The organism is Arthrobacter sp. StoSoilB20, from assembly GCF_019977295.1.
Classification (GTDB): Bacteria; Actinomycetota; Actinomycetes; order Actinomycetales; family Micrococcaceae; genus Arthrobacter; species Arthrobacter nicotinovorans_A.
The window spans coordinates 1,718,416-1,949,101 of the sequence record NZ_AP024651.1 but is presented as its reverse complement, the minus strand read 5'-3'; the positions used below and the strand labels follow the sequence as shown (position 1 = coordinate 1,949,101).

Sequence of the window (230,686 nt, the reverse complement as noted above, 5' to 3'; positions counted from 1 at the left end):
TGCTGTTGCCCGAGGGTGTCGCGGTTCAAGGACTCGTAACGGGGCAATCCACTGTTCAGCGTTTCAATGGGGGCAAGTTTTTCCATGTATTCGGCCTCGATCCTGCCCGTGGCAATGAAGACATCGAAATACTTGGAGAGCACCCAGTCGGACATGTCATTGAGTTGGATTCCATGCTGAAGGTAGACAAAACGCGAGTTGGCGAAGGACTTGCCCCGATACCTGATGCTGTAGATCTGGGAGGAGACGACGAGGTCCGATACAAGGAATTTCTCGTAGAACTCCTTGGTGAAGATTGAGATCAGCTTGAAGCCCTTGGCTTGAAGCCGATCCCAATCAGGCGACTTGGGGTTGATTGCGAAGTACGCTTGGTCGAACTCGGGGTGCTTTGCCGTGAAGTACTCGTACAAGTGCTCTGCGTTGTCATCTGCCTGAAAGGGCCGGTCGAAGAAGAGGATGGTCGAGGAAGGACGGATCGGCCGGTTATAGAAGTTGTAACTGCCGGGCCTGGCATGGCCGGACCTGAGATTGCGTGCCCGGTAGCACTTGTTGATGGTCAGGATTTCCTGGTCGAACAGCAACTCATACAGGGGCACCTCCCCGGCGCCGCCGTCATCGGTATTGGGGCGAAAAACCAGGTAGGCGTCCTTGGTGCTCAATTGCTTGAAGAACTGCTTGCCGTCTGCCGGGTCGTCCAGCCAACGGATCCACGCGGCTTCGAAAGGCTGCAAGGTCTCCACCATGGCCAGAAGTTCCATCAGTTCGAAACCGCGGATGAGGTCCCTCAAGTGGTTCAGGGAAATGGACGTCGCCTTCTGTCCCCGGATGCCCCTGAGAAACAGAGAAACGTAGCGCAGAACCTGCAGTCGGATTTCCTTGGAAGGAAGGGGCATCACCGGCATCAGGCGGCTGGCCTCTGCAGAAACCCTGAGGCCGGTTGCAGCCTTGGTGTCCGAGGCTGTAGAGAAACCCGTGATAAGTGGCCTGACCTTGGCTATGGACCAGTACATCCGGTAGCTGGTGTATATGGCTGAACGATCCACATCCCCAAGCGCCTCCAGGGCATCGGACAATCTCCTGGTGTTGAAAGCACTGCCAAAGACATCGGTGTCGCGGGCGTAGTTGTAAGTGTCATCGAGCTTGGTTCCAGCCACATTCTTGGGGATGGGCCCTGTGTAGATGACAGGCTCCGCGAGATAGACAGTGCGCGACTTGAGGTACTCAAAGATCGTGGCGACGTAGTTCGCGGACAACAGGTGGGAAGTTCTCATAAAGATGACGTACTTGCTGTCGATTTCCCGGCAAAGCCTGGCAATGACGGGCGTTGTCAAGGACTCGGCCACATGGAGGACGGCGAAGTGGGATTCAAGCCGCAAGCGTGCAGCAATCAGTCGCCGGTACATGACTGACTCGCGGTCGAGTTGTCCGGTTTCCTCAAGGACGATGGTGAGCAGTGGCGGCAAATCGGGCATGTGGTTCCTATGGGGATCGAACGGGGAAATGCGCAGTATCGAGTCACTCCGGCGCTTGGGAGTCACTTAAACGAAGTGACATGGCGGGCTGGATCATGACGAAGAAATCAAAAATGAATCGATGGCGCTCCGGCGCAGTTCCCCAAGGCGTCCGGTGTCCGGGCATGGATCACGTAGAATTAAGGCACTATGGCGAACTCCCCTGATTCCAGCAAATCGACCCCCTCGGCCGACGCCCCCAAGCGTGGGCTGTTCCAGCGCAAGCCCAAGGAAGCCAAGGCAAAGAAGCCCAGCCAACTGAAGCAGATCGCTGAAGTCTTCAAAATGACCCGGCGGAATGATCCCCAGGTTGTATGGATCATGGTGCTGGCATTCCTTGCTGTGGTGGCGGTCGCATTCCTGGTCGGCTTCCTCCTGGAGAACTGGGTCACCGGCCTGATCATTGGTATTCCACTGGGTCTTTTGGCGGCGGTCTTCATCCTTTCCCGAAGGGCCGAGAAAGCCGCCTTCGCGCAGATCGAGAACCAGCCCGGCGCCTCCGGCGCAGCCCTGGGAACCCTTCGCCGCGGTTGGGTCACCCAGGACCAGCCCGTAGCTGTCAACCCCCGCACACAGGACGCCGTCTTCATGGCGATAGGCCGCCCCGGTGTAGTACTTGTCAGCGAGGGACCCACCCACCGCGTCAAGCCCCTCGTGGATGCAGAGCGCAAGCGCCTCGCCCGCATCCTCCCGAACGTCACCATCCACGTTCTGGAATCCGGGCGCGGAGAAGGCCAGGTGCCGCTGAACAAGCTGGCGAAGACCATGGGCAAGCTCAAGAACGAGCTCACCAAAATTGAGGTCAATGCCGTGAGCAAGCGCATCAACTCGCTGGGAAACCGCCTGCCGATTCCCAAGGGCATCGACCCCTACAAGGCCCGCCCTGACCGCAAGGCCGCACGCGGACGCTGACATTCTTCCTGGCAACAAAAATACTGCCCAACAAAAAACCGCCGCTCCCGATCCGGGCGCAGCGGTTTTTTGTTGGCTTTGTTCAGGGAGGAAACCCTACATCCGGATAAGGATCGTGTTCATGGCTTTGTCGTGGAGGCCACGCTGGTCGGGATCAAAGACAACTGCCGGTATGACCAAGCACAAAAGAATTGTCCGGACCAGCGCGGCCACGGGGCCTGCCGGGCCACCTCCCAGGCGGACCACATGGATCCCAACGATCCGGTGCCCGATGCTGTAGCCCAAGGTGCCAATCAAAAGAATCTGCTCGGCAGCAAAAACTGCCAGCGTTGCCCATTGGTTTCCCCCAAAGGCAAAATTGCTGATGACCAACGCGATGGTCCAATCCACCATGATGGCCAGGATGCGGCGACCGGCGCGGGCGGTGGAGCCTGGGCCCGATTCGGGCAGCCCAAGCCTCTCGCCGGGGTATTTTGAGATTCCTGAAGTGTCCGGACCACTGAGCCAGGAGCCTATGTCTTTTCGATCAACCACCCCTCAAGCCTAACTGCTGGCATGCCTGCTGTCCGACTCACAGCGGCTTCAGCAAGGGACCGGCGGCGGTGTTCAGGCGGCTGCAGTGTTCGCCCACCGGACCCGCTTGGACCAGAGACGGTGAAGCCGACTACCGTTTACACAACAGATGATTCTGTAACCTGCCGGAAACAATACTGACACCCCCGGGAAATCCCATCTCCCTATGGTGGTATGAGTTGCCAGCCACCACTGCAAGGGGATGTTTTGTGTCTCCGGAGCTTTGGCATGGGCTGCACCACGCGGCCTTCCGGGCCTGTTACTTGATATGCATAAGGAGCATAGATGTTCAAGACTGCGGACGAAGTCCTCAAGTTCATCAAAGACGAAGACGTCAAATTCGTCGATATCCGCTTCACCGACCTTCCTGGTGTCCAGCAGCACTTCAATGTGCCGGCCAAGAGCGTCGACCTCGATTTCTTCGTCCACGGCCAGCTCTTCGACGGATCTTCCATCCGCGGCTTCCAGGGCATCGCCGAATCCGACATGCAGCTCATCCCGGATGTGACCTCGGCTTTCATCGACACCTTCCGCATCGAGAAGACACTCGCGCTGAACTTCTCCATCGTGAACCCCCGCACCGGTGATCCTTACCACCGCGATCCCCGTGGCGTAGCTGAGAAGGCTGAAGCGTACCTGGCATCCACCGGCATCGCCGATACCGCGTTCTTCGCTCCCGAAGCCGAGTTCTTCGTCTTCGACAACATCCAGTACGAGTCCTCCCCGCAGGGCAGCTTCTACAAGATCGACTCTGAAGAAGCCCACTGGAACACTGGCCGCAAGGAAGAGGGCGGCAACCTCGGTTACAAGACTCCGGTCAAGGGCGGTTACTTCCCGGTCTCCCCCACTGACAAGCAGGCCGACCTCCGCGATGCCATGTGCATCGAGCTGGACAAGGCAGGCCTCGAAGTTGAGCGCTCCCACCACGAGGTTGGATCCGCCGGCCAGGCTGAGATCAACTACAAGTTCACCACCCTGACCGCGGCTGCTGATGATCTGCAGAAGTTCAAGTACATCATCAAGAACACAGCAGATGCTTGGGGCAAGTCCGTTACCTTCATGCCGAAGCCTGTCTTCGGTGACAACGGCTCGGGCATGCACTGCCACCAGTCGCTGTGGAGCAACGGCGATCCCCTGTTCTATGACGAAAAGGGCTACGCAGGCCTCTCGGACATGGCCCGCTGGTACATCGGCGGCTTGCTGAAGCACTCCTCCGCGGTCCTGGCATTCACCAACCCGACGGTCAACTCCTACCGCCGCTTGGTCAAGGGCTTCGAAGCCCCCGTAAACATGGTTTACTCGCAGGGCAACCGCTCCGCAGGCATCCGCATCCCCATCACGGGCACCAACCCGAAGGCCAAGCGCATCGAGTTCCGCGCTCCGGACCCCTCCTCCAACCCGTACCTGGCGTTCGCCGCGCAGCTGATGGCCGGCATTGACGGTATCCGCAACCGCATCGAGCCGCCGGCACCGATCGACAAGGACCTCTACGAGCTCCCCGCCGAGGAAGCCAAGGACATCCCCAAGGCGCCGGGCTCCCTGGAAGAAGCCCTCGAGGCCCTTCGCGAGGACAACGAGTTCCTCCAGGCCGGTGGCGTCTTCACCCAGGACCTCATCGATACTTGGATCGACTACAAGTACGAGAACGAGATCCGCCCGCTGTCTCTGCGCCCGAACCCCTACGAGTTCGAGCTCTACTACGGCGTCTAAGCTCCACCACACGCATTAACAAAGGCGATCCCCGGCCCATACGGACCGGGGATCGTTTCTTGGTGCAGTCGCAGACTACTCAGTCTTATCCTGATCGCGTTCGCGGATATTCCTGGCGATTTCGTCCAGTTTCTCCTTCACGAACCCGGCCGCTTCCGAAAGACCCTTCTCAGCGCTGCCGAGCGGATCAAGCTGAAGGTAGACCTTGTGATCTATGGTGAGGTCGTATTCGTCCTTGAGGTGGGTGCCGCCACCCACTCCTGCGAGCGATAAGTAGACCAGCGCTTCAGTTCGCGCAATGCCCGCGATGGTTCCGAAGACCACAGTGAAGTCATTGGGCTGAAAGCTCACGGACTGACCCACGTGGCGCCGGTCCAACTCCCCGGCTGTTAAGGTCTTCTCTGTCGAACTTCCGTTGTATTCCATGGACTTTTCCTCTGCCTGGAGAACAGTGACAGAAGAAGTCTATAAGGATACTTAGCGTCTGCGCAGCTTGATGCACAGCGGCGACACTACCCGAAGCATGAGCGCCTGCACAGGGAAGCGATCAGTGCTGGGTTCTTGGCGATTGTCCGGATTCTTCCGGTGCCGCACAGTCGGCGCAGAACACCGTGTCGGTTTCTTCGCCGCAGCACTGGCAGCGATGGAGCAGGGCCGCTGGTTCAACCACATACGTTGTCATAGCCACCATGCTGCCTTTGCAGGAACAGTGGGGTCACGAGTAGCGTGTACTCGTTTTTTCCTTGCCGGGCGCGGAGACTACTTGGTTTGCCGGAAACGGCAGTCCCTCGCGCCCTGGATTTCCCGCTCCCGCGGAGGCCTCACACACTCCGTCGTCAGAGAAGGTGGCGAAGCAGCGCCGGCAGGCAAAGGTACCCGCCCGCCCGTAACGCGATGACCAGTGCGGCCCCGCCTGCGCGCAGCGGAAACAGCACGTGGTGGAGAAAGCTGCACCGTCCGGATCCACCATGCTTGTCACGGGAGCATCCTAAAGGACAGCGGGCAGTGCGGACCAGCCCCCTTCGCTCCGGACCCGCTCTATTGTTTTCCGTACTTCTTATGCACAGCCTGCTTGCTCACGCCAAGGCAAAGGGCTATCGCCTCCCACGACAACCCGGATTGCCTGGCCGCGCGAACCAGGGACGCCTCGCGCCGACCCACTTCCTTCTGAAGTTCCGCCACGGCATACAGTGCCTCAGCCGGGCCCATTCCATCCATCGATCCCACCAGTGTCTTCATCCGGTCCACCTCCATATCGTCAACGTTAGTTGACGACCTGCGTAGCGTCAACCGTAGTTGACACCCGAATCACGTAAAAGCCCGGTACATGATGCGCTGCGGGCCGGAACCGCCTCCCTCATACCTGCCGACATCACCGAAGCCCGCCTTGGAGTAAGCAGCCTGGCCAGCCGGATTGCGCTCGTTAACGGAAAGCACGACGCCGGCCTGGCCGCCTCCCAGCCGTCCCGTCAGCTTTCGAGCTTCCTCCACAGCCGCGCGCGCGGCCCGTGTTCCCAAGCCTCGCCCTTGGCTTCGCGAGTCAATCAGGAAGCCCCTGAGAAGCCACACAGAATCGTCGTCGGACCAACCTGCCAACCGGGCGGCACCGGATTGGAGGGTCAGCGCGCCAACAGCGATGCCCCCGGACTCGATGACATACGGCATGCGGGACTCTTCCTCCAGGGCTATCAGCATCATCCGGAGAGGGTCACCGACGAATGCCCGCTGCGGCTCCTCGACGGCCAGTCCGGCGACGGAACCGAGTTGGATGGCCCGTGCGTCATCGTCCAGGAGTTTGAGCGGGATCAGCCAAACGTCACCGACATCGATGTGATCACTCACGCTCGAAAACGGATCTCCTGAGTCATATTCGAGCATTTTGCGGGGTCTTCCTACTAGGGTTGTCACATCAGTTCCCTACGTCGAAGGAACCTTCCATGGGCCGGCCGAACGTCATTCTGATCTGTGTGGATGAGTGGAGGGGCGACTGCCTGTCCTCTGACGGTCATCCCTACGTCGAAACACCCCATCTCGACGAACTCGCCCGTAGCGGCGTGCGGTTCTCCAAAGGCTACTCTGCTACACCTTCCTGTGTTCCTGCCCGGGCGGCCCTGTTTACCGGCCAGTCCCAGGAACGGCACGGCCGGGTGGGGTACAACGACGGCGTACCCTTCCATGCAGTCCACCCGGTGACAGTACAGGACGAGTTCAGAAAGGGCGGCTACCACACACAGGCGATCGGCAAGATGCATGTATGGCCGGAACGCTCCAGGCTCGGCTTCGATGACGTGATCCTCCATGACGGCTACCTTCACCACGCACGGCGGGAACATCGGCAGCACTTCGCCATGTTTGACGACTACGTGCCGTGGCTTAGAAAGCAGCCAGGAGCCGGTCCGGACGCCGAGTATTTCGATCACGGCGTAAACTGCAACTCGATCGTCGCCCGGCCGTGGGATAAAGCCGAAAACCTTCACCCCACGCATTGGATCGGAACGCAGGCCATCGAGTGGATGCACCGCCGTGACCCGGTGAAGCCCTTCTTCCTCTACCTCTCCTTCCACCGTCCGCACCCACCGTACGATCCGCCGTCGTGGGCGTTTGAGCAGTACCTCGGCATACCGGACTACGAACCAGTGCTGGGCAACTGGGAACACCACTGGGACGAGCACCGGAAGGATGGCGACTACCAAGCGAGCTATGGCCGCATGCCGGACCACGTGGTCCACCGGGCCAGGGCAGGCTACTACGGGCTGATGGCGCAGATCGACCTGCAGATCAACCGGATCAGGGAGTCGTTGGCGGACTTCGGGCTGGATGGCAATACGGTGATCGCCTTCACCAGTGACCACGGTGAAATGATGGGCGACCACCGGATGTTCCGCAAAGCGGTCCCCTACGAGGGGTCTGCACGGATTCCCTTCATCATCGCCAACGCCCCGGCAGCAAGGGACGCTGCACGCGGAGCCGTGGTGGACCACGTGGTGGAACTGCGCGACATCATGCCCACGCTGCTGGACCTGGCCGGGCTGCCCATCCCGGACTCGGTGGACGGCAAGTCCCTTGCCCCGCTGGTGCGTGGGCAGGATACCGGGGCCGTCCGGCAGGTCCTGCACGGTGAACACCTCTACTGGGGGCAGAACCTGCATTGGCTGACCGATGGCCATCACAAGTACATCTGGGGTTCCGGGAAGGGCACAGAAGAACTGTTCAACCTCGACGCCGATCCCCAGGAACGATTCAACCTCGCCGAAGACCCCGCACACCACCACCAACTGCGACTATGGCGCGGACGGATGGTGGAAACACTCCAGGACCGGGAGGAGGGTTACGTAGCCGACGGCGCGCTGGTTCCCGGCGTGCCGGTGGTCGCCATGCTGCGGCATGCCCGTGAAAAGGCCCAGGCCGCACTGCCCATGGGCTAATTGCCGTAGAACACCTTCTCGAACACACCCCTGGCCCGCCGGCTCAGCCGCAGGTAGTCCTCTTCGAACTGGCCCGCATGTCCGGGAGCATACCCACACCATCGCGCTGCAGCTTCAAGGTCTTTCCGGGATGAGGGCAGGAGGTCCGAAGCCCGTCCGGTGACGATCACATTCGCTGAACGGATCCGGCTGGCAAAGCTCCACGCGTCCCGCAGAAGTGCGGCGTCATCGTGACTGATGAAGTCCAGCTTTTCCGCCGCTTCGAGGGCTTCAAGGGTGGAAGTGGTGCGGAGTTCCACATGCTTGCCTGCGTGCTGCAGTTGAAGCAACTGGACCAGCCATTCGACGTCACTGAGCCCACCGCGTCCAAGCTTGACGTGACGCGCAGGATCAGCGCCACGTGGCAGCCGCTCTGATTCAACGCGTGCCTTGATCCGACGGACTTCCCGGACATCCTGTTCCGCCAGTTCCCGGGGGTAGCGGATCGGATCGATGAGCTTGAGGAAATCGGCAGCCAGCTCGTCGGAACCAGCCATGGGGCGCGCCCGCAGCAGTGCCTGGGCCTCCCAGATCAGCGACCAGCGGCGGTAGTACTCCGAATACGACTCCAGCGAGCGGACCATTGCGCCGTTCTTTCCCTCTGGCCGCAGGTCCGCGTCTACCATGAGGACCCTTTCGGCCATGATCGCCGGCTTGAGTGGCTGGGTGAGGAAGCTGGAAACTTTGGCGACGATCGCCGTCGCCTGCTCCTGGGCTTCTGCCTCGGAAAACCCGGGCCGGGCACGATGCACGTAGATGACGTCCGCGTCCGAGCCGTAGCCGATCTCCCGTCCCCCCTGACGCCCCATGGCCACCACCAGGACATCCGTTTTGAGTGGTCCATCGGAGGCAATCACGGCTTCCGCCACGTGCAATGCCCCTAGAACGGCGGCACGATCCGTCTCGGCCAAAGCAAGTCCCACTGCATCCTGGTCCAGCAATCCGGAGCTGTCGGCAATCGCTGTCCGCAGGATTTCGCGGCGCCGGATCAAGCGGATGAGCCTCATGGCACTTTCGGGATCCGGGTGCCGGGACAGCTTGGACTGGATTTCCTGCCATTGGGCTTCGAAGCTGATGGGCACCAGCTCTTTGTCGCTGCCCAGCCAGGCCACGGATTCCGGGGAAACTTCCAACAGATCCGAGATCAACCGGGAATTAGCCAACACCTGGCACAGGCGTTCTGCCGCGGCTTGGGAATCCCTCAACAGGCCCAGGTACCAGTGAGTGGTTCCCAAAGCCTCACTGACCCTGCGGAAAGCAAGCAGGCCGGCGTCAGGGTCCACGCCATCAGCGAGCCAGCCCAGCAGGATCGGCAGAAGCTGCCGCTGCAAGGCAGCCCGCCGGCTGACCCCCGCTGTCAGCGCTTCAATGTGCCGCATGGCTCCCTGCGGATCCGAGTAGCCCAGGGCCGCAAGCCGGCCCTGGGCTGCCTCGGGGCTGAGCTTGGCGTCTTCGCTGCTGAGCTTGGCCGCAGTATTGAGCAGGGGGCGGTAGAAAATCCGCTCGTGAAGCTCCCGCACGGATTTTTTGGTTTTCTGCCAGGTGGCCATCAGCTGGTCAGGGTGGGGCCGCTCCATGGAGAAGGGTCCCAGGACAGCTTTGGCAAGGAACCGCTGGGCATCCTCCGTGACAGGCATAAGGTGGGTACGGCGCAGCTGGAAAAGCTGGATCCGGTGCTCCAGCAGGCGGAGGTAGCGGTAGGCGTTGTCGAAAGCGGCTGCATCCGTGCGGCCAATGTAGCCTCCAGCGGACAGTGCGGCTATGGCCGAAGTGGTGTCCTTGCACCGGAGCGACTCGTCGGATTTACCATGGACCAGCTGCAGCAGCTGGACAGTGAACTCCACATCGCGGAGGCCGCCCCGTCCCAGCTTGATCTGGCGTTGCTCTTCGGCTGCCGGAATGTAGTCGGTTACCCTTCGCCGCATCGCCTGGACCGATTCGACGAACCCCTCGCGTCCCGCCGAGGCCCACACCAAGGGTTCAACTGCCTTCTCATAGCGCTGGCCCAGTTCCCGGTCACCTGCGATGGTCCTCGCCTTGAGCAGCGCCTGGAACTCCCAGCTTTCGGCCCAGCGTGCGTAGTAGCTCAGGTGCGAGGGCAGGGTACGGACGAGTGGCCCGGACTTTCCCTCCGGACGAAGGTTGGCATCGACTTCCCACAGCCCGGGCTCTGGTGCCGACGAGGAGATTGCCCGGGATATTCCCGATGCCAGTGCCGTGCCGATGGTCGATGCCCGGGCGTCTTCCAGCTCACCGGCCTCAATAACGTAAATGACATCGACGTCGGAAATGTAGTTCAGTTCACGGGCGCCGCATTTACCCATGCCCATGACGGCAAGGCCGACGTCGGCGATCTCGGCGGCAGCATACTGTCCAGCGGCTTCGGCCCGCGAGACGGCCAAGGCGGCCTCAATGGCGGCACCGGCGAGGTCGGCCAATTCGGCCCCGACAGAGGGCATGAAGTCCTGGGGTGAGGCAGCACAGAGATCCTTGATGGCCAACTCAGTCAGCCCCCGGCGATAAGCACTCCTCAGGGCCGCATAGGCAGGCATCCCGGTCATCCCCGCCACTGGGCGCAGGGCTCCAGGTTCGGCTTTCACGGATCGGAGCAGCATTGCCCGGAGTTCCTCGCTGGAGGCCTGGAGAGGCTCCGGGCTGACGCGGACATCAAAGACGTCCAAGTGCTCGGGCCGGCGCATGAGGAACTCCCCCAGTGCCTCTGAAGCGCCGAGCAGGCGGTACATGGGCTCGCTGCTGTCCTGGTCCGCCGCAGCCAGTTTCTTCAGCCCGGGGTTTTTCTCGAGAAGCCGGACCAATGACTGGAGGGCGGTGTCCGGGCTCGCCGACATGGAGAGCCCGGCAAAGAGCGATTCCTGGTCAATCCCCTCAAGTTCGGGGGCTGCAAGGAACCGTTCGGCTTTTTCGAGATCACTGAAACCGGCTGAAATGAGCCGACGTGCGAGGCTCACTGGCCCTGCCTACAGAATGCCGAGGTTGCGCTGCAACTCGTATGGCGTGACCTGGAGGCGGTAATCCTGCCATTCCGCGCGCTTGTTGCGCAGGAAGTGCTCGAAGACCTGTTCGCCCAGGATCTCCGCAACAAGTTCAGATTCCTCCATGGCACGGATGGCGTCGTGGAGGCTGGCAGGCAACGGCGCATGGCCCATGGCCCTGCGCTCTGCGGTGGTCAGCGACCACACGTCGTCTTCGGCCGCAGCGGGAAGTTCGTAGCCTTCCTCGATGCCCTTCAGGCCGGCGCCCAGCAGAACGGCGTACGCCAGGTAGGGGTTGGTGGCGGAGTCGATCCCGCGGTACTCGATGCGCGCCGATTGGCCCTTGCCGGGCTTGTACAACGGAACGCGAACAAGTGCCGAACGGTTGTTGTGTCCCCAGCTCAGGTAGCTTGGCGCCTCGCCGCCACCCCAGAGCCGCTTGTAGGAGTTCACGAACTGATTGGTGACGGCGGTGAACTCGGGGGCATGCTTCAGGATTCCTGCGATGAACTGGCGTGCCGTCTTGGAGAGCTGGAACTCGGCGCCCGCTTCAAAGAACGCGTTGGTATCGCCCTCGAACAGGGAGAAGTGGGTGTGCATTCCCGAGCCGGGGTGGTCGGTGAACGGCTTGGGCATGAAGGTGGCGTAGGTTCCCTGCTGGAGGGCCACTTCCTTGATGACCGTACGGAACGTCATGATGTTGTCAGCGGTCTGCAGCGCATCCGCGTAACGGAGGTCGATCTCGTTCTGGCCGGGACCACCTTCATGGTGGCTGAATTCCACGGAAATACCGACCGATTCGAGCATGGTGACCGCGGTGCGGCGGAAGTCCTGGGCAACGCCGCCTGGAACGTGGTCGAAGTAGCCTCCCTCGTCCACCGGGACCGGGGAGCCGTCCGGCCCGAGGTCCTTGGACTTGAGGAGGTAGAACTCAATCTCCGGGTGGGTGTAGCAGGTGAACCCCATGTCCGCAGCCTTGGCCAGGGTCCGTTTCAGTACGTTGCGGGGATCAGCGGCCGACGGCTCGCCATCGGGGGTCAGGACGTCACAGAACATGCGCGAGGTCTGCTCTGTTTCACCACGCCACGGCAGGATCTGGAAGGTGGACGGGTCAGGTTGGGCCAGCATGTCCGATTCAAAGACGCGGGCGAGGCCCTCAATTGCCGAACCGTCAAAACCAAGGCCTTCTTCAAAGGCGCCTTCGACCTCGGCGGGCGCAAGCGCCACCGACTTAAGGGAACCTACGACGTCGGTGAACCACAAGCGTACGAAGCGCACGTCACGCTCTTCGATCGTCCGCAGAACGAACTCTTGCTGGCGGTCCATAGGGCCTCTTTTCCGATTCAGTGTCCATGCCGCTTGTTCCAAGACTTTGAAGCCACGACAACTCAGCCTTCACTCTACTAACAGTTCGCTGCTATTGCCGCAGCAGTACCTTCGCGTAACACAGCGTTTACATTCCGTGACGCCGGACACACTGGTGGCAGGCACCGTCGGCACGGCTTAGGCTCTATCCATGGCCCCGAGCAACCTCCCTGAGTCCACCACGCCCGCTGAAGTTCCCGCACCTTACGGGACCGGCCCTTCAGCGCCCTCAACGTCACCCTCCGCGGCGGCCTCAAAGCCTGCCGGCCGGGTCAGGATCCACCATCTCCAGCAGGCCAAGGACAACGGTGCCCGGTTCGCCATGCTGACCGCCTACGAGCAGTACACGGCGGAAATCTTCGACCAGGCAGGAATCGAAGTCCTCCTCGTGGGTGATTCAGCGTCGAACAACGTCTACGGCAACGAAACAAGCCTTCCGGTCACCGTGGACGAGCTGCTGCCGCTGACGCGCGCCGTAAGCCGGGCCGCAAAGCGCGCGCTGATCGTGGCCGATCTTCCTTTTGGCAGCTATGAAGTCTCCCCGGGACAGGCAGTTGCCACCGGTGTCCGCTTCCTGAAGGAAGGCTTGGCGCACGCCGTCAAAATTGAGGGAACCGCCTACTACGCGGACACTGTCAAGGCCATGGTCCAAGCCGGAATCCCTGTCATGGCCCATATCGGCTTCACGCCGCAAAGCGAACACGCCCTCGGCGGATACCGGGTCCAAGGCCGGGGAGAAGACGCACAACGCCTCATCGACGATGCTGTTGCCTTGCAGGATGCGGGGGCTTTCAGCGTGCTCATGGAAATGGTGCCGGCGGAAACCGCAGCCGCCGTGGATGCAGCGTTGCGCGTACCCACCGTGGGAATCGGCGCAGGCAACACCACCACCGGACAGGTGCTTGTGTGGCAGGACATGGCCGGTTTGCGCGGAGGCAAAATGGCAAAGTTCGTCAAGCAATACGCTGACCTCCGCACTTCTTTGGCCGACGCCGCTGCCGCCTACGGGGAGGACGTCAGGTCCGGGCAGTTCCCCGGACCTGAGCATTCCTTCTAGTCCCCGTACAGGTCAGTCCTCGTCCTGGGCGTCCCAGGCGTCATTGCGGGCTTTGACCTTTTCCAAGGCGTGCTCGGCTTCTTCCCTGGTTTTATAGGGTCCAATCAGCTGGGACCAATCGGACATGGCGTCCTCTTCGATCTGATGCGTCTTGACGTTGTACCAGTACTCCGTCACGTCTCCTCCTCGATCCTGGGTGGGCCGGACGCGTAACTTTGGCGGGGTCGCAGGAACCCAACCATGCTTTGTTACTTACGTCTCTTGTGTGCCTTATATGATCAATCTATGCCTTCTCTTGCTTCGACTGCACCCATCGGCGCCCTCACACCGGGAACCATCAGCCCCGAACGGCCTGTCCCGGCTTCCATTCCGCGGCCCGAGTACGTCGGCAAGAAGGCACCTGCCAGGTTCACGGGCTCCGAGGTGAAGTCACCGGAGACCATTGAGAAGATCCGGATTGCGGGGCGGATCGCAGCGCAGGCCATCGTGGAGGTCGGCAAGCACATCCAACCCGGTGTCACCACCGACCACCTGGACAAGGTCGGGCATGAGTTCCTCCTCGACCACAAGGCTTACCCGTCGACACTCGGTTACCGCGGTTTTCCCAAATCCCTCTGCTCTTCCCTCAACGAGGTCATTTGCCACGGGATCCCGGACTCCACTGTCATACAGGACGGCGACATCCTGAACATTGACATCACAGCTTTCATCAACGGCGTCCATGGGGACACCAATTACACTTTCCTGGTTGGCGACGTGGATGAGGAATCCCGTCTGCTGGTTGAGCGTACGCAGGAGTCGCTCAACCGGGCCATCAAGGCCGTGGCCCCGGGCCGCGAAATCAACGTAATCGGCCGTGCCATCCAGTCCTACGCCAAACGCTTCGGCTATGGCGTTGTTCGGGACTTCACGGGCCACGGCGTGGGTGAGGCCTTCCATACGGGCCTCATCATCCCGCATTACGACGCAGCCCCGGCGTACAACACCGTGATCGAGGCAGGCATGGTCTTCACCATCGAACCCATGCTGACCCTCGGCACCATCGAATGGGATATGTGGGCGGACGACTGGACGGTCGTCACCAAAGACCACAAGCGCACGGCCCAGTTCGAACACACCCTGCTGGTCACAGAGACCGGCGCGGAAATCCTTACCCTTCCCTGAACCCTTCGGAAGGTCCAGCAGCCCGGGCGGCTGCGCCATGCCCATCCCCTCCTGCCATGATCGGAATTGCATTGTCCAAGAAGGATGAGAAGACCCACAAGAACGCACCGCTGATCGGTATCGACATCGGCGGCACCGGCATCAAAGGCGGCATTGTCGACCTCAAGAAGGGCAAGCTGATCGGTGACCGTTTCCGGGTCCCCACTCCCCAGCCTGCCACTCCCGAGGCCGTAGCCGAGGTTGTCGCCCAGATCGTGGAGGAACTCTCCAGCCGTCCCGAAGCCCCTGCCGCCGACTCTCCAGTGGGCGTGACCTTTCCCGGCATCATCCAGCATGGCGTGGTTAATTCAGCTGCCAACGTGGACAAAACGTGGCTCGGAACTGATATTGACGGGACGTTCACCAAGCGCCTTGGGCGGCCCGTTGAGGTCATCAACGACGCCGACGCGGCCGGCCTGGCTGAAGCCCGCTACGGGGCCGGCGAGGGCATTGACGGAACCGTCCTGGTCATCACTCTGGGAACCGGCATCGGGTCGGCTTTCATCTTCAACGGACAACTGGTCCCCAACGCCGAACTTGGCCACATTGAGGTAGACGGACACGACGCCGAAACCAAGGCCTCCGCTGTGGCCCGCGAACGCGACGGCCTGAGCTGGGACGAGTACGGCGTCCTGCTCAACCGCTACCTCCAGCATGTTGAGTTCCTGTTCTCTCCCGAACTCTTCATTGTCGGTGGCGGCATTTCCAAGCGGTCCGACGAGTACTTCCCGCACCTTGACCTGCGCACCAAGATCGTCACCGCAAAGTTGAAGAACGACGCCGGTATTGTCGGAGCGGCGCTTGAGGTCGCCTTGCACCACAAGCTCGCCAAGTAGGCCCCGGATGGTAGGGGGCCCGGTTCCGAAACCCGGGACGGCAGTTGTTACGGGAGCAAGCAGGGGCATCGGTGCAGCCGTAGCCCACGCTGCGGCGCGGGCCGGATACGCAGTAGTTGTCAACTACTCCGAAGACAGGACCGGCGCTGAAACCGTTGCCAATGACATCATCGACCTGGGTGGCCAGGCACTGGCCGTCCAGGCGGACGTCAGCCGGCCTGCCGACGTCGTGCGCTTATTCGACCAGGCTGCAGGCCTGGGTCAAGTGACTGCGGTCATCAACAACGCGGCCATTACCGGCAACCTGATCGGCGCCTTGGTGGAGGTACCGGCAGAAACCGTTCAACGGGTGGTGGACGTCAACGTGTCAGGAATGATCCACATGTGCCAGGAAGCGGTGCGGCGACTCTCCACGGACCACGGCGGCAGCGGCGGGTCAATCGTCAATATTTCCTCTACTGCCACCAAAGCCGGCTCCTCCGGAACCTGGGTCCACTACGCTGCCACCAAGGGCGCCGTGGATGTCCTCACCGTTGGTTTGGCGGCCGAGGTGGCCCAGCAGGGCATTCGGGTCAATGCCGTGGCTCCCGGAAGCACCAACACCGGATTGCATGCTGCCGCCGGCATGCCGGACCGGGTGGAAAGACTGAACCCCACCATCCCCATGGGGCGTGGGGCCGAGCCCGAAGAGGTGGCGGCGGCCGTTCTGTGGCTGATGTCCGCCGAAGCCGGCTACATCACCGGCGCGGTGCTCCCCGTCTCAGGAGGACGCTGACCACCAGTGTGCCGGTGGCGGGTGCGGCTTCCCCTCCACACCGCCACCGGAGCTAGAGTTGGCTCTTTTCCGAGCCCGTTGTTGATTCCTTGGCGCCGGCTTTGGCGTGTTCTGCATGTTCGTGCCGAAGCAGCGAGATGGCGGATTCGAAATCTTCCAAGGACTCAAACGCCTGGTAGACACTGGCGAAGCGCAGGTAGGCCACTTCATCCAGCTTCCTAAGCGGGCCGAGAATGGCAAGGCCAACCTCGTGCGCGTCAATTTCGGCCGCCCCGGACGAACGTATGTTCTCTTCGACTTCCTGCGCCAGCATGGCGAGGTCGTCCTCGGTGACGGGACGTCCCTGGCATGCCTTGCGGACACCACTGATGACCTTGATCCGGCTGAACGGCTCGCCGACCCCGGAGCGTTTAATGACGGACAGGCTGGTGGTCTCCACAGTGGTGAAGCGGCGTCCGCACTCGGGGCATTGACGGCGTCGACGGATGGAAGAGCCGTCGTCGGCCATGCGGCTGTCAACGACGCGGGAGTCGGGATTCCGGCAGAACGGACAATACACGCTGGGCCTCCCCTGACAGTTCCGGCATGGAATATCGCCCTGCGGGTCGCGGGAACGCAAAAGGTGCCGGAAGTTTCACTTCCGGCACCAGTTTACGGTCGTTCACACCCTAATGACAAGCGTGTAACTACTATATGTAGCGGTAGGCACCCGTATATGTAGTGGTTGAGCGCTTAGGCGAAGCGGATACGTACGGCGTCCCCGTGGCCGGGAAGGTCCTCAGCACGGGACAAACTGACGATGTGTCCGCTGACCTGCTCCAATGCCGTGCGGTCGTAGTTGATGACCTGCACGGCGCGGAGGAAAGTAGTGACATTCAGGCCCGAAGAGAAAGCCGCCGTCCCGCTGGTTGGCAGGACGTGGTTGGATCCTGCGCAGTAGTCTCCGAGGCTTACCGGGCTGTAGTCCCCCACAAAGATGGCGCCGGCATTGCGGATCCGCGACGCAACAGCCGCAGCATCCGCCGTCATGATTTCCAGGTGTTCAGCGGCATAGGCGTTGCACACTGCGATGCCTTGGTCGAGATCATCAACCAGCACCACCCCTGACTGGGGTCCCGACAACGCTTCGAGAACGCGCGCACTGTGCTTGGTGGCTGCGGCCTGTGCCGTCAATTCACGCACGACGGCGTCGGCCAGCTCTGCTGAGTCCGTCACCAGGACTGAAGCTGCCTTGGGATCGTGTTCTGCCTGGCTGATGAGGTCGGCCGCGACGAGGGGGGCCTGCGCGCTGGAATCCGCCAGGATGGCAATCTCGGTAGTTCCGGCCTCCGAATCGATGCCCACCACTCCCTTGACGAGCCTCTTGGCTGTGGCAACAAAGATGTTTCCCGGGCCGGTTACAACATCCACGGGTTCGATGGGCAGCTCATCAGCGGAACCCGGAATGCCGTAGGCGAAGGAAACGATCGCCTGTGCTCCACCGATGGCGTAAACCTCGTCAATTCCCAGCAGCTGCGCAGCGGCAAGGATGGTGGGGTGGGGCAGGCCGCCAAAGTCCTTCTGCGGAGGAGAAGCCAACGCGATGGATTCGACGCCTGCCGCTACTGCGGGCACCACGTTCATGATCACGGAGGAAGCCAAGGGAGCCAGGCCCCCGGGCACATAGAGCCCGACGCGGCCCACCGGAATCCAATTCTGGCTGACCACGGCACCATCGGCCAAGGCAACATCGACATTGGCCGGGCGCTGCTGCTCTGCAAACTGCCGGGCACGGCTGATGGACTCTTCCAGTGCCGCCCGGACTGCAGGGTCCAGCTCGGCCAGTGCCTGGGCCAGCGCTTCAGCCGGAACACGCGGGTGCGACTGTTCTACGCCGTCGAATTTCTGCGCCAGCTCCGTGAGGGCAGCAAAGCCGCGGCTGCGGACGGCTGCAATGATGTCCTGGACCTTCTGCTCGGCGTCGGCCATAGTCTGATGACGGGCCCTGGGAACGGCGGCACGCAGTTCAGCCAAAGAGAGGCGGCGGCCCCGGAGATCGATGCTTCGGAAATCGAGGGAAGCGGCGGGGCGGGCGGAGGTATCCGAAGAAGTGGTCACCCGGTTATTTTACGGGCTTCTTGGAAAGAACCCCGAACAGCGCCAGGACGAACGTGATGAATGCCGTTGCTGCCGGCCACAACAGCAGCACGGCGTAGGAACGGAGGGTGAACCCATATCCGGGACCAAGTGCGGGATCCGGAGCCGGACCAAACAGCTGGGCGGACAGCAACCCAACGAGCCACGCCACAATTCCACCCAGGGCGCCGCCGAGGAGAGCAAGCGTCAATCTGCGGCCCACGCTGGGACCCTGCAGCTTCCCGTCCAGCATGAGGCCCGTGAAGCAGCCGGCCAGGAGCGCGAGTCCTGCCAGAACCAGATCCCGTGGAAGCCATGACGCGGGATTGTTGGCATCGGCAAGTGCAGGATTGCCGGAGACCAGGTTCAGCCCACCGGGAGCAAGAATCCACCAGAGCGCCCCCAGAAGGATTCCGCCGCCGGCCGGAAGAACGATCCACAGGGCGTCCTTCGGGACGCGCCGCGGCGGGGCCGGCGCCGGTTCGGCAGCAGCAGGGACATGCACGGTTGGCTCGGTCATACCCCTCACATTAACAAAGGTTCATGCAGGCTCAACAAAATGAGGTGCCGGCAGGACCGGAGGAATACGCTGAGGGGAGACGCAGCCCCCAGTCCAGGAGACACATCCACGTGACAAGCGAACCATCCGGCTTTGACCAGACTTTCCGGGAGATGTTCCGCCGGCACGCCGCCGGGGTTGCCATCATCACGGCCAACCTGAACGGCAAACCCTTCGGCTTCACCGCAACCTCGGTGGCGTCGCTGTCCGCCGAGCCGCCCAGGTTCACCTTCAACATGGCCAGGAGCTCCAGTTCGTGGCCTGCCGTGGCCAACGCCGAATACATCGGCGTGCACATGCTGGGACTTGAGAACCAGGCCCTCGCCAACCGTTTCGCCCGCACGCGTGACCGGTTCGAGGGCGACCACTGGGAACCCGGACCCCACGAGGTACCCATCCTCAAGGATGTCAGCGGCTGGCTGGTGGGCAAGATCCAGATGCGGCTTTCCTTCGAGAACAACGCAGTAGTGGTGGTTGAGGTCGTCGACGGCCAAGTGGGCGGCGACGGCACTCCCCTGCTCTACCACAGCGGGGGCTACAGCAGGCCGGAGCCCCTCGACTACGAGATCTGACCGGACGAAGCGTCACCGGCTTCCAAGGCTCCTAGTTATCCAGGCAGGCCGGACCCAGGAGGACCTTCAGGTCACCAAAGAGGGATGGGCTGGGGTTGACCCGCATGTGGACCGGCAGGCCCATGACCTCCACCTTGGTATCACCCATCAGCTTCAAACGGACCTCCGAGTTGCCTCGATGCGTACGGAGGACGTCCCGCAGGTCAGTCACTACGGCCTCCGTAGCTTTGAAAGTGGGAATGGTGATCACTACCGGACCGTTGACGCTTTCACTCAAGTCCGGCACTGAGAGCTCCATGCAGTTGAGGGTGACCGCGCCATCGTCCCGGCGCTGCAACCGTCCCTTGACCACAACAATCAAGTCCTCTGCCAGGACCGAGGCAATGGGCCCGTACACCTGGCCAAAGAACATGACCTCCATGGAGGCACCAAGGTCCTCGATTTCGGCGCGGGCATAGGCGTTTCCGCTGGCCTTGGCGATCCTGCGGCTCAATGAGGTGATCATGCCCGCAATGGTGACGATCGCGCCGTCGTGCGGTCCGTCCTCGGCGATGATTGAAGTAATCGACTGTTCCGCATGCTGGCTGAGGACCCCCTCCAGGCCCTGCAGCGGATGGTCTGAAACGTAGAGTCCCAACATGTCCCGCTCGAAGGACAGCTTGTCCTTCTTCTCCCATTCCGGGAGATCGGGGATCTCCGTAGTGAGGGAAGCCTCCGGCTCCTGGTCCTCAAAGCCTGCGAAGAGGTCGAACTGGCCAATTGCCTCGTTGCGTTTGAGGGTGATCACCGAATCAATGGCTTCTTCGTGGATCATGGCCAAGGCACGCCTATGATGCCCCAGGGAATCGAAGGCACCGGCCTTGATCAGTGATTCAATGGTGCGCTTGTTGCACACCACGGCCGGAACCTTCAGCAGGAAGTCCTTGAACGAGGTGTAGTTGCCTTCCGTGGTGCGGGTCGAGACCATCGCATCCACCACGTTGACGCCGACGTTTCGAATGGCCCCCATGCCGAAACGAATGTCCGTTCCCACCGGGGTGAAGTTCAACGAGGATTCGTTGACGTCCGGTGGGAGGACCGTAATACCCATGCGCCGGCATTCATTGAGGTAAATGGCCGATTTGTCCTTGTCATCGCCCACCGAGGTCAGCAGTGCGGCCATGTATTCAGGCGCGTAGTGCGCCTTCAAGTAGGCGGTCCAGTACGAGATCACGCCATATGCTGCCGAGTGGGCCTTGTTGAAGGCGTAATCGGAGAACGGAAGCAGGATGTCCCACAGCGTCTTGACGGCGGCCATCGAGTAGCCGTTGTCCTGCATGCCTTGGGAGAAGCCGGCAAACTGTTTGTCCAGCTCGGATTTCTTCTTCTTGCCCATGGCACGGCGGAGGATGTCGGCTTGGCCCAGCGAGTAGCCGGCCAGCTTCTGGGCTACGGCCATGACCTGCTCCTGGTACACGATCAGGCCAAACGTACCGCCGAGGATTTCCTTGAGGGGCTCTTCCAGTTCCGGGTGGATGGGAATGACCTCTTGGATCCCGTTCTTGCGCAAGGCGTAATCCGTGTGGGCGTTGGCGCCCATGGGGCCCGGACGGTACAGCGCCAGGACTGCGGAAATGTCTTCGAAGTTGTCAGGCTTCATCAGCTTGAGCAGGGACCGCATGGGGCCACCATCAAGCTGGAACACACCCAGGGTGTCACCTCGGGCAAGAAGTTCGTAGGATGCGGCGTCGTCGAGTTCCAGGTTTTCCAGGTCGAGGTCGACGCCACGGTTCATCTTGATGTTTTCCAGGGCGTCCGAAATGATCGTCAGGTTTCGCAGGCCCAGGAAGTCCATCTTGATCAGGCCCAGGCCCTCGGACGTCGGGTAGTCGAACTGGGTGATGACCTGGCCGTCCTGGAAACGGCGCATGATGGGAATGACGTCAATGATGGGGTCCGAGGACATGATGACGCCGGCCGCGTGGACACCCCACTGGCGTTTCAGTCCCTCGATGCCCAAAGCGGTCTCGAAGACCTTGGCGGCCTCGGGATCGGTGGCAATGAGCTGGCGGAAGTCCCCTGCTTCGCTGTAACGCTTGGACTCCGGATTCTGGATGTCTGCCAGCGGAATGTCCTTGGCCATGACGGCAGGCGGAAGTGCCTTGGTCAGGGTCTCGCCCATGCTGAAGGGGTAGCCCAGCACACGGGAGGAGTCCTTCAGCGCCTGCTTGGTCTTGATGGTGCCGTAGGTGACGATCATCGCCACACGCTCGTCGCCGTACTTCTTGGTGACGTAGTCAATCACTTCGGAGCGGCGCCGATCATCGAAGTCGACGTCGAAGTCAGGCATGGAGACGCGGTCCGGGTTGAGGAAGCGCTCAAAGATCAGGCCATGCTGCAGCGGATCGAGGTCAGTAATACGCATGGCGTAGGCCACCATGGAGCCGGCACCTGAACCACGGCCGGGACCCACACGGATGCCGTTGTTCTTGGCCCAGTTGATGAAGTCGGCAACCACCAGGAAGTAGCCGGGGAAGCCCATGGACGTGATGACGCCAAGCTCGTAGTCAGCCTGCTTGCGAACCTTGTCCGGAATGCCCTGGGGATACCGGTACTTCAGGCCGGTGTCCACTTCCTTGACCAGCCACGACGTCTCGTCCTCCCCTGGTGGGCAGGGGAAGCGCGGCATGTAGTTGGCACCGGTGTTGAACGAGACTTCGCAGCGCTCGGCGATGAGCAAGGTGTTGTCGCAGGCTTCGGGGTGGTCGCGGAACAGTTCCCGCATTTCCTGCGGCGATTTCAGGTAGTACCCGCTGCCGGAGAAGGCAAAGCGGGAGCCTCCGTTGTCGTACGTGGGCTCCAGGAGGGTAGAGCCGGACTGGATCGCCAGCAGGGCCTCGTGGGCTTTGGCATCGTGCTCATGGGTGTAGTGGAGGTCGTTGGTGGCCACGAGCGGGAGGTTCAGTTCCTTGGCCAGGCGCAGGAGATCGCCGGTGACACGCCGCTCGATGTCCAGCCCGTGGTCCATCAGTTCACAGAAGTAGTTCTCTGCCCCGAAGATGTCACGGAACTCGGCGGCGGCTTCAACAGCCTCACGGTAGAGGCCAAGCCGCAGCTTGGTCTGCACTTCGCCGGACGGGCAGCCGGTGGTGGCAATCAAACCTTCGGAGTACGTATTGAGCAGCTCCCGGTCCAGCCTGGGCCACTTGCCAAATACGGAATCGAGCGAAGCAATGGACGAGGCCCGGAACAGGTTCCTCATGCCCGCGTTGTTGTAGCTCAGGAGTGTCATGTGGGTATAGGAGCCACCACCGGAGACATCGTCCTTGCGCTGGCTCTCATCGCCCCAGCGAACGCGCTCTTTGTCGCCGCGGGCGGTGCCGGGAGTTACATACGCTTCCACGCCGATGATCGGCTTGATGCCCTTGTCCGTGGCCTTGCGCCAGAAGTCGAAAGCGCCGAACAGGTACCCGTGGTCCGTCGTCGCCAGGGCCGGCATTCCCAGACGTTCCGTTTCGTCGAACAGCTCCCCCAAGCGGGCCGCCCCATCCAGCATGGAGTATTCGGTATGGGTGTGCAGGTGGACGAACGAATCATTGCTGGAAGTCACCACGACAGTCTACCGTCCCGGGTCCGACAGGAAGCGGACCCGGGCAGTGAAATCCGTCTATGCGGAACCGGTTGCGAGCAGATCCAGGGCGTACTGGAGGTCCGCCGGATATTCGCTGCTCACTTCCACCCATTCACCTGTGGCGGGGTGGGTGAATCCGAGTTGACGGGCGTGCAGCCACTGCCGGGTCAATCCGAGAGTCGCGGCAAGACGGGGATCGGCGCCGTAGGTGAGATCTCCGGCACAGGGGTGCCGCAAGGCCGAGAAATGGACGCGGATCTGGTGTGTCCGGCCGGTCTCCAGGTGTACTTCCACCAGGGTTGCCTTGCCGAAGGCTTCAAGGACCTCATAGTGGGTCACGGATGGACGGCCGTCCTCGATCACGGCAAACCGCCAGTCATGTCCGGGGTGGCGCCCGATTGGGGCATCAATGGTGCCTTCCAGGGGGTCCGGCAGCCCCTGCACGACGGCATGGTAAACCTTCTCCACGGTGCGCTCCTTGAAGGCACGCTTCAGCACCGTGTAAGCATGTTCAGTCTTGGCCACCACCATGACGCCGGACGTACCGACGTCGAGCCTGTGGACGATCCCTGCGCGCTCCGGCGCACCCGAGGTCGAGATCCTGTAGCCGGCACCAGCCAGGCCGCCCACAACGGTGGGCCCCACCCATCCGGGTGAGGGATGGGCGGCAACTCCCACCGGCTTGTCGATGACAACGAATTCCTCGTCGTCCAAAAGGATCTTCAGGCCTTCCACAACTTCCTCCACCACTTCCAAGGGGTCCCGCCGGTCCGGGACGGTGACATCGAGCACGGACCCGGCGGCCAGCTTTGCCGACTTGCCCAGTGGCACCCCGGCGAGAGTCACGTTGCCTTCGGCGATCAACAGTGCTGCTGCGGAACGGGAGATATCCAGCAATTTCGCCAGGCCTGCGTCCGCCCGTACCCCCGCGAGGTCATCGGGCACTTCCACGGAGCTACTCACCGGCAGGCTCCCCCTGGCTACCGCTGGCTGGCTTGGCATGGTCCGAACCCTTGGGAGCCGGTGTCTGGCGCGTCCCATCCATGCCAATGCCGCGAAGGGTCAGGAGGCAGATGATCACGACGCCGGACACCACGGCTGAGTCTGCGATGTTGAAAATGGCGAAGTTGGGAAGCTGGATGAAGTCCACCACGTGTCCCATGGCAAAAGAAGGCTCCCGGAACAGGCGATCGGTGAGGTTGCCCAGCGCTCCCCCGAGGAGCAAACCCAGCGAGAGCGCCCACCATGCCGAACCCAGCCGGCGCAGTTGGAAGAGGATAGCCACCGAGACGGCCGCCATGACAATCGTGAAAATCCAGGTGACGTTCTCACCGATGGAGAACGCGGCCCCGGAGTTCCTGATGTAGTACCAATGCAGCAGCGGAGGCAGGACCGGAATCCGTTCCCCTTCCGTCATGGTGCTGGTCACCCAAAGCTTGGTGAGCTGGTCAAAGGCATAGGCAAACACGGCGAAGCCGGCAAACAGCCAGAGCATGGCCGGGCGCCACTTGCGGCTGGCGGTGGTCGCCGGCTGCGGGGCGTCTTCGGTGAAGTCGGTCATAGTGCTTTCATTCGGGGAGAAGCGTGGCGGGCTGCTGTCGGTCTTTAACAGCGAAAGCCGGTGGCCGAGGAATCCTCAGCCACCGGCTTTCAGAATACTTGCTAAACGTCAGCGGTTGCTTCGCCAACCTCAGGGGCAGCGACGGAACCACGGGCATCAAGGTCGCGGAGCTGGCCTTCGATGTAAGCCTTCAGGCGTGAACGGTAGTCGCGCTCGAAGCCACGGAGCTGCTCAACCTTGCGCTCCAGCACGGAGCGCTGCTGCTCCAAAGCACCAAGGATCTTGCGGGACTTCTCCTGGGCATCGTTGACGAGGCTTGAAGCCTCGATCTGAGCCTCGGCAATGATCTTTTCCTTCTGCTGCGCACCGTCGGAGACGTGCTTGTCGTGCATCTGCTGTGCCATGGCGAGCAGGCCTGCAGCAGACTCAGCGGAGGGAGTGAGGCTGTTGTTGGCAGCGGGAGCCTTCGCAGCGGCGGCAGCGGCTGCAGCCTGCTCGGCTTCCTTCTTCTTGGCAGCTTCGGCAGCCTTGGCTTCGGCTTCTGCCTTGGCTTCAGCTTCCTTGTCGACCTTGACGGGGGCCGGAACCTTCTCAACCACCGGAGCCGCAGCAGTCGCAGCAGGCACTGCCGAACCGGCTTCGCCGAGCTTCTTGCGAAGCTCGTCATTTTCCTGGTTCAAGCGGCGAAGTTCCACCACGATCTCGTCGAGGAAGTCATCTACCTCGTCCTGGTCGTAGCCTTCGCGGAACTTGGTCGGCTGAAAGCGCTTGTTGACAACGTCTTCTGGCGTCAAAGCCATCTGGTCACCTCGTTGGTCTAGTTAGTCAGTAGGCCTTCCGGCCGTTCAAAACTACGGTACCTAAATATCATCTTGTTCCTCCAATTCAACACCATCGTGTTGAATTGGCGAATTTGCGGCCTGTGAACCATCGGTGGTCCAGGTTCCGCGCGCAGCTAGGCGAGGCTGAAGGTCACTGCCATGGCGATACTCACGGCAATTATCAGGATCAGGAAGCCCAAATCCAAGGAGATTCCACCCAGCTGCAATGGCGGTATCAGTCGACGAAGCCTTCCCAAGGGAGGATCCGTGACCGAGTAGACCACGTGCGCTGTAACCAATGCCACACCCCTGGGCCGCCACTGGCGGGCAAACATCTGGACCCATTCGAAGACGAGGCGGATGATCAGGGCGATGAAGAACAGCAACAGCACAATATGGATAAGGCCGAAAACAATGCCCACGAGTTAGCTCAGATCTCCCACTTGTTCCGGAATGTCAATCGGTCCCTACTATTGCAACACAGATGCCAGGCAGGTTGACCCGCCTGGCATCCGCAAAAGAATCGTCGTCAGCTCTGGTTGAAGAAGCTGGCCTGCGTCTCGCTGGCCTTCTTGTCGTCCCCGATGACCTCGACATACGACGGCGAAAGCAGGAAGACCTTGTTGGTCACCCTCTCGATGCTGCCGTGCAAGCCAAATACCAGGCCGGCGGAGAAGTCCACGAGGCGCTTTGCATCGGCCTCGCCCATGTCCGTGACGTTCATGATGACTGGAATGCCATCCCTGAAGCTCTCACCGATGACCTTGGCGTCGTTATATGAACGGGGATGAACTGTGGTGATCTGCCTCAGGCCGGAGGCATCTTCGCGGCTGGAGGCCGCACGCTTAATGGGTGTCACGGGTGCGCGGTATTCCTCTTCGGCATCTACAGTGGGCATTTCACGGACAACTTCCCGGACGGGAGCGGGCGCCCGGCGCTCTTCCCGTTCCTGTGCCTGGGGGCGTTCTTCGTCGTGGTGCGAGGCGACGGCCTGCTCAGATTCGTAGTGTTCATCGCCGTCGGCGAGCCCAAGATAGATCATTGTCTTGCGCAGAGCGCCAGCCATGGTGCACTCCTATCGTTTCTGCAGTAGGCGGGCCGCCATGACGTGACATATTGGAACCCCGGCCCGTCATTCCAATACTTTGACGCTACCCCACGGCCGGACGGGAACCGAGAATATCGGAGCCAATTCTCAGGTGTGTCGCCCCGAACTTCACGGCCGCTTCAAGGTCCTGGCTCATCCCTGCCGATATCGACGTTGCGGCCGGATGGTCAGCCCGGAGCGCCTGGGAAATGCCGGCAAGTTTCTCGAAGGCCACCTCAGGATCCGCCCCCAATGGAGCAACTGCCATGAGACCGGACAAATGAAGGCCGGAAGCCGATGCGATCCTGTCAGCAAGAGCCGCGATTTCTGAAGGGTTTGCACCGCCGCGGTGGGCATCGGCGTCGTCGTCCAAACCGACCTGGATGTAGCACTCGAGGTCGCCCCGGCCGCTGGACTCCTGTTCCCGCCCCATGGCCTTGGCCAGGGCGTCAACGAGCTGGAGCCTGTCAACCGATTGGACTGACGCGGCGTACCTGACAACCGACTTTGCCTTGTTGCTTTGAAGTTGCCCAATGAAGTGCCAACGGACATCGACGTCGGGAAGACCGGCACTCTTTGCGGCCGCTTCCTGGTCCCGGTTCTCACCGACATCGGTGATGCCCAGGCCGGACAGTCGGCGCACATCCTCTGCGGGATGGAATTTGGTCACCACGATCAATTGCGGCGGGTCGGTACGTCCGGCGGCAGCAACGGCCGCGTCAATCCTGCGCCGCACTACCCCAAGCCGGCCGGAAAGTTCGGCCGTCCGGGCATCCCCCACACCGGGTTCGCTCGCTTCGTCGGCCCCACCAAGGCTAATCATGCGTCCACACCAAACCTGCAAATCGACCCGTCCGGGAGTCCCGGCGGAAGGAAAAAAGTGAATTGTTCTCCAGCGTGCACTCCCCTGAGTACTCCACGCTGACGTCCAAGGATGCCAGTTGGGCCCTCACACCGGCCGGAAGGTCCAGGGCCGGCGTACCCCATGAAGTCGAGGACCATGCAGCAGGAACCAAGGCGGCGACGTCGGCACGCAACTTTTCGGGTACCTCGTAGCACGAGCCACAGATGGACGGTCCCAGCCAGGCGCTGATATCCACCGCGCCACGCTTGCGCATTTCCTGGACGGTCCCGGTCACGACGTCCGAGGCCACACCTGGACGCCCGGCATGGGCCACGGCGATCACGGGATCAGCACCGGGACCGTCCGCCACGAAAACCACGGGAACGCAGTCAGCAACCATGACCGCCAAGGGCTGCGGCGCAGGGTGCACTCCGGCGCCGGAAGTGGTAACTGCTGAAACCATGGCATCAGCGGTGGGCCCAGGCCCATGTACCTTGATGAATTCGACCCTGTTGCCATGGACCTGATCCATGTACTGGAACTTACGGCTGCCGAGCCCGGCAGCCTGCTCCAGGTCAACGCGGCGCGCCAGAACCTCGTCGGGGTTGTCCCCTACATGGAGGGCCAGGTTCCCGGCGCCTGTATCCGTGAAGGCTACAGAAACGCCGGGCCGGACTTCATTCCGCCACCAAAACACCGAAAACCGGCTCTCGGGACCCGGCTTACTTGAGGAAGTCGGGGACGTCGAGGTCGTCGGAACGGCTACCCGAAAGATCGGGCTCCACTACCGCCGGGAGGTCGACGTCGAAGCCCGAGTCGGCCGGGAGCGCAGAGGGGCGCTGCTGCCCCCAGTTGCTTAGGCCGGCTGCACCGATCCCCGCTGTTGCGTGCTGCGGTGCAGCGGCGCTGGAGGGTGCGCTGCTCGGAGCAGCGGGGCGTTCCGAAGGGACAGGGTTCTGGGCAGGACGCGACTGGTCCATGGAGGGCGAGGTCGCCTTGACGTCATCAAAACCGGCAGCAATGACGGTCACGCGTGCTTCGTCACCCAAGGCGTCGTCAATGACGGCGCCGAAGATGATGTTGGCTTCGGGGTGAGCCACTTCCTGGACCAGGCGGGCGGCCTCGTTGATTTCGAAGAGGCCCAGGTCCGATCCGCCCTGGATGGAGAGGAGGACGCCGTGGGCACCGTCAATGGAAGCTTCCAGGAGCGGGGAGGCGATTGCCAGTTCGGCGGCCTTGACCGCACGGTCTTCGCCACGGGCGGAGCCAATGCCCATCAGGGCCGAACCGGCACCCTGCATGACGGACTTGACGTCGGCAAAGTCGAGGTTGATCAGGCCCGGGGTGGTGATGAGGTCCGTGATGCCCTGGACACCGGAAAGGAGCACCTGGTCCGCGGAACGGAAGGCATCAAGGACGGAGACGTTGCGATCGCTGATGGACAGGAGGCGGTCATTGGGGATGACGATCAGGGTGTCGACTTCATCGCGCAGGGCGTCGATGCCGGCCTCGGCCGAGCCTGCACGACGACGGCCCTCGAAGGTGAACGGGCGGGTCACCACACCGATGGTCAGGGCGCCGAGCGAACGGGCGATGCGGGCCACCACAGGAGCGCCACCAGTTCCGGTGCCGCCTCCTTCGCCTGCGGTCACGAAGACCATGTCGGCACCGCGGAGAACTTCTTCGATCTCGTCGGCGTGGTCCTCGGCGGCCTGCTTGCCTACCTCGGGGTTTGCGCCGGCGCCGAGGCCACGCGTGAGCTCACGTCCGACGTCGAGCTTGACGTCTGCGTCACTCATGAGCAGCGCCTGCGCGTCCGTGTTGATGGCGATGAACTCGACGCCCCGAAGGCCCACCTCGATCATGCGGTTGACTGCGTTCACGCCACCGCCGCCGATGCCGACGACCTTGATGACGGCCAAGTAATTCTGCGGTGCTGCCACGTTTCGTGCCCCTTGCTTGTGTCCTATAGCGAAACTGATCGAGTCCAACTTGAATTCTTGGACCTTAACCCTCTAGTTGAAGGTTATAGTTATGTCAAGTAACTCTACTGCGACGGTATTTCCTATGGTTCGCACATGCAATCTCCGCTTGCGCGTGTCGTGTGATTGTCGCGAAATAAGGCCACCGACGGCCGCAGGTTACGTTCTCAAAGCTGCTTATTTGGTGAATGGATGCCGCGGAACGCTTACGTCGTAAACACTCACTGGAACCTTTGGGTCCGCAGGCATCTTGAGCAGCGCTTCAAGTGCCTTCGCCTTCAGTTCCTTGTCCTCGGCATTGCCCCACACTACCGTCTTTCCATCCACCAACTTCAGCTGCACGGCGTCCGCGGAGGCTGCCGAGGCAGTTGACATTTTGGCACGGACATCGGTGGGCAAGGTATCCAGCACCGCTGCGATGGCCTTGAACAACTCAGTATTGGTGGATCCTGCCCCGGCGTCGATTAAAGGCAACGCCACTGCCGACTGGTCCTTGGTGGCCCCGAGCTGCACGCCGTCCACGTCCACCATCACGTAAGAGTCGCCCTGCTTCAGCAAGGCAACTGGAACGCGTTCGTTGACATGCACCAGCAACTCCGAGGGTGGCCTGGCCTCCATCGTGGCGGAGCGGACCTGCACCAGTGGCTTCAACAGTTCGTTGATCTCTTCTTCACTGACCTGCGGCAGCGGCTTGCCGTCCAGGCCCGACAGGGCTTTTTCGACGTCCTGCGGAGTCAATAACGTGGTGCCGTCAACCGTAATGGTCCGGACCGCCAACGCCGGCGAAAAGATGGCTCCGGCAATCACGGCAGCCACCACGGCGGCCACTATGGAAAGTGTCCACAGCACGAGTCGACGCCGGCGCCGCCCCTTCGGCTCCGGAAAGACGATGACGTTGTCCGGGCTCCCGGCTGAAGCCGCGGCTTTGCCTGTTGCCACTGACTGCTTGGCCGTGGCGGTAGTCCGCTCCGGTTCCAGGGACCGCTGGGCGCTGATGACGGCCTCCGGTTCAGCCTTGTCGCCTGCCCGCGGGGAACCCACCCGCGCCGAACCCGGACGCGCTGCACCGGGCCGGGAGTCCGGCCCTGGCCTGTACGTCGGCTTTCGGGTGCTAGCCACCCAGGGCCTCCACGATCACTGGCCCGTAAGCTGTGACGTCACCTGCTCCTACGGTCAGGACCACGTCACCGTCGCGGGCGGCGCCTGTCAGAACTTCCACTGCCTCGCCGGCCGAGACCAACCGCCCTGTGGCCAGCTGATCGGCGATCAGCGCACTGGTGACACCCGGAATGGGGTCCTCGCGGGCAGGATAGATGTCCAGGATCAAGGCGGTATCCGCTGCGTCCAACGCGGAGGCAAACTCCTTGGCGAATTCACGCGTCCGCGAGAACAAGTGGGGCTGGAACAGGACGTGGACTTTACTGCCGCCTGCTACCGATCGGGCCGCGGACAACGCAGCCCGGACCTCCGTGGGGTGGTGGGCGTAGTCGTCATAGACCCGTACTCCCCTGCCCTGGCCCTTGAGTTCAAACCGCCGCGAAGCACCGGTGAAATGGCCGAGCGCTGCTGCGGCAGCTTCCGGTTCCACGCCAAGCTCGACGGCGACCGCGAACGCGGCCGCTGCGTTCAGGGCGTTGTGGCGTCCGGGAACCTGGAGTTCAACCTTGTGGGGGTCAGGATGGACGCCTGACCCGACCGCGATGGAAACCTCACCCGGGCCGCCGTCGAAAAGCCGTACATCGGCGTCGTCGGAGGTCCCGTACGTCAGGACGCGCGTGGTTCGCTTGGCCCGGGTCCGTTCGGCCAGCGCGCGGGCCCCGGCGTCGTCGGCACAGGCCAGGAGAAGGCCTTCCGCGGGAAGGAGGGCAGCAAAGCTGTCAAAAGAGGCGAAGACGGCTTCCGGCGTTCCGTAGTGGTCCAGATGGTCGGCTTCGACATTTGTCACGACGGCGATCAACGGCCGGTAGTTGAGGAAGGAACCGTCCGACTCGTCCGCCTCGGCAACAAAAATCTCCGACTCTCCATGGGCTGCGTTTACGCCCAACGCCGGGACGTTTGCCCCAATGGCAAAGGAAGGGTCAACCCCGGCTTCCTTGAGCAGCACCGCAATCATGGACGTAGTGGTGGACTTCCCATGGGTACCGGCCACTGTTACCACGCGGTGGCCTGCCATCGTGGCTGCCAGCGCTTCGGAACGGTGCAGCACGGGGAGCCCGGCGGCCCTGGCTGCGGCGAGCTCCGGATTGTCGGCGCGGATGGCTGAACCTGCCACGATCGTCTGGGCGTCGGCCAGGTTGTCTTGGTGGTATCCCACCGCGATGCGGGCCCCTGCCGAAGAGAGGTCGTGCATGACCGGCAGGTCCTTGGCATCACTGCCGCTGACGGGCACGCCGCGGGCCACCATGATCCGGGCGACCGCGGACATGCCCACACCGCCGATGCCAATGAAATGGACGCGGCCCAAGGACTCGAGGGGGGCGATGCTGGTGGTCATGCGGATACCGCTTCCAGGACAAGATCAGCCATGCGCTGATCGGCGTTTCTTATACCAAGTGCTTCGGATTTGGCGGCCATGTCTTCGAGACGCTTGCGGTCCGAGATCAACGGGATGAGCTCCCTTTCAAGCCACTCAGGGTTGAGGTCTTTGTCCTCCACCAGAAGTGCTCCGCCTGCATTGACCAACGGCGCAGCATTCAGTGCTTGTTCCCCGTTGCCGATGGGCAGCGGGACAAAGACAGCCGGAACTCCCACGGCAGCAACTTCGCTGACGGTTCCGGCCCCGGCGCGGGCCAGCAGGACATCGGCCGCAGCGTAGACATTTTCCATGCCGTCCACATATTCCACCTGGCGGTAGCCTTCGGCGGCCAGGAGCGTGCCGTGCTCATCGAGTACGGCTTTCCCGTTGCCGGTAATGTGCAGGGTTTGAATCCCTGCGGCCGCCAAGGCCGGCAGGGCCGCAGCGATGGATCGGTTGATGCTCAAGGCACCTGAGGAACCACCGGTGACGATCAATGCCGGACGGTCCGGATCCAGGCCCAGGGCTTCCTTGGCACGGGGTGCGGCCTGTGCTCTGTGGAGGCCGGAGATGGCCCGGCGCATGGGCATGCCGACGTGCCGGGCTCCCCGCAACCGGGTGCCGGCGAATGCCACCGCTACATGGTTGCTGAACCGCGCCCCCACCCGGTTGGCCAAGCCTGCCTTCATATTGGCTTCGTGGATCACCACGGGGATGCCCAGCTTGCGGGCGGCGAGGTACATGGGAGTGCAGACATACCCGCCCACACCGACCAGGACGTCAGCCTTGGCATCTTCCAGGATCCGCCGGGCTTGGGAGACTGCGGACCACAATCGCCCGGGCAGTTTGATGAGGTCCACGGAGGGCCGCCGCGGAAACGGCACCCTGTCGATGGTGGCGAGTTCGTAGCCGGCTGCCGGTATGAGCCGCGTTTCCATGCCCGACGGCGTGCCTACAGCCAGGATGGCAGCCTCCGGACGCTTGTCCTTGATGGCATCGGCGATGGCCAGCAGCGGGCTGACGTGCCCTGCAGTACCGCCGCCGGCAAGGACGACGGACAAAGGCTTGGACGCGTTGCGGGAGTCAGGAGTCATGAAGTGCTAGGTACGCTTTCGTGCGGTTTTCGGAGAACGGCGGGGCAGGAAACGGGGACGCTGCTGAGGCGGTAACTGGCCCCTGGCCAAAGACAAGACTACGCCGATACCGCAGAGCGACATGATTAGTGCCGAACCTCCGTAGGAGATAAACGGAAGCGGCACACCCACCACGGGGAGAAGCTGCGTGACGACCGCCATGTTCATGCTTGCCTGGCCCAACAGCCACACCATGATGCCACCGGCAAGGGTGCGCTGGAACGGGTCGGTCTGCCGGACCACTACCCGGAAAATAGCGATGCCGAGGATGGCAAAAAGGATCAGGACCACCAGGGTCCCCACCAGGCCGAGTTCCTCTCCGATGATGGCGAAGATGAAGTCGTTGTGGGCCTCGGGGAGCCAGTTGTACTTCTGGCGGCTTTGCCCAAGGCCCAGGCCGGTCCAGCTCCCCTGTGCCAGCCCATACATGCCGTTGGTTGATTGGAAATCGAAATCGAATTGGTCAGTACAAGTCTGGGAGGCTGTTCCCAGCCAGGAGGTGATGCGGCAGATCCTGTTGGTACTGCTGATGGTCCCCAACACGGCACCTGCGGCTCCAATGATGCCGGCGATGGCCAGCATCCGCCCAGGCACACCCGCAAAGTAGAGTCCCGCAGCTGTGATGGCTGCGATGACGATGACAGTCCCGAGGTCGTTGCCCAGCATCACCAAAGCGATGACCATGCCGGCTCCCGGCACTACGGGAATGATGACGTGCCACCAGCGGTGGAGGAGTTTTTGCTTGCGCGCCAGAACCGCAGCGATCCAGATACAAAGGATCAGCTTGGACATCTCGGAAGGCTGGAGGGTTATCCCGCCAATGTCGATCCAGTTCTTGTTGCCGTTGACGGTGTTGCCCATCACCTGGACCAGGACCAGAAGCACCAGAACCGCTCCGAGTGCCCACCAGGACAGCCTTTTCATCCAGTTCACGTTGGTCCGGGAGATGACGTACATCGCAATCAGGCCGACGACGCCGAACATGGCTTGCTTCAGGGCATCCGCGTAGGGGGATTTCCCTTCGGAGATGGCCTCGACACTTGAGGCGGACAGCACCATCATGATGCCAATGGCAGTGAGCGCCAGGGCACAGCCGAGGATGAGGTAGTACGTGGAACTGTTGGGCGCTTTGTCCTTGCCTTCAAGACTGTCCCAAAAGTTGCGCAGGTGTCCGCGGAGCCCTGAAGGCTTCTTGCCCGGTTTGGCCGGAGCCTTGGGTTTCCCGTCCCGGGGGTCTTTACCGCGGGTGCGGGTGGGCGTGCTGACCATTGTTACTCCTCGGTGGTCGGTGCCTGCCCTTCCACAAGCTCGCGAACTGCCTGGACGAAAGCATCGCCGCGGTGAGCGTAGGAAGAGAACTGATCCATGGATGCAGCCGCGGGCGCCATCAGGACGGTGTCCCCCGGCGCGGCAAGTTGGGCCGCCGACGCCACGGCCTGGGCCATGATTGCTTCGCCGTAGATAGGCGAAGCGGCGTTGCCGGCTGCGGTCTGCACCTCTTCAGTGTCGCCCTTCGGCTGGGCTATCACCGGGACATCGGGCGCGTGTCGCTGGAGGGAGCCTTCCAGCGCTTCGGTATCGGTACCTATCAGCACCACAGCCTTGAGCCGGGGTGCATGTTCTTTGACGAGGTCGTCATAGTTGACCCCCTTGGACAGTCCCCCTGCTATCCAGACAACCTGTTGGAAGGAAGACAACGCGGCCGACGCGGCATGGGGATTGGTGGCCTTTGAGTCATTGATCCAAAGGACCTCATTCTGCTTGGCCACCAGCTGGATGCGGTGGGCGCCGGGCAGGTAGCTGATGAGGCCCTGCTTGACCGCTGCCGGCTCGACGCCATAGGCGCGCACCAGGGCTGCTGCAGCAAGTGCATTGGCGACCATATGCCGCGGGGCAACAGGTCCGAGGTCGGCCATGGAGGCCAGCTCGGCTGCGGAGTCCTTGCGCTCGGCGATGAAGGCGCGGTCAACCAGCAGCCCGTCCACTACCCCCAGCATGCTGATGGCCGGTGTGTTGGTGGTGAACCCGATGGCACGGCACCCTTCCACCACATCTGCGTTCTCCACCATGCGTTCAGTTTCGATCTGCTCAGCGTTGTAGACGGCCGCCTTTTGGGTGTTCTCATACACCTTGGCTTTGTCCGCCAGGTAGGAGGCGTAGGATCCGTGCCAATCCACGTGGTCTTCGGCCACGTTGAGGCAAACACTGGCCACCGGGGACAAGGAGTGGCTCCAGTGGAGCTGGAAGCTGGAGAGTTCGACGGCGAAGGCGTCATAGTCCACAGGATCCCTGAGAGCGTCCAGGATGGGCGTTCCTACATTTCCTACCGCGATGGCCTTGAGCCCGGCCGCCTGCAGCATGGATTCGGTCATGCCCACGGTGGTGGTTTTGCCGTTGGTGCCGGTGATGGTGAGCCAATCCGCCGTCTTGCGTCCCTCTCGGACGCGGAGCCGCCACGCCAGCTCAACGTCTCCCCAGACAGCAATGTGCTTGCGCCTGGCGGCAGCCAGGAGAGCTTGGTCAGGGCGCCAGCCCGGCGAGGTGACCACAAGATCGGGCAAAGCGTCCTCGATCAAGGGCAGGGCGCTGACGGCTTGTTCGCCCAGCAGTACGTCCACGGCACCAACGATTTTCAAGGTGTCCGCCTGGGCTTTGGCCTTGGCGGTGGTGGCGGCATCTACGACCACTACTTTGGCGCCAAGCTCGATCAGGGTGTCCGCTGCCGAGAAGCCGGACACACCGATTCCCGTGACCACCACCCGCAGGCCGTTCCAGTCAGCGTCCCAGCTTGTGAGTCCTTTGAGCCTGTCCGTGACGGACGACGTCGTCTCCGGGCTTCCGTTCACAGCAGTACCACCCATTCAGCGTAGAAAATTCCGAGGCCGGCGGCTACGAAGAGGCCTGCAAGGATCCAGAAGCGGACCACCACTGTGACTTCTGCCCAGCCCTTCAGTTCAAAGTGGTGCTGGAGCGGTGCCATCTTGAACACACGCTTGCCGCCACTGAGCTTGAAGAAGCCCACTTGGATGATCACCGAAAGGGTGATCAGGACGAAGAGGCCTCCGATGAAAGCAAGCAGGAGTTCCGTGCGGGACAAGATGGCAAATGCTGCCACAGCGCCGCCGATCGCCAGCGAGCCGGTGTCCCCCATGAAGATCTTTGCCGGCGAAGTGTTCCACCAGAGGAAGCCCACCAAAGCGGCACTGAGGATCGCGGCCAACAGGGCCAGATCCATGGGATCCCGCACCTGGTAGCAACCGCTGCCGGCCTCCCGCGGGGATCCACAGGCCTGGTTGTTCTGCCAGATACCCATGATGGTGTAGGCACCAAAAACCATGATGGAGGCGCCCGCAGCAAGCCCGTCCAGGCCGTCAGTCAGGTTTACGCCGTTGGTGGCGGCGGTGATGATCAGGTTGGACCACACGATGAAAAGGATCGCACCGAGCACTGTTCCCCCGAAGGCCAGGTCCAGCCACGGGATGTCACGGACCAGGGAGATCTGGGTGGATGCCGGACGCAACCCGTCCTCGTTGGGGAATTGCAGGACCAGGACGGCGAAAATGATTCCCACCGCGGCTTGGAGGATCAGCTTGGCACGGGCGTTGAGCCCCAGGCTTCGCTTGTTGGAAATCTTGATGTAGTCATCCAGGAAGCCAACGAAGCCCATGCCCACCATCAGGAAGAGCAGGAGAAGCCCGGACGCGGAAGGTCCTGGGGAGCGTGGGTTCATCATCCACATGATCAGGTGCGTTACGAAGTAGCTGATCAGGACAGCGGCAACCACCACAGTTCCGCCCATGGTGGGGGTTCCCCGCTTGGTGTGGTGCGATGTTGGCCCGTCGTCACGGATGAATTGCCCGTAGCTCTTGGCCACGAGGAACCTGATGAACAGGGGTGTCCCTATCAGGGCCACCAGAAGGGCGACGCCGGCGCCGATCAAAAGTGCAATCACAGCAGCTCGTTCCCTTCGCTTGCAGCCGTGCCGGCTGCGTTGTCTCCGGTGGGCTCGGCCCGTGGAGGTAATGCTATCCGATCACCCAAATGCCGCAGCCCCACGCCGTTGGAGGATTTGAACAGCACCAGGTCACCGGGTTCGAGCTCGTTCTGAAGGAGCTCGTAGGCTTCTTCCACAGTTTCGGTGAACGAACATTCATCTCCCCAGGATCCTTCCTGGATGGCAGAGATGTAGAGGGCCCGTGCTTCGCGTCCCACCACCACCAGCCGTGAGATGTTCAAGCGGACCACCTGCGTGCCTACTGATGTGTGCTCGCGGATGGAGTCCTCCCCCAGCTCAAGCATGGCGCCCAGGACAGCCCAGGTCCTTCTGCCCTGTCCAAGGTCGGCCAGGGTCCGCAGCGCGGCCCGCATCGATTCAGGATTGGCGTTATAGGCGTCGTTGATGATGGTCACGCCGTCGGCGCGTTCCGTCCGCTCCATGCGCCAGCGGCTGGCCGCCGACTGTGAGCTCAGGGAGGTGGCAATGGCTGTTGCCGGGATACCTGCGGCGAAGGCGGCTGCCGCAGCGGCCAGCAGGTTGGTGACGTGATGAGCGCCGATCAGCCGGCTTCGCACCTGGACCGCCGGTCCGCCGTCGGGGAGTACAAGATCAAATTCAGGGAATCCCTGGCCGTTGACTACAACGTTGCGGGCTTCGACTTCCTCGGTGGTCGCCGGTGAAGATGTGAAACCCAGGACTTTGGCGTTGGTCCGGCTTCGCATGGCCGAAACCCGGGCGTCGTCGAGGTTGATCACAGCTGTACCGTGCTCAGTGAGCGCTTCTACGAGTTCGCCCTTGGTCTTGGCGATGTTTTCGACTCCACCGAATTCACCAGCATGCGCAGTGCCGACTACCAGGACAACACCGATGTCCGGCTTGACCATGTCCGCGAGGTACTTGATGTGCCCCAGTCCAGTGGCACCCATTTCGATGACCAGGTAACGGGTTTGGGCGTCAGCAGCGAAAACCGTCAGCGGGACGCCCACCTCGCCGTTGTAGGAGCCCTGCGGGGCCACGGTCTTGCCGGCCGCGGAAAGCACTCCGGCCAGGAGATCCTTGGTGGTGGTCTTACCCGCCGAGCCGGTGATGCCGATGACGGTGAAGTCCTCGCCGTGCTGGGCACGTTCGGCCCTGATGCGCCGGACGCTCTCAGCAGCCAACGCGCCCATGGCCAGGACGGCGTCATCAACCACGACGGCGGGGAACGGGCTTCCAGCGACATCGGTGACTTCACGCTCGGCAAGAACCAGGACGGCGCCACGTTCGAAAGCAGCAGCGACGAAATCGTGGCCGTCGGCGTGTTCGCCGCGCTTGGCCACATACAGGGAACCGGGCGTCGCTTCCCGCGAATCAGTGACGACGGAGGTGGGCACGACGTCCGCTGCTCCGGTCAATCGGCCATGGGTGAGGTCGGCGATCTCCGCCGCAGTAAGTGCAATCATCTCGGTTTAGGACTCTATCCGCTGGTCCGTTGAAACGCTGAATCCCTTGGATGTCAAGGCGGCACGCAATTCCACCCTGTCGTCCAGGGCCAGGTTGACGCCTTTGACCTCTTGCCACACTTCGTGGCCGCGCCCGGCAACCAGGATGGTGTCGCTGGCTTCGGCCATCTCCACGGCCAGTCGGATCGCCGCGTCCCTGGGGTAAGACTCAACGATTTCGCTGGCCAGTCCCTCCGTATCCCGCGCGGCGTAGGCGCCCTGGAGCACTTCTGCCCGAATGGAGGCTGCATCTTCGTCATGGGGATCGTCATCGCTGACTATCACAACGTCAGCCAGTCGCGCGGCTATGGCACCCATGGTGGGCCGTTTACCTTGATCCCGCTGGCCGGTGGCACCAAAGACCACGATGACCCGGGACCCCTCCTCCGGGGATCGTACGGCCTCCAGGGCGCGCGCCAAAGCATCGGGATTGTGGGCAAAATCAACAACGGCCGCCGGTTCAGTGGACACCAACTGCATGCGTCCGGGAACGGCGACGGTGAAAGGATCATGGGCGTCCAATGCCGCCTGAAGCGCCTGTCCATCCACTCCTGATGCCAGGACCATGATGGTGGCCAGTGCCGCGTTGGCCACATTGAAGGCTCCAGGCAGGCCGGTGTGGACGCGCAGCATCCGGCCGTCGACGTGCCGGAGTTCGAATTCGGAGCCTAGCCCGCGGGCAGTGATGCCTGCGACGTGCCAGTCGGAACCAGCGGCTGCTCCACCGGCGGAGAGAGTCGTGACCGGGATATCGGCCAAGTCAACGAGTTTGCGTCCCCAGTCGTCATCGACGGTAACCACGGCGTGGCGGGCCCTCTTGGCGGTGAAAAGGTCAGCCTTGGTGCGGAAGTACTCTTCCATGCTCCCGTGCAGGTCCAGGTGGTCCTGGGTGAGGTTGGTAAAGCCTGCGACGTCGAACATGACCCCATCCACCCGGCGGTACGAGATTGCGTGTGATGAGACCTCCATGGACGCCGCGTCCAGTCCACGCTCCCGCATCAATGCCAGCAGGGCATGGACATCGGTGGACTCCGGAGTGGTCAGCAAGCTCGGGATGGGTTCGCCACCTGCCACAATCTCGATGGTGCCGATGAGCCCCGTCTTCCGGCCAAGGGCCCGCAGCAGCGAGTTGATGAAGTAGGTGGTGGTGGTCTTGCCGTTGGTCCCGGTGACACCGTAGAGCGCGGGAGATCCGCCCTCGGCCGGCTGGCTGCGGTAGATCAGCGCAGCGAGGGGACCCACCACCGTGCGCGGCTCATCAACAATGAGGACAGGCACCGGCTGTTCGCCTGCCAGCGCAAGCTGGCGTGCCCCGGCGTCGTCCGTCACCACGGCAGCGGCTCCGGCCTCTACTGCCTGGGGAACAAAGTCGGCACCATGGCGCGAAGCTCCCGGTAAAGCCATATAGAGATCGCCGGGTTCCACTGCCCTGGAGTTGAGCGTAATACCCGTTACTCCCCCGTGGTGCCCCTCTTCCGGGGCGGCCACGCCAAGGACCTCCGCGATGGTGGCCAAGGGCACCGCTGCAACAGACCCGGGCCGGAAGCCGGACCGGCCTGCGTCCGGCGTCGTGACGTTGTTGGCTGCCTCATTGTGCTCTGACACGTAGTTCTCCGTTGGTGCTCGTGGAACGACCGGCGTGGAGCCAGCGGCGCCCGGGCCGTTAGTGGTGGATCGAATCTTGGCCGAAACAGACGCCCAAGAAGCTTACTTGACGAACTGGGGCAGCCGCGCGGGAGTTCCCGTGGACGGGGCCACGTTGTAGGTCCGCAGCACCTGTGACATGACCGAACGGAACACCGGTCCGTTGGTGACGCCATAGATGTTTCCCTTGGGACGCTGCAGGACCACCTCAACAATGAAACGCGGGTCATCCATGGGCGCCATGCCCACCATCGAGGCGGTGTATCCGTCGAATCCGGGCAGGCCATCCTCACGGGGAGCCTGCGACGTTCCCGTCTTTGCGCCCACCCGGTAACCATCGATTGCCGCGTCCTTGATCTGCCCCTCAGTGACGGCACTCTCGAGGATGTCCCGCACCTGCTGGGCGGTCTCCTTGGATACCACCTGGCGCGAATCCTTGGCCGGAACCTTCTGTTCCTCCCCCTGGGGAGTGATGTAGCTGTCAATAAGCCTTGGCTGCAGCATGACGCCATCGTTCGCGATGCTCTGGAACGCACGAACTGTCTGCAGCGTCGATTGGGAAACGCCTTGTCCGAACAGGACAGTGTATTGCTGCCGTTCGTCCCATTGATCAGGCTTTGCCAGGATGCCGGTTGCCTCGGCCGGCAGTCCGATGTCCGTCTGCTCACCGATGCCGAACTTCTTCAACCAGTCGTAGCGCTGTTCCTTGGTCAACCTGCTGCCCGCCATGACGGTTCCAGTGTTCATGGACCACCCCAGGATGCCGGCCAAAGTGCGTTCTTCAGTGCCGTGCTCAAAGGCGTCCGTGAACGTCTGCCCGTCGATCGTGTAGGCAGTTGGAATCGTGAAGTGATCCAAGGGGAACGACTTGCCTTCTTCGATCACGGCAGCTGCCGTGATCATCTTCTGCACGGAACCGGGCTCGTAGGCAGCTGTCACGGAGCGGACGCCACGGTCCTTGGCGTCAACCTTTCCGGGGTCGTTCGGATCCGGAGCATTGGTATCAGCCAGGGCCACCAGATTGCCGGTCTTGATGTCCATCACGATGATGGAACCCCACTCGGCATTCATCTTGTTCACTTGGCTTTGGATGGCCTGCTGCGCAAAATACTGGATATCGGTGTTCAGGGTCAGCTTGACGTCACTGCCGTCCACTGCCGGAGTCAGTTCGTCGGTGGCCACTGGAATCCTCAGGCCGTCAGCGCCGATCTCGAAAACGCGCTTTCCTTCAACGCCACGCAGGACCTCGTCCTGGGTCTGCTCGATGCCTGCTTGGCCTGAGACGCCATCCTGGAGGAAACCCACTACTCCACCGGCCACGCTGCCATTTGGATACACGCGCTTACTGACGCCTTCGGGGATCACTCCCGGGATATTCAGTTTGGAAATCCGGTCTTCAAGCTCAGGCTTGATGTCTTTGGCGACCACGAAGTACTTCTTATCTCCGGTCAGCGCCTCGCGGATTTTTTCGACGTCGGAACCCAGGAGCGTGGCCAGCTCCGAGATGCCTTGGTCCCTGGAAACGGTCTCAACCTCTTCGGTCTTCTCGTTGTACCTCTTAAAGGTGGCCGTGTTCGTATTCAGGACCTGGTCCACAACGAGGTTGTACCGGATGACGCTGCTGGCCAGGACAGTGCCGTTGGCATCAACGATCTGCCCCCGCTCAGCAGGCAGGACCTGGGGCGTCAGGCGCTTCGCCAGCGCAGCTTCGGCCATTCCGCCCATATCCAGGCCCTGGACCATGAACAGCTTGCCGCCCACTACCAACAGCAGCGTCAGCATGATGCCAAGACCAACCCGCAACCGCTTTTTTGCCGCCGGCGTCTTCGTTTTTTTCGATGTGCCGGGGTTCTGAGCCACGTTGATTCCTTGCTGCTGGCCTAGCTTCGGTGGACTGATGGATTACTGCCCGGGTGCCTTCTGCTGCGGGGCCGGTACAGAGCCCCCGTTAAGGTCAACCGGCGGCGTAGCTGCCGGAGATGCTGTAGCAGCCGCGGGTGCAGCCGGGGCGGCAGGCGCAACCGGAGTCACCGGCTTGAGGTTCTCCAAGGGTTCCTTGGTTGTTACCGAGGGAACCACGTCCAGCATCCCCGCCACTGCCGGAGGAGCCAACTGGGCCAAAGGAGCATCTCCCTTAACGGCCGGTGTTGCCTTTCCGGTGACGGTCATCGTATTGAGGTCGATCTGTCCCTTGACAGTTGAAGGAACCATTCCTAATTCTGCCGCCTTCGCGGCCAAATTCTGGGGAGCCTCGAAGTTCTGCTTCCTCTGTGTCAGGTCCTGGTTTTCCTTGTTCAGGGTTGCTGCTTCGGCCTTAAGCTGCACCAACTGGTATTGGGCAGTGGATACCGAAATATTCAGGACAAGAACTGCCATGAGGGCAGCCGCCATGGCCACGAAGCAAAGGACGACGAATGGGGTCCGGCGTTTGCCCGGAGCACTGCGCACCAAGGAAAGCGGCGTACGGGCCTTGCGTCCGGAGTCAGGCTTGCCGCCGGGAGCAGGCAGTGCACGGGCGGTATTGCCCACCACGGAGGGCAGTGTCTTCGCTGCGGCGTTGCTCATGCGTCTCTCCTTGGTTTGATGCGCTCCACTGCCCTCAATCGGGCGGACGCCGCGCGGGGGTTCTCAGCGATTTCTGCTGCCGTTGGAACTTCCGTGCCCTTGGTGATGGTTTTCAGTTCGGGTTTATGTTCTTCAAGTTCCACGGGGAAACCGAGTGGGGCTGAGGATTTTGATCCAGCCTGGAAAACCGACTTCACGATCTTGTCTTCCAGGGAGTGATAGGACATCACCACGATCCGTCCCCCCATGGCCGTAGCGGCCACAGCTGCGGGAACAGCCCGTTCCAGGACGTCCAGCTCCTCGTTGACCTCAATCCTCAATGCCTGGAAAGTGCGTTTGGCGGGATGTCCACCGCTCTTGGCCGCTGCGGCGGGAACAACACTGCGGATCTGTTCCACAAGTTCACCGGTGGTTGCGAAGGGTTTCTCCACCCGGGCATTAACGATCCTGTTGGCAATGCGGCCGGCGAACTTTTCTTCGCCCCACTTGCGGATGATGCGCACCAGTTCGTCTTCGCTGTAGTTATTGACGACGTCGGCTGCTGTCTGTCCGCGGCTGGTGTCCATCCGCATGTCGAGGGGGGCATCGTAGGAGTAGGCGAAACCACGCTCGCGCTCGTCCAACTGAAGCGAAGAGACGCCCAGGTCCATGAGGATGCCGTGGACCTCGGAGATGCCGAGGTCGTCGAGGACTTCGCCGATCTCGTCGTACACGGCGTGCACCAGGTCCGTCCGGTCCGAGAAGGGCTCAAGCCGCGCGCCCGCCAAGGCAAGGGCCTCTTCGTCCCGGTCAATGCCGACCAGGTGCAGGTCCGGAAAACGCTGCAGCATGGCTTCGGAGTGACCGCCCATGCCCAGGGTCGCATCGATGGCGACAGGGGTGGCTCCCCGTTTCCTGGCAGCCTCGAAGCCGGGGGCGAGCAGATTGATGCAGCGGTCTTTCAGGACGGGTACGTGGCGCTCCGATGTGGGCTTTGCCGCGTCCTGCTCTTCCACGCTGCCTCCTCTTTCTTCAATCGCTTGCCTGCTGTTTCTTGAATCGGATCCCCATCCGCGCCTATCGACCCGCCGGCCTGGCTCAGGGGAAGGTGAGCCAGGAAGACTGTTCGATGGGCGGCTGGAGATCCCATTCAAGAAGCGGTACTGCTGCTTCCTCCGACCGGTCAGATAAACCCGGGCAGATTGTCGTCATCCGTTTCCGAGAAGGCTGCTTCCTTCTCGTTGAGGTACTCATTCCAAGCTTCGGCATCCCAGATCTCCGCACGGGTGCCGGCTCCGATCACAGCCAACTCCCTGCCAAGGCCTGCGTATGCCCGGAGCGCCGGCGGAATGGTCACGCGCCCCTGCTTGTCAGGTACTTCATCAGAGGCTCCGGACAGGAAAACGCGAATATAGTCGCGGGCCTGCTTGGAAGACAGTGGTGCTTCCCGCATCGACTCGTGAATACGTTCGAATTCTTTCTGGCTGAAGACGTAGATGCAGCGTTCCTGACCCCTGGTGAGGACCAGCCCCTCGGCAAGCTCCTCGCGGAACTTGGCGGGAAGGATGATCCGGCCCTTTTCATCGAGACGCGGCGAGTGAGTGCCCAGAAACATCTGGCCCCACCGCCCCTCAGTTAAGGTGCCCGTTCATTCCCAACACTGCCACTACCCTCTTATGCGCTCCACTTTACTCCACAAAGCCCCACAGTCAACGCAGGAGCAGGTGTTTCTCCACCACCTTGAGATTCGAGTTGGTTGAAATGGCGCGGATTTAGGCTCCGTGGCGGAAAGTGGAGGGCCGGTGGAGCCGCCGCGTGGCGCGGACGTCTCCGGCGAGGGGTTCAGGTCTCCCCTGGGCTGCTTTCCCCGCCTGCTGCGCCGGTGTGGTGGGAAGGGGAGGCTGAGTAGGGGTGCCTGGCGGGGTAAAGAGCGGAGTGGTGGTGGGAAGTGGAGCAAAAGACACGTTAAACGCAAAAAGACCCGCGGCATGCGGGTCTTTCGTCATCCCCGGGAAAAAATCAGGGGCGCGCGTAAAGCAGGGGTCGTACTAGCGGAGGTGCAACGTCGTGGAGGACTTAGGAGTCGTCGCGGCGCCGCTCGTCCCAGCGCTCTTCGAGGCTGCTCATGAACGAACTCTTGGGTTTGCCCCGGGCTGGTTTGCCCTTGCCGGCTTTGCCAAAGGCTGCTCCGCGCAGCGTGGCGAAGTAGACGCCAGCACCCATGACGACGAAGCCGAGGACACCCACTGGTATCGCCTGCATCGAAACTCCCACGAGCAGGAGGAGGATGCCGGCAATGGCGCCAAGCACGCCGATGATTACATGCCGGGTTGACCAACTGCGGATGGGATCCGAGCCCATGGTGCTGGCAAACTTCGGATCGTCCTCATGAAGTTGCTTTTCAAGTTGCTCAAGCAGCTTCTGTTCGTGCTCCGAGAGGGGCATCGCGACCTCCTTTAGTCAGCCAGCGTCTGGACATAACGCTTTCTGTGCGTCTGTTTCCACAACGATCGGACCAAGAAAATCGTTCCCGAAATTCCCTCTTGGTTCAGCGGGCATCTCAGGGCCGACTGTTCAGGAAACAGTTTGTCCAGACGATCTAAATCTCTGTAATAAATAGGATAGTTTGTCCGACGCCGTTCTGAAAGACGCCTGATGGCCAGCGGGACCAAGCTCACAGTTGATCACCTGCCTCGGAGGGCTTTCCGGGGTCGAGGAGTCTTGCTGGAAGGAGGGTTTTGGACCCGAAACGTTCCGAAACCCGGTCCAAGGCCTGCTCCGCTGCCCGCCAGTTGTCGTCCCGGCGGTCCAGGCTTAGTTGGAGGGATGTTTGCCCGGCGGGCTCAAGCTGCTCCGCCCGTACCCCAACGAGGCGGACGCTCAGGGACCGCGGCCCCAATGAATCGAGCAGTTGTACCGCCACTTGGTAGATCATCTGCGCGCTGTCCACTGGGGCATGAACGGTCCGGCTCCGTGTGACCGTGGAAAAGTCCGAGTACCGGAGCTTCAGGGCCACGGTCCTGGCCAGCATGCCGGAACTGCGCAGCCTTCCCGCCGTCCGGTGGGATAAGCGCAGCAATTCCTTGTGCAGCAAGGCATTGTCACCCGTATCGGTGGAGAAGGTCTCTTCCGCCCCGATGCTCTTCTCAAGCCTGGTAGGCGTCACCGGGCGGGGATCTATTCCCATGGACAGCCGGTGGACGTGTTCCCCGCTGGCACCGAGGACCTTCTTCAGGGCAGCCACCGGAGTTGCCGCCACATCTGCCACAGTTCGGATGCCAAGGCGGGCAAGCACCTCTCCGGTCTTTCCACCCACGCCCCACAGAGCATTAACGGGGAGACTGTGAAGATAGGCAAGGGTGTCCCCGGCGTTGATCTGCAGGATTCCGTCGGGCTTGCACCGCGTGGAGGCGATTTTGGCCACGAACTTGGTGCCCGCAATTCCCACAGATGCCGTAATGCCCAGTTCCGACTGGACCCTTCGGCGGATGAGGTGTCCTATTTCCAGGGGCGGACCGAGCCGGCGAATCGCCCCACCAACATCGAGGAAGGCTTCATCGACGCTGAGGGGCTCCACCAGATCCGTAATGGAAGCAAAGATCTCCATGATCTGGCCGGACACTTCGTAATACACCGAATGCCGCGGATTAATGATCACCGCGGAGGGGCAACGCCGCATCGCGATCGACATGGGCATGGCGGACTTCACTCCTGTGGCCCGGGCCTCGTAGGAAGCCGAAAGCACCACCGACCGCTCAGCGGGAAATCCGACGATCACTGGCTTTCCCCGGAGATCGGGTCTGCTGCGGAGTTCAACGGAGACAAAAAACGCATCCATATCAACGTGGAGGATGCTGGTTCGCCTCAATTCCCGCAGAGCATCACCTGCGCTGCGGGAGGACTCCTGACCGGCTCCTGGGCCGCTGCCGAATGCTTCCTGCCTCACATCGGCAATACTATGCCCGGCCACTGACTAAACTGGAGGCAATCTCTGCCCCAGCCCCGGAAGGATACCCTGTGAAGCTCTTTGGAACTCCTCGATCGCGAGGGTTTGCCCTGCTCGCAGCAAGTGTCGCCGTAGCAGCCTCGGCATGCACACCGGCCCCAGGAGGTTCGGCCGCTCCGTCCCCCACGGACACTTCATCGCAGTCATCGTCCTCGAGCCCTGCCGCTTCCGCGTCCGCGTCAGCGACTGCACCAGCGACGACGACGGAATCGGCCACTTCGGCGCCGGGCGCCACTGCCACGGTAAACGCCCTTGTTCCGGGCTTTCCCGAGCAACTGATTCCCGTCATGCCCAAGGCATCGGTCCGTTCCAGCAGCTTCGACAAGAGCACCTCCCTGGCAACGGCAGCCTTGGTTGGAACCGTCAAGGCCCCGCCGGAGGGCGTGGTGGACTACTACAAAACGTCCTTGGAGGCACAGGGCTTCAAGCTTGTACCTGGACCGGAGGCCGTAGGCAATGTCACCTCGCTGGACTTTGTCAGGGGTGATGGCGAGACAGTGAACGTCTCAATCCGGCAGAAGGAAGGCGTATCCACCTTCACCATTGGCGCCAATGTGGCGGCCGGGTCCATCAAGTGACGGCACTGGCAGCAGTAACGTCCGAACAGACGGAGTTCATCAACGGCGTTGCCGGCAAGCTGAAGGGCTTCCTGTCGGGACAGCAAGAACTCATGGCTTCGGTGTCCCCGGACGTCGAGCCGCTCATCGGCTCGATTTCACACCTGGTGACGGGCGGCAAACGCCTCCGGGCACTGATGTGCTACTGGGGTTGGAGGGGCGCCGGCGGACAGGCCGGGAACCCGGAGATCCTCACTGCCGGGTGTGCGCTGGAACTGTTTCAGGCTGCAGCATTGATCCACGACGACATCATCGACCGGTCCGATACCCGCCGTGGCGGCCCCAGCGTGCACAAGCGCTTCAGCCAGCTCCATGAATTGAACGGCTGGGCTCTGGACAGTGGTCGATTCGGAGATGCCGCAGCCATCTTGACCGGCGATCTCTGCTTGTCGTTCAGCGAGGAGTCTTTTACCGAAATCGGCCCCCGGGCGGCAGCAGGAACTCCTGCACGGCGAATATTCAATGTCATGAGGGCAGAGGTCATGGCCGGCCAATACCTGGACATTCTTGAGGAAGTGGCGGGCCCTGTCCGTGACCGGGCCGGGTCCGTGGACCGGGCGCAATCAATCATCCGTTACAAGTCGGCGAAATACTCCACGGAACATCCGCTGGCATTGGGTGGTGCCCTCGCCGGCGCCCCCACAGGGCTCCTGAAGGAATATTCAGAGTTTTCCTTGCCACTGGGTGAGGCATTCCAGATGCGGGACGATGTCCTCGGGGTATTTGGCGATCCTGAAACGACCGGCAAACCGGCCGGCGATGATTTGCTTGAAGGCAAACGCACCGTCCTGGTCGGATTTGCCCTGAACCAGGCTTCAACCGCTGACGCGGAGTACCTGGACCGAATGCTGGGGAATCCGGATCTGGGCGAAGACGACGTCGCCCGGATACGTCGGATCATGGTCCAATGCGGCGCCTTGGATGCCACGGAATCGCTGATTGCAAAGCTGAGCAACCAGGCCTTCGAAGCGTTGGAACGCCTGCCACTGGATGACGTGCCGCTCACCGCCCTGCGGCAACTGGCTGAGGCTGCCGTCAGCCGCGCAGCATAATTTGCACGGGTCACCTTGGTGCCCGGCACCGATAGGACATGAAGCGACGACGGCGGTGCAACCCGCCGTCGTCGTCTTATTTCAGTTCCCGGCGTCCTGACTCACCCAAGGGGCACCGTTACCAGGCCAAAGACTGGGCGCGACGCCTGATCTCGGTTTTACGTCCCTCGCGCAGGGCGTCAATCGGGCGCCCACGCAGTGATTCGTCAGGGGTGAAGAGCCAGATGATCAGCTCTTCGTCGTTGTAACCGGCATCGCTGAGAACCGCGATGGTTCCCTTTAAGCTGTCGACAGGATGACCATCCTGGATAAACAAGGCCGGGATTGAGCGGATATTCCGTTCTCCCCGCCTGATGGCAACCAGTGCGCGTTCATCCAAGAGCCCGTGGACTTTGGTGATGGAAACTTCCAGCAGCTCGGCGACATCCGGCAAGGGGAGCCAGTCGGAAACAAGGCTTTCTACATTACTCACGGAACAAGGTTGCCACGCCGCCCTGCCCCACGCCTAGCCGGGGCCGGCCCCCGATACCTGAGGGGCGCCTTTAACGCGTCATTTCATTGGCAATAAATCGGACAGCATAATCCCGATCGACAGGAATTGTTGTGTCGATTGCATAAGTGTGAGAGATTCACACTGATCACACTTGCACCATTGATAACATCAGTAACATTCGCAACACTTACAACAGCGCTACCCCAACAACCGCTGTTGAGATGAGGACACTTTTCATGACGACGCCCCGCTCGCCGAAACGAACCATGAGCATGCCGGTCATTGCGGCAACCACGGCTGCGCTTCCCGCCGTGGTTTTGTCCTCGCTTGCCCTGGCCCAGCCATCCATGGCTTCTCCGGCACCCCAGCCCCGCAAAGTCCCGGCCACGCTTGCTGCAGCAATGAAGGCGCAAGCCGTCAACGCCGGCAATGTCATCCCCGCACAGGCTGTTGCCGCAACGTTGCCCGCAGCCCTGCGCCCCATGGCTCCTTCGGTTCCGGATACCTACACAATCGTCCGCGGCGATACGATCAGCGCCATCGCCCGTCGCTTCAACCTCGATACCAACGCCGTCCTGCAGCTGAACAAGTTGTCGGCCACCACGTTGATCTACCCGGGCCAGACCATCAAGCTCACGGGAACGGCCACGCCCGCCCCATCCCAGCCTTCCGCCCCGGCCCAGCCGTCGGCCCCGGCAGCTCCCAGCAACGCCACCATCTACACCGTCGTCTCCGGTGACACCCTCGGTGCCATCGCCGCCAAGCACGGTGTGCCCTTGTCCAGCATTTTCAGCTGGAACAACCTCAACGGCAGCTCCATCATCTATCCGGGCCAGAAGATCAAGGTCAGCGGCGGATCTGCGCCCTCCGCCCCCGCAGCTCCTGCACCCGCAGCTCCTGCACCTGCCCCCGTTGCAGGCTCGGGCTCCTACACCATCAAGGCAGGCGATACCCTCAGTTCCATCGCCTCGCGCCACGGGGTTTCCCTGAGCGCGCTCATGACCGCCAACAACGTTTCCGCAACCACGGTCATCTACCCCGGCCAGAAACTCACCATTCCGGGCACCGGACTCCAGCCTGCCGGCGAGACCAAGCCCTTGGTTCCCAGCACCTTCCTGGGCTTTACTTACCCCGCTGCCGTCGTCAGTTCGGCCAACGAGAACAAAGCCCTGCTCAACGCCTCACCGGTGCCCAGCCGCGCCGAGATGAAAGGCATTGTGGCTGACACCGCAAGGCGCATGGGCGTCAGCCCATCCCTGGCTCTTGCCTTCGCGGAACAGGAATCCGGTTTTGACCAGCGGGCAGTTTCCCCTGCCAACGCCATCGGCACCATGCAGGTCATCCCGTCCTCCGGCCAGTGGGCCTCGGACCTGGTGGGCCGTAAGCTAAACCTTTTGGATCCGTACGACAACGCGACGGCCGGTGTCGCCATCATCCGCGCACTGATCGCCACCAGCAAGGACCTGGATACCGCGATTGCCGGCTACTACCAGGGCCAGTACTCGGTCAGCAAGTACGGCATGTATGACGACACCAAGCGGTACGTCGAATCGATCAAAGCCCGCCAGCGCACGTTCGGCTAGGCTCCAGCAGCACCTGTGAAGGGGCCCGGATCCCATTGGCCAGCCCAATGCGGATTCGGGCCCCTTCCCTGCCTCGTTTAGGATCGTATGGTGCAAGAACCAACGCAGGACCAGCTCATTGGAACCATGGTGGACGGCCGGTATTTGGTCCGTTCCCGGCTTGCCAAGGGCGGAATGTCCACTGTCTACCTGGCCACGGACCAGCGCCTTGAGCGCGACGTAGCCCTCAAAGTCCTGCACCCGCACCTGGCAAACGATCCCACCTTCCTCCAGCGGCTCAGCCGCGAAGCAAAAGCGGCCGCGAGCCTTTCCCACCCGCACATTGTGGGCGTTTTGGACCAAGGCGAAGACGGGCACGTGGCCTACCTGGTGATGGAGTACGTCAAGGGCCACACTCTCCGCGACGTCCTCAGCGAACAAGGAGCCTTGGCGCCGAGGCTGGCCCTGGCCCTGATCGATCCCGTGATCGAAGGACTGGCTGCCGCCCACGGCTCCGGCTTGATCCACCGGGACATCAAACCCGAGAACGTCCTGATCGCGGACGACGGCCGGATCAAGGTGGGCGACTTTGGCCTTGCCCGGGCAGTCTCGGCGAACACCAGCACCGGAGCCCTGATCGGAACCGTAGCGTACCTGGCTCCCGAGCTGGTTCTCGGCCAACCCGCAGATGCCCGCAGCGACATCTATTCTGCCGGCATCATGCTCTACGAGATGCTGACCGGCCAGCAACCCTATGCCGGCGACTCCCCCATCCAGGTGGCCTACCAACACGTCAACTCCCTGGTGGGACGCCCCTCGGACATTGCTCCCGGCTTGGCCGAAGACCTCGATGAACTGGTTCAGTGGTGCACGGCTGCCGATGCCGAGAACCGGCCTGTGAACGGGACGGCGTTGCTGACCGAACTCCGCCATATCCGGACCACGCTGTCCGACGAACAGCTCGATCACAAGCAGAGCCACGACCACAGCCCATACCCCACCGCTGCAACAACTGCCCTCAACGGCGGCGCGGAGCATCCCACGGAAGCCTTGTCCACCACGGCCTCCCCCACCGAGTTCATCAGCCACCAGAGCAACCCGACCACCATCATGGCGGCCGGGGGTTCGGCCCTTCAGCACTCCAAAGCATCAACCGGTGGCGACGTCGACCAGGACCTCCGGCAACCCGGCAAGCGCGAGCTGAAGAGGCTCGAGAAGCAACAGAGCAAGGACCGTGCCCGGGCCGCGGCAACCCCCGTGCGCCCGCTCAGGGAAGGCAATCCCCGCCGCCGGGGCGTCATCTGGGCCATCGTGATCGTTATCCTGGCGATGCTCGCAGCTTCTGCCGGATGGTTTTTCGGCATGGGCCCGGGCTCCCCCGGGACCGTACCGGACGTCAAGAACAAGACAGTGGCCGAGGCACAGCAACTCCTCCGAACGGCTGGATTCCAGTCGGAGCCGCGCGACGTCTTCGACGACGACATCCTGGCCGGACTCGCCGTCGGAACTGAACCCGAATCCGGTGCCGAAGTCCGGAAGTTCCAGTCCATCACCCTCTTCGTCTCCAAGGGCGCCCAGCTGTTCCCGCTGCCGGATTTGACCGGCGGCACCCTGGATGAAGCCAAGACAGCACTCAATGTCGCCGAAATGGCCCTGGGGAACGTCACCGAAGCCTTTGATGAGAAAATCCCTGCCGGCGTCGTGATTGCCCAGGACCCGGCCAAGGGCAAGGAAGTACGTCACGGCACGCCTGTGGCCCTGGAGGTCTCCAAAGGGCCGCAGCCGATTCCGGTTCCGGACGTACGCGGGAAGACGCAGGATGCCGCCGTCAAAGCCATTCAGGATGCCGGGTTGAAGGCAGTGATCGCTCCGGAGACCGTCAATGACAAGTCGGTCCCCAAAGGGGCTGTGGTCAGCCAGGCCCCGGCCAATGGCACGCTCATTCGCGGTGAGTCCGTGACGATTACGGTGTCCAAGGGGCCCAAATTGGTCTCCGTTCCCAGCTTCATCGGCAAGCAGGCTGCCGAGGCTGAGAGGGAGTTGAAGAAGCTGGGCTTCAAGGTGGAGGTCAACAAGATCCTGGGCGGCTTCTTTGGTACCGTCCGCGACCAAAACCCGGTCAATACCGAAGTGCCGGAAGACTCCGTGGTGACACTGACTGTCGTGTAGACGGTCATGACGGCTCCCAGCAGGCAGCAAAAAGGGCGTGGTCCGGATTCATCCGGACCACGCCCTTATTGATGGTTCTTTACTGCTTGGAGAGGGCCCCTGCCACCAGGAAGGCCATTTCAAGTGACTGCATGTGGTTCAAGCGGGGGTCGCACACTGACTCATAGCGGTCAAGGAAAGCGTCCTGGTCGATCGGATCGGCGCCACCCAGGCACTCAGCGACGTCGTCGCCGGTCATTTCGACGTGGAGACCGCCGGGAACCGTGCCCAGCGAGTGGTGGACCTCGAAGAAGCCACGGACCTCGTCAATGACGTCGTCGAAGTTGCGGGTCTTGTAGCCGTTGGGCGAGGTGACGGTGTTGCCGTGCATGGGATCGGTGACCCAAAGCACTTGGGCACCTGAGGCGGTGACGCGCTCGACGACGGCAGGCAGCTTTTCGCGGATGTTCTTGGCGCCCATACGCGTGATGAACGTCAGACGCCCAGGTTCACGGTTGGGGTCCAGCTTGTCGATCAGGCGCAGGGCATCATCACCGCTGGTGGTGGGTCCGAGCTTGACGCCGATAGGGTTCCGCACACGGGAGAGGAAGTCCACATGGGCATGATCCAGTTCGCGGGTCCGCTCGCCGATCCACAGGAAATGGGCGGAAGTGTCGTAGGGCAGGCCCGTGCGTGAATCGATGCGGGTCAGGGCGCGCTCGTAGTCGAGCAGCAACGCTTCATGGCTGGCGAAGAATTCAACCCGCTTGAGCGCCTCGAAGTCCGCGCCGCAGGAATCCATGAAGCTGATGGCACGGTCAATATCGCGTGCCAGCGATTCATAGCGGGCGTGCGCAGGGTTTTCCGTGAAGCCCTTGTTCCACTGGTGAACCAGGCGCAGGTCCGCGAAACCACCTTGGGTGAACGCACGGATAAGGTTCAGGGTCGAAGCCGAGGTGTGATACGCCTTCAGCATACGGCCGGCGTCATGGGCGCGGGACTCCGGTGTGAACTCATAGCCATTGACGATGTCGCCACGGTAGGCGGGCAGCGTGACGCCGTCGCGGGTTTCGTCGTTGGACGAGCGCGGCTTGGCGAACTGTCCGGCCATGCGGCCCATCTTGATGACGGGCATGGCAGCACCGTAGGTCAGCACCACCGCCATCTGCAGGATGGTCTTGACCCTTGCGCTGATTTTGTCCGCTGTGGCAGCTTCAAATGTCTCAGCGCAGTCGCCGCCCTGCAGGAGGAATGCTTTGCCCTGGGCCGCAGCGGCCAAACGCTCCCGGAGGACATCCACTTCGCCGGCGAAAACCAGCGGCGGAACCACGGAAAGTTCCTTGACGGAAGCATCGAAGACGCCGGCGTCGGACCACGTGGGCTGCTGGGAGATCGGCAGGTCCCGCCAGGCGTCGAGCCCGGGGTAGTTCGCTGCTCCGCTTTGGGCGGTGCTGGCGAGGGGATCTGCTATGGAGGATGCGGTGTTCGCGGTTAGCTCAGTCACCCTTCAAGAGTAGTAGCCTCGGGCATGGTTGCGGGACAGCGGGCGTAACTGATGCCGCCACCTGCGTCACAGTTTCTGCGGCGACCCTTCATCGCTGGTCCCCGGTTCATCCCGGTCCTCCGCTATGTCGCCGGCAACATCCTCCGTTGCCTCGACCTGGTGCACAGGTTCCGGGCCCTTGCCGGCCAACCGGGCCTTGACCACGGCAGCGTATTCATCGACGTATTCCTGGCCGGAGAGACGCATCAAGGCGGACATGATTTCATCTGTGACTGCTCTCTGGACCAGCCGGTCCTCCTCCATGCCGTAGTAGCGGCTGAAGTCCAGTGGCTGTCCAAAAATGATGCCGACCCTGCGGATGCTGGGGAGCCTCTTGCCGATGGGCTGGACCTTCTCCGTACCGATCATGGCGACCGGCACCACGGGTACCCGCGTTTGCAGGGCCAGCCGTGCCACACCCACTTTCCCGCGGTAGAGACGGGCGTCAGGGCTGCGGGTCCCTTCCGGGTAAATGCCCAGCAGACCTCCGGACGAAAGGACGTCCTTGCCTGCCTGCAATGACATTTCGGACGCTGCCCCGCCGGACCGGTCCATGGGAAGTTGGTTGCTCAGCCTGAAGAACAGCGCCGTCAGCCGTCCCTTGATTCCCTTGCCGGTGAAGTACTCGGACTTAGCCAGGAAGATAACCGGCCGGTGCACCATCAGGGGCAGGAAGATGGAGTCCGAAAAGGACAGGTGGTTGGACGCCAGGATCGCGGCGCCGCTTTCGGGGACGTTATCAAGGCCTTTGACCCAAGGCCTGAACAGGAGTTTGAGGATGGGACCCAGAAAGATCCTCTTCATGACCCAATAGAACACAGTTGTCCTCCTACGGCCGACGGATGGCATGCTTCCGGCAACCGGCCGGCACTCAACTGCAACCCTACTCCAGTGAGAAATGTCCGGAACAGTGACACGATGGGACACATGACGGAACGCCACCCACTTGCAGCGCCGCTTGCTTTCCACTACGCCGGGCATGGTCCCAATGCCACAACAGGCGTTGCCATCTGCCATGGGTTCACCGGCAGTCCCCTCAGTATCCTCCCGTGGGCGGAGTACCTGGCCGCACAAGGTTTCGCGGTGTCGGTTCCCCTGCTGCCAGGCCACGGCACCACTTGGCGCGACCTGGCAACAACGCGATGGCAGGACTGGTACAGGACCTTTGAGCAGAGCTACCTGGACTTGGCGGAGCAAACCGAAAAGTGCTTCGTGGCGGGCTTGTCAATGGGCGGTGCCGTAGCACTCCGCGTGGCTGCCCTGCATGAGGTTCCCGGATTGGTCCTGGTCAATCCGGGGCTGAGCTTCTATGACCGGCGCGTGAGGTACGTCGCTGCGCTCAAGCACTTCATGCCAACCACCACCCCGATCGTGGAGGACAAACCCGCTCCTGTTGCGACCGAGGATGGTGACTATTCCAAAACCCCGTTGCAGTCGGTCCATGAACTGAAGAAACTCTTCCGCGCCGCTACCCTCGGGCTGCCCAAGGTGCAAGCACCGGCATTGGTTTTCAAGTCGTCAGTGGATGAGGTGGTGCCGCCAAGTTCCGTAGCCGCGATTGAACGCCACATTGCGTCCTCACGGCTGAAGGTGGTGACGCTTCCGCACAGTGGACATGTGGCCACGCTGGACGTTGACGCACCAACCATTTTCGAAGAATCCGCCAGCTTTTTCCGTCAGCACGCCGGGGACAGAGTAGCCTCGGAGTCATCATGAACATGCTTCCGGATTTCTCGCCGTTCCTCAGCAATTGGAACGGAACCGGCCCCCGCGTGGGCGTCGTCATGTCCCACGGCTTTACCGGCAGTCCGCACAGTGTCAGGCCATGGGCCGAGCACCTGGCGGCGGCCGGTTATGCTGTCAGGCTGCCGTTGTTGCCCGGGCACGGCACTACGTGGCAGGACATGGCCACCCGGTCGTGGCAGGAGTGGCACCGCGCAGTAGATGATGCCTACCTGGAACTGGCGGCTGAGTGCGATTACGTCTTCAGCACCGGACTGTCCATGGGTGGCACGCTGGCCCTGCGTATCGCGGCCACGCGTCCAGTGGCAGGAACCGTAGTGGTCAACCCGGGGCTGGTCCTCGATGACCCACGGGCAGTGATCGTCGCAGCGCTCAAATACGTGGTGAAGACAACGCCGGCCATTGCCAACGACATCCTCAAACCGGACCAGAATGAAGGTGCCTACGCCCGCACGCCTGTGGCCGCGGCGCATCAGTTGAAAAAGATGTACAAGGACACCGCAGCGATCCTGCCGCGCATCCACACCCCTGTCCAGGTGTACAAGTCCACTGTTGACAACGTGATTTCAGAGGCGAGCCTGGATTTCCTGCGCGCCCGGGTCAATGCTCCGGTGGATGTCACTTACCTCAGCAACAGCTACCATGTAGCAACCCTGGACAACGATGCCCCGGAGATCTTTGCAGGGACCGTGGATTTCATCCGGAAAACCGTAGCAACCCTGGCCGGACACGGGCCTTCCCCCGAAAAGGACACAGCCCATGAACAGGCCTGATGCCAACTCTGCCGATCAGAGTGCCAACAATGACGACGACGCCGTGTGGCTGGATCTGGTGGCCCGGTTGGAGGGCACAGGTACCCCTGACGGCGCGGACCCCCGCTCCGCCGGTGCCATGAATCCTGCCGAAACGGGCCTCAAGGACGTGACGCCCGCAGAATCGGGCAAAGCGTTTAGGGATTTCGATCCCCTGGGACTGTCCACGCCGCCCGCGGAGGCAGCAATTGCTCCCGGTCCCTCCGAAAGCGCCGGTCGCCCTTTGGGGCCGCGTGATTTCGAGGTCGAGGACGACGACACTTTCGTTCCGGAGGAGCCTCCGAGCCTGGCCGGCACGGAACCGTTGACCATGCTGGCGTGGGTGGGCGCAGTGGGCGGACCCATCGCCTTGCTGTTCACTGCAATGTTCTGGCGGTCTGCTCCCCTTGTTGCAATCCTGGGTATTGTTGCCGCTTTCGTGGTTTCGGTGGTCTTCCTGATCATGCGGCTTCCGCAGGAGAAGAATGAAGACGACGACGGCGCCCGCATCTAAGGGACCGCGCCCGCCTCTGGGGCGGCCGGCTTAGCGGTTGGCGCGTCCGCTGACACGCGAAAGGTCCGCAGCACCGATCATGCCGGCGCGTGGACCGAGCGCCGCGAGCTCAATCCCCGCCATGGGACGGAAGCCCCTGCCCGTGAGATTCTTCGCGAACGATTCCCGCGCTGGTCCGGCCAGGAACTCCCCGGCATCACAGAGTCCACCACCGATCACGAACATACCGGGGTCAAGGGCCGCGGCGAGGTTGGCCAGCCCCAAACCCAACCATTCACCTTGGTCTGCGAGGAGCTCACGCGAGGTGGCATCGCCTTCCAGTGCCAACGCGGTCACCGCCGCCCCCGTGAGGTTGTCCGCGGTTCCACCGGCCTTCTCCAGGAGGGCCCGGCCTTCTGTTGAGTTGGTTCGGACGAGTTGGCGTGCCTCCCGCCCCAGGGCGTTGCCGGAGGCGTACTGCTCCCAGCATCCGCGGTTGCCGCATTCGCAACGGTGTCCCCCGGGAAAAATGATCTGGTGCCCGAACTCGCCCGCCACGCCGTAGCGTCCGCGTTCCACCCGGCCGTCCATGACCATGGCTCCCCCGATGCCGGTACCAAGTGTCACGCACACCAGCCGGCTCTCCCCCTGGCCGGCCCCGAAGCGCCATTCCGCCCAGGCGGCGGCATCGGCGTCGTTCGTCAGAAGGACCGGACGCCGCAGCAGCTTTTGCAGGCTGGCCCGGAGGGGCTCGTTGCGCCAGGCCAGGTGCGGGCTGAACAGCACCGTTCCGCCGTCGAGGTCCATCCAGCCGGCCGCACCGATTCCAACGGAATTGACCCGATGATCGGCGCTGAGCTCATCCACCAGCTCCACGATGGTTTGTTCCACTGCCCTGGGGTCTGCACCGGGAGTGGATCTGCGGGCCTCGGCGAGGACCCGTCCTTCGGCGTCCACCACACCGGCAGCGACTTTGGTGCCGCCGATGTCTATGCCGATCGCCAGGCCGCGACGGCCCAGATGGCTGCGCCGGGCAGCCCACGGCACGTCCTTCCATGCTGAGGCCGGTGGCTTGGGTCTGACACGGAAAGTGGACCGTTGTGCGGGCATCCCATCATCATATTCCGCCGGGTGCCGCGGCCATGCATCGGCGGCCTTGAGGGGTCCAAGTTGCTTGAAATGACGGGGCTTCCGTAAAGTTACTCGCCAGTAGGTGAAATAGGACACACCTCCGCGAGCGGGCATACTAGAGTGAAAGCAGCCCCTCGTGGCCCGTGGATATCAAAGGAGCTACCTTGCGTGAAATCAGTGTTCCTCCCCTCGTCAAAATTGCCCCTGAAACCAACATCACGGACTTCGTGATCCGGGAGGCTGAAAAGGCGTCGAACCCTGCGTTGTTCTCCAAGCTGGACAGCAACGGGCAGTGGCAGGACATCCGGGCCAAGGACTTCCTCGCGGACGTCAGGGCCTTGGCGAAGGGCCTGATTGCCAGCGGGGTGGGAACGGGCGATCGGGTGGGCATCATGTCCAGGACCCGCTACGAATGGTCCTTGGTGGACTTCGCCATCTGGTTCGCAGGGGCGATCTCTGTCCCGATCTACGAAACGTCCTCACCGTCCCAAGTGGCATGGAACCTGGGTGACTCCGGTGCGGTGGCAGCTTTTGGCGAGGCAGCACACCACGAGGACGTCATCCGCCAGGCCGTGGCTGCCGAGGACATCAGTTCCGTGGCCAACGTCTGGCAGCTCGAAGGTGCAGGGCTCGACGCCTTGCGCGCAGCCGGCGCCGGTGTTCCCGACGACGAACTCGAATCCCGCCGCTCCTCCGCCGGCCTGGCCGATGTGGCAACCATCATCTACACCTCCGGGACCACCGGCAGGCCGAAGGGGTGTGAACTGACCCACGGCAACTTCGTGGAGCTTTCCGAGAACGCCCGCGCGTCCCTTCCCGAAATCATCAATGAGTCCGGGAAGACCATCATGTTCCTCCCGCTCGCCCACGTCTTTGCACGGTTCATCTCCGTGCTGGCAGTGGCCGGCGGCGTCAAGGTGGCCCACACCCCGGACATCAAGAACCTGCTGGCGGACCTCCAGAGCTTCCAGCCAACATTCATCCTGGCCGTCCCCCGCGTCTTTGAGAAGGTGTACAACTCGGCCCTGACCAAGGCCGAAGACGGCGGCAAGGGTGCCATCTTCCACCGTGCCGTAGACACCGCAATCGCTTACTCCAGGGCCCGAGAGTCCGGCTCCCTGGGGTTGGGCCTGAAAATCAAGCACGCTGTCTTCGACAAATTGGTTTACGGCAAGCTCCGGGCAGCCATGGGTGGCCACGTGGCACATGCAGTGTCCGGCGGCGGCCCCCTGGGCGAACGCCTCGGTCACTTCTTCCAAGGCATTGGCCTGCAGATCCTGGAAGGATACGGGCTTACCGAAACCACTGCCCCCATCTCGGTGAACACTCCCTCCATGATCAGGATTGGCACGGTGGGCGCCCCCTTGCCGGGCAACTCCGTCAAGATTGCCGACGACGGCGAAATCCTCACCAAGGGCGTTTGCGTCATGCGCGGCTACTACAAGCGTGAGGACCTAACGGCGGAAACCTTCACCGACGGATGGTTCCGCACCGGCGATATTGGCGAACTCGACAGCAACGGATTCCTCAAGATCACCGGACGCAAGAAGGAAATCATTGTGACCGCCGGCGGCAAGAACGTGGTTCCCGCCTTGCTCGAGGACCAGATCCGCGCCGACGCCCTGGTCTCCCAGGTATTGGTAGTGGGAGACAACCGTCCGTTCATCGGTGCGCTCGTAACCCTCGATGAGGAAGCCCTCCCGGGCTGGCTCGAGCGCCACGGACTGCCGGCCGGCACTTCCCTGGGCGAGGCGGCAGAACATCCCGTAGTGAAAGCCGCCGTCCAGGAACTGATCAGCAAGGCCAACCAGTCGGTGTCCCAGGCTGAAGCCATCAAGTCCTTCCGTATTGTGGCTGCGGACTTCACGGAGGCCTCGGGCCACCTCACGCCGTCGCTGAAGGTCAAGCGGGCACAGGTCATGAAGGACTTCGACGCTGTGATCGAGGAAATGTACTCCGCCCGCCGGGCTTCCTGAGAAACCCAGGCATTCCGCAACCCACGACTGACAGGCCAAGCACCACCCCAGTACCAGCACAAAAAAGTACCCCGTCCGGAAGTTTCCGGACGGGGTTCTTTTATGGTCGGATTATCAGCCGATCACCAGCAGCAAGTCGCCGCCCTGAACCTGTTCCACTGATGAAATCGCAAGGCGTGAAACCGTACCGGCTACCGGCGTCGTGATGGATGCTTCCATCTTCATCGCCTCAATGGTGGCAACGGTATCGCCTGCGTTGACCACGTCACCGGCTTTGGCCGTGACAGTTACGGCACCCGCGAACGGGGCTGCAACCTGGCCAGGCTGGGACGGGTCCGCCTTCTCCGCAGCTTTGACGTTGCTGACCACCGAGCGGTCGCGGACAACCACCGGGCGGGACTGGCCGTTGAGCGTACACATCACTGTGCGCATGCCCTTTTCGTCGGCTTCGGACACAGCCTCCAGCTGGGCAATGAGGCGGACGCCCTTTTCCAGCTCAATGACGTGCTCTGAACCCTGCTGGAAACCGTAGAGGTAATCACGGGTGTCCAGCACCGAAATGTTGCCGTACGTCTCCACGCTCTTCAGGTAGTCCTTGGTGGGACCGGCGAACAGCAAGCGGTTCAGTGTGTGCTGGCGCGTCTTGGAATCACCCTTGAGTGCAGCACTGTCCTCGGCGCTGATCTCCACATCGCGGACCTTGACGCTTCGGCCCTGCAGCGCCTTGGTACGGAACGGCTCAGGCCAGCCTCCCGGAGGATCTCCAAGTTCGCCGGACAGGAAGCCAATGACGGAGTCCGGGATGTCGTAGTTCTGCGGGTTCTCGTTGAAGTCCGCGGGATCAGCGTTCAAACCGACCAGGTGCAAGGCGAGGTCACCCACCACCTTGGAAGAAGGCGTCACCTTGACCAGCCGGCCCAGGATCCGGTCGGCAGCGGTGTACATATCCTCGATGGCTTCAAACTGCTCCCCCAACCCCAGGGCAATGGCTTGCTGGCGAAGGTTGGACAGCTGACCGCCGGGGATTTCGTGCTGGTAAACACGCCCTGTGGGACCCGGCAGGCCGGATTCGAAGGGAGCGTAGACCCGTCGAACAGCTTCCCAATAGGGCTCCATGGCACCGACATTGGCCAGGCTAAGGCCGGTATCGCGCGGCGTGTTGGCCAGGGCAGCCACCAGCGCCGAAGCGGCGGGCTGGCTGGTGGTCCCGGCAAGGGATGCAGCAGCGACGTCAACAGCATCCACACCGGCGTCGACGGCGGCCAACAGGGTAGCAAGCTGCCCGCCCGCGGTGTCGTGCGTGTGAAGGTGGACCGGCAGGTCGAAACGCTCGCGCAGCGCCGTCACCAGCTTGGTGGCCGCAGCCGGACGCAGCAGGCCCGCCATGTCCTTGATGGCCAGGATGTGCGCACCGGCGTCGACGATCCTCTGTGCCAGGTCGAGGTAGTAGTCCAGCGTGTACAGGTCCTCGTTGGGGTCAAGGAGGTTGCCCGTGTAGCACAGCGCCACTTCTGCAACAGCGGTTCCGGTGGCCCGCACCGCCCGGATGGCCGGAGCCATCTGGTTCACATCGTTGAGGGCATCGAAGATACGGAAAATGTCGATGCCGGTCGCTGCGGCTTCATTGACGAAAGCCTCAGTCACTTCTTCCGGGTACGGCGTGTACCCAACAGTGTTGCGCCCGCGCAGGAGCATTTGGAGGCAGGTGTTCGGAAGTGCCTGGCGCAGCGCAGCCAAGCGGTCCCAGGGGTCCTCACCAAGGAAACGCAAAGCGACGTCGTACGTGGCACCGCCCCAGGCTTCCACCGACAACAGCTCCGGCATCAGGGCCGTCACAGCGGGCCCTGCCGCAACGAGGTCGCGGGTGCGCACGCGGGTGGCCAGGAGCGACTGGTGTGCATCACGGAATGTGGTGTCCGTGACAGCCAGGGCCTGCTGCTCGCGAAGGGCCTTGGCGAAGCCTTCCGGCCCCAGTTCCCTCAACTTCTGGCGCGAACCCGTGGTGGGAACCGGGCCTTCGATTGCCGGCAGCTTGCTGGCCGGGTCCGAGTGGACCGTCAGCTCGCCGTTCGGCTTGTTCACCGTCACCTCGGCCAACCAGGTCAGCAGCTTGGTTCCCCGGTCAGCGGAGATGTGCGACTTCAGCAGCTCCGGACGCTTGTCAATGAAGTCAGTAGCCACGTTGCCGGCGTTGAAGTCCGGATCGGCCAGGACAGCCTGAAGGAAGGGGATGTTGGTGGAAACACCGCGGATGCGGAACTCGGCGAGGCCACGGCGGGCGCGGGCCACGGCTGCCGGGTAGTCCCGGCCGCGGCAGGTCAACTTGACCAGCATGGAGTCAAAGTGCGGGCTGATCTCCGCGCCGGAGTAAACCGTACCGCCGTCGAGCCTGACACCGGCACCGCCGGCAGAACGGTAACCGGTGATCTTTCCGACGTCCGGACGGAACCCGTTGGCGGGATCTTCGGTGGTGATACGGCACTGCAGTGCCGCGCCCTTGATGGAGACGGTCTCCTGGCTCAGGCCAAGGTCCGCCAGTGTCTCCCCCGAGGCAATGCGCATCTGCGCCTGCACCAGGTCCACGTCCGTGATTTCCTCGGTGACAGTGTGCTCCACCTGGATACGGGGGTTCATCTCGATGAACACGTGCTGGCCCGCACGCTCACCCTCGGTGTCCACCAGGAACTCCACAGTTCCAGCGTTGACGTAATTAAGCGCCTTCGCGAAAGCAACGGCGTCACGGTAGAGCGCCTGGCGGATGTTCTCATCCAGGTTCGGCGCCGGAGCAATTTCCACGACCTTCTGGTGGCGGCGCTGCAGTGAACAGTCGCGCTCGAAGAGGTGCATGACATTACCCTCGGCGTCGGCCAGGATCTGCACTTCGATGTGCCGGGGACGCAGGACGGCCTGCTCAAGGAACATGGTGGGATCGCCGAACGCGGCGTCAGCCTCGCGCATGGCGGACTGCAATGCCTCAGGCAGTGCTTCACGCGTCTCAACGCGGCGCATGCCACGTCCGCCGCCACCGGCAACGGCCTTGGCAAAGATAGGGAACCCAATGTCGTCCGCAGCCGCGATGAGCTCGTCAAGGTCCTTGGACGGCTTACTCGACTTCAGGACGGGCACGCCGGCTTTGCGGGCTGCTTCCAAGGCCGCAACCTTGTTGCCGGCGAGTTCGAGCACTTCCGCGGGCGGGCCCACGAAAGTGATTCCTGCTGCCTTCGCTGCGCGGGCGAGGTCGGGGTTCTCGGAGAGGAATCCGTAGCCGGGGTAGATGGCGTCTGCGCCGGCTTCCTTGGCGACGCGGACAACCTCCTCCACGTCCAGGTAGGCGCGGACGGGATGGCCCACCTCCCCGATCAGGTAAGCTTCATCGGCCTTCTGCCGGTGGATCGAGTTACGGTCCTCGTGCGGAAAGACGGCTACGGTCTTGGCGCCAAGTTCATAACCAGCGCGAAACGCCCTGATCGCGATTTCTCCGCGATTGGCCACCAGAATTTTCGAAAACATACTTCTCCTGCATCATTGCGGGTGGATCGGTCGGTGGTCACAGTGTGTAGTGCCGCCAGCATCAAACACAAATCTTTGTGGCAACCATCACAAAGGAATCGTCATGTGGGCTGTATATGCGTGCGCGCGATCGGACAGCGTGCTAATAGCAAGGGTTGCCTCCTGCGCCCTGGCGCGTAGAAAGCGGGTTTCAGCCCGGAAGCACCATATGATGTTCAGGGGGCTTCGGCGAGCCCCGGCTCCGGCGGTTCCGGAGCCGAATCAGCGCGATACGGCAACCGGCGTTAGGTTTTGGGTTTTCAAGTGCAAGTAGTCAGCATCAGCAGCCTCAAAGGTGGAGTGGGAAAGACTTCCGTGACCACTGGTCTGGCGTCCGCGGCCCTCGCCGCCGGCATTCCCACCCTGGTGGTGGATCTCGATCCCCACGCCGACGCCACTACGGCCCTGGGCGTCCAGCCCGGTGGGCAGCTCGACATCGGCCGGATGCTGAAAAGCCCCCGGAAAGCCCGGATCCAGGAAAACGTCGCAGGCAGCAGTTGGGTATCCAACGGTTCCAGCGACGGCACCCTGGACGTCGCAGTGGGCTCCGCCTTCACCGGAATCTATGACCGCCCGGATCTGGGACGCCGCGACCTCCGCAGGCTTTCAGCAGTTCTGTCCGGAACCACCGCCTATGAACTCGTCCTGGTCGACTGCCCGCCGTCCCTGAATGGTTTGACGCGCATGGCGTGGAGCGCCAGCGACCGTGTGGTGCTGGTGGCTGAACCCGGACTGTTTTCCGTTGCCGGCACCGAACGCACCATGCGGGCCATCCAACTCTTCCGGCAGGAGTTCGCCCCCAACCTGGCACCCGCGGGCATCGTAGCCAACCGGGTACGCACCGGATCCGCCGAGCACACGTTCCGCTTGGCGGAAATGGAGTCCATGTTCGGTGAGCTGCTGCTGACCCCCCACATTCCTGAACAGGCCAACTGGCAGCAGATCCAAGGCGCAGCCCACTCCGTTCACCATTGGCCGGGAGATTCCGCCAAGAACTCCGCCAAACTGTTCGATGCACTGCTGCAGAGCCTCCTGGCAGGGCAACCTTCCACGCGGGACCGCCGCCAGCGCTGACCCAACCAGTCGGGGCTGGATCGTCAGGGCTGAATCAGCCCGCCTGAATCAGCCCGGCTGAGATGGGCCCCGCTGAAGAGGACCCGGCTGAAGTGAGCCGGCTGATTGGGCCCGAGCCGCTCGCTTAGCTACAGGCGCCCCTGCCGACAGAAAAAGCCCCTTCCCCACAAGGGAAGAGGCTCTTCTCATAAAAGTTGTGTTTGGGTGCCCGGTCTCAGCCGATCCGGCGGGCCACGCGGCGCTTGCTCAGTTCGTCGTCGGGAAAGGACTGCTCTACAGCGTGTTCACTCGGAAGTGCGGCCAGGCTTCCCTCGACTTCCCGCCATACACGTCCAACGGCGATGCCGAAGACGCCCTGTCCGCCCTGCACCAAGTCAATGACTTCATCAGCCGAAGTACATTCATAGACACTCGCGCCATCGCTCATCAGAGTGATCTGGGCAAGGTCCTCAACGCCACGCTCGCGCAGGTGTTCAACGGCAGTTCGGATCTGCTGCAGGGAAACACCAGTATCAAGGAGCCGCTTGACCACTTTGAGAACCAGGATGTCGCGGAATCCGTAGAGCCGCTGGGAACCTGATCCGGCCGCGCCGCGAACTGCGGGCTCCACCAGGCCCGTTCGAGCCCAATAGTCGAGCTGGCGGTAGGTGATACCCGCGGCTTTGCAAGCAGTGGGGCCGCGGTAACCCGCGTCCTCGTCCAGCACAGGAAGGTCCTCTGTGAAGAGCAAACCTTGGGCGCCGGATGCGGGCGCAGCAATGCCGGTCGAGGCCTGCTTCAGCTCGCCTGCTTCGCCTTTCGGACTCACGTGACCTCCTTGTTCTCAGTTCCCTTGGGGACGGTGCATACTCTGGCACAACACTGAAATGCAGCAGTGTAATTCCCACAAGTCCGCACCTTCCAGTGTGACTTGCGCGGGCAGTGTATGCAACGGGAACTTGATACCTTCGACGTTAGGCCCGTCGGGGGCCGAGGTCAAAGACCTTGGCCCCAATTTCACGTCGTGTCGAAAGTTTCACCCTCAACTTTAGGCTTAGGGTCTCTCAACCTTCGAAGTCTTCGGGTTCGACGTCGTCCAGGAACTCACGGAACCGGCGCATTTCGCGCTCTTCGTCCACGCTGGGATCCGGCTCGGAGTCCTCGCCTTCGTCGTGTTCGGTGATTCGGACGCCGGCTTCTTCCATCACGGCGTCCGCGCACCAGATACGACATTTTGCACGCAGCGCCAGCGCCAGCGCATCCGAAGCCCGGGAACTGACTACCGTGCCGTCGTCGAACTGCAGTTGTCCATAGAAGATGTTGTCCTCAACGGCCACGATATTGACGCTGATGATCGAATGACCCAGTGATTCGACAACATCGACCAGGAGATCGTGTGTCATGGGCCGCGGAGGGACCACCCCTTGCTGGGCCAAAGCGATGGCACTGGCCTCAGGGGTTCCGATCCAAATGGGCACGTGCCGTTCCCCATTGAGCTCCCGAAGAAGCACCAAGGGCTGGTTGGACGGCAGTTCTATGCGGACGCCAACGATTTCGACTTCGATCATCAGCTGTCCATCCGGGAGATGCGATCGTGGACGAGGGCCCTGTGAAGTGTCAGGCAGAGCTCGCTGATCTCACGGGCAGCTTCTGCTGCGCGCGCTTGGGAAGCTGCGTCCCGGCGGGATGTCAGGGGCGCTACGGCCCGCTCCACCAAACCGAATTCACGTTCTGCGGCAGCCTGGAAGGGACGCAGGTGCCGGGGCTCGAGCCCGTGCCCTTCCAATTGAACGCAGGCCCGCGCCACTTGGAGGGCGTGTTCATCGAAGCGCCCACCGACATGGCTGATCAGTCCGAAACTCAGGAGGGACTCCAGCAAGGGCACGCTGGCACCGGACTCAGAACGCAATTGCTCCTCGGTCAGTGCCCGGGCCCTCCCCTGCACCTCGGCAGCCATTCCGGCCGAGACAGCTTTGGGAGCAACTGTTACCCCGGGTGGCAGGTTCTCCGGGCGCTCTCCGCGGTCGATGGCGTCAAGGTAATCCTTGATGACTTTCAGCGGGAGGTACTGATCGCGCTGCAATGCGAGGACAAAACGGAGGCGCTCGACGTCGCTGTCCGCATATTGCCTGTAACCTGCAGCGGTCCGCTTGGGATTGATGAGCCCCTTTTCCTCCAGGAAGCGGATCTTGGACGCAGTCATCCCCGGGAAGTCGTCACTCAGCTGGGCGAGGACTTCCCCAATGTTAAGGACCTGCGGTCCACGGCGGTCAGGCTGGGCGATAGCCAAAGGCAGGACCCCGTCAGACTTGGCCTGCTGCGCGGACAGGGCTCATGTAGTAGGTCAACCGGAACTTGCCGATCTGGACCTCGTTGCCGCTCTTCAACTGCACACGGTCCACGCGATCGTGGTTGACGTATGTTCCGTTGAGGCTGCCCATGTCCACCAGTTCGAATCCGGTGGCCGTCCGAAGGAACTGGACGTGCTTGCGGGACACCGTGACGTCATCAAGGAAGATGTCCGCATCAGGGTGCCGCCCCGCAGTGGTGGTGTCGGCATCCAAAAGGAACCGTGCGCCGGCGTTGGGCCCGCTGTGGGCAATGAGCAAGGCCGAGTTGGGCGGAAGTGCTTCCACGGATGCACGCTCTTCAGGGGCCAGCTTGGGAGCGATGCTTGGCTCGTCCCACGTTGGCGTGATGCTGATCGAGGTGGTCTCCGACGTGGGCTGTTCCTCCGCGCCGTTCCCGACATTGGCTTGGTTCTGTTCGCCGCCAACCATGGAATTTCCTCCTCATCTGCCGGCAGTTCCAAAACCTGCCAGCCACTTCCGCATCCCGGTACCGCCGGGCAAATCGGTTGCTGGCCCGCCGTCGCGCTTTTCCCGTTAAGGAAATTCAGCTTGGCGGGCCAGATAACTTTAGCCTACCTGTTGTTCGTACTCTGATGCACTGAGCAGGGAATCCACTGCATCTGCTTCTGCGAGCTTGACCTCAATGAGCCACCCTTCGCCGTAGGGATCGGAGTTAATCAGCGCGGGATCGGTGTCCAACGCGTCATTGCGATTAGTGACCTCCCCGCTCACCGGCGCGTAAATATCACTGACGCTCTTGGTGGACTCAACTTCCCCCACCACTTCATTGCCGGTGACCTTTGTCCCGGGCTCGGGCATCTGGGCATAGACGACGTCACCCAGGGCGTCCTGCGCGAAATCGGTGATGCCAATCCGCACAACGCCTTCGGCATCGGGAGCGGTAACCCATTCGTGCTCCGCGGTATAGGAAAGTTCTTCTGGAATATTGCTCACGGGTGGCCTTTCATCGGGACAATGACGAACCTCGACGGCGGCCTATGCAGGTGGCCACCGCTGAAAGTATAGGCACATTTCCCCTGCGCCCAAGGGGGTCTCTGCCATGATTGACCCATGACTGAACAAGCACAAGTACCAGCTCGGAAAAAGCGCAATTGGGGCGCCAAAATAATCCTGATCCTGGTGGCATTGCTTGTCGCTGTGGCTGCCTTCTTTATTCTGGGGGCCATACTCCCCCGTTGGTGGTCAGATGTCATTGCCGGGCAGATCAAGCGGGACCTTGGGGCCAGTGTCCTGGTGGGTATGTTCTATGGATTTGTCTTCACCTTTATTCCCCTCCTTGTTGCTTGGCAGGCTACCCGCAAGGCAGTCACCTGGCCGTGGAAGATCGTCATCCTCCTGGTGGCTGTCGCCATTGCCACCCCGAACCTCCTGACGGCGGGCATCGCCTTTGGAGCCACGGAATCAGCTCATGCCGGCCAGCGGACGTTGAGCGTTGACGCGGGCTTCTTTACAACCTGGACAGCCATTTCGGCTGTTGCAGCGGTAGTGGTCTTCATCGCTGTTACGGTTCTGTGGGCTTTGTGGCGTCGTCGGGGCAAGCAGATGAAGGCGTTGAAGCAAGCAGAGAACCAGCGCGTCAAGGCCGCGCAGACGGCAGCAGCATCGGAAACGCAGGGCCATGGGCCGGACGCCTAAGCCCACCGGACGCAGGAAGCCCGCCACGGAGGAATCCGTGGCGGGCTTCTTTTTTTCTGTTGCCGGAATCAGGCGACGCTGGCCGCGCGCGGTTCGCGTTCGACGTCGGGCGTTCCAGCAGGTGCCGCAGCTTCCCGACGCTTTGCGGCGGCGGCAGCATAGACCATGACCAACAACGCAGCGGCGGTAATACCGGCACCTGCCCAGATGGGCGAGGTGTAGCCGAGGCCTGCTGTGATGGTGACGCCGCCGAGCCACGCTCCAAGGGCATTGCCCAAATTGAAGGCGCCAATGTTTGCACCCGACGCCAACGTCGGTGCCGTCGAGGCGAAATGCATCACACGCATCTGGAGTCCGGGTACCGTGGCGAAGCCGAAACCGCCCATGAGCGCAAGCGAGACCAGCGTGGCAATGCTGTTGGACGCGGTGAGCGCAAAGAAGACCAGCACCGCCACCAGTCCGGCGAGAATGACGATGAGCGAGGCGTCAAGGGCCTTGTCCGCTGCCTTGCCACCCAGGAAGTTGCCCACGAAAAGGCCGCCGCCAAAGAGCACCAGGAGCCAGGGCACAGCACCGGAGTCGAAACCGGAGACTTCCGTCAGTGTGAAGGCGATGTACGTGAAAGCACCGAACATGCCGCCGAAACCGAGGACTGTCACGGTGATGGACAGCCATACCTGGCCGGACTTGAAGGCACCGAGTTCACTGCGAAGGCCCTTGGTGGGCTCCGTGGAGGCCTTGGGAACCATCAGCGCAATGCCGATCAGAGCTATGACGCCGATTGCGGTGATCGCCCAGAAGGTCGAACGCCACCCGAAGTTCTGGCCCAGGAGCGTTCCAAAGGGAACGCCCAGTACGTTTGCTGCGGTGAGGCCGGTGAACATGATGGCGATCGCTCCGGCCTTCTTGTGGGCCGGAACCAGGCTGGCAGCAACCACCGAACCTATGCCGAAGAAGGCACCGTGGCAGAGGGCGGCCACTATGCGTCCGAGGAGCATGGCCGAGTAGCTGTCCGCGATGGCTGAGAGGAAGTTGCCGGCAATGAACAGCACGAGGAGGCCGATGAGGACCGGCTTCCTCGGCAGCCTGGTGACGGCGGCGGTGACCAGGAGGGCACCGACAGTGACGCTGAGGGCATAGCCGGAGATGAACCAGCCGGCAGAAGCTTCGCTGACCTGAAAGTCGGCAGCCACTTCGGGCAAGAGGCCCATGATCACGAATTCGGTCAGTCCGATGCCGAATCCGCCGAGGGCAAGGGCAATCAACCCTGCGGGCATGTGGAGCTCCTTCAAATGATGCGGTTCCGCGGTGAGGTGGAAGTGCGTCGCCGGGAACCGTAGAATAATAGTTGCAGACGCTCCATATATAGTTGCACACGCTAGATACTTGCGCAAGCAACTACCTTTGGAGATGTCTCCATCTACACGACATCAAGGCAGGAGCACAGCAAACATGGGCATCAAGGATGACGCCGTTGAAGTACGGGCGCAGGGTTGGCGGACCCTTGCTGCCCTGCACGGAAGCATCGAAGCCGCATTGGAGAAGGCACTCCAGGCCTCAAGTGACCTGTCAGTAGTGGAATACACGGTGCTGGACGCACTGAGCCGCCAGGACGGCTGGCATATGCGGATGCAGCAACTGGCCCGGGCCACGGCCCTGTCCAGCAGTGCGACCACCCGCCTGGTCAACCGCCTCGAGGACCGCGGCCTGCTCAACCGGATCCTGTGTGCCGATGACCGCCGCGGCATCTACACCGAACTGACACCGAACGGACAGAAGCTTCTTGAGGCCGCCAAGCCGGTGCACGATCACACGCTCGGCGCCGCCCTCGAGGCCGCGGAGTCCGTGCCGGAACTTGAACCACTGGTCAGGGCGCTCGGCGCGCTTCAGAGGGTCTGACCGGCACACGGACCAAGCGTTCCACCCGGCGCCACGCGGCGGGTGGAACCAACAGGGCGGGATACAAGAAAGGACCGGAATCCCGCGTTTCCGCGTGATTCCGGTCCTTCATTGTCGGGCTGACAGGATTTGAACCTGCGACCCCTTGACCCCCAGTCAAGTGCGCTACCAAGCTGCGCTACAGCCCGCTGGTTCCACCGTTCTCCGCCTAAGCTTTCCTCCGAAGAGTCCCACCTAAGCAGTCCGGCCGAACCACCTCCAAAAGCTTACACGAAGTTGGAGGTCGGAGACGCCATCACAGCCAAAGTGGGCTGTGATGCCCGTCTCACTTAGCGCTTCTTGCCACGCTTTTCGCGAACGCGCATGTTGACCTCGATGGGCGTGCCCTCGAAGCCGAACGTTTCGCGAAGGCGACGCGTGATGAAGCGGCGGTATCCGGGATCCAGGAACCCGGTGGTGAAGAGCACAAACTTCGGCGGACGGCTGGATGCCTGCGTGCCGAAGAGAATGCGCGGCTGCTTGCCACCACGGACCGGGTGCGGGTGGGCTGCAACCAGCTCGCCCAGGAACGCGTTGAGGCGTCCCGTGGGGATGCGGCGGTCCCAGCTTTCCAGCGCGATATCCAGCGCAGGAACCAAACGGTCCTTGTGCCAGCCGGTCTTGGCTGAGATGTTGACGCGCGGCGCCCATTCAACGTGCGCCAGGTCCTGCTCGATTTCACGTTCGAGGTAGCGGCGGCGTTCGTCGTCCAGCAGGTCCCACTTGTTGAAGGCCAGGACCAGCGCACGGCCGGATTCGATGGCCAGCTGCAGGATTCGGACATCCTGCTCGCTGAGGACTTCATCAACAGCAAGAAGCACGACGGCGACCTCCGCCTTTTCGAGCGCGGCCTGCGTCCGGAGGGAGGCGTAGAAGTCCGCACCCTGTGCCATGTGCTGGCGACGGCGGATACCGGCGGTGTCCACGAAACGCCAGGTACGGTCACCAAGCTCGATGAATTCGTCAACGGGGTCACGCGTGGTGCCTGCCAGAGGATCCACTACAACGCGCTCAGAGCCGGCAAGCTTGTTCAGCAGCGAGGACTTGCCAACGTTCGGGCGGCCGATCAAAGCGATACGCCGCGGACCGCCGGAGCGTTCGACGCCTTCCACCAGGGAGTACTCGGGAAGGGTATCCATAACGTGGTCCAGGAGGTCGGCAACGCCACGTCCGTGCAGTGCCGAAACCGGGTACGGTTCGCCGAAGCCCAAACCCCACAGGGTTGCGGAGTCGGCTTCCTGGGCAAAGTCGTCCACCTTGTTGGCCACCATGATGACCGGCTTCTTGCTCTTGCGGAGCATCTTCATGACGCCCTCGTCCGTGGCCGTGGCTCCAACGGCGGAGTCCACCACGAAGAGAACGGCGTCAGCAAGCTCAACGGCCATCTCAGCCTGCTCGGCGACGCGGGCATGGATGCCCTTGGCGTCATGTTCCCATCCCCCGGTATCAACCAGGGTGAAGTTGCGGCCGTTCCAGCGGGCTGAGTACATGACACGGTCGCGGGTAACACCGGGAGTGTCTTCCACAACGGCTTCACGGCGGCCCAGGATGCGGTTGACCAACGTGGACTTACCCACGTTGGGGCGGCCGATGATGGCCAGCACCGGGTCCAGCTTGAGGGGGCCTTCGTCGCCTTCGTCTCCGTATTCACCGCTGAGAAGCGCGGCGTCTTCTTCATCGAGTTCGTAGTCGTCCAGGCCGGCCCGGAGGGTGGCCGCGCGGAGCTCGGCCTCGTCATCGTCCAGGGCAGCCAGGTTTTCAGCCACCTGGTCGGTGCCGGTGGGCGTGTATTCGTCGTCGCCGGCTCCGTGGAGGCCGGATTTTTGAGTCGTATCGCTCATTGCACTTTCCTTAGTGGTGGTCTGCCGGCGTCCCGGCTACTGCTGTATGGCGGTGCTGCGGAGTGGATTCTCCGGGCGCAGGATCCTCGGGAAGGCCCTGTCCTGTGGCCCGGATGGCGTCCTGGACGTGATCGGCCAGGGCTTCACGGATTTCCGCAGCCGCCCTGTCCATTGAAACACGCCCCGGTTCGCCCTTCCGGCGCTTCACCGTGATGGGTTCGCCGAAGCTCACGTGGAGCTTCCGGCGTGGTCTGGGTATATGGTCGCGGTGCTCGTCGCCCTGGCGGGTTCCGAGGATGGCGACCGGTATGACTGTTGCTCCGGAGTTGATGGCGAGCCACGCAACACCGTTGCTGATGCTGCCGGCCGTGCCGCTCCCCCGCGTGCCTTCGGGAAGGATCCCGACGCAACGGCCGTCGTCGAGCAGTTGCTTGCCCAGATGCAGGGCGGAGCGATCCCCCGTTCGGTCCACCGGAATCTGTCCGGATCCCCGCAGGACGGAGCCGAGGAAGCCCTTGAACATTTCCTTCTTGACGAGGATATGCATGGGGCGCGGTGATGCTCCGAACATCACCGGACCATCGAGGAAGCTGATGTGGTTGGCAGCGAAGATCACCGGTCCGCCGGCGGGAACGTTGCCCTTGCCGGAAACGACGGTCCGATACAGGACGTGATCGATGAACCAACCAATGGGCCGGCTCCACACTTTGGTCCACCGGGCTGGAAGCCCGTGCTCCTTAGTCGCCATAGATGACCTTGCTGACGATCGCCAAGGCGGTGTCCACTGTCTCCTCAAAATTCAGGTCCGAGGAATCGAGCGTCACCACGCCATCAGCGGCCTGGCTGAAGTTCACTACCGTGGAATCCTTGGCGTCGCGCTGAATAACCTGGGCTTCCAACTGCTCTTTGCTTTGCGTACCACCCAACTGGATGCCCCTGCGCCGGAGGCGGGCTTCCTCGCTGGCGGTCAGGAGCATGCGCACCTCGGCATTGGGGACGACGACGGTGGTGATGTCGCGCCCTTCGACCACCATGCGGTGGTGGTGCTGGTCGATCAGTTCGCGTTGGCGGCGGATGAGCTCGGTGCGGGCACCGAGAGTCGTGGCAACGGCGCTGACCGAGGAGGAAATCAACGGGTCCCGGATTTCGTCCGTGACGTCCGTACCATCCACGGCCACATACTCCGTAGCCGTGGTGGTGCTGATCTCCAACGGCATGGCCTTGGAAGCCTGCTCCACGGCCGCGCCGTCCCGGAGGTCAACGCCGGTCTTGAGGCAGTACCACGTCAGGGCACGGTACATCGCGCCCGTATCCAGATACGCCAGCTTCAAGCGCCGGGCAACTTCCTTGCTGACACTGGACTTGCCCGAACCGGAAGGTCCGTCGATGGCAATGACCAACGGCTTTCCCGGACGGGCAACCGTCTCGGGGCCAAAAAATTCTCGCGTCATTACTGGAGTACCCGCCATCCACGGTCAGTCAAAGCTTCAACAAGGAGGTCGTGCTTGCTGGGAAGCACGGAGAGCTCCACCATGCCCACGTTTTGTCCCGACGAATGGTCGAGCCGGAGGTCTTCGACGTTCACGCCAATCTCGCCGATCTCCGTCAGGAGGTGGGCGATCTGACCCGGTTTGTCGTCCACCAGGATGGTGAGCCACGAGTACGCCTGCGGAGGTCCGCCGTGCTTGCCCGGGATCCTCGCCTGGCCTGCATTGCCCTCACTGATCAGCTGGGCAAGATCCAGCCGGGCACCGGGCGCCAAAGGTTCTTCCAGCGTTCCAATCAGCCGGTTCAGGTCTTCGCGGACGCCATGCAGGATCGAAACCACCTTCTCCGCATTGCCTCCCAGGATCTGCACCCAAAGGGTGGGATCGCTGGCGGCGATGCGGGTGGTGTCCCGGAGTCCGTTACCGGCAAGGGACAACGCATGCAACGGTGTGCCTTGCAGCCGGCTGGCCAACAGCGAAGACATGACCTGTGGCAAATGCGATACCAAGGCCACGGCTTCGTCGTGCTCGTCCGCGGTGAACTGGGAAACGATTCCGCCCAGGTCCACGGCCAGCGATCGGGCCGTTTGCAGTGCGGCGTCCGAGGTTTCCCCGGATGGGCACAGAACCCACGGCATGGAGGTGAACAGCTCACCCCGGGCAGCTACCGGTCCTGACTTCTCGCGGCCGGCCATGGGGTGGGTCCCCACATAGCGGGACATGTCCACGCCACGCTCCAGCAACTGCGCCTGAATGGTCGCTTTGACGCTCGCGATATCCACCACGACGGCGGACGGGTAGTCCGCCAGCGCTTTCTGCACGACGTCGGCGGTTACGTCCGGCGGAGCCGCGACAACCACCAGCTGGGGCTGTTCGTCCAACCCTGCAAGCGGCTGCCCCGCTCCGATGTCCACCGCGACCGCCTGGTTGGTGGGCGAAGGATCAGAGAGGAAGACTGGAACTCCGCGTCCGCGCAGGCCAAGGCCGATGCTGGCGCCCAGGAGACCAGTACCGAGAACGACGACCGGGCCATCGAGATGACCCCGGCCGTGCGTACCGAATGCCGACATGCCCTAGAGCCCTACAGATGCCAGGAGGTGTCCGACTTCCTGCCTGCCGAGGTTGCGGATGCTGCCCTGGCGCTGGTCGCCCAGGCCGATGGGACCAACCTTGACACGGACAAGGCGTTCCACCGGGAAACCGACGGCGTCGAACATACGGCGCACAATGCGGTTCTTTCCGGAGTGGAGGACAACCTCGATCAGGACGTGTCCCGGGGTGGAGTCCACCAGGCGGAAGGAATCCACTGCGGCAACACCGTCTTCGAGCTCGACGCCGTTTTTCAGCTTCGCGCCCACGCCTTGCGGGAACGGGCCACGCACCTGGACCAAGTACGTCTTGGGCACCTCATAGGAAGGATGCGTCAAGCGGTTGGCCAGTTCGCCGTCGTTCGTCAGCAGCAGCAGCCCCTCAGTGGCGACATCGAGGCGGCCAACGTGGAACAGGCGTTCGCCCTTGTTCTTGTTGTTCTTCAGGAAGTCGCTGATGCAGGGGCGGCCTTCGGGGTCTTCCATGGTGGAAACTACGCCCTTGGGCTTGTTGAAGACCATGTAGACGAGGGTTTCGTCCAGCTGGATCCTGATGCCATCAACGTGGATCACGGCCGAGGTGGGGTCCACGCGCATGCCGAGCTCGGTGGTCACCACGCCGTCAACCTCGACGCGTCCCTCGAGGATCATTTCCTCGCACACGCGCCGCGAGGCCACGCCGGCTTGGGCCATGACCTTCTGCAGGCGTACGCCGTCGACATCGTGGAGGTCCGACTGCGGCACTTCCTGGCGCGGACCGCGGTTGCGTCCCGGCTTGCGGATCGGTCCCAGGTTCTGGCCGAACCGTTCGCTGCCGAACGCCTTGGAGCCGTACTGCCTGGCCGGCTTGGCCTTGGGCTTCAGTGCACCGGGAGTCCCGGGCGCTTTGCCGAAGCCGGGCTTGTTGGAGCCTGGCTTACGGAAGGGTTTTGCAGGCCTGGCGGCCTGGCCGCGGTCGTAGTCGCCCGCCGTTGTGGGATTGTCGGGATCGAAGGGTGCCGCTTCGCGCGGCTTCGAAGCCTTGAAGGGGCGGCCCTCGCCCTGGTTGAAGTTGCGCTTTCCGGCGCCGGCGCTGCCGCCACGGCCGGAAAAGCCGCCGGCGTTGGAGCGGCCGGTGCCGCCCTTGGCCTCATTGCGTCCGGAGCTGTTGCGCCCCGAACCGTTACGTGGTGAACTCTGGCGTCCCGCCTGTGTCATGACCCGTCCTTGTGTAGTAATGGCCGGCTTTCTGTGCTGAAACCAACACTAGCCAGCCGGGCAGACATCGTCTGCCCTTTGTCGCTGTGCACCTTGAAGGTGCCGTGAATCCATATGAAATTCTTCTTGCGGCGCCGGATTTGGCCCCTGGGCTACATCCGGCTGGCGTCGTAGTGTTCGTCGATCCCTTCCAGGCCCGGAAGGTGCGGCGAAAGCTGTGGAAGTTCAGCCACTGAGCCGATGCCCATCCGTTCCAGGAAGTACGAGGTTGTCCGGTACAGGACAGCCCCGGATTCGGGATCGTTTCCGGAGTCCTCTATCAAACCCCGTTGGGTGAGGGTCCGGACCACCGAATCGACGTTGACGCCGCGAATGGCAGATACCCGGGCCCTGGAGACCGGTTGCCGGTAGGCGATGACCGCCAGGGTTTCAAGCGCTGCCTGAGTGAGCCTGGTGGTCTGGCCTTCGAGCACGAACCTGCCCACGATGTCGGCGAAATCCGACCGTGAATAGATGCGCCACCCGCCGGCGACATTCCGCAATTCAAAACCCCGGGGTGCAGTGCTGGCATCGGCAAAGCCGACAGCATCCACGTCCGGGGCTTTAACAGTATAGCCGCTATACTCCCGCTGCAGGTCATGCAGCAAATCCTCGACGACGGACACGGTCACGTTGAGCCCGGCAGCCAGCTCCTCCGAGGTTGCCGGCTCATCAATGACCATCAACACAGCTTCCAGGGCTGCCCGGGCACCACCGGGCAGCCGTTCCAGCTCCGCCAGGCCATCGTGGTCCATTTCCTGCTCACTCACTGCTGCTCTCCCCGTTGTCCGGCCCCACGCCGGTCTCATACTCTTCGCTCAGGCTGGAACTGTCCCATTCGGCGTCGTCCCCCGTCCAGCGAACGGTTAATTCCGCCAGGGGTTCGGGTTGCTCGAAAGCCACCACGCGGTCGCGAAACATTTCCAACAATGCAAGGAAGCGTGCCACCACTACAAGAGTGGTCTCGGCATCAGCTATCAGCGCCTGAAAGGACAAGGGCGCACCAAGCTTCAACCGGTAGCCCATGATCTCGGCCTGCTCCCTGACACTCACCGGCGGAGCGTGCAGATGGCCGAGGCCGACCTCCTCCGGTGCCGCATCCTTGGGTTTGAGCGCTTTGGCGGCGAGTTCGGCGAACTGCCCGGGGGTGTGTCTCCACACGAGCTCCGGCAGCAGCGCGGCGAAGTGCCCCTCCAGGGCTACTTGGCGCGGGTATCGACGGGCTTCCTGTTCCAAGGTTTCGCCCATGACCCCGGCAATGTGCTTGAAGGCCTTGTACTGCAGAAGGCGGGCGAAAAGAAGGTCCCTGGCCTCAAGCAGCGCTATGTCCTCGGCGTCCTCGACTTCCCCGGACGGCAGCAAGCGGGCGGCCTTGAGATCCAGCAGTGTTGCTGCGATGACCAGGAACTCGCTGGCCTCGTCCAAAGCCCAGTCCTCCCCCAGCTTCTGCAGCCGGCGGATGTACTTGATGAATTCATCGGTAACTGTGGCCAAAGCCACTTCCGTGATGTCCATCTTGTGCTTGGAAATCAGGCCCAGCAGGAGATCAAAGGGGCCCGTGAAGTTGGCCAGCCGCACCTCAAAGCCCGGTTTGCGAACCTCGGAGGTGCCGGCGTCGGGCGCTTCCGCGGCCGGTGCAACGTCCGCTGCCGTGGGCGGTGCGAGTGACGGTCCCACCGCAGGCTAGGGCGCGCCGCCGCGCGAGATCAATTCTTTGGCAAGCCGGCGGTAGGCGTCGGCACCGATGTGGTTGCCCGCATAACTGGTGATGGGCTCGGCGGCCACGGTTGCATCAGCGAACTTGATGGAGCGCTTGATGACGGTCTCGAAGACCTTGTCGCCGAAGGCTTCGACGAGGCGTGAAATCACTTCGCGGCTGTGGAGGGTGCGGGCGTCGTACATGGTGGCCAGGACACCGTCCACCTGCAGCCTCGGGTTGAGGCGGTCCTGGACCTTTTCAATGGTTTCGACCAGGAGGGCCACCGCCCTCAAAGCGAAGAACTCGCAAATCAACGGAATGATGACACCGTGGGCTGCAGTCAATGCGTTCACGGTCAACAGCCCCAGGGACGGCTGGCAGTCGATCAGGACGACGTCGTAATCGTCCTCCACGCTCTTGAGCGCGCGGTCCAGTACCTGCTCACGGGCAACCTCGTTGACCAGCTGGACTTCTGCGGCGGAGAGATCGATGTTGGCCGGCAGGAGGTCAACGCCCTCGACGCCGGTCTGCTGGATGGCGTCACGAATACTGACCTTGCGGTCCATCAGCACGTTGTACACGGTGAGGTCCAGCTCGTGCGGGTTGGCACCCAGTCCGGCGGAGAGCGCACCCTGGGGATCGAAATCCACCAGCAGGACACGCCGGCCGAACTCTGCGAGCGCCGCAGCGAGGTTGATGGTGGAGGTGGTTTTACCCACGCCACCCTTCTGGTTGACCATGGCGATGACTCTCGCCGGGCCATGGGAAGCAAGCGGGGCAGGTTCTGGAAATTCGCGGTGAGGGCGGCCTGTTGGCCCCATGATGGCGTCTTCCAGATCGAGCCCGGCGCCTCCCAGCGTAGCTGTTCCCCGTTCGATGCTCACGTATCTAACCACTCTTTCGACGACGATCTTCCCTGCCGCTGGCCCCCAGCTACAGCGCTACTACCCACCTAGGCTACAGCGCCCGACACGGTTATTTGGGGAACTTGACTTTGTCCCCTCCGTGAGCCTTGACCCTCTAGCTGAGGTCGAAGGTTCACTTTGCCCGCACCTCCCGGCCGGGGAAAACCGAAGGCCGGCACCTGGGGAGGTGCCGGCCTTCGGTGCTATTGCTCCACTTTGTTCACGTTGGCGTCAGACCGTGGCCTTTTCGCGCGTTTCAGCTTCGGGACCGGCCTCTTCTTCGCCGCCGTGGGCGATCATGGTCTGCTCATCGAAGGGCTCATTGCCGGAGAGGACCCGCTCTACCTGGCCGTTGTCGATTTCCTTCACCCAGGTACCGATCAGGACTGTCGCCACTGCGTTGCCGGTGAAGTTGGTCAGGGCCCGGGCTTCTGACATGAAGCGGTCGATTCCCACGATCATGCCTACGCCGCCAAGGAGTTCGGGCTTGTGGGCCTGGAGTCCGGCAGCCAGGGTTGCCAGGCCTGCTCCCGTTACGCCGGCGGCTCCCTTGGAAGCGATGATCATGAAGACCAGGAGCGAGATCTGCGCGCCGAGGTCCAGCGGCGTGCCCATGGCGTTGGCGACAAAGAGGGAGGCCATGGTCAGGTAGATCGCCGTGCCATCGAGGTTGAAGGAGTAACCCGTAGGAACGGTGACGCCGACTACCGGCTTGGAGACACCCAGGTGTTCCATCTTGGCGATCAGGCGGGGCAGTGCAGCCTCGGAAGAGGATGTGGAGAAGATCAGGAGGTACTCGCGGGCCAGGTACTTCATGAGCCGGAAGATGTTGACGCCGGCCACTGCCCGGAGCAGGGTTCCCAGAATGACAACGATGAACAGCGCACAGGTGATGTAGAAGGCCAGCATCAGGGTGAACATGCTCAGGATCGCCTGGGCGCCGGTGGCACCGACGACGGCGGCAATGGCGCCGAAAGCGCCGACTGGAGCCAGCCACATGATCATGATGAGGATGCGGAAAACAAGGCGCTGCCCGTGGCCGATCGCAGTGAGGATGGGGGCTCCCTGCTTGCCCATCTTCTGCAAGGCGAACCCGACCAGGATCGCGGCAAGCAGGGTGGGAAGGACTGGGATGTCGCCGGGGATGATTCCCAGGAGGAAGTCCACCGTGCTGTTGGTGTCAGCTTTCTTGTTTGGATCGTAGGGGGTCAGCTTGAGCCCCTCGCCCGGGTGGATGAGGTTGCCCACCACCAGGCCGATGGCCAGGGCGAACGTTGACATGGCCACGAAGTAGCCCAGTGCGAGGCCGCCTACCTTGCCAACGGTGGCAGCTTTGGCAATGGAGCCGATGCCCAGGACGATGGTGCAGAAAATGACCGGCGCGATCATCATTTTGATGAGCTTGATGAAACCGTCGCCGAGTGGCTTCAGTGACTTGCCAACCTCGGGGAACACCAGGCCGACCACGGCGCCGAGTACAACGGCCAGGATCACCGCGATGTACAGGTAGTGCGACTTGTCGAGCCCCTTGCGTCCAGGTTTGGCAGCTACTGCCGACTCTCCTCGTTGAGAGGTCATGGGATTCTCCTTTGGATACTGTGTAAGGCGCTGCGGTCCTGCACTGATGTCCAATCCGCTGCCCTTGTGTGATATCCATCATTGAGCCGTTGGTGACACACATCACCGTTGCGGTCATATTGGTCATGGAGGTCCATGTGTTTCACAGCTGGAGCATCGCCCGTCGCTTGTTCGTGGCAAACCTGCTGTTCGTGCTGGTCCTGACGGCCGTGTTTGGGGCTTTTTCCGTGGTGGAGGCCCGGGACAGGGCCTATGACAACGCCGGCGGACGGATGCTTGCCCTCGCAACGTCCATCGCGAACAATCCCCTTGTCCTGCAGGCGGCAGACTCCCCGGATCCTTCAGCACTGCTGCAGCCTTACGCCCGTGAAGTCATGGACGATGCCGACGCCGATTTCATCACCATCATGGCGCCGGACCGTACACGATGGACGCATCCCCGGCCCGAGGAGCTGGGCAAACCGTACATCGGAACCATTGATCCTGCCCTGCGAGGCGAAACCTTCACCGAAGTGACCGCCGGAACACTGGGCCCCTCGGTGCGTACCATCGCCCCCGTCAAAGATTCCAGCGGAAACATCAAGGCCCTGGTGGCGGCCGGTGTCACCGTCCGCACCGTAGACACCGATGTCGCGGAGCGCTTGGGAGTCATCGGCGGAATTGCCTTGGTGGTTCTGACCTTTGGGTCCTTCGCTTCGTGGCTGCTGGGACGTTACCTCCGTTCCGTGACCCGCGGATGGGGACCCGAACAGCTGGCACAGCTTTTTGCATACTACGAGTCCGTCCTCCATTCGGTCCGCGAAGGAGTCATCCTGATTGATACCCACGGCAAAGCCGTAATGTACAACGACCAGGCAGCGGAGTTGCTGGGGCTTGGGCCTTCCGACGCCGACCGCTCACCGGACGCTGCCCCGAAACTGTCCGAGCTCCCCCTCGACGGCAGCCTGCGGGCATTGTTCGAATCCGGCCGGCCGGCCCATGACGAGATCCACCTCACGGGACCACGGATCCTGGTAGTCAACCAGGCCCCCGCCGTGGGGCCGGTACCTGAACGCAGCCGGCAGAAGCCAGCCGTTTATGGGACAGTAGCCACCATCCGCGACCGGACCGAGATTGAGTCCCTGGGTACTGAACTGCAGACCATGAAGACCCTCTCCGACGCGTTGCGGGCCCAAACCCACGAACATGCAAACCGGCTGCACATGATTGTTTCCCTCCTGGAGCTGGGCCGAACGCCACAAGCCTTGGAATTCGCCACCAAAGACCTCGAACTCAGCCAGCAACTCACCGACGACATGGTGGCATCGGTGGACGAGCCCGTCATGAGCGCCCTTGTGATGGGCAAGGCTGCAGAGGCCCATGAACGGGGGGTGGAGTTGGAGGTCCGGACGTCGGGAAACTCCGGTGTCCGCGGCTTGGAGATCCAGGACTTGGTGACCATCCTGGGGAATCTGCTGGACAACGCGATAGATGCTGCCGCGGCCGGTGACTTCCCAAGGAAGGTGCAGCTGGACGTTGAAGCCGGGCCCGCCGCCGTCGGATTCACTGTGCGCGACTCCGGCAGCGGCATCAATCCAGGGTCCATTGATGACGTCCTGCAGTACGGCTTCAGCACCAAGTCTGCGGATGGGAATCCGCGCGGTTCCCACGGCCGCGGAGTAGGTCTTGCCTTGGTGCGCCAGGCGGTGGATCGGCTCAACGGTACGATGACCATCAGCAATCCAGGCGGAGCACAATTCCAAGTAGTGCTGCCGGCGCCGGTTCCCGAGGAAGAGAAGGCATGACAGAGATCCGCGTCCTGGTGGTGGAGGACGAACCCATAGCCTCGGACGCCCATTCCGTCTACGTCGGCCGCCTGGAGGGGTTCACGCTGGTGGGAACAGCACCGGACGGCCAGTCGGCACTGCGGATCCTGGGCGAATATTCCGCCTCCGGCGCACCTGTGGACCTGGTCTTGCTCGACATGAACCTCCCGGACCTGCACGGCCTTGATGTGGCCCGCCGGATGCGTTCGGCAGGAGTCTTCGCAGACATCATCGCCATCACGGCCGTCCGGGAACTGAACATTGTTCGCAGCGCCGTGTCCATCGGCGTCGTCCAGTACCTCATCAAGCCCTTCACGTATGCCACTTTTGCCGACAAGCTCAGGAGCTACCAGGCGTTCCGGGAACAGTTGGCGGGCTCCATGTCCGGCATCTCCAAGGCGGGAGCCTCCCAGAGCGATGTGGATCAAGCTTTTGCCAGCCTCCGGGCCCCGACGGAACTACCGCTGCCCAAGGGGCTTTCGGGGTCCACCCTGGAAGCGGTGAAAGAGTTGATGCGGGAGAGGCAGGAGGCAGTTTCCGCCAGTGAAGTGATGGACGCCCTTGGCATGTCGCGCGTCACCGCACGGCGGTATCTGGAATACCTTGCCGACGCCGGCACTGTCACGAGGGCGCCCCGGTACGGCACACCGGGCAGGCCGGAGAATGAATACGGGTGGAACCGCAGCTAGGCAATGTATACATTATGGGTGAATTTTCGCCATTTTCTCGCCCCACTATGATTCTGTGTATACACTGAAGGCATGCGCGCCAGTGATCGGGCCTACTCGGCCCTACGGGAAGACATTATTGAATGGCGCCTTCGTCCCGGAGCGGTCCTGGCGGAAGTTGAGCAATCCGAACGCTTGGGAGTGTCCAGGACACCCGTTCGGGAGGCCTTAAGCCGGCTCACCGCAGAAGGGTTGACGACGGCGGCAGGCGGCCGCGGCGTCGTCGTTACCGACATTTCGCTGGACAGCATCGACGAACTGTTCGAACTGCGCGAAACCCTGGAGGTGCGTGCAGCCGCCCTTGCTGCCGAACGAGGCGAACCGGGCATCTTCGCGGAATTGCATGCCCAGCTGCTGCTGGCCCCGGAACTCTTGAGCGACAATGATCCCGCACGCCACGAGTACTACGCCTTGGTGAGCCGGCTGGACGATGCCATTGACACCGCGGCTGCCAATTCCTACCTGGCCACTGCCATGCGGGGTCTTCGTGTCCATCTGGTTCGTGTCCGCCGCCTCGCAGCTGATGACACTGCCCGCCTCCATGCTGCCGCCGGCGAACATGCCGCGATCGCCGAGGCCATCGCTGCGGGCAATCCACGGCTGGCGGAGGCCGCCACCACGCTGCACCTCCACCGCAGCCTCACCCACGTCAAAGCCACCCACACCCCTCATTAGCACCACATCTGACACACACCTGTCTGAAACATCCTGCCGAGAAGGAGCATCATGGTTAAGAGCAACCACGTCCGCGTCTACAAGAGCGAAGAGAACCTGCCCCGCGAGGAGCAGCTGGCGCACAAAATCGCAGTGGTCGCCGCTGATCCCGTTGAGGTCTCGCCAGAGGTCACTGACATGGTGATCAACCGGATCATCGACAACGCTTCGGTTGCGATCGCCTCGTTGAACCGGGCACCGATCGTCGCAGCCCGTGCGCAGGCACTGACCCACGCTCCGTCCGCGAACGGCAAGGGCGCCGCTGTTTTCGGTATTACTGAGCAGGTCTCCCCTGAGTGGGCTGCCTGGGCCAACGGGGTGGCCGTGCGCGAACTGGACTACCACGACACCTTCCTCGCCGCGGACTACTCCCACCCCGGGGACAACATCCCGCCGATCCTCGCCGTCGCCCAGCACGTGGGCTCCAACGGCGCGGACCTGGTCCGGGCCATCGCCACCGGCTACGAAATCCAGGTGAACCTGGTCAAGGCCATCTGCCTGCACAAGCACAAGATCGACCACGTCGCGCACCTCGGCCCTTCTGCCGCCGCAGGTATCGGCACCCTTCTTGGCCTGGACGTGGAGACGATCTTCCAGTCCGTGGGCCAGGCCCTGCACACCACCACCGCCACCCGGCAGTCCCGCAAGGGCGAAATCTCCACCTGGAAAGCCCACGCCCCGGCCTTCGCAGGCAAGATGGCCGTCGAAGCCGTGGACCGCTCCATGCGCGGACAAACCTCCCCCGTGCCGATCTACGAAGGCGAAGACGGCGTGATCGCCTGGATGCTGGACGGCCCCGACGCTTCCTATGAAGTCCCGCTGCCGCTGCCCGGTGAAGCCAAGCGCGCCATCCTGGACACCTACACCAAGGAACACTCCGCCGAGTACCAGGCCCAGGCCTGGATCGACCTCGCCCGCAAACTCCACAAGGAGCACCCGGAAACCACGGACCCGGCAAACGTGGCCTCGGTGCTGATCAAGACCAGCCACCACACCCACTACGTGATCGGCTCCGGCGCGAACGATCCCCAGAAGTACTCCCCCACCGCATCCCGCGAGACCCTGGACCACTCCATCCCGTACATCTTCACCGTCGCCCTGCAGGACGGCGCCTGGCACCACGTTCACTCCTACGCCCCCGAACGTGCCGCACGCCCGGACACCGTGGAACTGTGGCACAAGGTCACCACCGTAGAGGACCCGGAATGGACACGCCGGTACCACTCCCTGGACATCGCAGAGAAGGCCTTCGGCGGGTCCGTTGAAATCACCCTCACCGACGGCACCGTCATTACCGACCAGATCGCTGTTGCCGATGCGCACCCGCTCGGTGCCCGGCCGTTCGCCCGCGAGCAGTACATCAACAAGTTCCGCACCCTAGCCGCCGGCGTGGTGGAGGAAGCCGAAATCGAAAGGTTCCTCGCCGCCGTCGAACGCGTCACCGAACTCGGAGCCGGCGAACTGGGCCAGCTGAACATCACCGCCGCTCCTGGCGTGATCGACCTCACCACAGCTCCGAAGGGACTGTTCTAAATGCTGTACTCCAAAACCACTCCGGAGCAGAAGCGCCTCAAGCTCCGCGAGTTGCTCGACTCCGGGACAGTGCAACAGTTCCCCGGTGCGTTCAACCCGCTCTCGGCACGGCTGATCGAGGAGAAGGGCTTCGCCGGTGTCTACATCTCCGGCGCCGTCCTGGCAAACGACCTCGGCCTCCCGGACATCGGACTGACCACCCTGACCGAGGTAGCGACCCGTGCCGGGCAGATCGCCCGCATGACCGACCTGCCGTCCCTGGTGGACGCAGACACCGGCTTCGGTGAACCCATGAACGTGGCCCGCACCATCCAGGAACTCGAAAACGCCGGCCTGGCAGGTTGCCACATCGAGGACCAGTTCAACCCCAAGCGTTGCGGTCACCTGGACGGCAAAAACGTGGTGGATATCGACACCGCCACCAAGCGCATCCGCGCCGCAGCAGACGCCCGCCGGGACCCGAACTTCCTCATCATGGCCCGCACCGACATCCGGGCCGTGGACGGAATCCAGGCTGCGCAGGACCGAGCCAAAGCACTCGTAGACGCCGGCGCCGACGCGATCTTCCCCGAAGCGATGCGTGACCTGAGCGAGTTCCAGGCCATCCGCGACGCCGTGGATGTGCCCATCTTGGCCAACATGACCGAGTTCGGCAAAAGCGAACTCTTCACCGTGGAGCAGCTCCAAGGCGTCGGAGTGAACATGGTCATCTACCCGGTAACCCTGCTCCGCATTGCCATGGGCGCTGCAGAGCGTACTCTGGAATCGATCAGGGCTGCGGGGACCCAAGAGGCGGAAGTGGAGAACATGCTCACGCGTGCACGCCTCTATGAACTCGTCGACTACGAGGCATACAACCAATTCGATACCGGCGTTTTTAACTTCCAGGTTCCTGGCGTCCGCTAGGTTCCGGATTCATCAAGGGGAACGCAGGCATTCCGGATCTCCCGGCGCGCCTGCTCTATGAACGAAGGAGTTCAGCGTGGTAGCTGAAGACATCAAAAAGGGCTTGGCCGGCGTCGTTGTGGACTACACCGCCGTCTCGAAGGTCAACCCGGACACCAACTCCCTGCTCTACCGTGGGTACCCGGTCCAGGAACTGGCTGCCAAGTGCAGCTTCGAAGAAGTGGCCTACCTGCTATGGAACGGCGAACTGCCCAACGAATCCCAGTTGGCTGAATTCACAGCCCGGGAGCGGGCCGGCCGCGCCCTGGACCCGGTGGTCAAGACCGTCATCGACGCCTTGCCCACCACCGCCCACCCCATGGACGTCTGCCGCACGGCTGCCTCCGTGCTCGGCGCCCGGCACGAGTTGGCCGAGGATTCCTCGCCCGAGGCAAACATGAAAAAGGCCATCGACCTCTGGGCTGCCATGCCCGCAGTGGTGGCCTACGACCAGCGCCGCCGCCGCGGCCAGGACGCCGTGGAAGCCCGCGAGGACCTGGACTACTCTGCCAACTTCCTCTGGATGACCTTCGGCGAAGAACAGGTCCCTGAAGTGGTGGAGGCGTTCAACGTCTCCATGATCCTGTACGCCGAGCACTCCTTCAACGCTTCCACCTTCACCGCCCGTGTGGTCACCTCCACGCTCTCGGACCTGCATTCCGCCGTGACCGCAGCCATCGGCGCTTTGAAGGGGCCGCTGCACGGCGGCGCCAACGAAGCCGTCATGCACACCTTTGACGAAATCGGCATCCGCAGCGAAGAATCCCTCGAAGAAGCGGCCACCCGCGCCAAGGCATGGATGGAAGACGCCTTGGCCCAAAAGAAGAAAGTCATGGGCTTCGGACACCGTGTCTACAAGCACGGCGACTCCCGCGTGCCCACCATGAAAGCCGCCCTGGACAAGATGATCGCCCACTACGGACGGCCTGAACTCCTGGGCCTGTACAACGGACTGGAACAGGCCATGGATGAGGCCAAGGCCATCAAGCCGAACCTCGACTACCCGGCAGGCCCCACGTACCACTTGATGGGCTTCGACACCCAGACGTTCACCCCGCTGTTCGTCGCCAGCCGCATCACCGGCTGGACCGCCCACGTCATGGAACAGGTAGCCTCCAACTCCCTCATCCGTCCGCTGAGCGAATACAACGGACCGGAAGAGCGGCACGTCCCCTGACACTTGCTGTCGCGCACCAAGACGTACGACGCCGGGCCTGTCACCGAAAGGTGACCGGTCCGGCGTCGCTCTATTAAGCCTGCCCGGGCTGGCTTTTAAGACTGTTGGGACAGGCTGTTAGGCCTGTCGGGACTGGCTTTTAAGCGTGTCTGGACTGGGGATCCACCCAGTCAATGGTGTGGACGTCAGCAACATTTTCGTTATCCGCCGCCAACGCCACGCGCACGGCAATACGCTGCCCGGCGATCATGGCAGGCAACCAGTGTTCGGCGTCGGCCCACATCCTGTCTACGGGAAGCTGCGCTACGGGGAACCACGCAGGGGCGATCTCATCGCTCTCCGATGGATCCCCTTCCCATACGCGGGTCAGGAATACTGTGGTGGCCATGTTCCACTCCGGCCTGGCCGGAAACACAAAGTCAACAGTGCCGGCCGGTATCAGGTCCTTGGCCGCTACTACGACGTTGATCTCTTCCATGACCTCACGGCAGGCAGCTTGCGCAGCAGTCTCCCCCAACTCAACATGCCCGCCGACGCCTACTACCTTGCCCAGGCCAAAACCGGTCTTCTTGGTCCCCAGCAGGACATCTTCGCCATCGATGCCGTCGCGGAGAAGGAAGCACAAGGTCACATGGGCTGCAGTCATGCTGCCTACCTTAACCTGATCTCCCCTGCCGCGGCGGCCATTGCTACAGTGAGCCCATGAGTGAAGGTGGGGGTGACGCGCGGGCTGCTGCAGCCGCCGTCGACGACGTTGCCGGGCCGCAGATCGACGACGACGCCAAAGGTGGCCTGGCTGCTGTTGAATCCACCCGCCAACCGACGCCGGAAAAGGATGCCTGGCTGCCCCGATGGCTTGTAGCCCACCCGCTCTACACCGGATGGGCCTGGACGCTCCTCTGGTCCGGGCTGATCGTGTTGGACGAAGTGGTGGACCTTGCCGGATGGACCTGGTACTTGCTGGTCCTCATGGCTGCGCTGCCCACCCTGGTCTCAACGCTCGTGGTCCTGCATGCCACGCCTAGAAGTCATCTGCGGGCGGTGGACGCAACAGTCCTTGGCCACTTTTTTGTGAGGTTCCTGGCGCTGGTGGCCGCGTTCATGGTGTGGGCCGCCTCTGTGGTGATGAGCGCCTCCATCTCCACCACGGTCCAGACCCTGATAGGCGATTCAGAAAAGGAAGTCACAGCGTTGGGGTTCAACCTGATGCTGGCCGCTGTTCCGCTGGTTCTGTCCATCCTGTGGATGGCCTTCATTGTGCGCTGTGCATGGTTCCTGCGCCGGCTGCGGGGGTGGCGGCAGGTACCGCTGAAGACTCGGGTTCCCAAGAAATTCCTCAAGGGCAGGCCCCGGCTCAAGCGTGTTGTGGTGGGCCTGGCGCATCCGGGCCTCCTGCTGGTGGCAGGCTTGGGAACCTCGCTCCTGGCACTTTTCGTCGACGCCGTGGAACTGACGCTGAACGTCCTCGGCTAGCACGGAGAACAGGCAACGCTGTCCGGGGTTATCCCAAGGCCCTTGGATGTGCTGCCGCATAGACTTCGCGCAACGTATCCGCCGTAACCAAGGTGTACACCTGCGTGGTGGTTACCGACGCGTGCCCCAGCAGTTCCTGTACCACCCTGACGTCCGCCCCGCCTTCCAACAGGTGCGTGGCAAAGGAATGACGCAGGGTGTGCGGCGAGACGTCTTTGGTGATGTTCGCTTTGTCGGCGGCAGCCTTGAGGATGGTCCACGCACTCTGCCTGCTGATCCGGCCACCCCGGGCGTTCAGGAACAGCGCCGGCGTTCCCTTGCCCTTGGAAGCGAGCAAGGGCCGGCCACGGACAACATAGGCTCCGACGGCGCGGGCACCGTAGGATCCCAACGGCACCAGCCGCTCCTTGGAGCCCTTGCCGAACAACCTCACGATTGAAGGGTCACCACCGGTGTCCTGGAGCGAGACGTCGTCAACGTCCAGCCCAACGGCCTCACTGATGCGGGCACCGGTGGAGTAGAGGAATTCAAGCAACGCGCGGTCCCGCAGTCCGGTGGGGCTATCGGAACCGGCAGCTTCCAGGATGCGCGTCACTTCGCCAACGCTGATTGCTTTCGGAAGCCGCTTGCCTGGCATGGGCGGGTGAACATCGCTGGCGGGGTCCGCCGTCGTAGTTCCTTCCAACGCCCAAAACTTGTGGAGTCCACGCACTGCCACCACAGTCCGTGCAGCCGAGCGGACACCCAGGACAGCGGCGCCGTCGCTGCCATCAGACAACGCCTGGACGAAGGCCGTCACATGGTGACGGGTAATGTCGCCTGGCCGCTGTACTCCCTGTCCGAGCAGGAAATTGGAGTACCGGGCAAGGTCCCTCCGATACGCCGCAAGGGTGTTCGGTGCCAGGCCGCGTTCCACGCCAACGTGTTGCAGGTAGTCGGTGACTGCGCGATCAATTCCGTTGGGGGTACGGGTGGGGGCCTCGGCCATACTCAGCGCTGGCTCGGATGTGCCGGCCACGGCGCGTTGGCGGGACGAAGGCCCGTAAAACCATCAGCCTTTGCAGCTGCAGCGGCAAGGATGCCCAGCACAGCCGACGGATTGTGCAAGCGGCCCTCCAGCACCGCCTGGACTGCGTCCTCGAGCGGCACCCAATGCAGTTCAATTTCGGCTTCTTCATCCGTGCGGACATGCCGGTCCGCTGCGGGAACGTCGCTGAGGCCCCGTGCCAGGTAGATTCGGACGGCCTCACTCGATGAACCCGGCGAATTGAAGAAGTCCACCAGGACGTTCCACGTAGCCGCCTTGAGGTCAGCCTCCTCGGCCAATTCGCGGGCAGCGCCCACCACGAAGTCCTCGCCTTCAACATCGAGCAACCCCGCGGGAATCTCCCATAGATCCATGCCGACAGGATGGCGGTACTGCTTCAGCAACAGGATCTCGCCATCCACGTTCATGGGCAACACCGCTACAGCGCCGGGGTGGTCGATGTAATCGCGAACCAGGGTGTCAGTGCCGTCACTGAGCTGGAAGGAATCGCTGACAACGTCCCAGATGCGGCCCTCGTAGACCTTGCTGGTGGACAAAAGACGGCGCGGGCTCGGCATGTCCGAAACCTGCCTTGATGTGCGGGGGGTTTCAGAAATACCGGGCATCGCGCCGTCCTTCGTTAGTACTTGCGTTTTACTTGGCAGCTACCGTGCGGGCACCGGTTTTGGTTGCCACAGGGGCACCTTCGCGACGCTCCAAGGCAGCTTTGACCAGGCCTGCGAACAAGGGGTGGGGGCGCGTGGGGCGGGAGCTGAGCTCGGGGTGCGCCTGCGTAGCCACGTAGTACGGGTGCACTTCGCGGGGAAGCTCCACGTACTCCACCAACTTGCCATCAGGAGAGGTACCGGAAAACACCAGGCCCTCTGCTGCGATCTGGTCACGGTACTTGTTGTTGACCTCGTACCGGTGACGGTGGCGTTCGCTGACCGTCGTGGTGCCGTAGGTCTCGGCGATGACCGAGCCCTCGTCCAGCTTGGCTTCGTACAGGCCCAGGCGCATGGTGCCGCCAAGGTCTCCCTTGCCTTCAACGATGTCCAGCTGCTCTTCCATGGTTGCGATGACCGGGTACTTCGAATCCGGCTCGAACTCGCTGGAGGAAGCGCCTTCAAGGCCAACCACGTTGCGGGCGTACTCGATCACCATGCACTGCAGGCCAAGGCACAGGCCCAGGACCGGAAGCTTGGACTCGCGGGCGAACTTCAACGCACCGAGTTTGCCTTCGAGGCCGCGGATGCCGAAACCACCGGGCACGCAGATGGCGTCCACGCCGGCCAAGGCCTTGGTGGCGCCTGCATGGGTTTCGCACTCATCCGAGGGAACCCAGCGGATCTTGACCTTGGCTTCGTTGGCAAATCCGCCGGCGCGGAGTGCCTCGGTGACCGAGAGGTAGGCGTCCGGGAGGTCGATGTACTTGCCCACCAAGGCAACTTCGACCTCGTGCTTGGGGTTGTGGACAGCTTCAAGGAGCTTGTCCCATTTGCTCCAGTCAACGTCCTTGAACGGCAGATCCAGCGCACGGACGATGTAGGAGTCCAGGCCCTGGGAGTGCAGGGTCTTGGGGATGTCGTAGATGCTCGGGGCATCAGCGGCGTTCACCACGGCGTCGATATCGACGTCGCACATGCGGCCGATCTTCTCGCGCATGGCCTCGGGGACTTCGCGGTCCGAACGGATCACGATCGCCTCAGGCTGGATGCCGATGGAGCGGAGGGCTGCAACAGAGTGCTGGGTGGGCTTGGTCTTCAGTTCCTGGGACGGACCGATGTACGGAACCAGCGAAACGTGCAGGAAAAAGACGTTGTTGCGGCCAACATCCTGGCGGACCTGGCGGGCCGATTCCAGGAACGGCTGCGACTCGATGTCGCCCACCGTGCCGCCGATCTCGGTGATGATCACGTCAGGTGCGTTCTTTCCTTCGGCAGGAAGGCGCATGCGGCGCTTGATTTCATCGGTGATGTGGGGAATGACCTGGACGGTGTCTCCGAGGTACTCGCCGCGACGTTCCTTGGCGATGACTGTGGAGTAGATCTGGCCCGTCGTGACGTTGGCCGAACCTTCAAGGTTTTCATCAAGGAAGCGCTCGTAGTGTCCGATGTCGAGGTCGGTTTCGGCGCCGTCATCCGTCACGAATACTTCGCCGTGCTGGAAGGGGTTCATCGTGCCCGGATCCACGTTCAGATAGGGATCGAGCTTCTGCATAGTTACAGACAAACCGCGTGCCCGCAGCAGGTGACCGAGGCTGGAAGCCGTCAGACCCTTACCGAGCGAGGACGCCACACCACCGGTGACGAAGATGTGTTTGGTCGTCTTGGACGAGCCCGGGAACCGGGAATTTACACGGGAATTTGATCGCTGCACCACGGAATTCGAGCTTATCATCAATTACGCCTTCCAAGCGTCTGTTCGGATTCCCCAAATGGTCAATAGTTGCTCACCACCGCATTCCAAGCAAGAGCTGTACGGGATTTGGTGTGCCAATGTGATGGTGCTCCCACTTGCCTTGGCCCTTCCAGCCCGGGACTGGGCACGCTCCGGACCCGGCGCGCTGTGGGAGCAGGCGCGCTGCGGGACTAGGCGCGCTGCGGAAGCAGCTTCGCGTCGTCGAGCAATTCCTGTGCGTGCGCCTGTGCCGACTCGGAGTCCTCCTGGCCGGCCAGCATGCGGGCCAACTCCTTGACGCGCTCATCGTCGCTGAGGAGTTGGACATCGCTGGAGGTGAAACCGGTGGTGGTTTTCCCGTCAGCTCCGCGCACGGACGTTTTTGTCACGCGGATGTGCTGATCGGCGAACGCAGCAACCTGCGGCAAGTGCGTCACCACCAGCACTTGGACGTGCCGGGCAAGCATGGCAAGCCTCCGGCCGATTTCGACGGCGGCCCTGCCGCCCACGCCCGCGTCCACCTCGTCGAACACGAACGTCGGGACGGGATCCACGGCGGCCAGCACCACTTCGATGGCCAACATCACCCGGGACAGTTCACCGCCGGAAGCGCCCTTGCCCAACGGCCGTGCCGGAGCCCCGGAGTGCGGCTGGAGGAGGAAGGCGATCTCGTCGGTGCCCCATGGACCCAACGGTCCGGTGCCATCGACCTCAATGACCAGCGTGGCATCGGCCATGGCCAGGGCCTTCAGCTCCGCGCTGACACGCGCCGAAAGGTCCTTGGCTGCCTTGATCCGCGCTTTGGAGATGGCCGCAGCCTGCTTGCGAAGGGTTGCCTCAGTGGAAGCAACTTCGGCGTCGAGGGATTCGATACGGCTGGAGTCGTCCTGCAGCTCATCCAAACGGGCCCGGGCGGTTACTGCCCACTCCAGCACTTCGTCGATACTGGGGGCATATTTGCGGATCAGCTTGGCAAGGGCAGCACGGCGTTCCTCGATCTCGGACAGCCGCTCCGGGCCCTCCGTGTCCAAGGCGGCCTGGTAACTGGACAGCTCCGTAGCAATGTCGTTGAGCAGGAACCCGACTTCTGCAAGCCGGGCAGCGGCGGACCGCAGCTCTTCGTCGTGCTCTGCCACGTGCTCCAGGGTCCGCTTGGCGGCATCGACCATGGTTGTTGCATCGCCGGCATCCCCGAATTCCTCCGCAATGAGGGACTCGTGGGCAGCGGCGGCGGCCAGCCTCAGCTCTTCGACGTTGGCAAGCTTCACGGCCTCCGCCTTGAGTGTCTCGTCCTCGCCGGGCTGCGGATCCACCTCATCGATCTCTTTGAGGGCTGCCTCCAGGGATTCGGCCTCGCGCAACCGCTCCCGCGCTTCACTGCGGAGAGTTTCAAGCTCTGACTGGATCGACTTCCAGTGGCTGTACAGCTCCTGGTACTCCCCCAGGGCCTTGGCGAGGGGCGCACCTGCGAAACGGTCCAAAGCATGCCGCTGCGCCGTGGAACTCTTGAGTCGGATCTGGTCCGACTGCCCATGGACAACCACCAGGCTCTCGCCCAACTCGGCCAGGACCCCCACAGGTGCCGCGCGGCCGCCAACGTAAGCACGGCTGCGCCCATCGGCACCCACGGTACGGGCGAGCAGGAGCTCGGCAACGCCGTCGAACTCTTCGGCCTCGCCGCCGGCTTCCCTGGCACGTTCAACGGCACTGTGTGTGGGATCTAGCTTCAACACCGCCTCGGCGGAGGCTGACTTGGCCCCGCTGCGGACGGCACCGGCATCTGATCGGGCACCAAGGAGGAGCCCGACGGCGGTCACCACCATGGTCTTACCCGCACCGGTTTCGCCGGTGACGACGCTCAGGCCAGGGCCCAACGGCAGGGCGGCATCGGTAATGACGCCAAGGTCACGGATTCGGAGTTCTTCAAGCATGGTTCACTTCGCATTCGTGGGATCGGAAAGGTCACCGTCCCGGGGACCATCTGCATCCCGCGGGCTGTCTACATCCCGGGGACTGGGCAACGGAGCCGGCGAAAGGGTGCGGATGACCGGGATGGGGCCGGTATGGACTTCCCCGGTCCGGGGAGCCGGACCCCGCCAGCCATGGATTGGCAGCTCAAACTTGCGGACCAGGCGGGCAGAGAACGGAGTTTTGTGGGTACGTGCCAGTCGCACCGGAGTGGCCGAACGCGTCACTTCCACACGTGCCCCTGGAGGAAGATCCACCGAACGGCGCCCATCGCACCAGAGGACTCCAAGGGCTTCGGTGCGGTTCATGATTTCCACGGCCAGCTTGGACCTCGGAGAGACCACCAAAGGCTTGGCAAAGAGGGCATGGGCGCTGATCGGAACGATCACCAAGGCCTCCACCTCAGGCCACACCACCGGCCCCCCGGAAGAAAAAGCGTAGGCGGTGGAACCCGTGGGGGTTGCCAGGACTACGCCGTCGCAGCCAAAGGACGTCAAGGGGCGTTCGTCCACCTCCGTGACAACTTCCAGCATGCGCTCCCGGTTGGCCTTTTCAATGGCAGCCTCGTTCAACGCCCAGGTGTGCCAGATCTTTTGGCCCTTCACCCAGACCTGGACGTCGATGGTCATGCGTTCTTCCACCGTGTACTGCCTGCTTGCGATCCACTCCACCGTTTGGGCGAGGTCTGCGCGTTCGCTCTCCGCGAGGAAGCCAACATGGCCCAGGTTCACGCCCAGCATCGGGACGTCCACTTCCCGGACCAGCTCCGCGGCGCGAAGTATGGTTCCATCCCCACCCAGCACCATCACCAGCTCCACGTCTTCAAGATTGACGTGGTCGTTCAGGATCTCGATTGGTGTATCCAACGCTCCGAAAAACCGTTCAATATCGGCCAGTTCGGACTTCTGCAGCACAGGAACCAGCCCTGAGGAATGCAGTTGCGTACAGGCATCCCACGCTGCGCGGAGCGATTCTTCCCGCCCTGTGTGGGCAAGGACAAGTACACGCCTGCTCATCGGTTCTGCTTTCTAGTGGTTCGGCCAGAGTTTCTTGATCAACGCAGCAACGTCCCCGTCCCGCTCTTCGATCTTAGGCAACACCGCGGACATCCCGCGCTTCATCCACAGGAAGTATTCAACATTTCCGTCCTGCCCCGGCAATGGACTGGCCGCTATATCCATCAGGACGAGCCCCGCATCCACCGCAGCCCTGGCGACCTGCGTAACCGCCCGGCGTCGTTCATGGTCCGAAGAGACCACGCCTGTCCGGCTCAGCCGCTCTTTGCCCACTTCGAATTGCGGCTTGACCATCAGGACCAAATCACCGCCGGGTTCGGTACATTGCGCGAGGGGCCACAGGACCAAAGTCAACGAAATGAAGGACAAGTCAGCCACCGTCAGGCTGACGGGCCCGCCGATCTGCTCCGGGGCCATGTACCTGACGTTCATGCCCTCATGGACATCTACCCGGGGATCGTCCCGCAGGTGTGGCACCAGCTGGCCGTGACCTACGTCAACGGCCACGACGTGCGCGGCACCCTGCCGCAGCAGGACGTCGGTAAAGCCGCCCGTGGAGGCACCGGCGTCGAGGCACCGCTTACCGGCAACCACGACGGCGGGAAACGCCTCCAGTGCGCCCGCCAACTTATGACCGGCGCGGCTGACGTAAATATCCTCCAGGTGGGCCTCGACGCTCAAATCCGTTGTCGGGTCGACTTGGAAGGCGGCTTTGGCCAGGACAGTCCCGGCGGAGCTCACCTTGCCGTCGCTGATGAGCTTCGCTGCATGGGTGCGTGACCTCGCCAACCCACGGGTGACGAGCTCCTGATCAAGTCGGGCCATACGCTTAGCAGTCGCTTTCCAGGCGGGGAGTGTTTATGGGGGCGGCAGGCAAACCGGGTTCGGAGTCCAAGGCCTCCAGCAACGAGTCGTGGATCGCTGCGTACAGGTCACCATGATCCGCCACCGGGGCCGCCGGAACGCTGCCCAGTCGATTCAGTGCCTTGTCAACCAGCGGGTCCCCCGTAAGACTCGCGGAATCGGGCCACTGCACCTCCGGGCGCACCGTTTCGGGGCTCACGGACGCTGGAATCCCAGAGGCAGTGCTTCCGGGCACCGAACTTCCGGTGGCAGTGCTTCCGGGCACCGGACTTCCGGTGGCAGGGCTTCCGGGCACCGGACTTCCGGTGGCAGGGCTTCCGGGCACCGGGCTTCCGGTGGCAGGGCTTCCGGGCACCGGGCCATCATGCACGGGGCCGGAAGCCGAAACGTTGTGGGGCTGAATCATCGCACCAGTCTAGTGAGTTCGCCATTCCAGTTGCGGAGCGTGGGCCACCGTTGTGTCAGGCACTTCGGCCCACCACGCGGCGCAAGCTGCACGCCAGGCATCGAGGTCGCCCTCCTCACCTGTCACAGTGACGGTTCCGTCCCCGGCAACTGCCGAAGCTGCCCCGCAACGGAACGTCCCGCCGTCGTCTACTACTTCGGGGTACGGGGCGTACAGGCCCTCAAGGTCTGCCAAGAGGTAGCCGGGACGCTCGTCCGTCCTGGCCGCGAGGATGGTCTGTTTGGTGTCAACCCCGGTGAGGACTGCCGCCGTCGCATATCCTGCGCGGTTGCCGCCCAGGATATCGGTGTCCAAACGGTCGCCCACCACCAAGGGACGATCAGCGCCAAGCCGCTTCGCGGCTGCATGGAACAGCGGCGCCTCGGGCTTACCAGCCACCAAAGGCGTCTTTCCCGTAGCAGCCGCCACTGCAGCCACCAAAGTGCCGTTCCCCGGCGCCATACCCCGGGCCTGCGGAATGGACATGTCGGTGTTCGTGGCAAACCACATGGCTCCCCCGGCCACCACATACGAAGCCTCCGCCAGATCCTTCCAACCGATCTCCGGGTTGAAACCCTGGACCACGGCAACCGGGGATTCAGCGGCACTATGCACCGGTTTAAGCCCGACCAACTCGATCTCGTGGGCCAGAGCCGCGCTGCCCGTAATAAGCACGTGCGCCCCCGCAGGCAGCATGGAAGCCAAGAGCTCCCCTGCTGCCTGGGAGGAACTGACCACCTGATGGTCCTCCGCGGGCGCACCCAACTCACGCAGGTGCGCCGCGACCTGGGCCGGGGTGCGGGAAGCATTGTTAGTCACGTAGCCAAGGCCTACGCCTACGGTTTCGAGACGCTGCAACGCCTCCACGGCCCCCGGGATGGCGTGCGGTCCTGCATAGACCACACCATCCAGGTCCGAAAGGACAGCATCAAAGGATGAGATCAGTGAATCAGCCATGCTGGGAGTCGGTGCCCTGGTTGTCGGCGTCTTCTTCCGCTGACTCATCCTCGTCTGCTTCTGCCGAATCGATGTCCGACTCAGCGTCATCGGATTCGAAGTAGTCAGATTCCGCGTCATCCACCTCCACGTCATCATGCTCAACGTCAGCCGCTGCGGCTTCCGCGATGACCGTTTCCGTTTCAGGTCGAACGACGTCGGACTCCGGAGCCGCCTTGACGAAGCGCGGCTTGCGGGCGGCTGCTTCCTCCTGCTCGTCCCATCCGAGGTCAAGGATCTCCGGCTCAGCGAAATCGCCGACGCCCAAGGCGTTCTCCGCCACCAGCGCCTGGCGGGCCCACTTGTCCGCTTCGTCCGTGCGACCCACAGCGGTGAGCGCTTCAGCGTAGGCACGGAACAATCGCGGGCTGTAGGAGAAAGCCCTGTTGATGTCCAGCTGAGGAATCTCCAGCTCGGTGACAGCGGCATCAAACTGCTTGAGATCCGCACGGGCACCGGATGCCACCATGGCGAGCTCCACCTTGCCCGGAGCATCAAGGTCCTGGGCTTCGGGAGAACGAACCATATCCAAGGCACGGTCCGGGCGTCCCAGGCCACGCTCGCAATCAGCCATGACCGGCAGGTGCACATTGGACCCGCTGATACGGCGGTACGTACGGAATTCACGCAGCGCCTCGCCGTAGTGCCCGGCCGCGTAGGCTGTCAGGCCCACAGCTTCACGAACAACCGACAGACGCCCGCCGCGACGGCTTGCTGCCAAGGCATGCTGGAACGCCAGCTCCGGCTCGATGTCGATCAAGCGGCCGGCCATGACCAGGTGCTTGGCCACCCAGCCTGCGCTTTGCTCTTCAAGAGTCTTGATTTGGTGGCCCGTTGCGCGGTCCAGTTCCTTACCTGTGACATCCTCATCGATCTCGGGAGAACGTTCGCGGTCGGGACGGTTGGCACTCCGGATGTCCTTGGCGTTGGGAACCCGCGCCGGACGGTCTTCCCAGGAGTTCCCCCGGTCATTGCGGTCACGGTCTCCACCGAAGGAACGACGCTCGCCATCACGGGCGGGACGGTCACCGCGGTCACCGAAGGGCTTACGATCACGGTCGCCGAACGGCTGACGGTCGCCGCGGTCGCCGAATGGCTTGCGGTCGCCGCGGTCGTTATTGAAGGGACGGCGATCATCGCTGTCCCGACGCGGGCCATCAAAGTTCCGCGGACCACGCTCGGGACGATCACCAAACGGCTTACGATCCCCACGGTCATTGTTGAAAGGACGACGATCATCGCTGTCCCGACGCGGGCCATCGAAATTCCGCGGACCACGCTCGGGACGATCACCAAACGGCTTACGATCCCCACGGTCATTGTTAAAAGGCCGACGCTCGCCATCACGGGCGGGACGGTCACCGCGGTCACCGAAGGGCTTACGATCACGGTCGCCGAACGGCTTGCGGTCCCCACGGTCATTGTTGAAGGGACGGCGATCATCGCTGTCCCGACGCGGGCCATCGAAGTTCCGCGGACCACGCTCGGGACGATCACCAAAAGGCTTACGATCCCCACGGTCATTGTTAAAAGGCCGACGCTCGCCATCACGGGCGGGACGGTCACCGCGGTCACCGAAGGGCTTACGATCACGGTCGCCGAACGGCTTGCGGTCCCCACGGTCATTGTTGAAGGGACGGCGATCATCGCTGTCCCGACGCGGGCCATCGAAATTCCGCGGACCACGCTCGGGACGATCACCGCGGCCATTGTTGAATGGACGACGCTCGCCATCACGAGCCGGACGGTCGTTGCCGTCACGGTTTTCCCTGGAACGGAACCCACGGGGATCCCCGCCTGAGTTGTTGTTGGGGCGGTACGAACCGCGGTCGTCGCGATTGCCGCCAAAGTTTCCGCGATTGCCGCCGCGATTGCCGCCGTTGTGCTCAGCCATGGTGGATTCCTCCTGTTGCGAGCCGACCACTGGCGCGTGCGTAGTCGCTCATAACCCTTATTTCGTTTTCACGCCGCCGGCAGCACTCAGCTACCGACTCGTATGTCTTATGCAATTCTATTCGACGCGACCACAGCGATCGAACGCCTCGGGCCTATTAGCAGCTCCCGTGGGAAGTCTCACAGCTGATGGAGATGCCCACCCTTGCGGCCCTTGCAACTGTCGATCTACGGGCAGGGACAGCCAGTCCGAATACCGGCCCGGGGAGAATGCTGCCTGGCCGGTGTTGTGGTGATTAAAGGGGAAGAGCCCCGACCTTGGGTCGGGGCTCTTGCCTAATGTGTGTCCGGCGGTGTCCTACTCTCCCACACCCTCCCGGGTGCAGTACCATCGGCGCTGTGGGTCTTAGCTTCCGGGTTCGGAATGGGACCGGGCGTTTCCCCCACGCTATGACCGCCGTAACCTTTTTACCCGTCCCGGACTGGCCGGACACCCTGTGTTGGGGGTGTGGTTGTCCTGGGTGGGAAGTTTGTGGTTACAACTGTGGTGCTTGGTTGTTATTCAGTTGTTTGGTTCCTGTGAACGGTTGTTGTTCGGGAACCACATAGTGGACGCGTGCAGTGTGTTGTGTGGTGTAAGTTGTTGGCCTATTAGTACCGGTCAGCTTCACGAGTCTTTAGTCCTCGCTTCCACATCCGGCCTATCAACCCAGTGGTCTGGCTGGGGGCCTCTCACACATAATGTGTATGGAAATCTCATCTTGAAGCGAGCTTCCCGCTTAGATGCTTTCAGCGGTTATCCCATCCGAACGTAGCTAATCAGCGATGCACTTGGCAGTACAACTGACACACCAGAGGTTCGTCCGTCCCGGTCCTCTCGTACTAAGGACAGCCCTTCTCAAATTTCCTGCGCGCGCAGCGGATAGGGACCGAACTGTCTCACGACGTTCTAAACCCAGCTCGCGTACCGCTTTAATGGGCGAACAGCCCAACCCTTGGGACCTACTCCAGCCCCAGGATGCGACGAGCCGACATCGAGGTGCCAAACCATGCCGTCGATATGGACTCTTGGGCAAGATCAGCCTGTTATCCCCGAGGTACCTTTTATCCGTTGAGCGACGGCCATTCCACAATGTACCGCCGGATCACTAGTCCCGACTTTCGTCCCTGCTTGAGATGTCTCTCTCACAGTCAAGCTCCCTTGTGCACTTACACTCGACACCTGATTGCCAACCAGGCTGAGGGAACCTTTGGGCGCCTCCGTTACTTTTTAGGAGGCAACCGCCCCAGTTAAACTACCCATCAGGCACTGTCCCTGACCCGGATCACGGGCCGAAGTTAGATGTCCAAAGTGACCAGAGTGGTATTTCAACGATGACTCCACCCGAACTGGCGTCCGGGTTTCAACGTCTCCCACCTATCCTACACAAGCCACTCCGAACACCAATACCAAACTATAGTAAAGGTCTCGGGGTCTTTCCGTCCTGCTGCGCGTAACGAGCATCTTTACTCGTACTGCAATTTCGCCGAGTTTATGGTTGAGACAGCGGGGAAGTCGTTACTCCATTCGTGCAGGTCGGAACTTACCCGACAAGGAATTTCGCTACCTTAGGATGGTTATAGTTACCACCGCCGTTTACTGGGGCTTAAATTCTCAGCTTCGCCCACAAGGGGCTAACCGGTCCTCTTAACCTTCCAGCACCGGGCAGGAGTCAGTCCGTATACATCGTCTTGCGACTTCGCACGGACCTGTGTTTTTAGTAAACAGTCGCTTCCCCCTGGTCTCTGCGGCCCACACCCGCTCACGGAGAGCAAGTCTCCATCACGGGGCAGGCCCCCCTTCTCCCGAAGTTACGGGGGCATTTTGCCGAGTTCCTTAACCATAATTCTCTCGATCGCCTTGGTATTCTCTACCTGATCACCTGTGTCGGTTTGGGGTACGGGCGGCTAAAACCTCGCGTCGATGCTTTTCTTGGCAGCATAGGATCACCGGATCCCCCCTTACGGGAGTCCCATCAGATCTCAGGCACGTGCTCGAAGCACACAGGAACGGATTTGCCTATCCCTGACCCTACATCCTTAGACCGGGGCAACCATCGCCCGGCCCGGCTACCTTCCTGCGTCACACCTGTTAATACGCTTACCTCCCAGGATCAGGTCCCGCGCTCGGCCAAAACCCACAACACCACAAGGGTGAGCGGGCAGGCTCCGGGCGGTTAGTATCCCCCGCTTGGCATGGGCGGTTTTTCGCCGGTACGGGAATATCAACCCGTTGTCCATCGACTACGCCTGTCGGCCTCGCCTTAGGTCCCGACTTACCCAGGGCAGATTAGCTTGACCCTGGAACCCTTGATCATTCGGCGGACGGGTTTCTCACCCGTCTTTCGCTACTCATGCCTGCATTCTCACTCGTGTAGGCTCCACCGCTGGTTTACACCGCGACTTCACTGCCCACACGACGCTCCCCTACCACTCCACACCCCTGAACCACGAAGGCTAGGGCAATGTGTGAAATCCACAACTTCGGCGGTGTACTTGAGCCCCGCTACATTGTCGGCGCGGAATCACTTGACCAGTGAGCTATTACGCACTCTTTCAAGGATGGCTGCTTCTAAGCCAACCTCCTGGTTGTCTTCGCAACTCCACATCCTTTCCCACTTAGCACACGCTTAGGGGCCTTAGTTGGTGGTCTGGGCTGTTTCCCTCTCGACTATGAAGCTTATCCCCCACAGTCTCACTGCTGCGCTCTCACTTACCGGCATTCGGAGTTTGGCTGACGTCAGTAACCTTGTAGGGCCCATCGGCCATCCAGTAGCTCTACCTCCGGCAAGAAACACGCAACGCTGCACCTAAATGCATTTCGGGGAGAACCAGCTATCACGGAGTTTGATTGGCCTTTCACCCCTACCCACAGCTCATCCCCTCCATTTTCAACTGAAGTGGGTTCGGTCCTCCACGACGTCTTACCGTCGCTTCAACCTGGCCATGGGTAGATCACTCCGCTTCGGGTCTAGATCACGCCACTACACTCGCCCTATTCAGACTCGCTTTCGCTACGGCTACCCCACACGGGTTAACCTCGCGACGTAACACTAACTCGCAGGCTCATTCTTCAAAAGGCACGCCGTCACCAGAATCAGACTGGCTCCGACGGATTGTAAGCACACGGTTTCAGGTACTGTTTCACTCCCCTCCCGGGGTACTTTTCACCTTTCCCTCACGGTACTGGTCCGCTATCGGTCATTAGGAAGTATTTAGGCTTATCAGGTGGTCCTGACAGATTCGCACGGGATTTCTCGGGCCCCGTGCTACTTGGGATACTCTCCAGGCTGCACACAACATTACGGTTACGGGGCTCACACCCTCTCTGGCCGGCCTTTCAAGACCGTTCACCTATGCACGCACATCACCCCACTGGTCCGGCAGAACCAGAACGGAAAGTCCCACAACCCCGCCCATGCAACGCCCGCCGGCTATCACACATGGAAACGGTTTAGCCTGATCCGCGTTCGCTCGCCACTACTAACGGAATCACTATTGTTTTCTCTTCCTGCGGGTACTGAGATGTTTCACTTCCCCGCGTTCCCCCCACGCACCCTATGTGTTCAGATGCGGGTCACACAATCACCTCACAGCGTTGTGCGGGGTTTCCCCATTCGGACATCCTGGGATCAACGCTCGGTTATCAACTCCCCCAGGCTTATCGCAGATTCCTACGTCCTTCTTCGGCTCCTAATGCCAAGGCATCCACCGTGTGCCCTTAAAAACTTGACCACACAAGATCAATAAACTTACTCGAGAGAACCATGACCACAAGGGCCAGGTTCATTCATAAGAAATTGCTGTAGAAACACACACACCAACCACCCCCACCCACCCCAAAGGGAAGGACAAAAGGATAATCAGCCACCGTGCATGTTTCAGATGCTCGCGTCCACTATGTAGTTCTCAAACAACAACCCCATCAACCAGCCCCCCACCCACCACAACCCACACACCAACGTGCACGGACCATGACAAACAGACAAGGAAAACCGGAAGCAGGAACAAAAGAAACACCAGAAGATGCCCCCCTGCATTGCTGCAAAAAGGTCCTGTTGCCTCAGGACCCAACAGTGCGCCAAACACAACCCACCAACCACGCCCCAGCAGCGTTCCACACACCCCACACCCCCCAAAAGAGGACACAAGATGCCGTACTAACACCAGGACACAACCAGCAAAGGCCATGCCAAAAAATGATTTGTTGATATTCCACCCATGAGCACCCACCGCAGAACAAACGCCTGCGCAATGGGCAACACTGGCAACCCGTCATCCACCCATGCAGGCAAACAACACGACTGCTAGCAGCTCCTTAGAAAGGAGGTGATCCAGCCGCACCTTCCGGTACGGCTACCTTGTTACGACTTAGTCCCAATCGCCGGTCCCACCTTCGACGGCTCCCCCCACAAGGGTTAGGCCACCGGCTTCGGGTGTTACCAACTTTCGTGACTTGACGGGCGGTGTGTACAAGGCCCGGGAACGTATTCACCGCAGCGTTGCTGATCTGCGATTACTAGCGACTCCGACTTCATGGGGTCGAGTTGCAGACCCCAATCCGAACTGAGACCGGCTTTTTGGGATTAGCTCCACCTCACAGTATCGCAACCCTTTGTACCGGCCATTGTAGCATGCGTGAAGCCCAAGACATAAGGGGCATGATGATTTGACGTCGTCCCCACCTTCCTCCGAGTTGACCCCGGCAGTCTCCTATGAGTCCCCGCCATAACGCGCTGGCAACATAGAACGAGGGTTGCGCTCGTTGCGGGACTTAACCCAACATCTCACGACACGAGCTGACGACAACCATGCACCACCTGTAAACCGACCGCAAGCGGGGCACCTGTTTCCAGGTATTACCGGTTCATGTCAAGCCTTGGTAAGGTTCTTCGCGTTGCATCGAATTAATCCGCATGCTCCGCCGCTTGTGCGGGCCCCCGTCAATTCCTTTGAGTTTTAGCCTTGCGGCCGTACTCCCCAGGCGGGGCACTTAATGCGTTAGCTACGGCGCGGAAAACGTGGAATGTCCCCCACACCTAGTGCCCAACGTTTACGGCATGGACTACCAGGGTATCTAATCCTGTTCGCTCCCCATGCTTTCGCTCCTCAGCGTCAGTTACAGCCCAGAGACCTGCCTTCGCCATCGGTGTTCCTCCTGATATCTGCGCATTTCACCGCTACACCAGGAATTCCAGTCTCCCCTACTGCACTCTAGTCTGCCCGTACCCACTGCAGAACCGGAGTTGAGCCCCGGTCTTTCACAGCAGACGCGACAAACCGCCTACGAGCTCTTTACGCCCAATAATTCCGGATAACGCTTGCGCCCTACGTATTACCGCGGCTGCTGGCACGTAGTTAGCCGGCGCTTCTTCTGCAGGTACCGTCACTTTCGCTTCTTCCCTACTGAAAGAGGTTTACAACCCGAAGGCCGTCATCCCTCACGCGGCGTCGCTGCATCAGGCTTGCGCCCATTGTGCAATATTCCCCACTGCTGCCTCCCGTAGGAGTCTGGGCCGTGTCTCAGTCCCAGTGTGGCCGGTCACCCTCTCAGGCCGGCTACCCGTCGTCGCCTTGGTAGGCCATTACCCCACCAACAAGCTGATAGGCCGCGAGTCCATCCAAAACCACAAAAGCTTTCCACCCCCCACCATGCGATGAGGAGTCATATCCGGTATTAGACCCAGTTTCCCAGGCTTATCCCAGAGTCAAGGGCAGGTTACTCACGTGTTACTCACCCGTTCGCCACTAATCCCCCAGCAAGCTGGGATCATCGTTCGACTTGCATGTGTTAAGCACGCCGCCAGCGTTCATCCTGAGCCAGGATCAAACTCTCCGTTGAAGTAAAACAAATCAAACAGACACAACCACACCCACCGGAAATAACGACAGGACGCGGCTGCACAAAATTCGAAACCAGCTGAAAACCAGACCACCACACACGGGGGTGCGCAGCAACCTGGCCATAATTTCAACCAATCAATAAAACAATCGGCATCAACAAACTTGGCACACTATTGAGTTCTCAAACAACAGACACTACCGGCACCACCCACACCCACCAGGGTCCAGGATCGCTCCGGAGCAACTTTTCAAACTTACCCGAACCAGCCGCACAAAGCAAACCAACCCCAGGCCTCCCACACCAACCCGGAAGCGCACCAAAGCACCACCGAAACCGGCAATCTGAAGGGAGTCTGTCACCATCATTTCCGCATCAGCGGCGGCGACTCGAATAACTTTACACGCGCCCCACCCCCACACCAAATCCACACCAACACCACCCAAAAACCCCGAAAACACAACGAAAACACCAACCCCACCCCCACAAAACACCCCCAAACACCAAAAACAAACCCCCGTGAACCCCATCACACAACACCCCCCGCGGGCATGAGACGCGACGCGACATGAGAGAAGACCCCCCCCAACGCCGGAGAAGTGAGAGAGCGTTGGGAAGGGGCGGGGGCATCCGGCAGCGCGCGCCCAAGACAAGAACGACCAAGCCCACCAAGGAAGACCCCCGCCCAGCCGCCAACCAAACCCGGGGAACATGAGAGAGGATCCACCCCAAAACCCGGGGGACATGAGAGAGGATCCACCCCAAACCCGGGGGACGTGAGAGAGGATCCGCCCCCAACCCCAGGGGACGTGCGAGAGCGTTGGGAAGGGGCGGGGGCATCCGGCAGCGCGCGCCCAAGACAAGAACGACCAAGCCCACCAAGGAAGACCCCCGCCCAGCCGCCAACCAAACCCGGGGAACATGAGAGAGGATCCACCCCAAAACCCGGGGGACATGAGAGAGGATCCACCCCAAACCCGGGGGACGTGAGAGAGGATCCGGCCCCAATCCAAGGGGACGTGCGAGAGCGTTGGGAAGGGGCAGGGGGCATTCGGCAGCGCGCGCCCAAAGGAAGAACGACCAAGCGCACCCCAGAATGTCCCACCCGACCAGCCGCCAACCCAAGCCAACCCAACCCAAGGGGACGTGAGAGAGGATCCGCCCCAAACCCGGGGGATGTGAGAGAGGACCCGGCCCCAACCCAGGGGGAAGTGAGAGAGCGATCAATCCCAACCCAAGGGGAAGTGCGAGAGCGTCGGAAGGGGCGGGGCGTCCGGCAGCGCGCGTCAAAGCGACGAAGGAGCAGCGCGCCGAGGACGACGCCGCCCCTCCAACACCCACTCCCGCCCCTCCAGCAGTCACACAGCAACCACACCCACCCGCCACTCCCCCGCCCCAACCAACTGCACTCCCCGGCGCTTCCCAACAAACGCCGGCAAACACGGAAAGGGCCGGCAACCCATGTGGTCGCCGGCCCTTTCGAACTGGATGTGTAATGAAGGCCTAGGCCGAAACCTCAATGGTCGCGAGGTTCTTCTTGCCACGACGGAGCAGCAGGTAGCGCCCGTGAAGCAATTGGTCCTGGCCAATAACTGCCTCGGGGTCGGAGACCTTGGTGTTGTTGACGTACGCGCCGCCTTCACCCACGGTCCGGCGGGCAGCGGACTTGCTGTCGGACAGTCCCGAAGCCACCAAAAGATCAATAATGCCCAGGCCATCTGCGGCAACCGTCGCGGACGGAAGCTCTGCCGTTGCGGCTTCGAGGGTTTGCTCATCAAGGACGCCGAGGTCGCCGTTGCCGAAAAGCGCGGCTGAGGCAGCGATGACCTTGTCGGTGGCGTCGACTCCATGGACCAGCGATGTGACCTCGAAAGCAAGCTTCTTCTGGCCTTCACGGGCAAACGGACGCTCCGCCACAGCTTCCCCGAGTGCCTCGATCTCTGCACGTGAGAGGAAGGTGAAGACCTTGAGCCGGTCCACCACATCTGCGTCGGCCGTATTCAGCCAGAACTGGTAGAACGTGTACGGGCTGCACATGTCCGGGTCCAGCCAGATGGCGTTGCCTTCGCTCTTGCCGAACTTGGTGCCGTCGGAGTTGGTGATCAGCGGCGTACCCAGCGCGTGGACGCTCTTGCCCTCCACCTTGCGGATGAGTTCGGTTCCGCTGGTCAGGTTGCCCCACTGGTCCGAACCACCGGTCTGCAGCGCACAGCCGTAGTCACGGAACAGTTGGAGGTAATCCATGCCCTGCAGGATCTGGTAGCTGAACTCGGTGTAGCTGATGCCTTCGTCAGAGTTCAGGCGCGACGCAACAGCATCCTTGCGGAGCATGGTGCCCACGCGGAAGTGCTTGCCGATCTCACGCAGGAAATCGATGGCGCTCAGGGGCGCGGTCCAGTCCAGGTTGTTCACCATGCGGGCGGAGTTCTCGCCCTCGAAACTCAGGAAGCGGCGCACCTGGCCCTGCAGGTACCCGACCCACTCGGCAACGGTGTCCTTGGTGTTCAAGGTGCGTTCCGCCGTCGGGCGTGGGTCGCCGATCAGGCCGGTGGACCCACCCACCAGACCCAACGGCTTGTGGCCTGCCAACTGCAGGCGCCGCATCACCAGCAACTGCACCAAGTTGCCCAGGTGCAGGGACGGCGCGGTGGGATCGAAGCCACAGTAATACGTGATCGGGTCCCCGGCGAGCAGCTTTTCCAGTTCCGTTTCATCAGTGGAAACGTGGACCAGGCCGCGCCATTTGAGCTCCTGCCAGACGTTGGCAAAGGCGGGATCGTTGTGCTGGGACTCGAGGTTGTTTACGTGTGACACGAGATCTAAGTTAGCAGGATTGAAGGGGCCCGTTTTCCTAGCGCTCGATGCCCGCTGGTACCGGAGCGGCAGCAATGAGGCGCAAACGCTGCGTGGCACGCGTCATCGCGACATAGAGGTCGCCCACCTTGCCGTGCTCATGGTTGAGCATCGCAGCTGGTTCCAGAACCACCACACCGTCGAATTCCAGGCCCTTGGCTTCCTTGGGGCTGATGACCACGATGTCCTGCTCGTAGCTGCCGGCACCTGTCCCGATGCGGCGCCCGTAGACCTCCCGCAGTGCAGCGGTGGCTTGGGGCAGCAGAGGTCCGTCGGCGATAACAGCCAGCAGGCCGCCGTCGATCGCTTCCACTTCCTCGGGCAGGACCTCCACGAGGTGCGAGACGATTCCCTCAGCATCAACACGGTCCACAATGGGTGACCATTTGCCTTCACGAACAGCCTTGGGGGCTGAGACCACCAAGCCTGCACGGTTGGCCATGCGGACGGCGGCTTCGGCAATCTGGGAGGGCGTACGGTAGTTGACCGTGAGCTCTTCGAGCGTCCAGCGGTCACCGAACGACGGCGCCAGCGCACTTTGCCACGAATTGGCACCTGCCGCGGCGCTCGTCTGGGCGATGTCGCCCACAATCGTGAAGGACTTCAAAGGACAGCGTCGAACAAGCAGCCGCCATTGCATCGGTGAGAGTTCCTGGGCCTCGTCAACCACAATGTGGCCGAATGCCCACGAACGGTCGCTCGTGGCACGCTCTGCGGCCGTCAGCCGGGCTTCGCGTTCCTGGTTCTGGTCGGCGAGTTCTTCAGCCGAGACCAGAACGTCCACGCCCATGGCTTCCATGTTGGCCAGGGTCTGCTTGGCATTGGCAATGTCCCGGGCGCGGTCAGCTTCCTGCTGCGCCAGTCCCCGGCCGGCCGCCGGATCCAGCTCGCCCAGGAGTTCAGCCGCCTCATCAAGCAGGGGAACGTCCGCTTCGGTCCACGGCGCATCCACGGGCCGCTGCAGCAGGGCGCGCTGCGCGGGCGTCAGGTGGGGCGTGCACGCTTCGAGAATGGCCGGCTTGCTGAAGAGTTCGGAGATGAGTTTCTCCGGCGTCATCGGCATCCAGCACAAGTTCAGCGCAATACGCACATCCCTTGCCGAGCGGACGTCCTCGGCCAGGTAGGCACGATCGGCGTTGTTGCCAATGTTTGCCTCCTCAACGAGGTCGGTCAACTGCTCAGTGAGTTCGCGCAGGAGGATCTTGATGAACGTCAGGCGGGCTTCGTTGTGGGGCTTGCCGGTAGCGCGTGCCTTCTCGCGGGCCCGCCGGACCTGGCGGACAGTGAGCGTCAGCTTGCGGGAATCAACCTCGAGTACGCGGTCCTCAGCGGGCGTCCGCTGGCGGTTTGCGACCGCGTTCGCCACCACCTTGGCCATGTCCAGTTTGCCTTTGAGTGCCGCGATGTCGGCATCGTCCTCGGGGATGGCGTTGATGCCCGGCATCAGGCGGCCGAGGCTTGCCATGACCACGCCCGTTTCACCGAGGGATGGAAGCACGCGCTCGATGTAATGCATGAAGGAGGACGAGGGTCCCACGAGCAAAACACCGGCACTCTTGAGCCGTTCGCGGTGTGTGTACAGCAGATAGGCAGCGCGGTGCAGGGCAACAGCGGTCTTGCCTGTACCGGGACCACCTTGGACCACCAGTGCGCCGGAAATGGAGGAACGGATAATCTGGTCCTGTTCGGACTGAATGGTTCCGACGATGTCAGACATCCGGCCGGTGCGTTTGGAGTTCAGCGCAGCGAGCAACGCGCCTTCACCCTGAAGGGAGTCGTTGTCAGCGAGCATTCCCGCATCCAGGACATCATCCTCAATGGCCTTGACGTCACGCCCCTGCAGGATCAGGTGACGACGACGACGCACACCCTGCCGGTCGAACGCGGTGGCCTGGTAAAAGTGCCCCGCCTCCGGCGCCCGCCAGTCCACCATCAACCGTTGGAGATCGGCTGTGGAAAGACCGATGCGGCCGATGTATTGGGCTTCACCCGAATCAAGGTCCAGGCGGCCGAAGACCAGGCGGTCGTCGACGGCGTCGAGCTGGGCCAGGCGGTCCTCGTACAGGGCCGCGAACGCGTCACGTTCTGAAACGTTCTGCATGGTTCCCACCGCGCCGGCCTTGCGCACCTGCGCCAGCTGGGCGCGCTTTTCTGCGCGCAGCTCATCGAGCCGGGCATACAGCCCGGCCACATATTCCTGCTCGTGGACCAAATCAGCGTCGTGCATCGAACCGTAACCCCTATCGCAAAAGACAGACCGTCCATTCTACAGCGATTTTGGTAAACGTGGGGGGTACATGTCATGTGGTGGGACGCGTACTAAGGAACGATCCGATTTCTGGGCCGTGCTGCCTTGTATCGGGACACCGTGGGATCGTCTTCAATCCAAAACCGCCACGGATAATCGGTGCTTCCCCCTGGACCCGCTACTCCTACCCGAGGCCCGCTGGCGACAGCAGGTGCGGGCGTCGCGGGCAACCACAGGCTGAACGGTGAGGCGAGCGCGTCACGGCCGGTGTCCGCCGTCGTGAGTCCCAAAGCGGAGGCGAGCCGCGCTGGTCCGCTGGCGAGGTCTTTGTGCGATTTGGAAGCCGGACGTCGGATAGCGGCGAGCCCTTCGCCTTCCACGATTTCTCCAGCGCGCAAGAGCAGTGCCGAGGGTGAACCGTCAGGGCCGCAGACGATGTTGGCGCAGTAGTGCATGCCGTAAGTGAAATAGACATAAAGGAACCCGGGCGGCCCGAACATGGGCGCGTTACGGGCTGTGGGACCACCGAAAGTGTGGGAACCGGGATCGGGATGCTCGGAATCGCGCGGGCCCATATACGCCTCGACCTCTGTGAGCCTGACGGCGACGGGGCCGGCTTCCGAGTGGTGGGTGAGTACTGCGCCAAGTATCAGCGGGGCGATTTCGCGAGGATCGCCCTCGAGGAACCTTCGCACCTCCAGTGGATCGGTGACTTCGTTATTGGTGGACGAATTCATGAGCAGACCCTAGCAAGAAAACCCCGAACGGCCATGTCCGATTTCCGCTAGCAGCGGCTCCTTGCGACTGGCAGGATGAAGCTATGGATTTCTGGCAGCGCTACCGGGCGATCGATGCCCGCGACACCCGCTTTGACGGTCAATTCTTCACGGCTGTCAGTTCCACCGGCATCTACTGCCGCCCGTCGTGCCCTGCCCGCACACCCAAAGCAGCGAACGTCACCTTCTACGAGACATCCGCCGCTGCCCACGAAGCCGGATACCGCGCCTGCAAACGGTGCTTGCCTGAAGCCGTCCCGGGTACGCCCGCTTGGAACCTCCGCTCCGACGTCGCCGGCAGGGCCATGCGTCTGATCAACGATGGCGTGATCACCCGTGAAGGGGTGGACGGCCTGGCGCACCGCTTGGGCTACTCTGCCCGGCAACTCAACCGCATCCTCAGCAACGAACTCGGCGCCGGCCCCCTCTCACTGGCACGTGCCAGCCGGGCACAGACGGCCAGAACCCTACTGGTCTCCACCAGCATGCTCCTGGCAGACGTCGCGTTCGCCTCCGGATTCAACAGTGTTCGGCAATTCAACGACACCATCGGCGAAGTGTTCGCGATGACCCCGACGGCGTTGCGGGCCACAGGTGCGAAGTCCGGCCACCGCCGGGGTACTGTGGCGCCCTCAGGCATTGCCCCTGGCGCCTTGACACTCAGCCTGCCCTACAGGGAGCCCTTCGACCCCGGTATTTTCGACTTCCTCGCAGTTCGTGCAATCCCGGGAATAGAGTTATCGGGAACAGGACCGGACGGAAGCAGAAGCTATGGAAGGACACTCCGGCTAGCGGGCGGCTCTGCTTCTTTCAGCGTGAAGTACAGTCCCACCGCTGCTGGCAAACCACTGCAGCTGACAGCCTCGGCAGTGGATCTCCACGATCTGCCTGCCCTGCTAAGCCGGGTCCGCCGTTTGTTCGATCTGGACGCCGATCCGCAGGCTGTTGACGCCACCTTGGCCTTGGACCCACGGCTGATGGACAGCGTTCAGGCAATCCCCGGTATCCGCGTCCCCGGTGCCGTGGACCCCCAGGAACTGCTTATCCGGGCCATGATCGGGCAGCAGATCACTGTGGCCGCAGCCAGAACTGCCCTCACTCAGCTATCTGCTGCCGGATCCCGCGTGGACGGCGCCGTCCCCGGTTTGGAGCGCCTGTTTCCGACGGCCGCTGAACTGGCCGAACACGGGCGCGCACTCCTCCGTGGACCTCAGCGCCGGATCGACTCCATCGTGGCAGCGGCCGAAGCCATGGCCAGTGGAGCACTTGATTTCGGCTACGGGGACGACGTCATCAGCCTCGAACAAAAGATGCTCCCTTTGCCGGGCGTGGGGCCATGGACTGTTGGCTATGTGGCTATGCGTGTTCTGGGCGCGCCGGATGTTTTCCTGGCGAACGACGCAGCGGTCCGGAACGGCTTGAAGGCTCTGCCGGCAGGCACTGGACTCAGCGTGGACTTCAGGGAGGTCAGCCCATGGCGTTCGTACGCCACCATGCATTTGTGGCGCGCGGCGGCAACGGCGCGGCTCGGAAGCAAATAAACACGCGGGATGTGAGCGAGCGTCCGGCCAACACCCCGGGGACGTGAAAGAGCGTCCGCCCCACACCCCGGGGACGTGAAAGAGCGTCCGGCCCACACCCCGGGGACGTGAGCGAGCGTCCGGCCCACACCCCGGGGATGTGAAAGAGCGTCCGGCCCACACCCCGGGGACGTGAGCGAGCGTCCGGCCCACACCCCGGGGATGTGAAAGAGCGTCCGGCCCACACCCCGGGGAGGTGAGCGAGCGTCCGGGCTTTAGCGGGCGGCGGGTTGGGGTGACGGCCAGGGCAGAAGTTCCGGCAGGTCCACTCCGTCGGCTGCTGCGGTGGCGCGGAGGCTGCCCAGACTGGGTTCCCTGCCCGCAAGCCACGCCGCGATGTCGGTCAGCATGCCCGTGATGGCAATTGAAGTGCCGCCTGTACCAATGCTGAGCTGGGGCAGGCCTGTTGGTTGCAGGACGAACTTATAGGTTTCCGGAACGCGTGCAGCGAGGAACCCGATGAGGTGTTCGCAGAAAGGCCGGCTCCACGTCTCGGGCCCGAATCCCAACCCCAGGTCCGAGGCATGGATAGTGAGCTCGCGCCAAAGGGCCAGGCCACCATCGAATACTGTTCCGTCCCTGTAAGCGATGCGGGCCTGCCAGTCCTCGGGGGCCAAAGAATCGAACGCGGCGATCACTGCCTCCACCGCAGTGGTGACGGACTTCGTGTGCTGGGCCAGGCTGTGCCCGGCGGCAAGTTCGATTGCCTTGTTCCGGCCGTCCATGCCGCCGTCGTAAAGTTCGATACTTTCACCGCGTCGCGCATACTCAAGTTGCCGTGCCATGGCTTTGGATATTCCGGCCACGTGGGCCAGGACGTGACCCCGGGTCCAGCCGGGCAGTTCCGACGGTTCAGCGACGGACGATTCGTCCAGTTTGGTGAGGAGGCGGGTGAGGGTGCCGGCGGCTTTGTGAAGCTCGGCGGGCAGCGCCTCGGGGGTGATCTGAGTCATAGCGCCATGCTAACGCACGCTTAAACGCCTGTGGGACAGCACGTGACGTGCCATCCCACAGGTCATGCAGATACAACTAGCCGGCGTAGGAACGCGCTGCGTCCAGTTCCGCTTCGAGTGCCGTCAGTTGGCGCTCGACGGCGGCTGGTGCCGTCCCGCCCTGCGAGTTGCGGCTGTTGAGCGAACCTTCCGTGCTGAGGACACTGCGGACCTCGGGAGTCAAGTGCTCCGAGATCGTTGAGTACTCCTCGTCGGTCAGGTCCCACAGCTCAACGCCACGGCCTTCGGCCTGCTTGACGGCAGCGCCGGAGAGCTCGTGGGCCTCGCGGAAGGGGACGCCCTGGCGGACCAGCCACTCAGCGATGTCCGTTGCCAGTGCGAAGCCCTGGGGAGCCAGGGATTCCATGCGCTCGGTGTTGAACTTCAACGTGGCAATCATGCCGGACACGGCCGGAAGCAAAAGCTCCAGGGTGTCGGCGGCGTCGAAGACAGGTTCCTTGTCCTCTTGCAGGTCTCGGTTGTACGCGAGCGGCAATCCCTTGAGCGTTGCCAGCAGCCCGGTCAGGTTGCCGATCAGGCGCCCTGCCTTGCCGCGGGCAAGCTCGGCAACGTCCGGGTTCTTCTTCTGCGGCATGATCGAGGACCCTGTCGAGTACGAGTCATGCAGCGTGACGAAGGAGAACTCCTTGGTTGCCCAGAAGATGACTTCCTCGGAGATCCTGGACAGATCCACACCGATCATGGAGCAAACCCAGGCGAACTCGGCAAAGACATCGCGGGAGGCGGTGCCATCAATCGAGTTGTGGACGGCCGAGAAGAATCCGAGGTCTGCAGCAACAGCCTCGGGATCCAGTCCCAGGGAGGAGCCAGCCAGGGCACCTGAACCATACGGCGAAACACCGGCCCGCTTGTCCCAGTCCTGGAGACGCTGCACGTCGCGAAGCAATGCCCACGCGTGAGCCAGGAGGTGGTGGCTCAGCAACACCGGCTGGGCGTGCTGCAAGTGTGTCCGGCCCGGCATGGCAACGCCCTGGTGGGCCTTTGCCTGCTCTACGAGGGCATCGATGGTGGCTAGGACGCCCCCGGCAATGATCCGGGCGTGGTCACGCAGGAACATCCGGCCAAGCGTTGCCACTTGGTCGTTGCGGGAACGGCCGGCACGGAGCTTGCCGCCCAGCTGGGTTCCGGCACGTTCGATCAGGCCACGCTCCAAGGAACCGTGAACGTCCTCGTCGCTCTCGGCCGGCAGGTAGGCGCCGCTTGCGACGTCCTCGTCCAGCTGGGTGAGGGCTGCAAGCATGCCCTCGAGCTCGGCGTCGTCCAACAGTCCGGCCTTGGCCAGTACGCGGGCGTGAGCCTTGGAACCTGCGATGTCGTAGCGGGCCAGCCGCCAGTCAAAGTGGGTGGACTTGCTCAGTGCGGCCAGCGCATCCGCGGGGCCGCCGGCGAACCGGCCGCCCCACAGTGCACCTTCGTTTGTTGCGGACGTCATTACTGCCCTGCGACCCGCAGGTCGCGGCCGGAGGCAACCTTGGAGGACATGCCCCACAGCTCGATGAAGCCACGTGCCATGGACTGATCGAAAGTATCGCCGGTGTCGTAGGTGGCGAGGTCGAAGTCGTACAGCGAGGTATCGGAGCGACGACCGTTGACGATCGCCTGGCCACCGTGGAGGACCATGCGGATGTCACCGGAAACGTACTGCTGCGTGTCCTCGATGAAAGCGTCCAAGGAGCGTTTCAGCGGGGAGAACCACTGGCCGTCGTAGACCAGCTCGGACCAGCGCTGGCCAACAGTTGCCTTGAAGCGGGCCTGCTCGCGCTCGATGGTGATGTCCTCGAGGTGCTTGTGTGCGGTGATCAGTGCCATGGCACCCGGGGCTTCGTAGATTTCGCGGGACTTGATGCCCACAAGGCGGTCCTCGACCACGTCGATGCGGCCAACGCCTTGGGCGCCTGCACGGCGGTTCAGTTCCTGGATGGCCTGCAGCGGGGTGACCTTGACGCCGTCGATCGCTACCGGAACGCCGGCCTGGAAGGAAATGGTGACCTCATCCGGTGCCGGCGGGAATTCCGGGGTGGCGGTGTAGTCGTAGATGTCCTTGGTGGGCGCGTTCCAGATGTCCTCGAGGTAGCCGGTCTCGACGGCGCGTCCCCAGACGTTCTGGTCGATCGAGTACGGGTTCTTCTTGGTGGTCTCGATCGGCAGTCCCTTTTCCTCGGCGAAGGCGATGGCCTTGTCGCGGGTCAGGGCGAGGTCGCGAACCGGTGCGATGCACTTCAGGTCCGGGCCGAGGGTCTGGATGCCGACTTCAAAGCGGACCTGGTCGTTGCCCTTGCCGGTGCAACCGTGGGCAACGGTGGTGGCGCCGAATTCGCGTGCAGCTTTCACGAGGTGCTTCACAATGACCGGGCGGGAGATGGCCGAAACCAGCGGGTAGTGGCCCTGGTAGAGGGCGTTGGCCTTCAGCGTGGGCATGGCGTACTCGTTGGCAAACTCATCACGGGCGTCGGCCACGTAAGCCTCGACGGCGCCGCAACCGAGGGCGCGTTGGCGGATGGTCTCCAGGGACTCACCGCCCTGTCCGACGTCGACGGCCACAGCGATGACCTCGGCGCCGGTGGCTTCACCGATCCAGCCGATGGCTACGGACGTATCAAGGCCACCGGAGTAGGCCAGAACAATGCGCTCAGTCACGAGAGTGCTCCTTTGTTGTTGCTTGGTTCATTCGAATCAATGCTGTGTGAATCAATGCTGAAAAAGATCAATCAGTTGCCAGGCCCGGCTTCTTCGGCCATGCGCAGGAAACGCGCGGCCAGTTCGGCCCCACCGTCGGGGTCGCGGGCGACCAACAGCAAAGTGTCGTCGCCTGCGATCGTACCCAATACAGAGGGCATCACCGAGTGGTCCACGGCCAGTGCCAGGAAGTTCGCGGCTCCGGGCGGGGTGCGGAGCACCACGATGTTGCCCGAGGCCTCCGCCGTCACCAGGAGTTCTCCGCAAAGCCGGGTCAACCGTGCATCCAGGATTTCCTGGGTGACGCCGCTCTTGGCGTTGCGGTCCCCGCCCTCCCCCGGAACGGCGTAAACCAGCGCGCCTTCCTTCCCGCGGACCCGGACGGCCCCCAGTTCCACGAGGTCCCTGGACAGCGTGGCCTGGGTGACCTGGACGCCGTCGTCCGCCAGCAGGGCTGCAAGCTCTGCCTGGGAACGCACGGACTCACCCGTCAGGATCGCGGTGATGCGCGCCTGACGGGCAGTCTTGGTGGCCGGGCTGGCACCCGGCACGGAGGGATTGGTGGACACTAGAACGTGCTCTCTCCGGTGCCTTCAACAGGTGCCAGGCCCTCAACAAAAGCCAGTCCGGAGCGGTGCATCAACCATGCCATGAGCGCCTTCTGGGCATGGAGCCGGTTTTCCGCCTCATCCCAGACAATCGACTGCGGGCCGTCGATGACGCCGGCTGAAATTTCGTAGCCTCGGTAAGCGGGGAGGCAGTGGAGCACGACGGCGTCCGGCGCGGCTTGCGCCATGGCGGCCTCGTCCACGGAGTACTCACGGAAGAGGTTCATGCGGGCTTCTTTTTCGGATTCCTGCCCCATGGAAACCCAGGTGTCCGTTGCCACGACGTCGGCGCCTTTGAGGGCTTCGGCGGCATCGCTGGTGATTAGCACCGACCCGCCCGTCTCGGCAGCGCGCTGTTCCGCTGCAGCCACGATCTCTGCTGCAGGCAGGTAGCCTTCCGGGCCGGAGATGCGAACGTGCATTCCGGCTGTGACACCGGCAAGCAGGTACGAGTTGGCCATATTGTTCGCGGCATCACCCAGATAAGCCATGCTCAAGCCGGCCAGTTCGCCCTTGTGTTCCTTCACGGCCAGGAGGTCGGCCAGGAGTTGGCAGGGGTGGTAGTCGTCGCACAGGGCGTTGATTACGGGCACTTTGGAATTTTCCGCCATGGCTACCAGGCCCGAGTGGGCACCCGTCCGCCACACAATGGTGGAAACCATGCGCTCCAGGACCTTCGCGGTGTCCTCCACGGATTCCTTGTGCCCGATCTGCGCCTCGCCAGGGTTGATGATCAGTGCGTTCCCGCCCATATCCGCAATACCGGTGGCGAATGAAACACGCGTGCGGGTGGAGGTCTTATCGAAGATGACGGCGACGGTCTTGCGGCCGTTTCCCTCCGCGGCGAAGGGCTGGACGCTGTAGGGCGCTGCCTTCATCCGGGCGGCGAGGTCCAGGACCTCTGCCTGCTCGGCCGGGCTCAGGTCCGTGTCCTTGAGGAAGTGACGGGTGGTTGACGTGCTCACTGTGCATCCTTAGCGGTCTGGGCGGTGGCCGTGGCGATCAGGGTGGGAAGGGCATCGAGGAACCTGTCCGCCTGCTCGATGGTCAGGATCAGCGGAGGGGCAAGACGGATGGTCCGCGGGCCCGGGCTGTTAATGATGAAACCGGCGTCCAACCCTGCAGTAACCATGGCAGGGGCGATGTCGGCGTTCACATCGAAGCCGATCAGAAGGCCCTCACCACGGACCTCGGTCACGGCCTCAATGGCTGCCAGTCCTTGGCGCAGGTACTCCCCGACTGTGACTACGTTCTGCAGGACCCCCTGGCTTTCAATGGCGTGCAGGGTGGCAAGTGCCGCGGCGGTAGCCACCGGATTCCCACCGAATGTGGTGCCGTGCTGCCCGGCGGTGAGCAGGGCCGACGTCGTACTTCCGAAAGTGATCAGCGCCCCTACCGGGAAGCCGCCACCGAGGCCCTTGGCGAGCGTGACAGCATCGGGCACGATGCCTGCCTCTTCGCTGGCAAGCCACTTGCCGGTACGGCCAATGCCCGTCTGGACCTCATCGAGGATCAACAGTGCGCCGGCAGCCGTAGTAGCTTCGCGTGCGGCCTGCAGGTATTCGGCGCTGAGCGGGCGAACACCCGCTTCGCCCTGGATGGGTTCCAGGAAGACAGCGGCGGTTGAATCGTCGACGGCGGCACGCAGGGCTTCGATGTCACCGAACGGAATGTGGACCACACCGCCGGGCAGTGGCTCGAACGGCGCGCGGTACGCCTCTTTGGCCGTGAGCGCCAGCGCACCCATGGTCCGTCCGTGGAAGGCGCCCTCCAAAGCAATGATCTTGGTCCGCTTTCCTCCGGAGTTGTTCCGGCGGGCCAACTTGAACGCTGCTTCGTTGGCCTCAGTGCCGGAGTTGGCAAAGAAGACCTTGGAACCCTCCGGAGCCTTGCTGAGGGCCAGGAGCTTTTCGGCCAAAGCGATCTGCGTGGGGCTCGTGAAGAAGTTCGAGACATGGCCGAGTGTGGCCAACTGGCTCGAAATCACGGACGTGACGAACGGATGTGCGTGGCCCAGGGCATTCACGGCGATGCCGCCCAGGAGATCCAGGTATTCCTTGCCGTCGGCATCCCAGACGAGGCACCCGGCGCCACGGACCAGGACACGCTGCGGAGTACCAAAGACACCCATCAGGGAGGACGAGTAACGTGCAAGCCAATCAGCACCAGAGCTCTGGGAAACGAGGGTGGTTGCGGCAGCCTCCGCAGCGATGGGGGCCCCGCCCGCTTCGCGGTGCCCGACCACGCCCGGCCCCCCATCGCTGCTGCGGCTTTCGGCGGTATGGCTCAGTTCGGTGCTCATGCGTTCACTTCCTCGTCGGGTACAACTTGGGTGCCGATGCCCGCCGTCGTGAAGGTTTCCAGCAGCATGGAGTGCGGCAGGCGTCCGTCCACGATGTGTGCGCGCTCCACGCCCTCATCGATGGCTTTAAGGCAAGCAGCCATTTTGGGGATCATGCCGGACTCCAGGCGAGGAAGCATCTCGCGGAGCTCTGATGCTGTCAGCGACGAGATCAGCGACGATTTGTCCGGCCAGTTGGCGTACAGGCCTTCGACGTCGGTGAGGATAACCAGCTTGGTGGCACCCAAGGCCGACGCGACGGCAGCGGCTGCGGTGTCGGCGTTGACGTTCAGGACTTGGCCGGTGGTGGGACCGGAGCCGGCGCCGTCGTCGAGAATTTCAGGGGCGACGGTGGAAATCACGGGGATGCGGCCGGCGTCGAGAATGTCCTTGATACCTGCGGGATCGACGCCCACTACTTCGCCTACCAGGCCCAGGTCCACTTCTTCGCCATCCACAACAGTGCCCGTGCGGACGGCACGCAGCAGCCCGCCATCTTCCCCGGACATGCCCACGGCATAGGGGCCGTGGGAGTTGATGAGGCCGACGAGTTCGCGGCCTACCTGGCCGGTGAGGACCATCCGCACTACGTCCATGGCCTCAGGCGTGGTGACACGCAAGCCACCTTTGAACTCGGATTCAATCCCGAGGCGTCCGAGCATGGAGTTGATCTGGGGTCCGCCACCGTGGACCACCACGGGGTGGATGCCCACGTGGTGAAGGAACACAATATCCTCAGCGAAGGCACGGCGGAGGTCGTCGTTGACCATGGCGTTGCCGCCGTACTTGATCACCATGGTGGTGCCGGCAAATCGCTGGATCCACGGCAGGGCCTCGATCAGGGTGCCGGCTTTATCCTGGGCTGATTTGGCTGAGACGTGGCTCGTGGAGGTCGTTTCGCGGGTATGCGCAGTCATCGTCACGGGCTCAGCTCGAGTAGGCACTGTTTTCATGCACGTAATCGTGCGTGAGGTCATTGGTCCAAATCGTGGCCTCGGCGTCTCCGGCTTGCAGGTCGATTTCGACCAGCACTTCGCGCGGCTCCAGGTCCACCAGGTTCCGGTCATCGCCGATTGCACCGTTGCGGCAGATTTGGACACCGTTCATGGCAACGTTCAACTGGTCCGCCTCGAACGCAGCATCCGTGGTTCCTACTGCCGAGAGCACCCGGCCCCAGTTGGGGTCCTTGCCGAAGATGGCTGCCTTGAACAGGTTGGAACGGGCCACGCTGCGGCTGACGATTTCGGCGTCGCGTTCGCTGGCCGCGTTGAATGTGCGGATGGCGATGTCGTGGCTGGCGCCCTCGGCATCACCGATGAGCTTGCGTGCCAGTTCGGCGCAGACCTGGGTGACGGCTTCGCTCAGTTGCGCGGCAGACGGCAGCGCTTCCGAAGCTCCCGATGCCAGCAGCACTACGGTGTCGTTGGTGGACATACAGCCATCAGAGTCTGCGCGGTCAAAGGTGACCCGGGTGGCATCGCGGAGTACGACGTCGAGCTCATCGGCAGGAACCTCGGCGTCGGTGGTCAGAACGACCAACATGGTGGCCAGGCCCGGCGCCAGCATGCCGGCGCCCTTGGCGATGCCGCCCACGGTGAACTGCTTGCCCTCCGCGTCCTTGCCCGTGAAGACCGCTTCCTTGGAGACGCTGTCCGTGGTCATGATGGCAGTTGCCGCTGCTGAGCCGCCGTCCTCGGACAGCTCACCGAAGGCCGCCTCGACGCCCGGGATGATCTTGTCCATGGGCAACTGCTCACCGATCAGGCCCGTGGAGCACACCACGACGTCGGAAGCTGAGACTCCCAGCACGGCCGCCACTTTCTCGGCCGTTGCATGGGTGTTCTGGAAGCCCTGCGGGCCGGTGCAGGCGTTGGCCCCACCGGAGTTCAGGACCACGGCGTCCACCCGGCCATCGCTGACTACCTGGCGGGACCAGTGAACGGGTGCAGCAGCGACCCGGTTGGATGTAAAGACCGCAGCGGCAGCCTTGGAGGGGCCGTCGTTGACTACGAGGGCCAGGTCCGGGTTACCGGAGGCCTTGATACCGGCTTTGATGCCGGCTGCGCGGAATCCCTTGGGTGCGGTAATGGTCACGGTGCAACTCCCTGGAGGTTCAGGCCGGCGGTTTCATCCAGGCCGAGGGCAATGTTCATGGACTGCACGGCTCCGCCGGCGGTCCCCTTGGTGAGGTTGTCGATGGCACACGTCACGATGACCCGGCCTGTGTGCTGGTCATAGGCAAGTTGCATCACGGCGTGGTTGGAGCCCTGTACCGACTTGGTGGCAGGCCATTGGCCTTCAGGTAGAAGGTGGACAAACGGCTCGTCGTCGTAGGCGTCCGCCCAGGCTTGGCGCAGCTCGGTTTCAGTAACACCCTGGGCAACCTTCGCTGTGGCTGTGGTCAGGATGCCCCGACTCATGGGAGCCAGCGTTGGAGTGAAGGAAACCGTGACAGGTTCCCCTGCAGCGTTGGAAAGCCCCTGTTCAATTTCAGGGGTGTGCCGGTGTCCGCCGCCAACACCGTAGGGGCTCATGGAGCCCATGACCTCGGCGCCGATCAGGTTGACCTTGGCAGCCTTTCCGGCACCCGATGTCCCTGAAGCAGAGACAATGACGACGTCGTCCGCCAGGAGGAGATTGTTGGCAAACCCGGGCGTCAAGGCGAGCAGGGCCGACGTCGGGTAGCAGCCGGGAACGGCGATGCGCGTGGCACCTTTGAGGGCTTCCCGCTGGCCGGGAAGTTCAGGCAAGCCATAAGGCCACGTGCCGGCATGGGCCGAGCCGTAGAACTTTTCCCAGGCAGCGGCGTCCTGCAATCGGTGGTCCGCACCGGCGTCGATGACTATGGTTCCCTCGGGCAACTGCGCCGCGATTTCAGCCGAGGCGCCATGGGGAAGGGCGAGGAACACGACGTCGTGACCCGAAAGGTTCTCCACGGTGGTGTCTTCGAGAATCCTGCTGGCCAAACCATGGAGATGCGGTTGCAGCTCCCCTAGTCTTGAACCGGCGTTGCTGTGTGCGGTGATGGCACCGATGGTGACGTTGGGGTGGCCCGCGAGCAGGCGCAGCACTTCTCCTCCGGCGTAGCCGCTGGCACCGGAGACGGCAACAGAAATAGTCATGACTCCACTGTACAGCAAGAATATTCATGCTGTCCGATATTTATGCATGCAATTGTGAGCAGTCTCATTATTTTGGAGATTAGCCGTATGCTTAGTGGAGGGTGATCCAGACCGTGCAGTCCGAACGTCGGCTGCAGCGTTGCCCGTTAGCGATACGGGGCACATTTATGTCACCCACGTCCACCGCTGAGCGCCCCAAAGCTCGCGCAATTCAACCAAACCCCGTCGTCCAGAGCTACTCAGAGCTCCTCAAGAGTGTCAAGGCCGCCGGACTTCTCGAGCGCCGCACCGGCTTCTACATTTGGGTCTTCGTGGCCCTGGTCCTGCTGATGGCCGGCACCTGGCTCGGCTTCGCACTCATCGGAGATTCCTGGTACCAGCTGCTGATTGCCGCAGCCGTAGGCATCCTGTGCACGCAACTGAGCTTCCTGGCCCACGAGGCCGGGCACAAGCAGATCTTCGCTTCCCGGCGCGCCAATGACTGGTCAGCCCGTCTCCTGGCCACCGGCGTGGCCGGCATCAGCTACTCCTGGTGGGAACAGAAGCATGGAGCCCACCACAACCACCCCAATGTCATCTCCAAGGACCCGGACATCCGGAACAACGCCCTGGTGTTCCACGAGGACGCCGCCGCGGAACGCAAGGGCCGCCTGGCCTTCCTCACCAAGAAGCAAGGCTGGTTCTTCTTCCCGCTCCTGACGCTGCTGGGCTTGAGCCTGCAGTTCGATTCCCTTCGCTTTGTCTTCGGCAAGCAAAACGTGCGTCACCGCTGGGTTGAAACGCCTATCCTCGTGGCCAGGCTCGCCGCCCTCCCGGTCCTCGCCTTCACGTTCCTGCCCATCGGTATGGCGTTCGCCTTCCTGGGCGTGCAGATCATGGTTTACGGCTTTTACATGGGCGCCTCGTTCGCCCCGAACCACAAGGGCATGCCGGTCCTCCCCAAGGACAGCCGCGTGGACTTCCTGAACCGCCAGATCCTGACCTCGCGCAACATCTCCGGTGGCCTCTTCATGGACTTCCTCCTGGGTGGACTCAACCGTCAGGTGGAGCACCACTTGTTCCCGGACATGGCCCGCCCGCACTTGTTCAAGGCCACCAAGATTGTGCGTGAGTTCTGCGCCAAACACTCCATCTCCTACACGGAGACCACGTTGATGCAGTCCTACGGGATCGTGGTCAGGTACCTCAATGAGGTAGGCCTGGCGGCAGGCCGTGGCTTCGACTGCCCGGTGGCTTCGACGCACGGACGCTTCTAAGCGTTCCACATGGGAAGCCCCAACTTCCCTAGGATGGAATCTGAAACCGGGCACCGGAAGGACCGTCCCGGAGTGAGGAGCCACCATGACGCACGCCATCGTTGCACAGCAGCCCGGAGGACCTGAGGTCCTCGAGTTCGCCTCCGTGGAACCACCAACTCCTGGCCCCGGCCAGCTGCTGATCAAGGTCGCAGCTGCCGGGGTCAACTTCATTGAGACCTATCAGCGCAGCGGCATTTACACAGTGGAGTACCCCTTCACTCCCGGCGCTGAAGCAGCAGGCACCGTCGAGGCCGTCGGCGACGGTGTCGAGGAATTTTCCGTGGGCGACCGCATCGCTACGGCCGAGGGGTCAAGGACCTACGCGGAGTACGCCCTGGTGGACGCAGGCAAGGCGCTTCCGGTCCCGGACGGCGTCGACGACCACACCGCCGCAGCCCTGCCGCTGCAAGGCATCACCGCCCATTACCTGATGAACTCATCATTCCGGGTAGAGCCGGGCCACACCGTCCTGCTTCATGCAGGTGCCGGTGGTGTTGGCCTGCTGTTGACCCAACTGTTAAAGGCGCGCGGCGCCCGGGTGATCACTACCGTCTCTTCAGACGAAAAAGCGGATCTGTCCACTCTGGCCGGTGCCGATGAGGTGCTCCGCTACGACGGGTTCGCCGACAAGGTCCGCGAACTTACCGACGGAGAAGGCGTCAACGTGGTGTACGACGGCGTCGGCAAGGACACGTTCGATGATTCCTTGAAGAGCCTGCGCATCCGCGGGGCCATGGTGCTTTTCGGTGCAGCCTCCGGCCCTGTGCCGCCTTTCGATCCCCAGCGCCTTAATGCGGCCGGATCACTGACCCTGACCAGGCCCACCATGGCGCACTTCGTTCAGAACGCCCAGGAACGCCGGTGGCGCTCAGCTGAAATTTTCGACGCCGCTGCCAACGGCACGCTCGCTGTCAGGGTGGGCGCAACGTACCCGCTCGCGGAGGCTGCCCAGGCACATAGGGACCTTGAGGGCCGCCGCACCACTGGCAAGGTCCTGCTGGTTCCATAATTACCGGTGCCCGGCCCCCAACGGCGAATGACGTGCAGGAAAACTGTGGATCAACAAAGTGTGTCGCGGAGGAAACGGCGGACACCTTTTGTTCATCTTTCTGCGGAAAGCTGACGTCGTGAGCACAGAACATTCCTTGGGGGCCGGGCATACCCCTGCCTTGACCACGTATCGCCCCCAGCTACCGGGAGGCGCTGCCGCCCCTGCCGAGCGCACCCTCATTGACATCCTGGAAGAAACCGCCTCGTCATTTCCCGAGGCCTCGGCGCTCGATGACGGCCACAAGTCCCTGAGCTACACCGAACTGCTCAAGGCAGTCCGGGCCTTTGCCGCCCGACTCAATGCAGCGGGCCTGGGGCGGGGCGACAAGGTCGGCATCCGGATTCCCTCCGGCACCAACGAGCTTTACATCGCCATCCTGGGAATTCTCATGGCTGGCGCCGCCTACGTTCCCGTGGACGCGGACGACCCCGAAGAGCGCGCCCGCCTGGTGTTTGGCGAAGCCAAGGTCGGTGCCATCATCGCTGCGGGCCTGGACATCGAACTTTCGGGCGCTTCACGAGAGCCCGTTTCCGAGCCGTCCCCTCCCGTTTTGGACGACGATTCCTGGATCATTTTCACTTCCGGTTCCACTGGAACGCCGAAGGGCGTTGCGGTAAAGCACCGCTCCTCAGCAGCGTTCGTGGACGCAGAAGCGCGCATCTTCCTCCAGGCCGAACCCATCGGTCCGCAGGACCGGGTACTGGCTGGGCTCTCAGTCGCCTTTGATGCATCCTGCGAAGAAATGTGGCTTGCCTGGCGCCACGGCGCCTGCCTGGTACCGGCACCGCGTGCCTTGGTACGTACCGGCATGGACTTGGGGCCCTGGCTCATCAACCACGGCATTACCGTCGTTTCAACCGTGCCCACCCTCGCTGCGCTGTGGCCTGCCGAGGCGCTTGAAAACGTCCGTCTCCTCATCTTCGGCGGCGAAGCCTGCCCGCCCGAACTGGCCGAGCGCCTCGCCGTGGACGGCCGGGAGGTGTGGAATACGTACGGACCTACCGAAGCAACGGTCGTTGCCTGCGCTGCCCCACTGGGCGGGCCCGGCCCCGTGCGGATCGGCCTGCCGCTGGATGGCTGGGACCTGGCCGTCGTCGATCCTCAAGGCGTCCCGGTGGCAGAAGGTGAGGTCGGCGAACTGATCATCGGGGGTGTGGGACTGGCCCGCTACCTCGATCCCGCCAAGGACGCCGAGAAGTACGCGCCCATGACGACGCTGGGATGGGACCGGGCCTACCGTTCCGGTGACCTGGTGCGCTTCGAGGCCGAGGGCTTGATCTTCATGGGCAGGGCCGACGAACAGGTCAAGCTGGGTGGGCGCCGGATCGAACTGGGCGAAGTGGATGCGGCTCTTCAGTCATTGCCCGGCGTGGCCGGGGCCGCGGCAGCAGTGCAGACAACGGCTGCCGGCAACCAGATCCTCGTCGGATATCTGGCCCCCGTTGAAGGCCATGAATTGTCCATGGAGGAAGCACGCCGACTTCTGGGCGAAAGCCTTCCGGCCGCCTTGATCCCCCTGCTGACCGTCGTGGATTCGCTCCCCACCAAGACCAGCGGCAAAGTGGACCGCCATGCACTCCCCTGGCCGCTGGCCGGAGCCGGTGCCACCGAGGCAGGCAACGCCCCGCTGAATCTTCCCGATGACGCCCGCTGGGTGGTGGAGCAGTGGGAGTCTGTACTTGGCAGTCCCGTCAGTTCGCTCGACGCCGACTTCTTCGCCTACGGCGGTGGGTCCTTGGCTGCGGCGCAACTCGTTTCCGCCCTTCGCGTCCGCTACCCCACCATCACCGTGGCGGACATTTACGCCACGCCCCGCGTCGGCGCGTTGATCGACGCCGCCCGGCAGTCGCTTCCCGACGGCGGCGTCCCGGGCCCAGCTGCGGAACGCACCGTGCGTCCCACGGCGCTGAAGTCGCAGATCTTCCAGGTGCTGATGGGCGTGCCCCTGCACATCCTGGTGGGCATGCGTTGGCTCACCTACCTCATGGCCGCCAACAGGCTTCTCGCGGACCTCGCCGGCTTTGCCGCCGCGCCCGTGGTGTCGTGGTGGTGGATCGCAGCGTCTTGGCTGGTTTTCGTCAGCCCCTTGGGCCGGATGGCGATCTCTGTGGTTGCAGCCAGGGTTCTGCTTGGCAGGATCCAGCCCGGCACCTACCCTCGATCCGGCAAAACCCACCTGCGGCTGTGGCTCGCCGAACAAATCCAAGACCTCTCGGGTGCCATCGGTCTGGCCAGCGCCCCGTTCGTCCCCTATTACGCACGGGCCCTCGGAGCCAAGATCGGCAAGGACGTCCACCTGCATTCGCTGCCGCCTGTCACCGGCCTCCTGTCCTTGGGCAGCGGAGCCAACATCGAGCCCGAAGTGGATCTTTCGGGCTGGTGGGTTGACGGTGACTCCGTCCACATCGGCCAGATCCATGTGGGAGCCGGTGCGGTAGTGGGCGCACGAAGCACCCTGATGCCAGGGGCCACCATTGGCGCAGGCGCCCATGTCGATGCCGGATCAGCCGTGTTGGGCAAGGTGAAGGCCGGACATCTTGTTGCCGGCTCCCCTGCAGAACGCCGCGGTAAGGCGAAGCACGAATGGCCGGACACCATCAGCCGGCGGGCTGTGGTTGATCGGCTCTGGTTCTCCGCTTTTGCCAGCGCGTCGGCACTGCTGTCTCTTATCCCCTACATCTCTGCTTTCGCCGGTGCCTTGGTGGTCCTGGCTTTTATCCGGGGCCACGAGTCATTGGAATCAGCGATTCCACAGATTGCCCTCGCCGTTCCCCTGGCGGCCTTGGTGTGGTTCTTCGGCAACCTTGTACTCATCTTGATTGTTGCCAGGCTTCTCGGTTTGGGTTTGAAGGAGGGGTACTACCGGGTGCGCAGCCGGATCGGTTGGCAGGTGTGGGCCACCGAGCGACTCCTGGACATGGCGCGAGACCTCCTCTTCCCCGTCTACGCGAGCCTCTTCACGCCTCTCTGGTTGCGGCTCCTCGGCGCCAAGGTAGGCAAGAACGTGGAAGCCTCCACCGTCCTGCTGGTTCCGAAAATGACCACCATCGGGGACGGAGCCTTCCTTGCCGATGACACCATGGTGGCCTCGTACGAACTTGGTGGCGGCTGGATGAAAATCGCGCCGGCCAAGATCGGCAAGCGTTCGTTCCTGGGCAACTCAGGCATGACCGCCGCGGGACGCAACGTGCCCAAGAACTCCCTCGTCGCGGTGCTGTCCGCCACGCCGGCCAAGGCAAAGTCCGGCACCTCGTGGCTTGGCAGTCCGCCCGTCAGGCTGCGCCGCACCGCCGTCGATGCTGACCAGACCCGCACGTTCCGCCCGGCACTGAAACTGAAGATCGCCAGGGCGTTGTGGGAACTGTGCCGCCTGATACCGGTCATCCTCACTGTGGCAATCGCCGTCAGCGTGATGCTGGTGTTGGACTGGATCGCACGAGGATGGGGTTACTGGATCGCCGCAGTCCTGGGTGGCGTGGTAATGCTCGCAGCAGGAGCCGTGGCAGCGCTCAGCTCCGTCCTCGCCAAGTGGGTTCTGGTGGGAACCATCCGTGCAGGCGAACACCCCCTGTGGAGCTCGTTTATCTGGCGTAACGAGGTGGTGGACACCTTCATCGAAATGGTGAGCGCGCCGTGGTTTGCCCGCTCAGCCGCCGGAACTCCGGCCTTGGTGTGGTGGCTTCGCGGCCTCGGGGCCAAGATCGGCCGCGGAACCTGGTGCGAGAGCTACTGGCTGCCCGAAGCTGACCTCGTGACCCTGGGAGAGAACTCCACCGTCAACCGTGGTTGTGTTGTCCAGACGCACCTGTTCCACGACCGCGTGATGAGCCTGGATACCGTGACCCTCGGTAACGGAGCCACCATGGGTCCGCACGGCGTCATCCTCCCCGCTGCCAGTATTGGCGACGGCGGAACTGTTGGTCCGGCGTCGTTGGTAATGCGCGGTGAGACAGTCCCTGCCGGAACGTATTGGATGGGCAACCCGGTGAGCCCGTGGGTGGGTCCGTCAGCACAAGCGCCGCGCCTGAAGTAGATTGGACGGATATGGCCGCACCAATCCCCACCCCCAAAACCGACGCCGACCCCTACACTTTGGACCACGGCAGCACCAGCTATCGTGTGGACCGGTACGAGTTGGACCTCGATGTCAGGCTGGGCAGCAACAAGCTGATCGGCAAAGCGGTCCTGCGATGCACTGCCTTGGAATCCACGCCGCAGATCGTCCTGGATTTGGTGGGCCTGCGGGCAAGCAAAGTTCAGTTTGATGGCAAGAAGCTCCAGAAGTTCAGCCACCGGGCAGAGCATCTGGTGCTCAACCCGGCGTCGCCGCTGAGACCCGGCCAGCAGTTCTCCTTGGAGATCCGCTATGACGGCAATCCCCAGCCGCGCCGCGGCCTGTGGGGTGACGTGGGGTGGGAAGAACTGAACGACGGCGTCCTGGTGGCCGGCCAGCCCAATGGCGCGGCGTCCTGGTTCCCCTGCAACGACCATCCCCGCTTCAAGTCCAGCTTCCTCATCTCCGTGACCACCGACGACAACTACCGACCGGTGTGCAACGGCACCTTGATCTCCCACTCCCGCAAGTCCAGCAGGGAGACCTGGGTCTACGAACAAGCTGAACCCATGGCCACCTACCTTGCTACCGTGCAAATCGGCCGGTACGTCAAGGTTCCCTTGCACGTTGACGACACCCACCACCGGGTGCCGCAGTTCGTAGCTGTCACTCCGGAAATGGCAGTGGATGCCCTCCAGGGACTCCGACGCCAGCCGGACATGATGCGTACCTTCGAGGATTGCTTCGGTCCGTATCCGTATACCGACTACACCTCGGTGGTGACTGAAGACGAGCTGGAAATCCCGTTGGAAGCCCAAACCGTCTCCATCTTCGGCCGCAACCATATGCGCGATTCCTGGGATGCCCAGCGCCTGATCGCCCACGAGCTCTCCCACCAGTGGTTCGGCAACTCGCTGACCGTGAGCAGCTGGAAAGACATCTGGCTGCATGAAGGATTCGCCTGCTACGCGGAGTGGCTGTGGTCCGAGGAATCCCGGACCATGACCGTTGCTGCGCGGGCAACGGCTGCGTGGAAAAGGCTCGACGCCGGCCCGCAGGACTTGTTGGTGGGCGATCCCGGTCCCGAGTTGATGTTCGATGACCGCGTCTACAAGCGCGGAGCCCTGGCCGTCCATGCCGTACGTATCGCGGCTGGCAACGAGGCCTTCTTCGGATTCCTGCAGCATTGGACGGCCACCAACCGTCACAGCTCGGTGTCCACGGAGGCGTTCATTGAAGCTGCGGATTCATACATTCCGGGCTTTGATGCTGGGTCGATCCTCCGGCCATGGCTCTACGAGGCTGCGCTTCCGCCGCTGCCTTCTGCGCGTTAGCCGAGGGCAAGAGCGGCGACTAACCCCTCAGGCAGTTCTTTTTCGGTGACGTCGCTCAGGCCGGGCAGATCCAGCACATCCAGCTCCGCGGGGTTGCGCCTCAGGCCTTCCCCTGTCATCTTCAGCCACGCCTCTTTGCGTGCCCACAGGCGGGCGCGCTGACTATTTCGCTCCTGGTCCTGGATGGTCAATAGGAAGCGTTTTTCGTTTGCGGTCAGCGCGACGTCGTCGAATCCTTCGAAGGCTGCCTTGTCAGTCGATTCAAGGTCCACCCCCAGCCGGAGCTCTTCGGGAGGATGCACGACGCCGGCCAGCAGCACCCAGCCCGACGCTCTGGAGGCGCTGAGCGCCAGAGGTGCGGGGCCGCCGTCGAGCATGAACCCTGGGCGACCATGGTCCTGGGCGGGGCCGCACTGCGGGCAGTGATATTCGGGGACGAGTCGGCGGTACTCCACTCCCAGGAGCGTCGCAGCAAAGTGCAGTGCAGCAAGCCGGCCGGCCACGAACTCGTCACGGTCTGCGGGGTTGGCGTAGCGAAGGGCGCGCTCGAGGGCCAGCTGGCCGAGCAGTTCAATCGCGTTTCCTGCGCCGGGCGTCTCATCGAGCCTCCACAGGTCAAGCACCGGATTCTGCATCACGCCCTCCTCTCACGGCTAAGTCCCCAGCCCAATGTCGCAACAGCTACGGGTGGATTTCCCCTTCTGTGAGGCTTCAAACGACTCTGCCATCGTCCCGTGTCCATGCCCAAATCGGGCTCCGTACGACAGGTGTTAGACCATCCTGACAGGCGATAAATGGAGAAGTGGCCTTTCACCTGTGAAGGCTTTTCTCGGGCCCCAAAAAATTCTAAAGTCGGCCGGTGCGATGAACTCGCAATTGCGCAAACCCGGTTATGCTAGTCGTTGGATTTATTGTTCCGGCTTTGGGGGCCCAGCATGGAAATTGCTTTTGATGACGGCGCGGCCGACGCGCCTCCGTGAACGATCTCCACCTGAACCCCGGCGGCACCGTATACCGGGGAACCTACGACTGGGACCACGTAGCTGAAGTCAGGCATGGGCTCGGCTGGCAGCGTAAAAGCACCGCAGACCCGGGATTCGGCGCCGTCACCTTCGGCACGGACGGCGCCACAGGACCGGATGGTGCCACAGAACTCCCAACGAAAACCCACGACGGACAAACAGGCGGCAAGGAAGGCATCTACGGGTACTTCGATAGGAGAACCCAGTCAAGCTAAAACCAAGCCAGAATCGCCCTCGGCTTGAATGACCAACTCACGAATGCGACACGATGACAACCATGCACCGCCCCCACTACAGGCGCATCCTTCCCGCCGCAGCCATCCTTCTAATCACCCTTGCAGGGTGCGGAAAAACCCCTGGAACCAATCCACCTACCGGCACCGCGGAGCAAACCATGGAACCAGAACAAGCCCGCACAGAGTACTTCAACCTCTTCAACAAGATTCAAGCCCTCGCCCCCGGCGACTGGGGTGTCGCGCCGCCCTCCGAATTTCAAGGCGACGCTTGCCGGCTCCCGGACGGGACTGACGGCACCCAATTCTCAGTCAATACAAGCCGCAGCCCACTGAGCCGAGAGGAAATGGATGCTCTCCACGAGAAGGTCAGGGCCGAGTTCGAGACCACCGGCTTCACTGTCCGGCAATCAACTGACGGAGGAGAGAACTTCGTCAGAAGAACTAGCGTCTTCGGACCCGAAAAGTTCGTCATGGGAATCACCACCGGCAAATACGGCATCGCCCTCAGCGGAAATACCCGTTGCGTTCCAGACCCGGAAGGCGAATTTCGCTAGGAAGCCATGACCACAACGCTCCGCCGCTGGTACTGGCGCATCCTTCCCGCCGCGGCAATGCTTCTTCTCACTCTTGCAGGGTGCGCGGCAACGCCGAGCACCAATTCACCTACCAGCACCGCGGAGCAGGCCATGGACCCGGAAGAAGCCCGAACAGAGTACCTTGAACTCTTCAACAAGATTCAAGCTCTCGCCCCGGGCGACTGGACGAAAGTCACACCAGACAAAGCAGGGTGGGTCTGTGATCGTCCCCTCGGCACGGAAGGCACTCAGGTGTCTTTCGATACCAGTAGGAGTCCGCTGAGCCGGGAAGAAATGGACGCTTTGCACGACAAGGTCAAGACCTTGTTCGAGGCCACCGGATTTAATCTGAGGCAGGAAATTGATGAAGGTCCGAACTTTGTCCGACACACCGTGGTCCTCGGGCCTGACAAGTTCTCTATGGCGTTCGGTACGGGCAAGTACGGTATCACCCTCAGCGGGAATACCCGCTGCTTTGCCGACCCTGAAGGAAAATATCGCTAGGAAGGGTCATGTCACCTGCTGCGGGCCCTGCCATACTCAGCCGCTGCTGGAGCCCGCCAGAGGGGCGGGCAGGGTGCGGACAAAGGTTGCTCAGACAACCAGGCATTGTTACTAACAGGGGTGGGGCGTGCCTAGGCCAAGAACGTGGTCAGCCAAGGGAAGGTCGCCCGCGGGCCAATCCACACACCCGTTACCCCATAGAGAACTTTGTCCCCTGCAAAATGTAGCTTGTGCTTGGCGGGCTCCTATTCGCCAAAGCACGTGTTCCCCGCAGCCGTGAATCTGCTGCGGGGAACACTGGCTGGATTAACCCAAGTGGGCTACTTCACCGACGTCAGGTAGTTCGCCAACGTGGGTGTGATGCGGGTGCCCGAGTTGGAGCTTCCGCCGTTGGTGTGGATTGCCATGATGGTGTTGGAGCTGTTGTAGACGGGTGCACCGCTCTGCCCGCCGTAAGTGTCCATCTTGTAGTAGACCTTCTCAGTGGTGGTGGTCTCGATGGGGCCGGTCATGGACCACATGGTGCCGAAAGCCTTGTCGCCCGGGTAACCACGAACGGTCACATTGGTGCCATTCAGGCTGGCGGTGGTGCCGGTGTAATTCAACCAGCCGGTGGTGTTGCCGATGGTGCAGTCGAGCTTGATGACACCCCAGTCAGCGTTGGTATTGGCAGAATCGATCCATCGCTGATCGGTGTAAATCTTCGTAGCACCACAGGTGCCATAGGGGTCTGTTGAGCCATTCCGGCCGGGAGCTACTTTGACGCCCCAGGAGTAGTCGGCCTCGGAGCCTGTTCCACCCTCATGGACACAGTGACCCGCCGTCAGCACAGTGTCGTCGGAAATCAACGCACCGGAGCAGATGTAGCCGCCGTTGAACTCGATCTGGACTATTGATCGGTTGGGAGCAGCCGTCGTGTTGGTGATGCGCACCCGGCCATCAGCGCCGATGACTGAATCGGTGGAAGCGCCACCGTTCTTTGAAGGTGCGGCAATCGTGTACTTGTCGGCCAAAGGTGAAGCCGCAGATCCTGAAACCTGTGACGGGTCCACCGTGTGCGATACAGGCTGGACCTCGGCGGAGGCTGTTTGCGGCGTCGACTCTGACGCTGTTGCGGCTCCACCAAGCGAGGACGTCAAAGCCATCACTGCAGCTCCAACCAGCAAAGCAACGTTGTGCTTTTTCATGGGTACCTTTCAAGGGACGGCTCTCAGTGAACCGTGCAAGGGATGTGATACACATGTTTCACATGTGCATGACAAAACTGTCATACACATGTGAATGTTCTGTCAAGATGCTGGGAGCTCAATCTCAAAAAGAAAATCCCCGGGACCACCAGGTCCCGGGGATTCACTTGATAGTGGGGCTAGCGCTGGACTGCGCCGAACCGTTCGGCTGCAACGGCAACAGCGGCGGCTCGAGCCTCAGAAGCTTCATCGGCCGTCAGGGTACGGTCATCGGCGCGGAAACGGAGGCCGAAGGCCAGCGACTTCCTGCCTTCCTCGATCCCGGGGCCAACGTAGACGTCGAACAATGCGACGTCCTCGAGGAGTTCCCCCGCACCTTCGCGCAGTGCCGAGAGGACCTGATCTGCCGGTACGTCCTGAGGGACAACCAGAGCAACGTCCTGCGTCGCCACCGGGAATCCGGAGATGTGCTTGGCCACGATCACATCAGCCGCAGCCTCGAATAATGCTTCCACATTGATCTCGAGCGCCACTGAACGTGCAGGCATATCGTGTGCAGCCAGCAGCTTCGGGTGAAGCTCACCTGCGTATCCAACAACATCTCCGTTGCGCAGCGCGAGCTGGGCTGCGCGGCCCGGGTGGAAGGCCTGGTGACTGCCCTGGCTGACCACCAGTTCAACACCGAGCACGTCGGCAATAAGGCGGGCAACATCCAAGGCATCAGCCCAGTCCCACGCACGGGGTGCGTGCATGGCCGCGGCAGGAGAATCATGGCCGGTGAAAACAGCGGCGATGTGCAGCGGCTGGTGCGGGACGCCGTCGTACAGTGCATCCAGAACCTCATCCGAAGGCTTGACGCCCAGCGGCGGAATGGAATCCGTGCCCAGCGTTTCGCCCGGGAGGAAGACCGAACCTGCTTCATAAAGAGCCAGGTCGCGGAAGCCGCGCGAGTGGTTGCGACGGGCAACCTCGATCAAGCCCGGGAGGATGGACGTGCGAAGGAAACCTTGCTCTTCGCTGATCGGGTTTGCCAGCTTCAACGCCGGACGCGCTGCTCCTTCAGCAGCAACACCAAACGTGTCGTTGGCTGCCTTGGAAACGAACGGGTAGGACAGCACCTCGGTGAGGCCGGCATCGGCCAGTGCCTGAACAACGCGGCGCTTCTGCTGCTGGCTGCGGCTCAGGCCACGGCCCGGGGGCGCCACGGGAAGGGTGGATGGGATGTTGTCGTATCCCACCAGCCGGGCGATTTCCTCGGAGAGGTCCTCCTTGGTTTCAAGGTCGTTGCGCCAGCTGGGAGCAGTCACCAAGTAGCCGTTGGCGGTCTTCTCCACGGCGGCCCCCAGATCCACCAGCGACGTGGTGATCTGCTCTTCAGTGAAGTTGATACCAATCCGTGCCGCGGCAAATTCTGCCGGCAGCTCGATGGTGACAGCGTCAGGGGCGGTTCCGACGTCGGTACCGGCCTCATCTGCCGTGCCCCCGGCGAGCTCCACCAACAGGTCCACGACGCGCTGCGCGGCAATGTTGGCGATGTGCCAGTCAACCCCGCGCTCAAAGCGCTTGGAGGCTTCGGACGGCAGCTTGTGGCGGCGGCGTGAACGGGCGATCGACACTTCATCGAAGTGTGCGGCTTCCACCAGGATGTTGGTGGTGGAATCGGACACCTCGGTGTGGGCACCACCCATCACGCCGGCGATGCCGATGGCGCCGGAGTCATCGGTGATCAGCAGGTCTTCGACGTCGAGCGTGCGCACCTTGTCATCGAGGGTGGTGATCTTCTCCCCCGCCACGGCACGACGCACCACGATGTCGCCTGCGAGCTTATCGAGGTCGTAGCAGTGGTTCGGCTGGCCGAGCTCAAGCATGACGTAGTTGGAGATATCAACCGGCAGCGAAATGGACCGCACGCCGGCCAAACGAAGGCGGGCGGACATCCACGGCGGCGTGGGACGCGAAGCGTCCACACCACGTACCGTGCGGGCAACAAAGCGGTCGCAGCCGGGCTTGCCGTAAATGGGAGCGTCGTCGTTGAGCTTGACGCCGTAGCCGCCCTGCAGGGTGGCCGGAGCCGAAACCTTGGACGCGGGATCCACGAAGGTGGTTCCAGTGGCGTGCGCGTACTCGCGGGCCACGCCACGGATGGAGAATGCGTAGCCGCGATCCGGGGTGACGTTGATTTCCGCTGCCTGGTCGTAGAGACCCAGCAGTTCCATGGCGTCGGTGCCGATTTCAGGGTCCAGGCCGATGCTTGAGAGGACCAGGATGCCGTCGTGGTCATCGCCGATTCCCAGCTCGCGGACAGAAGCGATCATGCCCGCAGACAGGTGGCCGTAGGTCTTCCGTGCAGAGATCTGGAAGTTTCCAGGCAGCACTGCACCGGGGAGGGTGACAACCACTTTGTCGCCCTCAACAAAGTTGTGCGCACCGCAGATGATGCCCTGAACGCCGGAAGGATCAATGCCCTTGCCGGTGAGGGTCTGTTCCTGTCCCTCCGGAACCACCCGGACCTGGCACCAGTTGATGGTCTTGCCATTGGTCTGCGGTTCCTTGACCAGGCTCAGGACCTGGCCCACCACGACGGGGCCAGTGAGCTCGTCCGTGGGACGGTGGACTTCTTCTTCTTCAAAACCGACCTTGACCAGGTCAGCCATGACGTCTTCGGCCGTAGCATCGGCCGGAACCTGCGCGAATTCACGCAGCCAGGAAAGTGGGATACGCACTGTTAGATCTCCATCCCGAAGTGCTCGCTGAAACGTACGTCGCCTTCGATCATGTCGCGCATGTCGCCAACCTCGTTGCGGAACATGAGCGTGCGCTCGATGCCCATGCCGAAAGCAAAACCTGAATAGATGTCCGGATCGATCCCGGCTGCCCGGAGGACGTTGGGGTTGACCATGCCGCAGCCACCCCACTCGATCCAGCGGGGACCGCCCTTGGCACCCGGGTGCCAGATGTCCAGTTCCGCGGAAGGCTCGGTGAACGGGAAGTAGTTGGGGCGCAGGCGGATGGAGGCTTCGTCGCCGAACATCTGGCGGGCGAAGTGCTCCAAGGTGCCGCGCAGGTCGGCCATGCTGAGGTTCTTGTCGATCGCAAGACCCTCGAACTGGTGGAAGACCGGCGTGTGCGTGGCGTCGAGTTCGTCCGTGCGGAACACCTTGCCCGGGCACAGCACGTAGATGGGAACTTCGCGTTCCAGCATCGAGCGGACCTGCACAGGCGAGGTGTGCGTGCGCATGAGCAGGTGGGCCTCAGGGGGCTCCACGAAGAACGTGTCCTGCATTTCGCGGGCAGGGTGGTCCGGCTTGAAGTTCAAGGCATCGAAGTTGAACCACTCGGACTCGACCTCGGGCCCTTCGGCAATTTCCCAGCCCATGCCAACAAAAATGTCCGAGACGCGGTCCTGCAGGGTGGACAACGGGTGGCGTGCACCTGCCCGGCGTCGACGCGGAGCGGCGGTGACATCCACGGTTTCTTCGACCAGGATGCGGGCGTCGTTCTCGGCCTCGAGAACCTCTGTCCGGGCTGCGAGCGCCTGGTTGACGCGGCCACGGGAGGACCCCATGAGCTTGCCGGCCGCAGCCTTGTGCTCCTTGGCGAGCCCACCGATTTCACGGTTGGCAAGGCTCAGCGGCGACTTCTCACCGGTGTGGGCGAGGCGGACCGCCTTGAGTTCTTCGAGGGAGGAAGCGGCTGCTATTGCAGCAACGGCGTCCTCAACGGCAGCGGTGATGGCGGCTTCATCCAGCGGGTTCGGGATGGCAGCGCCTGGCAAAGTGTCAGTCATCTACTGTTCTTAGCTACGAGTAGGGAGCGGCCGGCAAGGCAGGCCTGCAAAACGAAAGGGCAGTGCTCGCCGCGGACGGCAGGCACTACCCTTCAGTCTAGTTGAACGTCGCGGACGGGATTTAACCCACCAACCCGCGTCCCGCAATGTGAACGGCACGACGGCGGCGCCCACCGCGGGTGCCAGGGCATGCCGCTGGTGGGCGGGGCCATGGCGGCGTTGGCGAGCCACCGCCGTCGCTTGCTGATTCCCCGCAACGGGAGCGCGACGTGCAATGCCAGCGGGTCTAGCATTGGCCCCATGACACCCGCGCAACGGCTCAGGCAGCTGGCCAACGTCGTGAATCTGTCCACCCCATTGGGACTGGTGGTCGCCCTCGCGTCCCGAACCACGGTGTCGCGCGGACCGCGTGGGCTCCTGATCGCGGCCGGTTACGGCTGGAAGCTCCCCCACGCGGGGGCATTCACGCTGGGCAACGTCATTCTCTACCGGGCACCCCACGGAATTGCCGGCAGCAATGCGGTCCTACTGGGCCACGAGGAGCGGCACAGCACCCAATACGCGTACTGCCTGGGCTTACCGTTCGTTGCCCTCTACGGAATCGCCGCGGGTTGGTCCATGCTCCGCAGCGGCAACCCGGCGTCGAGGAATTTCTTTGAACGCCAGGCCGGGCTCGCGGCGGGCGGATACATTGACAGTGACCACCATCGGCAGGACGCCCCTGCCGTCAAGGGAAACGAGGCTTCATGAAGCGAACCATCACCGTTACCGGCACTGCGAGCGCCAAAGCGGTTCCGGATCTCGTCACACTGACCCTGGGCGTTGAAACGCGCAGGGCCACTCCCGGGCAGGCTTATGGCGACGCCGGCAAGGCGGCAGGTGCTGTTGCGGCGAGCTTACGCGATGCCGGCGTGACTGACGCCGACCTCCGGACCAGCGGACTGAATCTGCGGGCCGATCTGGTGTGGGTTGAAGGCCAAGGGCAGAAGGTGGCGGCATATGTTGCATCCACAAACCTGCAGGTGGGCATCCGTTCGCACGCTCATGCTCCGGCGGCCATTGCAGCCGCTGTTGCGGCCGGCGGTGACGACATCAGGATCAATGGAATTGAACAAGGCTTTGCCGATCCAGCCCTGGTGAACGCACAAGCGCAGGAAGCGGCCTGGAAGGACGCCCTGGCACGCGCCGAACAGTACGCAGCCCTGGCTTCTGCCCGCTTGGGGCAGGTCAAGTCCATATCCCAGGAACCGGTACATGGAGCCCCGATACCACTGGGCGGGATGGTCAGGGCATCGTTTTCCGCTGAAGCGCTGCCGGTCGAAGCCGGGGAGTCTGCTGTCTCGGCCAGCGTCACTGTGGAGTGGGAGCTCCTCTAGTGGATACTGCCAGCGCTCAAGGCAGCAACCACCTTTGTCCCTAAGGCGGTCCGGACCACGACGGCGAGTCCCTCCGCCGCGGCTTCCAGGGACATGCTTGGGGTTCCGCTTTCCGGGGATACCTGGTCCGGAAGATACGGAATGTGCACGAAACCTCCGCGGACGTCAGGGGTCGATGCGAGCAGGTGCATCAAGGCGTAGAAAACGTGGTTGCACACGTACGTACCTGCGGACTGGGATACCTCGCCTTTGATTCCTGCGATCTGGAGGTCCCGCAGCGCGGCCTTGATGGGCAAGGTGGAGAAGTACGCTGCGGGGCCGCCCGGGACGATTTCCTCGTCCACAGGCTTTTGGCCTTTGTTGTCGGGGATCCGGGCATCATCGCAGTTGATGGCAACCCGTTCCAGGGATATCCGGCCCCGGCCGCCGGCCAAGCCTACACAGACCACAAGGTCCGGGTTGATGGTGCCAACTGCTTCGCTCAGTGCCGTGGCCGACTCACCAAAGACGCAGGGCAGCTCGCGGGCTTCGACCTCGATCCCCTCAGCGCGGAGGATGTCCTGCGCGCGGCGGACGGCATGCCAGGAAGGATTGACATCGTCCTGGCCGAACGGTTCAAAACCAGTCAGCAGAATCATGGGGCAACCTTAGCAACGCCCGCTTAGGTATTGGAGACTTCAGGCGCTGGGTCCTTGACATCCATTCGAACATACCTTCGAATAGAGACCATGAGATGGGACGCACAAGCACTGTCACCTACCCGTGGACCGGCGTCCGACGACGGCGGCACTTCAGCTCCAGGCCCTGCCCCGGCCATGGATGCGCTACTGCCGCTGGCCGGGCTGGTGCGTTCCATCTCGACACCCGAATTCTCCGGAGTCACCTTTCATGAGGTCACCGCAAAGTCAGTGCTCAACAAGGTGCCTTCGGGTTCGGCCATGCCGTTTGAGTGGACCGTGAACCCTTACCGTGGCTGCAGCCACGCGTGTGTCTACTGCTTCGCCCGCAAGAGCCATACGTATTTGGAGTTCGACGCCGGCCGGGACTTTGATTCCGAGGTGGTAGTAAAGGTCAATGCCGCAGAAGTATTGCGGAGGGAACTCGCCAAGCCGTCGTGGGGACGGCATCAAGTTGCTTTGGGAACCAACACGGATCCCTACCAGCGGGCCGAAGGTCGCTACGCCCTGATGCCCGGGATCATCCGTGCGCTTGCGGACTCGGGCACACCGTTTTCCATCCTGACCAAGGGCACCCTGCTGGCAAGGGACATCCCCCTGCTCAAGCACGCTGCCACCATGGTCCCTGTGGACCTGGGCATTTCGCTCGCGATGACCAATGAGGATCTCGCCGAACTGGTCGAACCCGGCACGCCCTCACCCCGGGCACGGCTCAAGCTCATCTCACGGCTCCGGGATGCCGGATTGGGATGCGGCGTCATGGCGATGCCCATCCTGCCTTGGCTGACCGACTCTGACGAAGCCCTTGATTCCTTGTTCAGCGAACTCGCCAAGGCCGGCGCCACCGGAGTCACCGCAGGCGCCCTTTACCTGAAGCCGGGAACGCGGGAGTGGTACATGAAGTGGCTGGCCGGCCAGCACCCCGAACTGGTCGGAAAGTACCGCCGCCTCTACGGACAGGGCTCTTACGTCTCCAAGGAATACAGCACTTGGTTGACCGGCCGGATCACCCACTTCAAAGCAAAGTACGGCTACACCAGGACCTCCGGGTTCAGTCATCGCAATGCCCGTCCGCAAGCTGCCGAAAACCGTCCAGGCAATGTTTCCCTCCCCGGGCAGCAGCCACTGTTCTAAGCTGGTCGAACCGCCTGGTCCTTGCCGTCTTACCTCCCTCAGCGCCAACCAGCGGTGCTGCTAGGCGGCCGCAGCCACCCGGTCCAGCAGCGCCCGAACAATGGGAAAGTCGGCCGGGATCCACTCCAGGCCGAGCGCTTGGTCATCATCCTCCACCGAAACCCAACGGAGTTCGTCGTGGTCTTGCAACGGCGCAGGCTCACCGGCGACAAGTTCCGCGAACCAAACACGCATGGCGGCCCGTTCATTGAGGGCCCACCCTTCAGGCCGGCCTGACTCCAGTTCCAGCCCGAGCCGGACCTCAATGCCCAACTCTTCGGCGAGTTCACGATGCAGGGCGGCCTCGGCAGTTTCGCCGGCTTCTACCTTTCCTCCAGGGAATTCCCACATTCCGGCGAACTGCGGGGGTGCTGAGCGGCGGGCAGCAAGAAGGCGCGTAGGTGCTTCCACGGAGTCGACGATCGCGGCTCCAACAACGTTTATCAGTGCAGTCACTCCCCCAGTCTAGGGTGGGTCACTTGATGGGCATGATCACATTCGGAGGCCAAGGACAAGCCGCGGCACTAAGCTTGTTATCGGATTTTCTCCAGATTCCCCAGCCGCAAGGCACACCGTAAGAAACAGGGTTATGACTACCACCACGTCCCCGCCGACCGCCGCCAAAGCAACAAGGCGCCACCTTGGCCTGGCCATCCTTGCACTGGCCATGGGAGGTTTTGCCATCGGTACCACTGAGTTCGCCATGATGGGCCTCCTGAAGGAAGTGGAGGAGGGACTCGGCATCAGCACCCCCGAGGCAGGAAACCTGATTTCGGCCTACGCCCTGGGGGTGGTGATCGGCGCGCCGATCTTCGCCGCCTTTGGAGCCAAGCTCCCCAAAAAGCACCTCGCCTTGGGACTCATGCTGTTCCTGTCCTTGGCCAACCTGACATCCTTCGTCGCACCGGACTACGGCTTCATGCTGCTCTCCCGCTTCGCTTCAGGGCTTCCGCACGGAGCCTTCTTCGGCGTAGCAGCCGTCATCGCTGCCGGCCTGGTTGCTCCCACCAAACGCGGGTGGGCGATCTCCATGGTGATGGCCGGCCTCACGGTATCCAATGTCATTGGCGTACCGCTGGCCACCTGGGTGGGACAGACATTCGGGTGGCGGCTGCTGTTCATCATTGTGGGCGCCATCGGGTTGCTGACGGTGGCCATGGTGTGGAAATTCGTACCCTTCGAAGCAGCCCACCCGGATGCCAGCATCCGACGCGAACTCGGCGCCCTCAAGCGCCTCCAAGTATGGCTGGCCCTGCTGATCGGCATCATTGGTTTCGGCGGCTTCTTTGCCGTCTACACCTACATCGCGCACACCATGACCTCGGTGGCCGGAATCCCCGAGAGCCTCATTCCCGCCGTGGTGGCCCTCTATGGCCTCGGCATGGTGGCAGGCAACATCGTGGGCGGACGCATCGCGGACAAATCCGTCATGGGAACCATCTACTGGGTGATGCCGGGGATCGCAGTGGCCCTGGTGGTCTACGCCATCGCGGCGCATTGGGCCTGGGCGGCATTCATCATGGCCTTCGTCGTTGGAGGCGTCGGTTCGATGCTGACACCCGCACTGCAGACCCGCCTGCTGGATGCTGCCCCTGGCGCTGCTTCCCTGGCGTCCTCGCTGAACCACTCTGCCCTCAACATTGCCAACGCCCTCGGAGCCTTCCTGGGCGGCACCGTGATCGCATGGGGATGGGGGTATGTGGCCCCGGCACTGGTGGGCGCCGTGCTCGCCATACTGGGCCTCGGCGTGGCCCTGATCAGCGGCATGGTGGAACGCAAAAGGCCGCTTGTCAGCTGATGGCAAACAGCAGCACCGCCCGGAACATGGGCAAATGAAGAGGGGCTCCGCTTTGCGCGGAGCCCCTCTTCATTGCCTTGTGGTCTACGTCAGCCCAGCCCAGGTGCCTGAACGCGTACGATGTCCGGCTCCAGGTAGATGACCCTCGCAATGGGGACAGCTGCGCGGATCCGCTGTTCGGCGTCGTCGATCCCCTTGGCAATCTCCTGCCCCGTTTCAGAGGCTCCCATGGAGATCTTGGCCGCCACCAGCAGTTCCTCCGGGCCCAAGTGCAACGTCTTGAGGTGGATGATGCGGGTTCCGTCCGCTTCCAACGCTTCAGTAATACGTTGGACGTCCTCTTTGGTAGCCGACTCCCCCAGCAACAGGGACTTCGTTTCCACCGCAAGTATCACCGCAATAGCCACCAGCAGGAGTCCGATCATGGCTGTACCCAGGGCATCCCAGACACCATTTCCGGTAGCCAGCGTCATGCTCACACCGAACAACGCGAAGAGCAAGCCAAGGAGCGCGCCGAAGTCCTCCAGGAGGATGACAGGAAGTTCCGGCTGCTTGGCGTTGCGGACAAACTTCACCCATGACTGCTTCCCGCGGATGTGGTTCGATTCGATAATCGCTGTGCGGAACGAGAACGACTCAGCCAGGATGGCACCCACCAGGACAGCCAGCGGCACCCACCAAAAGTCTCCCTCGATGCCATGGGGGTGCTGGAACTTCTCCCAGGCCTCATACAGGGCGAACAGGCCACCGACGCTGAACAACACGATCGAGACGATGAAAGCGTAGATGTACCGTTCGCGGCCGTAACCGAATGGATGTTCCGGGCTCGCCGCGCGCTTGGCACGCTTACCGCCCACCAGCAGAAGAAGCTGGTTGCCGGAGTCCGCCACCGAGTGGATGGCTTCGGCAAGCATGGACGATGATGCCGTCAAAAAGAACGCAATAAATTTCAGGACAGCAATGGTCAGATTGGCAGCCAGAGCCGCCACAATCGCTTTGGTACCGCCACCTGCAGCCACGAAAGCTTCACCTCTTCGGGTTTGGGAAGGAATGTCATGAGCCAAGAAGAGTCGTCATCGTCTGATCCCGCATGCATTACCGTACCCGGGGAGGCGGTCTTTAGACATTCCCCACTGTGACGCCCTGCTGGGAGCGTGCACTGGCGTAGAGGCATACTGTCGCCGCCGTTCCCAGGTTCAAACTCTCAGCCGCTCCGTAAACGGGGACAGCCACCCGGTGATCGGCAAGTGCCAGTTCATCATCCGACAAACCCTGCGCCTCATTGCCGAACAGCCACGCTGTAGGGGCTTCGAGGGCATACTCAGAGGCAACGGAACCGTTTCCAAGCCTTCGAGCAGCATTCTCGTCCTGGAGCTTGTCCAGGTTGACGGTCCCGTAGCCATCAGCGGCCAGGATGCCAATACCCCGCTCACGGCAACGCTCCACGAGGTCCTCCACATCGGCGCCGAGCACCACTGGAAGGTGGAACAGCGAACCGGCTGTGGACCGGACAGCCTTGGGGTTGTAAATATCCACGCTGGAACCTGTCAGCACCACGGCATCGGCGCCTGCGGCATCGGCAGCACGAAGGACAGTACCGGCATTGCCGGGGTCCCGGACCTGGCACATGACCGCGATCAGGCGCGGGCCGGCGTCGAGTACTGATTCAAGGGTGACGTCCACAAAGCTGCACACAGCCACAATCCCCTGCGGATTGACTGTATCTGCCATGGCTGCCAGGACTTCGTCACTGGCCAGCCGGAGAGGAGTACCCAGGGCGAGCTCGGCGAGTTCCGGTAGACGGTCCAGGCACGCTTCGCTGGCAAAGACTTCATGCACGACGGCGGAACCTCCCGCCGCGGCACGCTCGCGGTGCAGGCTCAACGCCTCACGCACCGCTTGCGGACCCTCGGCCAGGAAGCGCCCGCGTTTTAAACGCGCCGGGCGCCCGGCAAGCTTGGCGACGTCCCTCACCCGATCTGCTCGGGGGTTGGTCATCGGAAAGTCTTGCGGGCGCCCGGTTTGGTTCATATAAAGAACTTTAGTGGCAGTTGCGACTAGTTCTTGATCTGCTGGCGTGCTTCGCCACCTGCAGGCTCGAAGCCGGCAGCCTTTGCAGCCTCAACGGTGGAGAACCAGTATTCAGCAGCGGTGGTGTTGTACCAGGTGGAACCCGGAACGTGGTACTTCTTGGACTCGGCGTTGCCCTTGATGGCGTAGCCTTCCGGAGCCTCGTCGCCATCAGCGGCAACTGCGCCATCGATGGCCGGCTTCTCGGAAACGACAGCCTTGACGGCCGTTGCCGTCGCAGCAGCCGGAGCAACCTTTGCAGCCTTCGGAGCAGCCTCGGCCTTGGCGGCCGGAGCGGACGTGTCAGCCGGAAGTGCAGCCTTTGCAACGTTCACCAGAGCGGCGAAAGCGTTGGCGTCAGAGACGGCCAGCTCGGCCAGCATACGGCGGTCAACCTCAACCTCAGCGGCCTTCAGGCCCTGGATGAGACGGTTGTAGGTGAGGCCGTTGGCGCGGGATGCAGCGTTGATACGCTGGATCCAGAGGCGACGGAAGTCACCCTTCTTCTTACGGCGGTCACCGTAGCTGTACACAAACGAGTGCAGCAGCTGCTCTTTGGCCTTGCGGTACAGGCGCGAACGCTGACCGCGGTAACCCTTGGCGCGTTCGAGGACAACCCGGCGCTTCTTGTGGGCGTTTACCGCCCGCTTCACACGTGCCACGTGCGTACTCCTTCAGAAATCTTTATCCCAAGCTGCTACTGCCGGAAACCCGGCCGGCCTGAGAAGGCTTTTGGTGTAGTCGGCCACTGCCGGATGGCAGTAACCAAAGAACTTGGAACTTAGACGCCGAGCATCTTCTTGATGACCTTGGCATCGCCCTTGAAGACGAGCTTGTCGCCGGCGAGGCGACGGGTCAGCCTGGAGGACTTGTGCTCCAGGTAGTGACGGCGGTTGGCCTGCTGGCGCTTCAGCTTGCCGGTACCGGTCAGCTTGAAGCGCTTCTTAGCACCGCTGTGGGTCTTCATCTTCGGCATGGGAACCGATCTCCTTACGTATCCACGGACGAGTCCGCGATTCTTTCGCGCAGCCGGCCCGCGAGGGCCGGCGTGCTGGTTGCTTGCCGGTGGAGGCGGGGCCTCCGCGGCGTTGAACTAGTTGGTCTTGCGTGACGCAGGCTTCGGCGCGGCCTTGGGGGCCGCGGGCCGAGCTGCCGGCTTGGGAGCTGCCGGCTTGGCCATGGGCTTCGGAGCCGCAGGAACTGCAGGCTTCGGAGCGGCCGGGACCACAGGCTTCGGAGTTTCAACCGGGGCAGCCTTCGCTGCCGGAGCCTTCTCAGCCGGAGCCTTTTGGGCCGGAGTAGCCTTTGCAGGTGCTGCCTTGGCCGGTTCAGCCTTGGCCGGTTCAGCCTTGGGAGCCGGAGCTTCCTTGACTACGGGTGCTTCTTCAACAACGGGTGCCGGAGCTTCCTCTGCAACAGGAGCTTCCTCGGCTGGCGTTGCCTCTTCCGCTGCCGGGGCTTCTTCAACAACCGGAGCCTCTTGGACTTCGGCTGCTTCAACCTCAGGAGCCTCGGGAGTTTCCTGCGTGGTCTCCTCTTCGCCAACCAGCAGGCCGGCCGGAAGAAGGTCGCCCAAGCTCTGGGTCAGCGGAGCCTGGTCACCGTCGGTGTCCACGCGTCCGGAAGCCTTGGCCTCGTTCTGGGCCTTGGCTTCTGCACGCTGTGCCGCGCGGCGGGCTTCTGCCTTGGCTTCGGCCTTGTTCTTCAGCGGACCGATCACCATGACCATGTTGCGGCCATCGATGCGCGGGCTGGACTCTACGATGCCAACCTCGGCAACATCTTCGGCAAACTTCTGGAGAAGGCGGATGCCCATCTCGGGACGCTGCTGCTCACGGCCACGGAACTGGATCATGGCCTTGACCTTGTCACCTGCACCGAGGAACCGAAGGGCGTGACCGCGCTTGGTTTCGTAGTCGTGCTTGTCGATCTTGAGGCGGAAGCGAATTTCCTTCAGAACCGTGTTGGTCTGGTTCTTGCGGGCTTCGCGGGCCTTGACTGCAGCCTCGTACTTGTACTTGCCGAAGTCCATCAACTTGCAAACAGGAGGCTTAGCCTGCGGGGCAACTTCAACGAGATCGAGATCGGATTCGGCAGCAAGACGCAGGGCGTCCTCGATGCGGACAATTCCTACCTGTTCGCCGGCAGGGCCGACCAACCGCACCTCGGGGACGCGGATACGCTCATTGATTCTTGGCTCGCTAATGTTAAAGCTCCTGTGGTTGTGGTGAGTTCACCGGCAAATAGAGAAGGCCCCCAATTGCTGGCGCAATCGAAGGCCTCGAAGATCGGCTGCACTGCCCCTACAGGGAGTACGCACTTCGGGTGGCTGTGCCACCCAAGTGTCCGACCAGGTACCCGGCAACCTCTTGTCCCCGAAGGGATCATGTCCCTGAAGGGAAACGGCTGACGCGGGTGGGAGAGAACTCCGCTTGCAAACTGAAAGACAATTCTACAGAAACAACCCGCCAAGTGCACATTGCACGCGGCGGGACCATTACTGCTGATGTTGGCCCTGAACTTCTGGCCATGAATAACGACTTCCAGTCGGTCTGTGACAAGCTTACCAGTATGAGCACTGAAGACAGCAATTCCCGCAACTCCTACAGCGAAGACGCCGCGCCTGCCACCGATTCCGGTGTTTCCCAGCAGATCCGCGACATCGCTGAAGTACCGGCCGTGGAAGTCATCACCACTGGCGCCGTTCACTTGATGAGCGCAGCTGCGGTGAAGGTAGGCCTGGCGGACGGCCCCAACGCAGAGGACCTCAAGGACCTCGACGAAGCCCGCAAGCTGATCACAGCCCTGGCCGGCCTCGTGTCGGCGGCTGCCCCGGAGATCGGGTCCCAGCACGCTGGTCCGTTGCGCGACGGCCTTCGCTCACTGCAATTGGCATTCCGCGAAGCCTCGCTCATCCCGGACGCCCCGGGCAAGGGCCCGGGTGAGAAGTTCACCGGACCGGTTAACTAGCCCCCAACTCCCCCAGGAATCAACGACGGCGGGTCGACCACATGTGGTCGACCCGCCGTCGTGCGTTCCCTGCTTGTCCGGCTTTGTCAGCTGTCTGGTTCGCCCGGTTCTTCCGGTTCTTCCGGTTCTTCCGGTTTGTCCGTTTGGACCGCAGTTGATGCGATTAGACGCGGGCGGCCCGGCGGCGCAAGGAGGTCAGGAGCAGACCCGCGACGCAGAGCAGGACACCTGCCGAACCGATGGCCGCAAAGCCGGCGGAAGGACCAACCGTGTCGATGAAGACGCCGGCCAAAGGAGCGCCAAGGGCGACGCCTGCCGTGAGGGCAGAGCCATACCAGCCCATGGCCTCGCCACGGCGTTCCTCATCGACGAGGTCGGCCACCTTTTCCGAGGACGCGGACAGGACGGGCGCGCAGAGCAGGCCCGGCAAGAGCGACAGGAAGGCCAACGTCCAGGTGTCCTGGGCAAAGCCCATGGGAATGGTCAGTGCGGCCATTCCCAACAGGAGCAGCATGGGCGAAATGGAACGCTTCATGGAGCCGTAAATCAGCCCGCCGACCACCGATGATGCGCACCAGAAAAAGAACACGATGCCGATCTGGTTCTCATGCCCGCCACGTTCCAACAGGCCAACGATGCTGACATCCGAGCCACTGAGCACCATGCCCGATCCCGCCGCCACCGCGAAAAGCGCAGCCACGGAGGCAGTGAACCAGGTGAAATTCCTGGCAACCCGGCTTTTGAGCGCTGCACTGCGCGACGTTGGAGACGTCATCTCGGAGGCCGCTTCCTGAACGTGCGCCGGCGCGGAAGCCACCATCGCCGCCTCCGCGGCAGCGAGGTCCGCCGCAGCACGGTCCGCGGACTCCTCCGGAGTGCAGGCGGTTTCACTTCGAGTCGGCGGGTTGAACCACATGAGGAACAAGCCAGCCACCGACACCGAGATGCCTACCGCTGTCAGACCGATCGCCGAGAAACCGGCCGTGGCCACAATGGCGCCAACGGCAGGTCCAATCATGAAGACAAGTTCCGTGGCAATGGAATCCAGGGCGAAGGCAGACCGGCGCTGCTCCCCCTCAACCATGACGCCCAACGACTGACGCACAACACTGAAGATCGGCAGGGTAAAGAGCCCGCCGACAAAAACCAATGGCAGAAGCCACTCGTAGGAAACGTGCGGGACGATGGACCAGATCACGGTCTCGGAGACCACGGAAGGAATCAGGGCCTTCCTCAGGCCCACCGTGTCAACCCTTCGGCCCCGCCACGGCGCGCCCACGGCAATGCCGATGGTCATGACAGCGGCGGCCGCGCCCGCGGCGGCGTATCCCTGGTTCAAAGTCAAGACGATGTGCAAGGTCAGCAGAACGCCTGCTGCAGAGTGCGGAATACGCGCGATCATGCCCACCACCAGCAAGCGCCGGACAGGGCGGATGGACAGCATCTCTTTGTAGAGAGCGAAATTCACTGGCTAAAACCTCTTGTTCCCCCGGGGCAGGCCGGGGAACCGGCTGCCGTTAGTGCGGCCCAGGCTCCTGTGCTGCACGCTGCAATTTCACTTCAATGGAGTCAACGCCCTCTGCGAAGGAATCCATCCGCGCCCATGCCTCGTTAAGTTGGGCAACCAGCGCTTGGACAGCCACCGCATCGAGGCCATCTTCGAGATAGAGCACCACGCGCAACTCCGGACCGGAGCCGCCGCCGGACACGGTGCGGCCATCGGCTGTCAACGACGCTACGCCTGCGCCGGGTTGCGTCTGGAGCCGGCGGACCGTCCGGAAAGTTGACACTGTTGAAGCGAGAGCAGACTCCAGTTGATCATCAAGGTATGACGGCGTCCAGTCCCGCTGCTGGGCGAGGGCCCACAGGGCAGGGCGCCGGACCACGAACGTGAAGTCCGAGCCGGGATCCACAACAAGCAACTGCGCGCCTTCAGAGACTGCTGATAGCGCAGCGCGAGCCGCATAAACCGCCACGGGACGGGCTTCGCCGTGCCAGGCTTCCAGTGCAGCAGCAGAAGTGAACACGGGCATCGCCTTGCGACCGTCGGGCGCCTTGAGTGTGACCAACGCCATATCAGCCTGCTTGTCGGCATGCAGCCCCTCGACGCCCTCAGCTTCCTCAGCCAACTGCGCAACGACCGGAACGAATACCCGTGCAGTCGCCAGCGAGGCAACAACGTCGGCCTCGGTACCGGCACCTTGGATCAGCGAGGCGATGGCGGTGAGGTAGCCGGCGTCGGCCGTTCCGTCGTCGTCCTCAAAGTTGTGGATCCTGGCATCGTCCCCACTAAGGCTCCTGCCCGCCCACGGCTGCCCGGCCGAGTCGGTTGCTCCCCCGGCACCGGCCAATGCGGCAGCAATGTGGCCTGGCAAGTGCCGGCTTCCGGAACCTGCCTGGTTACCTTGCCGGTGTCCGGCGTCGTGGGGCATCAGCGACGACCGGCAACGTCCAGGGCCTCGGGCAGCGTGAAGGCACCGGCGTACAGAGCCTTGCCCACAATCGCGCCCTCAACGCCCAGCGGCACCAGTTCACGCAGCACCCTGAGGTCCTCAAGGCTGGAAATCCCACCGGAGGCCACAACGGGCTTGCCGGTCTTCTCCACCATTTGACGCAGCAGTTCCACATTGGGCCCCTGCAAGGTTCCGTCTTTGGTGACGTCCGTGACTACATAACGTGCGCAGCCGGCATCCTCGAGGCGGGCCAGGACCTCCCAAAGGTCGCCACCCTCCTTGGTCCAGCCGCGCCCGGCCAGGGTGGTACCGCGGACATCGAGTCCGACGGCGATCTTGTCACCAAAGCGGTCGATGGCCCTGCGGGTCCATTCCGGGTTCTCCAGCGCTGCCGTGCCAAGATTCACGCGTGCGACGCCCAGTTCAAGGGCGCGGTCCAACGACTCGTCATCACGCAATCCTCCGGACAGTTCCACCTTCACGTTCAGCTGCTTCACCACCTCACTGATGAGGCCGGCGTTGTTGCCACGGCCGAAAGCGGCATCGAGGTCAACCATGTGAACCCATTCAGCGCCGGCATTCTGCCAGTTCAGGGCTGCTTCCAGAGGTGTTCCGTAGCTGGTTTCCGAGCCGGCCTCCCCTTGGAGGAGGCGGACCGCCTGGCCGTCAACGATGTCGACGGCGGGCAGGAGTTCCAGAACGGGCTGGGCGGAGGTGGTCATGTGGGTCCTTGGAGTTCGAGGTTCGACGCGGTCTGGTTGATGCCCGGTTCAGTTACCGGGCAGCGTCAAGAGGTAGGCGGCCAGCAGGGACATCCCTGCCAGCGCGTAAAAGGCAATGGAAACCCAGCGCGGTTTCTTCTGCTGGTGGAAGGAAATGCCGCCTCCCACCAGCACGCCGGCGAGGCCCATGAGGACAACAGACCACATCTAGGCGGCACCGCTTCCGCTGGCTTCGGCCGCTGGAATTGCCGGCTTTTTCAGGCCGTCCACCCAGTTCCTCAGCAGGCGCGCACCGGCATCGCCGGACTTCTCCGGGTGGAACTGCGTTGCGCACAACGGGCCATTTTCGACGGCGGCAATGAAGCGTGCGCCGTGCTCTGACCATGTCACCTTGGGCGGAGCCATGCGCGGTTGGACAACATCGAAATTCCACTCCTGCACACCGTACGAGTGCACGAAATAGAAACGCTCGTCCTCGACGCCGGCAAAAAGCCTGGAACCTTCCGGGACATCCACGGTGTTCCAGCCCATGTGCGGGACAACGGGTGCCGGCAGGAGTTCCACCTTGCCCGGCCACTCGGCCATGCCTTCGGATTCGGTGCCGTGTTCCACCCCGGCTTCGAAAAGGACCTGCAAACCAACGCAAATGGCAAGTACCGGGCGCCCACCGGCAACCCGGCGACCGATCATGCGGATGCCGTCTACTGCTTTGAGTTCCTTCATGACGGTTTCGAAGGCGCCGACACCGGGGACCACCAGGCCGTCGGCATTGAGTACGTCTTCGGGTTTGGAACTGAGCACGACATGAGCCCCGGCACGTTCCAAGGCCCTGACAGCCGAACGAACGTTGCCGGAACCGTAGTCGAGCACCGTGACAGTGGGCTTGCCTTCCGGCGACGTGGGCTTGACCGAAGCGATGGTGTCGGCCACTGCCCCGTCCTTGAGTACCTGACCGCTCACAACGCCCCCTTCGTGGAGGGAATGCCCTCGACCCTGGGATCGGATTCCACCGCGGCACGGAGCGCCCGGGCAAAGGCTTTGAACTGGGCTTCCACGATGTGGTGGGGATCGCGGCCGGCGAGAACGTTCATGTGCAGGCAAATCCCTGCGTGCAGCGTAATGGCCTCAAAAACGTGGCGGGTCAACGAACCGGTGAAGTGACCACCAATCAAGTGGTACTCCTGGCCGGCAGGTTCTCCGCCGTGAACCAGGTACGGCCGGCCCGAGACGTCCACCACGGCGTGCGCCAGGGCTTCATCCAAAGGAACGGTGGCTTCGCCGAAGCGGCGGATCCCGGCCTTGTTACCCAGGGCTGTGCGCAGTACCTCACCGAACGTGATGGCCACATCTTCCACCGTGTGGTGGGCATCGATGTGGGTATCGCCGGTGGCTTTGACGGTCATGTCAATCAGCGAGTGCTTGCACAGTGCCGTGAGCATGTGGTCATAAAACGGCACAGAGGTGCTGATGTCCGAGACACCGGTCCCATCCAGGTTGATCTCCACCAGGACTGAGGATTCGCTGGTGGTGCGCTCCATGCGCGCGGTGCGGGCAGCGGACGGCGTGGCGCCGGTTTCGCTCATTGGGATGTCCTTATACACGAAGAGTGGATGGGTTCAACATACAAGTTTAGGCGGGCTGTGACCCCTGGCCGTCCAACAGCGCTTCCAGCGCCTGGAGGAACGCCGTGGTTTCCGGCTCTGTTCCGGCCGTAACCCGCAAGTGGCCGGGAATGCCGACGTCGCGGATCAGGACGCCCGCATCAAGCAGGCCCTGCCAGATCGCATGCGGGTTCTCGAGCCCACCGAAGAAAACGTAGTTGGAGTCCGACGCTGCAGGCTTCAAGCCCATGCGCAGGAGTTCGGTCACAATCCGGTCGCGTTGGATCTTAATGTCCTCGACGTCGGCCATGAGGGCTTCGCGGTGATTAAGCGCGGCGAGGGCGGTCGCCTGCGTGACAGCCGAGAGGTGGTACGGGAGGCGGACCAGCCTGATGGCATCCGTGACCTCCGGCGCCGCGGCCATGTAACCCAGCCGGGCGCCCGCAAGGGCAAACGCCTTGCTCATGGTGCGGGAAACGATCAAACGCTCGCGTCCAGGCAGCAGGGTCAGTGCGCTCGGCGTATTGTCGTGCGCGAACTCGTGGTACGCCTCATCAACAATCACTATGGCCCGGCTGGCTTCGCCGGCGTCGTAAACAGCCTCAACGACATCAAGGCCCAGCCCTGTGCCGGTTGGATTGTTGGGAGAGCAGAGGAACACAATGTTGGCTCCTGTTTCACGGACCTGGGCGGCAGCCGAAGCTGCATCGAGCCCATAGTCCTCGGCCCGGACCCCCTGGACGTACTCTGTATCCGTGCCGCTGGCCAGCAACGGGTACATGGAGTACGTGGGCGGGAATCCCAGCGCCTTCCGGCCAGGTCCGCCAAATGCCTGGAGGATCTGCTGCAACACCTCATTGGAACCGTTGGCTGCCCAGATATTGCCGGGAGTGAGACCGTGGCCAAGGTATTCGGCCAACGATTCCCGGAGTTCAGTGAACTCCCTGTCCGGGTAGCGGTTGAGCCCGGTGGCGGCAGCAGCTACAGCTTCCGTGATGGCCGCCTGAACATCCGCAGGGACTCCATGGGTGTTTTCGTTGACGTTGAGCAAAATGGGAACATCAAGCTGCGGCGCGCCATAGGGGCTCAGTCCACGCAGGTTGGTCCGGAGGGGTAGTCGGTCAAGTCGCTCAAGCTGGTCACTCACCACCCCAGTTTAAGGGGCTGGGTGGACTGGCCACTAACTGTGACGCCGAACCCCGGCGGGTGCCGGGACGGAATTGGCTAGCTGGCGGGTACAAACAGCTGCTGGCCAGGCTGGATGCGGCCACCGCGGAGGTCGTTCAACTGGATGATCTCGGCGATGACATCGCGCGGATCCCGCTCAGGAGCGGCAGCCCCGGCGATGCCCCACAGTGACTGACCCGGCTGGACCGTTACCGTTACCGCAACAGGTGGCCGAAGTTGCGCCTGCGAATCAGATGCCTTTGCAGGAGAGGTGATGAAACCAGCAAGGCTCAGCAGCGCAGCCACCAGCAGCATCGCAGGGATGCCGAAGAAGACGATCCGTCCTCGTCGGGTCAGACGCAGGCGCGTCGGCGCCTGGGTGGTACGGAAATCAGCGAACGTAGTGATTGCGGACATGAGCTGAGCCCTTCTGAGCTATTGCCGTGCCCCGGATCCCGGTACATGGCTGCCAATTCTTTGGTGTTCCCCTGCGCGTCACGGCTTGTCCGAACACTTCGTTCGAACACTCTGTTCGAACACTCCGTTCGAACATCGGGCCCCAACAGCAGGTTTATAGAACACATGTTCGAACCTTGCTATGACATTTTTAGCACTTATCAACGAACGGTGTCGAGACTCGCTAGAACAAATGTTTGATAAACGCCTGTGGCTGCCCTACGTTTGAGTGAAGAAACAGCACTGTTTCAGTGGAACAGGAGGGTCTGACATTTTTGGCAGACCCCTTCGTCCCCGGGCACACTCCGGGCGGAATGAAAGGCATTGGCGAACATGGCAGCGAAAGCCACCGGCGGCGGGGCACCCCTGCGGAGCCAGCAGCCTCTAAAGAGTCCCAAAAGCCTGACCGTCCGGCAGAAGAAGATCCTGGAAACCATCCAGCGATCAGTCAACGACAACGGGTATCCGCCCAGCATGCGCGAGATCGGGGACACTGTAGGGCTCGCGAGCCTGTCGAGCGTGACTCACCAGCTCTCCCAGCTGGAAAAACTTGGTTATCTCCGCCGCGATCCCAAACGTCCCAGGGCCATGGAAGTCCTGATGCCCCTTACCCTCGATGGCGGACCCATCCCGGGAGTGGAAGCGCCGGCAACTCTGCGCAGCACGGGTGGCTTTGCCGTGACGGAGCTTGCCAGCGCCAGCGATACTGCCATGGTGCCCTTGGTTGGCCGCATTGCTGCCGGCGGCCCCATTTTGGCTGACCAGACTGTGGAGGACGTGCTTCCCCTGCCCCGGCAGCTCGTCGGGCATGGCGAGCTGTTCATGCTGAAGGTGGCCGGCGATTCAATGATCGACGCTGCTATCTGCGACGGCGACTGGGTTGTGGTCCGCCGGCAGAACGACGCCATTAATGGAGACATCGTCGCCGCCCTCCTGGACGACGAAGCAACCGTCAAAACCTTCCGCCAGCGCGACGGCCATACGTGGCTTCTTCCCCAGAACACCCAGTACGAACCCATTTTGGGCGACCAGGCCACCATCATGGGCAAGGTCGTATCGGTCCTGCGCTCCCTCTAGGAGGCCTTGGCGGAGCCCAAACGCTCCAGCACGCCCCGAACCACTGCGCGGTCCGTCGTAGCCCAGAAGGGCGGCAGTGCAGCCCGGAGGAAGCCTCCGTAGCGCTCCGTCGAGAGCCTGGAGTCCAGAACAGCCACAACCCCTTTGTCGCCGGTGGACCGGATAAGCCGGCCTGCTCCTTGAGCCAGGCGGATAGCGGCATGAGTAGCTGACACGGCCATGAAACCGTTCCCGCCGGACTGCGCCACAGCGCGTGAGCGGGCAGTCATCAGGGGGTCATCGGGCCGCGGGAAGGGAATGCGGTCAATGACCACCAGGCGGCATGAACCACCCGGGACATCCACGCCCTGCCACAAGGACATCGTGCCGAAGAGGCAGGTATCGGGTTCATCGGCAAACTGCTTGACCAAGGCTGCCATGGTGGATTCGCCCTGGCAGAGGATATTGACATCCAGTCGGAGCCGCATGGCATCGGCAGCTTCCTCGGCGGCCCGGCGCGAGGAGAAAAGGCACAACGCTCCCCCGCCGGAGGCACGGATGAGGTCTTCCAACTCATCCAGGGCATCAGGTGAGGTTCCGCGGCCTGGCTTGGGCAGGTGCTTGGCCACGTACAACACCCCTTGTTTGGGGTAGTCGAAGGGTGATCCGACGTCGATCCCCGTCCAGCTCGGTGCACCATCGCCGATCAACCCCAGGCCTCCGGCTGCCGGCTCAAAAGCCGAACCGATGGCCAGCGTCGCGGAGGTGAGCACCACCGTGTGGCCCGCAAACAAGCCTTCCCTCAACCTGCCTGCAACGCTCAACGGAGCGATGTTGATAAGCGCAGGGGCGGTCTCGTCGGGTTGGGAGTACCCCTGGCTGGGGTCAAAGGTGCTGTTCCGCGAGAACCATACGACTTCCCGGTTCTCCTTGGCGGCCAGCATGCGCTCACACAGCTCCAGGATGAGCATGAGCCGTGAGCGGGCCAGTTGCCGGCCGCCGTCGACCGCGTTTGAAGAGTCGGTCTTCGAATCCGACAACGCCGCGCGCGTGGCTTCGCGCAACTGATCCAGGCAATCGAGCTGTTCGTCGTTGAGTCCGCTGGGCAGAAGTCCATTGGGAACGCCCGCTATGGCCATGTCCAGGCGATCGGCCGCGGCATTGAGCGCGTCCACCGTAATGGCGGTGTGCTTGCGGGCACTTGACGCCGCTGCGTGGACCATCGCCACGGACAGCTGGCCGGAGACCGCGCCGGTGACGCGGTCCTGCAGTTCGTGCGCCTCGTCAACCACCACGACGTCATACTCAGGCAGCACAGCGAGCCCCTCAAAGGCGCTGACGGCCAGCATGGCGTGGTTGGTAACCACGACGTCGGCCTCACCGGCCCGTGAGCGCGCCAGCTCGCTGAAGCACTCTTCGGCCAGTGGACACTTCTGCGCACCGAGGCACTCCATGGAGGTCACAGAGACCTGTCTCCAGGCACGGTCCGTGACGCCGGGCATGAGCTCATCACGATCGCCTGTAGCGGTCTTCTCCGCCCATTCCCGGAGCCGGACCACTTCCTTGCCCAACTGGGATTGCGGCCCACCCATGGATGCAGCAAAGTGCGGGACGCTGGTGTCCTCGCCCAAAGAAAAGAGCTGCCCTTCGGAAGGCTCCTCACTGGGGAACCCGCCTTCAAGTTTTTGCCGGCAGACATAGTTGGCCCTGCCCTTGACCAAAGCCACCTTGACTGGCCGTTCAAGGGCGGGGGTAATGTTCTCCAGCAGCCGCGGCAGGTCACGGCCCACAATCTGGGTTTGGAGTGCCAAGGTGGCGGTGGACACCAGAGTCGGTTTGGCGCTGTCCATTGAATGCGCGATCAACGGGATCAGGTACGCCAACGACTTACCTGTGCCCGTTCCCGCCTGAACCAGCAGGTGCTCCCCGGTTTCAATGGCCCTGGCAACGTGTTTGGCCATCTCGTGCTGGCCGGCACGGCTCTGACCACCCATGCCGGCAACAGCCCGGTCCAACAACTCGAGGGTGGTTTTCTCCCCCAATGACTCAGCGGCGTCCGCCGCCACGTTCTCAACCATTAGTGACGAACGGCTCCAGTTCGGCTGCCAGGCCTTCGCGGACCATGACAACTACGCGGGTCCCGTTTTCCTCGTGCTCCAAGGTCAGGATCTCCGAGTCGGAGCTGTGCAGTTTACTGATCATTTCGCCGCGATCGTAGGGAATGAGCAGTTCCAGCCGAACTCCAGGCCGGGGAATGGATTGGCTGATGTCTTCCAACAACTCGGCGATGCCCTGGCCCGTACGGGTCGAAACCACGGCGTGCCGGGGTTCCTTCTGCTTGAGCCGCTCCACGACGAAGGGATCCGCAACGTCAACCTTGTTCAGGACAATGATCTCGGGCACCTTGCGGGCGTCGACCTCCGTGAAAACGGAGCGGACGGCAGCGATCTGGCCCTCCGGATCAGGATGCGAGGCATCCACCACATGCAGGATCAAATCTGCGTCGGCCACTTCCTCCAGGGTGGAACGGAAAGCCTCGATCAGCTGCGTGGGCAGTGAACGTACAAACCCCACGGTGTCAGCAAGCGTGTAGCCGATGCCATCCGGAGTCTGGGCCTTACGGACAGTGGGATCCAAGGTGGCGAACAGGGCGTTCTCCACCAGGACACCGGCATCAGTGAGGCGGTTCAGGAGCGAGGACTTTCCAGCGTTCGTGTAACCGGCGATCGCGACAGAAGGAACGGCATTACGACGGCGGTTGGCCCGCTTGGTCTCACGCGCCGGCTTCATGGCAGCGATTTCACGGCGAAGCTTGGCCATGCGCGTGCGGATCCTGCGGCGATCCAGTTCGATCTTGGTTTCGCCCGGACCACGTGAACCCATTCCGGCGCCGGCTCCGCCCACCTGGCCACCGGCCTGGCGGGACATCGAGTCGCCCCAACCACGCAGGCGCGGCAGGAGGTACTCGAGCTGCGCAAGCTCAACCTGGGCCTTGCCCTCACGGCTCTTTGCGTGCTGGGCGAAGATGTCCAGGATCAGAGTGGTCCGGTCGACAACCTTGACTTTGACAATGTCCTCAAGTCCGCGGCGCTGGGAAGGCGCCAATTCGGTGTCAACCACGACGGTATCGGCGCCCGTGGCGGCAACGATGTCCTTCAGTTCCTGGGCCTTGCCTGACCCCAGGAAGGTGCCCGGGTCGGGCTTCATGCGCCGCTGCACCAAGCCATCGAGGACTTCCGAACCGGCCGTCTCAGCCAGGGCAGCCAACTCCCGCAGGGAGTTCTCGGCATCTGCAAGAGTGCCCTCGGTCCACAAGCCGGCAAGGACAACGCGTTCAAGGCGCAACTGCCGGTATTCGACTTCGGTGACATCTTCGAGTTCCGTTGAAAGTCCGGCAGTACGGCGCAGGGCCCGGCGCTCTGCCAGGTCTTCCTGGTCGCCGTCGTAGATGCTGTGTTCCTGGTCAAGGGTGGAGATGGCTTGCGCCTTGCCGAAAACCCCGCTGGCATCGTTGTCATCGGATGCCTGCGCAGGTACATCCTTGGAAAGAATCCGGTCGATCACGGCCTGGATTTGTTCAGGACTCATGTCCTGGGCGTCGGAATCGGATCCGGAGTGCTTCTGGGTGGTCATGGTCTCCTTAGACTGTTCGGCAATTCCAGAATAGTGCTGTTTGTTGTTTGATGGGGCGCTATTCGCGCTGGGCTGACGGGCTTGGGCCAAAGAGGGCCTCCTGTGCTGGCCTGCTGCCTGTGAAAGGGCAGCAGCTGCTGTGATCTGGCATGGTGGGATCCGCTCGGTGGTTCCTGGCCATCTCAAGATTGCACTGGTCAGCTGACCTGCCGAGCTACCAAAAGCCGGCGGTTCAGTGGTCTGACGGAAGGGTGTGATCTTCGATGCGTCCATGGCCCTGATGGGCCAACAGACTGTGCCGTAGGAGCTGCCTGGCGGAAAGACCGTGGCTTGGCTCAATGCCAAGGACCGGCCTGCATCGCGGGCTGTGCCGTACAACGCCTGAAAATTCAGACGGGTTTCGGCCTACTGATCGAAATTACTCGAAGATCAAGAACATGCATTCAACATTATCATCCGATGTCAAATCATCCGTTGGGAGCCGCAGTTTCCCATGGCGCCGCCAGCCAACTAATCTGGCAAATTATGGAGTCTGCACACTATTTCACCGCCCAGCCAGCCGGACCGTTCACCAGGAAGCCTTTGACTGTTGAACTCGCTGGGGCCACGCGCCACCTGCAGACCTCCTCGGGCATCTTCAGCCCGGACGGAGTGGACAAGGGCACAGCGATCCTCTTCTCGGAAGTTCCGCCGCCGTCGCCGCAGGGAAACCTGTTGGACATAGGTTGCGGCTGGGGTCCCATCGCACTGACACTGGGGCTGATGGCACCGCATGCCAAAGTACATGCAGTGGACGTCAACGAACGCTGCGTCACCTTGACCAACGAGAACGCGGCAGCCCTTGGCTTGGCCAACGTAAAGGCCAGCCTGCCGCACGAGGTGGACCCCGCCGTCGAGTTCGACACCATCTGGTCCAACCCGCCCATCCGCATCGGCAAAGACGAACTCCACACCCTGCTGCTGACATGGTTGCCCCGGCTGGCCCCGGGAGGAAATGCCTGGCTGGTGGTCCAAAAGAACCTTGGCTCGGACTCCCTCCAACGATGGCTGGCCGGCGAACTGGATGCGGGCTACACAGTGACCCGCGAGAGCACGTCCAAGTCGTTCCGGATCATACGTGTCAGGAAAGCGTCCCAGTAGCCACAATGACTGCCGGACCGCTGAGCTCTACATGCTCGCGCCCGCCGGCGCCGGGGAAGAACTTGACGTCCACGACGCCGCCGGGCACCATCACGTGCCAATCGTTTGGCGCGGTGTTACCGGCCCAGTGACGGATCGCGACGGCCGCGGCACAAGCGCCGGTACCGCAGGATTGCGTCTCCCCTACGCCGCGTTCATGGACGCGCATGGTGATGGTACCGACCCCATCCTCAACCAAGGGCTCGGCCGGAACCACGAATTCAACGTTGGTACCGTTGGCAGGCTTGGGATCCACCACCGGGGCCTTGAACAATTGCGTTGCCGACAACTCTTTGAGTTCCGCCAAGGCAACCACGGTATGGGGATTGCCCATGCTGACCGAAAGGCCGGGACGTGCCACTTCCAGGCCGTCCGCGCTGACCAAGGCGTCCATGGCCTTGCTGGTGGCCTCCTGGGGGAAGATAAACTCCCATGGACCCATGTCTACGGCGTATCCGTTGGCCGTACGGACCACTTTCTTGATTCCTCCCCTGGTGCCGATGGTCAGGGTTTCACCCGGACCAAGGTCAACCAGTTTCTCGGCAATGAGGAAGTGGACGAACACGCGCACGCCATTTCCGCACATCTCCGAGAGGGAACCGTCGCCGTTGCGGTAGTCCATGAACCACTCGGCGTCCGGATCCTGTTCCAGGAGGATCCTGCCCTCGGGGAGGAACCGTGACGGCACGGCACGGATGAGGCCGTCACCACCGATGCCAATATGCCGGTCGCACAACTGCGCAACCTGTTCCGGAGTGATCTCGTGGGCGTCGCCGGGGTCGGCAATAAGGACGAAGTCGTTGCCGGTTCCATGCCCCTTGGAAAACGGCAGCCCCGCAAGGCTGGAGGCGGTCACGGAGCCAAAGGCAGTTACAGGCTGCGAGGCGGGAATTGCGGAGGTTTCGTCCATGGCACTAGGCTACCTGCCGCGCAGGTAGGGCCCGAAATTACGCGGGCTGCTCCCCGGCCGCAGCCACCGCCTTGCTGAGAAGTTCAGGGTCGTGCCAGTCGAACCAGGTGATGCGGGGGTCAGCCCTGAACCAGGTGAGCTGACGCCGGGCAAACTGCCTCGTGGCAACAATGGTCTCCTCCGCAGCTGTGGCAACGTCGGCCCGGTTGTCCAAAACATTCAGGAACTGTGAGTACCCCAGTGCGCGGGAGGCTGTCCTGCCTTTCCTGAGGCCGGCAGCATCGAGCCGTTCAACCTCCTCCAGAAGGCCGGCGTCCACCATCCGGTGGACCCGCAACGCCAACCGCTCCCTCAGCACCTCCCTGTCCACGGACAACCCGATCTGCAGGGCCGGCTGGAAGTACTGACGCTGGGGCATGAATGAACTGAAAGGCCGTCCGGTGAGCTGGTGTACTTCAAGGGCACGGATCACCCGGCGCGCATCCCCCAGACGGGCAGCCGAGACGGGATCTACGTGCTCGAGCCGGGCACGCAGCGGTGCGAGGCCGTCCGCGTCAAATTCTTCTTCCAGGGCCTTACGGACAGCGGAATCTGTACCCGGGAACTCCAGGACGTCCAGCGCGGCCCGGACATAAAGACCCGATCCTCCCACCAGGATGGGGCGCTTTCCCCGCGAGCGGATTTCAGCGATGGCCCTCCGGCAATCCGCTTGGAAGTCCGCGACGCTTGCCTCCTGGGTTACGTCCATGATGTCCAGCAGGTGGTGGGGCACTCCCCTGCGCTCGTCCACGCTGATTTTGGCCGTGCCTATGTCCATGCCTCGGTAGAACTGCAAGGCGTCTGCGTTGATGACCTCGCCGTCCAAGGCGAGGGCAAGACCGACGCCCAGGTCCGACTTACCGGAACCAGTAGGGCCGACCACTGCTATGACGGGCAGGGAAGCATCCTCTGAGGAAACAGGCACGTGATCCGGATCCTGCGTCAGGCGCGACGGGCAGGCAACGACGGCATTCCCAATGACACGCCGGCCTTACCGGCTGCGCCGGGGGCAGGGACGCCGCAGGAGTCAGCTTGGGAACGATCCCAAGCATCACCGGCACGGGAGCGGCGCAACACGTAGTCCCCTGCCGTGGCGGGATCAGCCACGAGGTGGAAGGAAGCGGCCTCCGTGATGGTGACAGTGACGAAGTCGCCGGGACGCGGAGATTCTGCGCCGGCCGGCACGGAGAAGTGCACCAGGCGCTGGTCCTTGGAACGGCCGGACAAGCGGTGGGTTTCCCCGGCCTTGCGCCCGGACTGTGCCGTCACCAGGACCTCGACCGTCTGGCCCAACTGCTTGGCATTCTCCTCCGCTGCAATGCGGTCCTGAAGGGCCGTCAGCCTTTCGAATCGTTCCTGGACCACGGCTTTGGGAAGCTGATCCGGCAAGTCCGCGGCCGGGGTCCCAGGCCGCTTGGAGTATTGGAAGGTGAAAGCGGAGGCGAAGCGGGATTTCTCCACAACGTCCAAGGTGGCCTGGAAGTCGTCCTCTGTTTCACCCGGGAATCCAACAATGATGTCCGTGGTGATGGCCGCATTGGGGATCAGCTCACGGACTTTGTCAAGAATGCCCAGGAACCTGCTGGAGCGGTAGGACCGGCGCATATCCTTGAGTACTTTGTCAGAGCCGGACTGCAGCGGCATGTGCAGCTGGGGCATCACATTGGGCGTCTCGGCCATGGCTTCGATGACGTCATCGGTGAAGGCTGCCGGGTGGGGGCTGGTGAAGCGGACACGCTCCAGACCTTCGATTTCGCCGCACGCCCGCAGGAGCTTTGAAAAAGCCTGGCGGTCCCCGAACTCCACGCCGTACGAGTTCACGTTTTGGCCCAGGAGGGTCACTTCCACCGCGCCGTCGTCAACAAGGGCCTGGATCTCTGCGAGGATCTCACCCGGCCGGCGGTCCTTTTCCTTGCCGCGGAGCGAGGGCACAATGCAGAAGGTGCAGGTGTTGTTGCATCCCACAGAGATGGAAACCCAGCCTGAATACACCGAATCCCGCTTGGTGGGAAGGGTGGACGGGAAGACATCCAGGGACTCGAGGATCTCAAGTTGCGCTTCATTATTGTGCCTGGCACGGTCCAACAGTGCGGGCAGGGCCCCGACGTTGTGGGTACCGAACACGGCGTCGACCCACGGCGCCTTCTTCACGATGGTTTCGCGGTCCTTCTGTGCCAGGCAACCACCAACTGCAATCTGCATGCCGGGGTTTTCCGCCTTGACCTGCCGGAGCTGGCCGAGGTTTCCGTAGAGCTTGTTGTCCGCATTTTCCCGCACGGCACAGGTGTTGAAGACCACCACGTCGGCCAGTTCGCCCTCGGCGGGGACATAGCCTGCGTCCTCCAGGAGTCCCGCCATGCGTTCTGAATCATGAACGTTCATCTGGCAGCCGAACGTCCGGACCTGGTAGGTCCTGGGCTCAGCCGAAGGAATGGTGGCAGCTGTTGGGGAAGGAATGGTCAAACTCACTACTCAAGGGTACCGGCTTCTGCCAGCACCTCACCGACGATCCTGAATGCCATGGAGGGCGCGTAGCCCTTCCGTGCGAGCATCGACGCCAGACGGCGGGTGTACTTGTCCCGCTCCGCCCTATCGTTCAGGTCCACACCGGGCCGAAGTTTGCGTTGAACCAGTTCCCGCGCAGCCAGTTCCTCTTCCTGGTCACTGAGCTGGGACAAGGCTTCTTCAGCCGCATCCAGTTCGATTCCCTTGTCCGCCAGTTCCCGTCGAATGGCGCCCTTGGCGAGCTTCTTGCCCTGGGAACGACTGCGAACCCACATCCGGGCGAACTCAGCATCGTCTATGAGTTGGACTTCTTCGAACCGGTCCAGAACTGCCTCTGCCACATCCTCGGGCACATTGCGTTCCGCGAGCTTGCGCGAAAGCTGAAGCCGGCTCCGCGGCGCCATCGTCAACTGCCTCAAGACGATGGCGCGCGCCACGGATTCGGGATCAGGCTCGGGATCGGCGGATACGGACGATTCCGGATCCGGCCCTCTTCTAACCGTCAACGGCCTTCAGCTTTGGGGAGTCTTCTTCCGGCTTGACGCCCACGCCAAGCTTTTCCTTGATCAGGCGCTCCAGCTCCTGGGCGAGCTCCGGGTTGTCCCGCAGGAAGCGACGCGAGTTCTCCATGCCCTGGCCAAGCTGGTCGCCATCATAGGTAAACCACGAGCCGGACTTCTTGATGATTCCGTGCTCGACTCCCATGTCAATGATGCCGCCCTCACGGGAAATGCCCTGGCCGTAGATGATGTCGAACTCAGCGATCTTGAACGGCGGCGCCATCTTGTTCTTGACGATCTTTGCCTTGGTCCGGTTGCCGACGGAATCCGCACCCTCCTTCAGGGTCTGGATACGGCGAACGTCGATGCGCACGGATGCATAGAACTTCAGGGCTTTACCACCGGTAGTGGTTTCCGGGGAGCCGAAGAAGACGCCGATCTTTTCGCGAAGCTGGTTGATGAAGATGGCGGTGGTCTTGGTCTGGCTGAGCCGACCGGTGATCTTTCGCAGTGCCTGGCTCATCAGTCGTGCCTGGAGACCCACGTGGGAGTCACCCATCTCGCCTTCGATTTCCGCACGGGGCACCAGGGCTGCCACGGAGTCAATGACGATGATGTCCAGCGAGCCGGAGCCCACCAGCATGTCCATGATCTCCAAGGCCTGCTCACCGGTATCCGGCTGCGAGACCAGCAGCGCGTCCGTGTCAACACCGAGCTTGGCCGCATAATCGGGGTCCAGGGCGTGTTCGGCGTCAATGAAGGCCGCAATGCCGCCGGCACGCTGCGCATTGGCAACTGCGTGCAGGGCAACAGTGGTCTTACCCGAGGATTCAGGACCGTAGATTTCAACTACGCGGCCGCGGGGCAGGCCGCCAATGCCAAGGGCGACATCCAAGGCGATGGAGCCGGTGGGAATGATCTCGATCGGAGCGCGGGTGTCATCACCCAGGCGCATGATGGAGCCTTTGCCGAACTGCTTGTCGATCTGGGCAAGCGCTGCTTCGAGCGCCTTTTCACGATCCGGGGTTGCCGCCATGGTTCACACCTCTGATGCTTTCTCGCTGTGGAGTGGCCCGAAAGGCCGCTTTCCTGTCATGTCAGACGCTATTACGGAGCTCTGACATTTTTATGAGCCGAATCCGGCTATGTGGACAACCGGGCAATCCGGAAGCTCGGAAACACGGCCTTCGGGACCAATTTTCCTCTCAAAGGAGCATATCCCCATCCGAACAGATATTCGAACAACGGCCCGGCGTGTCACCGCGTCCCGCAGCCGGAACGGCGATCCCCCGGCCCGTAAGCCGTAAGCCGTCAGCTGGAGGCAGGCTTGATGTCCCGCCCAAGCCGGCGTTCCGGGGGAACATCCTGGACTTCGCATACGGCCAACCACACCTCACGGGGGTGGTATCCGAAGGCCAACGCCTCAACTGCAGTCCTGCCACCCACACCTGCAAGTACCAAGGAACCGGCCAGGACCCGGGAATAACCTGGCCCGAATTCGTCGTCCATCAATCGCCAAAAGTCACTTGCCCTCACGGATAGAGTCTCTCACGGAGCCGGACTCTAGAATGGTTGCCATGAGCAATCCTCTCCAGAGCACGCCCGGTCAGGCCGTGTCAGGCGACGCCGTGGACGACGCCCTCCAGCAGGTGGAACACCAGCTGAGCCTGCTCTGGCGCCGCGCCCGGTCCATCTCCCACCAGCTCTCACGCCAGGTCCACCCGGATATGGAACCGGCCGCCTACGGGCTGTTGACCGTCATCCGGAGGGAAGGACCCATCAGGCTGACGGACCTGGCGACGTGCATTGGCGTTGGAAAGCCATCGGTGAGCCGCCAGATCGCCTTCCTCGAAAGCGTCGGGCTGGTCTACAAGGAAGCGGATCCCCAGGATGGGAGGGCACAATCCATCCGCCTGACCGAGAAGGGCGAGGACAAGATGCACCAGGTCCAGGATGCGCGCCGCCAAGTGTTCAGGGAACGCCTGGGCGAATGGCCGCTGGAGGATGTCCAGACACTTGCGGACTACATGGGCCGCCTCAACGCCATCTACGGCGACGGCGTGCTCAAGGACGTCACCTTGCGGGAAGCGGACAGCGCCCCGGAACCCACCGGACCTGCTGACGCCTGATCCGCATTTGTGCCCGTACCGGCAGAAGGAACCCACCGGAAAAACCACTTTTGGAAACACAAAGAAGGTCCCCAGCCGTTGGCTGGAGACCTTCTCGTCAATTCTGGTGGAACGGTTACCGGGCTCCGGAGAGCATTCCCTGCGGGAAGTCGTCCGTGAGGTCAAGATCGCGGCCGTAGCGCTGGGAGAACTCCTGCGGAACGGTGTCCGGTACGGCAACTCCCTCAGCAACAGCCACACGGTCGCTGACTTCGCGGAGCATGTGGGACAACGGAACATCCAGGGCTGTGCAGATAGAGGACAGGAGCTCGGAAGAAGCCTCCTTCTGGCCGCGTTCAACTTCACTCAAGTAACCAAGTGAGACGCGTGCGCTGTGCGAAACCTCGCGGAGGGTACGGCCCTGACGCTGGCGGACATCGCGCAGTACATCACCGATCTCGTGGCGTAGTACAACCATTTTGCGCTCCTTCTGTTCGCTCTGTGCCTGATCAGCCAAGCCCACATCCTTCCAGCGGACAACGCCGTTTACGGATACGGGCTGCTTTACCATCTGTATCGCCTTGCTCCCTCGTTCTTCCGGTTTCGCTGGTGGGCGGACCGGGTTGGTTTTTACATCCTAGGCGCCCCGGCTCTTCCGAAGCGACACAATGACACAACTATTGGCAATCAGTTTTTGTTCCCGGCTACTTTACGAACGGTAACCAACCGCTTCCACCGCAGCAAGCAGACGCGCCAGGGCCGCCTCGCACGCTTGCCCGCGGACGGACTGGCGGTCCCCCGTGAAGCTGAATTCGAAGGCTTCCGTTCCGGCGTCCGTAGCGATTCCAACGAACACTGTCCCCACGGCTTTACCGTCATGGGGATCCGGTCCGGCAACACCGGTGGTGGAAACACCAATCGTGGCATCGCAGGCCCGGCGGGCACCCTCGGCCATCGCTTCTGCGACACTCCCGTCAACAGAGCCGACGGCGGCAAGGAGTTCCTGCGGGACGTCCAGCACGCGGGCCTTGACGGAGTTTTGATACGCCACGACGCCACCTTGCAGCATCCCTGAGGCACCCGGCGTATTGGCCAGGGCCGCGGCCACCATGCCGGCAGTCAGCGACTCCGCCGTGGCCACAGTTTGCTTCGCGGCGATCGCCGCGGCGACCACCGCTGTCGAGATCTCTGCTGCGCCGGTGACAGCATTGCCGGACGTCATGCCCGGCGGCCCGCGGCGCGCAGCTTGAGGGCCTGGATGACATATTCGACGCCGGTCCACAACGTGATGGCAAGCGCCAGCATCATGACCCAGAAGGCTACGTCACCCAGCCAAGGGGCAATCGCCTTCAGCGGGAGGATGTACAGGAATATCGCAACGGTTTGGACCACTGTCTTCAGTTTTCCACCGCGGGAAGCCGGCATGACACCGTAGCGGATAACGACGAAGCGCAGGGCGGTGATCCCCCACTCACGGACCAGGATCAGGATGGTGACCCACCACGGCAGCTCGCCCAGGATGGACAGGAGAACCAAGGCTGAGCCGATCAGCAATTTATCGGCAATGGGATCGGCGATCTTGCCGAAGTTGGTGATCAGGCCACGCGCCCTGGCGATGTCGCCGTCGAGCTTGTCCGTGTAGATTGCGACACCGAAGGCCACCACTGCTGCCCAGCGCCAAAGTCCGTACTCGCCGTTGTCGGCCAGCAGGAACCAGACGAAAAACGGTACGAGGACGATGCGGAGCATCGTGAGGATGTTGGGCAGGTTCCAGACATCGGAGCTGCTGGAAGTCGCGTTATCACCCTCGGCTGTAGTCACCCCTCTAGGCTACCGTCTTTGGGGCTGCCGCTTTTTGCCCTTAGCGCCCGGTGAGCGACCAGGCGTCTTCGCCGTCCTCGTCCTCGTCATTGGGACCGTCAGCGCCGTCATAATACTCAATGGCCTGTGTCCGGTTGTCCAGGTCCGCCTGCACCAGGTCCTCCGCATAGCCGCCGACGGCGATGTTCGAGTTCGCGTTCTCGCTCAAGGCAGCCGTGTGGGCGTCGGGAGCAGCAGGCGACTCCTGGCCCTTCATCGCAGCCAGGACAGCCGCGAGATCATCGGGCTTGACCAGGACGTCACGTGCTTTGGAACCCTCGGAGGGGCCAACTACGCCGCGGGATTCGAGAAGGTCCATCAGGCGCCCGGCCTTGGCGAAGCCTACCCGCAGCTTGCGCTGCAGCATCGATGTCGAGCCGAACTGCGTAGTGACCACCAGTTCGGTGGCCTGCAGCAGGACCTCGAGGTCGTCTCCAATGTCGTCGTCGATCTGCTTCTTGGGGGCCTCGGCGGCAACGTCGTCGCGGTACACAGCCTGAAGCTGCCCCTTGACGTGCTCCACCACCTTGTGGATTTCGGATTCGGTCACCCAGGCACCCTGGACACGCATGGCCTTGGAGGCACCCATCGGCAGGAAGAGCGCATCACCTTGGCCAATGAGTTTCTCGGCGCCAGGCTGGTCCAGCACAACGCGGGAGTCCGTCACCGAAGAGGTCGCGAAGGCCATGCGGGAAGGGACGTTCGCCTTGATCAGGCCCGTCACCACGTCCACTGAGGGTCGCTGGGTGGCCAGGACCAGGTGGATACCGGCAGCGCGGGCGAGCTGGGTGATGCGGACGATCGAGTCTTCGACGTCGCGCGGGGCCACCATCATCAGGTCTGCGAGCTCGTCCACGATCACCAGCAAATACGGATATGGCTTGATGACGCGCTTGGAGTCCACCGGCGGCACAACTTTGCCCGCACGGACTGCCTTGTTGAAATCATCAATGTGCTTGAACCCGTAGTTGGCGAGGTCGTCGTAGCGTGCGTCCATCTCCCGGACCACCCACTGCAAAGCTTCCGCGGCCTTTTTGGGGTTGGTGATGATGGGCGTGATCAGGTGCGGGACGCCCTCATAAGCGGTGAGCTCCACACGCTTGGGGTCCACCATGACCATGCGCACTTCATCCGGGGTGGCGCGCATGAGGATGGAGGTGATCATGGAGTTCACGAAGCTCGACTTACCGGCACCCGTAGCACCGGCCACCAACAGGTGGGGCATCTTGGCAAGGTTCGCCACCACGTAGCCGCCCTCAACGTCCTTGCCGACACCCATGACCATGGGGTGGTCGGTCCGGCGGGCGTTCTGGCTCCGGAGCACATCGCCCAGCGAAACCGTTTCGCGGTCAGTGTTGGGAATTTCGATACCAATGGCGGATTTACCCGGAATGGGGCTCAGTATGCGGACATCACTGGAAGCCACAGCGTAGGAAATGTTCTTGGACAGCGCCGTTACACGCTCCACCTTGGTGCCGGGCGACAACTCGATCTCGTAGCGGGTCACGGTGGGGCCACGGCTGAAGCCCGTCACTGCAGCGTCTACATTGAACTGCGTCAAAGTGTCCGTCAGGGCGGCCACGACCGCGTCATTGGCCTCCGTGCGCTCCTTGGGAATGGAGCCCGGTGTCAGGTAATCCGACGCCGGCAGGGTGTAGGTGACATCCCCGGCCAGGGACAGCTGTTCCGTGCGTTGGGGAATCGGAGTTTGCGGGAGGGGTGCCCCCGCAGGCTTAGCGGGGACCTGCGCCACAGTGGGGGCGGGCACGGTCATGTCGGGGGTGATCACCGGAATGGCTTCGGTGGGGTTGTCGATTCCCGGCACGCCCCCCAGACCTTGGGCCGCCTTGATCTTCCCGACGGCGATCTCGGCCTGGGTTGGGCGACGCACCCCCGGCGGGACCCGGGGTTCGGGCGCTGCGGGAGTTTCGTCGTCGTCGACTATTGCGTGTTCAAACGCTTCATCCCCGACGTAACCCTCAAGGCCGGCGTCGGGTTCTTCGTCCTTGCCGAAGAGGCGCATGCGCTTTTTCTTTGGCTTGGCAGGCGCGTCGTTTTCGTAAAGATAGCTGCGATCGTGGGCGTCCTTGCCAGAGTTGTCCATAAGGTCAACGCCCATAAGGTGCTCATAAGCGCCCCGGATGCGGGCAGGAATGGCTCCGAAGGGGGTTGCGGTGACGATCAGGAAGGAAACAAAGGCCAGGAGGCTGTAGAGAATGACCGGCACTGAAGCGTGGATGGCGGCCAAAGGCGCAGCGGCCAGGAATCCCAGCATGCCACCTGCGCGGCGCAGGCCATCGAATCCGTCAGCAACCGTGGGCAGGCCACCAATGACGTGGGCCAGGCCCGAACCGGCAAGGGTCATGACCATGAACCCAATACCCACGCGGTTGTTGCCCCGGCCGTCCTGGGGCTTCCGGAACAACCTGAACGCACAAACAAAAAGCATGAAGGGCAGGAGCAGGGTCATCCAACCGAATGTGCCGTTGACCACGCTGTAGACAACGTCCGGAAGCCAGCCCGTCAGCCCCCACCAGGCGAACGTGGCAATCGCGATGCCCAACACCAGGTTGAACAAAGCTGCGCCGTCGCGGCGGTCCGCGGGATCGAGGTCGCTGACATCGTAGCCGATGCGCCGGACACCGGCACCGACCACATGGCCGATCCCCTGCCAAAATCCGGAAAGCAAGCGCAAGGGCAGCGGAGCCTGGGGCTCGACGGCGGCTGCTTGCTTGGTGCGGGCAGTGCTTCCCCGACCATTCCTGGCCGCGGCTGCAGTGCTTTTGGATGCAGCTGCGCCCCGGCCTGTGCCGCCGGATTTACTGCTGGAGCTGCCTCGTGGCGTGGAGGTAGTACGGGTCGCCATAAGTGCCACGGTACCCCAAGGGGGCCTGAAATCCGCGGATTTCAGGCCCCCTTGGGTATGCATGTTGCCCGCAGGCTATGCCTCGAGGACCACCGGGATGATCATGGGGCGCCGGCGGAGCTTGCGGTTAACCCAGGTGCCAATGATCCTGCGCACCACTTGCTGCAACTGGTGATTGGTGTGGTCGGCGTGATTAAGCACGGCGTCCTCCAATGCGGCGTTGATCTTGGGAATGATCTCGTCAAAGACGGAATCGTCCTCGGCGACGCCCCGCGCATGGATTTCCGGCCCTGAGACGATCTTGCCGGTAGTGCGGTTGATGACCGTGATGATGGAAATGAAGCCCTCGTCCCCGAGGATGCGGCGGTCTTTGAGGTCCGCGTCGGTGATTTCACCCACGCTGGATCCATCCACGTAAACGAATCCAACCTCCACCTGGCCAACGATGTTGGCTTTGTGGTCCTTGAGGTCAATCACCGTTCCGTTGTCGCTGAGGATAATGCCCTCGGACGGAACCCCTGACTCCAAGGCGATGTTGCCGTTGGCGATGAGGTGTCGGGTTTCCCCGTGCACCGGCATGGCGTTCAGCGGCTCAAGGATGTTGTAGCAGTACAGCAACTCCCCTGCCGCTGCGTGCCCGGAGACGTGGACCTTGGCCGTGCCTTTATGGATCACATCGGCACCAAGCTTGAGGAGTCCGTTGATGATGCGGAACACGGCGTTCTCGTTGCCGGGAATCAGGCTAGAGGCCAGGATGACGGTATCGCCGGGGCCCACCACAACCCGGTGGTCGCCGTTGGCCATCCGGGACAGCGCAGCCATGGGCTCGCCCTGTGAACCGGTGGACATGAGGACCACGCGGTCATCGGGCATGTTGTCGATGTTCTTGATGTCCACCAGGATGTTATCCGGTACATCGAGGTACCCCAGTTTGGCGGCGATGGCCATGTTGCGGACCATGGAACGGCCGACGAAAGCGACCTTCCTGCCATGCTTTTCCGCAGCATCAAGGACCTGCTGGACCCTGTGGACGTGGGAAGAGAACGAGGCAACGATCAGGCGCTTCTTGGCCTGTCCGAACAAGCGGTCCAGGGTAGGGCCGATTTCCTTCTCGGCCGTAGTGAACCCGGGGACGTCCGCGTTGGTGGAGTCGGCCATGAAAAGGTCCACGCCCTCCTCGCCCAACCGTGCGAAGTGGCGGAGGTCGGTGATGCGGCCGTCCAGGGGCAACTGGTCCATCTTGAAGTCGCCGGTGTGCAGGACGTTGCCGCCCTCGGTCCGGATGAAAACAGCCAAGGCGTCCGGGATGGAGTGGTTGACGGCAACGAACTCGCACTCAAACGGGCCGAACTGCTCCACCTGGCCCTCGGTGACGGTGAGGGTGTACGGCTTAATCCGGTGTTCCTGAAGCTTTGCTTCCACCAAGGCCAGTGTGAGCTGGGACCCGATCAGCGGAATGTCGGCCTTGAGGCGCAGCAAATAGGGAACAGCGCCGATGTGGTCCTCGTGGCCGTGGGTCAGCACGACGCCTACGACGTCCTGCAGCCGGTCCTCGATGTAGGAGAAATCAGGCAGGATCAGGTCCACTCCGGGCTGCGTCTCTTCGGGGAAGAGCACGCCACAGTCAACGACCAGCAGCTTGCCGTCGATTTCGAAGACGGCCATGTTGCGGCCGATCTCTCCCAGGCCACCGAGCGGAACAATCCGCAGCGTACCTTTCGGCAGTTTCGGCGGAGTAACCAGTCCGGGAAGGGCGGTTTGGGTCATATTGTGCTACTTTCCGGCGGTACCGGCCTAGACGTTGAAGTCCATTCCGGCTTCCGCCAAATCCCCGCGGATGATTTCGATCTCGGCCGCGTCCGGCTCCACGAGGGGCAAACGGACAACCGAGTTGGGCAGGACTCCCTGCCACTTGAGAATCTGCTTGGCGGCTACTGCGCCTTGGACCCGCGTCATGGTTGCGCGAATGACGGGTTCCAGTTCAAAGTTGATGGCCCTCGCAGTGGCGAGGTCGCTGGCGTTCACGGCGTCGATCAGTTCGCGGAAGCGACGCGTGGCCACGTGGGTGGTGACGCCCACCAGGCCGACGGCGCCGAGCGCCATCCACTGGAGGGTCAATCCGTCATCACCGGAATAGAAGACCAGGTCGGTCTCAGCCATGACCCGGGTCGCGGCGGCAAAATCTGCCTTGGCATCCTTGACCGCCACGATGTTCTGGTGCTTGGCCAGGCCGATCATGGTCTCAGGAGCAATCGCAATGGAGGAGCGGCCCGGGATGTCGTAGAGCATGACAGGCAGGTCCGTTGAGGATGCAATCGTCTCAAAGTGCGCCCGGACACCGGCTTGGCTGGGCTTGTTGTAGTAGGGCGTTACGATCAGGAGTCCGTCAACGCCGACTTCAGCGGCACGCTGTGAGAGGTGGACCGAGTGCGCGGTGTCGTTGGTGCCGGTTCCGGCGATGATGGCGGCTTTGCCACCGACGGCTTCTTTGACCGCCCGGAACATGCCCACGTTTTCGTCATCCGTAAGCGTTGAGGTCTCTCCCGTGGTGCCGGTGACAACGAGGCCATCGCAGCCATCCTGGACCAGCTTCTCTGCGAGCGCGGCGGCTTGATCGTAGTCCACCTTGCCGTCCTCGGTGAACGGGGTGACCATGGCGGTCAGGAGGGTACCAAGGGCGGGAGTGTGGGCGCGCAAGTCAGACATAGGAAAAACGTTACCCTGTCACGGGCTTGTTACAAGAATGGGTCCCGCGTGATGGTCCTCATGCACGGGCCGCGGTTCTGGAGTCATGGGCGGCGACACCGTCCCCTCGTGGCCGCTCCCCCGCCGCCGGGCAGCAAAACTTCGCGGCTATGCCGGCCCACTTGTCCGCGCAGGTTGCTCAGCGCAATACTGCGCCACGGCCCGCTCCTTGAGGTGTTCGGCCCAGGTCACCAGCCGCTGGGAAGCGCGAACGTACTCGAACAGTTCCAGCGGCGTCAGGGAATCCAGGTCCGCCTCGGATAGCCGCCGGGCAAGTTCAGCCCCTGGCGGCTGCTCGGCCAACACTGTTCCTTCGCGGCGCCACTGGGTGTCTTCGGGGGGTTCGCCGGCCACGAGTTGCCTGAACAGGAAGTCGACGACACCGGGGCTCATCGCTTTCATGGGCCCGGCGAGACCTTCGGGTGGCGTGGGAACATCGTTCATCCTGCCATGCTATTCGAACATATATTCGAAGACAAGAGCCGGGTCCGTTCCGGCCACGCCGGCCGCAGCCCTTCCAGATGCCCGGTCAGCCGTGCGCGTTGGCGACAGCCGCCAGCTGTGGGCCCAGCCTGTCAGCCATGAGCCGGTAGCCGGCATTGTTGGGATGCAAGGTATCGGGCATCAGCACCGCAGCCTCCGCCGGGGTGAACACCCCTTCGCCAATCAGCAAGTGAGTGCGCGTATCCCCCCGCTCGCGGACTAACCGCACCACATCTGCCACGGCCTTCCTGTAGTCCGCGAGCGTCCACCCAACGGCATTGGGCGCCTCCTCGCGGGGAAGGGAAAGGACCGGAGAGATGACCGCGATAGGCACCTCCGGGTGTGCCCGCCGGATAGCGCTGAGGAAGCCCAATACCTGGCTCGCGAAGGTCCGGCCAGAGAACGCGGCCACGTTGTAGGTGTTGATTCCCAGGCATAAGGAGATGAAGTCTGCCGGCAGCTGGCAGATGGTGCTTTCCGCCGCCGGGTCCAGTTGGCATTCACCGCCGAAACCCAAGGACTGTAATTGCCAGCCGTATTGCCTGGCCACCACAGCAGGCCACGCCTCTGATGGACCATCGGCCTGCCTGCATTGGGTGATGGAGCTGCCGTAGGTGATCCATCGTTTGCCGGATCCCCCGGCAACGTGAACGTCTTCGCCCTTCAGCGACACCTCCAGCACCCTGAGGAAACCATACTGTGGCAGCCAAAGCTGAACAGTTGATTGCTGCGGCATGGAGCCAAGATCGAGGTCATGACTGACACGGCCGGCGCCCGACACGCGATGCCGGAGGACCCCGTTCACCAGGACGTCGAAAGGCGAACCGTCCTCGGGGCCTTCGGCTTCGATGACCAGGTGCCCGGACGTTGCTGTCCAGGTTGCGTGGATCCCGGCGCACATCCTGGCGCGCTCCTCAAGGCCGTCCGTGGCCGGCGGCATGAACAGTTCGCTGTCAAGGCGCCGGAACTGCTGCCAGCCGTCGGAATCGTTGATGATGGTGAATGCTCCAGCCCACTGGGCGTTGACGGATTCCATGGCATGGGACTCTACCGCCGGAACGGCTCACAGTTGGCTATGAGACCATCGCAGCATGACTTCCCAAGAGACTGCCCCTCCGCGGAAAGCGCGCGACGGCGGCCAGGTCTCCTCCCGGCTTACAGGGATCGACGCCGCCAGGGGTGCAGCGTTGCTGGGCATGATGTCCACGCACCTCCTGCCGACGTTCGGACCCGCCCCATCGTGGGACCCCACGTTCGTGGGGTTGGTGTTTTCGGGGCGGTCATCTGCCTTGTTCGCGATCCTCGCCGGAATCGGACTGGCGTTGACTACCGGCAAGCAGGAGCCACGCCAAGGGGGCGAACTCCGCGCGGCCAGGGGTGGGGTCGCCATGCGGGCGCTGGTGATCGCCGTCGTCGGGCTTGCCCTGGGTGGGCTGGATGTCAACATCGCAGTGATCCTGGTGCACTACGCCGTACTTTTCCTCTGCATCCTTCCGTTCCTTGGGCTGAGGTTGAAGGCACTGTCTTTCTGGGCGTTGGGATGGGTCCTTTTATCCCCAGTGGTGGCCTACTTGCTCCGACCCCTGCTGCTGGAGACCACTCCGCCCTTGCAACTGGGCCACAATCCCGGCACGGAGGACCTGGGGACGCCCGGCCAACTCCTTGCCGATATCTTCTTCACTGGCTACTACCCGGTTTTCCAGTGGATTTCCTACCTGCTCATAGGCCTGGTCATCGGACGCCTGGCGCTGACCAGGACCAAAGTGCAATTGTTGCTGCTGGCCGGCGGAGTGGCAGTAGCCGCTGCGGCCAAAGTGGTCGGATTCCTGGCCATGGAAGCCTGGGGCGGCCGCGCCGCCCTGGAGAAGCTCCCCGGCACCCGCGGGTACCCCTTGGACAGCATGCTGCAGGTAAACCTGACGGGGCTGGATCAAACGGGTTCATGGTGGTGGCTGGCCACGGCATCCCCCCATGCCGGTACCACGCTGGACCTTTTGCACACCAGCGGAACAGCGGCCGCGGTGGTGGCTTTCTTCCTGCTGCTGGCTGCCGCCGCGGAAAACCTCAAGGTCAATATCCTCATGGTGCTCAGTGGACCGGGAGCCATGACGCTGAGCCTCTATTCCGCCCATGCATGGGTGGTTTCCGGGTTCACCAACAAGCCGTTGCCCGCCGGGTGGACGGAAGAGGGCATGTACTGGACCCAGGCGCTTTGCGCAGTGGTGATCGGTGCGTGTTTCGCCTTGCTCCGGCGTCGTGGGCCTTTGGAATGGGTGGCCCACCAGGCGTCAAGGCTCGGCAGCTACCGGCCCGCAGCGGTGGGCTGAGACCGGAACAGCTTCACGGCGTCGCGCATTGATGCCCGGGCGCGCTTACGGTCCCCCGAGGCGTCATAGGCGCAACTCAACCGGAACCAGGAACGCCAGTCTTCCGGCGCGGCTTCGGCCTCGGCACGGTACTTTTCAAATTCGGCATCCGCGGCGGCCCGGACAATCCGACCTCCCGGTGTGCGCGGCAACGTGTCCTCGGGCAAGCCGCCTTCGGCTTCCAGGACCTTGGCCATTTGTTCGGTTCGCGCACCAAAGAGCAGTTCGCGGATGAGGGCCCACGCCCCGACGATCGGCAGCACAAGGTAGGCCGCTCCTATGCCCTTCGCTATCAGGTTGGGATCACCTAGCAGGAGGAACGAGCGCTGCACGGAGACCACCAGGTACAGGACCAGCAGGAGGGTGATGGCGCCAACCCAGATTTTGGTGCGGTTCTTCTTCAACGAAGTCCAGAAATTTCCCATGAACCTAAAGTCCCAGCTCCAAATAACCATCAAGGCCAACAGTGAGGCCGGGGTTCGCTGCAACTTTGCGCAGCCCCAGCAGGACACCGGGCATGAACGAAGCCCGGTCAAAGGAGTCGTGACGCAACGTCAGTTGCTCACCAGGGCCGCCAAACAGGACTTCCTGGTGGGCTACCAAACCCCGGAGCCTGACGCTGTGGACACGGACGCCCTCCACATCACAGCCCCTGGCCCCGTCCAAGGACGTCTCCGTGGCGTCCGGACTTGCCGGCACCCCGGCTTCCCGACGGGCCTCCGAGATCAGCTGCGCTGTGCGAACGGCCGTGCCGGAGGGAGCATCCACCTTGTTCGGGTGGTGCAGTTCGATGATTTCAACGGACTCGAAATACTGGGACGCCTTGGCGGCAAACGCAGAAGCCAGCACGGAGCCCAGGGCAAAGTTGGGGGCGATCAGGACGCCGGTGCCCGGCTTCTGTTCCAATAATGCGCGAAGGGAGTCCAGCTTGTCCGCGTTCCAGCCGGTAGTGCCCACAACGGCGTGCATCCCGTGCTCGACGGCGAACCGGACGTTGGCCTCGGTAGTATCCGGAACGGTGAGGTCAACAACATACTGCGCACCGGCGTCGAGCAGGGTTTCCAGGGAATCGCCGCGGCCCAGGGCGGCTACGAGCTTCATGTCATCAGCTGCTTCCACAGCTTTAACGGCTTCACTTCCCATGCGCCCGTTGGCGCCCAGCACTGCAACAGCAAGTTGTTCGGTCATGCCGTTAACCCTACCGCCGGGCCGGGGCCCGGCAGGAACCGTGACCCGGGGCTACTCTCCCGCGCCAACCCACTCAACGGTGCCATCGGAAAAGAACTGTTCCTTCCAGATGGGCACCTGCGCCTTGACCCTGTCCACCAGCTCGGCACAGACGGCAAACGCCTGCCCCCGGTGCGCCGCTGCGACGGCACACACCAGTGCCGGGTCGCCTATCTGGAGCATTCCGATGCGGTGTGCCGCCCAGATCCGAACCGGTTGATCGGCTTCGCCTGAGTGTTCGGCCACCAGCTGTGCCACGACGTCGGACATGACCTGGTGCGCCGTGGGATGGGCGCTGTAACTGAGCCGGTCCACCGCTTTGCCGGAATCGTGGTTCCGCACCACACCACTGAAGCTGACTACCGCACCGGCGGTGTCCGATTCAACAGCCGCGATGGCTTGGTCAACGGAGATTGGTTCGGCGCTGAGGACCGCGCTGACTACTTCGAAGTCTGTTTCAGTGCCCATGGCTGCCTTCCAGTTGTTCGCATAAGTGCCCAATGACCGGGTCCAGGACGGCAAGCCCATCCATAACCCCTTTCGGGGATCCCGGCAGGTTGATGATGAACGTCTTCCCCGCGGCTCCCGCGTGGCCACGGCTCAGCATGGCCATGGGGGTTTTCGCAGCACCCGCGCGCCGGATTCCTTCCATGATGCCCGGTATTTCCCGGTCCAGGAGCGGAAGCGTCATTTCCGGTGTCATGTCATCCGGGCTGAGTCCTGTTCCGCCGCTGGTGATGACGACGGCGGGGTCCTGGGTCAGGAGCGCCCTCAGGGCAGCGCCCACGGGTTCTCCGTCCGGAACCACCATGGTGGGAAAGGTTTGGAACCCATGTTCATTGAGCCAGTCCAGGATAATGGGCCCGGTCTCGTCCGCGTAGATTCCGGCTGCGGCGCGGGTGGAGGCGATCACGACGCCGGCCTTCCGGACACTGTTCGGTTCACAAGCGCTCATTCGCCGGCCTCCTGGAGAGGTTCCCCGGAATCGTCCCAGTCGCCGCTCTTGCCACCGCTTTTGGCGAGCACGCGGATGTCGGTCAGCACTGCGTGCTTATCCACGGCCTTGATCATGTCGTAGACACTCAGGGCCGCCACCGACGCCGCTGTCAGGGCCTCCATTTCGACGCCGGTGACGCCCTTGGTCTTGACGGTAGCCACAATGTTCACTGCGTCAGCACCGAGGTCGAAATCCACCGTTACCTTGGAAATCGGCAACGGGTGGCACAACGGGATCAGCTCCGGAGTCTTCTTCGCCGCCATGATTCCTGCCACCCGGGCCACGGCGAGCGCGTCACCTTTGGGCAACTCGCCGGCACCAAGGAGCGCCATCACTTGCCCGCTGGTGCGGACCGTTGCCGTTGCGGTGGCCTGGCGGGTGGTAACTGCCTTCGCCGACACATCAACCATTTGTGCGGTGCCGTCCTGCCGGAGGTGCGTCAGCCCGCCGTCGTGCTCTGTTCTTGTCCCGGGAGTTTCATTCACAGCATCCATACTTCCACTTCGGCTCCTGCGTTGAGTTCCGTGACGGCGGCGGGTATCTGGATCAACGCATTGGCGCGGGCCAAGGCATGCACCAGATGGGACCCGGCCCCACCTTCCATGTGGACCGTGCCATCGCCGGCCACCGATCCGCGCCGGACCTGGTGCTTGCCTTCGGGCGAGGTCAGCGGCGCAGCCAGGCGCGCCGCCTGGACGGTCCTGGGGGCCGGCGTACCCATGACCTCCGACAATGCCGGCCGGAGGAACATTTCGAAAGAGACGAGGCAGCTGACCGGATTCCCGGGAAAACCAAGGAAGGGAACGCCGTTGAAGGTTCCCAGGCCCTGCGGCCCGCCCGGCTGCATGGCAACGGGGACGAAATCGACAGGCTGGCCCACCATGGCCTGTCGCACCACCTCGTAGGCTCCTTTGCTCACTCCCCCGGTAGTGACAATGATGTCCACAGCAGTCTCCGCCTCGCCGGTGTGATGTTGAAGGACCGACAGAAGGCTGGAGGGATGGTCATCTGAAATACCGGAACGGACAACCTCCAGGCCGGCTTGGCGCATGGAGGCCTCCAGCAGCGTGCCGTTGGAGTCGAAGATCTTCCCGGCAGTCAGCGCCTCCCCCGGTTCCACCACCTCATCCCCGGTGGTCACCAGGAGGACCCGCAGAGGTTCGGGAACCTCGACCGTTGCCAGGCCCAGGGCCGCCAACAGGCCAAGCTGGGCCGGTCCCAGCAGGGTGCCGGCAGCCAAGGCAAGTGCGCCGTGTTCGATGTCGCTGCCGCTGTTCCGCACATAGGTACCGGGCGACACGGCGGGAAGCTCCACGACGGCATCCGTGTCGCTTGGCTCGGGAAAGGACGCGGGGCTGGCCTTTTCGACAGGCACGACGGCGTCGGCCCCGTCAGGAATCATTGCTCCGGTCATGATGGGGGCGGCAAAGCCGGGCTTCAGGGCCGCCGGCGCCGCACCGGCCGGGACAGGAGCCGCTACGCGGAGTTCCGCGCCCTGTCCGGGAATGTCCTGCGAGCGAACGGCAAAGCCGTCCATCTGGGAGTTGTCGAACGGCGGCAGGGACAGGGGCGCGAAGAGGTCCGCGGCGAGCGGCTTTCCCAGGGCTTCGAGCAATGGCACCCTGCAGGTGCCCTTGGCGGCGGCGACGCCTGCCAGCAATTCCACCACTGCCTGGCGATGGTTTGCGACTGATCTGGGCACGGACAACCTCCTGTAGTGACATCCCTGCTACCGGGAATTCTCCGGACCTACCCAGACTAGGGCCTCATCCCACCTTGACGTTGATGGTGTGGTAGCCCGTGGCGCCGTCGGGAGCCACGGGGGCTTTGTCCTCGGTCTGCGGTTGGCCCGTGGAGTCGGTGGCCCGCACTTGTACCTCGTAGTCGCCGGGAGTGAGGTCAACGCCCAGTTGCCACTGGTACCAGGTGTCGGTTGAAATCCCGCCGGCCAGTGTGGCCTGCTTCCAGGGCCCACGGTTGAGCCGAAGCTCCACCCGGCTGACTCCCCGGTGCTGGGCCCAGGCCACGCCTCCAAACTGCACCGTTCCTGCTTGGACAGTCCTTCCGCTGCGGGGAACATCGATGCGGGACTGCGTTTTGATGGGACCCCGATCACTCCAGCCGCGGGGAGTCCAGTAGGCGGTATCGTCGGCGAAGCGTGTGACTTTCAGTTCGGTCAGCCACTTGGTGGCCGAAACGAATCCGTAGAGTCCGGGGACGATCATGCGCACAGGGAAGCCGTGTTCCAAGGGAAGCGGCTCGCCGTTCATGCCCACGGCGAGCATTGCATCACGGTTGTCCGTCAACGCCTCCAAAGGGGTGCTCGCTGTCCAGCCGTCGTTGCTGGTGCTCAGCACCATGTCCGCGCCCGCCTTGGGCCGGGCCATGGCGAGAAGCTCCCTGACCGGCCAGCCCAACCAGAGTGCGTTGCCGATCAGGTCTCCACCTACGTTGTTGGACACGCAGGCGATGGTGATGTGACGCTCCGTCATGGGTTTGGAGAGAAGCGTGGCGAAATCAAGTTCGACCTCGTTTTCCACCATCCCGGTGACCTTGAGCTTCCAGGCAGGCGGGTCGATGGCAGGGACGGTCAGTGCAGTGTCAATCCTGTAGAAATCGGCGTTGGGGGTCACCAGCGGGCTGATACCGTCCACCGACAGCGAGGCGCCGGCGGGTATTGCCTGGGCCGGCGTTGTTGGCTCCGGCAGGGTCATGGACTCCCGGAAACCTGACGCCACGGTGGTTGCGCGGGTGAGGACGGCGGTAACGGTTCCGGCCACGGCGGCCGCAAGGGAGGTTCCGGCGAGGGCATTAAGGAAGCTGCGCCGCGCCAGCGGCGCGGGATCGTCACCCTGGCGCGCCGGTGCAGCACCGGGAGGGATCCAGGTGGCGAGCCGGCGGACGAGTGCCCGCAACAGCAGCATGGTAACGATCGCCGCGACGATAGGGGCCAGGGCCGCTTGCGGGCCCGCCTGGGCACGGGTAACGACGGCGGTCAGGCCGGCCGCCCCGGCAACTCCGGCCATCACCAGGCCCCAGCCAGTACGGCGGCGTTCCAGGACACCTGCCAGTGCTGCCAGCAGCCCTGCGACGATCCCGATCGAGGCGATCAATACGATCTTGTCCGCAGTGCCGAACAACTGTACAGCGAGGTCCTTGACCCCCGGAGGGACGGCGTCGATCACTGCACCGCCCAAGGCAGTGACCGGAGAAACCAAGGGACTCAGCAGGCCAGCTGTCAGCTCGCCCGCAGCGATCCCGGCGCCGCCGGCCGCGATGCCGGACGCCGCAGCCCACAGGCGTGGATTGGGCCGGGCCCGCGGCGACTTCTGTGCTTGGGGTCCGGACGGGACTGCGGTGTCCCGGGTCCCTGCGGTGTCCCGGGTCGCTGCGCGTCCCTGTGTGCCTGTGGTTTCCGGCGTGCCCGAGGTCTCAGGGGTCGCCGCGCGTCCCTGCCCGTCCTCCCACTGGCCTGGCTTGTCGATACTGCTGGGCGTGGTCATGCGTCGCCTCCTGGGCGTTGCTCTGTTGAAGTCCCGGTCGAAACCGGGAGGGAAGATGGCGGAACCTCCCGCGCCGGAAGGAATGCGGCCGGACCCTGGTCAGCTTGAAGCCGGTCAGCTTGAGATGGAACAGCTTGAAGCGGCACAGCTTGAGATGGAACAGCTTGAAGCGCGTCTTGAAGCGCGTCAGCCTGAGGTGCAACAGCCGGATTCGAACCCGAGGCGGGAGGGGCTGCTGTGAGCGGCCCCTCCGCGAGCGGGCCTGCGGGAAGGGGGCCTGCGGGAAGGGGGCCTGCGGGAAGGGACAGCGCAAACCGGCAACCGCCGTCGACGTTCTCTACGGTGACCGATCCCCCGTGGGCCTTGACGATGCCCGCCACCATGCTCAGTCCGATGCCCGCACCACTGTAGCTGCCTTGCAGCCCCTCAGCAGCTCCACGGGCGGGATCTTTCTGCCAACCCGTCTCGAACAGGTGGGGCAGGTCCTCGGCAGGAATGCCCCCGCACTGATCCTGTACCGCAACCACTGCCCGCCAGTCGTTCTGCGTGCCTTCCCGGGCCGTGCTGTCCTCTCCGACGCTGTCACTTCCAACGCTGCCCCTTCCGACGCTGACGTGGACTTCGGTGCCCGGGCGGCTGTAGGTGATGGCGTTGAGCAGGATGTTCCGAACGGCCCTGGCCAGGCTTGGTCCGTCGGCGACTGCCATGCACTCCCGGTCCCCGCCGCCGTCGAGCGTGATGCCGCGTTGGGCGGCCAAGGGCGCAAGATCGGACAGTGCATCACTGACGAGGTCGTAAAGGTCCAGGGGTTCCGCACGAAGGCGCAGGGTGCCGGCCTGGATCTTGGACAACTCGAGGAGGTCGTTGACCATGGCGGTCATCTGCTCGGTCTGGCCGATGATTTTCCGGTAATAGCCAGGGACATCTGACGCCATGCCGTCTTCCAGTGCCTCCGTCATGGCACGCATGCTGGCCAGCGGGGTCCGGAGGTCATGCGAAATCCACGACACAAGCTCCCGCCGGGCAGTCTCAATGGCGGCTTCGCGTTCGCGTGACTCGGCGAGGCGCCGGCTGCTGGCTTCGAGCTCCTGGGCCAGTTCGGCAAGTTCGGACGTCATGGCTGGAGCGGTTCCCCGCCCCTCTCCTGCATGGTCAAGGGTTTCTCCACGGCCTAGCCGCCGCGCGGCATCCACCAACCGGGCCGCATTCCGGGACACGCCGGCGCCCAACATCAGGGACAGTGCTACAGCTACGGCTGAGGCCATGGCCAGGATGTACCACATGACTTCCAGGTCCCTCGCGGAGATGAACATGGCATTGAAGGCGCTGACCATGCCAGCTACCAGGACTGCCACTGTAGCCACCACCACCAGGCAGATCTGCGCCAGGACAGATGCCCGCCGCAGCAGGCGCAGGCTGAGCAAGGTGGCTGCGCCGATGAGGACGGCCCAGAACAGCACCCACGCCAGGATGGTCCAGAGCTCACTGCCCTCCATGGCCCTCCTCCCCTGTATCGGTAGGGCCGGCAACTATGTCGGAGCTGCCCGCAACCTGGCCGGCGCCGGAATCGAAACGGTACCCCACGCCCCAGACCGTTTTTAGCAGTTCCGGTTTGGTGGGGTTGGCTTCAATCTTTTCCCGAAGACGGCGCACGTGCACGGTAACGGTCGAGAGGTCGCCGAAGTCCCAGCCCCACACGGCTTTGATGAGTTCCTCCCGGCTGAAAACCTGGTTGGGACGCCGCATCAGGAAAGCCAGGAGATCAAATTCGCGGACTGTCAACGCCAGCAGAACTCCATGGTGCGTGACCGTCCGGGATGCGGGATCCAGTTCGAGCCCAGCAGCTTCCACCGGCGGTTCCGGCGTGAACTCCTTGATGCTTCGCCGGAGCACCGATTTCACCCTCAGGACCAGTTCCCGTGGCGAGAAGGGCTTGGTGACATAGTCATCGGCCCCCATCTCCAAGCCCAGGATCCTGTCATCTTCGGTCCCCAAAGCCGTGACCATGATGACCGGTACGCTCATGGTTCGGCGGAGCCGCCGGCACACTTCAACGCCGTCCAGTCCAGGCAACATCCGGTCCAGGATCACAAGGTCGGGCTGGCGCTCGGCTGCCAGTTCCAGTGCGGTGAACCCATCACCGGCCATATCCACTTGGAAGCCCGCCTGCAACAGGTAGTCGCGGACCACATCGGCGATGGTCTGTTCGTCTTCGACCAGGAGGATGCGGCGATTCCCTGGTTCCGTTGATGATGCCGTAGGTGTGGTCACGCTTTCAGCATAGGTTTGCCGGCCGCGCACAGCACCCGATCCGGGGTTCCGCGGCGCTAGTGTATGGAATCCGTAAGAACTGTATGACTGTAATCGGTGTCACTGAACCCGCCACGGTGGCGTAGCCTGAATTTATGAGTGTTCAGCTGGGAATGCCGGTGCCCCCTCCGGCAGGCGCCGCCGGCAGCAAGGAAAGTGGCGTCCCCGTACCGCCGCCGCGGCCAGCGGGAACGCCTGCGGGCCTGTGGGACCGATATGGCCGGCGGGCTACCGATATGCGCCTGTCCCTGACGGACAAATGCAACCTGCGCTGCACCTACTGCATGCCGGCCGAGGGCCTGGAATGGCTCTCCAAACAGGCCGTGATGACCAGGGACGAGATCGTCAGGATCGTCCGCATCGGTGTTGACTCTCTGGGCGTTCGCGAACTCCGGCTCACCGGCGGCGAGCCCTTGGTCCGCGCTGACTTGGTGGACATTATTTCCGGAATCCGCACCGATCATCCGGACCTTCCCATCTCCATGACCACCAACGGCGTTGGTCTGGACAAAAAAGCGGCGGCGCTGAAGGCTGCAGGCCTGACCAGGATCAACGTCTCGCTCGACTCCTTGCACGAGGAAACCTTTACCCAACTCACGCGCCGGCCCTTCCTGGATCGCGTCCTGGCCGGTGTCGACGCCGCTTGGGCAGCCGGCTTGGGGCCGGTCAAGTTGAACGCAGTGCTGATGCGCGGAATCAACGACGCCGAATCACCGGACCTGCTGGCCTGGGCGTTGGACCGCGGCTATGAGCTCCGTTTCATTGAACAAATGCCCTTGGACGCCGATCACGGATGGACGCGTCGCAATATGATCACGGCCGCGGAAATCCGCGAACTGGTTTCCCGCGACTTCGTGCTGGGCCGGGACCCCCGGGAACGGGACGGCGCACCCGCCGAGCGATTCGAAGTACGACGCCGGGACACGGCGTCGGGTGAAGCCACCGGTCCGGTACTTGGTACAGTCGGCATCATCGCCTCAGTCACCGAACCTTTCTGCGCCGACTGCCGCCGCACCCGCATCACCGCCGAGGGCAAGATCATGAGCTGCCTCTTCTCCCGCGAGGAATTCGACCTCCTGGCATTGCTCCGTGGCGGGGCCACGGATCAGCAACTGGCGGAACGTTGGCAGGACGCGATGTGGGTCAAGTCCAAAGCCCACGGCATGGACCACACTGGTCTCGGCGCAGCGGACTTTGTCCAGCCGGACCGCAGCATGAGCGCAATCGGAGGCTGAATCCTTGCTTGTCCGTTACTTCGCTGCCGCACGCGCGGCCGCAGGGGTCGAAGAAGAAGTGCACCTCCTCCCGGAAGGCACCAGCCTGGAAGCGCTCCTGGAAGCCGCCCTCGCCGTCGAACGTCCGCTGCCCCCGGAAGGGACTCCCCCGCTGGAGCGCATCGTGGCCCGGAGCAGTTTCCTCCGCAATGAGGTGGCGGTGCGGGACCGTTCAGCACCACTGGGAGCCCAGGATGTCATCGACGTCCTGCCGCCCTTCGCGGGCGGTTAAGGCTCAAGCTTTCCTGAAGACGCTCTTGAGCAACGGGCTGAAATCAGCTGTTCCTTCAAGCCTGAGATCGGCCGTGTGCACCAGAACCCCGTCCTCAACCCGGAAAGTGTGCCTGGCCACGCCGTCGGCAGTCCTCCGGTCCAGGGTCAGGATCCCTTCGTGCCAGGCCCCCCGGACGGGGCTGGCGGGCGATCTCCCCAGGCTGTCCACGTAGTACCAGAGGGTATCCCCGTGGTCCAGGTCAACGGTGAACATGCCATGCCCTTCAAAATGCGTGCCGTCCGGTTCCCGGTGCCGGTAGCTCTGGACGACTGCATACCCGCCGGCGGCCTTGGTGAAAACCACCTCTGCTTCCACGGTCCGGCCACTCCGCCACGGCGAGGCTGCAACTTCGGTGATGCCGCGCCAGTGACCGAGGAAGTCATGCAGCAACTCCGCAGCTTGGCCGCTTGGGGGCTGGTTCATCGCCTCTCCTACGTAGTCAGGGCAGCATCATCACTGTGTGATCATGCTGCCCTGCTGACAGTGGGTGAGTCCAGAGATTCAGAGGCCGAAGGTCTCGGTTTCCTCGAAAGGACCTACCACCGTGATGGTCCGGGGCGCCGCTGCGAGTTCGCGGGCCAGTTCCTGGACTTCCTCAACGGTGACAGCCTGGATCCGGGCAAGGGTTTCGTCAATGTCCTGGAACTCTCCGGAAACCAACTCTGCCCGGCCCAGCCGCGACATCCGGGACCCCGTGTCCTCAAGGGCCAGGACAATTCCACCGCTGAGCTGTCCCACAGCCTTGCGGAGTTCCTCCTCCGTGATGCCCTCCTTGGCAAGTTTCTCCAACTCCACACCCAGGAGGTCCAGCACTTGTCGGACCTTGGACGGCGTGCAACCCGCGTACATGCCAAAATACCCGGCGTCTGCGTAGGCGGCAGTGAAGGAATAGGTGGAGTACACCAGGCCGCGCTTTTCACGGATTTCCTGGAACAGCCGGGAAGACATGCCGCCACCCAGGACGGCGTTAAGCACGCTCATGACGAACCGGCGGTCATCGGTAGCCACGATAGTCGGGCAACCCATAATGATGTTGGCTTGCTCCACGGGACGTTTGACCACGTGGAGGCCCGAGGTTCCGCTGATGACAGCGCGTTCGGTTCCCCTGCGGTTCACCGGGGCAGCTTGGGGATCGAGCGTCCATCCCGCGGCAGTGAGGGCGTCAAGGACGAGGTCGCAGACCACGTCATGGTCGAGCCCACCGGCTGCGGTGATGACAAGTTCCTCTGGACGGTAGTAGCGCTGGTAGTGCGCCCAGACCGAATCCCTGGCCACAGCTTTGATGGCGTCCGGCGTTCCACCGATGGGTCGGGCCAGCGGGTGTTTGCCGAGGACAGCTTCGACGAATTTCTCGTGCGCAACATCTGTGGGGTCATCGCTGTCCATGGCGATTTCCTCCAGGATAACGTCGCGCTCCTGCTCCAGTTCAGCTGGATCCAGGACCGCTCCGGTGATCATGTCGGCAATGACGTCGATGGCCATGGGGAGATCGGTATCCAGGACCCTGGCGAAGTAGCACGTGCTTTCCTTCGCAGTGGCGGCGTTCGACTCCCCACCTACCTCGTCAAAAGCCGAAGCGATCTCCAAGGCGGTGCGTCGCTTGGTGCCTTTGAACAGCAAGTGCTCAAGGAAGTGGGTGGAACCGTGCTGGCCCTCCGCTTCATCGCGTGAACCCACTGCCACCCAGAACCCTATGGTGGCCGACCGTTGGCCGGGCATTGCCTCGGTCAGGACGCGCACTCCGCCGGGGAGGACCGAGCGCCGAACGACGGAACCGCCCTCGGCACCATGGATCAATTCGCCACCGGGAAGGGTTTGTTCCAGCGGCAGGGGTACGACAGTCATCAAGGCCTTTCAGGTTTTCAAGTTAAGGCCGGAAGGGCCGGTGGAGCTTTTTCAAGCCCACCGGCCCCGCCGGGTGTACTGCTTACAGACTACTCTGCGGACTCTTCAGCGGCCTCGGCCGGAGCGTCCTCAGAAGCTGCGCCTTCTTCCTCGGCAACAACCGGGGAGAGGGAAAGCTTGCCGCGGTCATCGATCTTGGTGATCTCGACCTGGACCTTTTGGCCCACGGAGACGACGTCATCAACGTTGTCCACGCGCTTGCCGTTGGCCAGCTTGCGGAGCTCGGAGATGTGCAGCAGCCCGTCCTTGCCCGGGGTGAGGGAGACGAAAGCGCCGAAGGTGGTGGTCTTGACGACCGTACCCAGGTAGCGCTCACCGATTTCCGGCACCTGCGGGTTGGCGATGGCGTTGATGGCGGAACGTGCTGCATCGGCAGACGGACCGTTGGTAGCGCCGATGTAGACCGTGCCGTCATCTTCGATGGAGATGTCCGCGCCCGTGTCTTCCTGGATCTGGTTGATCATCTTGCCCTTGGGGCCAATGACCTCGCCAATCTTGTCCACGGGGATCTTGACGGCGATGACGCGCGGAGCGAACTCGGAGAGCTCATCCGGGGTGTCGATCGCAGCGTTGATGACCTCGAGGATGTGCAGGCGGGCTTCGCGGGCCTGCTTCAGTGCTGCTGCCAGCACGGAAGCGGGGATGCCGTCGAGCTTGGTGTCCAGCTGGATGGCCGTGACGAACTCGGACGTACCGGCAACCTTGAAGTCCATGTCGCCGAAAGCGTCTTCGGCGCCGAGGATGTCGGTCAGCGCTGCGTAGCGGGTCTGGCCGTCAACCTGGTCGGAAACCAGGCCCATGGCGATACCGGCAACTGCTGCCTTCAGCGGAACACCGGCGTTGAGCATGGAAAGGGTCGAAGCACAGACCGAGCCCATGGACGTGGAGCCGTTGGAGCTGAGGGCCTCAGATACCTGGCGGATGGCGTAAGGGAACTCTTCACGCGTCGGCAGAACCGGAACCAAGGCGCGCTCTGCAAGGGCACCGTGGCCGATTTCGCGGCGCTTCGGGGAACCGACGCGGCCGGTCTCACCGGTGGAGTACGGCGGGAAGTTGTAGTTGTGCATGTAGCGCTTACGCGTTACCGGCGACAACGAGTCGATCTGCTGCTCCATCTTGAGCATGTTCAGCGTGGTGACACCCATGATCTGGGTCTCGCCGCGCTCGAAGATCGCGGAACCGTGAACGCGGGGCAGAACCTCTACCTCGGCGGTCAGCTGGCGGATGTCCGTCAGGCCACGGCCGTCGATGCGGATCTGGTCCTTGAGGATGCGCTGGCGCACAACCTGCTTGGTGACCGAGCGGAAAGCTGCGGACAGCTCCTTCTCGCGGCCTTCGAAGGTACCGGCAAGTGCGCCCAGGACTTCGTCCTTGAGCTCGTCGGAGGCGTTGTCGCGCTCCTGCTTGTCAGCGATCTGGAAGACAGCAGCCAGCTTGTCGGCGGCAGCGGCTTCAACAGCGGCGTAGACGTCGTCCTGGTAGTCCAGGAAGACCGGGAACTCAACCGTGGGCTTGGCGGCGCGTGCAGCCAGGTCCGCCTGTGCTTCGCAGAGTGCCTTGATGAACGGCTTTGCAGCCTCGAGGCCCTCGGAAACAACCTCTTCGGTAGGAGCGGTGGCGCCCTGTTCCTTGATGAGGTTCCAGGAGTTGTCCGTAGCTTCGGCTTCAACCATCATGATGGCGACGTCGTCGCCCGTGATGCGGCCGGCAACGACCATGTTGAAGACGGCGTTCTCGAGCTGGGAGTGCTTCGGGAAAGCAACCCACTGTGAACCCTGTTCGTCGGCGATGAGGGCAACGCGGACGCCACCGATCGGGCCGGAGAACGGAAGGCCGGAAAGCTGCGTGGACATCGAGGACGCGTTGATCGCGACGACGTCGTAGAGCTCGTCGGGGTTGATCGCCAGGACGGTGACGACGATCTGGACCTCGTTGCGCAGGCCCTTGACGAATGCGGGGCGCAGCGGACGGTCCATCAGGCGGCAAGCGAGGATGGCTTCGGTGGACGGGCGGCCTTCGCGGCGGAAGAACGAGCCCGGGATGCGGCCGGCAGCGTACATACGCTCTTCGACGTCAACCGTCAGCGGGAAGAAGTCGAAACCTTCGCGCGGCTGCTTGCCTGCGGTGGTTGCCGAAAGCAGCGCGGTGTCTTCGTCGATGTAGACCATCGAAGCGCCGGCTGCCTGCTTGGCAAGGCGGCCGGTTTCGAAGCGAATGACGCGCTTGCCGAAACGGCCGTTGTCGATAATGGCTTCGGAGAACTGGATTTCGGGACCCTCCATAGAGAGTCACCTCCGTTTCTGTTAGCGGAAGTCCGCCGCATCAACCCAGGCCTCTTCTTTTTTCCTGGCCTGTACGACACCCGGTCATCGATCGAGATCCACGGGCCAACCGTCAACGGTTGCTCCCGGGAATCACTACCGAGGACCGCGAATGCGCGATGCGGTTGATTCCTGTTTTTAGTTGTTGGTGAAGAAGGCGGCCCGTTCCGTGAGGGACCGGGCCGCCCCTAAAGTCAGACTAGCGACGCAGGCCGAGACGCTCGATGAGCGCACGGTAGCGGGCGATGTCGGTGTTCTTCAGGTAGGTAAGCATGCGCTTGCGACGACCAACCATGGCCAGCAGACCGCGCTGGGTGTGGAAGTCGTGCTTGTGCTCCTTCATGTGCTCAGTCAGATCCTTGATCCGCTGGGTCAGGACTGCAACCTGCACCTCGGGCGAACCGGTGTCGCCTTCAGAGGTTGCGTATTCCTTGATGATGGACTGCTTTACAGCGGCTTCAAGTGCCACGTGAACTCCTAGAGTTGTGCCGTGCCTCCCGGTGCAGCGCCTCGCTGACGGGTTGCCCTTGTGGCGTCGCCGCACACAAAAACAGGTCCAGCCGCCACGGACTGCAGCCGGATCCACTCATCAGTTTACCGGCAGGCCGGCAGTGTTGTCGAAATGCCCTTAGCCACGGCCAAGGAGCTCATGGGCCTGGGCCACATCCAGGCACATTTGCTCAACCAATGCCTCTGGCCCTGTGTACGCCACCATGCCCCGCAAGCGCTGGGTGAATTCAACGGCGACGGTTTGGCCGTAGAGGTTGAAGTCCTCCACTTTTTCCTCGGGCCGGTCGATCACGTGGGCTTCGACCTGACGGCTGACGCCATCGAACGTGGGGTTGGAACCCACGGATATGGCCGCCGGCCACCGCGTCCCGGACTGGTCGATCAGCCAGCCGGCATAGATTCCGTCCGCAGGAACGTATCCCGTGGAGTCGTGGGAGAGGTTGGCGGTGGGAAATCCGAGGTCGCGGCCGCGGGCAGCGCCGTGGACTACCTCCCCGCGCATGCGGTGGGGCCTGCCCAACACTGCTGCTGCGGTTACGACGTCACCTTCAGACAACGCCTCCCGCACCCAGGTTGAGGAACAGCGGCGGTCGGCATCGCCGTCGTCGTGTACCGGGGAGCCGCCTGCACCATACTCATTGACTACCTGGACGCTGAACCCGAGCCGGCCTCCCAGCTCCTGCATGGTTACGACGTCACCGGCATTGCCTGCTCCGAAGCGGAGATCGTGCCCCACCACGAGATGCGCGGCGTGGAGTCCTTCGACCAAGACCTCCTGGACAAACTCCAGTGGCGTCATTGCCGCAAGGTCGAGGGTGTACTTCATGACCAACACCGCATCCACGCCGGTATCGCCGAGGGCCTCAAGTTTGTCCTGGAGCCCCATGATGAGTTCCGGGGCAGATTCGGGCCTGTGCACTTGCGCGGGGTGGGGATCGAACGTCACCGCTACCGAGGGAATGTTGTGCCGCTTTGCCGTATCGGTCAACTGCGACAGAACGTGCTGGTGGCCACGATGGACGCCGTCAAAGTTCCCGATGGTAACGACAGTAGGTCCGAAGTCCTTGGGGACTTCGGTGGGATCGTTCCAGATGTGGACCATCAACCTCGCCTTTTACTGCAGATGTTCATTGCGCCCGGCAACCTCCCGGCGCCGGAACATTCTAAGGTTACCCGCTGGGGTGTTTGACTCAGGACGGCCGGCGCTTGTTCAGCCACAGAAGGCCCAGGATCGGCAGCACCAGCGGGACGAAGCCATAACCGCGGCCAAAGAGGGACCATACGGTGTCGTGGGGGAAAGCGACGGGATCAAAGAGGCTGATGGCGCCCACCACCAGCACTCCCACAAGTTCCGTAAGGACAGCGGCGACGGAGACCTTGAACCAGGTGCGGCCGGGCTTGGCCAGCGAAATGGTGGCGATGATATACACGACGGCGGCGAACGCCGACAGAATATGCGCCAACGGAGCTTCGGCAAACTTGGTGGCGATCTGGTAGCCGGCACGAGCCGTAGCGGAGAGCGCGAACACCGCGTACACAGCGATCAGCAGGCGGCCAGGTCCGGTGTTCCTGGTGTCCTTCTGCTGCGGGTTTGCCGGGTTGGTCTCGGTTCCAGTCACGTTGCGTTCTTCCTTCAAGGTCAGTACCAGATCTGGTTCATGCGGGCGCCCATGACGAGCACGGTTACTCCCACGGCGGCCAGGACGAAGTTGCTCCAGCGCGTTCGTTCCAGGATGGCCCAGTAGACAGCACCCAAGGGAATCATCAGGGCGGTCGCGAGGTAGCCCCAGAACTCCCAGGCCTCACCGGCAATCTGCTCGCCTGTGGCTACCCGGACTATCGACCCCACCAAATAGACCAGGAGGACCAATTCGACGGCGAGCACGGAGTAGATGGTGGGATCGTTCGGGGCCTTCTTCATCAGGCCCGCTACAAGGCACATGATGGTGGACACCAATCCGACGATCAGGATGGCATAGAAGTATCCGTCCATGGTTACTCCGCCTTCCCTGCACCCGAGCCGGTTCCAGGAGCGAAGACCAGCACGGGTTTGGCGAAGCTTCCGGTATCAGCCAGCAGCGCTACCAACTCCCCCGAGGGCGCAAACGCCGCCGCAGGGTTCACGGCCGTTGCCGCCTCCGGCGTTCCGGCTCCAGGTCCGGCAGCAATACGGCGGCCAAAGGAAATTTCCGTGGTTTCTTCCTCGGTCAGTTCCCGGTTGGGCATGAGGGCCCGCGCCGCCTGGGACATCTCCAGGACGTTCAGTTCCTCTGCCAGTTCTTCCAAGGTGCGGGCCTGGTCCAGCGTGTACGGACCCACCTGCGTCCTGCGCAAGGCGGTGAGATGGCCGCCGACACCCAGGTCATTGCCGAGGTCGCGGGCCAAGGCCCTGATGTACGTACCGGAAGAACACTCCACGGTGACATCGACGTCTACTACCCTGCCGCCGTCGACCCTTTCCACCGAGTGGACTTCGAAGCGATGGATGGTGACCGGGCGGGCTGCAAGCTTTACTTCCTCACCGGACCGGACGCGGGCATAGGAGCGTTCGCCGTTGACTTTGATGGCACTGACGCTGCTGGGAACCTGCTGGATGGGGCCGGTCAATGCGGCCACGCCCGCAGCGATGCCATCATCGGTGACATCTGCCGCGCTCCGGCTTTCGGTGACCTCGCCTTCGGCGTCATCGGTGATGGTGGTTTCGCCCAGCCTGATGGTGGCAGTGTAGGTCTTGGACGTGCCCACGATGTAGGTCAACAGGCGCGTGGCCTTGTTGATGCCAAGTACCAGGACACCGGTAGCCATGGGATCCAGGGTTCCCGCATGCCCCACTTTCCGGGTACCAGCCAGCCGCCGCATCCGGCCAACCACATCGTGGCTGGTCCATCCCTGCGGTTTGTCAACGATTACCAGTCCAGAAAGCACGCTTACCAGTATATGGGTGGCTAGGATGGCTCCCATGCCTGAGCTTGCCCCGCACGTCCGCGACGTCCCCGTGAACCAGATCCGCGAGATCACCGAAGCCGCCTGGTCCACCCCCGGAGCGATCGTCCTCAGTATTGGAGAACCGGGCTTTGCACTCCCCCGGCACGTTTTGGACGCCGGCATTGCCTGCCTGGACAGGGACGAGACCAATTACACACCGAACGCCGGAATTCCCGCACTCCGCGCAGCCTTCGCAGCCCGCTTCCGGGAGCAGCAAGGCGTGGACATCGGTCCGGAGCGGGTCTATGTGGTCGATGGCGCCCAGCAGGGCCTGCACTTCGCCATGAGCCTTCTCCTCGCTCCCGGGGACGAGATCCTCATCCCTAATCCCGGCTACCCCACGTTCGCCATGACCAGCCGCCTCCTGCACGCCGTGCCGGTGGAGTACCCGCTGTATCCACAGAATGACTTCCAGCCACACATCGAGGACATTGAAGCCCTCATTACGCCACGGACGCGCGTCATCATGCTGAACTCTCCGTCCAATCCCCTGGGCGCGGTCATCAGCGAAGAGACCACGCGCCAGCTGGTGGAGCTGGCTGTCCGGCACGACCTCTGGATCATTTCGGACGAGTGCTATGAAGCCTTCACCTTCGATGTCCCGCATGTCAGTCCTGCCCGTTTTGACAGCGACATCCCCGGCGAAGCCCGCGTTTTCACTTCCTTGACGCTGTCCAAGACGTACGGCCTGACAGGCCTGCGGATCGGGGCGTTGGTCTGCCCGCCCGGGCTGGAGCAGAAGATGAACAACGTCATGGAGTCGATCGTCTCCTGCGTGGCTTCGCCCTCCCAGTACGCCGCCTTGGCTGCGCTCACTGGTCCCCAGGATTACGTTTCCCACGCACGCGACCATTACCGGAGCAACCGCGATGCAGCCTCCGCTGTGCTCTCAGCCAAGGGAATCCCGTTTCTGGGAGCACAGGGGGCGTTTTATTTGTGGGCAGACGTCTCCCACGTCAGTGGCGGCGACGTCAGGACCTGGGTACGTGCCTTCCTCGCGGAATCAGGCGTGTCTTTCGCGCCGGGAACGGCGTTCGGCTCCATCGGTGAAGGGTGGATCCGCATCGCCCTCTGCGGCGGGCAACAGGACCTGCTCGACGGCGTCAGCCGGCTCCCGCGCAGGGTCTAGTTTCCGGTGGGTTCAGGGCACCGGGGCTCAGTACGCTGTTCGGCGGGAGTGGTTCAGCCAGGCGTCGAAGGGGTCCCCTGACGCTGGCAACTCCGCGTGCTCTACCGGCAGCAGCCCAGGCCTGGTGCCGGCGAAGTATTCATAGAACACAGCGTCATCGAAACCTGCCCGTGCGGCACCATGCCTGTCCGCGGCGAAGTAGACATGGCCGATCCTGGCCCAGAGAGTGGCGGACAAGCACAGAGGGCAAGGCTCGCAGCTGGCGTAGAGAACAGACCCCGTGAGGTCGAACCGCTGCGTTGCAGCCGCTGCCCGGCGGATCGCCACGACTTCGGCGTGGGCGGTGGGGTCGTGATCGCGGGTAACCCGGTTGACCCCCTCATGGACGGTGCCGTCCGCGGTGACCACGACGGCGCCGAAAGGACCACCGCCGTCGGCGACGTTCTTCACCGCCAGCCTGATTGCGCGGTTCAGGTATTCATCACGTTGCTGAGCACTGTGCGCCGACATGCTCCGATCCTAACGAGTTTTAAGACAACAGATGCCCCCAAGAAGTCTTCTTGGGGGCATCGGCTGCACAAAAACCCTAAGGCTTTAGCGGTTGGCGTCTTCGTCGAGTTCTTTGTCGCCGGAGAGATCAGTGTCCTCTTCGTCGAAATCGTCCTCATCGATGTCCTCAGGGGCGTCGCCCTTGTAGGGGTCGGCCTCGCCGGCGTGCTTGGCGCTGGCAGCGAGTGCCGCCACCTCGGCGTCGCGACGCTTGGCTTCGCGGAGCAACTCCTCAAGGTTCGAGGCGTTGACCGGAATCTGGTCCGCTACAAACTCAAGCGTCGGCGTCAGCCGGACGGTGATGTTGCGGCCGACTTCCTGCCGAAGCACACCCTTTGCCTTCTCCAAGGCGCGGGCAGCATCAGCCTGGGCTACCTCATCACCGAAGACGGTGTAGTAGATGGTGGCATGCTGAAGGTCATTGGTGACGCGGGCGTCGGTGACCGTGATGGACTCGACGCGCGGGTCCTTGACCCTGCGACCGAGGGCCTCAGCGACGACGACCTTAATCCGCTGTGCCAGTTTGGCAGCGCGTGCGGGATCAGCCATGACTTCCTCCTGGAAAGTAGAAACGGGGACGGAACGGGTCCGCCGGGGCTACCCGACGGACCCGCTCCAAACGGAACCTAGACGCGCGGCTTCTCGCGCATTTCGAAGGTCTCGATGATGTCGCCTTCAGTGATGTCGTTGAAGGAGCCAAGACCGATACCACACTCGAAGTCGGTACGGACTTCGGTGGCGTCATCCTTGAAGCGCTTGAGCGTCTCAACGGTGAGGTTGTCACCGATGACCTTGCCGTCGCGGCTGACACGTGCCTTGGTGTTACGGCGGATGATGCCCGTGCGGACGATCGAGCCTGCGATGTTGCCGAACTTGGAAGAACGGAAGACTTCGCGGACCTCGGCAGTACCGAGCTGGACTTCTTCGTATTCCGGCTTGAGCATGCCCTTGAGAGCCATCTCAATGTCATCGATTGCTGCGTAGATGACCGAGTAGAAGCGCATGTCCACGCCTTCACGGTCAGCAAGTTCAGCAACACGCTCGGCCGGCTTGACGTTGAAGCCGATGATGATGGCGTTGTCCACCGTTGCCAGGTTGACGTCGTTCTGCGTAATGGCACCCACACCGCGGTGGATGACACGGAGCTGAACGTCGTCGTCTCCGACGTCGATCTTGAGCAGGGCGTCTTCGAGGGCTTCCACGGCACCGGACACGTCACCCTTGAGGATGAGGTTGAGGGTATCGATCTTGCCTTCGGCAACGGCCTGGTCGAAGTCTTCCAGGCTGATGCGCTTGCGACGCTTGGCCAGTGCGGCGTTGCGGTCGGCAGCTTCACGCTTCTCAGCGATCTGGCGGGCCGTACGCTCGTCCGGGGTCACCAGGAAGGTGTCACCTGCACGCGGCACGTTGGACAGGCCGAGGACCTGGACCGGGCGGGACGGCAGCGCGACATCGAGTGCCTCGCCGTTCTCGTCGAACATGGCGCGGACGCGGCCGTGAGCCGTACCGGCCACGATCGTGTCGCCCACAGCCAGGGTTCCGGACTGGACCAGGACGGTAGCAACAGCACCGCGGCCCTTGTCCAGGTTCGCTTCGATGGCAATGCCTCGAGCGTCCTTGTCCGGGTTGGCGCGCAGATCCAGTGCGGCATCGGCCGTCAGCAGGACAGCGTCGATCAGTTCGTCGATGTTGAGGTTCTGGCGTGCAGAGACCTCAACGAACATGGTGTCGCCACCGTATTCTTCCGGAACCAGTCCGTACTCGGTCAGCTGGCCCTTGACCTTGTCAGGGTTGGCGCCTTCCTTGTCGATCTTGTTCACTGCGACGACGATCGGCACGTTTGCTGCCTGGGCGTGGTTGAGTGCTTCCACCGTCTGCGGCATAACGCCGTCGTCGGCTGCGACAACCAGGATCGCAATATCGGTGACCTTGGCACCACGTGCACGCATGGCCGTGAAGGCCTCGTGACCGGGGGTGTCAATGAAGGTGATGTCGCGGGCCGTGCCCTCGTGGACGTGGCTGATCTGGTAAGCACCGATGTGCTGGGTGATACCACCGTGCTCGCCGGCCACAACGTTCGAGTTGCGGATGGCGTCCAGCAGGCGGGTCTTACCGTGGTCGACGTGGCCCATGACGGTGACAACCGGTGCGCGGGCCTCAAGGACGTCGTCGCCTTCGGCGTCGAGTTCGTCCTGGATGTTGATGTCGAACTGGTCCAGCAGCTCGCGCTCTTCGTCCTCGGGGGAAACAACCTGGAGCTTGTAGCCGAGTTCGGCGCCAAGCAGGCCAAAGGTGTCCTCATCCAAGGACTGGGTAGCCGTCGCCATTTCACCAAGGTGGAACAGCACGGTCACCAGCGAAGCCGGGTTCGCGTCAATCTTCTCGGCGAAGTCCGTGATGGACGAACCACGACGCAGGCGGATGATGGTCTCGCCATCGCCGCGGGGTACTGATACGCCGCCCAGCGACGGAGCACTCATCTGCTCCAGTTCCTGGCGCTTTGCACGCTTCGACTTGCGCTGCTTGCCACGACCGGCGCCGCCCTTGCCGAAGGCACCCTGGGTGCCACCGCGACCGCGGCCACCCTTGCCGAAGCCACCGCCGGCGGGAGCTCCGCCACCGGTACCTGCACCAGGTGCGCCACCGGGACGACCGGGTCCGCCACCGGGACGGCCTGCGCCACCCGGACGGCCTGCGCCACCGGGAGCCGGACGCTCAGTGCGGTTGGGCATCATGCCCGGGGTAGGACGGTTTCCAGCACCGGGACCACCAGCGGGACGCGGTGCGCCCGGACGGGGTGCACCGGGACGCGGTGCACCCGGACGGGGGCCGCCTGTACCTGCTGCGGGACGGGGTCCGCCTGCGCCGGCCGCAGGACGCGGACCACCGGGACGTTCACCGTCGTTGCGGCGTTCGCCGCGGGGCATGCCCTGCGACGGAGCGAAGGGGTTGTTGCCCGGACGCGGCGGACGATCTCCGTCGCCACCACGGCCGCGGGGCATGCCCTGCGAGGTAGCAAACGGGTTGTTGCCCGGACGGGGACCGCCGGGACGCGGAGCCTGGCCACCCTGGCGTGCCGGAGCCGGGGTCTCTGCCTTGGGGGCAGGACGGGCGCCGGGCTTGGCCGAAACCGGAGTGGACGCCGCGGGAGCAGCAGGTGCCGCCGGAGCCGAAGCTGCGGGGGCCGCAGGTGCTGCCGGAGCGGGAGCTGCCGGAGCCGGGGCTGCAGGTGCCGGGGCCGGAGCCTTCGGCGCTGCGGGACCCGGAGCCGGAGCTGCCGGACGGGATGCTGCGGGACGGTTGGCCGCCGGAGCGGCTGCGGGGGCGGCGGCCTTGGCGGCACCGGCACCCGGGTAGGCGTCGCGAAGCTTCTTCACGACGGGGGCCTCGATGGTTGACGAGGCGGAGCGAACGAATTCGCCCAATTCCTGCAGTTTGGTTACTGCATCTTTGGAAGTAATACCGAGCTCTTTGGCGAGCTCATGTACGCGGACCTTGGCCACATTTCTCCTGTCTCGGTCCGCACCGAGCCAGGCACGAACCGTCTACTTCTTACTGCGGGCCTTCGCCGCTTGCGCGATTGAAAGGCCCATTGCAGAGCGCAACAAAGTTGTCATCGTTACGCACTCATCGCTGGGAACTCATCGGGTTTCCATCAGTTTTCTGACCCGCTTTCAGGTTTGGACGGTTTTCCCGTGGTGGCCTGGGCCTCCACAAGTGGCGTGCCGCGCATCAGGTAACGTTCGACGGCGTCCGTTTCGGCAGCGCCCGCAAGGGCCCTTCCGAAAGCACGCCGCTTGATCGCCAATGCCAAGCACTTTTCGCTGGGGTGCAGCCAAGCACCCCTGCCAGCCATCCGGCGTCGTTCATCCACCAGGACAGCGGACGAACCGCTGCCTTGGGCGACGAGCCGGACAAGCTCGGACCGGGAGCCTTGCTTCCGGCATCCGATGCACGTACGAACAGGCCCGTGGCCGTGTTCAAGCAGTTCAGCCACGACGTGTCCAACCTGCCTTACGTTACTGGCGCCCGGCTTGCCCCATTGCTGCACATGCAGCTGGGGCACGCCAAAGCGCGCGGATACCGGAGGTAAGCCCGGTTCCATCTATTCTAGCCCCCAGCCGCCGGTCTCCCGAAACCAAGGGCACCGCAAGCGCGGCGCGGAACCGGCGGCATCAGCCGCCGGCCAGGGCGCTAGTCGACCTTTACCGGAGCGGCGTCGGAGATGATGTCGATGCGCCAGCCGGTCAGCTTTGCCGCGAGCCGGGCGTTCTGGCCTTCCTTGCCGATGGCCAGTGAAAGCTGGTAATCGGGAACCACTACACGGGCCGAGCGGGTTGCCTCGTCAGTGATAGTGACCGAATTCACCCGTGAGGGCGACAACGAGTTGGCAATAAAGGTTGCGGGGTCGTCACTGAAGTCAACGATGTCGATCTTTTCGTCATTCAGTTCAGTCATGACGGCCCGGACCCGCGAACCCATTTCGCCGATGCATGCACCCTTGGCGTTGATGCCGGGCGCATTGGCCTTGACCGCGATCTTTGTACGGTGGCCGGCTTCACGTGCCAGGGCAACGATCTCCACGGAGTGGTCGGCGATTTCCGGAACTTCCATTTCGAACAACTTGCGGACCAGCCCGGGGTGCGAGCGGGAAAGCGTGATGGAAGGACCCTTGGCACCGCGGTGGACATCCACCACGAAGGCACGCAGGCGGCTTCCGTGGAGGTACTTTTCTCCGGGGACCTGCTCGGGCGGGGGCAGCAGTGCCTCCACCGATCCGAGGTTGACCTGGATCATGTGCGGGTTGTTGCCCTGCTGGATCATGCCGGCCACGAGCTCGCCTTCACGTCCCTTGAACTCGCCCAGCACGTTGTCGTCCTCCACGTCGCGAAGACGCTGGAGGATGATCTGGCGTGCCGTGCTGGCCGCGATGCGGCCAAACCCGGCCGGGGTGTCCTCGAACTCGCCGATGGGCTCGCCGTCGTCGTCGATCTCAGTGGCCCAGATGGTCACGTGGCCGCTCTTGCGGTCCAACTCCGCGCGGGCCTTCTCGAAGGCGCCGGGCGTCTTGTGGTACGCCACCAGCAAGGCTTGCTCGATGGTGGGAATCAGGAGATCCAGCGGGATTTCACGCTCACGCTCCAGGAGTCTCAGTGCGCTCATGTCAATATCCATTAGGCCTCCTCAGAAGATCCGTTGTGCTCGTCTTCCAGCGCAGCCTCGTGGAGGTGGCTGAATTCAATCTCGACTTTTCCTTGGCGGATCCTGTCGAAAGGAATAGTGATGGGGTCGCCCTGCTTGGGCTTCATGCCCTTCTTGACTTCATGCTCAGGGATCAGCGTCACGCCGTCGTCCTCTACGGAGGCGATGCGTCCCAGCAGGTTCTCCCCCTGGATCACGTTGACCCGGACCATGCGTCCGCGGGCCCGGTGCCAGTGCCGCGGTTCGGTCAGCGGGCGGCTGACGCCCGGCGAAGAAACCTCGAGGTCATAGGGGCGTCCGTCATCGTGGGGATCGTTGTCCAGGATATCGGACAGTCCGCGCGAGACCTCGGCAATGGCGTCAAGGCTGACACCGCCGGTTTGTTCCTGCGGCAAGTCCACGACGACGTGGACAGTGCGGTGGGAACCGGCAACGTGGATGGAAACATCCTCGAGGTAGAGCCTGCTGGCAAGGACAGCCGGTTCAAGCAGGGCTTTGAGCCTGCTTTCTTCCGGGTTGTGGATGGTGGCCGTTGAGTTCGATTCAGAACGGTGTGTTGAAGTCGTGGCTTCCGAGTCACTCACGTTGCCCGCCGCCTCCCGATAGATGTTGTTGTGACTACTAGCCTAACGATTTTCCCGGGAACATGGTGCACGGACTTCGCCGCCCACGTGACACCATGGTCTGTTGTGAATGGGGAGACAAGCGAAAAACGACGAACACCACCCTGGGGCCGGGTGCTGCTTATTGCCCTGGTGGCGTTGCTCGTGGCAGGGACCGGAATCGTGCTTATTCCGCGTGATTCCGGCACTCCCCCGGTGGTTCCCTTCTCCGAAACGGCCCGGGCCAGAGCTTTGGAGGACACCCTGCGGCTTCGTGAAACCGCGGCCGCGTTGCCTCCACAAGGCGCTCCGGATGCGTCGCGGGCGGCCCTCGCGGACGCTGTGACATTGCTGACAACCCAGGCTCAGGCCCTTCTGGTGGTCCCGGAAGCCACTCCCACCGGACCTCCTGTTTCACCGGAGGCCACAGCCGGTTCCAGCACCCGTGCCGCCTTCATTGCCGAGCTGGGCGCCAGCGGCACGCAGCGCCTGGCCGATGCCCGCGAGTCCGACGGCGGCATCGCGCGGCTTCTCGCCGCCGTCGGATCCGCACAAGTGCTGGAAGCTGAAAAGCTGGCCGGCGCTTGGGAATTGCCGGTCCCCACGCCACCGGCATCGCAAACCCCTGCAGCAACACCGCCTGCAGCAACACCGCCCCCAGCCACACCGCCCGCCGCGTCCTGCCCCTCGGCAAGCCCAACACCGGAGCCGGAGTCCGCTACTACAGATACAGCCCTGGCAGCCACAGTCCGCATGCACCAGGAAGCCGTCTACGCCTACCAGGTGGCCCTGAAACGGCTGGACGCCGCAGCCGCCCGCACCGCCGTCAAAGCCCTTGCAGACCACGAAGTGTTGCTCCAGCAAGTGGAGGCGCTGACCCGCGCCAACTGCGGGGACGTACCAGCCACCGAAGCCGGCTACAGGCTTCCGGGACAATTCACCAAGGACCCCGCCAGCGCGTTGGCAGCGTTGGAAACCTCGGCGCTTCCGGTGCTTGGCGACCTCGTTGCACTCTCCACGGCTGAAACCCGTACATGGGCCGTGGACGGGCTCCTGGCCGCTGCCCGCAGGAGCCTGGGATGGGGCGCGGATGTTCCGGCCTTGCCCGGGCTGGCGCTCGACGCCGGGGACTTGCCGCCGCTGCCCGCGCCCGGTCCGGCGTCGGGTCCGGCTTCCAGCACCAGCACGGCCGGCACCAACACGCCCAGCACCAGCACACCCAGCACCAGCACGCCCGGCACCAGCACACCCAGCACCAGCACACACAGCACCACCACCACGCCCGGCACCAACACGCCCAGCACCAGTAAGGACGTTCCCAGCCGGGCCGGATAGGCGAGCCTATCCATGCTGGCCAACGTCCTCCCCCGGTGCTTGGCTTGGAGCATGGCTTCCACCGACACCGCCACCGTGCACGAGAACGAACCCCACCGGGATGACCTGGCGCACCGGTTGAACTGGTTGCGGGCCGGGGTCCTGGGCGCCAATGACGGGATTGTGTCCGTTGCCGCGATCGTGGTGGGCGTGGCCGGCGCCTCCACCAACACCGGCAACATCCTTGCCGCCGGCGCTGCCGGCCTGGTGGGCGGTGCCATTTCCATGGCTTTGGGTGAATACGTCTCCGTCAGCAGCCAGAGTGATACCCAGAAGGCCCTGATCGAGAAGGAACGCAGGGAACTGGCCGAGCAGCCCGAGGACGAACTCAACGAACTGGCCGCCATCTATGAATCCAAGGGGCTCAGTGCGAAGACAGCACGGACGGTAGCCGAAGAACTGACTGAACACGACGCCCTGGCCGCCCACCTTTCGGCGGAATTGAACATCCACCAGGACGACATCGTGAGTCCATGGAACGCGGCTTTGGCTTCTGCGGTGGCGTTCACGTTGGGAGCCATACTGCCACTGCTGGCCATCCTCCTGCCCCCGCCGGAGTTGCGGGTGCCGCTGACATTTGCGGCCGTCCTGCTGGCGTTGGCGATCACAGGAGTGGTCGGCGCATGGATTGGTGGCGCTCCCCGGTTCCGTGCGGCCTTCAGGGTGGTGCTTGGCGGCGCCCTTGCCCTGGCTGCCACGTTCTCCATTGGAACCCTCTTGGGCGCCAGCGGCGTTTTCTAGGGTCCGCGGCCAGCCCGCAGAGTTAGGCTGATCGCGTGACCCTTCACGCGATCATTCCGATTCCGGGCGACCTCCACGCCCGGTACAACCGCGACTCCGCGGGGCGTGACTGGCTGGCCAGCCTTCCGGGGCTCGTTGCCGGCGCCTTGGACCGGTGGAATCTCTCAGTAGACCTCGCACCCGGCTCCGAACCCTGGAACGGCCATGGGGCCTTGGTAGTTCCGGTCCTTAGGGACGGCGTGCCGCTGGCCCTGAAGATCGCGTTCCCGCATGACGAGGCACAGGTGGAACGCCACGCCCTGGCGCTCTGGGATGGCCACGGCGCAGTGGACCTGGTGGCAGCAGATGCGTCCAGTTGCTCCCTGCTCCTTGAACGGCTGGACGCCTCCGGCTGGCTCCAGGACGTCCCCATGGACCACGCGCGGGACGCCTGGAGCGCGGTCATGAGACAACTCTCCATCCAACCCGACGAACGCCTTGAATGGCGGGCCTTTGACCATGTGGCCGCAACAGCCGAGCGGTGGAGCGATGAGCTGCCGGCGGAATGGGAACGCCTGGACCGTCCCTTCCCACGATGGCTCCTTGAAGCTGCCTTGGAAGTGTGCCAGACCCGCGGCGCCGTGGGTCGCCGCTCCGGCACGGATGTACTGGTCCACACTGATCTTCACTTCATGAATATCCTTGCTGTCCCCGCGGAAAACCGGGCATCGCGCGGCGATTACCTGGCCATAGATCCGCAGCCACAGATCGGCGAGGCCGAGTTCGCCGTCGCACCGGTTCTGTGGAACCGGATCCAGGACCTTCCCCGCACCGCCCCGGAAGCGGCTTTGAGGGAGCGCTGCCACGACTTCAGCGTCGCTGCCGGGTTGGATCCGGAGGCCGCCCGGCAGTGGAGTGTTGCCCGGGAGGTGGAGAACGCCCTCGGATATGCGTCCAGCCCGCGCCACTTCGGAGACCTTGCCCGTTCCCTGTGGGTCGCAAGTACTCTCACCGGCAAAACCCTCGGCGACCTCCCCAAGCCCCATGATCTCCCTGATCCCGGCGCCTCCGCGGACTAGGCCATGGCACTTGGAGTTGCACTGATCGGATCCGGGGCCATCGGCTCGCGCATCGCGGAACTGCTCGACGCCGGGACCGCCCCTGGCGTCAGCCTCACCGGAGTGGTTCCCCACGGCGATGCAGGTACCGGCTTCAGTTTCGCCGACGCCTTGGAGTCCGCTGATGTGGTGGTCGAATGCGCAGGCGTCGCCGCAGTTGCCGAGTTCGGGCCACGCACCATCAGGGCCGGCAAAGACCTGCTGGTAACTTCGATCGGTGCATTATGCGAACCCGTGCTGCGTACCACCCTGCTGGAGGGAGGTCCCGGCCGGACTTTCCTCACCACCGGCGCCCTGGGCGGACTGGACGCCATCACGGCCGCCCGCGCAGGAGGAACCATCCACCGCATCACCTTGGAATCGCGGAAACTTCCCGCAGCCTTGGTGCAGCCTTGGATGGACGGCGGGACCAAGGAACGGCTCCTTGGAACTACCGGCCCGTTGGAGCTTCTGCGGGGCGGGCCGGCCGAGCTGATCAAGGCGTTCCCCAAATCCACCAATGTGGTCTCCGCGCTCGCCCTGGCAGCAGGCAGCTGGGACGTGGTGGAGGCGGTCCTTATTGCGGATCCTGCCGCACACCGGACCGCCCACCATGTGGTTGCCGAAACCAGCCTGGGTACGTTTGATATCTGTGTCACCAACGAGGCATCCCCCGGCAACCCGGCGTCGAGCGCTTTGGTTCCCCACGCCGTCGTCCGCGGTTTGAAGTCGCTGGCCAACGCCAGCGGAACATTTATCTGACGCGGGAATCAGGCGGCGAAGTTCTCATTCCAGACGTCCATGCCGAGCTTGATGATCAACGCCGCCACGACAATCAGGAACACAACGCGCACAAAACCGCTGCCCCGGGCTACGGCGGTGCGGGCGCCAAGATAGCCACCTGCCATGTTGGCAAGGCCCAGGACAAGCCCCACGCCCCATAGCAAAGAGCCGTGGGGAAGAAAGAAGATCAGCGCGCCGGCGTTGGTGGCCATATTGACGATCTTGGCCTTGGCGCTGGCTTCGAGGAAGGCGTAGCCCATGGCCGAAACCAGGGCGATCACCAGGAAAGAGCCGGTGCCGGGGCCAATGAGGCCGTCGTAGAAGCCAATTACGGCACCGATGAGGCAGGCTACGACGTAGTGCTTATGGCCGTCGTGCCTGAGGGCAGTCAGCTCACCGGCACTGGGTCGCAATGCTGTGAAAACGGCGACGGCGATCAATGCCACCACGATGATGGGCTTGAACACGCTGGCCGGCAGCGATGCAGCCAGGATGGCTCCGCCGAAGCTTCCCGCCAACGCGATGACCGCCATGGGCACAGCCGTCTTGAGGTCCGGTCCCACACGCCGGTAGTACGTCACGGCGCTGGTAGTGGTGCCGAAAATCGACCCCATCTTATTGGTGGCCAAAGCCTGAACCGGCGTGATGCCTGGAACCAGCAGCAGGGCGGGGAGCTGGATCAGTCCCCCGCCCCCTACCACGGCATCCACCCAGCCGGCGGCGAATCCAGCCACCACAATCAGGATGAGAGTGGTGAGCTGGATTGATTCGAAGCCGGAAATCACCGGTTTCGTACGGCGTTGACCACGTAATCCACGGCCTTGTCCACCGCGATGTTCTCCGCTTCGCCGCTGCGGCGGTCCTTGACTTCCACAACGCCGTCCACCAGTCCCCGGCCAACGGCCAGGATGGTGGGCACGCCAACGAGTTCGGCGTCGCCGAACTTCACGCCGGGAGAGACCTTGGGGCGGTCATCGAAAATGACGTCCAGGCCGGCCGCTTCGAGCTCGGCGGAGAGCTTTTCAGCGGCGTCGAAGATCTCATCGCCACGGCCCACGGCCACCACATGGACGTCTGCCGGAGCCACGGAGCGCGGCCACACCAGACCCCGGTCGTCGTGGTTTGCTTCAGCCAAGGCGGCCACGGCACGGGTGACACCGACGCCGTAGGAACCCATGGTGACTACCTGCTGCTTGCCGTTCTGGTCCAGCACCTTCAAGTCCAGCGCGGCGGCATACTTGCGGCCAAGCTGGAAGATGTGGCCCATTTCGATGCCGCGGGCGGTCTCCAGCGGACCGGATCCGTCCGGGGCGGGGTCACCGGCACGGACTTCGGTACTCTCGATGACGCCGTCCCAGGTGAAGTCGCGTCCGGCGACAAGCCCGAAGACGTGCTTGCCATCAGCGTTGGCACCGGTGATCCAGCTGGTACCGGAAACCACGCGGGGGTCCACCAGGAACAACACCTTCGAGGTACCTTCCAGGCCAAGGACGGGCTCGTCCAGCGACAGTCCGGGGCCGATGTAGCCCTTGACCAGCCACGGCAGCTTCTTGAGGTCCTCTTCGTTGGCAGCCTCGAGGCCGATTTCACCGGCAACGGGCAGGTGGGAGCCAATGTTGGCTTCCACGCGCTTGAGGTCCACCCCGCGGTCGCCGGGAACGCCGATCACTACGATCTGGCGCTCACCCGTGGGAAGCGTCACGGCAAGGACAACGTTCTTAAGCGTGTCGGCGGCAGTCCAGGCGCCGGCGTCGGACCCGCTGCGGGGAGCCAACTGGTTGGCAGCCTCCACCAAGGTATCGATGGTCGGCGTGTTCGGAGTGTCCATTACTTCGGCGGCCGGAGCGTTGCTGAAGTCGATCTCCTCGGGAACCACGGTGGTCACGGCCTCGACGTTGGCGTAGTAACCACCGGCAGAGCGCACGAACGTGTCCTCGCCGATCTCGGTGGGGAACAGGAACTCTTCGCTCTTGGATCCACCCATGGCGCCTGCGGTGGCGGCTACGGGGATGACTTCCAGGCCGAGGCGGGCGAAGATCTTCAGGTACGCGCCGCGGTGGGCGGCGTAGCTTGCATCCAGGCCGGCGTCGTCGATGTCGAACGAGTAGGAGTCCTTCATGATGAACTCGCGGCCGCGGAGGAGTCCTGCCCGCGGGCGGGCTTCATCGCGGTACTTGTTCTGGATCTGGTAGAGGCTCAGCGGCAGATCCTTGTACGAGGAGTAAAGGTCCTTCACCAGGAGGGTGAACATTTCCTCGTGCGTCGGGGCCAGGAGGTAATCAGCGCCCTTGCGGTCCTGGAGACGGAAAAGGCCTTCGCCGTACTCGGTCCAGCGGTTGGTGGCTTCGTAGGGCTCACGGGGCAGCAGGGCCGGGAAGTGGACCTCCTGGGCACCAATGGCGGCCATTTCCTGGCGGATGATCTCTTCGACCTTCCGCAGGACGCTCAGTCCCAGCGGCAGCCACGTGTAAATGCCGGGAGCCGCGCGGCGGATGTAGCCGGCACGGACCAGGAGCTTGTGGCTGGCGACCTCGGCGTCAACGGGATCTTCACGCAGGGTGCGCAGGAATAACTGGGAAAGGCGAAGGACCACGGGTACGTATCCGTTTCTATGGCAGATGTGGCAAAAACAACTGTCTACTAATCTACCGTCTGCCCTCACACAGAAGAGCCACGCCCTCGCATGTGGAAGCCCCTGGCCGCGACGGGCTGGTCATCCTGCGATGGCGTGGCTCAACGGCCGGCCGGCCGCAGACTCTGTCCTGGGACTAGATCGCCGTTCCCTCCAGCGGAACGGGATCAACTGCGGCTGGGAAGCATGGGTCACTGCCGAGCTCACGGGCGGCTTGGGCGCCAAGGACGCCCGTCAAGGTCATGTTCATGAGTCCCCCTCTGCCACCCGCACCCCAACGACACGGCTTGGGTAGAACCTATGTGATCGCGGACACATTTTCAAGGATGCGGCCATCCGGTCGAGCCACCATTGACCGGCCCGGGGCAGCGGATTTACGGTTAATTCATCAGTTGGTGAATTTCTGGAGCCTACGGGAGGCCCGCATGCCGCCGCTTACGACAGCCATCACTGCCAGTGGCCTCCACGTCTCGCGTGGGCGGACCGCCATTCTCCACGGCCTCGACTTCTCGGTCGATTCCGGACGGATCACGGGCCTGCTCGGCCCTTCCGGCAGCGGCAAAACCACCCTGATGCGGGCCATCGTCGGTGTGCAAAAGACGACGCGCGGTACCCTGTCGGTCCTCGGGCTGCCTGCCGGCAGTCCCGCGCTCAGGCACGACGTCGGATACGTCACCCAGGGTGCCAGCGTCTATGCGGACCTGAGCGTCGAAGCCAATGTCCGGTACTTCGGTGCCATGCACAACGCAACAGCGGCGGATGCTGCCGGGGCGATTGCCGCCGTCGGACTCACATCCCTGGCGCGGCGCAAGGCCGCGGACCTCTCGGGCGGGCAGTTCAGCCGCGTATCCCTTGCCTGCGCACTGGTGGCACATCCCCGGCTGTTGATCCTGGACGAGCCCACGGTGGGCCTTGATCCCGTATTGCGGGCCGAACTTTGGGAGCGCTTCGCGGGAATGGCGGCCTCCGGTACAACGTTGGTCGTCTCCAGCCATGTCATGGAAGAAGCCTCACATTGCTCCTCACTGCTCCTGCTGCGCGAGGGCTTGCTCCTGGCCCAACTCACTCCCGCTGAACTGGCTGAACGCGGCCACAACAGCGATCTGGAACGGGCATTCCTGACCATCATCAAAGCCGCTGACCGCGGCCAGGAAGAAAGTCCGGTGGCCTCATGAACCCCCGCATGACCTTTGCCACGGCCGCCCGCGTCCTTGGACAGCTGCGGCACGATCACCGCAGCGTCGGCCTCATCCTCGTGGTCCCCGCGCTGTTGCTCGCAGCCGTCTACTTCCTCTTCGAAAACGAAAACCTGCCACCGGGGTTTCCACGCACCTTCGACCGCGTGGGGCTGATGATGCTCGCCATCTTTCCGTTCGTGGTGATGTTCCTGGTCACCTCCATCACCATGCTCCGCGAACGGACCTCCGGAACGTTGGAGAGGCTGCTGACCACTCCCATCCACAAGGCCGACCTCCTGTTCGGCTATGCGATTGCCTTTTCCATCATGGCCGCGCTGCAGTCCGTAGTGGCAACGGCTGTGGCTTACTGGATCTTCAACCTCGACATCAAGGGGAGTCCGGGATTCGTGGTGTTGATCGCCGTCATCAACGCCGTGCTCGGCGTAGCCCTTGGCCTGCTGTGTTCGGCCTTTGCCCGCACCGAGTTCCAAGCAGTGCAGTTCATGCCCGTAGTAGTGGTCCCGCAGATCCTGCTCTGCGGCTTGTTCGTAGCCCGTGAGGACATGAACCAGGTCCTGGAACGGATCTCAGGGGTCCTGCCGCTGACGTTTTCCGTAGACGCGCTAAAGGAAATTGCCGGTAACACCGAAGCGACTGCGGCGATGTGGCAAGACGCCGCGGTGATGGGCGGGATCGTGGTGGGTGTCCTCGTCCTGGCCTCGTTGACGTTGCGCAGGCAGACCCGATGAACCTGCCCCAAGCACGGCGGGGGCGCCGAAGTGCCGGCGACCACTCGAGGGAGGGCATCCTTGCTGCGGCGCGGAAGTTGTTCGCCGAGCAAGGATTCGATGGGACCAGCCTCCGTCAGGTGGCCCGTGAAGCATCGGTTGACCCGGCCATGGTGCACCACTTTTTCGGCGGTAAGGACGAGCTTTTTGCCGCCTGCGTAGAATTTCCCGCCGACCCGGCCGAGGTGCTGGCCGACGTCGAAACCATGGACCCTGCGGCGAGGGCCGAGGCAATTGCCAGGGCGGTGCTCCGGCTGTGGGAAAGCCCCGCGCAGCACGGATTGGTCGCTTTCGTCCGTGGAACCATCGGCTCGACGTCGAAGACCGCATTGCTGCGCGGAATGGTGGAGCGGACAATATTGTCGCGCATCATGGCCGGCATGCCGGGACCGTCCGCGGAATTGCGGCTGCGGGGGAATCTGGTGGCCACGCAGGTTGTGGGGCTCATGCTGGTCCGTTACGTAATACGGCTCGAACCCTTGGCCTCCGCCGATCCCGAGGACGTGGTGCGCTTGGTGGCACCCACCCTCCAGCGCTACCTCACCGGTCCCTTGGACTCCCCCACAAGGCTATGCGGAGGTGGGGACGGCTGATGTGAGTGGGCAGGGGGTGGACGCCTCAGAAAAGGACAGTGGCGAAAGTGCCCACTTGCTCGAAGCCCACCCGCTCATAGGTGGCGCGGGCCTTGGCGTTGTAGTCGTTGACGTACAGGCTCGTCACGGGGGCAAAAGTCTTGGAAAGATTCACGACGGCGGCCATGTAACCGGCGCTCTGGCCGTGTCCACGTAATTCGGGATTCATCCACACACCCTGTACCTGCGTGACATCGGCTGTGACGGCGCCGAGTTCAGCTTTGAAGACCACAGTTCCGTGAGCATCAATGTGCACCAGGGAATGCCCTTGGCGGATCAATCCGGCAACCCGCCTGCTGTAGAACTCCTGGCCACCGAGGAAGGGAGAATAGCCAACTTCTTCCTCGAACATCGCGGCGCACGCCGGCAGGATACGGTCGAAGTCCTCCATGGTGCCAAATGCCAGGTCCGGATTGGCGCCGATCATGGGCCGTCCCGACATGGTCAGGAGCGGCTGGCATGCACGGATCTCGTGGGCAGAGTGGCCCAATTGTTCGAAACGTGAATAAAGCGCGAGCACGGTGTCTGCGGGGCCGAAAATGGAAGCGTACCGGCGACCGGTTTGGTGGGCAGCGGTCGCTGCATAACCTGCCAGGGCGGGATCCAACTGGACGGGAACCAGGTTGGCTCCGGCCCAGCAGGCGCCCAAGAGCGTTTGGTCGTCAAACACACCAAAAATACTGGCACCCCCACTGGTGGGCGCAGCCGTTCCCGTGCTGTCCAAATGGGCAAGGATGAACACGTTGGCTACTACGTCTTCGCTTGCCAGCGCGCGAAGAGCCAGGGTGTCGGCATTGCCGAGCACCCTGACTCCCAAGCCGTTCTCGTTACGAGACGCTAACCACGGGGCTACCCTTGACAGCATCTTCGCCATCGGCCTCCCCCATCTCTTCGGCGATGCGCATGGCCTCTTCGATCAGTGTCTCAACAATTTCGCTCTCAGGCACAGTCTTAATGACTTCACCCTTCACGAAAATCTGGCCCTTGCCGTTTCCGGAGGCCACACCGAGGTCTGCTTCACGGGCCTCACCGGGCCCATTGACGACACAGCCCATGACGGCCACGCGGAGCGGAATCTCCATGCCTTCCAGTCCGGCCGTCACCTGTTCCGCCAGCGTGTACACATCAACCTGCGCACGGCCACAGGACGGGCAGGAGACAATTTCCAGCTTGCGGGGGCGGAGGTTGAGCGACTGCAGGATCTGGTTGCCCACCTTGATCTCCTCCACCGGCGGCGCCGACAGGGAAACACGAATAGTGTCACCGATCCCCCGGGACAGGAGGGCACCGAAAGCCGTTGCGGACTTAATGGTTCCCTGGAACGCCGGCCCGGCCTCGGTCACGCCGAGGTGCAAGGGCCAGTCGCCCTTCTCAGCGAGCATTTCGTAGGCAGCCACCATGATGACGGGGTCATTGTGCTTGACGGAGATCTTGAAGTCGTGGAAACCGTGCTCTTCGAACAAGGAAGCTTCCCAGACAGCGGACTCCACCAGCGCTTCCGGCGTTGCCTTGCCGTACTTCTTCATGATGCCCGGCTCCAGGGAGCCGGCGTTGACGCCAATACGGATGGAGGTGCCGTGGTCCCGGGCTGCTGCCGCAATTTCCTTGACCTGGTCATCGAACTTGCGGATGTTGCCCGGGTTCACCCGAACAGCAGCACATCCGGCCTCAATGGCGGCAAAGACGTACTTCGGCTGGAAGTGGATGTCCGCGATCACGGGGATCTGGGACTTCCGGGCGATGATGGGCAGCGCCTCAGCATCATCCGCCGAAGGGCACGCCACGCGCACAATATCGCACCCTGATGCCGTCAGTTCGGCAATCTGCTGAAGGGTGGCATTGATGTCCGTGGTGGGCGTGGTGGTCATGGACTGAACACTGATGGGTGAGTCAGAACCAACTCCGACGGACCCAACCTTGATCTGCCGTGTCTTACGACGTGGGGCAAGGACGGGGGGTGGGGCTGCTGGCATTCCCAGGCTGACCGAGGTCACGTGGACTCCTTGGGTTGGGGTGGATCGTAATGGTGGTAGCGGCCTGTCAGGACGCGTGGGCAGCCAGGACGCCGATGATGGGGGACCACTCGGTGCTGCGGATGCCGGCAATCACGCCTGCTTCGGCAAACGGATCCTGCTTGAGGAGATCGTTGAGGCCGGCCTCGTCCACTGACTTGAAGATCAGGAGGGCGCCGGCGCCGTCACCGTAGGGGCCACTGGCCAGCAACGTGCCTTCCTCGGCCAGTTCAGCGAGCCAGGCGCGGTGCGCGGGGCGGGCTTCGTCGCGCAGTGCGCCTGAATCGGCAACATATACGTACTCAACAGCGAAAACAGTCATGGTGCTAGCCTATCCCGCCTGCTCTGCAGGAATTGTTCACAGCCCTGCCGATAATGTTCACAGCCCCCTCGAAAATGCTCACAGCCTAGCCAAAGATATTCACGGGCTTCACGATGTCCGCGTAGATCAGCAGCGCGCCCATGGCCATCAGCAGAGCGGCTACGACGTAGGTCAACGGCAACAGTTTCGCGATGTCGAATGAGCCTGGATCCGGCTTGCCCCTCAACCTGGCGACCTGGCGCCGTGCACCTTCATACAACGCCCCGGCTACATGGCCGCCGTCAAGGGGAAGCAACGGGATGAGGTTGAAGATGGCCAACGCGAAGTTGAGCCCAGCAAGCAACCCGACCAAGGTACCAATGCGTGCCTGCATCGGAACTTGCTCCATGGCCGCAACTTCCCCTGCCACGCGGCCAACGCCTACCACGCTGATGGGTCCGTTGGGGTCCCTGGGCTCCTCACTGAAGGCAGCCTTTGCTACCCCGACAACCCGGGCCGGCAGGTTGAAGATCACACCGGAAATTTGTTTGATGTTCTCCCCCGCCATGGGAAGAACGGCCGACGCCGGTTGCGGCACCAGGGCGCTTTGGGCTCCGATGCCGAGGAAGCCGACTTCCTGGTACTGCAAAACTCCATTGGCGTCCTGCGCCTGGCGACCGTCAGGTCCAACGACCGGACGGGAGGAAAGCACCGGGGTCACGGTGGTCTGGACGGGTGAGCCGTTGCGTTGGACGGTGATGGCCACCTCCCTGCCCGCCGAGGCACGGATCCAGCCGGTCAGCTCATCCCAACTGGTGACGGTTTTTCCGTCAAAGGAAGTGATGGTGTCGTTCGGTTGAAGTCCCGCAGCTGCGGCCGGTGTGGGTTTGCAGTCCGCAGAGTCCGGGTCAACCGTTTCGCCCGCCGCGACCTGGCATTTGGAAACATCGGCAATGGTGGTGGTTGCTTGGGCTGTCCCGAAGCCCATGAGCAGCACGGCCAGCAGGATCAAGCCGATGATCATGTTCATGGCGGGGCCACCAAGCATGACGATGACCTTTTTCCACACCGGAAGCTTGTAGAAAACCCGGTTTTCGTCCGCCGGACCAACTTCCTCGTGCGCCATGGAACGCGCTTCGGTGGCCAGTGTCTGGAACATTCCCGTGCTTGAAGGACGGACGGCGCCGTCCACCTTGTTTGGCGGGTACATGCCGATCATGGAGACATATCCGCCCAGCGGAAGCGCTTTGAAGCCGTATTCCGTCTCCCCTTTTTTCCTGGACCACAGGGTGGGGCCGAAGCCGATCATGTACTTGGTGACGCGCACTTTGAAGAGCTTCGCCGGTACGAGGTGGCCTACCTCGTGGAGCGCAATGGAAACGGCGACGCCTATGGCGACGAAGACGACTCCGAGAATGAAGAGAAGAACGGGACTCATGCCGGTGGGACTGCTTCCATAAGGGTTGGGCTACTGGGCGCTGTTGGCTAAACGATCAAGGGTACGGGCGCGTGCCCAGTCCTCAGCATCCAGCACGGACTGAACTGTCAGCTCGGAGGAGCCTGAATGTTCACTGAGAACGGACTCCACGGTATCCACGATGTCCGTGAAACGGATGCGGCCGGCATGGAAAGCCTGGACTGCTTCCTCATTGGCTGCGTTGAACACTGCGGGGAACGTGCTCCCCTGTTTGGCTGCATCCTTGGCCAGGTCCACTGCAGGGAAAGCCACGGTGTCCAGTGGCTCGAAAGTCCAACTGGTGGCCTTGGTCCAGTCGCAGGCTTGTGCAGCCCGCGGAACCCGGTCCGGCCATCCGAGCCCCAAGGCGATAGGCAGGCGCATGTCCGGTGGTGATGCCTGGGCGATGATGGAACCATCGACAAACTGGACCATGGAGTGGACCACCGACTGGGGATGGACCACGACGTCGATCCTGTCCAGGGGAACATCGAACAACAGGTGTGCCTCGATGACTTCCAGCCCTTTGTTCACCAGGCTGGCCGAGTTCGTTGTGACCATAAGGCCCATGTCCCAGGTGGGGTGGGCCAGCGCTTCCTGGGGCGTGACGTGGTGCAACTGATCGCGCGTTCGGCCACGGAAGGGACCGCCCGAGGCCGTCAGGATCAGCTTCTCGACTTCCTGGGCAGTCCCGGACCGAAGGCACTGGGCGATGGCGGAATGCTCCGAGTCAACCGGAACGATTTGGCCAGGGCCTGCAGCAGCTTTGACCAGGGCGCCGCCCACGATCAGTGACTCCTTGTTGGCGAGGGCCAAGGTGGCGCCGGTTCCCAACGCGGCCAACGTGGGTGCCAGGCCAATGGACCCCGTAATGCCGTTGAGCACAACATCGCAGTCGATGGCTGCAATCTGTGTGGAGGCGTCGGGGCCGACGAAGACCTCCGGCTCAAAGTTCCTTATCCCGGCAACGGCGGCCGCCTCTTCAATCAGCCGGCGCAGCACCTGTGGATCGCCGTGGGCAATGCCTACAGCCTGTGCCCGGGTATGGACAGCCTGCCGGGCAATGAGTTCCGGGTTTCCCCCACCTGCGCTCAGGGCCACCACTTCAAAGCGGTGCGGGGCAGCATCGACGACATCGATCGCCTGCGTGCCGATGGAACCTGTGGACCCGAGGATGACGATCTTGCGCGGCTGCATTGTTCAAGTATCCCAGCCCACCACGGAGCCCGCGACCGCGGGCTGGCCCATGTGGAGAAGCCGGGCCTATGTGGAGAAACGGTACTTCTTGACCATCATTCTTCCGCGCGTACCGTGGAACCGTGGAGTGGTTGTCCTGGTTGGATGCTTGGGACTACGAATTTGCCCGGCAGGTATTGCAGCGCGGCACCGCTGCGCTGTACCTGGTTGCCTTCCTCTCCACGGTGAACCAGTTCCCGGCCCTCCTCGGCGAGCGCGGCCTGTTGCCCGTTCCGGCTTTCCTGGACCTGGCACGCAAGCTGGGCAGGCCCACGCTCTTCCGCTGGCGCTATTCGGATGCGCTTTTGAGAACAGTCTGTTGGACAGGGATAGGGGTGGCAGCCCTGCTGGTTGCAGGGCTGCCGCAAACCGGCCCTCCGTGGCTGCCGATGCTGGCTTTCCTGACGTTGTGGTTCCTGTACATGTCAATCGTCAACGTCGGCCAGACGTTCTACGGCTTTGGCTGGGAGATTCTGCTGCTTGAGGCCGGCTTCACCGTGGCTTTCCTCGGTTCGGACCGTACGCCCCCACCAACCACCATCCTGGTCCTCATCGTGTGGCTGGTCTTCCGGCTTGAGTTCGGGGCCGGGATGATCAAGATCCGCGGGGGCAGGGAGTGGCGGGACATGACCGCCATATTCTATCACCACGAGACCCAGCCGATGCCGGGTCCGCTCAGCAGGCAGGCGCACCTGCTCCCGCGGCCGCTGCACAAAGTGGAAGTGGTGGGCAACCATTTCGCGCAGCTGGTGGTGCCGTTCTTCCTCTTCGCGCCACAGCCACTGGCAAGCATTGCCGCAGGAATTGTCATCATCACGCAACTGTGGTTGGTGGGCACCGGAAACTTCGCGTGGCTGAACTGGGTGGCGATTGTCCTGGCTTTTGCTGCCGTCAGCGACCCCGTGGTCCACGCCGTCTTTCCGTTCATCCCACGTGACTGGCACCAGGGCGCCGATACGCCCCTGTGGTGGTTCGCCGTCGTCGTGTCTGTGACTGTCCTGTTGTTGGTATGCAGCTACCGTCCGCTCCTGAATCTGTTCTCCAGTCGGCAGATGATGAATGCCAGTTTCAACCGCTGGCGCCTGGTCAATGCCTACGGCGCTTTCGGGACAGTGACGAAACAGCGCATTGAGATCGTGGTTGAGGGCACCATGGATGACGACCCCCTGGCCCCGGATGAGCGGTGGTCCGAGTATGGCTTCAAGGGCAAGCCCGGCGATGTCCGCCGACTACCCCGGCAATGGGCGCCGTACCATCTGCGCCTGGATTGGCTCATGTGGTTCCTGCCATTGCGGACCGTTCACGAGGACTGGTTTTACGCCTTCCTGGACAGGCTCCTGGAGGCGGACAAGCCGACGCTTGGGCTGCTTCGCCAGGACCCGTTCGACGGCGAACGCCCCCGTTGGGTGCGGGCGCGCAGCTACCTCTACCGTTTTGCCAGCCGGGCGGAGTTCCGCGCGACGGGCGAGCGTTGGGTAAGGGTGTTCCTGTACGACGCTGTTCCGCCGGTGCAGTCAGGCCCGGGACGCCGGCTTCGGCGCTGAGGCTGATTCCTGTGCCGGCGCTGAGGCTGATTCCCGTGCCGGCGCTGAGCCTGCCTCCCTTGCCGGCGCTGAGGCTGAATCCCTTGGCGGGGCCGTGGACTCACGAACCACCAAGTGTGTTGCAAGTTCGACGCGCCGCGAGTCGATGTCTTCACCTTGCATTTGGCGAAGGATGAAGTTCAGCGCCGATCGCCCTATTTCCTGGAGGGGCTGGCTCACCGAGGTCAGCGGCGGCGTGGACTCCTCGGCTTGGTAGGTTCCATCGAACCCGACCAGGCTCATGTCCTCGGGGATCCGGATCCCTTGCCTGCGTGCCTCGGCCAGGACACCCATGGCAATGCTGTCGCTGCCGGCAAAGACGGCCGTGGGCGGATCTTCCAGTGCCACCAGTGCCTTGAAGGCTGCCGCTCCATTCTCGGGCCGGAACTGGCCTGCAGAAACATATTCATGCTCCACGGTGATGCCTTCTGCCATGAGTGCGGCCATATAGCCGTGGAGCCGGGCCTGGCTGCATTCGGCCGTGGCAGGACCGCCGATGTAGGCGATGCGTCGATGCCCCAGCTCCAGGAGGTGGGTGGCGGCGACCTTTCCACCTGCCCAGTTGCTGGCGCCCACGCTGAACAGGTCAGCGGGAGGGGGATTCAGCGGGTCGATGACCACAATGGGGATTTGGCGCCTCTGGAAAGCTTCCAGGTGGGCTGTTCCGAATGCCGAGGTGACCACGATCATGCCGCTGCGGCCTTCGTCGACCATCCGCTGCGCGCGTTCTTCCGGACCCAGCGGCGGTGCTGCCTGCAGCCCGGTCACGGAAAGGATCACTTCCATGTCCGAAACGTTGGCCTGCTCCATGATCCCTTTGAGGACTTCCATGTTGTAGGCCGAGTTCAGGGAGTCAAACACCGCTTCGACGGTCCTCTGGACGGGATTGGCTTTGCGCTGGAGCGGGGATTTATATCCGGTCCGTTGCAGGGCGGCCAAGACCCGGGCACGGGTCCCCTGTGCCACGTCTTCACGCCCATTGACCACTTTGGACACGGTGGGCACGGAGACGCCCACCTCTTGCGCCACGGCGGAAAGGGTCAGTTTGGAGGGTCGTTCGTTGAGGCTCACGGCTACCGCTTTCGAAAAGTTTCGGTTGATGACAGTCTGCATTGATGGCGGGGTTCTCGTCAACAGGACAGCAACCAGAACGAATTCGTTCCATAGAAGGCCTTGACGGTGATGCGGGTCACGGCTAAGTTTGGTGGGCACTTCCGAAAGGACTTACGAAACATTTCGAAAAGTTGCTGGAACCAGGGATCGAAGTCGATCTCCTAAACCGCGGAGTGTGGCTTTTTACACGCACAACCGGGCAATCAGCGTCGAGCCCGAAGGACGAATGGAAACTGCACATGAATAATCTCAAGTTGCGCACCGCCGGACTGGCCGTTTCTGCAGCGGCATTGTCGATCTCACTCGTAGCCTGCGGATCCTCCGGCCCGGCCGGATCGGGCGCTTCCGCGGACTCGGCCACCATGTGGGGACTTACCGGTGGTGACCAGCCCGTGTTCCAAGCGTCAGTGGATTCGTGGAACAAGTCCCACCCGGATTCCGCCATCAAGCTCGACTTCTTCGCCAACGATGCCTACAAGACCAAGGTCCGCACCGCCGTCGGCGCAGGCCAGGGACCCACGCTGGTTTACGGCTGGGGCGGCGGGGTCCTGAAGTCCTACGTCGACGCCGGACAGGTGGATGACCTGACGGGATTCCTCAAGGAGAACCCCGACGTCCAGAGCCGCTACCTCCCCTCCATCCTTGAGAGCGGCGTGATCGACGGCAAGACCTACGCACTCCCGAACAACAAAGTGCAGCCCGTAGTCCTCTACTACAACAAGGAAGTCTTCGACAAGGTCGGAGCACAACCGCCCAAGACCTGGGATGAGCTGATGGCACTGGTCCCTAAGTTCAAGGAAGCCGGCGTGGCGCCCTTCTCCCTGGGTGGCCAGTCCAAGTGGCCGGACCTGATGTGGCTTGAATACCTGGTGGACCGGATCGGAGGACCCGAGGTATTTGCCAACATCGCAGCGAACAAGCCCGGCGCGTGGTCCGACCCCGCTGTGCTGGAAGCACTGAAGAAGATCCAGGAACTGGCCGATGCCGGAGGATTCATCAACGGATTCTCCTCCATTGCCGCTGACAGCAACGCCGACCAGGCCCTCCTGTACACCGGCAAGGCCGCCATGATCCTGCAGGGCAGCTGGATCTACCAAGGCATGAAGAAGGACGCGGCCGACTTCGTCTCAAGCGGCAAGCTCGGCTACATCCCCTTCCCCACCGTTGAAGGTGGCAAGGGTGATCCGGCCAACGTTGTGGGAAACCCTTCCAACTTCTGGTCCGTGTCTTCCAAGGCCACCGAAGAGCAGAAGAAAACCGCCCTCGAATACGTCAAGGACGGAATGTTCAACGATGAGAACGTCCAAAGCCTGATCAACTCAGGAGCAGTACCCGTGGTAACAGGTATTGAGGACAAGCTCGCGGCTTCCCCTGACAAGGACTTCCTGACCTACGTGTACGGCATGGCCAAGGACGCCCCGGACTTCACGCTTTCCTGGGACCAGGCCCTGAGCCCTGCCCAGGGAGATGCCATGCTGGCCAACCTGGACCAGATCTTCCTGAAGAAGATCACTCCTGAGCAGTTCGCTTCCACTATGAACGCGACAATCGGGAAGTAATCCAGTGTCGGCAACCAGCACCACTGCGCGCAAGGAGCTGGGCGTCGGACACACTGCAGGCACCCGTCGGACCCTGGAAAAGGGTCCGTCGGGGTGGCTGGCAGTCCCCGCCCTGGCCTTCTTCATGCTTTTCGCCATCCTCCCGCTCCTGGGAGTCCTGTTCCTGAGCTTCACCCGCTGGGACGGACTGGGAGAGATCAAACTGGACGGGCTGTCCAGCTGGAACACGGTCCTGGCCGATCCCGTCACCGGAAACGCTTTGTTGGTGACGGCCAAGATCATGTTCTTCTCCTTCATTGTCCAGGCCCCCATCAGCCTCTTGCTCGGGGTCTTCACAGCCGCCAGCCAGAAGTACCGCGCTGCACTGGCGGTCCTCTACTTCGTGCCGCTGCTCCTCTCCTCGGCAGCAGTGGCCATCGCCTTCAAAGCGTTGCTCGATCCGAACTTCGGACTCGGTCCCGGATTGGGCCTGCCCTTCCTCGCCCAGGATTGGCTGGGCAACTCGGACCTGGTGCTGTTCGTAGTGGTCTTCGTGATCGCCTGGCAGTTCGTGCCCTTCCACACCCTGATCTACCAAGGCGGCGTTCGACAGATTCCCGCTTCCCTGTACGAAGCTGCCCAGATTGACGGTGCCGGCCGTGTCCAGCAGTTCTTCAATATCACCTTGCCGCAGCTCAAATACACCATGATTACTTCCTCCACCCTCATGGTGGTGGGTTCCCTGGCGTACTTCGACCTGATCTTCGTGCTGACCGCCGGTGGCCCCGGCTACTCCACCAGGCTCCTGCCGCTGCACATGTACCTGACCGGCTTCAAGGCCAACGACATGGGAGCGGCCAGCGCCCTGGGCGTCATCCTCGTTGTCATCGGACTGGCCTTGGCTTTGTTCCTGCAACGACTCGGCGGCAAGAACCGCAACGCGAGCCAATTGGAAGGTGCGTAATGGCTGCCACAACACAATTGCCCACACCCCCGGCGACAATGCCACAACAAGGGACCAACCGGCGTCGGGCTCCAAAGCTTGGCCGCGCGCGGCCAAACTTCCTGGGCGGGCTGGGTGGCTGGCTGTGGCTGGCGGTCATCATCGTACCGGTGTACTACGTAGTGATCACCAGCCTGAAAAACCAGGCAGGGTTCTTCACTTCCAATCCGATGCTGCCTCCTGCCGAGCCCACCTTGGAGAACTACAAGCTGGTCCTGGAGAACGATTTCGCCAAGTACTTCACCAACAGCCTCATCGTTACCGTGGGCAGCGTGGTCCCGGCACTGTTCGTCGCCTTCATGGCCGCCTACGCGATCGTCCGCGGCAAAGGACGGTTCCTCGGCTGGACCAACAACGTTTTCCTGCTGGGTCTTGCGATCCCGTTGCACGCAACCATCATTCCCATCTATTGGATGATCACCAAGGCGCACATGTACGACACGCTGCTGGCGCTGATCCTGCCCTCCATTGCCTTTGCGATCCCGGTCTCCGTGCTCATCCTGTCCAACTTCATGCGCGATGTTCCCAACGAGCTCTTTGAATCGATGCGGCTGGACGGTTGTTCCGATTGGGCCATGATGTGGCGGCTCGCACTGCCCATGACCAAGCCCGCCGTCATCACGGTTGGCATCTACAACGCACTGCACGTGTGGAACGGATTTCTGTTCCCGCTGATCCTCACCCAAAGCCCCGACACCAGGGTCCTGCCGTTGTCGCTGTGGACCTTCCAGGGTGAGTTCAGCGTCAACATCCCCGCAGTACTCGCCTCCGTGGTGCTGGCCACGCTTCCCTTGCTGGTGATCTACGTCGTGGCGCGCCGGCAGTTGCTCAGCGGCCTGACTGCTGGTTTCAGCAAGTAAACGGGCTTCCACCAACCAGAAAGGATTCAGATGACGGACCTCCAACCGCTGCGCGTGGGCATGGTGGGCTATGCCTTCATGGGCGCCGCCCATTCCCATGCCTGGCGCACCGCACCGCGCTTCTTTGATCTTCCCCTCGCTCCGGAACTGACAGCCGTTGCCGGCCGGAATGGTGACGCTGTCCGGGCCGCGGCAGGCAAATACGGCTGGGCATCCACTGAGACCGATTGGCGCCGCCTGATCGAGCGCGATGACATCGACCTCATCGACATCTGCACCCCCGGGAACACCCACGCCGAAATAGCGATCGCCGCCCTTGAAGCCGGTAAGCACGTCCTGTGCGAAAAGCCCTTGGCAAATTCGGTGGAAGAAGCCGAAAAAATGACGCTCGTCGCCCAGGCTGCGGCCGAGCGTGGTGTGTTCTCCATGTGCGGCTTCAGCTACCGGCGCACCCCTGCTTTGGCGTTGGCCAAGCGGATGGTGGAGGACGGCCGGCTGGGCGATATCCGGCACGTCCGGGCCCAATACCTCCAGGACTGGCTCAGCGACGCCGATGCCCCACTGACCTGGCGGCTGGATAAGTCCAAATCCGGGTCCGGGTCACTCGGTGACATCGGCGCGCACAGCATCGACGCCGCCCAGTGGATCACCGGGCTGAACATCACTGGCGTTTCGGCACTGTTGGAAACCTTCGTGAAGGAGCGCCCGGTGGGCGGTGACCTCGTGGGCCTGGGTGGCCATGGTGGTGCCGATGGTCCACGCGGTCCGGTCACGGTGGATGACGCAGCGCTCTTTACCGCCCGTTTCGAGGCCACGCCCGACGCCGGTGCTGCCGCCGGCTCACCGGGCAGCACCACCAGCGGGCCCATTGGCATCTTCGAAGCAACCCGTTTTGCCCTGGGACGCAAGAACGCCATGCGCCTGGAACTGAACGGCACCAAGGGATCGATCGCGTTCGACTTCGAGGACATGAACTCCTTGCAGTTTTACGATTCCGCGCTGGAACCGGATGCAGGCTTCCGGAAGATCATGGTCACCGAACCATCCCACCCCTACACCGCCAATTGGTGGCCCACCGGCCACGGCCTGGGCTATGAGCACGGCTTCACGCATCAGGTGGTGGACCTCGTCACGGCCATCGGCGCAGGCGAGCAGCCCACGCCGTCGTTCGCTGACGCATTGCAGGTGCAAAAGGTGCTGGCCGCGGTAGAGGCGAGCGCAGAGAACGCCAGCCACTGGCAGAACGTGTGAGAGGAAAAACCATGAACCGACCCATCACCCTGTTCACTGGCCAGTGGGCCGATCTTCCGTTTGAGGAAGTAGCCCGGCTCGCCGGCGAGTGGGGCTTCGACGGTTTGGAGATCGCGTGCTGGGGAGACCACTTGGACCCGCAGCGTGTGGTGGAGGATGAGGGCTACCTGCAGGAAAAGCTGGACATCCTGGACAAGCACCAACTGAGCGTCCACGCGATCGCCAACCACCTCACCGGCCAAGCGGTGTGTGATGACCCCATTGATGAACGCCACCAGGATATCCTCAGCCCTTCAGTCTGGGGCGATGGGGATCCGGAGGGGGTCCGGCAACGGGCCGCCGAAGTCATGAAGACCACCGCCCGTGCTGCGGCAAAGCTTGGGGTGAAGACGGTGACGGGCTTTACCGGCTCATCCATATGGAAGTGCGTGGCCATGTTCCCGCCCGCATCCGAGGCCATGATCGAGCGCGGCTACCAGGACTTCGCGGATCGTTGGAACCCCATCATGGATGTGTTTGACGAAGAAGGCGTCCGATTCGCCCTGGAAGTCCATCCCTCTGAAATCGCCTATGACTACTGGACCACCAAGCGTGCCTTGGAAGCGATGGGCCACCGGCCAAACTTTGGCCTCAACTTCGATCCCTCCCATTTCATCTGGCAGGACCTTGACCCCACGATGTTCCTCCAGGACTTCGCGGACAAGATCTTCCACGTCCACGTGAAGGAATCCGTCCGGCAACTCAATGGACGCAACGGCAGGCTGGGGTCGCATTTGCCCTGGGCTGATCCCCGCCGGGGGTGGGACTTCGTCACCGCCGGCCACGGCGATGTGAACTGGGAGCCGATCTTCCGCACCCTCAACGCCATTGGTTATGAAGGCCCAACCAGCATCGAGTGGGAGGACGCCGGCATGGACCGGCTGCTCGGCGCTCCCCAGGCGCTGCGCATGGTCCGGGAGTTGGCCGGCATACGCCCTCCGGCTGCCGCCTTCGATGCCGCTTTTGCAACGCGCTGACCGCACCAAAGCACTGACTCACTGACTCACTGACATACGCCCAAACGAAGGAAACCATGACAAGCAACAACAAGACAGCGCTGGTGGTTCGCGGCGGCTGGGACGGACACCAGCCGGTGGAAGCCACGGAGCTGTTCATCCCTTACTTGAAAGCCAACGGCTACGAGGTCCGGGTGGAGGAATCCCCCAAGATCTACGCCGACCCTGACTACATGGCCACCGTTGACCTGATCGTGCAATGCATGACCATGACCACCATCGAGAAGGACGAGTTCGAGGGACTGCGTACTGCCGTCGAAAACGGTACCGGCCTGGCCGGCTGGCATGGCGGAATCGCTGATTCCTATCGCAACAACTCGGACTACCTTCACCTGATTGGTGGCCAGTTCGCCTGCCACCCGGGCAAGCATGCGGACGAGCGGATCGGTGAGCAGTCGGACAACTATGTCCCGTACACCGTTTCCATGCTTCCCGCCGCCTCCGAACACCCCATCACGCAGGGCATTGGAGACTTCGATCTGGTCACCGAACAGTACTGGGTCCTCTCCGATGACTACATCGACGTTCTGGCCACCACCACGCAGAAAGTACGCGACTGGGACCCCTGGAACCGCGAAGTCACCTCGCCGGCCATCTGGACCCGGCAGTGGGGCAAGGGCAGGATCTTCGTCTGCACCCCCGGGCACCGTGTGGAAATCCTTCAGGACAACAACGTCCGCACCATCATTGAAAGGGGCATGCTGTGGGCAAGCCGCTGAACGTAGGCGTCATCGGCTGTGGTGCCATCATCGCCCAGTACCTGACAAACTTCCGCCGCCTGGATTCGATCAACCTGGTAGCGGTAGCGGATCTCGACTTCGCCCGGGCGCAGGCCGTAGCGGAATCCTATGACGGCGTCCGTGCGCTGTCCGTAGACCAGCTCCTGGCTGCTGAAGATGTGGAACTCGTCCTGAACCTCACTATCCCGGCCGCCCACGCCGACATCGCACTGAGGGCCATCGCAGCGGGAAAGTCCGTCTACGGGGAAAAACCGCTGGCTGCCACCACGGCCGAAGCCCAACAGGTGCTGGATGCGGCCGCCGATGCAGGACTCGCGGTAGGTTGCGCCCCGGACACAGTGCTGGGAACCGGAATCCAGACAGCCCGAAAGGCAATTGACGATGGACTGATTGGGGCACCAATTTCGGCCACCGCCACCATGGCAACCCCAGGCCACGAACGGTGGCACCCGAACCCCGATTTCTACTACCAGCCCGGCGGTGGTCCCCTGCTGGACATGGGCCCCTATTACGTCTCTGCGCTGGTCACGCTGCTCGGACCCGTGGTTTCAGTCCTGGGTGCTGCCAGCCATACCCGCAAGGAACGCACCATCGGTTCCGGCCCGCGCCAGGGACAAGTGGTTCCCGTTGACATCGACTCGCACCTCACAGGCATCCTGGTCCATGCCTCCGGCGCCATATCAACGCTGTTCATGAGTTTCGATGCCGTCAAGACCAAGAGCCCCAACATCGAGATCCATGGTGAAACAGGCTCGCTGATCGTCCCTGACCCGAATCATTTCGACGGCGATGTGCAGCTGTTCGCTTTGGGCGCGGAGGAATGGGAGAGTCTCCCGGCCTCTGCCGGTTATGTGGACTCGGGCCGCGGCTTTGGCATCGCCGACCTCGCCATGACGCCGGCCGGGCAGGAACCACGCGCCGGTGGCCAGTTGGCCTTCCACGCACTGGAAGTCATGGAATCTGTGCTCGAATCCGCCAAGAGCGGGCAGGCGGTACCGATCAAGAGCACTGCCTCCCGGCCCCCCGTGGTTGAACTGACGGACATCGCGACGCCGGTCCGCGCCTAGCGCTCAGACCACCCCCGCCGGGGTGGCAGTTGATGCCCATGTTTTGCCGCCGAAACATGGGCATCAACTGTCACCTCGCGGGGTGCCCGGCCCGGCGAAGGGTCGCTTGGGCATGCTTGAGGATGGGCCCATCGATCATCTTGCCCCGGAATTGGAACACTCCCGTGCCTGCCGCGGCCGCAGCTTCCAGGAGCTCATTGGCCTGGCCAATGGCTTCGGGTGTTGGCGCATACGCCTCCCGTACCACCGCTACCTGGTTGGGATGGATGCAGGCTTTCGCTCCGAACCCGCTGGCAACGGCATCGTGGGATTCGGCCAACAGGCCCTCAAGATCCGGGATGTTCACATACACGGAGTCGATGGCTTCCTTGCCGGCGGCCTTGGCGGCGAGCAGTACAGCGGACCGGGAGTGAAGGGCAACAGCCCGGTACACGCCGTCGTCGTTCCTGCTGGAGAGGCCACCGAGGGAAGCCAGCAAGTCCTCTGCGCCCCACATCAGGCCCACGACGTTCGGCTCGGCAGCGATGGCCGGGGCGTGGACGATGCCCGCGGCGGTTTCGCACAAGGCGATGACGTCGAAACCAGCCAGCTCCCGCAATTGCTCCGCGCTCTCTGCTTTGGCGAGCATGATGGTGCGGTAGGGCGTTTCAGCCAGGGCTTCGAGATCCAAGCCGAACTCGGGCGTCCCCACGGGATTCACCCGGACGATGGTTCGGCGCGGATCCAGATCCGCGCCACCGGACTGTTCCAGAATCGCTTGGCGGGCCGCAGGCTTGTCCGCCGGCGCTACTGCATCTTCAAGGTCGAGGATGACGGCATCGGATCGATCAGCGGCCTTGCCGAAACGCTCCGGCCGGTCTGCAGGGCAGAAAAGAAGGGCCGGCCCCATGGTGAACGCTGACGTGGAGGGGGAATCGGGAGAAGGCATCGGGCTCCTGGCTGGTGGGTTCTGGCAAGGCAGGGAACGGATTCAAGGCTGGGCTGCGTGCGCTTCCTTGGTCCACATGAGGCAGGTCCGTGTTGCCAGCGCAACTACGGTCCCATCCTGGTTTCGACCGGTGTGCCGCATGGTCACCACACCCTGGCCCGGGCGGGATGACGACAACCGTTTTCCCGTGATTTCCGTTTCCGTGTACAGGGTATCGCCGTGATGGAGCGGGTGCGGAAAAGTGACATCCGTCAGGCCCAACTGCGCAATGATGGTGCCCTGCGTCAACTGGGTCACGGACTGGCCCACCATGGTGGACAGGGTGAACATCGAGTTCATCAACCGCTGCCCGAAAGGTTGCCCCGCGCTCCACGCCGCGTCCAAATGCAGCGCCTGGGTGTTCATGGTCATGGTGGTGAAGAGGACGTTGTCTGCCTCGGTGACCGTGCGTCCGGGCTTATGCGCGTAGATCACACCTTCTTCGAGCTCGTCGAAGTACAGCCCGCGCTGCTCGATGACCCGCGTCATACAGTGAGCTCCTGGTCTTCTTCGAACAAGTCCGCTCCGGTTGCCGCGAGGACGTCCTCAAGAGTGACGTTGGGAGCCAGTTCGCGCAGGACCAGGCGGGGGCCACCTTGGTCCTTGACGACGTCGATGACGGCCAGGTCCGTGATGATCCGGTCCACGCACCCTTTGCCTGTCAGGGGCAGCGTGCACTCCTGGACAATTTTCGGCCGGCCGCTGCGGTCTGCGTGTTCCATCATGACAATGACCTTCTTGGCACCGAACACCAGGTCCATCGCGCCGCCCATGCCCTTGACCATTTTGCCCGGGATCATCCAGTTGGCGAGGTCTCCGTTTGCGGCAACCTCCATGGCACCGAGTACTGCGACGTCAACGTGGCCGCCACGGATCATGCCGAACGAGGCCGACGAGTCGAAGAACGCAGCGCCGGGATTCGTGGTGACCGTTTCCTTGCCGGCGTTGATGAGGTCCGGATCGACCCTGTCCTCCGCTGGGTAGGGGCCAACTCCCAGGATCCCGTTCTCGGAGTGGAGAATGACTTCCACACCATCAGGGATGTAGTTGGGAATCAGCGTGGGCATCCCGATACCCAGGTTCACGTATTGCCCGTTGGCCAGCTCCCTGGCCACACGGGCGGCAAGTTCGTTGCGGGTCCAGCCTTTGGCTTCGTGGTGCTCGACGTCGGCGCGACGGTACTCGTGCCGGACGGCTTCGGGGCGGGGCGGAATATCGTGGAAAGTGTTCTCGGTCATCGTTCCACTCCTGCCTGGGCTGTGGCGGATTGGCCTGCGCCGGCACTGGAGGCCAGCGCCACGGTCCGCTTCTCTATCCGCTTCTCACTCGAATTCGCCACCACTACCCGCTGGACGAAGATGCCCGGCGTGTGGATGTGTTCCGGGTCAAGCTCGCCGGGTTCCACCAACTCCTCAACCTCGGCAATGGTGGTCTTTGCCGCCATGGCACAGAGGGGGTTGAAGTTCATTGCAGTTGCGTGGAAGACCAAGTTGCCGTGCCGGTCGCCCTTCCAGGCATGGACCAAACCGAAGTCAGGTGTCAGGGACTCTTCCAGCACATAGTCGGCGTCATTGAAGGTCCGCACTTCCTTGGGCGATGAGGCCAGCGCAACGTTGCCTTCGGCGTCGTACTTTTGTGGAAGTCCGCCCTCCGACACCTGGGTGCCCACACCGGCCTTTGTGTAGAAGGCCGGGATGCCGGCACCACCGGCACGCAGCTTCTCAGCCAGGGTGCCCTGCGGGGTGAGGACAACTTCCAACTCCCCCGCCAGATATTGCCGGGCAAATTCCTTGTTCTCGCCGACATACGAGCTGATGGTCCGGCGGATGCGGCCGTCTTTGAGGAGAATGCCAAGGCCCCAGTCGTCCACGCCGCAGTTGTTGCTGACCGTCTCAAGATCGGTGGTGCCTTGCCGGTGGAGGGCGTCAATCAGGGAAACGGGAATACCGCAGAGGCCAAACCCTCCCACAGCCAACGAGGCACCGTCCGGGATGTCCTTCACCGCTTCCGCGGCGCTGGCAACAACCTTGTCAATCATCCTTGATCCTTCCCGTACGGTTACAGACCCAGCTCGCGGGCGATCAGCATCAACTGGACCTCTGTGGTGCCTTCCCCGATTTCAAGGATCTTGGAGTCGCGGTAATGGCGTGCCACCGTGAATTCGTTGATGAAGCCATAGCCGCCGAACACCTGGGTGGCGTCCCGTGCGTTGTCCATGGCTGCCTCGCCTGCGACCATCTTAGCGATGGCGGCTTCTGTCTTGAACGGCTTGCCTGCCAGCATCCGGGAGGCGGCGTCGTAGTAGGCAAGACGGGCAGTGTGGGCCCTGGCCTGCATCCTGGCGATCTTGAACTGGATGGCCTGGTACTTGCCGATGTTCTGCCCGAACGCGCTGCGTTCCTTGGCGTACTTCACGGACAGATCCACGCAACCCTGGGCTGCCCCGGTGGCCAGCGCAGCTATGGCAATACGGCCCTCGTCAAGGATGGAGAGGAAGTTGGCATAGCCACGGCCGCGCTCGCCCAAAAGGTTCGCCTCGGGAACGCGGACGTTGTCCAAGGTGAGCGGGTGCGTATCGGAGGCGTTCCAGCCCACCTTGTTGTACGGCTTCTCCGCCCTGAAACCGGGCGTGTCCGTCGGCATCAGGATGGTGGAGATTTCCTTCTTGGTGCTGCCGTCAGGGTTCTCCTTGTGTCCCGTCACTGCGGTCACCGTCACCAGCGAGGTGATGTCCGTGCCGGAGTTGGTGATGAACTCCTTGTTGCCGTTAATCACCCAGTCACCGTTGTCCAGGTGCGCGTTGGTCTTTGTCCCGCCGGCATCGGAGCCTGCTTCCCGTTCGGTCAGGCCAAACCCGGCCAGGGAACGTCCCGACGCCAACTGCGGCAGCCATTCCTCCTTCTGGGCGTCAGTCCCGAAACGGTACACGGGCATGGCACCAAGTGAGACCCCGGCTTCAAGCGTGATCGCCACCGACTGGTCAACCCGGCCCAGTTGCTCCAGTGCCAGGGCAAGGGCAAAGTAGTCGCCGCCCATCCCGCCGAACTCCTCGGGGAAGGGCAGGCCGAACAAGCCCATCTCCCCCATCTGCTTCACAACCTCGTAGGGGAAACTGTGTTCTTCGTCGTGCTTGGCCGAAACGGGCGCAACAACCTCGTCGGCGAACTCGCGGACGGAGTCGCTCAGGTCCTGGTATTCCTCATTGAGTTCAAACGTGCTCATGCCTGGTCTTCCTTGTCTGTGGTGTTGCCCGGGTTCCTGCCGGCGGCCTCGTGATCTCCAGTGGCGTCGGCTGCGTGGATGGTGGCGAGCACCTGGTCGGCCTTGACCAGGTCGCCGGGTTTGCTGGTGAGGTGAACGGTTCCCGCGACCGAGGCCACCAACTGGTGTTCCATCTTCATCGCTTCCACGGCAAGGAGCGCCTGGCCTTCCTCGACTCTCTGGCCGTCTGCCACCGACACGGACACCACCGTTCCGGGCATTGGCGAGCGTACTTCCGGATCCGCGGCCCCTTCTTCGCGCTGGATGCCTGCAAGCATCCGTCGCAGGCGTTCTGCCCGGTCCAGGACCTCGAGCCTGCACGACCAGCCGTTACTGCCGACGTGGATTTCGCGGGGATTACTTCCAGCGGTCCCCACCGCGAAGGTGACCGGACCGTCGTCGAACTCCAACGCAATCGCAGTGTCAGTTCGGTCCGACACCTTTACGCTCACCGGGACCCCGCCGTCGATCCTTGCCGTGAGGGTTCCGTCCCCTTCAGTGATGGAGACAGTGGAGACGGTGCCGCCGGGCACCCCGAACGTCACCGTCCATGCGGCCCGGGCACCAAGACGCCACGAATCCGGAGTTGCCCACGCGTCGCCCGCCAG

210 protein-coding genes, 1 tRNA gene and 3 rRNA genes (2 of these 214 running past the window's edge) are annotated in these 230,686 nt (G+C 62.8%); 62 read left to right on the top strand and 152 right to left on the bottom strand.

Annotated features, from left to right (window positions below; genetic code table 11):
• A protein-coding gene (locus LDN85_RS08785; RefSeq protein WP_223945144.1) for a CDP-glycerol glycerophosphotransferase family protein crosses the window boundary here: on the bottom strand, positions 1-1,472 show its 5' portion. 556 nt of this gene lie to the left of the window's left edge; 1,472 of the gene's 2,028 nt are visible here — the first part of the coding sequence; its start codon is at positions 1,470-1,472; the stop codon falls past the left edge of the window.
• Positions 1,473-1,661: 189 nt separating this feature from the next.
• Between LDN85_RS08785 and LDN85_RS08780 the strand changes: the two genes are divergently transcribed.
• Positions 1,662-2,423: a DUF4191 domain-containing protein gene (locus tag LDN85_RS08780; RefSeq protein ID WP_026542536.1), complete on the top strand. Its 762-nt coding sequence runs from the start codon at positions 1,662-1,664 to the stop codon at positions 2,421-2,423.
• A gap of 96 nt (positions 2,424-2,519) precedes the next feature.
• Here the strand turns inward: LDN85_RS08780 and LDN85_RS08775 are convergent, their stop codons facing one another.
• Entirely contained in the window at positions 2,520-2,957 is a 438-nt protein-coding gene (locus LDN85_RS08775) for an RDD family protein (protein ID WP_026542535.1), read from the bottom strand.
• Positions 2,958-3,281: 324 nt separating this feature from the next.
• Between LDN85_RS08775 and glnA (LDN85_RS08770) the strand changes: the two genes are divergently transcribed.
• A complete protein-coding gene (gene glnA, locus LDN85_RS08770) occupies positions 3,282-4,706 on the top strand; it encodes a type I glutamate--ammonia ligase (protein ID WP_024820496.1) in 1,425 nt (474 codons plus the stop codon).
• Positions 4,707-4,781: 75 nt separating this feature from the next.
• Here the strand turns inward: glnA (LDN85_RS08770) and LDN85_RS08765 are convergent, their stop codons facing one another.
• The 3 genes from LDN85_RS08765 to LDN85_RS08755 form a co-directional block, all read right to left on the bottom strand.
• Complete coding sequence (locus LDN85_RS08765) at positions 4,782-5,132, bottom strand: hypothetical protein (protein ID WP_223945143.1); 351 nt, start codon at positions 5,130-5,132, stop codon at positions 4,782-4,784.
• Between the two features lie 612 nt (positions 5,133-5,744).
• A complete protein-coding gene (locus tag LDN85_RS08760; RefSeq protein WP_026542533.1) occupies positions 5,745-5,960 on the bottom strand; it encodes a hypothetical protein in 216 nt (71 codons plus the stop codon).
• A 54-nt stretch (positions 5,961-6,014) separates the two neighbouring features.
• On the bottom strand, positions 6,015-6,584 hold the full coding sequence (locus LDN85_RS08755; RefSeq protein WP_223945142.1) for a GNAT family N-acetyltransferase: 570 nt from the start codon (positions 6,582-6,584) through the stop codon (positions 6,015-6,017).
• 59 nt (positions 6,585-6,643) lie between these two features.
• On the opposite strand from LDN85_RS08755, the gene LDN85_RS08750 reads away from it, so the two are divergent.
• Positions 6,644-8,131: an arylsulfatase gene (locus tag LDN85_RS08750; RefSeq protein WP_223945141.1), complete on the top strand. Its 1,488-nt coding sequence runs from the start codon at positions 6,644-6,646 to the stop codon at positions 8,129-8,131.
• Here the strand turns inward: LDN85_RS08750 and LDN85_RS08745 are convergent.
• A complete protein-coding gene (locus LDN85_RS08745) occupies positions 8,128-11,139 on the bottom strand; it encodes a bifunctional [glutamine synthetase] adenylyltransferase/[glutamine synthetase]-adenylyl-L-tyrosine phosphorylase (protein ID WP_223945140.1) in 3,012 nt (1,003 codons plus the stop codon). The two genes, LDN85_RS08750 and LDN85_RS08745, sit on opposite strands and share 4 nt — an antisense overlap.
• A gap of 9 nt (positions 11,140-11,148) precedes the next feature.
• Complete coding sequence (gene glnA, locus LDN85_RS08740; protein WP_026542529.1) at positions 11,149-12,489, bottom strand: type I glutamate--ammonia ligase; 1,341 nt, start codon at positions 12,487-12,489, stop codon at positions 11,149-11,151.
• A gap of 190 nt (positions 12,490-12,679) precedes the next feature.
• Here glnA (LDN85_RS08740) and panB point away from each other — a divergent pair, with 190 nt between their 5' ends.
• Complete coding sequence (gene panB / locus LDN85_RS08735; protein WP_026542528.1) at positions 12,680-13,585, top strand: 3-methyl-2-oxobutanoate hydroxymethyltransferase; 906 nt, start codon at positions 12,680-12,682, stop codon at positions 13,583-13,585.
• Positions 13,586-13,597: 12 nt separating this feature from the next.
• Here panB and LDN85_RS08730 read toward each other — a convergent pair whose 3' ends face one another.
• The gene (locus LDN85_RS08730) at positions 13,598-13,762 is read right to left on the bottom strand and encodes an SPOR domain-containing protein (RefSeq protein ID WP_139183528.1); all 165 of its coding nucleotides are present in this window, start codon (positions 13,760-13,762) and stop codon (positions 13,598-13,600) included.
• 108 nt (positions 13,763-13,870) lie between these two features.
• On the opposite strand from LDN85_RS08730, the gene map reads away from it, so the two are divergent.
• The 3 genes from map (at position 13,871) to LDN85_RS08715 (ending at position 16,399) form a co-directional block, all read left to right on the top strand.
• A complete protein-coding gene (gene map, locus LDN85_RS08725) occupies positions 13,871-14,749 on the top strand; it encodes a type I methionyl aminopeptidase (RefSeq protein WP_026542527.1) in 879 nt (292 codons plus the stop codon).
• Between the two features lie 71 nt (positions 14,750-14,820).
• A complete protein-coding gene (locus tag LDN85_RS08720) occupies positions 14,821-15,624 on the top strand; it encodes a polyphosphate--glucose phosphotransferase (protein WP_275966584.1) in 804 nt (267 codons plus the stop codon).
• Positions 15,625-15,631: 7 nt separating this feature from the next.
• Positions 15,632-16,399, top strand: a complete 768-nt coding sequence (locus tag LDN85_RS08715) for an SDR family oxidoreductase (RefSeq protein WP_223945138.1) — start codon at positions 15,632-15,634, stop codon at positions 16,397-16,399.
• A 52-nt stretch (positions 16,400-16,451) separates the two neighbouring features.
• Here the strand turns inward: LDN85_RS08715 and nrdR are convergent, their stop codons facing one another.
• The 3 genes from nrdR to LDN85_RS08700 all read right to left on the bottom strand — a co-directional run bounded on the left by nrdR (position 16,452) and on the right by LDN85_RS08700 (position 19,034).
• Positions 16,452-16,958, bottom strand: a complete 507-nt coding sequence (gene nrdR, locus LDN85_RS08710) for a transcriptional regulator NrdR (RefSeq protein ID WP_026548593.1) — start codon at positions 16,956-16,958, stop codon at positions 16,452-16,454.
• Positions 16,959-17,131: 173 nt separating this feature from the next.
• A complete protein-coding gene (gene hisD / locus LDN85_RS08705; protein WP_223945137.1) occupies positions 17,132-18,496 on the bottom strand; it encodes a histidinol dehydrogenase in 1,365 nt (454 codons plus the stop codon).
• A 4-nt stretch (positions 18,497-18,500) separates the two neighbouring features.
• Positions 18,501-19,034 carry a hypothetical protein gene (locus LDN85_RS08700; protein WP_223945136.1) on the bottom strand — a complete coding sequence of 178 codons (534 nt, stop codon included), beginning with the start codon at positions 19,032-19,034 and terminating at the stop codon, positions 18,501-18,503.
• Positions 19,035-19,144: 110 nt separating this feature from the next.
• Here LDN85_RS08700 and LDN85_RS08695 point away from each other — a divergent pair, with 110 nt between their 5' ends.
• Entirely contained in the window at positions 19,145-19,645 is a 501-nt protein-coding gene (locus LDN85_RS08695) for a flavin reductase family protein (protein ID WP_026542521.1), read from the top strand.
• A gap of 31 nt (positions 19,646-19,676) precedes the next feature.
• Here the strand turns inward: LDN85_RS08695 and dnaE are convergent, their stop codons facing one another.
• The 23 genes from dnaE to dinB form a co-directional block, all read right to left on the bottom strand.
• Positions 19,677-23,234: a DNA polymerase III subunit alpha gene (gene dnaE / locus LDN85_RS08690; protein ID WP_223945135.1), complete on the bottom strand. Its 3,558-nt coding sequence runs from the start codon at positions 23,232-23,234 to the stop codon at positions 19,677-19,679.
• A 57-nt stretch (positions 23,235-23,291) separates the two neighbouring features.
• A complete protein-coding gene (locus tag LDN85_RS08685) occupies positions 23,292-24,218 on the bottom strand; it encodes an RluA family pseudouridine synthase (protein WP_091554067.1) in 927 nt (308 codons plus the stop codon).
• Positions 24,211-24,816: a signal peptidase II gene (gene lspA / locus LDN85_RS08680; protein WP_223945134.1), complete on the bottom strand. Its 606-nt coding sequence runs from the start codon at positions 24,814-24,816 to the stop codon at positions 24,211-24,213. The genes LDN85_RS08685 and lspA overlap by 8 nt, the downstream gene beginning before the upstream one ends.
• A 101-nt stretch (positions 24,817-24,917) precedes the next feature.
• On the bottom strand, positions 24,918-25,616 hold the full coding sequence (locus LDN85_RS08675; protein ID WP_026542517.1) for a DivIVA domain-containing protein: 699 nt from the start codon (positions 25,614-25,616) through the stop codon (positions 24,918-24,920).
• Positions 25,617-25,771: 155 nt separating this feature from the next.
• Entirely contained in the window at positions 25,772-26,059 is a 288-nt protein-coding gene (locus LDN85_RS08670) for a YggT family protein (protein WP_223945133.1), read from the bottom strand.
• A 107-nt stretch (positions 26,060-26,166) separates the two neighbouring features.
• The gene (gene sepF / locus LDN85_RS08665; protein WP_026542515.1) at positions 26,167-26,703 is read right to left on the bottom strand and encodes a cell division protein SepF; all 537 of its coding nucleotides are present in this window, start codon (positions 26,701-26,703) and stop codon (positions 26,167-26,169) included.
• 85 nt (positions 26,704-26,788) lie between these two features.
• Positions 26,789-27,547 carry a YggS family pyridoxal phosphate-dependent enzyme gene (locus tag LDN85_RS08660; protein ID WP_026548589.1) on the bottom strand — a complete coding sequence of 253 codons (759 nt, stop codon included), beginning with the start codon at positions 27,545-27,547 and terminating at the stop codon, positions 26,789-26,791.
• Positions 27,540-28,265 (bottom strand): polyphenol oxidase family protein, encoded by a 726-nt coding sequence (locus LDN85_RS08655; protein WP_223945132.1) that lies wholly within the window; start codon positions 28,263-28,265, stop codon positions 27,540-27,542. Before LDN85_RS08655 ends, LDN85_RS08660 begins: the two co-directional genes overlap by 8 nt.
• A 25-nt stretch (positions 28,266-28,290) precedes the next feature.
• Entirely contained in the window at positions 28,291-29,511 is a 1,221-nt protein-coding gene (gene ftsZ / locus LDN85_RS08650; protein WP_026542512.1) for a cell division protein FtsZ, read from the bottom strand.
• A gap of 216 nt (positions 29,512-29,727) precedes the next feature.
• Positions 29,728-30,669 carry an FtsQ-type POTRA domain-containing protein gene (locus LDN85_RS08645; RefSeq protein WP_223945131.1) on the bottom strand — a complete coding sequence of 314 codons (942 nt, stop codon included), beginning with the start codon at positions 30,667-30,669 and terminating at the stop codon, positions 29,728-29,730.
• Positions 30,662-32,044 carry a UDP-N-acetylmuramate--L-alanine ligase gene (gene murC / locus LDN85_RS08640; protein WP_223945130.1) on the bottom strand — a complete coding sequence of 461 codons (1,383 nt, stop codon included), beginning with the start codon at positions 32,042-32,044 and terminating at the stop codon, positions 30,662-30,664. The genes LDN85_RS08645 and murC overlap by 8 nt, the downstream gene beginning before the upstream one ends.
• Positions 32,041-33,159, bottom strand: a complete 1,119-nt coding sequence (gene murG, locus LDN85_RS08635; protein WP_223945129.1) for an undecaprenyldiphospho-muramoylpentapeptide beta-N-acetylglucosaminyltransferase — start codon at positions 33,157-33,159, stop codon at positions 32,041-32,043. The genes murC and murG overlap by 4 nt, the downstream gene beginning before the upstream one ends.
• Before the next feature lie 6 nt (positions 33,160-33,165).
• Positions 33,166-34,467 carry a putative lipid II flippase FtsW gene (gene ftsW, locus LDN85_RS08630; protein WP_091554083.1) on the bottom strand — a complete coding sequence of 434 codons (1,302 nt, stop codon included), beginning with the start codon at positions 34,465-34,467 and terminating at the stop codon, positions 33,166-33,168.
• A gap of 2 nt (positions 34,468-34,469) precedes the next feature.
• Positions 34,470-36,059, bottom strand: a complete 1,590-nt coding sequence (murD, locus tag LDN85_RS08625; protein ID WP_223945128.1) for a UDP-N-acetylmuramoyl-L-alanine--D-glutamate ligase — start codon at positions 36,057-36,059, stop codon at positions 34,470-34,472.
• Positions 36,041-37,150: a phospho-N-acetylmuramoyl-pentapeptide-transferase gene (mraY, locus tag LDN85_RS08620; RefSeq protein WP_026542506.1), complete on the bottom strand. Its 1,110-nt coding sequence runs from the start codon at positions 37,148-37,150 to the stop codon at positions 36,041-36,043. The genes murD and mraY overlap by 19 nt, the downstream gene beginning before the upstream one ends.
• A complete protein-coding gene (murF, locus tag LDN85_RS08615) occupies positions 37,147-38,637 on the bottom strand; it encodes a UDP-N-acetylmuramoyl-tripeptide--D-alanyl-D-alanine ligase (RefSeq protein ID WP_223945127.1) in 1,491 nt (496 codons plus the stop codon). Before murF ends, mraY begins: the two co-directional genes overlap by 4 nt.
• Before the next feature lie 6 nt (positions 38,638-38,643).
• Entirely contained in the window at positions 38,644-40,281 is a 1,638-nt protein-coding gene (locus LDN85_RS08610; RefSeq protein WP_223945126.1) for a UDP-N-acetylmuramoyl-L-alanyl-D-glutamate--2,6-diaminopimelate ligase, read from the bottom strand.
• 102 nt (positions 40,282-40,383) lie between these two features.
• Positions 40,384-42,180, bottom strand: a complete 1,797-nt coding sequence (locus LDN85_RS08605; RefSeq protein ID WP_223945125.1) for a penicillin-binding protein 2 — start codon at positions 42,178-42,180, stop codon at positions 40,384-40,386.
• A gap of 42 nt (positions 42,181-42,222) precedes the next feature.
• Positions 42,223-42,885: a hypothetical protein gene (locus tag LDN85_RS08600; protein ID WP_223945124.1), complete on the bottom strand. Its 663-nt coding sequence runs from the start codon at positions 42,883-42,885 to the stop codon at positions 42,223-42,225.
• On the bottom strand, positions 42,882-43,880 hold the full coding sequence (gene rsmH / locus LDN85_RS08595) for a 16S rRNA (cytosine(1402)-N(4))-methyltransferase RsmH (RefSeq protein WP_223945123.1): 999 nt from the start codon (positions 43,878-43,880) through the stop codon (positions 42,882-42,884). Before rsmH ends, LDN85_RS08600 begins: the two co-directional genes overlap by 4 nt.
• A gap of 167 nt (positions 43,881-44,047) precedes the next feature.
• Positions 44,048-44,479 (bottom strand): division/cell wall cluster transcriptional repressor MraZ, encoded by a 432-nt coding sequence (mraZ, locus tag LDN85_RS08590; RefSeq protein WP_026542500.1) that lies wholly within the window; start codon positions 44,477-44,479, stop codon positions 44,048-44,050.
• A 461-nt stretch (positions 44,480-44,940) separates the two neighbouring features.
• On the bottom strand, positions 44,941-45,309 hold the full coding sequence (locus LDN85_RS08585) for a DUF3040 domain-containing protein (protein ID WP_026542499.1): 369 nt from the start codon (positions 45,307-45,309) through the stop codon (positions 44,941-44,943).
• A gap of 229 nt (positions 45,310-45,538) precedes the next feature.
• The gene (gene dinB / locus LDN85_RS08580) at positions 45,539-46,810 is read right to left on the bottom strand and encodes a DNA polymerase IV (protein ID WP_223945122.1); all 1,272 of its coding nucleotides are present in this window, start codon (positions 46,808-46,810) and stop codon (positions 45,539-45,541) included.
• Between the two features lie 71 nt (positions 46,811-46,881).
• Here dinB and LDN85_RS08575 point away from each other — a divergent pair, with 71 nt between their 5' ends.
• Together LDN85_RS08575 and LDN85_RS08570 are read left to right on the top strand one after the other, a co-directional pair.
• Entirely contained in the window at positions 46,882-47,448 is a 567-nt protein-coding gene (locus LDN85_RS08575; RefSeq protein ID WP_026548580.1) for a hypothetical protein, read from the top strand.
• Entirely contained in the window at positions 47,445-48,539 is a 1,095-nt protein-coding gene (locus LDN85_RS08570; protein ID WP_223945121.1) for a polyprenyl synthetase family protein, read from the top strand. Before LDN85_RS08575 ends, LDN85_RS08570 begins: the two co-directional genes overlap by 4 nt.
• A 118-nt stretch (positions 48,540-48,657) precedes the next feature.
• Here the strand turns inward: LDN85_RS08570 and LDN85_RS08565 are convergent, their stop codons facing one another.
• Complete coding sequence (locus tag LDN85_RS08565; protein WP_026542495.1) at positions 48,658-49,011, bottom strand: Rv2175c family DNA-binding protein; 354 nt, start codon at positions 49,009-49,011, stop codon at positions 48,658-48,660.
• Between the two features lie 257 nt (positions 49,012-49,268).
• Between LDN85_RS08565 and LDN85_RS08560 the strand changes: the two genes are divergently transcribed.
• Together LDN85_RS08560 and pknB are read left to right on the top strand one after the other, a co-directional pair.
• A complete protein-coding gene (locus LDN85_RS08560) occupies positions 49,269-50,615 on the top strand; it encodes a LysM peptidoglycan-binding domain-containing protein (protein ID WP_026548578.1) in 1,347 nt (448 codons plus the stop codon).
• Positions 50,616-50,702: 87 nt separating this feature from the next.
• Positions 50,703-52,763, top strand: coding sequence for a Stk1 family PASTA domain-containing Ser/Thr kinase (pknB, locus tag LDN85_RS08555; RefSeq protein ID WP_223945120.1), 2,061 nt, complete (start codon positions 50,703-50,705; stop codon positions 52,761-52,763).
• Positions 52,764-52,842: 79 nt separating this feature from the next.
• Here the strand turns inward: pknB and LDN85_RS08550 are convergent, their stop codons facing one another.
• Positions 52,843-54,246 carry a 3-deoxy-7-phosphoheptulonate synthase class II gene (locus LDN85_RS08550; protein ID WP_026548576.1) on the bottom strand — a complete coding sequence of 468 codons (1,404 nt, stop codon included), beginning with the start codon at positions 54,244-54,246 and terminating at the stop codon, positions 52,843-52,845.
• 66 nt (positions 54,247-54,312) lie between these two features.
• Positions 54,313-55,104 carry a lysophospholipid acyltransferase family protein gene (locus LDN85_RS08545; RefSeq protein ID WP_223945119.1) on the bottom strand — a complete coding sequence of 264 codons (792 nt, stop codon included), beginning with the start codon at positions 55,102-55,104 and terminating at the stop codon, positions 54,313-54,315.
• 108 nt (positions 55,105-55,212) lie between these two features.
• Between LDN85_RS08545 and LDN85_RS08540 the strand changes: the two genes are divergently transcribed.
• The 3 genes from LDN85_RS08540 to LDN85_RS08530 are packed head-to-tail and all read left to right on the top strand — an operon-like array spanning position 55,213 to position 57,333.
• Positions 55,213-56,001: an alpha/beta fold hydrolase gene (locus tag LDN85_RS08540; RefSeq protein WP_223945118.1), complete on the top strand. Its 789-nt coding sequence runs from the start codon at positions 55,213-55,215 to the stop codon at positions 55,999-56,001.
• Positions 55,998-56,801, top strand: coding sequence for an alpha/beta fold hydrolase (locus LDN85_RS08535; protein WP_026542489.1), 804 nt, complete (start codon positions 55,998-56,000; stop codon positions 56,799-56,801). Before LDN85_RS08540 ends, LDN85_RS08535 begins: the two co-directional genes overlap by 4 nt.
• The gene (locus tag LDN85_RS08530; RefSeq protein WP_223945117.1) at positions 56,788-57,333 is read left to right on the top strand and encodes a hypothetical protein; all 546 of its coding nucleotides are present in this window, start codon (positions 56,788-56,790) and stop codon (positions 57,331-57,333) included. Before LDN85_RS08535 ends, LDN85_RS08530 begins: the two co-directional genes overlap by 14 nt.
• 30 nt (positions 57,334-57,363) lie before the next feature.
• On the opposite strand, the gene LDN85_RS08525 is transcribed toward LDN85_RS08530, so the two are convergent.
• Complete coding sequence (locus LDN85_RS08525) at positions 57,364-58,422, bottom strand: ROK family protein (RefSeq protein ID WP_091554110.1); 1,059 nt, start codon at positions 58,420-58,422, stop codon at positions 57,364-57,366.
• Positions 58,423-58,607: 185 nt separating this feature from the next.
• On the opposite strand from LDN85_RS08525, the gene LDN85_RS08520 reads away from it, so the two are divergent.
• Positions 58,608-60,419 carry a long-chain fatty acid--CoA ligase gene (locus LDN85_RS08520; protein ID WP_026548572.1) on the top strand — a complete coding sequence of 604 codons (1,812 nt, stop codon included), beginning with the start codon at positions 58,608-58,610 and terminating at the stop codon, positions 60,417-60,419.
• Positions 60,420-60,533: 114 nt separating this feature from the next.
• Here LDN85_RS08520 and LDN85_RS08515 read toward each other — a convergent pair whose 3' ends face one another.
• The gene (locus LDN85_RS08515) at positions 60,534-63,929 is read right to left on the bottom strand and encodes a pyruvate carboxylase (protein WP_026542485.1); all 3,396 of its coding nucleotides are present in this window, start codon (positions 63,927-63,929) and stop codon (positions 60,534-60,536) included.
• A 303-nt stretch (positions 63,930-64,232) separates the two neighbouring features.
• On the opposite strand from LDN85_RS08515, the gene LDN85_RS08510 reads away from it, so the two are divergent.
• Positions 64,233-65,042, top strand: a complete 810-nt coding sequence (locus LDN85_RS08510; protein ID WP_026542484.1) for a ParA family protein — start codon at positions 64,233-64,235, stop codon at positions 65,040-65,042.
• 214 nt (positions 65,043-65,256) lie between these two features.
• On the opposite strand, the gene LDN85_RS08505 is transcribed toward LDN85_RS08510, so the two are convergent.
• The 5 genes from LDN85_RS08505 to gcvH all read right to left on the bottom strand — a co-directional run bounded on the left by LDN85_RS08505 (position 65,257) and on the right by gcvH (position 68,326).
• Positions 65,257-65,850 (bottom strand): MerR family transcriptional regulator, encoded by a 594-nt coding sequence (locus LDN85_RS08505; RefSeq protein ID WP_026542483.1) that lies wholly within the window; start codon positions 65,848-65,850, stop codon positions 65,257-65,259.
• A 235-nt stretch (positions 65,851-66,085) separates the two neighbouring features.
• Positions 66,086-66,589 (bottom strand): bifunctional nuclease family protein, encoded by a 504-nt coding sequence (locus LDN85_RS08500; protein WP_026548570.1) that lies wholly within the window; start codon positions 66,587-66,589, stop codon positions 66,086-66,088.
• Positions 66,589-67,305 carry a MerR family transcriptional regulator gene (locus LDN85_RS08495; protein ID WP_026542481.1) on the bottom strand — a complete coding sequence of 239 codons (717 nt, stop codon included), beginning with the start codon at positions 67,303-67,305 and terminating at the stop codon, positions 66,589-66,591. Before LDN85_RS08495 ends, LDN85_RS08500 begins: the two co-directional genes overlap by 1 nt.
• 19 nt (positions 67,306-67,324) lie before the next feature.
• The gene (locus LDN85_RS08490) at positions 67,325-67,801 is read right to left on the bottom strand and encodes an FHA domain-containing protein (protein ID WP_026542480.1); all 477 of its coding nucleotides are present in this window, start codon (positions 67,799-67,801) and stop codon (positions 67,325-67,327) included.
• A gap of 138 nt (positions 67,802-67,939) precedes the next feature.
• Positions 67,940-68,326, bottom strand: a complete 387-nt coding sequence (gene gcvH, locus LDN85_RS08485; protein WP_223945116.1) for a glycine cleavage system protein GcvH — start codon at positions 68,324-68,326, stop codon at positions 67,940-67,942.
• A 117-nt stretch (positions 68,327-68,443) separates the two neighbouring features.
• Between gcvH and LDN85_RS08480 the strand changes: the two genes are divergently transcribed.
• Positions 68,444-69,028: a hypothetical protein gene (locus LDN85_RS08480; RefSeq protein WP_026548569.1), complete on the top strand. Its 585-nt coding sequence runs from the start codon at positions 68,444-68,446 to the stop codon at positions 69,026-69,028.
• 68 nt (positions 69,029-69,096) lie between these two features.
• Here LDN85_RS08480 and LDN85_RS08475 read toward each other — a convergent pair whose 3' ends face one another.
• Positions 69,097-70,305, bottom strand: a complete 1,209-nt coding sequence (locus LDN85_RS08475; protein ID WP_026542477.1) for an MFS transporter — start codon at positions 70,303-70,305, stop codon at positions 69,097-69,099.
• Between the two features lie 175 nt (positions 70,306-70,480).
• Between LDN85_RS08475 and LDN85_RS08470 the strand changes: the two genes are divergently transcribed.
• Positions 70,481-70,927, top strand: coding sequence for a MarR family transcriptional regulator (locus LDN85_RS08470; RefSeq protein WP_026542476.1), 447 nt, complete (start codon positions 70,481-70,483; stop codon positions 70,925-70,927).
• Positions 70,928-71,041: 114 nt separating this feature from the next.
• On the opposite strand, the gene LDN85_RS08465 is transcribed toward LDN85_RS08470, so the two are convergent.
• From LDN85_RS08465 to LDN85_RS08420, 10 genes are all read right to left on the bottom strand, one after another.
• A tRNA-Pro gene (locus tag LDN85_RS08465) sits at positions 71,042-71,115 on the bottom strand.
• Between the two features lie 141 nt (positions 71,116-71,256).
• The gene (der, locus tag LDN85_RS08460) at positions 71,257-72,807 is read right to left on the bottom strand and encodes a ribosome biogenesis GTPase Der (RefSeq protein WP_026542475.1); all 1,551 of its coding nucleotides are present in this window, start codon (positions 72,805-72,807) and stop codon (positions 71,257-71,259) included.
• Between the two features lie 10 nt (positions 72,808-72,817).
• Positions 72,818-73,555, bottom strand: a complete 738-nt coding sequence (locus LDN85_RS08455; protein WP_051421029.1) for a lysophospholipid acyltransferase family protein — start codon at positions 73,553-73,555, stop codon at positions 72,818-72,820.
• The gene (gene cmk / locus LDN85_RS08450) at positions 73,545-74,258 is read right to left on the bottom strand and encodes a (d)CMP kinase (protein WP_223945115.1); all 714 of its coding nucleotides are present in this window, start codon (positions 74,256-74,258) and stop codon (positions 73,545-73,547) included. The genes LDN85_RS08455 and cmk overlap by 11 nt, the downstream gene beginning before the upstream one ends.
• Positions 74,258-75,364: a prephenate dehydrogenase gene (locus LDN85_RS08445; RefSeq protein ID WP_223945114.1), complete on the bottom strand. Its 1,107-nt coding sequence runs from the start codon at positions 75,362-75,364 to the stop codon at positions 74,258-74,260. Before LDN85_RS08445 ends, cmk begins: the two co-directional genes overlap by 1 nt.
• 3 nt (positions 75,365-75,367) lie before the next feature.
• Positions 75,368-76,579 carry a pseudouridine synthase gene (locus tag LDN85_RS08440; RefSeq protein ID WP_223945113.1) on the bottom strand — a complete coding sequence of 404 codons (1,212 nt, stop codon included), beginning with the start codon at positions 76,577-76,579 and terminating at the stop codon, positions 75,368-75,370.
• 152 nt (positions 76,580-76,731) lie between these two features.
• On the bottom strand, positions 76,732-77,373 hold the full coding sequence (locus LDN85_RS08435; protein WP_175493521.1) for an SMC-Scp complex subunit ScpB: 642 nt from the start codon (positions 77,371-77,373) through the stop codon (positions 76,732-76,734).
• Positions 77,374-77,380: 7 nt separating this feature from the next.
• The gene (locus tag LDN85_RS08430) at positions 77,381-78,295 is read right to left on the bottom strand and encodes a ScpA family protein (RefSeq protein ID WP_026542469.1); all 915 of its coding nucleotides are present in this window, start codon (positions 78,293-78,295) and stop codon (positions 77,381-77,383) included.
• A gap of 6 nt (positions 78,296-78,301) precedes the next feature.
• Positions 78,302-79,201, bottom strand: a complete 900-nt coding sequence (locus LDN85_RS08425; RefSeq protein ID WP_223945112.1) for an AAA family ATPase — start codon at positions 79,199-79,201, stop codon at positions 78,302-78,304.
• Between the two features lie 252 nt (positions 79,202-79,453).
• Positions 79,454-80,800 carry a cation:dicarboxylase symporter family transporter gene (locus LDN85_RS08420; RefSeq protein WP_091554397.1) on the bottom strand — a complete coding sequence of 449 codons (1,347 nt, stop codon included), beginning with the start codon at positions 80,798-80,800 and terminating at the stop codon, positions 79,454-79,456.
• A 137-nt stretch (positions 80,801-80,937) separates the two neighbouring features.
• Here LDN85_RS08420 and LDN85_RS08415 point away from each other — a divergent pair, with 137 nt between their 5' ends.
• The 6 genes from LDN85_RS08415 to LDN85_RS08390 all read left to right on the top strand — a co-directional run bounded on the left by LDN85_RS08415 (position 80,938) and on the right by LDN85_RS08390 (position 87,702).
• Positions 80,938-82,584 carry a sensor histidine kinase gene (locus LDN85_RS08415; protein ID WP_223945440.1) on the top strand — a complete coding sequence of 549 codons (1,647 nt, stop codon included), beginning with the start codon at positions 80,938-80,940 and terminating at the stop codon, positions 82,582-82,584.
• Positions 82,581-83,294 carry a response regulator gene (locus LDN85_RS08410; RefSeq protein WP_223945111.1) on the top strand — a complete coding sequence of 238 codons (714 nt, stop codon included), beginning with the start codon at positions 82,581-82,583 and terminating at the stop codon, positions 83,292-83,294. Before LDN85_RS08415 ends, LDN85_RS08410 begins: the two co-directional genes overlap by 4 nt.
• A 72-nt stretch (positions 83,295-83,366) precedes the next feature.
• Positions 83,367-84,008 (top strand): GntR family transcriptional regulator, encoded by a 642-nt coding sequence (locus LDN85_RS08405; RefSeq protein ID WP_223945110.1) that lies wholly within the window; start codon positions 83,367-83,369, stop codon positions 84,006-84,008.
• A 51-nt stretch (positions 84,009-84,059) separates the two neighbouring features.
• The gene (locus LDN85_RS08400; RefSeq protein ID WP_223945109.1) at positions 84,060-85,580 is read left to right on the top strand and encodes an MmgE/PrpD family protein; all 1,521 of its coding nucleotides are present in this window, start codon (positions 84,060-84,062) and stop codon (positions 85,578-85,580) included.
• Positions 85,581-86,486, top strand: a complete 906-nt coding sequence (prpB, locus tag LDN85_RS08395; protein WP_091554392.1) for a methylisocitrate lyase — start codon at positions 85,581-85,583, stop codon at positions 86,484-86,486.
• Positions 86,487-86,562: 76 nt separating this feature from the next.
• Entirely contained in the window at positions 86,563-87,702 is a 1,140-nt protein-coding gene (locus LDN85_RS08390) for a bifunctional 2-methylcitrate synthase/citrate synthase (RefSeq protein ID WP_026542462.1), read from the top strand.
• 139 nt (positions 87,703-87,841) lie between these two features.
• Here the strand turns inward: LDN85_RS08390 and LDN85_RS08385 are convergent, their stop codons facing one another.
• Positions 87,842-88,348 carry an NUDIX domain-containing protein gene (locus LDN85_RS08385; protein WP_223945108.1) on the bottom strand — a complete coding sequence of 169 codons (507 nt, stop codon included), beginning with the start codon at positions 88,346-88,348 and terminating at the stop codon, positions 87,842-87,844.
• Between the two features lie 56 nt (positions 88,349-88,404).
• On the opposite strand from LDN85_RS08385, the gene LDN85_RS08380 reads away from it, so the two are divergent.
• The gene (locus tag LDN85_RS08380) at positions 88,405-89,175 is read left to right on the top strand and encodes a hypothetical protein (protein WP_026548557.1); all 771 of its coding nucleotides are present in this window, start codon (positions 88,405-88,407) and stop codon (positions 89,173-89,175) included.
• Between the two features lie 28 nt (positions 89,176-89,203).
• Here the strand turns inward: LDN85_RS08380 and xerD are convergent, their stop codons facing one another.
• From xerD to LDN85_RS08335, 9 genes are all read right to left on the bottom strand, one after another.
• Positions 89,204-90,163, bottom strand: a complete 960-nt coding sequence (xerD, locus tag LDN85_RS08375; RefSeq protein WP_035761171.1) for a site-specific tyrosine recombinase XerD — start codon at positions 90,161-90,163, stop codon at positions 89,204-89,206.
• A 2-nt stretch (positions 90,164-90,165) separates the two neighbouring features.
• Entirely contained in the window at positions 90,166-90,828 is a 663-nt protein-coding gene (locus LDN85_RS08370; protein WP_223945107.1) for an NUDIX hydrolase, read from the bottom strand.
• Between the two features lie 28 nt (positions 90,829-90,856).
• Positions 90,857-92,602, bottom strand: a complete 1,746-nt coding sequence (locus LDN85_RS08365; protein WP_026542457.1) for a CTP synthase — start codon at positions 92,600-92,602, stop codon at positions 90,857-90,859.
• Positions 92,603-92,793: 191 nt separating this feature from the next.
• Positions 92,794-94,533: a DNA repair protein RecN gene (recN, locus tag LDN85_RS08360; RefSeq protein ID WP_091554383.1), complete on the bottom strand. Its 1,740-nt coding sequence runs from the start codon at positions 94,531-94,533 to the stop codon at positions 92,794-92,796.
• Between the two features lie 3 nt (positions 94,534-94,536).
• Positions 94,537-95,586 (bottom strand): NAD kinase, encoded by a 1,050-nt coding sequence (locus LDN85_RS08355; RefSeq protein WP_026542455.1) that lies wholly within the window; start codon positions 95,584-95,586, stop codon positions 94,537-94,539.
• Between the two features lie 12 nt (positions 95,587-95,598).
• Positions 95,599-96,411 carry a TlyA family RNA methyltransferase gene (locus LDN85_RS08350; RefSeq protein WP_026548554.1) on the bottom strand — a complete coding sequence of 271 codons (813 nt, stop codon included), beginning with the start codon at positions 96,409-96,411 and terminating at the stop codon, positions 95,599-95,601.
• Between the two features lie 4 nt (positions 96,412-96,415).
• A complete protein-coding gene (locus tag LDN85_RS08345) occupies positions 96,416-96,856 on the bottom strand; it encodes a hypothetical protein (protein ID WP_223945106.1) in 441 nt (146 codons plus the stop codon).
• A gap of 9 nt (positions 96,857-96,865) precedes the next feature.
• Positions 96,866-97,852 carry an HAD-IIA family hydrolase gene (locus LDN85_RS08340; protein WP_026542452.1) on the bottom strand — a complete coding sequence of 329 codons (987 nt, stop codon included), beginning with the start codon at positions 97,850-97,852 and terminating at the stop codon, positions 96,866-96,868.
• Positions 97,845-98,681: a hypothetical protein gene (locus tag LDN85_RS08335; RefSeq protein ID WP_223945105.1), complete on the bottom strand. Its 837-nt coding sequence runs from the start codon at positions 98,679-98,681 to the stop codon at positions 97,845-97,847. Before LDN85_RS08335 ends, LDN85_RS08340 begins: the two co-directional genes overlap by 8 nt.
• 12 nt (positions 98,682-98,693) lie before the next feature.
• Between LDN85_RS08335 and LDN85_RS08330 the strand changes: the two genes are divergently transcribed.
• Complete coding sequence (locus tag LDN85_RS08330; protein ID WP_223945104.1) at positions 98,694-99,692, top strand: hypothetical protein; 999 nt, start codon at positions 98,694-98,696, stop codon at positions 99,690-99,692.
• A gap of 437 nt (positions 99,693-100,129) precedes the next feature.
• On the opposite strand, the gene rrf is transcribed toward LDN85_RS08330, so the two are convergent.
• The 6 genes from rrf to LDN85_RS08300 form a co-directional block, all read right to left on the bottom strand.
• Positions 100,130-100,246: ribosomal RNA gene (gene rrf, locus LDN85_RS08325) — 5S ribosomal RNA — on the bottom strand.
• Between the two features lie 168 nt (positions 100,247-100,414).
• Positions 100,415-103,558, bottom strand: a 23S ribosomal RNA gene (locus tag LDN85_RS08320).
• 587 nt (positions 103,559-104,145) lie between these two features.
• Positions 104,146-105,665, bottom strand: a 16S ribosomal RNA gene (locus LDN85_RS08315).
• Together the 16S, 23S and 5S rRNA genes form the textbook arrangement of a ribosomal RNA operon.
• A 1,503-nt stretch (positions 105,666-107,168) precedes the next feature.
• Positions 107,169-108,479, bottom strand: a complete 1,311-nt coding sequence (tyrS, locus tag LDN85_RS08310) for a tyrosine--tRNA ligase (protein ID WP_223945103.1) — start codon at positions 108,477-108,479, stop codon at positions 107,169-107,171.
• Between the two features lie 37 nt (positions 108,480-108,516).
• Positions 108,517-110,745, bottom strand: a complete 2,229-nt coding sequence (locus LDN85_RS08305) for an ATP-binding domain-containing protein (protein WP_223945102.1) — start codon at positions 110,743-110,745, stop codon at positions 108,517-108,519.
• A gap of 92 nt (positions 110,746-110,837) precedes the next feature.
• Positions 110,838-111,503, bottom strand: coding sequence for a DNA-3-methyladenine glycosylase (locus tag LDN85_RS08300; RefSeq protein ID WP_043432687.1), 666 nt, complete (start codon positions 111,501-111,503; stop codon positions 110,838-110,840).
• A gap of 83 nt (positions 111,504-111,586) precedes the next feature.
• Between LDN85_RS08300 and LDN85_RS08295 the strand changes: the two genes are divergently transcribed.
• A complete protein-coding gene (locus LDN85_RS08295; protein WP_223945101.1) occupies positions 111,587-113,083 on the top strand; it encodes an AlkA N-terminal domain-containing protein in 1,497 nt (498 codons plus the stop codon).
• A 254-nt stretch (positions 113,084-113,337) separates the two neighbouring features.
• On the opposite strand, the gene LDN85_RS08290 is transcribed toward LDN85_RS08295, so the two are convergent.
• The 9 genes from LDN85_RS08290 to argC form a co-directional block, all read right to left on the bottom strand.
• Positions 113,338-114,075 carry a maleylpyruvate isomerase family mycothiol-dependent enzyme gene (locus LDN85_RS08290; RefSeq protein WP_223945100.1) on the bottom strand — a complete coding sequence of 246 codons (738 nt, stop codon included), beginning with the start codon at positions 114,073-114,075 and terminating at the stop codon, positions 113,338-113,340.
• Between the two features lie 76 nt (positions 114,076-114,151).
• A complete protein-coding gene (argH, locus tag LDN85_RS08285) occupies positions 114,152-115,567 on the bottom strand; it encodes an argininosuccinate lyase (protein WP_026541619.1) in 1,416 nt (471 codons plus the stop codon).
• On the bottom strand, positions 115,567-116,772 hold the full coding sequence (locus LDN85_RS08280) for an argininosuccinate synthase (protein ID WP_223945099.1): 1,206 nt from the start codon (positions 116,770-116,772) through the stop codon (positions 115,567-115,569). Before LDN85_RS08280 ends, argH begins: the two co-directional genes overlap by 1 nt.
• A gap of 71 nt (positions 116,773-116,843) precedes the next feature.
• A complete protein-coding gene (locus tag LDN85_RS08275) occupies positions 116,844-117,380 on the bottom strand; it encodes an arginine repressor (protein ID WP_011774347.1) in 537 nt (178 codons plus the stop codon).
• Positions 117,380-118,384: an ornithine carbamoyltransferase gene (gene argF / locus LDN85_RS08270; RefSeq protein ID WP_026541617.1), complete on the bottom strand. Its 1,005-nt coding sequence runs from the start codon at positions 118,382-118,384 to the stop codon at positions 117,380-117,382. The genes LDN85_RS08275 and argF overlap by 1 nt, the downstream gene beginning before the upstream one ends.
• A complete protein-coding gene (locus LDN85_RS08265; RefSeq protein WP_223945098.1) occupies positions 118,381-119,721 on the bottom strand; it encodes an acetylornithine transaminase in 1,341 nt (446 codons plus the stop codon). The genes argF and LDN85_RS08265 overlap by 4 nt, the downstream gene beginning before the upstream one ends.
• The gene (gene argB, locus LDN85_RS08260; protein ID WP_026547362.1) at positions 119,718-120,677 is read right to left on the bottom strand and encodes an acetylglutamate kinase; all 960 of its coding nucleotides are present in this window, start codon (positions 120,675-120,677) and stop codon (positions 119,718-119,720) included. Before argB ends, LDN85_RS08265 begins: the two co-directional genes overlap by 4 nt.
• A 10-nt stretch (positions 120,678-120,687) precedes the next feature.
• A complete protein-coding gene (gene argJ, locus LDN85_RS08255) occupies positions 120,688-121,854 on the bottom strand; it encodes a bifunctional glutamate N-acetyltransferase/amino-acid acetyltransferase ArgJ (protein ID WP_223945097.1) in 1,167 nt (388 codons plus the stop codon).
• Positions 121,851-122,882, bottom strand: coding sequence for an N-acetyl-gamma-glutamyl-phosphate reductase (gene argC, locus LDN85_RS08250; RefSeq protein WP_091550533.1), 1,032 nt, complete (start codon positions 122,880-122,882; stop codon positions 121,851-121,853). The genes argJ and argC overlap by 4 nt, the downstream gene beginning before the upstream one ends.
• 167 nt (positions 122,883-123,049) lie before the next feature.
• Here argC and LDN85_RS08245 point away from each other — a divergent pair, with 167 nt between their 5' ends.
• The 4 genes from LDN85_RS08245 (at position 123,050) to LDN85_RS08230 (ending at position 130,619) form a co-directional block, all read left to right on the top strand.
• On the top strand, positions 123,050-124,138 hold the full coding sequence (locus LDN85_RS08245) for an acyl-CoA desaturase (RefSeq protein WP_026541612.1): 1,089 nt from the start codon (positions 123,050-123,052) through the stop codon (positions 124,136-124,138).
• 85 nt (positions 124,139-124,223) lie between these two features.
• Positions 124,224-125,189, top strand: a complete 966-nt coding sequence (locus tag LDN85_RS08240) for a quinone oxidoreductase (protein ID WP_026547358.1) — start codon at positions 124,224-124,226, stop codon at positions 125,187-125,189.
• A 118-nt stretch (positions 125,190-125,307) separates the two neighbouring features.
• Entirely contained in the window at positions 125,308-129,264 is a 3,957-nt protein-coding gene (locus tag LDN85_RS08235) for a Pls/PosA family non-ribosomal peptide synthetase (RefSeq protein ID WP_223945096.1), read from the top strand.
• An 11-nt stretch (positions 129,265-129,275) separates the two neighbouring features.
• On the top strand, positions 129,276-130,619 hold the full coding sequence (locus tag LDN85_RS08230; RefSeq protein WP_223945095.1) for a M1 family metallopeptidase: 1,344 nt from the start codon (positions 129,276-129,278) through the stop codon (positions 130,617-130,619).
• On the opposite strand, the gene LDN85_RS08225 is transcribed toward LDN85_RS08230, so the two are convergent.
• Positions 130,616-131,254 (bottom strand): 4'-phosphopantetheinyl transferase superfamily protein, encoded by a 639-nt coding sequence (locus LDN85_RS08225; protein WP_223945094.1) that lies wholly within the window; start codon positions 131,252-131,254, stop codon positions 130,616-130,618. The two genes, LDN85_RS08230 and LDN85_RS08225, sit on opposite strands and share 4 nt — an antisense overlap.
• Before the next feature lie 341 nt (positions 131,255-131,595).
• Here LDN85_RS08225 and LDN85_RS08220 point away from each other — a divergent pair, with 341 nt between their 5' ends.
• From LDN85_RS08220 to LDN85_RS08210, 3 genes are all read left to right on the top strand, one after another.
• The gene (locus LDN85_RS08220; protein ID WP_223945093.1) at positions 131,596-131,856 is read left to right on the top strand and encodes a hypothetical protein; all 261 of its coding nucleotides are present in this window, start codon (positions 131,596-131,598) and stop codon (positions 131,854-131,856) included.
• Positions 131,857-131,918: 62 nt separating this feature from the next.
• A complete protein-coding gene (locus LDN85_RS08215; protein ID WP_223945092.1) occupies positions 131,919-132,431 on the top strand; it encodes a hypothetical protein in 513 nt (170 codons plus the stop codon).
• Between the two features lie 6 nt (positions 132,432-132,437).
• Positions 132,438-132,956: a hypothetical protein gene (locus tag LDN85_RS08210; RefSeq protein WP_223945091.1), complete on the top strand. Its 519-nt coding sequence runs from the start codon at positions 132,438-132,440 to the stop codon at positions 132,954-132,956.
• Between the two features lie 320 nt (positions 132,957-133,276).
• On the opposite strand, the gene LDN85_RS08205 is transcribed toward LDN85_RS08210, so the two are convergent.
• The 3 genes from LDN85_RS08205 to pheS form a co-directional block, all read right to left on the bottom strand.
• Positions 133,277-134,143, bottom strand: coding sequence for a serine protease (locus LDN85_RS08205; RefSeq protein ID WP_223945090.1), 867 nt, complete (start codon positions 134,141-134,143; stop codon positions 133,277-133,279).
• Positions 134,144-134,322: 179 nt separating this feature from the next.
• The gene (gene pheT, locus LDN85_RS08200) at positions 134,323-136,866 is read right to left on the bottom strand and encodes a phenylalanine--tRNA ligase subunit beta (RefSeq protein WP_091550546.1); all 2,544 of its coding nucleotides are present in this window, start codon (positions 136,864-136,866) and stop codon (positions 134,323-134,325) included.
• 2 nt (positions 136,867-136,868) lie between these two features.
• The gene (gene pheS / locus LDN85_RS08195; protein WP_026541598.1) at positions 136,869-137,930 is read right to left on the bottom strand and encodes a phenylalanine--tRNA ligase subunit alpha; all 1,062 of its coding nucleotides are present in this window, start codon (positions 137,928-137,930) and stop codon (positions 136,869-136,871) included.
• Positions 137,931-138,230: 300 nt separating this feature from the next.
• On the opposite strand from pheS, the gene LDN85_RS08190 reads away from it, so the two are divergent.
• Positions 138,231-138,680 carry a hypothetical protein gene (locus LDN85_RS08190; RefSeq protein WP_026541597.1) on the top strand — a complete coding sequence of 150 codons (450 nt, stop codon included), beginning with the start codon at positions 138,231-138,233 and terminating at the stop codon, positions 138,678-138,680.
• On the top strand, positions 138,677-139,306 hold the full coding sequence (locus LDN85_RS08185) for an SIMPL domain-containing protein (protein ID WP_223945089.1): 630 nt from the start codon (positions 138,677-138,679) through the stop codon (positions 139,304-139,306). The genes LDN85_RS08190 and LDN85_RS08185 overlap by 4 nt, the downstream gene beginning before the upstream one ends.
• On the opposite strand, the gene pcp is transcribed toward LDN85_RS08185, so the two are convergent.
• Positions 139,303-139,944 carry a pyroglutamyl-peptidase I gene (pcp, locus tag LDN85_RS08180; RefSeq protein WP_223945088.1) on the bottom strand — a complete coding sequence of 214 codons (642 nt, stop codon included), beginning with the start codon at positions 139,942-139,944 and terminating at the stop codon, positions 139,303-139,305. The two genes, LDN85_RS08185 and pcp, sit on opposite strands and share 4 nt — an antisense overlap.
• A gap of 90 nt (positions 139,945-140,034) precedes the next feature.
• Between pcp and LDN85_RS08175 the strand changes: the two genes are divergently transcribed.
• Positions 140,035-141,117 (top strand): Rv2578c family radical SAM protein, encoded by a 1,083-nt coding sequence (locus LDN85_RS08175; RefSeq protein WP_223945087.1) that lies wholly within the window; start codon positions 140,035-140,037, stop codon positions 141,115-141,117.
• Positions 141,118-141,177: 60 nt separating this feature from the next.
• Here LDN85_RS08175 and LDN85_RS08170 read toward each other — a convergent pair whose 3' ends face one another.
• Entirely contained in the window at positions 141,178-141,612 is a 435-nt protein-coding gene (locus tag LDN85_RS08170) for a (deoxy)nucleoside triphosphate pyrophosphohydrolase (RefSeq protein ID WP_223945086.1), read from the bottom strand.
• Positions 141,613-141,745: 133 nt separating this feature from the next.
• Here LDN85_RS08170 and LDN85_RS08165 point away from each other — a divergent pair, with 133 nt between their 5' ends.
• Complete coding sequence (locus tag LDN85_RS08165; protein WP_026547341.1) at positions 141,746-142,954, top strand: MFS transporter; 1,209 nt, start codon at positions 141,746-141,748, stop codon at positions 142,952-142,954.
• A gap of 89 nt (positions 142,955-143,043) precedes the next feature.
• On the opposite strand, the gene LDN85_RS08160 is transcribed toward LDN85_RS08165, so the two are convergent.
• The 5 genes from LDN85_RS08160 to infC all read right to left on the bottom strand — a co-directional run bounded on the left by LDN85_RS08160 (position 143,044) and on the right by infC (position 147,188).
• On the bottom strand, positions 143,044-143,973 hold the full coding sequence (locus LDN85_RS08160) for a cation diffusion facilitator family transporter (protein ID WP_223945085.1): 930 nt from the start codon (positions 143,971-143,973) through the stop codon (positions 143,044-143,046).
• 100 nt (positions 143,974-144,073) lie between these two features.
• A complete protein-coding gene (locus tag LDN85_RS08155) occupies positions 144,074-144,985 on the bottom strand; it encodes an RNA methyltransferase (RefSeq protein ID WP_026541590.1) in 912 nt (303 codons plus the stop codon).
• A 26-nt stretch (positions 144,986-145,011) separates the two neighbouring features.
• Positions 145,012-145,686, bottom strand: a complete 675-nt coding sequence (gene rplT / locus LDN85_RS08150) for a 50S ribosomal protein L20 (RefSeq protein ID WP_026547339.1) — start codon at positions 145,684-145,686, stop codon at positions 145,012-145,014.
• A 119-nt stretch (positions 145,687-145,805) separates the two neighbouring features.
• The gene (gene rpmI / locus LDN85_RS08145) at positions 145,806-146,000 is read right to left on the bottom strand and encodes a 50S ribosomal protein L35 (RefSeq protein ID WP_011774324.1); all 195 of its coding nucleotides are present in this window, start codon (positions 145,998-146,000) and stop codon (positions 145,806-145,808) included.
• Between the two features lie 117 nt (positions 146,001-146,117).
• Positions 146,118-147,188, bottom strand: coding sequence for a translation initiation factor IF-3 (gene infC / locus LDN85_RS08140; protein ID WP_263422082.1), 1,071 nt, complete (start codon positions 147,186-147,188; stop codon positions 146,118-146,120).
• A 407-nt stretch (positions 147,189-147,595) separates the two neighbouring features.
• Between infC and LDN85_RS08135 the strand changes: the two genes are divergently transcribed.
• Complete coding sequence (locus tag LDN85_RS08135) at positions 147,596-147,994, top strand: DUF1844 domain-containing protein (protein ID WP_223945084.1); 399 nt, start codon at positions 147,596-147,598, stop codon at positions 147,992-147,994.
• Between the two features lie 163 nt (positions 147,995-148,157).
• Here LDN85_RS08135 and LDN85_RS08130 read toward each other — a convergent pair whose 3' ends face one another.
• The 8 genes from LDN85_RS08130 to LDN85_RS08095 all read right to left on the bottom strand — a co-directional run bounded on the left by LDN85_RS08130 (position 148,158) and on the right by LDN85_RS08095 (position 154,354).
• Positions 148,158-149,462, bottom strand: a complete 1,305-nt coding sequence (locus tag LDN85_RS08130) for an MFS transporter (protein ID WP_026541586.1) — start codon at positions 149,460-149,462, stop codon at positions 148,158-148,160.
• A 49-nt stretch (positions 149,463-149,511) separates the two neighbouring features.
• Positions 149,512-150,426 carry an SseB family protein gene (locus LDN85_RS08125; RefSeq protein WP_026541585.1) on the bottom strand — a complete coding sequence of 305 codons (915 nt, stop codon included), beginning with the start codon at positions 150,424-150,426 and terminating at the stop codon, positions 149,512-149,514.
• Entirely contained in the window at positions 150,426-151,169 is a 744-nt protein-coding gene (priA, locus tag LDN85_RS08120) for a bifunctional 1-(5-phosphoribosyl)-5-((5-phosphoribosylamino)methylideneamino)imidazole-4-carboxamide isomerase/phosphoribosylanthranilate isomerase PriA (RefSeq protein WP_026541584.1), read from the bottom strand. Before priA ends, LDN85_RS08125 begins: the two co-directional genes overlap by 1 nt.
• 48 nt (positions 151,170-151,217) lie before the next feature.
• On the bottom strand, positions 151,218-151,376 hold the full coding sequence (locus tag LDN85_RS08115; RefSeq protein ID WP_167332884.1) for a hypothetical protein: 159 nt from the start codon (positions 151,374-151,376) through the stop codon (positions 151,218-151,220).
• Positions 151,377-152,129 (bottom strand): imidazole glycerol phosphate synthase subunit HisH, encoded by a 753-nt coding sequence (gene hisH / locus LDN85_RS08110; protein WP_223945083.1) that lies wholly within the window; start codon positions 152,127-152,129, stop codon positions 151,377-151,379.
• Positions 152,126-152,752 carry an imidazoleglycerol-phosphate dehydratase HisB gene (gene hisB / locus LDN85_RS08105; protein WP_026541582.1) on the bottom strand — a complete coding sequence of 209 codons (627 nt, stop codon included), beginning with the start codon at positions 152,750-152,752 and terminating at the stop codon, positions 152,126-152,128. Before hisB ends, hisH begins: the two co-directional genes overlap by 4 nt.
• A gap of 46 nt (positions 152,753-152,798) precedes the next feature.
• A complete protein-coding gene (locus LDN85_RS08100) occupies positions 152,799-153,917 on the bottom strand; it encodes a histidinol-phosphate transaminase (RefSeq protein ID WP_223945082.1) in 1,119 nt (372 codons plus the stop codon).
• A 77-nt stretch (positions 153,918-153,994) separates the two neighbouring features.
• Positions 153,995-154,354, bottom strand: coding sequence for a LysM peptidoglycan-binding domain-containing protein (locus tag LDN85_RS08095; protein WP_026541580.1), 360 nt, complete (start codon positions 154,352-154,354; stop codon positions 153,995-153,997).
• A 372-nt stretch (positions 154,355-154,726) separates the two neighbouring features.
• Between LDN85_RS08095 and lexA the strand changes: the two genes are divergently transcribed.
• Complete coding sequence (lexA, locus tag LDN85_RS08090; protein WP_223945081.1) at positions 154,727-155,470, top strand: transcriptional repressor LexA; 744 nt, start codon at positions 154,727-154,729, stop codon at positions 155,468-155,470.
• On the opposite strand, the gene LDN85_RS08085 is transcribed toward lexA, so the two are convergent.
• Positions 155,467-157,527 (bottom strand): ATP-dependent DNA helicase, encoded by a 2,061-nt coding sequence (locus LDN85_RS08085; protein WP_223945080.1) that lies wholly within the window; start codon positions 157,525-157,527, stop codon positions 155,467-155,469. The genes lexA and LDN85_RS08085 overlap by 4 nt on opposite strands.
• Entirely contained in the window at positions 157,520-159,082 is a 1,563-nt protein-coding gene (hflX, locus tag LDN85_RS08080) for a GTPase HflX (RefSeq protein WP_026541577.1), read from the bottom strand. The genes LDN85_RS08085 and hflX overlap by 8 nt, the downstream gene beginning before the upstream one ends.
• A gap of 525 nt (positions 159,083-159,607) precedes the next feature.
• On the opposite strand from hflX, the gene LDN85_RS08075 reads away from it, so the two are divergent.
• A complete protein-coding gene (locus tag LDN85_RS08075) occupies positions 159,608-160,222 on the top strand; it encodes a methyltransferase (RefSeq protein ID WP_026547335.1) in 615 nt (204 codons plus the stop codon).
• On the opposite strand, the gene dapF is transcribed toward LDN85_RS08075, so the two are convergent.
• The 6 genes from dapF to LDN85_RS08045 all read right to left on the bottom strand — a co-directional run bounded on the left by dapF (position 160,203) and on the right by LDN85_RS08045 (position 165,724).
• Positions 160,203-161,171 carry a diaminopimelate epimerase gene (gene dapF, locus LDN85_RS08070; protein ID WP_026541575.1) on the bottom strand — a complete coding sequence of 323 codons (969 nt, stop codon included), beginning with the start codon at positions 161,169-161,171 and terminating at the stop codon, positions 160,203-160,205. The genes LDN85_RS08075 and dapF overlap by 20 nt on opposite strands.
• Before the next feature lie 37 nt (positions 161,172-161,208).
• Complete coding sequence (gene miaA / locus LDN85_RS08065) at positions 161,209-162,135, bottom strand: tRNA (adenosine(37)-N6)-dimethylallyltransferase MiaA (RefSeq protein ID WP_223945079.1); 927 nt, start codon at positions 162,133-162,135, stop codon at positions 161,209-161,211.
• A gap of 17 nt (positions 162,136-162,152) precedes the next feature.
• Complete coding sequence (gene miaB / locus LDN85_RS08060) at positions 162,153-163,679, bottom strand: tRNA (N6-isopentenyl adenosine(37)-C2)-methylthiotransferase MiaB (RefSeq protein WP_091550566.1); 1,527 nt, start codon at positions 163,677-163,679, stop codon at positions 162,153-162,155.
• Positions 163,679-164,221 carry a regulatory protein RecX gene (locus LDN85_RS08055; RefSeq protein WP_223945078.1) on the bottom strand — a complete coding sequence of 181 codons (543 nt, stop codon included), beginning with the start codon at positions 164,219-164,221 and terminating at the stop codon, positions 163,679-163,681. Before LDN85_RS08055 ends, miaB begins: the two co-directional genes overlap by 1 nt.
• Positions 164,211-165,251 (bottom strand): recombinase RecA, encoded by a 1,041-nt coding sequence (gene recA, locus LDN85_RS08050; protein WP_026541571.1) that lies wholly within the window; start codon positions 165,249-165,251, stop codon positions 164,211-164,213. The genes LDN85_RS08055 and recA overlap by 11 nt, the downstream gene beginning before the upstream one ends.
• Positions 165,252-165,526: 275 nt before the next feature.
• The gene (locus tag LDN85_RS08045) at positions 165,527-165,724 is read right to left on the bottom strand and encodes a DUF3046 domain-containing protein (RefSeq protein WP_263422094.1); all 198 of its coding nucleotides are present in this window, start codon (positions 165,722-165,724) and stop codon (positions 165,527-165,529) included.
• A gap of 68 nt (positions 165,725-165,792) precedes the next feature.
• Between LDN85_RS08045 and LDN85_RS08040 the strand changes: the two genes are divergently transcribed.
• The gene (locus tag LDN85_RS08040; RefSeq protein ID WP_223945076.1) at positions 165,793-166,344 is read left to right on the top strand and encodes a MarR family transcriptional regulator; all 552 of its coding nucleotides are present in this window, start codon (positions 165,793-165,795) and stop codon (positions 166,342-166,344) included.
• Between the two features lie 115 nt (positions 166,345-166,459).
• Here the strand turns inward: LDN85_RS08040 and LDN85_RS08035 are convergent, their stop codons facing one another.
• The 8 genes from LDN85_RS08035 to LDN85_RS08000 form a co-directional block, all read right to left on the bottom strand.
• Positions 166,460-166,894: a helix-turn-helix transcriptional regulator gene (locus tag LDN85_RS08035; RefSeq protein ID WP_014921288.1), complete on the bottom strand. Its 435-nt coding sequence runs from the start codon at positions 166,892-166,894 to the stop codon at positions 166,460-166,462.
• A 138-nt stretch (positions 166,895-167,032) separates the two neighbouring features.
• A complete protein-coding gene (locus LDN85_RS08030) occupies positions 167,033-167,545 on the bottom strand; it encodes a nicotinamide-nucleotide amidohydrolase family protein (RefSeq protein ID WP_223945075.1) in 513 nt (170 codons plus the stop codon).
• Positions 167,542-168,144: a CDP-diacylglycerol--glycerol-3-phosphate 3-phosphatidyltransferase gene (gene pgsA, locus LDN85_RS08025; RefSeq protein WP_026541567.1), complete on the bottom strand. Its 603-nt coding sequence runs from the start codon at positions 168,142-168,144 to the stop codon at positions 167,542-167,544. The genes LDN85_RS08030 and pgsA overlap by 4 nt, the downstream gene beginning before the upstream one ends.
• 40 nt (positions 168,145-168,184) lie before the next feature.
• A complete protein-coding gene (locus LDN85_RS08020; RefSeq protein WP_223945074.1) occupies positions 168,185-171,049 on the bottom strand; it encodes a DNA translocase FtsK in 2,865 nt (954 codons plus the stop codon).
• 75 nt (positions 171,050-171,124) lie between these two features.
• Positions 171,125-172,816 carry a ribonuclease J gene (locus tag LDN85_RS08015; RefSeq protein WP_026541565.1) on the bottom strand — a complete coding sequence of 564 codons (1,692 nt, stop codon included), beginning with the start codon at positions 172,814-172,816 and terminating at the stop codon, positions 171,125-171,127.
• 27 nt (positions 172,817-172,843) lie between these two features.
• Entirely contained in the window at positions 172,844-173,755 is a 912-nt protein-coding gene (gene dapA / locus LDN85_RS08010) for a 4-hydroxy-tetrahydrodipicolinate synthase (RefSeq protein WP_026541564.1), read from the bottom strand.
• A gap of 147 nt (positions 173,756-173,902) precedes the next feature.
• Entirely contained in the window at positions 173,903-174,238 is a 336-nt protein-coding gene (locus LDN85_RS08005) for a hypothetical protein (protein ID WP_091550572.1), read from the bottom strand.
• Between the two features lie 85 nt (positions 174,239-174,323).
• Complete coding sequence (locus LDN85_RS08000) at positions 174,324-175,313, bottom strand: GDSL-type esterase/lipase family protein (protein ID WP_223945073.1); 990 nt, start codon at positions 175,311-175,313, stop codon at positions 174,324-174,326.
• Between the two features lie 55 nt (positions 175,314-175,368).
• Between LDN85_RS08000 and LDN85_RS07995 the strand changes: the two genes are divergently transcribed.
• Positions 175,369-176,604, top strand: a complete 1,236-nt coding sequence (locus tag LDN85_RS07995) for a heparan-alpha-glucosaminide N-acetyltransferase domain-containing protein (RefSeq protein WP_223945072.1) — start codon at positions 175,369-175,371, stop codon at positions 176,602-176,604.
• Here LDN85_RS07995 and LDN85_RS07990 read toward each other — a convergent pair.
• Genes LDN85_RS07990 through LDN85_RS07950 form a run of 9 tightly spaced genes read right to left on the bottom strand, consistent with a single transcriptional unit; the run spans position 176,580 to position 184,641 of the window.
• Positions 176,580-177,068 carry a hypothetical protein gene (locus LDN85_RS07990; protein WP_026547326.1) on the bottom strand — a complete coding sequence of 163 codons (489 nt, stop codon included), beginning with the start codon at positions 177,066-177,068 and terminating at the stop codon, positions 176,580-176,582. The genes LDN85_RS07995 and LDN85_RS07990 overlap by 25 nt on opposite strands.
• A 4-nt stretch (positions 177,069-177,072) precedes the next feature.
• A complete protein-coding gene (gene dapB, locus LDN85_RS07985) occupies positions 177,073-177,831 on the bottom strand; it encodes a 4-hydroxy-tetrahydrodipicolinate reductase (RefSeq protein ID WP_026547325.1) in 759 nt (252 codons plus the stop codon).
• Between the two features lie 51 nt (positions 177,832-177,882).
• Complete coding sequence (locus LDN85_RS07980; protein WP_026541559.1) at positions 177,883-178,338, bottom strand: molybdenum cofactor biosynthesis protein MoaE; 456 nt, start codon at positions 178,336-178,338, stop codon at positions 177,883-177,885.
• A complete protein-coding gene (locus LDN85_RS07975) occupies positions 178,328-178,825 on the bottom strand; it encodes a MogA/MoaB family molybdenum cofactor biosynthesis protein (protein ID WP_026541558.1) in 498 nt (165 codons plus the stop codon). Before LDN85_RS07975 ends, LDN85_RS07980 begins: the two co-directional genes overlap by 11 nt.
• On the bottom strand, positions 178,822-179,361 hold the full coding sequence (gene moaC / locus LDN85_RS07970; RefSeq protein ID WP_223945071.1) for a cyclic pyranopterin monophosphate synthase MoaC: 540 nt from the start codon (positions 179,359-179,361) through the stop codon (positions 178,822-178,824). The genes LDN85_RS07975 and moaC overlap by 4 nt, the downstream gene beginning before the upstream one ends.
• Positions 179,349-180,575, bottom strand: coding sequence for a gephyrin-like molybdotransferase Glp (gene glp, locus LDN85_RS07965; RefSeq protein ID WP_223945070.1), 1,227 nt, complete (start codon positions 180,573-180,575; stop codon positions 179,349-179,351). Before glp ends, moaC begins: the two co-directional genes overlap by 13 nt.
• Positions 180,576-180,633: 58 nt before the next feature.
• The gene (locus LDN85_RS07960) at positions 180,634-182,370 is read right to left on the bottom strand and encodes a molybdopterin-dependent oxidoreductase (RefSeq protein ID WP_223945069.1); all 1,737 of its coding nucleotides are present in this window, start codon (positions 182,368-182,370) and stop codon (positions 180,634-180,636) included.
• On the bottom strand, positions 182,367-183,866 hold the full coding sequence (locus LDN85_RS07955; RefSeq protein WP_223945068.1) for a HAMP domain-containing sensor histidine kinase: 1,500 nt from the start codon (positions 183,864-183,866) through the stop codon (positions 182,367-182,369). Before LDN85_RS07955 ends, LDN85_RS07960 begins: the two co-directional genes overlap by 4 nt.
• Complete coding sequence (locus LDN85_RS07950; protein WP_223945067.1) at positions 183,853-184,641, bottom strand: response regulator transcription factor; 789 nt, start codon at positions 184,639-184,641, stop codon at positions 183,853-183,855. The genes LDN85_RS07955 and LDN85_RS07950 overlap by 14 nt, the downstream gene beginning before the upstream one ends.
• Positions 184,642-184,775: 134 nt before the next feature.
• On the opposite strand from LDN85_RS07950, the gene moaA reads away from it, so the two are divergent.
• Both moaA and LDN85_RS07940 read left to right on the top strand, forming a co-directional pair.
• Positions 184,776-185,915 carry a GTP 3',8-cyclase MoaA gene (gene moaA, locus LDN85_RS07945; protein WP_223945066.1) on the top strand — a complete coding sequence of 380 codons (1,140 nt, stop codon included), beginning with the start codon at positions 184,776-184,778 and terminating at the stop codon, positions 185,913-185,915.
• A gap of 4 nt (positions 185,916-185,919) precedes the next feature.
• The gene (locus tag LDN85_RS07940; protein WP_026541553.1) at positions 185,920-186,186 is read left to right on the top strand and encodes a MoaD/ThiS family protein; all 267 of its coding nucleotides are present in this window, start codon (positions 185,920-185,922) and stop codon (positions 186,184-186,186) included.
• 3 nt (positions 186,187-186,189) lie between these two features.
• Here the strand turns inward: LDN85_RS07940 and LDN85_RS07935 are convergent, their stop codons facing one another.
• From LDN85_RS07935 to truB, 8 genes are all read right to left on the bottom strand, one after another.
• A complete protein-coding gene (locus LDN85_RS07935; RefSeq protein WP_223945065.1) occupies positions 186,190-186,651 on the bottom strand; it encodes a DUF1579 domain-containing protein in 462 nt (153 codons plus the stop codon).
• A gap of 78 nt (positions 186,652-186,729) precedes the next feature.
• Positions 186,730-188,073, bottom strand: coding sequence for a pitrilysin family protein (locus LDN85_RS07930; RefSeq protein WP_026541551.1), 1,344 nt, complete (start codon positions 188,071-188,073; stop codon positions 186,730-186,732).
• A gap of 89 nt (positions 188,074-188,162) precedes the next feature.
• Positions 188,163-190,415 carry a polyribonucleotide nucleotidyltransferase gene (locus LDN85_RS07925; RefSeq protein ID WP_026541550.1) on the bottom strand — a complete coding sequence of 751 codons (2,253 nt, stop codon included), beginning with the start codon at positions 190,413-190,415 and terminating at the stop codon, positions 188,163-188,165.
• 238 nt (positions 190,416-190,653) lie between these two features.
• Positions 190,654-190,923 carry a 30S ribosomal protein S15 gene (gene rpsO / locus LDN85_RS07920; protein ID WP_026541549.1) on the bottom strand — a complete coding sequence of 90 codons (270 nt, stop codon included), beginning with the start codon at positions 190,921-190,923 and terminating at the stop codon, positions 190,654-190,656.
• Positions 190,924-191,082: 159 nt separating this feature from the next.
• Positions 191,083-192,066, bottom strand: coding sequence for a bifunctional riboflavin kinase/FAD synthetase (locus LDN85_RS07915; protein WP_026541548.1), 984 nt, complete (start codon positions 192,064-192,066; stop codon positions 191,083-191,085).
• 88 nt (positions 192,067-192,154) lie between these two features.
• Entirely contained in the window at positions 192,155-192,601 is a 447-nt protein-coding gene (locus tag LDN85_RS07910; protein WP_091550585.1) for a hypothetical protein, read from the bottom strand.
• Positions 192,602-192,603: 2 nt separating this feature from the next.
• Positions 192,604-192,957: a hypothetical protein gene (locus LDN85_RS07905; RefSeq protein WP_091550587.1), complete on the bottom strand. Its 354-nt coding sequence runs from the start codon at positions 192,955-192,957 to the stop codon at positions 192,604-192,606.
• A 2-nt stretch (positions 192,958-192,959) separates the two neighbouring features.
• The gene (gene truB, locus LDN85_RS07900; RefSeq protein WP_217638352.1) at positions 192,960-193,889 is read right to left on the bottom strand and encodes a tRNA pseudouridine(55) synthase TruB; all 930 of its coding nucleotides are present in this window, start codon (positions 193,887-193,889) and stop codon (positions 192,960-192,962) included.
• 34 nt (positions 193,890-193,923) lie between these two features.
• Here truB and LDN85_RS07895 point away from each other — a divergent pair, with 34 nt between their 5' ends.
• Complete coding sequence (locus LDN85_RS07895; protein WP_223945064.1) at positions 193,924-195,078, top strand: pyridoxal phosphate-dependent aminotransferase; 1,155 nt, start codon at positions 193,924-193,926, stop codon at positions 195,076-195,078.
• Between the two features lie 27 nt (positions 195,079-195,105).
• Here the strand turns inward: LDN85_RS07895 and LDN85_RS07890 are convergent, their stop codons facing one another.
• The 6 genes from LDN85_RS07890 to rimP form a co-directional block, all read right to left on the bottom strand.
• On the bottom strand, positions 195,106-195,588 hold the full coding sequence (locus LDN85_RS07890; protein WP_091550593.1) for a nucleoside deaminase: 483 nt from the start codon (positions 195,586-195,588) through the stop codon (positions 195,106-195,108).
• Between the two features lie 84 nt (positions 195,589-195,672).
• Complete coding sequence (rbfA, locus tag LDN85_RS07885; protein WP_091550594.1) at positions 195,673-196,176, bottom strand: 30S ribosome-binding factor RbfA; 504 nt, start codon at positions 196,174-196,176, stop codon at positions 195,673-195,675.
• A 77-nt stretch (positions 196,177-196,253) separates the two neighbouring features.
• Entirely contained in the window at positions 196,254-199,130 is a 2,877-nt protein-coding gene (gene infB / locus LDN85_RS07880) for a translation initiation factor IF-2 (RefSeq protein ID WP_026541541.1), read from the bottom strand.
• A 152-nt stretch (positions 199,131-199,282) separates the two neighbouring features.
• Positions 199,283-199,624, bottom strand: a complete 342-nt coding sequence (locus tag LDN85_RS07875; protein ID WP_223945063.1) for a YlxR family protein — start codon at positions 199,622-199,624, stop codon at positions 199,283-199,285.
• Positions 199,625-199,821: 197 nt separating this feature from the next.
• Positions 199,822-200,802 carry a transcription termination factor NusA gene (gene nusA, locus LDN85_RS07870; RefSeq protein ID WP_026541539.1) on the bottom strand — a complete coding sequence of 327 codons (981 nt, stop codon included), beginning with the start codon at positions 200,800-200,802 and terminating at the stop codon, positions 199,822-199,824.
• Positions 200,802-201,413, bottom strand: a complete 612-nt coding sequence (rimP, locus tag LDN85_RS07865; RefSeq protein ID WP_223945062.1) for a ribosome maturation factor RimP — start codon at positions 201,411-201,413, stop codon at positions 200,802-200,804. The genes nusA and rimP overlap by 1 nt, the downstream gene beginning before the upstream one ends.
• Before the next feature lie 153 nt (positions 201,414-201,566).
• Between rimP and LDN85_RS07860 the strand changes: the two genes are divergently transcribed.
• The 4 genes from LDN85_RS07860 to LDN85_RS07845 are packed head-to-tail and all read left to right on the top strand — an operon-like array spanning position 201,567 to position 205,384.
• Positions 201,567-202,766: a DUF4439 domain-containing protein gene (locus LDN85_RS07860; protein ID WP_223945061.1), complete on the top strand. Its 1,200-nt coding sequence runs from the start codon at positions 201,567-201,569 to the stop codon at positions 202,764-202,766.
• A gap of 51 nt (positions 202,767-202,817) precedes the next feature.
• Positions 202,818-203,546: a VIT family protein gene (locus LDN85_RS07855; RefSeq protein ID WP_026541537.1), complete on the top strand. Its 729-nt coding sequence runs from the start codon at positions 202,818-202,820 to the stop codon at positions 203,544-203,546.
• Positions 203,547-203,581: 35 nt separating this feature from the next.
• Positions 203,582-204,604 carry an aminoglycoside phosphotransferase family protein gene (locus LDN85_RS07850; RefSeq protein WP_026547311.1) on the top strand — a complete coding sequence of 341 codons (1,023 nt, stop codon included), beginning with the start codon at positions 203,582-203,584 and terminating at the stop codon, positions 204,602-204,604.
• Between the two features lie 3 nt (positions 204,605-204,607).
• Entirely contained in the window at positions 204,608-205,384 is a 777-nt protein-coding gene (locus tag LDN85_RS07845) for an aspartate dehydrogenase domain-containing protein (protein ID WP_026547310.1), read from the top strand.
• Positions 205,385-205,392: 8 nt separating this feature from the next.
• Here LDN85_RS07845 and LDN85_RS07840 read toward each other — a convergent pair whose 3' ends face one another.
• The gene (locus LDN85_RS07840) at positions 205,393-206,190 is read right to left on the bottom strand and encodes a TSUP family transporter (protein WP_026541534.1); all 798 of its coding nucleotides are present in this window, start codon (positions 206,188-206,190) and stop codon (positions 205,393-205,395) included.
• Positions 206,187-207,998, bottom strand: a complete 1,812-nt coding sequence (locus LDN85_RS07835) for a proline--tRNA ligase (protein ID WP_223945060.1) — start codon at positions 207,996-207,998, stop codon at positions 206,187-206,189. Before LDN85_RS07835 ends, LDN85_RS07840 begins: the two co-directional genes overlap by 4 nt.
• 464 nt (positions 207,999-208,462) lie before the next feature.
• Here LDN85_RS07835 and LDN85_RS07830 point away from each other — a divergent pair, with 464 nt between their 5' ends.
• Genes LDN85_RS07830 through LDN85_RS07820 form a run of 3 tightly spaced genes read left to right on the top strand, consistent with a single transcriptional unit; the run spans position 208,463 to position 210,596 of the window.
• Positions 208,463-209,212, top strand: coding sequence for an ABC transporter ATP-binding protein (locus LDN85_RS07830; protein WP_026547307.1), 750 nt, complete (start codon positions 208,463-208,465; stop codon positions 209,210-209,212).
• Positions 209,213-209,220: 8 nt separating this feature from the next.
• Positions 209,221-209,964 (top strand): ABC transporter permease, encoded by a 744-nt coding sequence (locus tag LDN85_RS07825; RefSeq protein WP_223945059.1) that lies wholly within the window; start codon positions 209,221-209,223, stop codon positions 209,962-209,964.
• Positions 209,961-210,596: a TetR family transcriptional regulator gene (locus LDN85_RS07820; RefSeq protein ID WP_223945058.1), complete on the top strand. Its 636-nt coding sequence runs from the start codon at positions 209,961-209,963 to the stop codon at positions 210,594-210,596. Before LDN85_RS07825 ends, LDN85_RS07820 begins: the two co-directional genes overlap by 4 nt.
• A 25-nt stretch (positions 210,597-210,621) precedes the next feature.
• Here the strand turns inward: LDN85_RS07820 and LDN85_RS07815 are convergent, their stop codons facing one another.
• From LDN85_RS07815 to dxr, 5 genes are all read right to left on the bottom strand, one after another.
• Positions 210,622-211,500, bottom strand: coding sequence for a DUF4081 domain-containing GNAT family N-acetyltransferase (locus tag LDN85_RS07815; RefSeq protein ID WP_026541529.1), 879 nt, complete (start codon positions 211,498-211,500; stop codon positions 210,622-210,624).
• The gene (gene ispG, locus LDN85_RS07810) at positions 211,463-212,629 is read right to left on the bottom strand and encodes a flavodoxin-dependent (E)-4-hydroxy-3-methylbut-2-enyl-diphosphate synthase (protein WP_011774258.1); all 1,167 of its coding nucleotides are present in this window, start codon (positions 212,627-212,629) and stop codon (positions 211,463-211,465) included. The genes LDN85_RS07815 and ispG overlap by 38 nt, the downstream gene beginning before the upstream one ends.
• A 46-nt stretch (positions 212,630-212,675) precedes the next feature.
• A complete protein-coding gene (locus tag LDN85_RS07805; protein ID WP_026541528.1) occupies positions 212,676-212,969 on the bottom strand; it encodes a YciI family protein in 294 nt (97 codons plus the stop codon).
• 85 nt (positions 212,970-213,054) lie between these two features.
• Positions 213,055-214,386, bottom strand: coding sequence for a site-2 protease family protein (locus tag LDN85_RS07800; protein WP_026541527.1), 1,332 nt, complete (start codon positions 214,384-214,386; stop codon positions 213,055-213,057).
• 30 nt (positions 214,387-214,416) lie between these two features.
• Complete coding sequence (gene dxr / locus LDN85_RS07795) at positions 214,417-215,601, bottom strand: 1-deoxy-D-xylulose-5-phosphate reductoisomerase (protein WP_223945057.1); 1,185 nt, start codon at positions 215,599-215,601, stop codon at positions 214,417-214,419.
• 122 nt (positions 215,602-215,723) lie between these two features.
• Here dxr and LDN85_RS07790 point away from each other — a divergent pair, with 122 nt between their 5' ends.
• The gene (locus LDN85_RS07790; RefSeq protein ID WP_223945056.1) at positions 215,724-217,184 is read left to right on the top strand and encodes a lipase maturation factor family protein; all 1,461 of its coding nucleotides are present in this window, start codon (positions 215,724-215,726) and stop codon (positions 217,182-217,184) included.
• On the opposite strand, the gene LDN85_RS07785 is transcribed toward LDN85_RS07790, so the two are convergent.
• Entirely contained in the window at positions 217,155-218,294 is a 1,140-nt protein-coding gene (locus LDN85_RS07785) for a LacI family DNA-binding transcriptional regulator (RefSeq protein WP_223945055.1), read from the bottom strand. The genes LDN85_RS07790 and LDN85_RS07785 overlap by 30 nt on opposite strands.
• Positions 218,295-218,575: 281 nt before the next feature.
• Here LDN85_RS07785 and LDN85_RS07780 point away from each other — a divergent pair, with 281 nt between their 5' ends.
• From LDN85_RS07780 to LDN85_RS07750, 7 genes are read left to right on the top strand one after another with little or no spacing between them, the layout of a single operon-like run.
• Complete coding sequence (locus tag LDN85_RS07780; RefSeq protein WP_026541524.1) at positions 218,576-219,895, top strand: extracellular solute-binding protein; 1,320 nt, start codon at positions 218,576-218,578, stop codon at positions 219,893-219,895.
• A gap of 4 nt (positions 219,896-219,899) precedes the next feature.
• Positions 219,900-220,838, top strand: a complete 939-nt coding sequence (locus tag LDN85_RS07775) for a sugar ABC transporter permease (RefSeq protein ID WP_223945054.1) — start codon at positions 219,900-219,902, stop codon at positions 220,836-220,838.
• Entirely contained in the window at positions 220,838-221,737 is a 900-nt protein-coding gene (locus LDN85_RS07770; RefSeq protein WP_091550612.1) for a carbohydrate ABC transporter permease, read from the top strand. Before LDN85_RS07775 ends, LDN85_RS07770 begins: the two co-directional genes overlap by 1 nt.
• Before the next feature lie 30 nt (positions 221,738-221,767).
• Entirely contained in the window at positions 221,768-222,988 is a 1,221-nt protein-coding gene (locus LDN85_RS07765) for a Gfo/Idh/MocA family oxidoreductase (protein ID WP_223945053.1), read from the top strand.
• A gap of 11 nt (positions 222,989-222,999) precedes the next feature.
• Positions 223,000-224,004: a sugar phosphate isomerase/epimerase family protein gene (locus LDN85_RS07760; RefSeq protein WP_026541520.1), complete on the top strand. Its 1,005-nt coding sequence runs from the start codon at positions 223,000-223,002 to the stop codon at positions 224,002-224,004.
• Positions 224,005-224,060: 56 nt separating this feature from the next.
• Positions 224,061-224,762, top strand: coding sequence for a ThuA domain-containing protein (locus tag LDN85_RS07755; protein ID WP_026547298.1), 702 nt, complete (start codon positions 224,061-224,063; stop codon positions 224,760-224,762).
• Positions 224,747-225,850 (top strand): Gfo/Idh/MocA family oxidoreductase, encoded by a 1,104-nt coding sequence (locus LDN85_RS07750; protein ID WP_223945052.1) that lies wholly within the window; start codon positions 224,747-224,749, stop codon positions 225,848-225,850. Before LDN85_RS07755 ends, LDN85_RS07750 begins: the two co-directional genes overlap by 16 nt.
• A 70-nt stretch (positions 225,851-225,920) precedes the next feature.
• On the opposite strand, the gene LDN85_RS07745 is transcribed toward LDN85_RS07750, so the two are convergent.
• The 6 genes in view from LDN85_RS07745 to LDN85_RS07720 are tightly spaced (at most 42 nt apart) and all read right to left on the bottom strand, a layout consistent with a single transcriptional unit that may run on beyond the window.
• Positions 225,921-226,778, bottom strand: a complete 858-nt coding sequence (locus LDN85_RS07745; protein ID WP_223945051.1) for a CoA ester lyase — start codon at positions 226,776-226,778, stop codon at positions 225,921-225,923.
• Between the two features lie 42 nt (positions 226,779-226,820).
• Entirely contained in the window at positions 226,821-227,306 is a 486-nt protein-coding gene (locus LDN85_RS07740; protein WP_026541516.1) for a MaoC family dehydratase, read from the bottom strand.
• On the bottom strand, positions 227,303-228,055 hold the full coding sequence (locus LDN85_RS07735) for a CoA transferase subunit B (protein WP_091550619.1): 753 nt from the start codon (positions 228,053-228,055) through the stop codon (positions 227,303-227,305). The genes LDN85_RS07740 and LDN85_RS07735 overlap by 4 nt, the downstream gene beginning before the upstream one ends.
• Complete coding sequence (locus LDN85_RS07730) at positions 228,052-228,855, bottom strand: CoA transferase subunit A (RefSeq protein ID WP_223945050.1); 804 nt, start codon at positions 228,853-228,855, stop codon at positions 228,052-228,054. Before LDN85_RS07730 ends, LDN85_RS07735 begins: the two co-directional genes overlap by 4 nt.
• A 20-nt stretch (positions 228,856-228,875) precedes the next feature.
• Complete coding sequence (locus tag LDN85_RS07725) at positions 228,876-230,039, bottom strand: acyl-CoA dehydrogenase family protein (RefSeq protein WP_223945049.1); 1,164 nt, start codon at positions 230,037-230,039, stop codon at positions 228,876-228,878.
• On the bottom strand, positions 230,036-230,686 hold the final stretch of the coding sequence (locus LDN85_RS07720) for a biotin carboxylase N-terminal domain-containing protein (RefSeq protein WP_223945048.1). It continues 1,536 nt past the right edge of the window; only the last 651 of its 2,187 coding nucleotides appear in the window; its start codon lies off the right edge, out of view — the gene reads right to left on this strand; it ends in the stop codon at positions 230,036-230,038. The genes LDN85_RS07725 and LDN85_RS07720 overlap by 4 nt, the downstream gene beginning before the upstream one ends.

Coding starts and splice junctions, on each gene's coding strand:
- LDN85_RS08780 (WP_026542536.1), top strand. CDS start 1,662: ATGGCGAACTCCCCTGATTCCAGCAAATCGACCCCCTCGGCCGACGCC.
- glnA (WP_024820496.1), top strand. CDS start 3,282: ATGTTCAAGACTGCGGACGAAGTCCTCAAGTTCATCAAAGACGAAGAC.
- LDN85_RS08765 (WP_223945143.1), bottom strand. CDS start 5,132: ATGGAATACAACGGAAGTTCGACAGAGAAGACCTTAACAGCCGGGGAG.
- LDN85_RS08760 (WP_026542533.1), bottom strand. CDS start 5,960: ATGGAGGTGGACCGGATGAAGACACTGGTGGGATCGATGGATGGAATG.
- LDN85_RS08755 (WP_223945142.1), bottom strand. CDS start 6,584: ATGCTCGAATATGACTCAGGAGATCCGTTTTCGAGCGTGAGTGATCAC.
- LDN85_RS08750 (WP_223945141.1), top strand. CDS start 6,644: ATGGGCCGGCCGAACGTCATTCTGATCTGTGTGGATGAGTGGAGGGGC.
- glnA (WP_026542529.1), bottom strand. CDS start 12,489: ATGGACCGCCAGCAAGAGTTCGTTCTGCGGACGATCGAAGAGCGTGAC.
- panB (WP_026542528.1), top strand. CDS start 12,680: ATGGCCCCGAGCAACCTCCCTGAGTCCACCACGCCCGCTGAAGTTCCC.
- map (WP_026542527.1), top strand. CDS start 13,871: ATGCCTTCTCTTGCTTCGACTGCACCCATCGGCGCCCTCACACCGGGA.
- LDN85_RS08715 (WP_223945138.1), top strand. CDS start 15,632: ATGGTAGGGGGCCCGGTTCCGAAACCCGGGACGGCAGTTGTTACGGGA.
- LDN85_RS08700 (WP_223945136.1), bottom strand. CDS start 19,034: ATGACCGAGCCAACCGTGCATGTCCCTGCTGCTGCCGAACCGGCGCCG.
- lspA (WP_223945134.1), bottom strand. CDS start 24,816: ATGACCGACTTCACCGAAGACGCCCCGCAGCCGGCGACCACCGCCAGC.
- LDN85_RS08675 (WP_026542517.1), bottom strand. CDS start 25,616: ATGGCTTTGACGCCAGAAGACGTTGTCAACAAGCGCTTTCAGCCGACC.
- sepF (WP_026542515.1), bottom strand. CDS start 26,703: ATGGCTGGCGCTCTGCGCAAGACAATGATCTATCTTGGGCTCGCCGAC.
- LDN85_RS08660 (WP_026548589.1), bottom strand. CDS start 27,547: ATGATTAGCCTTGGTGGGGCCGACGAAGCGAGCGAACCCGGTGTGGGG.
- murC (WP_223945130.1), bottom strand. CDS start 32,044: ATGACCACCAGCATCGCCCCCCTCGAGTCCTTGGGCCGCGTCCATTTC.
- murG (WP_223945129.1), bottom strand. CDS start 33,159: ATGACTCCTGACTCCCGCAACGCGTCCAAGCCTTTGTCCGTCGTCCTT.
- ftsW (WP_091554083.1), bottom strand. CDS start 34,467: ATGGTCAGCACGCCCACCCGCACCCGCGGTAAAGACCCCCGGGACGGG.
- murD (WP_223945128.1), bottom strand. CDS start 36,059: ATGGGTGGTACTGCTGTGAACGGAAGCCCGGAGACGACGTCGTCCGTC.
- murF (WP_223945127.1), bottom strand. CDS start 38,637: ATGATTGCACTTACTGCGGCGGAGATCGCCGACCTCACCCATGGCCGA.
- LDN85_RS08600 (WP_223945124.1), bottom strand. CDS start 42,885: ATGAGCAACGCCGCAGCGAAGACACTGCCCTCCGTGGTGGGCAATACC.
- mraZ (WP_026542500.1), bottom strand. CDS start 44,479: ATGTTTCTGGGCACTCACTCGCCGCGTCTCGATGAAAAGGGCCGGATC.
- LDN85_RS08585 (WP_026542499.1), bottom strand. CDS start 45,309: ATGCCCCTCTCGGAGCACGAACAGAAGCTGCTTGAGCAACTTGAAAAG.
- LDN85_RS08560 (WP_026548578.1), top strand. CDS start 49,269: ATGACGACGCCCCGCTCGCCGAAACGAACCATGAGCATGCCGGTCATT.
- pknB (WP_223945120.1), top strand. CDS start 50,703: ATGGTGCAAGAACCAACGCAGGACCAGCTCATTGGAACCATGGTGGAC.
- LDN85_RS08540 (WP_223945118.1), top strand. CDS start 55,213: ATGACGGAACGCCACCCACTTGCAGCGCCGCTTGCTTTCCACTACGCC.
- LDN85_RS08535 (WP_026542489.1), top strand. CDS start 55,998: ATGAACATGCTTCCGGATTTCTCGCCGTTCCTCAGCAATTGGAACGGA.
- LDN85_RS08530 (WP_223945117.1), top strand. CDS start 56,788: ATGAACAGGCCTGATGCCAACTCTGCCGATCAGAGTGCCAACAATGAC.
- LDN85_RS08525 (WP_091554110.1), bottom strand. CDS start 58,422: ATGCCCGCACAACGGTCCACTTTCCGTGTCAGACCCAAGCCACCGGCC.
- LDN85_RS08515 (WP_026542485.1), bottom strand. CDS start 63,929: ATGTTTTCGAAAATTCTGGTGGCCAATCGCGGAGAAATCGCGATCAGG.
- LDN85_RS08500 (WP_026548570.1), bottom strand. CDS start 66,589: ATGATCGAAGTCGAAATCGTTGGCGTCCGCATAGAACTGCCGTCCAAC.
- LDN85_RS08490 (WP_026542480.1), bottom strand. CDS start 67,801: ATGGTTGGCGGCGAACAGAACCAAGCCAATGTCGGGAACGGCGCGGAG.
- LDN85_RS08480 (WP_026548569.1), top strand. CDS start 68,444: ATGACTGAACAAGCACAAGTACCAGCTCGGAAAAAGCGCAATTGGGGC.
- LDN85_RS08475 (WP_026542477.1), bottom strand. CDS start 70,305: ATGCCCGCAGGGTTGATTGCCCTTGCCCTCGGCGGATTCGGCATCGGA.
- LDN85_RS08470 (WP_026542476.1), top strand. CDS start 70,481: ATGGGCATCAAGGATGACGCCGTTGAAGTACGGGCGCAGGGTTGGCGG.
- der (WP_026542475.1), bottom strand. CDS start 72,807: ATGAGCGATACGACTCAAAAATCCGGCCTCCACGGAGCCGGCGACGAC.
- LDN85_RS08455 (WP_051421029.1), bottom strand. CDS start 73,555: ATGGCGACTAAGGAGCACGGGCTTCCAGCCCGGTGGACCAAAGTGTGG.
- cmk (WP_223945115.1), bottom strand. CDS start 74,258: ATGACGCGAGAATTTTTTGGCCCCGAGACGGTTGCCCGTCCGGGAAAG.
- LDN85_RS08445 (WP_223945114.1), bottom strand. CDS start 75,364: ATGTCGGCATTCGGTACGCACGGCCGGGGTCATCTCGATGGCCCGGTC.
- LDN85_RS08440 (WP_223945113.1), bottom strand. CDS start 76,579: ATGACACAGGCGGGACGCCAGAGTTCACCACGTAACGGTTCGGGGCGC.
- LDN85_RS08435 (WP_175493521.1), bottom strand. CDS start 77,373: ATGGACCACGATGGCCTGGCGGAGCTGGAACGGCTGCCCGGTGGTGCC.
- LDN85_RS08420 (WP_091554397.1), bottom strand. CDS start 80,800: ATGACCTCTCAACGAGGAGAGTCGGCAGTAGCTGCCAAACCTGGACGC.
- LDN85_RS08410 (WP_223945111.1), top strand. CDS start 82,581: ATGACAGAGATCCGCGTCCTGGTGGTGGAGGACGAACCCATAGCCTCG.
- LDN85_RS08405 (WP_223945110.1), top strand. CDS start 83,367: ATGCGCGCCAGTGATCGGGCCTACTCGGCCCTACGGGAAGACATTATT.
- LDN85_RS08400 (WP_223945109.1), top strand. CDS start 84,060: ATGGTTAAGAGCAACCACGTCCGCGTCTACAAGAGCGAAGAGAACCTG.
- prpB (WP_091554392.1), top strand. CDS start 85,581: ATGCTGTACTCCAAAACCACTCCGGAGCAGAAGCGCCTCAAGCTCCGC.
- LDN85_RS08385 (WP_223945108.1), bottom strand. CDS start 88,348: ATGACTGCAGCCCATGTGACCTTGTGCTTCCTTCTCCGCGACGGCATC.
- LDN85_RS08380 (WP_026548557.1), top strand. CDS start 88,405: ATGAGTGAAGGTGGGGGTGACGCGCGGGCTGCTGCAGCCGCCGTCGAC.
- xerD (WP_035761171.1), bottom strand. CDS start 90,163: ATGGCCGAGGCCCCCACCCGTACCCCCAACGGAATTGATCGCGCAGTC.
- LDN85_RS08370 (WP_223945107.1), bottom strand. CDS start 90,828: ATGCCCGGTATTTCTGAAACCCCCCGCACATCAAGGCAGGTTTCGGAC.
- LDN85_RS08365 (WP_026542457.1), bottom strand. CDS start 92,602: ATGATAAGCTCGAATTCCGTGGTGCAGCGATCAAATTCCCGTGTAAAT.
- recN (WP_091554383.1), bottom strand. CDS start 94,533: ATGCTTGAAGAACTCCGAATCCGTGACCTTGGCGTCATTACCGATGCC.
- LDN85_RS08355 (WP_026542455.1), bottom strand. CDS start 95,586: ATGAGCAGGCGTGTACTTGTCCTTGCCCACACAGGGCGGGAAGAATCG.
- LDN85_RS08350 (WP_026548554.1), bottom strand. CDS start 96,411: ATGGCCCGACTTGATCAGGAGCTCGTCACCCGTGGGTTGGCGAGGTCA.
- LDN85_RS08345 (WP_223945106.1), bottom strand. CDS start 96,856: ATGATTCAGCCCCACAACGTTTCGGCTTCCGGCCCCGTGCATGATGGC.
- LDN85_RS08340 (WP_026542452.1), bottom strand. CDS start 97,852: ATGGCTGATTCACTGATCTCATCCTTTGATGCTGTCCTTTCGGACCTG.
- LDN85_RS08305 (WP_223945102.1), bottom strand. CDS start 110,745: ATGCACGACGCTGATTTGGTCCACGAGCAGGAATATGTGGCCGGGCTG.
- LDN85_RS08300 (WP_043432687.1), bottom strand. CDS start 111,503: ATGAATTCGTCCACCAATAACGAAGTCACCGATCCACTGGAGGTGCGA.
- LDN85_RS08295 (WP_223945101.1), top strand. CDS start 111,587: ATGGATTTCTGGCAGCGCTACCGGGCGATCGATGCCCGCGACACCCGC.
- LDN85_RS08290 (WP_223945100.1), bottom strand. CDS start 114,075: ATGACTCAGATCACCCCCGAGGCGCTGCCCGCCGAGCTTCACAAAGCC.
- argH (WP_026541619.1), bottom strand. CDS start 115,567: ATGACGTCCGCAACAAACGAAGGTGCACTGTGGGGCGGCCGGTTCGCC.
- LDN85_RS08265 (WP_223945098.1), bottom strand. CDS start 119,721: ATGAGCACCGAACTGAGCCATACCGCCGAAAGCCGCAGCAGCGATGGG.
- argB (WP_026547362.1), bottom strand. CDS start 120,677: ATGACTGCGCATACCCGCGAAACGACCTCCACGAGCCACGTCTCAGCC.
- argC (WP_091550533.1), bottom strand. CDS start 122,882: ATGACTATTTCTGTTGCCGTCTCCGGTGCCAGCGGCTACGCCGGAGGA.
- LDN85_RS08245 (WP_026541612.1), top strand. CDS start 123,050: ATGTCACCCACGTCCACCGCTGAGCGCCCCAAAGCTCGCGCAATTCAA.
- LDN85_RS08240 (WP_026547358.1), top strand. CDS start 124,224: ATGACGCACGCCATCGTTGCACAGCAGCCCGGAGGACCTGAGGTCCTC.
- LDN85_RS08230 (WP_223945095.1), top strand. CDS start 129,276: ATGGCCGCACCAATCCCCACCCCCAAAACCGACGCCGACCCCTACACT.
- LDN85_RS08225 (WP_223945094.1), bottom strand. CDS start 131,254: ATGCAGAATCCGGTGCTTGACCTGTGGAGGCTCGATGAGACGCCCGGC.
- LDN85_RS08215 (WP_223945092.1), top strand. CDS start 131,919: ATGCACCGCCCCCACTACAGGCGCATCCTTCCCGCCGCAGCCATCCTT.
- LDN85_RS08210 (WP_223945091.1), top strand. CDS start 132,438: ATGACCACAACGCTCCGCCGCTGGTACTGGCGCATCCTTCCCGCCGCG.
- LDN85_RS08205 (WP_223945090.1), bottom strand. CDS start 134,143: ATGAAAAAGCACAACGTTGCTTTGCTGGTTGGAGCTGCAGTGATGGCT.
- pheS (WP_026541598.1), bottom strand. CDS start 137,930: ATGACTGACACTTTGCCAGGCGCTGCCATCCCGAACCCGCTGGATGAA.
- LDN85_RS08190 (WP_026541597.1), top strand. CDS start 138,231: ATGACACCCGCGCAACGGCTCAGGCAGCTGGCCAACGTCGTGAATCTG.
- LDN85_RS08185 (WP_223945089.1), top strand. CDS start 138,677: ATGAAGCGAACCATCACCGTTACCGGCACTGCGAGCGCCAAAGCGGTT.
- pcp (WP_223945088.1), bottom strand. CDS start 139,944: ATGATTCTGCTGACTGGTTTTGAACCGTTCGGCCAGGACGATGTCAAT.
- LDN85_RS08175 (WP_223945087.1), top strand. CDS start 140,035: ATGAGATGGGACGCACAAGCACTGTCACCTACCCGTGGACCGGCGTCC.
- LDN85_RS08165 (WP_026547341.1), top strand. CDS start 141,746: ATGACTACCACCACGTCCCCGCCGACCGCCGCCAAAGCAACAAGGCGC.
- LDN85_RS08155 (WP_026541590.1), bottom strand. CDS start 144,985: ATGAACCAAACCGGGCGCCCGCAAGACTTTCCGATGACCAACCCCCGA.
- rpmI (WP_011774324.1), bottom strand. CDS start 146,000: ATGCCGAAGATGAAGACCCACAGCGGTGCTAAGAAGCGCTTCAAGCTG.
- LDN85_RS08135 (WP_223945084.1), top strand. CDS start 147,596: ATGAGCACTGAAGACAGCAATTCCCGCAACTCCTACAGCGAAGACGCC.
- LDN85_RS08125 (WP_026541585.1), bottom strand. CDS start 150,426: ATGCCCCACGACGCCGGACACCGGCAAGGTAACCAGGCAGGTTCCGGA.
- priA (WP_026541584.1), bottom strand. CDS start 151,169: ATGACCACCTCCGCCCAGCCCGTTCTGGAACTCCTGCCCGCCGTCGAC.
- LDN85_RS08115 (WP_167332884.1), bottom strand. CDS start 151,376: ATGTGGTCTGTTGTCCTCATGGGCCTCGCCGGCGTGCTGGTGGGAGGC.
- hisB (WP_026541582.1), bottom strand. CDS start 152,752: ATGAGCGAAACCGGCGCCACGCCGTCCGCTGCCCGCACCGCGCGCATG.
- LDN85_RS08095 (WP_026541580.1), bottom strand. CDS start 154,354: ATGTCCGCAATCACTACGTTCGCTGATTTCCGTACCACCCAGGCGCCG.
- lexA (WP_223945081.1), top strand. CDS start 154,727: ATGGCAGCGAAAGCCACCGGCGGCGGGGCACCCCTGCGGAGCCAGCAG.
- LDN85_RS08085 (WP_223945080.1), bottom strand. CDS start 157,527: ATGGTTGAGAACGTGGCGGCGGACGCCGCTGAGTCATTGGGGGAGAAA.
- hflX (WP_026541577.1), bottom strand. CDS start 159,082: ATGACCACCCAGAAGCACTCCGGATCCGATTCCGACGCCCAGGACATG.
- LDN85_RS08075 (WP_026547335.1), top strand. CDS start 159,608: ATGGAGTCTGCACACTATTTCACCGCCCAGCCAGCCGGACCGTTCACC.
- dapF (WP_026541575.1), bottom strand. CDS start 161,171: ATGGACGAAACCTCCGCAATTCCCGCCTCGCAGCCTGTAACTGCCTTT.
- recA (WP_026541571.1), bottom strand. CDS start 165,251: ATGGCGGCAACCCCGGATCGTGAAAAGGCGCTCGAAGCAGCGCTTGCC.
- LDN85_RS08045 (WP_263422094.1), bottom strand. CDS start 165,724: ATGGACGACGAATTCGGGCCAGGTTATTCCCGGGTCCTGGCCGGTTCC.
- LDN85_RS08040 (WP_223945076.1), top strand. CDS start 165,793: ATGAGCAATCCTCTCCAGAGCACGCCCGGTCAGGCCGTGTCAGGCGAC.
- LDN85_RS08035 (WP_014921288.1), bottom strand. CDS start 166,894: ATGGTAAAGCAGCCCGTATCCGTAAACGGCGTTGTCCGCTGGAAGGAT.
- LDN85_RS08030 (WP_223945075.1), bottom strand. CDS start 167,545: ATGACGTCCGGCAATGCTGTCACCGGCGCAGCAGAGATCTCGACAGCG.
- LDN85_RS08020 (WP_223945074.1), bottom strand. CDS start 171,049: ATGGCGACCCGTACTACCTCCACGCCACGAGGCAGCTCCAGCAGTAAA.
- LDN85_RS08015 (WP_026541565.1), bottom strand. CDS start 172,816: ATGACCCAAACCGCCCTTCCCGGACTGGTTACTCCGCCGAAACTGCCG.
- dapA (WP_026541564.1), bottom strand. CDS start 173,755: ATGTCTGACTTGCGCGCCCACACTCCCGCCCTTGGTACCCTCCTGACC.
- LDN85_RS08005 (WP_091550572.1), bottom strand. CDS start 174,238: ATGAACGATGTTCCCACGCCACCCGAAGGTCTCGCCGGGCCCATGAAA.
- LDN85_RS08000 (WP_223945073.1), bottom strand. CDS start 175,313: ATGGAATCCGTCAACGCCCAGTGGGCTGGAGCATTCACCATCATCAAC.
- LDN85_RS07995 (WP_223945072.1), top strand. CDS start 175,369: ATGACTTCCCAAGAGACTGCCCCTCCGCGGAAAGCGCGCGACGGCGGC.
- LDN85_RS07990 (WP_026547326.1), bottom strand. CDS start 177,068: ATGGGAAATTTCTGGACTTCGTTGAAGAAGAACCGCACCAAAATCTGG.
- dapB (WP_026547325.1), bottom strand. CDS start 177,831: ATGACCGAACAACTTGCTGTTGCAGTGCTGGGCGCCAACGGGCGCATG.
- LDN85_RS07980 (WP_026541559.1), bottom strand. CDS start 178,338: ATGGGCACTGAAACAGACTTCGAAGTAGTCAGCGCGGTCCTCAGCGCC.
- LDN85_RS07975 (WP_026541558.1), bottom strand. CDS start 178,825: ATGAGCGCTTGTGAACCGAACAGTGTCCGGAAGGCCGGCGTCGTGATC.
- moaC (WP_223945071.1), bottom strand. CDS start 179,361: ATGGATGCTGTGAATGAAACTCCCGGGACAAGAACAGAGCACGACGGC.
- LDN85_RS07960 (WP_223945069.1), bottom strand. CDS start 182,370: ATGACCACGCCCAGCAGTATCGACAAGCCAGGCCAGTGGGAGGACGGG.
- LDN85_RS07955 (WP_223945068.1), bottom strand. CDS start 183,866: ATGGAGGGCAGTGAGCTCTGGACCATCCTGGCGTGGGTGCTGTTCTGG.
- moaA (WP_223945066.1), top strand. CDS start 184,776: ATGAGTGTTCAGCTGGGAATGCCGGTGCCCCCTCCGGCAGGCGCCGCC.
- LDN85_RS07935 (WP_223945065.1), bottom strand. CDS start 186,651: ATGAACCAGCCCCCAAGCGGCCAAGCTGCGGAGTTGCTGCATGACTTC.
- LDN85_RS07930 (WP_026541551.1), bottom strand. CDS start 188,073: ATGACTGTCGTACCCCTGCCGCTGGAACAAACCCTTCCCGGTGGCGAA.
- LDN85_RS07925 (WP_026541550.1), bottom strand. CDS start 190,415: ATGGAGGGTCCCGAAATCCAGTTCTCCGAAGCCATTATCGACAACGGC.
- LDN85_RS07915 (WP_026541548.1), bottom strand. CDS start 192,066: ATGGTCCACATCTGGAACGATCCCACCGAAGTCCCCAAGGACTTCGGA.
- LDN85_RS07905 (WP_091550587.1), bottom strand. CDS start 192,957: ATGGACGGATACTTCTATGCCATCCTGATCGTCGGATTGGTGTCCACC.
- LDN85_RS07895 (WP_223945064.1), top strand. CDS start 193,924: ATGCCTGAGCTTGCCCCGCACGTCCGCGACGTCCCCGTGAACCAGATC.
- LDN85_RS07890 (WP_091550593.1), bottom strand. CDS start 195,588: ATGTCGGCGCACAGTGCTCAGCAACGTGATGAATACCTGAACCGCGCA.
- rbfA (WP_091550594.1), bottom strand. CDS start 196,176: ATGGCTGATCCCGCACGCGCTGCCAAACTGGCACAGCGGATTAAGGTC.
- nusA (WP_026541539.1), bottom strand. CDS start 200,802: ATGGATATTGACATGAGCGCACTGAGACTCCTGGAGCGTGAGCGTGAA.
- LDN85_RS07855 (WP_026541537.1), top strand. CDS start 202,818: ATGGCTTCCACCGACACCGCCACCGTGCACGAGAACGAACCCCACCGG.
- LDN85_RS07845 (WP_026547310.1), top strand. CDS start 204,608: ATGGCACTTGGAGTTGCACTGATCGGATCCGGGGCCATCGGCTCGCGC.
- LDN85_RS07830 (WP_026547307.1), top strand. CDS start 208,463: ATGCCGCCGCTTACGACAGCCATCACTGCCAGTGGCCTCCACGTCTCG.
- LDN85_RS07825 (WP_223945059.1), top strand. CDS start 209,221: ATGACCTTTGCCACGGCCGCCCGCGTCCTTGGACAGCTGCGGCACGAT.
- LDN85_RS07820 (WP_223945058.1), top strand. CDS start 209,961: ATGAACCTGCCCCAAGCACGGCGGGGGCGCCGAAGTGCCGGCGACCAC.
- LDN85_RS07815 (WP_026541529.1), bottom strand. CDS start 211,500: ATGCTGTCAAGGGTAGCCCCGTGGTTAGCGTCTCGTAACGAGAACGGC.
- LDN85_RS07805 (WP_026541528.1), bottom strand. CDS start 212,969: ATGACTGTTTTCGCTGTTGAGTACGTATATGTTGCCGATTCAGGCGCA.
- LDN85_RS07800 (WP_026541527.1), bottom strand. CDS start 214,386: ATGAGTCCCGTTCTTCTCTTCATTCTCGGAGTCGTCTTCGTCGCCATA.
- dxr (WP_223945057.1), bottom strand. CDS start 215,601: ATGCAGCCGCGCAAGATCGTCATCCTCGGGTCCACAGGTTCCATCGGC.
- LDN85_RS07780 (WP_026541524.1), top strand. CDS start 218,576: ATGAATAATCTCAAGTTGCGCACCGCCGGACTGGCCGTTTCTGCAGCG.
- LDN85_RS07770 (WP_091550612.1), top strand. CDS start 220,838: ATGGCTGCCACAACACAATTGCCCACACCCCCGGCGACAATGCCACAA.
- LDN85_RS07765 (WP_223945053.1), top strand. CDS start 221,768: ATGACGGACCTCCAACCGCTGCGCGTGGGCATGGTGGGCTATGCCTTC.
- LDN85_RS07760 (WP_026541520.1), top strand. CDS start 223,000: ATGAACCGACCCATCACCCTGTTCACTGGCCAGTGGGCCGATCTTCCG.
- LDN85_RS07755 (WP_026547298.1), top strand. CDS start 224,061: ATGACAAGCAACAACAAGACAGCGCTGGTGGTTCGCGGCGGCTGGGAC.
- LDN85_RS07745 (WP_223945051.1), bottom strand. CDS start 226,778: ATGCCTTCTCCCGATTCCCCCTCCACGTCAGCGTTCACCATGGGGCCG.
- LDN85_RS07740 (WP_026541516.1), bottom strand. CDS start 227,306: ATGACGCGGGTCATCGAGCAGCGCGGGCTGTACTTCGACGAGCTCGAA.
- LDN85_RS07735 (WP_091550619.1), bottom strand. CDS start 228,055: ATGACCGAGAACACTTTCCACGATATTCCGCCCCGCCCCGAAGCCGTC.
- LDN85_RS07730 (WP_223945050.1), bottom strand. CDS start 228,855: ATGATTGACAAGGTTGTTGCCAGCGCCGCGGAAGCGGTGAAGGACATC.
- LDN85_RS07725 (WP_223945049.1), bottom strand. CDS start 230,039: ATGAGCACGTTTGAACTCAATGAGGAATACCAGGACCTGAGCGACTCC.